This window comes from Amycolatopsis mediterranei, assembly GCF_026017845.1.
GTDB lineage: Bacteria > Actinomycetota > Actinomycetes > Mycobacteriales > Pseudonocardiaceae > Amycolatopsis > Amycolatopsis mediterranei.
In genome coordinates this window covers 324972-550596 of sequence record NZ_CP100416.1, presented here as the reverse complement: position 1 = coordinate 550596, position 225625 = coordinate 324972, and the positions used below count along the sequence as shown (strand labels likewise).

The window sequence follows — 225625 nt, the reverse complement described above, 5'->3', positions numbered from 1 at the left end:
GCGGTACGGCGACCAGTCCGGGTAGCTGCCGAAGTTCGACAGCAGGCCCATCCGGCCGCAGGAGGCCTGGCAGCCCACGACCGCCGGGTCGAGGACGAACTTGTTGTCGTGGATGTCGACGTGCTGGGTCTTCCAGCGGCAGTCGGCCAGGAGTGCGCCGCTGGTGATCGCCGGGGCCGCGCACTGCTTGACGGACGGCACCAGCCGGGTGCAGTCGCCCGAGGAGGTGTTGGCCGGGCTGTTGCAGAACCGGTCGGCGTTCTCCCACAGCGTGATCCCGGACCAGTTGTTCTCCAGGTAGTTGCGGGAGATCTCGATCTTCGCGGTGCGGGCCTTGATCCGCGGCTCGCCACCGGACTCGGAGATGTAGACCGCCGACGTCGGGAAGTTGTCGCTCTTGTCGGCGTACCGGCGGCCGTCGGCCCAGTTGTTCTTGCGGATCGTGTTGTCCCGGATGACGGCGTTGTAGCTGATCTCGTAGATCAGCGCGGCGCTGTCGTTGTTCTCGATGAGGTTGCCCTCGATGAGGAAGTCGTTGTTGTTCGTGTCGGCCCACAGCCCGGTGCCGTGGTTGTCGTGCACCCAGTTGCCGCGCACGTCGGCGCCGTCGACATCCCAGAACTTGACCCCGCCGCTGCAGCCGCAGCCGTCGATCTTCGCTTCCCAGTCGCCGGTGTTGTTGCCGGCGATCTCGTTGCCCTCGACGACGAGGGCGGTGATCGGCGTGCCGCCGGAGTAGGCGTTCATCCCGTACTGGCCGTTGCGGCGCAGGCAGTTGCCGCGCACCTGCTGGCGCGCGCCCGCCATGAGGCCGGCACCGTCGTTGTCCTGGATGGTCGAGTGCTCGATCACCCAGCCGTCGCCGGAGTCGTGGTTGACCACGCCTTCGTCGTGCGGGGCGGCGAAGCCCTGCACGGTCACGTAGGTGATCTTGACGTCGACCGCGTGGCCGGTGAAGGCGTACTGGTTGATCTTCCGGCCGTCGACGACCGCGCCGGGCGCACCGATGTAGACGTCGCCGTCCTTGGGGGACACCTGGTCGTACTTGTCGTCGCCGAGGATGTGCTTGCCGGCCTTGAGCCAGAAGGTGGTGCCCGACCCGGCCGAGCGGGTCTTCGCCGCCAGGTCCCCCGGCACGGCGGGATCGACGACAACGGCACCCGCGGGCGCGGCGGCCGGTCCCGCCGGCTGCTTGTCACACACGGCGGCGACCGACCCGCTGGGGGCCGCGGTGGCCTGGGCCGGACCACCGTCGGTGTCGGGGCCACCCGAGCACGCCGCGACCGTGAGCAGGACACCGAGCAGCGGAGCTGCACGGCCGAGTCGGAAGCGGCGGGCTGTCACGGGCGGGTCCTAACTGAAGCGGAGCAGGGTGGTGAGGTGACCGGGCGACCCGGAGCCGATGAGGGTGGTGGCGGGTTCCTTCCGCCCGAACCCCGCGGAGTACCAGCCCAACGGCGGCTCGGCAGCACCACGGTGCACGGTCCAAGAGAGTCCGGCGGGCAATTCCATGACGGCGGTGCGCACAACGCCGGCGAGCGAACCGGAAACCCGCCCGACGAGCGGATCGGCAGCCACGGAACCGGCCCGGCCCCCCGCAGCGGCGGAACCGGGCTCGTGCCCGCCACCGGCGACCAGCGGATCGGCAACCAGGGAACCGGCCGCACGCCCACCGTCGGCCGAGGAACCGCCGCTGCTCCCCTCCTCCGCGAACGAATCGGGCCCATCCGGGGCGACCGTCCAGCGGAGGCGGGCCGTGGTGCCGTCGAGCATGACCGTCACCGTCGGGCCGAAGTGGAACGCCAAGCGGGCTGCGCCCGGCGAACCCCCGCCCAGCACGTCGTCGACGATCTTCAGGACCTCGCCGTCCAGCTCGACCGTGCGGCGGTGGATTGCCGGGGCGTAGCCGTCGTGGGCTGCCGACCAGCGGGCCGGTCCGTTGTCCGGGGTGTGGACCTCCAGGACCTTCGTCACCGCGTGGCGGGTCCACAGGAACGGGCCACCCGACACCGACTGGTCGCGGCCCGCCAGCTCGAGCGTGTTGTGGCCCAGCGTCGACCGGAAGTACGAGCGCCACTGCGGCTCGCCGTGGTAGCAGAACGTGCCCGGGTCGGCGAGCACATCCACGCCGTCGTGGCGGACCTCCAGCGAGAGCGCGTCCGCGTGGGCGTGGGCCGCGATCGACAGGAATCCGTGGGGACCTCCGTCGCAGCGGACCCACAGCGGGCCCGAACGCAGGATCGTCATTCCCGCGTCGCGCAGGTGCGCCGGACGGCGGCCGGGGCGGACGCCCGAAGCGCGTGGAGTCCGCGACACCAACGATGCCAGCAGAGGTGTCCGTACGTCGTCGCCCGGGACCGGTGGCCACCAGTCCAGGCGGCCGAACAGCGCCTCACCGGAGCCCAGCAAGGAGGCCCAGCGGTCAGTCGCCGCGCCGTCGACGATCAGGCCGAAGCCGTCGTCGGCGTCGCCCTGGCGGGGCGGCCGGAGCCTGTTGTCCACAATGGACGCCAGGGCGTCGGTCATCCGGAGCAGGACCTCCCACGTCGAATCCGGCACCGGCGTGCCCGCGGCGTCGGCCTCGATCGCCGCCGCCAGGCCGAGTTCGAGCACCAGGCCGTGGTACTCCGACGCGAGTTCCGCGTTGAGACCGGAGGCGAACGTGTTGCGCGCCAGCTGGACGTCCAGCGAGCGCATCGCCGCGGCGCGCCAGCCCGCCGACTCCGGGAACCAGCCGAACGCGCACGCCGCGGCCAGCAACCCGGCGTCCTCGGCGATCACGTGGTTGTTCGCCGACGAGCCGTGGCTGCGCAGCGTCTCGAGCCAGTTCTGGTGGTGCCACAGCTGGAGCTGGAAGTCCGGGTTCTCCTCGAACAGTTCCGCGGCACCCGCCCAGCCGTCGAGCAGGCGGCGCGTCCAGACCCACGACAGGAGCCGGATGCCCAGCTCGATACCGCTCACCCAGTGCGGCCCTCGCAACGGCGGATTCGCCGCCCACCAAGACCGCAGGTGCTCCGCCACGCGAACCGCGTACGCCGAAGAACCCGTCAGGGCGTATGCCGCGGCCAGCACGGTGAGGTGCTGGTGGCGCGACGGCTCCCAGATCTGCTTGATGTCGCCGACCGTGTCCTCCGACCGGTACGGCACGTCGAACGCGTACTCGTCCGAGGGCGCGCGACGCCCGGTCTTCGGGTCGAGGAACCAGTCGGGCGCCTCGAAATCCGTGCGCTCGACGCCGAAGTACTCCGCGCGGCCCGCCATCAGCTCGTCGGCCGTGGCCAGCAGCCGCTTGACCGCCTCGCCGGACACCTTGCCCAGCACGCCGGCGGGCAGCGTCGCGGTGAAGCGCGGGTGCGACGGCCAATCGGGCGGCGTCGGCAGCGCGGACCGCCACTGCCGCTGGACGACGGCGTGCCGCGCGCGGCCGACGACCTCCGCCGGCCCCATCCGGGACAGCCGGCGCAGGTACCAGCCGGGACCCATCATGGACGGGCACCTGCCTTCGGCAGCAACGCGGGCCGTTTCGGCGCGACGCTCTGCATGCCGGAACGCGGCGGCCTCGACCGGATCGGTGCGTCGCTCGTCATGCCGGGGCACCCGCCTTCCGCGGCAGCTCGATCCGCACCGGCGCCGCGTTCGCGACGCTCGTCTGCGCGGCCAGGGTCGCCAGCGTCGTCGCGGCCAGCGAAGCGATCGAGATCGGCATCGGCGAGCCCGTCCGCACCGCCGACAGGAACGCGTCGACCTCGGCGGCCTGGCCCTTGTCGCGGCCCTTCGGGAGGCGCGAGCTGGCCCACTTCTTCCGCGAGTACACCGACGCGCGGACGAAGTCGTCGAACTTGAGGACCTTGCCGTCGGCGACGACGTCCAGGGTCTCCTTGGGGAAGCCCGAAGAGCCGGTCTCGGCGTAGGTGATCACCGCCGTCGAACCGTCCGGGTAGCCGAGGGTCACCTGGAGGTCTCCGGTGGCGTACACCGAGACCGGGTCTGCGTCGAGCAGCCAGCTCACCGTGTCGATGAAGTGCCCGCCCTCACCGGCGAAGCGGGAGCCCTCGGAGGCGGTCTGGTTGTACCAGCTGCCGTGGTCGAGGCGGCCGGCGTTGACCAGGTACCGCACGCTCGCCGGGCCGACGCGCGGGCCGAACTGCTCGCGGGCCTCGTGCAGCAGCGGCGCGAACCGGCGGTTGAAGCCGACCTGCAGCCGGTCGTTGCCGGACTCCTCGATCGCGTCGAGGACCTTCTGCAGTTCTTCGGGAGAAAGCGCCAGCGGCTTCTCGACGAACACCGCCTTGCCCGCCAGCAACGCCTGGCGGGTCAGCTCGGCGTGCGAGCTGTGCCGCGTCACGACGAACACCGCGTCGATCGAGGAGTTGCCGAGGACGTTGTCGATGTCGGTCGACGCCGCCGCGAAGCCGAACTTGCGCCGCGCGTTGGCGCCGGACAGCGCCGACGTCGTCGCGACGTGCTCGAGCTGCACGTCCTCGCGCTCGACCAGGTGCGGCAGCAGCATCGAGGACGCGTAGTTCCCCGCGCCGATGAAGCCCAGGCGCACGGGCTGACCCGCCGGCAAAGCGGCGGCAGAAGACGAGACCAGCCCGACCCGCGCGGACGTCACCACGGGCTCCGTCCGAGCGACCGCGTCCGGGTAGCGGAACAGCACCGCGACGGCCTTCAGCGACCCCTCGTTCAGCGACTGGTACGTCGTGACCGCGTCCGAGAAGTCCGAGACGTGCGTGATCAGCGGCTCGACATCCAGCCGGTCGCGTGCGATCAGGTCGAGGACGCACTCGAGGTTGCGGCGCTCGGTCCAGCGGACCTGGCCGATCGGGTAGTCACGCCCCTCCAGCTCGTACGACGGGTCGTAGCGGCCGGGTCCGTAGGACCGCGAGAACCGGACGTCCAGTTCCTTCTCGTAGTAGGCGTTCCACGGCAGGTCGAGCTTGCACTTGCCGATGTCGATCACGCGGCCGCGGTCGCGTGACAACTTCGCGGCCAGCTCCACCGGGTCGTTCGTGTTGCCGCCGGCGGCGAGGTAGGTCTGGTCGACGCCCGCGCCGTGGGTCAGCTCGGCCACGGCCGTGTCGACGATGCCGGACGCCGGGTGCGCGCAGGTCAGCGCGCCGAGGCTCTCGGCGAGCTTGCAGCGCTCGGGGTCCGGGTCGACGCCGACGACGCGCACGCCGGACGACGTCAGCAGCTGGACGACCAGCTGGCCGATCAGTCCGAGGCCGATGACCAGGGCGACGTCGCCGATCTGCGGCTCGCCGCGGCGGACGCCCTGCATGGCGATCGACCCGACGGTGCCGAACGCGGCGTGCCGCGGGTCGACACCGTTGGGCACGCGCGAGTAGAGGTTCTTGGGCACCCAGTTGAGCTCGGAGTGCAGCGCGTGCTCGTTGCCCGCGCAGGCCACCAGGTCGCCGACCGAGACGTCGGTGATGCCGTCGCCGACCTGCTCGACGATGCCGCACAGCGAGTAGCCGAGCGGGGTGTAGGAGTCCAATTTGGACGTCACCTTGCGGTAGGTCGCCGAAAGGCCGTTCGTGGCCACGCTCTGCATGACCTTCGCGACCTGGTCCGGCCGGGCTTTCGCCTTGCCCACCAAGGACAGGCTGGCCTCGGACACCTTCATCATCTCGGTGCCGGTCGAGATCAGCGAGTACACCGTCCGCACCAGCACGCCGCCGGGCTTGCAGGCGGGCTCGGGGACCTCGAGGAGCGCCAGTTCCCCGCTCTTGTAGTTCTGGACTACCTGCTTCACTTCGCTCCCGCTCCAGACATCGCGTTCCGGTACCAATACTCAAGAGTCAAGACGTGCCAGAGGTGCTTGCCGCGGTCCTCCTGGCCGGCGGCGTCCTCGGCGACCATGCGCTGCAGCGCCTCCCGCTGCAGGAATCCCGAGGAAACGAGCACCCCTTCGTTGACGACTTCGCGCACCAGCGGCGCCAGGTCGCGGCTCATCCACGCCCGCAGCGGCGCGCTGAACAGGCCCTTCGGCCGGTGCACGATCTCGCTCGGCAGGATGTTCAGCGCCGCGTTCTTCAGCGCGACCTTGCCGGCGCGGCCGACGATCTTCTTGTCCCCGGGGATCTTGAAGGCCGCGCGCACGACCTCGACGTCGACGAACGGCGTCCGCACCTCGGTGGACGCCGCCATCGTCGAGCGGTCGGTGTAGGTCAGGTTCAGGCCCGGCAGGAACAGCCGCGAGTCGGCCAGGCACATCCGGTTGACGAAGTCGTCGAGCGCCTGGTCGTTGTACGTGTCGGCGTGCTCGGTCAGGACGTCGTCGACGACCGACGCGAGGTCGGGGTTCACCAGGCCGAGCAGCTCGGTCCGGTCGTACATCGTGTAGCTGCGCCGGAACGCCGTCTCCTCGGGCAGGCCCGCGAAGGACAGGAACCGCTTGGCGAACCGCACCGACCGGTACCCGCGCTTGGCCGACGCCACCGGCAGCCGGTCCACAAGGGACTCGACCGGTTTGCGGACCGCGCCCGGCACCTTGTGGTAGCGCAGCGCGATCAGGTTCGCGAGGTGCTTGCGGTACCCGGCGAACAGCTCGTCGGCACCCATCCCGGACAGCATCACCTTGACGCCGGCCTCGCGCGCGGCCGAGCAGATCAGGAACGAGTTGATCGCCGCCGGGTCGCCGATCGGTTCGTCCAGGTGGTAGGTCATCTTCGGCAGCAGGTCGAGCACCTGCGGCGCGATCTCGATCTCGTGCAGGTCGACGCCGAACTGCTGCGCCACGATCCGGGCGTACTTCAGGTCGTCCGGCATGGCTTCGAACTTTGCGTCCTCGGGCCGGAACCCGATGGTGTAGGCGGAGATCCCGGGCTGCGACCGCGCGGCCAGCGCCGTCAGGTAGCTGGAGTCCAGCCCGCCCGAGAGGAACGTCGCCACCGGGACGTCCGAGAGCAGGTGCTTGGCCGTCGACTCGGCGATCACGGCGTGCAGGTCGACCTCGCCGTCGAAGGCCGCGCCCTCCTCGGCGACCTCACGCAGCGACCAGAACCGGCCGCGGTCGACCTGGCCGTCCGGGCGGCAGCGCAGCCACGTGCCCGGCTGCAGCTTCTCCGCGCCCTGGTAGGCGCACCGGCTGTCCGGCACCCAGTAGTAGAGCAGCGACGCGATCAGCGCACCGCTGTCGATCTGCAGCGAACCACCGAGTTCGCCGGCCAGCGCCTTCAGCTCGGACGCGAAGGCGACCCCGCCGTTCCGCTGGACGAAGAACAGCGGCTTGATGCCCAGCTGGTCGCGGACCAGGAACAGCTCGCCGGTGCCCTCCTCGAACATGGCGAAGGCGAACATCCCGCGCAGCTTGGGCAGGCAGTCCGTGCCCCAGCGCCGCCACGCCTGCAGCAGCACCTCGGTGTCGGACGTGCCGCGGAAGCGCACGCCGGCGCCCGCCAGCTCGGCCCGCAGCTCGGGCGCGTTGTACAGCTCGCCGTTGTAGCTCAGCGCGAGCCCGTCCAGGACCATCGGCTGGGCGCCGGTCTCGGACAGGTCGATGATCGAGAGCCGACGGTGTCCCAAGTGGACTTCACCGGGACCGGCGCCGTGCTCGTAGCGGCCGGAGCCGTCCGGGCCGCGGTGGGCCAGGGTCTTGGTCAGCCGGTCGGTGAGCGGCCCGCCGTCCGGCCAGAGGTAGGTGCCTGCGATGCCGCACATCTCGGGTGCGTTCCCCTTCGGTCGCGGCGCGGGTCAGGAGACTCACGCACTCTTTTCGGGGGTCTGGGTGGCGGAGCCCCCGGCCCGGGGCGAAGCCCCGGTTGTCACAGCACTCTTTTCGGGGGTCTGGGTGGCGGAGCCCCCGGCCCGGGGCAAAGCCCCGGTTGTCACAGTGCTCTTTTCGGGGGTCCGGGTGGCGGAGCCCCCGGCCCGGGGCGACGCCCCGGTTGTCACAGTGCTCTTTTCGGGTTCGAGGTCGGCGTTCAGTTCGCCCTTGTGGTTCGGTTCGGCGTGATCGCGCTTGAACGGCGACGGCCGCTTCGGGGGCTTGACGGGGGCGAATTTCTTCGTCGGCGCGTTCAGGTGGTCCGGCACGCTCACGCTGCCGGGCGGTGGCAGGGGCGAGGCCGGTGGCCTCGGGGTGGCCAGCGCCGGCGGGAGCACCGGCCGGATCGGGGTGAACCGGCGCGTCGGGTGCTCGGTCGTGGTGACGCGCTCGACGACGCGGGCGACCAGCTCGTCCAGGTGGTCTTCGCGCTCGGCCGGGGCCGGCTGCGCCGCGGCGGCCGGGCGGCCGCGGCCACGCAGGGCCGTGTGCAGGCCGTCCCACAACGTGCCGTCGGACTTGTCGCGCGGGTCCGGATCGACCAGCACGACGCCGATGATCGGGATCTCCTGGTCGGCGAGCTGCCGGGCGACCGTGTGCAGCCACAGCGTGTTCGCGTGCCCGGACTTCACGACCAGCACGGTCTCCTTGCCGAGGTGCTCCAGGTCGGTCCACGCCGTGCCCGGCGACACCGTGCCGATGCCGACGCGGCGCTCCTCCGGCGTCCCCGGCGGGTCGCCGGCGCCGACCACGGAGACGTCGCTCTTGGTCTCCTGCGCGAGCTTGCGGACGTCCTCGCCCGGCAGGTCGTCGACGACGCTCGCGGCGCCGTCGGCGGCCAGCTCCTCGGCGATGTCCAGGCCGAGCGCGGCGGCGACCTTCGGGGCGCCGAGCTCCAGCAGCGACACCCCGCGCGGCTCCTGCTTGATCAGGCGGACCAGCGTCGTGGCGACGCGCTTGCGTTCGGAGACCGCGCGCGAGCGCCGCCACAGCCGGGCCGGCCCGCGCAGCTTCGACGGCAGCTGCGCGATCACGGACGCGCCGAGGTGCGTCGAGATTTCGCGGCGCAGCACCGGCCGGTCGCGCGAAACCGCGCCGACGGCGACGAGCGCGAGCCCGAGAGCCAGGCCGAGGGCGAACCCGATGCCGGCGTTGGTCGCGGTGGTCTTGAGGAACGCCTTGGGCAGCGCGCGGGCCGCGTCGACGACCTGGGTGCCCGCGGCGACCTGCGGGCTGCCGATGCCGGCCTGCTGGGCGCGCGAGGTGAAGTCCGTGATCTGCGCGGTGAGCGCGGCCCGGCGGCTGTAGAGGTTTTCGAGCGCGGGCTGGCTGGCCTGGCGGCCCTTGCCCTCCTCGGCGACGATCTGCTGCTCGACCTTGCTCAGCTCGTCCTGGGCGTTCTTGCGCTGGTCGAGGATGGCCTGCGACTGGGCGGCCGCGGCCGCCTGGCTGCGCTTGACGTGGTCGGCGATGAACGTTTCGGCCAGCGCCTGGGCCCGCGCCACGGCCTCTTCGTTGCTCTTGGCCTTGACGGTGATCTGCAGGACGTTGTTGGTCACGCCGAGGCCCGCGTAGTTCTTCATGAAGTCTTCGGGCGAATCGGTGCTGCCCAGCTTCTTCAGCGCGGCCCCGGCGATCTGAGCCGTCTGCAGCACGGCGACGTCGGTGCGCATCAGGGTGCCGCTGTCGGTCGGCGAGTCGTCCTGGTGGACGACGATCACCTTGGCGACCGCGGTCGGCGGCGCGGGCAGCAGGAAGGCCAGCGCCGCGCCGGCGATGAGCCCGAGGAGCGCGGTGGCCAGCCAGACCCGCTTGCGACGGCGGATCGCGACGAACAGCCGCTGCAGGTCGACGAGCGGGGCGGCCGGGGCCTGCGAAGGAGGAGTCGTCACGCCGAACCTGCCAGGGCTTTCTCGGGGGCTTCCGCCGCGGGTCCGGGTTTCTCCGGCTCGCCCGGCCGGACGGCGTGGGTGAGGACGGCGCCGACGATCTCCTGGCCGCCGTCGGTGCAGGCCTCGGCGAGCTGGACCAGCTGCCACGCGGTGCGCGTGCCGGCGCCGAGCACGACCAGGACCCCGGAGCTCGCCGTGGCGTCCGGCACCGTCGGCCGGTCGGGCGAGAACTCGAAGATGCGCAGCGGCACGGACAGCCGGTCGGCCAGCTCGGCGAGCTGCGCGGCGGCCAGGCGGCCGGTCTCGTCGTCGTCGGCCACCAGCAGCAGGACGTCGGCGGGGCCGGTGGCCAGCCGGGCCAGCACCCGGCGGTAGCGGATGTCGCGGTTGACCTCGTCGGCCGAGGTGGCGACCGGCGGCAGTACCCACGGCCGGTCCCCGCCGAGGAGGTGGCGCACCTTGCCGACGAAGCCGGTGGCCGGGCTGCGCTCACCCGGCGGGGTGGTGACGTCGACGCCGGCGAGGATCGGCGCGCCGAGCGCGGAGGCGATCTCCGGCTCGCCACGCAGGCGCCGGTCGGTGCGGGCGGTGAACAGGTGGCCGAACACGCCCACGAGGAAGAACAGCACCGCGCCCCCGGCGACGAACTGCGTCATCGTCGGAGCCGCCGGCGACGTCGGGCGCTGGGACGGCCCGAGCACCACGGTGTTGCCGACGCCGGTCGCCAGATCGGCCTGGTTCAGGTCGTTGATCGCCTGCTCCAGCGACGTCTTCAGGCCCTCGAGCTGGGTGCGGACCTGCACGCTCTCCACGGTCAGGCCGCCACCGACGTTCTTGGCCAGGTCGCTGATCTTGTCCGTGGTCAGCTTGACCTGCTGGCGCAGCGACTCGCGCTGCTCCTGGGCGAGCTGCACCGAGGCGTCGGCGGAGTTGCTGGCCAGCTGCGTGGAGTACTTGACGTACTGCTGCGCGACCTGGTCGGCGAGCTGCTGGGCGTGCTCGGCGGTGTCGGCGGAGACGGTGATCGTCACGACGTTGCTCTGCGCCACCGACGCGCTGACCTGCTTCTTCAGGTCGATGCCGCTGGGGTGCCACGGCAGCACGGCGGCCGCGCGGTCGAGGACGACCGATGCGGTCGCGATCTCGGCCTGGGTCAGCAGCTCGTCGGCCTGGCGCGGGCCCTGGAGCAGCACGCCCGAGGTCGTCTTGTAGCCGGGCGAGAACAGGATCGACGCTCCGGCGCCGACCAGCGCGCCCAGGACGGCGAGGACGGCCAGCAGCCGCCACCGGCGTCTCAGGACCTGCCCGACGAGGGCCAGGCGCACCGTGTCGTCAGTCAACGGCGGGATCTCCATTCCTGAGCCGGGTACGCCGAACGGGTTCAGTTGATCGGCCGGTTACCCCAACCGTCGTCGGACCGGGAGCATTGGTTACACGTCCGGTGAGTTCTTGACCTAACGGCGATCAGGACTTCACAGCGTGCTCATACGCGGCGAGCAAGTTCCTCGCCGAATTCGCCCACGAGAGCGGACCGGCCACCCGGGCCTGGCCGAGCTTGCCCATCCGGATCCGCTCCTCGGGGTCGTCGAGCAGCCGGGACACCAGCGCCGCGAACTCCGTCTCGTCGTTCGCCGGGGCGTAGACGGCGGCGTCGCCCGCGGACACCCGCGCCTCCCGCAGCTCGAACGAGACGATCGGCTTGCTCATCGCCATGTACTCCATGACCTTGTTCATCGTGGAGACGTCGTTGAGCGGGTTCAGCGGGTCCGGCGACAGGCAGACGTCGGCGGTGGACAGGTAGCGGACCAGGTCCTCATCGGAGATCCGCCCGGTGAACTCGACCTGGTTGGCCAGGCCGAGCTTCGCCGACAGCGCGACCATGTCGTCGAACGCGTCGCCCGAGCCGACGAACACCGCGTGCCAGTCGGTGCGGCCGACCTCGTCACGCAGCTTCGCCAGCGCGCGCAGGGCGTAGTCGACGCCGTCCTGCGGGCCCATCACGCCGAGGTAGGCGAGCAGGTACGGCTTGCCCTTCTTCAGCTCGGGCTCGGCCGGCACCTCGTGGAACCGCTCGACGACCGGCGCGCTGCGCACCACGAAGACGTCTTCGGGCTTCTTGCCGCCGCGGATCCGGGCGACCTGCTGGTAGCTCTCGTTCGTCGAGATCACGACGTCGGCGGCGCGGTAGGTGGCGCGTTCGAGCGCGCAGACCCCGCGGTAGAGGAGGTCCTGCCCGCGGTCGAACCGCGAAAGGTACAGCTCCGGGCACAGGTCGTGCTGGTCGAAGATGAACTTGGCGCCCTGGCGCTTCAGGTACTTCGCGACCAGGTAGAGCAGGTCCGGCGGGTTGCAGGCGTGCACCACGTCGACCGGCCCGACCTTGCGGGCGAGCCGCAGCGTGTGCCACAGGGCGCTGCCGTACTCCTGCAGGTAGCCGGCGGGCCCGCCGGTCGCCGCCTTGAGCGGGTAGCGGTAGATGTGGACGCCGTCGACGACGGCTTCCGCTTCGGTGTCGCGTTTCGTGCCCTGCGGGCAGATCACGTGGACTTCCCACCCGGCGTCACGCAGGGTCGTGGACTCCTGCCAGACCCGCCGGTCGAAGGGAACGGAGAGGTTTTCGACGAGGATGAGCGCTTTACCAGGCAAGGCCGGCGTATCCCTCTTCAAGGCGACGCTCGGCGGCGTCGGGCAGGCGGACGAGGTCGACGATCTCCCGTCCGTGCGGCAGGGCCGCCAGCACGTCCGGGTCCTTGGTGCCGACGAGCAGGACTTCGGCGTGGTCCATGACTTCTTCGACGGTGCCGGCGAGCAGCTGGCCGAGGTGTGGCAGCCGGCCCTCGATGTACTCGCGGTTGGCACCCATCAGGCGCGAGAGGCTGACGTTGGCGTCGTAGATCTTCAGGTCGTAGCCCTTGCCGAGCAGCTTCTCGGCCAGCTCGACCAGGGGCGACTCGCGCAGGTCGTCGGTGCCCGGCTTGAACGACAGCCCGAACAGCCCGACCTTGCGCTTGCCCGTCCGCGCGACCAGGTCGAACGCCCGCTGCAGGTGCTCGGCGTTCGACGCCAGGACGTGCGAGAGGATCGGCACGCTGACGTCGGCGCGGTGTGCGGCGTAGACGAGCCCGCGCAGGTCCTTCGGCAGGCACGAGCCGCCGAAGGCGAAGCCGGGCTTGAGGTAGGCCGGGCTGATGTTGAGCTTGGTGTCGGCGAGGAAGACGTCGATCACCTGGTGCGAGTCGAGGCCGAGCGCGCGGCAGACCGAACCGAGCTCGTTCGCGAAGCCGATCTTCAGGCCGTGGAAGGAGTTGTCGGCGTACTTCGTCATTTCCGCGACCGGGATCGGCACCCGGAAAACGGGGCCGGGCAGGCCCTCGTACAACGCCGCGACGGCGTCGCCGCTGGCCTCGTCGATCTCGCCGATCACCGTCTTCGGCGGGTCGAAGAAGTCGCGGACGCTGGTGCCCTCGCGCAGGAACTCCGGGTTCACCGCGACGCCGAAGTCGACGCCGGCCGTGCGGCCCGAGGCCTTCTCGAGGATCGGGACCAGCAGGTCCAGGCAGGTGCCGGGCAGCATCGTGCTGCGGAAGACGACGGTGTGCCGTTCGCTCTTGTTCGCGATCGCCTCGCCGATTTCCTCGGCGACGCGCTCGAGGTAGACCGTCGAGAGGCTGCCGTTCGACGCCGACGGCGTGCCGACGCAGACCAGCGAAATTTCGCTGTCGGCGACCGCTTCGGCGACGTCGGTCGTGGCTCTCAGCGCGCCGCTCGCGACGACCTCGGCGGTCAGCTCGCCGATCCGCTCCTCGACCACCGGGGCGTTGCCCTGCGTGATGAGGTCGATCTTCACCGGGTTGACGTCCACGCCGACCACCCGGTGTCCCTGCCCCGCCAGGCACGCGGCGGAGACACAGCCCACGTAACCGAGCCCGAAGACACTGATCTTCACGCCAAAACCTCCGCTATTCCGCGCGACCCTCAAGTTGGTCGGCGGGCGCCCCTGGATCGTTACCGCGGGGTCGGCGAACGGGGGACGGCGTGAGACTGCGGTGAGACGCAAGGGATCCGAGTGGGAATCGGGTCTCGATCCGGTACGCGGACCGGCGGCGGACCGTGGCCGGGGACCACGATTCGCCGCCGGGTGGAAAATAGGTGTCAGTTGTTGTTCACGAAGGTGGTGGCCAGGCTCTGGCCCTTGCTCACCGCGTTGGAGTGGTTTTCGATCGGCGAGACGGTCGAGTTCTTGAAGCAGATGTAGGTGACGCCGGAGTCGGTGCCGCCGTTGGACGGGTCGGGGTTGATGCCGAGGTCCTTCGCCGTCGCGTAGGAGGCTTCGCCGATGATCTGCGTCGGCCCGGTGTCCCCGATGACCGCATACTCGACCTTGCCGTTGTAGATCACCGCGCAGGAGCCGCCGCCCTTGAGGCCGGAGGAGGAGTACTTCCAGATGCTGCTGGAGCTCGGCACGACGATGTAGGGCAGCTTCGCGGCGTTGAGCGGCTTGCCGTCGGACTGGTGGAACGCCGTGTCGTCCTGGTAGCAGCAGTCGGTGTTCTCGTTGCACTGCGAGGTGCGCTGGCCGTCGCAGTCGATGTCCATGTCGGCTTTCCAGAAGACCGCGCCGTTGGCGTCGCAGATCGCGACCGTTTTGCTCGATACGTCTTCGTCCGTCTTGTACTTGCCGTTCGAGATCTGCTTGCAGCCGGAAGTCTTGGCGAGCAGCTGGGCCGCGGTGGGGGCGGCTTCGGCGGTGGCCGGCTGGGCGGCCGGGGCCGGCGACGCCGACGCGAGGGCCGACGGCATCACGGCCGACGCCAGCGCGAGGGTCGCGAGCAGGATCAGTTTCCGCATTGCTGGGGCTCCCTTAGTTAGGAAACTTTCCTTACGGCGGCGGGGCACCAGGATGCACCCCGGCGCGGGCGCGTTCAAGACCCCCGGGTCCGGGAATTTCCCATCAGATGGCCGGAGTTGACGAAAAGGCTGCTCATCGCTTCGAAGCGCGCGATACCGGTTCCGCGCGGTGTCCCGTTCGCCGGGACGCCGCCGGGCGGCCCGGAGCCGGCGAATGCGGCCTAACGGACGGCGCGGCGAAGAGACGGCTCGCCCGACGCGCCAACGGACGGACCGCGCCGCGACGAGACCGGTCACCCGATGCGATGCCGGACCGCGCCCTAACGGAGAGCGCGGCGAAAGAAGCGGTTCGCCCAGTGCGCGGCCCGCCGCGACCCGGCGAGCACGCCGTCGAGCCAGTCGCCGTCGAGGTCGTGCGGGAGCTCGGTGCGCGCCTGCAGCCAGCCGTCCCGGCGAGCCTCCCCGCCGTCGCTCGAGTACACGCGGGTGGCGCCCGCCTGCCGCAGCCGCGCGAGCACGCGCCGGTCGTAGGCGCCGAACGGCAGCGAGTACCGCCGCACCGGCCGGCCGCACAGGTCGCCGAGCAGCTTCGGCGCGTCCTTCAGCTCGCGGTCGGCGTGCCGGTCGTCGAGCCGCCGCCAGTCGCGGGGTTCCCAGCCGTGCGAGCCGATCTCCATCCCGGCGCGGGCGAGCTCGCGCAGCCCGTCGCGATCGAGGTAGCCGCGCTGCCCGAGCCGGCCGGCGAGGGGGAAGAACTCCGCCGTCAGGCCGCGGTCGGCCAGCCGCGGCAGCACGATCTCGACGTCGGATTCGTTGCCGTCGTCGAAGGTGAGGCGGACGTCTTCGCGATCCGCGGCGACGTCGAGGACGCGCTCGAACTGCGCCACGGTCAGCCAGCGCTCGTCTTCACCGGGGTCCAGCTGGCGCGCCGGCCGGCCCACCCCGTGCACGGCGAGGATCACCGTCACCACTCCCACCGCCTGCCACCGCGAGTAGTCGATTTGTTACTTCGATTAATCGCGATGGCAAACGGGTGAGTTACACATTTTTGCCGTTATTTAGCCTTTGCGAATCTCGAGCGTGCAGCACTTCGGGCCGCCGCCGGCTTTCCGCAGCTCAGAGATGTCGACGTAGACCGGCTCATACCCCCGCGCCGAGAGAAGTTCACCCAAACGAGTGGCCTCCACCGGGAGGACGACATTGCGGCCGTCGGAGACGCCGTTGAGGCCGAAGCACTCTGCGTCTTCCTTGGTGGCGAGCACCGCGTCCGGGAACACCCGCTCCAGCACGCGGCGCGAGCCGGCGGAGAAGGCCTCGGGGTAGTAGACGATCTGCGCGCGCGTCGAGTCCGTCGCCTCGGCGAGCACGAACAGCGCCGTGTCGAGGTGGTAGTAACGCGGGTCGACCAGCTGCAGCGAGACGACCGGGACGCCGAGGACCTCCTGCGCCTCGGCGTGCGCGGCCGGGTCGGTGCGGAAGCCGGTGCCGGCGAGCAGCACGGCGCCGGTCCAGGCGAAGTCGCCTTCGGCCTCGTTGATCTTCTCCGGCATGGTGATGTCGCGGTAGCCGTGTTCGACGAACCAGCGGCGGAAGTGCTCGGCCTCGGCGGCGCGCTGCGGGGCGCGGAACCGCGAGCCGAGCACCCGGCCGTCGACGACGGTGCCGGAGTTCGCGGCGAAGACCATGTCGGGCAGGCCGGGCTGGGGCTCGATCTCCTCGACGGTGTGGCCGAGGCGGCGGTAGGTGTCGCGCAGCTCGGTCCACTGCGCGACGGCGACGTCGGCGCTGACCGGCTGGGTCGGGTCCATCCAGGGGTTGATCACGTAGTCCACCGCGAAGAAGCGCGGCGGGCACATCAGGTATCGGCGGGTGGTCGGTACGCGGGTGGCCAGTGATCCCTGCATGATTGCAGGGTAAGGTGCACCTAAATCGCAATCAATCTCTGTTCGCTGCGCGTATCTGTGCTAGATGTTGCGTGTGAACACCATCGACCAGCGAATCGTTTCGTGTCTAGTGGCGAACGCGCGCTCGAGCTACGCGGAGATCGGCAAGGTGGTCGGCCTGTCGGCGCCGGCGGTGAAACGGCGGGTGGACCGGCTCCTCGAAACGGGCATCCTGCGGGGCTTCACCGCGGTGGTCGACCCGGAGGCGCTGGGCTGGGGAACCGAGGCGTTCGTCGAGGTCACGTGCCAGGGCAACATCACGCCGGCCCGGATCCGCGCGCGGCTGGAGCCGCTTCCGGAGGTGGTGGCGGCGTACACGGTGTCGGGCGCGGCGGACGCGATCGTGCACCTGCGGGCGGCGGACATCCACCACCTGGAGACGGCGCTGGAGCGGCTGCGCGGGCTCGAGATCGTGGACCGGACGGTGTCGACGGTGGTGCTCTCGCGGCTGCTGGAACGGCCGCCGACGCCGGAGCAGTGAGCGCGCGGCGGGTGGCCGCGGCGGGACGAGGCGGGCCTCCGCCCCCCGGTCTCCAGCGTATCGGCGGGGACCGACAATCCGGGCGCTCGAGCCCGCAGCGTGCACGGATAGTCCACACAGCCCCGGCTCTGTGGACGGGGGCTAATCCACACAGCCGAGGCTCTGTGGATGGGCGCGAACCGGGGCCGCGAAACTGTCGGCCCCCGCCGATACGCTGGTCAACGGGGGCCGGAGGCGCGCCCGCTCCCCCTGCGTCCACCCGCACCGGGCCGTGCCACCCTGGGCCCATGACCGACCGCATCGTCAGCGAGCACTCCGGCGGCGTCGCCCTGCTGACCGTCGACGCGCCCGCCAGCCGGAACGCGCTGACGCTCGACCTCTCCGCGCAGCTCGCCGCCGCCGTCGAGGCCGCGGAGCGGGACGAGTCCGTGCACGCCGTCGTGGTCACCGGGACGCCGCCCGTCTTCTGCGCCGGCGCCGACCTGTCCGCGCTCGCCGCGGCCGACGAGCCCGGCTTGCGGGCCATCTACGAAGGCTTCCTCGCCGTCGCGCGGTGCGAGCTGCCGACCATCGCCGCGGTCGGAGGTGCCGCCGTCGGGGCCGGGCTGAACCTCGCCCTCGCCGCCGACGTCCGGCTGGCCGGGCCGCGGGCGAAGTTCGTCGCCCGGTTCCTCGAGCTCGGGCTGCACCCGGGCGGCGGGATGACCTGGATGACGCAGCGGCTCGCCGGCCCGCAGCAGGCCGCCGCCATGACGTTGTTCGGGCAGCCGCTCGACGCCGAAGCCGCGGTGCGCGCCGGGCTGGCGCTGCGCGTGGTCGACGGCGGCCATGACGAACTACTGACCGCGGCGCGTGAGCTCGCTCACCCCGCGGTGGCCGCGCCGCGCGAAGCACTGGTCGCCACCAAGCGCAGTCTCCGCGCCACCGCGAGCCTGGCCGAGCACAGTGCCGCCGTCGACGTCGAGATCCGGCCGCAGCTGGCCTCGCTGGCGTCACCGGAGTTCGCCCAGCGGCTTTCCCTGCTGCAGGACCGGATCCGTTCTCGGCCGTGACTCGACAAGGGGGCTCTACCCTCCGGGAGACACGCGTCACAACGCGGCGCAGCAGCTACCCGTTACCATCAGTTACAGGTATCTGACCGACCTGCAAAAGGGACATTGAAGAGCATCGATGAGGTCGCCCAACAGCCGGGACACTACCAACATCGGTGTTGAGGGCGAGCTAACCTCGGGAGTAGACCTGGTGAACGCAGCCGCGGCACCGGCAGGCCAACGGAAGCCGTACCGTCGGGAGAGAGGGAATCCCTGACCCATGAGCACGAGTGCGAACGGCAACGGCGCTGGTCACGGCTCGCTCGCCGCAACCAGGCCGACCGAGGTCAGCAAGCTCGACCGGGTGGTCATCCGGTTCGCGGGCGACTCCGGTGACGGCATGCAGCTGACCGGCGACCGCTTCACGTCCGAAGCCGCCGCGTTCGGCAACGACCTGTCGACGATGCCGAACTTCCCCGCCGAGATCCGGGCGCCACAGGGCACCATTCCCGGCGTCTCCAGCTTCCAGGTGCACTTCGCCGACTACGACATCCTCACCCCCGGCGACCGGCCGGACGTGCTGGTGGCGATGAACCCGGCGGCGCTCAAGGCGAACCTCGCCGACGTCCCGCACGGCGGCACGATCATCCTCAACACCGACGACTTCATCAAGCGGAACCTCACCAAGGTCGGCTACGCGAGCGACCCGCTGGAGGACGCCACGCTCGAGGCGTACCAGGTGCACCGGGTCGCCATGTCGACCCTGACCCAGGGCGCGCTCGCGGACACCGGCCTCGGCAAGAAGGACGCCGAACGCTGCAAGAACATGTTCGCGCTCGGCCTGCTGTCGTGGATGTACCACCGCCCGACCGAAGGCACCGAGCGGTTCCTGCGGGAGAAGTTCGCGAAGAAGCCGGACATCGCCGAGGCGAACATCCTGGCCTTCCGCGCGGGCTGGAACTACGGCGAGACCACCGAATCGTTCGCGACGACGTTCCAGGTCGCCCCGGCGAAGCTGACCCGGGGCACCTACCGGCAGATCACCGGCAACACCGCGCTGGCCTACGGGATCGTGGCCGCCGGGCAGCGTTCCGGGCTGCAGATCCTGCTCGGCACGTACCCGATCACCCCGGCGTCGGACATCCTGCACGAGCTGTCCAAGCACAAGCACTTCGGCATCATCACCTTCCAGGCCGAGGACGAGATCGCCGGCATCGGCGCCGCGCTCGGCGCGTCCTACGGCGGCGCGCTCGGCGTCACCTCGACGTCCGGGCCGGGTGTCGCGCTGAAGTCCGAAGCGGTCGGCCTCGGCGTGATGGTGGAGCTGCCACTGGTCGTCATCGACGTCCAGCGCGGTGGCCCGTCCACCGGGCTGCCGACCAAGACCGAGCAGGCCGACCTGCTGCAGGCGATGTTCGGCCGCAACGGCGAGTCGCCGGTCCCGATCGTCGCGCCGCTGTCCCCCGCGGACTGCTTCGACGCGGCCGTCGAGGCGACCCGGATCGCGCTGAAGTACCGCACCCCGGTGCTGCTGCTCTCGGACGGCGCGATCGCGAACGGTTCCGAGCCGTGGCTGATCCCGGACGTGGAGACGCTGCCGGACCTGCGGGTCGAGTTCGCGACCGAACCCAACGCGGACAACGACTCCGGCGAGTTCTGGCCGTACGTCCGCGACCCCGAGACCCTCGCCCGCGCGTGGGCGGTGCCGGGCACTCCGGGGCTGCAGCACCGCATCGGCGGGCTGGAGAAGGCCGACAAGACCGGCCACATCTCCTACGACCCGGCCAACCACGACAAGATGGTCCGGCTGCGGCAGGCGAAGATCGACGGCATCGACGTCCCCGACGTCGTGGTCGACGACCCGAGCGGCGGCAAGGCCCGCGTGCTCGCGCTCGGCTGGGGCAGCTCGTTCGGCCCGATCGGCGCGGCCTGCCGCCGCGTCCGCAAGCTCGGCCTGCCGATCGCGCAGGCGCACCTGCGGCACCTCAACCCGCTGCCGGCCAACCTGGGCGACATCCTGCGCAGCTACGACAAGGTCGTGGTGCCGGAGATGAACCTCGGCCAGCTGTCGCTGCTGCTGCGGGCGAAGTACCTGGTGGACATCCACTCGCACACCAAGGTCGCCGGAATGGCGTTCAAGGCCGAAGAGCTGCAGAACCTGTTCTCGGAGATCATCACCGGCGTTGCTACGGAGGCGGCGAAATGACCGCAATCGACCTGGGGATACCCAACCTCGGCGGCCTGGACCTTGTGCCCACCACCGACGAGCCGCAGAAGGCCAAGGACTACAAGTCGGACCAGGAAGTCCGCTGGTGTCCCGGCTGTGGCGACTACGTCGTCCTCAACGCCGTCCAGTCGTTCCTGCCGACCCTCGGCCTGAAGCGCGAGAACATCGTGTTCATCTCGGGCATCGGCTGTTCGTCGCGGTTCCCGTACTACCTGAACACCTACGGCATGCACTCGATCCACGGCCGCGCGCCGTCGATCGCGACCGGTCTCGCGACCACGCGGCCGGACCTGTCGGTGTGGGTCGTCACCGGTGACGGCGACGCGCTGTCCATCGGCGGCAACCACCTGATCCACGCGCTGCGCCGCAACGTGAACATCAAGATCCTGCTGTTCAACAACCGGATCTACGGGCTGACCAAGGGCCAGTACTCCCCGACGTCCGGGCAGGGCATGGTCACCAAGTCGACGCCGATGGGTTCGGTGGACACGCCGTTCAACCCGCTGTCGCTGGCCATCGGCGCGGAGGCGTCGTTCGTGGGCCGGGCGATGGACTCCGACCGCAAGGGCCTGACCGAGGTCCTGGAGGCGGCGGCGCAGCACCGCGGGTCGGCGCTGGTCGAGATCTACCAGAACTGCCCCATCTTCAACGACGGTGCGTTCGACGTCCTCAAGGACGCCGACGAGGCCGCGGCGCGCCTGATCCCGCTGCGCGCGGGCGAGCCGATCCGCTTCGGCCCCAACCAGGAGTTCGGCGTCAAGCGCGGTGACTGGGGCGGCTTGGACGTCGCCAAGGTCGCGGACATCGGCGAAGACGACATCGTGGTGCACGACCCGTCGATCACGGACACGTCGTACGCGTTCGCGCTCTCGCGCCTGGGCGACCAGAACCTCAACCACGTCCCGACGGGCATCCTCCGCCAGGTCGAGCGCCCGACGTACGACGACGGCGCCCGCGCCCAGGTCGAGGAGGCCCGGGCGGCCCGCAAGCCGGACCTGCAGGGCCTGCTGCGCGGCAAGGACACCTGGACGGTCGCGTAACCCCGCTGCTCCCGAAGGCCGCCATGCCCGGTGCATGGCGGTCTTCGGCGTTTTCGGGGTTGCCTTAGTTGGGACATGTGTCCTAAGTTTTAGGCCATGCGACCTGAATCACCTTTCGTGTTCTTCGACGTCCGCACCGCCGATCCGGAGGGCAGCAAGCGGTTCTTCGCCGAGTTGCTGGGCTGGGAGGCGAACGACACCCTGCTGACGGCCGGTGGCGCGCCCTGGGGCGGCCTCACCGAGCTGCCGCCGGGCGACGACCGGGCCCCGCAGTGGCTCCCCTACGCGCCGGTGTCCGATGTGGACGCCGCCGCGGCGAAAGCGCTGGAGCTGGGTGGAACCCTGGTGCGCGAGCGCACCGACCTGCCGTTCGGTTCCCTGGTGGTGGTCACCGATCCCGGCGGCGCCGCGCTCGTCCTGTTCCAGGAACTCAGCTGAGCGGCCGGAACCCGACGCGTTCGGCGTCCTCGGCGGTCCGGAACCAGACCTCGGCGACCATCTTCGGGAACTGCGCCGATTCCTCGGTGCAGTACCGCAAAGCCGTGACGCTGGCCTTCACCGCGAAGCTGTCGCTGGGTGCCCCGCCGCCCGGGCGCGGCATCGCCGAACCGGGGCCGAACGGGCCCGGCGGGACCGAGTCGCCCGCCGCCTGACGGGCCGGGGGCGGCTCCGGCGCCGCGACGCCGGCCGCCGCCTGGTTCGGCTGCACCGACGGCTCGAACAGCGAGCCGCTGTGCCCGCCGGACAGGTCCGGCTCGCGGCGCTCGACCGTGCGCATCGACGGCTGGATCGGCTGCGGCGCGTCGAACCCGCCGCGCACCGCCTCCCGCGGCTGCCGCTTCGGCAGCACCTGCGTTGCTTCGGCGGGGGTCTCCGGTGGCACGTCCAGCTCACTTTCGGCGACGTCGCCACCGAACGCGTACTGCGGCGGCTCGGTGTCGGCGTCGCGCTCCTCGGCACGCACCGAACCGGGGTGCTCGCCGATGTAGCGCGTGCGCTCCACCGGCTCTTCGAACGCCGACCGCTCGGACGGCAGCTCGTGGTCGAACCAGTCCGGCGTCGCCTCGCCGGACGGCGGCTGGAACAGCGAACCCGGCGGGCCCGGGTCCAGCTTCTGCTCGAGCCGCGACAACGCCGGCGACTCGGGCTCCGCCTCGTCGTCGAACTCTGCGCCGAACTCGTCGTCGAACGAATTCCCGACCGGGGCCAGGTACTGGGTCGCGGTGGCGCGGTCCGGCTCCGGCTCGGGCTCGTCGTCCGGTGTCAGGAACTGGGTGGCCGCGTTGCGGTACGGGTCGTCTTCCTCGGGCTCCGGCTCGGGGGCGCGGACGGGTTCCGGCTCGGGCGGCATCCGCGAGGGCACCTGGGCGTCCAGCTCGGCGAAGTCCTCGTCGATGTCGTCGTGGACGTCGTCGCGGTGGATCGGCGGCGCGGCGACCAGGGTGCCGGGGTAGGACGTCTCCTGGCGGGACGGCTCCGGCTCGGGCCGCGGCTCCGGCCGGCGGAAGTTCTCGTGACCGCCCATCGCGGTCGCGTTCGCGGGGGTGCGCGCGGCGTCGGCGTGGGCCTGTGCCAGCGAACTCTCCAGCCGGCGGACGCTCTTGCGAAGCGGTAGCACGAGCACCAGCCAGGTGAGGAGGACGCCGACGAAGAACGCGGCGAGGCTCCACAGCCAGACCTGTCCGAATATGGACATCTTTTCCTGCCCCTGTTAAGTGCTTAGCGCGTGCGCGCGACCAGGTAGTCGGCGACCGACTCACACGCGTCCCGGGCGGGTGATGCGGGCAGCGCGGTGAGCTCGGCTCGCGCGCGCTGAGCGTAGTCGGAGAGGGTGACGCGTGCTCGATCGAGTCCGCTACTGACCCGCAGCAGCTCCAGCGCCTCCTGCACGAGCGCGTCGTCGGCGATCGGGCCGGACAGCAGCTCGATGAGCCGCGGGTCGGTCTCCGGGTCGGCCAGCGCGTACAGCATGGGCAGCGTCCGGACGCCTTCGCGCAGGTCGGTGCCCTGCGCCTTGCCGAGCTCGTCGGACGGCGACGCGATGTCGATGATGTCGTCGGAGATCTGGAACGCGGTGCCGATGATGTCGCCGAAGCGGCGCAGCGCCTCGATGTGCTCCTCGGCGGCGCCGGACATCATGCCGCCGAACCGGCCGGAGGTGGCGATCAGCGAGCCGGTCTTCTGCGCGATCACGGTGAGGTAGTGCGCGACGGCATCGTCACCCGGGCCGGGGCCGACGGTCTCGCGCATCTGGCCGGTGACCAGCTCGCCGAAGGTCTCGGCGATGATCCGCGCGGCGTCCGTACCGAGGTCGGCGACCAGGCGCGAAGCGTGGGCGAAGAGGAAGTCGCCGGTGAGGATGGCGATGGTGTTGTCCCAGCGGGCGTTGACGCTCTCGGCGCCGCGCCGCATGGTGGCCTCGTCCATGACGTCGTCGTGGTAGAGCGTGGCCAGGTGCACCAGCTCGACCGCGGCGGCGGCGACGATGACGTGGTCGTCCTGCTTGGGGCCGAACTGCGCGGCGAGCAGGGTGAACAGCGGACGGAAGCGTTTGCCACCGGCCTCGACCAGGTGCAACGCGGCGTCGTTGACGGCCTGGACATCACTGCGGACGACCTCGCGCAGCAGCTTCTCGACCTCGGTCAGCCCGCCGGCGATCGAGCGCAGCAAGGTTTCGTCGGCGATCTGCAGCCCGACCGACGCCCGCAGGTCGTCGAGGGCGCCGCCCGGCGCAGCGGGGAGGGATCCCGCCCCGGGGGCTGGGGAAGGCACAGACACGTCGGCTCCGCTCTACTCGTGCACCGGTCGGTTGCCCCTTGAGCGTAGTGGCTACGCCGCGCGGTCGTTTACCCGCTGTCCTGCGGAAACGGTGACGAACATGACACCGCCCACGGTCACCCACCGGGTGGTTCCCGATCCTCGGAAGGGTGATCGGAGATTCCGGGCGCAACGGACGTCCCCGCCGGGCGGATATTCAGGCGTGGATGAGCTGCCGCCACGGCCGCTCCCCCGGAGGCGAGGAGGACGCGAGATGCGCAGCACGATCGTCACGGCTTTGGTGGTGACAGGCCTGGCCGCTTCTTCGCCTTCATCGGCTTCGCCACAACCGGGCGTGGCGAGCATCGGCTCGGCTTCGTTCACGGCGGTCGAGGTCCCACCCCAGGCTCCCTGCGCAATCGGCGGCCCGTCGGCGGGTTCGGCCGAGCGGGTGTCGAAGCCGGGAATCACCTTCGGCGGCGGCACGTCATCGTGCACGGAAACAAAGGTGACGGCGACGGGCAAGGACTTCGAGCTGTCCGCGCTGGTGAGGGCGGGAGGGCCCCGGGTGAAGCTGGCGAGCTTCACGGTGACGTGCGAGAGGGCGTCGACGCAGACGAGCGCGAACTGGACGTTCGGCGGGATGTCGGGGATCGCGAACCCGCCGAACCCGGTACCGGTGGGATACGTGTCGCCGCTCCGGAAATCGGACGGAACGGTCCTGGCGAACGCGGTGTTCAACATCCAGGACGTCCCCGGCGACGGAAGTGTCGGCTTGACGATGTTGCGCATCGATTTCCTCCCGGAATCGGGCCTCACCGGAGCGGTGAAATTGGGCGCGACCAGCTGTTCCCCCACCCCATAGACGTCACGAGGGCCGCGGCTTGGGAGAGCACCGAGAGGGCCGCCGCGGCCCTTGTGACCTTGGTTTTCGGTCGTGGGAACCCTGGTAGGGTGCGGAGCGTCGGATACGCAGGGTGCCCGGGGCGGAGCACACTGCAAGCTAGGGGAGAGCTGATGACGACGGACGTGTGTCGTGGCTGAGGGACCGGTTTACGACCCGAGCGGGGATTGGCAGCTGCCTGGGCCGAACGGGGTCCGGGGCGCCGGCTCGTACGGGGACGGGGGTGGCGCGGGTGCGGGGTTCGAGTACGACGAAGAGACTCTTCGTGAGCTGATGCACGAGTGGCACGATTTGGCCCGCGAGTTCCAGGAGGACCGCGAGCAGGCCCGAGCCATCGCGACCACGCACGGTCCCGGCCTCGAGTACGCAAGTGCCGGCAACGCCGAAAGGATCCGCGCCTCGGGTGATGCCCTCGACACCGCTCTTCAACAACGGGCAGAGTATTGCCGAGCGATGGCGGAAAAGTTCGCGAAAGCGCTTGGCAAGTACGCAGCAACCGAGGAAACCCAAGCTTCCGAAATCAAGCAAACAGGGGGAACGCTGTGATGCGCCGCTCACTTGTACTGCTCGGCGCATCCCTGCTGGTCCTAACGGCGTGCTCAGACACGAGAGCCGGGACGGCTTCGCCCGTGACCTTTTCATCAACTCAGCCGGATGCCGTGCCCGGTCCCGGCGTACCCAAGGTCGATACACCACTGGACACCACCCGATTCAAGCGAACGCCGTGCGAATCCTTGGCCGCTGAAGAAGTCACCTCACTTCTCGGCTCAGGTGCGACAGCCAAGGAGGAGCTGAGCGCACCGGGTGGCCCTACGTGCAACTGGCAACCGAGAGGGACCTCCCAGGCAACTGTCGGCATCATCTTCAACAAGGTGAACCAAGCCGGCCTGACCGCAATTTACGAGCAGCAAGGGTCGACATTTCGCCTCTTCATGCCGGTGGCCCCGGTGGGGGGCCTGCCAGCCGTCGCCTACGGGTTGAAGGATGAGCGTGCCACGAGCGGTCGATGCGCGATCGCTGTTGGGACCAGCGACCACGAGATGATCGACGTTTCCATCACTCAGTCTGAAACGAACGTCGGCAAGAGCGATCCCTGTGCAGCTGCACATGAAGTCGCCGAGAAAGTTGTCGAAAACATCAAGGGGGCGAAGTGATGGTCACCGAGTCACCGCTGACCGCAGCCGAGATCTACACACAAATCACGGAAGGTGAAGGCTCCCGCTCTCTCTCCGACGCCCAACGCGACGCCGATCATCTGACCACTCGGATGGTTGAACGGGCCCAGCGGATCAGCGCGCTCCGGGCCAAGACCATGTCCGGCTGGCGCGGTGACGGCGGGGCGGCCGCCGCCGATGCCACTCGGCCCCTTGTTCAAGCCGCCGCTGATGATGCTGTTCATCTCGAGAATGCGCAGACTGCTGTGGGGGCTCAGATGGATGCCTTCGGTACTGCCAAGAACTCCGTCAAGCCTGTTGCCGCTCAGCCTCCTGAGTTGGGGGTTGATGATGTTCTCCGCGCTGTCAGCGGCCAGGGGACGGATTCCTACCACGCCAAAGTTGCTGGCTGGCAAGCCGACAGCCAGGCCAACATCGATGCTTTCAGTGCCTACCACTCCGCCAGTTCGGCCAACGGCGGGCAAATGCCCTCCCGATACGCGCAGCTTGCCGACTCCGGTGCCCCGATCTCCATGACCGCCGACGACAGGAAGGCCGAGCCCACCGATACCGGGGAATGGGCTCGGAATCCTCGTCAGACGCAGGTTCCCGCTCAGGATCGGCAGACCGTTCGGCCCGGACAAACCCGCGGCACGGAGCAGAACCAGCAGGTGACCACCCAGCAGAACCAGCAAGACCAACAGAACCAGCAGAATCAACAAGTCCAGCAGAATCAACAGTTTCAGCAAAACCAGCAGAACCAGGTTCGACCCGGCACCACGAACCCGGAGAACACCCACGCCAACAGCTACATCCCCAAGCCCGTCATGCCCGCCGCTCAGGGTGGCTATGAGTTTGGGCCTACCGGTCAGCCCGTCGGCAACCTGACCGGCACCGGCACGAACTTTTCCGGCGGCTTCGGGCCCGGCACCGGGCCGTACGCAGGCGGTGGATACCAACCGGGAACCGGAACTCCAGGGACCAGCACGGGAACCGGCCCACGACCAGGAATGCCGGGATCCGGCACCGGAACCGGACCAGGAACCGGAAACAGGCTGAACCAGCCCGGCATGCGCGCCCCCGGAAGCAGCTCCGGGGCACGGCTCCCCGAGGAACGCCTTCCCGGCGCCAACTCCGCACGCGGCTCCGCCGGCCCCCGGGGCGCCAACGGCCTGCCCATGGGCGGCCCCGTGCAAGGACGCGGCGGCAAAGAAGAAGACCGCGAAAAGAAAAAGGCCCCCTACCTGCAAAACCCCGATCCCGAAGAAACCTTCGGCGGCTTCATCGAAAAGCCCATGCCGCCGGTCATCGGGGAAAACCGGAACCGAAAACCGTGATCGCCGACTTCTCTCTGACCACCCTGCTCACCGCCATGCGCAACGTCGGGTGCGGTGATCCGCATCCCGTCCTCGCGAAAGGGCTGCGCTACATCCCGCCGTCGGCTGCGAAACAGATCAATCGGGAAGCCTTCGAAGAACTCAGCCCCCATGGCTTCATTCAAGGTGACGGCTTCACCCCCGAATTCGAAGACCTTCTGCACGTCCTCGGCGATCCCGCCCAAGAATGCTTCGCCTACGCCCGGGACATCACCGAACAAATCGGCGTCCTCGTCGCCGTCAAAGGCGGGGACAAGGTCTGCGTTGTCTGCCGGGGCGACCAGGTCGAACTCACCGATGTCCGCACCCACCCCGCCGATGCCCTTGTCGCGCACCTGCCCGGCTGCCGGCCCGCGGACATCAAGCCCTTCTCACTTCCCCAAGAAGACTTCCGGCAGCACCCGGAGAGCGACATCTTCGACGACGCTCCCGCCCGCAGCCGGGAAGCGCAGGAACTCGACGCCCTCTTCCAGCAGCCGCACTACGGTGTCGGGCAGCTCCACACCGAGGACAAGACCGTCAGCTACCTCGATCTGGACGCCGGGCGCGTCGGGATCGCCTTGGCCGACGGCTACATCAGCGTCCTGCCCGGGGATCCCCGGGCACTGAGCCGGAAACTGAAATAAGGCCGCCACTCCCCCACAAACGCGGGAGAGTAGCGGCCAACAGGATCAGAAAGCGAACCCGCCCGAACCGGCCCAGCCGAGCGCGAACGCCGGGACCAGGCCCAGCACCAGCGTCACCGCCGTGCCCAGGAAGATCGCCGTTCCCGTGCCGAAGCCCGGGACCGACACCGATGGCCCGTCCGCCGCCGGCTCGGAGAAGTACATCAGGACGATCACGCGCAGGTAGAAGAACGCCGCCACCGCGCTGAACACCAGGGCGATCACCACCAGCGGGGCCATGCCGTCCGAAAGCGCCGCCGAGAACACCACGAACTTCCCCACGAACCCGGACGTGAGCGGAATCCCGGCCAGCGCCAGCAGCAAGAACGTGAAGACCCCCGCCACCAGCGGCGACCGCTTGGCCAACCCGGCCCACGCCGAGAGGTGGGTTGCTTCACCCGAGGAATCCCGGACCAGGCTGATCACGCCGAACGCCGCCAGCGTCGTGAAGCCGTACGCCAGCAGGTAGAACAGCGTGCTCGACAACCCGTCCTTGGTCATCGCGATCGCGCCCACCAGCAGGAAACCCGCGTGGGCGATCGACGAATACGCCACCATGCGCTTGACGTCCGTCTGCGTCAGGCCCAGCACCGCGCCGATCACCATCGAGATGATCGCCACGCCCCACAGGACCCCACGCCACTCCCACGAAGTCGACGAGAACGCCACCGACAGCACCCGCAGGATCCCGCCGAACGCCGCGACCTTCGTGCACGCCGCCATGAACGCCGTCACCGGCGTCGGTGCTCCCTGGTAGACGTCCGGCGTCCACGTGTGGAACGGGCCGACCGAACCCTTGAACAGCAGGCCGACCACCAGCAGCCCCAGCCCGGCGAACAGCAGCGTGTCCGACCGGTCCGAACCCGCCGCCGCGGCCGCGATGTCGCCCAGCTTCACCGAGTTCGCGTAGCCGTACAGCAGCGCCAGCCCGTACAGGAAGAACGCCGAGGAGAACGCGCCCAGCAGGAAGTACTTGACCGCCGCTTCCTGGGACAGCAGGCGGCGGCGACGCGCGAGGCCGCACATCAGGTACAGCGGCAGCGACAGCACTTCCAGCGCGATGAACATCGTCAGCAGGTCGTTCGACGCGCAGAACGCCATCATGCCGCCGAGCGCGAACAGCGTCAGCGGGAACACCTCGGTCTGCATGACCGTCGCCGTCTGGGCGCGGTCCTGGACCGTGCCCGGGCGGATGCCGGCCTGGGCGACGAGCGCGCCACCCGGCTCGACCACCCGATCCGAAATGAGCAGCACCGCGCCGACCGCCAGCGCCAGCAGCGTGCCCCAGAGGAACAACGCCGGCCGGTCGATCGAGATCGCGCCGCTGAACGTCGTCACGCCGCCCGCCGGCGAGTCGGAGACCGCGTACTTGATCAGCCAGGCGCCCGCGGCGACGATCGCCAGCAAGCTCAGCCCGACCTGCACGCCGAACCGCGAGCGCTTCGAGGCGAACGCCTCGACCAGCACGCTGACGCACGCCGCGCCGAAGATGATCAGCACCGGCAGCACGGCGTTGTAGTCCACCGACGGCGTCACGATCGGCGGCTGCGCCTGCGTCAGGAGGATGTCGAGCACTTTTACTTGCCTCCCTGGACCGCGGACAGCGTCTGCTGCACCGTCGGGGTGACTGTGTCGAGCACCGGCTTCGGGTAGAAGCCGAGGACGAGGATCAGCACGACCAGCGGCGCGAGGATCGCGATCTCACGGCCGTTGAGGTCGCGGATGGCCTTCTTCGCACCCAGTTCCGGCGCGATCGCCGTGCCGGGTCCGCCGCCGACACCCACAAGCGCATCACCGCGGACCGGGCCCTGGAAGACCCGCTGGTAGAGCCACAGGACGTACGCCGCGGCCAGGACCATGCCCACCGTGGCGAGGATCGTGTACACCGGCTGGTCCACAAAGGACCCGATGAGCACCAGGAACTCCGAGACGAACGAGTTGGTGCCCGGCAGGGACAAAGTGGACAGACCGGCGAGGAGGAACAGGCCCGCCAGCAGCGGAGTCACCTTCGCCATGCCACCGTAGTCCGAAATGCGCGACGACCCGCCGCGCGCGATCACCAGGCCGATCACCACGATCAGCATGCCGGTCGCGAGGCTGTGGTTCAGCATGTACGTCGCCGAGCCGACCATCGCCTGCTCGTTGAACGCGAAGATGCCGAGCGAGATGAAACCGAAGTGCGCGATCGAGACGTAGGCGATGAACCGCTTCATGTCCCGCTGCCCCGCGGCGAGGATCGATCCGTAGAGGACGCCGATCACCGAGAGCACCAGCACCAGCGGCGCCAGGGTCCGGCTCGCGTCGGGGAACATCGGCAGGCAGTAGCGCAGGAACCCGAACGTGCCGACCTTGTCCAGCACGCCGACCAGCAGGACGGCGACGCCGATCGGCGCCTCCCCCGCCGCGTCCGGCAGCCAGGTGTGGAACGGCACCAGCGGCGCCTTGATCGCGAAGGCCAGGAAGAACCCGAGGAACAGCCAGATCTGCGTGGACAGCGGCGCGTCGCGCACCACCGTCACCAGCGTGGCCCAGTCGAACGTGCCCTTGCCGAGCTTGTCCGCCGCCAGCGAGTACGCCCCGATCGCCGACGCCAGCATGATCAGGCCGCCGAGGAACGAGTAGAGGAAGAACTTCACCGCCGCGTACTGCCGGTTCGCGCCGCCGTAGCCGCCGATCAGGAAGTACATCGGGATCAGCATGATCTCGAACAGCACGTAGAACAGGAAGACGTCGGTCGCGGCGAACACGCCGATCGTGAGGGCTTCCTGCAGCAGGATCAGCGAGAGGAACCCGCCCGCGCTGCGGCCCGGCGGCAGCTTGTCCAGCGTGCCGAGCCCGCCGACGACGATCGGCACCAGCAGCGCGATCACCGCGATCATGATCAGCGAGATGCCGTCGGTGCCGAACGCGATGTGCACGCCGAAACTGGGGATCCAGTCGAAGCTCGACGTCATCTGCAGCCGGGGGCCGGATGCCGTGTAGCTGAGCCAGAACGGGATCACCAGCAGGAACTCGAGGATGGAGAACCCGAGCGCGGCCAGCACCGCGGCGCGGTCGTTCCCCTTGAGGAACGCCAGCACCAGCGAGCCGGCGAGCGGCACCAGGATGAGGATGAGCAACCAGGTCATCAGGAGAACCTCACCAGCAGGAGAGCCGCCAGAAGCAGGAACGTGCCGCCCAGCATCGACAGCGCGTAGGACCGGACGAACCCGGTCTGGAGCCGCCTCAGCCGGCCGGACCCGCCGCCGAGTCCGGCGGCCAGGCCGTTGACCGCGCCGTCGACGCCGCGGTTGTCGACGAACACCAGCGCCCGCGAGAGCCAGGTGCCCGGGCGGGCGACCAGCGTCTCGTTGAGGGCGTTGCCGTACAGGTCCTTGCGCGCGGCCCGGGTGACGAACGAAACCCGCTGCGGCTGCTCGACCGGGACGTCACGGCGGAAGATCAGGTACGCGATCACCACGCCCAGCACGGAGAACACGATCGCGGCGACGGAGATCACCCAGGCGTCGAACGGCGCGTGGTGCGCCTCCTCCAGCTTGCCGACCGACGGGGTCAGCCACTCGGAGAAGCGATCACCGAGCGCGAAGAACGCGCCGGCGCCGACCGAGCCGACCGCCAGGACGGCCATCGGGATCCACATGACCGCCGTGGACTCGTGGGGGTGGAAGTCGCGGCCGTCGGAGCTCTTGATGTCCTTCCAGCGCTCCTTGCCGAAGAACGTCATCATCATCAGGCGGGTCATGTAGAAGGCGGTGAGCCCGGCGCCGAGCAGCGCCGCGCCGCCCATCACCCAGCCGCGCCAGCCGCCCTGGCCGAACGCCGCTTCGATGATCGCGTCCTTGGTGAAGAAGCCCGACAGCGGCGGGATGCCGATCAGGGCCAGGTAGCCGAGGCCGAAGGTGATGAAGGTGATCGGCATGTGCTTGCGCAGCCCGCCGAACTTCCGCATGTCGACCTCGTCGTTCATGCCGTGCATGACCGACCCGGCCCCGAGGAACAGCCCGGCCTTGAAGAAGCCGTGCGCGACCAGGTGCATGATGCCGAGCGCGTACGCGATCGGCCCGAGCCCGACGGCCAGCATCATGTAGCCGATCTGGCTGACCGTGGAGTAGGCGAGGACCTTCTTGATGTCGTCGTACGCGCAGCCGATGATGCACCCGAGCAGCAGCGTCACCGTGCCGACCAGGGTGACGATCAGGCGGCCGTCCTCGGTGGCGTTGAAGATGTCCTTCGAGCGGGCCACCAGGTAGACACCCGCGGTCACCATCGTGGCCGCGTGGATCAGGGCCGACACGGGGGTCGGGCCCTCCATCGCGTCCGGGAGCCACGCCTGCAGCGGGAACTGGCCGGACTTACCGCAGGCACCCAGCAGGAGCAGGATCGCCATCGCGGTGATCGCGCCCGGCGAGAACTTGCCGTCGCCGACCGCCTGGAAGACCTGCGCGTAGCCGGTGGAGCCCGCGTACTTGAACATGATGAAGATCGCCAGCGCGAGCCCGACATCGCCGACGCGGTTCATCAGGAACGCCTTCTTCGCCGCGGTCGCGGCGGACGGGCGGCCCTGGTACCAGCCGATCAGCAGGTAGGAGGCGAGACCCACGCCTTCCCAGCCGAGGTACAGCGTCACGAAGCTGTTGCCCAGCACCAGGATCAGCATCGAAGCGACGAAGAGGTTCAGGTACGCGAAGAAGCGGTACCGGCCCTCGTCGTCGGCCATGTAGCCGATCGAGTAGTAGTGGATCAGCATGCCGACGCCGGTGATGAGCAGCACGAACGTCAGCGACAACGCGTCGATCCGCAGCCCGAAGTCCACCTGCAGCTGCCCGACCGGGATCCACGAGTAGACCTTGGTGTCGGTCGTGGTGCCCGTGTCGGCGGTGAAGAACAGGATCAGCCCGTAGACGAAGGCGAGGGTGACGGTGGCACAGCCGAGCAGATGCCCCCACGCCTTCGCGCGCTTGCCCGCCAACAGGAGGATCAGGGCGCCGAGGGCAGGGAAGGCCACCAGCAGCCACGATGATGCGGTCACTCGGGGGTCTCCTAGTACTTCAGCAGGTTGGTGTCGTCGACCGAAGCCGAGCGCCGGGTGCGGAAGATGGCCATGATGATCGCCAGGCCGACCACGACCTCGGCGGCCGCGACGACCATGACGAAGAACGCCATGATCTGGCCGTCGAGCCCGCCGTTGATCCGGGCGAAGGTGACCAGCGACAGGTTCACCGCGTTGAGCATCAGCTCGATGCACATGAACACGACGATCGCGTTGCGCCGCACCAGCACGCCGACCGCGCCGAGCGCGAACAGCAGCGCCGACAGCAGCAGGTAGTACGTGGGGGTCATGCCTTCTCCCCTTCCGGGACTTCCGGGGCTTTCGAAGCACCCTCGGAGCCGACCAGCGCGTGCGCGTCCGGGTGCGGGCCCTCGTCCGCGACGAGCTTGCGTTCCTTCGCCAGCTCGATCGCCGAGGTGGACTCGATGATCGCCGACAGCGACTCCGGCGCGATCGAGCCGTCCGGCAGCAGCGCCGGCGTCGCCACCGAGTTGGCCGTGGCGAAGACACCCGGGCCGGGCAGCGGGGAGGGCCGGTCGTGCTCGCCGCGGAAGCGCAACAGCACCAGTTCGCGCTGCGAGAGCTTGCCGCCCTTGCCGTGGCGGTCGGTGAAGGCCAGCACCATCGCGCCGATGGCGGCGGTGATGAGCAGCGCCGACGTCAGCTCGAAGGGGAAGAGGTAGTCGGTGAAGATCAGCCGGCCGAGACCCTTCGGCCCGCCGCCCGCCGGGGTGGCGGAGTCGAGCGGGATGGCCGGGGTGACGTTCTCCAGCGCCCGGTAGATGCCGGTGGCCAGCAGGGCGGCGAGCCCGATGCCGAGCACGGTCGCGGCCAGCCGCTGTCCACGGAGGACTTCGACGACCGAGTCCGAGCTCTCCCGGCCGACCAGCATCAGCACGAACAGGAACAGCATCATGATCGCGCCGGTGTAGACGATGATCTGCGTGAAGCCGAGGAACGGCGCCGACTGGATCATGTACAGCGCGCCCAGGCTCAGCATGGTCAGCACCAGCCACAGCGCCGAGTGGACGGCGTTTCGGGAGAAGATCATGCCGAGCGCGCCGAGCAGCGAGACCGGGCCGAGGACCCAGAACGCGATCGCTTCACCGGTCGAGACACCCGCGGAAGCGTTCGGCGCCGCGGCCAAGAGGGCGGTGATCACTTGATCCCCTCCCCGCGCGCCAGTTCGGGGCCGTTCACGTAGTAGTCCTGCTCGTTCTCGCCGAGCCGCATCGGGTGCGGCGGCTGCTCCATGCCGGGCAGCAGCGGGGCGAGCAGGTCTTCCTTCGTGTAGATCAGCCGCTGGCGGTCGTCGTCGGCCAGCTCGTAGAAGTTGATCATCGTCAGCGACCGGGTCGGGCACGCCTCGATGCAGAGGCCGCAGCCGATGCAGCGCAGGTAGTTGATCTGGTAGTCCGCGCCGTACCGCTCGCCCGGCGAGAACCGGGCTTCCTCGGTGTTGTCACCACCTTCGACGAAGATCGCGTCCGCCGGGCACGCCCACGCGCACAGCTCGCAGCCGACGCACTTCTCGAGACCGTCCGGGTGGCGGTTCAGCTGGTGCCGTCCGTGGTACCGCGGTGCGGCCGGCGCGCCGGCCTCCGGGTATTCCTCGGTGGCGACCTTCTTGAACATCATCCCGAAGGTGACGCCGAAGCCCTTGACGGGATCAAGAAACCCCATCTTGCGCTCCTTCCTTTGCGGTACCGACGGCTGCCGGCTTGCGACGGGCCGCCTTGGCTTCGGCCTTGGCCAGAGCCTTCTGACGCGGAGTGGTCTGCGGGACCTTGAGGTCCAGCGGCGGAACCGGGAAACCGCCGCCGGTCACCGGGATGCTTTCGCTGTCTTCCTCACGGCCCGACGCGCGGACGTAGAAGAACAGCGCGAGGACGATGAAGATCGCGGCCGCGGCGATGATGATGGTCGCGGTGTTCCAGGTGATGACCTTCGCGAAGGTCACCATGACGATCCACACCAGGTTCAGCGGGACCAGGACCTTCCAGCCCAGCCGCATGAACTGGTCGTAGCGCAGGCGGGGCAGCGTGCCGCGCAGCCAGATGAACCCGAACAGCAGCACGAACATCTTCGCGAAGAACCACAGCACTGGCCACCAGCCGGTGTTGAGCACGTTGTTCCCGATCAGCGACAGCGGCCACGGGGCCATCCAGCCGCCGAGGAACAGCGTCGTCGCGAAGGCCGAGACGATCACCATGTTGACGTACTCGGCGAGGAAGAACATCGCGAACTTCATCGAGCTGTACTCGGTGTGGAAGCCGCCAACCAGCTCCGACTCGGCCTCGGGGAGGTCGAACGGGGCACGGTTGGTCTCGCCGACCATCGAGATCAGGTAGATCACGAAGCTCGGGACCAGGTAGAGGAACCACGCCTTGTGCTGCGCGCCGACGATGTCGGCCAGGTTCAGCGACCCGGCCTGCAGGATCACCGCGACGATCGACAGGCCCATCGCGATCTCGTAGGAGATCACCTGCGCCGCGCTGCGCATGCCGCCGAGCAGCGGGTACGGCGAGCCGGACGACCAGCCGGCGAGCACGATGCCGTAGACGCCGATCGAGGAGCAGGCCAGGATCACCAGCGCGCTGACCGGCAGGTCGAGCAACTGGAGGACGGTTCGCTCACCGAAGATCGACACGACCGGCCCGAACGGGATGGCCGACAGCGCGATCAGCGAGGGCACCACGCAGACGACCGGGGCGAGGAAGTACACCTTGCGGTCGGCGGTGTCCGGGATGATCTGTTCCTTGAACGGCAGCTTGATCGCGTCCGCCAGGGACTGCAGGTAACCGCCGGGGCCGACGCGGTTGGGGCCGGGCCGGTTCTGCATCCGGCCGACCGCCTTGCGCTCCCAGACGATCAGGAAGATCGTCAGGATCGGCCCGATCAGCAGGATGACCACGCACTTGAGCAGGATCAGCCACAACGGGTCGTCCGCCAGCAGCGCCGCCCGCGTGGCCGCGTCCGGGACACTCCCGACGGCAGCTTCGGTCAGCAGCGGGGTCATTGCCCACCTCCAGCGAGGTTCACGACGGCGCCGTGTCCGGCACCGAGCGTCTTGGCCACGGCGGAGCCGTCGGAGTTGCCCGGCAGCCACACGACACCGTCGGGCAGGTCGGCGATCTCCACCGGCAGCGTGATCGCACCGCGTTCGGTGCTGACGCGCACGGTGGTGCCCAGCCCTTCGGCGGTCTTCGCGGACAGCCGCGCGACCGGCGTGCGCTGGGTGCCCTTGAGGTGCGGCTCGCCGTCCTGCAGCGAACCGTTGTCGATCAGCTGGCGCCAGGTCGACAGGATCGCCTGGCCGGCGCCCGCCGTCGCGGGCGGCGCGACCTCGGCGGCGACGTGGCTCCAGCGCAGCGCCGAGGCCTGGCCCAGCTTCTCGAAGTCACCGCGCGCGGCGGCCGGCGTCTGCGTGAACAGGTCCGCATCCATCTCGACGGCGAGCGTGTCGAGCACCCGGCAGTCCGGCAGAGCGCCGGTGCCTTCGAGGGTGACGTCGAACGGGCGGGTGCGGCCCTCCCAGTTGAGGTAGCTGCCCGCCTTCTCGTCCGACGCGGCCACCGGGAGCACGACGTCCGCGCGCTCGGTCACCGCGCTGTGCCGCAGCTCGAGGCTGACCACGAACCCGGCGGTGTCCAGCGCGCGCCGCGCGAGGTCCGGGTCCGGCAGGTCGTCCGGGTCGACGCCGCCGACGACCAGGCCACCGAGCTCGCCGGCCGAAGCGGCCAGCAGGATGTCGGTGGTGTCGCGGCCCGGGACGGCCGGGAGCGGGACACCCCAGGCGTTTTCGACGGCGACGCGGGCGGCGTCGTCGCCGACCCGGCGGCCGCCGGGCAGCAGCGACGGCACGCAGCCGGTCTCCAGCGCGCCCCGGTCTCCAGCGCGGCGCGGGATCCACGCGAGCCGGACGCCGGTGCGCTCGACCAGGTCGTGCAAGGCGGCGAACAGGCCGGGGATCGCGGCGGCGCGCTCGCCGACCAGGACGACGGCACCCTCGCCGCGCAGGGCCTCGTCGAGGTCCGGCGCGTGCTTGGCGATGCCTTCGACGGCCGCGGCTTCGGCGCCGGGGACGCAGGCGAGCAGCTCGCCGAACGTCTTGCGCACCGACGACGTCGTCCACTGTCCCAAGTGGACGATCCGGGTCTTGTTCCGGCGGGCCGCCTTGCGCAGCCGCAGGAACACGATCGGGGCCTCGTCCTCGGGCTCGAACGCGACGCATAGGACCGTGCGGGCCCGCTCGATCTCGCCGAAGGTGACGCCGGACTCCGGAGTCACGCCCACGACGTGCGAGGTGAGGAACGCGAGTTCCTCGGTCGAGTGCGGGCGGGCGCGGAAGTCGACGTCGTTCGTCTTCAAGGCGACCCGGGCGAACTTCGAGTACGCGTAGGCGTCCTCGACCGTCAGCCGGCCACCGGGCAGGACACCGACGCCGCCGTTGCCCCGGGCCTCGGTGAGGCCGGCCGCGGCGATGCGCAGCGCGTCGGTCCAGGACGCCTCCTCCAGCTCACCGGTCTCGCGGTTGCGGACCAGCGGACGCCGGATGCGGTCGTCGGCCGTCGTGTAGCGGAAGGCGAAGCGGCCCTTGTCGCAGATCCACTCCTCGTTGACCTCGGGGTCGTCGCCGGCCAGCTTGCGCTGGACCTTGCCGCGCCGGAAGTCGGTGCGCTCGGCACAGCCGGACGAGCAGTGCTCGCAGACGCTGGGCGCGGACACCAGGTCGAACGGCCGCGACCGGAAGCGGTAGGCGGCGCTGGTCAGAGCACCGACCGGGCAGATCTGGATGACGTTGCCGGAGAAGTAGGACTGGAACGGCTGGCCGCTGGTGGTGCGCGAGGCCAGGTCCAGGACGTCCGCCGTCTCCGCGGTACCGATCTGCTGGTGGGCGCCGCGTTCGAGGAGCTCGATGAACGGGTCGCCGGCGATCTCGCTGGAGAACCGGGTGCAGCGCTGGCAGAGCACGCAGCGTTCGCGGTCCAGCAGCACCTGCGTCGAGATCGGCAGCGGCTTCGGGAACGTCCGCTTCGTGTCGACGAACCGGGAGTCCGTGCGGCCGTGGGCCAGCGCCTGGTTCTGCAGCGGGCACTCGCCGCCCTTGTCGCAGATCGGGCAGTCCAGCGGGTGGTTGATGAGCAGGAGCTCCATCACACCCTGCTGGGCCTTGTCCGCGACCGGCGAGGTCAGCTGCGTCTTGACGACCATGCCGTCGGCGACGGTCATCGTGCAGGACGCCTGCGGCTTCGGCATCGGCCGGCCGCCCATCTCGACCTCGACCAGGCACTGGCGGCAGGCGCCTGCCGGGGAGAGGAGCGGGTGGTCGCAGAACCGCGGGATGACCGTGCCGAGGCGTTCGGCCGTGCGGATGAGGAGCTCGCCCTTGGGGGCGATGACCTCTTCGCCGTCGATGACCAGCTTGACGTGGCCCTCGGGGACCGGCGTCTCCTGGGTCTCTGGCTTGTCGGGCGCGATCGTCATGCCTGCGCTCCCACGAGTTCGGGCTTGGTCTGTTCGTGCCGGTTCTTCTCGCACAGCGCGAGGAACTCGTCCCGGAAGTACTTGATGCCGCTGGTGATCGGCGACACCGCGCCGTCACCGAGTGCGCAGAACGACCGGCCGAGGATGTTGTCGCAGACGTCGAGGAGGGTGTCGATGTCCTCTTCGGTGCCGTGGCCCTCGACCATCCGCTCGAGGATCTGCGCCAGCCAGTACGTGCCTTCGCGGCACGGCGTGCACTTGCCGCAGGACTCGTGCTCGTAGAACTGCGTCCACTTCATCACGGCCCACGGCACCGACACGGTCTCGTTGAAGACCTGGACGGCGGTGGTGCCCAGCATCGACCCGGCTTCCGCCGCGCCTTCGAAGTCCAGGGGAACGTCGAGGTGCTCGACGGTGAACATCGGGGTGGACGAGCCGCCCGGGGTCCAGAACTTGAGCGGGATGCCGTCCTTCATGCCGCCCGCCATGTCCAGCAGCTCGCGCAGCGTGGTGCCGAGCGGGCACTCGTACTGGCCGGGCTTCTCGACGTGGCCGGAGATCGAGTAGATCTTCGGGCCGGGCGACTTCTCGCGGCCCATCTCGCGGAACCAGCTCGAACCGCCGTTGACGATGAACGGCGCGCTCGCGATGGTCTCGACGTTGTTGACCGTGGTCGGCGCGGCGTAGAGCCCGGCGGCCGCGGGGAACGGCGGCTTGAGCCGCGGCTGGCCACGACGGCCTTCCAGCGAGTCGAGCAGCGCCGTCTCTTCGCCGCAGATGTACGCGCCCGCGCCGGCGTGGACGGTGATCTTGAGGTCGAAGCCGGAGCCGAGGATGTTCTCGCCCAGGTAACCGGCCGCTTCGGCTTCGCGCACGGCCGCGTTGAGGCGGCGGATGCAGTGCAGCGCCTCGCCGCGGACGTAGATGAAGCAGTGGTTGGACCGCATCGCGTACGAGGCGATGATGCAGCCCTCGATGAGCGAGTGCGGGTCCGCCATCATCAGCGGGATGTCCTTGCAGGTGCCCGGCTCGCCCTCGTCGGCGTTGATCACCAGGTAGTGCGGCTTGTCGAAGTTCGGCGGCATGAACGACCACTTGATGCCGGCCGGGAAGCCCGCGCCGCCGCGGCCGCGCAGGCCGGAGTCCTTGACCAGCTGGACGAGCTGCTCCGGCGTCCCGGCCAGTGCCTTGCGGACGGCGGTGTAGCCCTCGAGTGCCTCGTACGTCCCGATCTGCCAGGAGTTCGGGGACAGCCAGCGCTTCGTGAGGACCGGAGTGATGGGGTCAGCCACTACTTCTTCTCCACTTCCGGCAAGGGAACATCCTGAGCCACCGGGGCGACCCAGCCGCGGTCCTGGGCGAGTTTCGCGCCCCGGAGCGTCTCGACGGCCTGCGACGGGCCGTCGACGTCCGTGCGGTACTGCCGCTCGTCCTCGGGGAAGAACCCGGCGAGCTGGAGCTCGGCGCCCTTGAAGTTCGTCAGCGGGGCACCGCGCGTCGGGGCCGGTTTCTTGCCCGCCTGCAGCGCGTCGACCAGCGCGACGGCCTTCTCCTCGGTCTGGTTGTCGAAGTACTCGTAGTTGACCTGGATGACCGGCGCGAGGTCGCAGGCGGCGAGGCACTCGGCGTGCTCGAGGGTGATCGAGCCCGGCTCGTTCGGCGTGCCCGCGGTCTCGTTGTGCCCCAGCGGTTCCGCCTCGGAACCCAGGTGCGTCTGGAGCCGCTTGTAGATCGCGTCGCCGCCCATGGCCGCGCACAGCGTGTTGGTGCAGACGCTCACGAGGTGCTCGCCGCACGGCTTGCGCTTGTACATCGTGTAGAACGTCGCGACCGCGCTGACCTCGGCGTCGGACAGGTCGAGCTGCTTCGCGCAGAACGCGATGCCCTCCTGGCTGACGTACCCCTGCACGGACTGCACGAGGTGCAGCATCGGCAGCAGCGCCGAGCGGGACATCGGGTAGCGCGCGATCAGCTCCTGCGCCTTCGCGTGGATGTCCGCGTCGAAGATGTCTTCCAGCGGCGTCTCGGTGATGATGCCGGCGGCCACATCCGGATCCGGCGCGATGGCGACGACATCGGTGTCCGGGCCGGCCGCCGCGTGCGTCGTCGCGGAGTAGTTCGGGCCCGGCTCGGGAACTGCTGTGGTCATCGGTCCACTCCCCCCATGACGGGGTCGATCGAGGCGATGGCGGCGATCACGTCGGCGACCAGGCCGCCCTCGGCCATGGCGGGCATCGACTGCAGGTTCACGAAGCTCGGTTCGCGCACGTGGACCCGCAGCGGCCGGGTGCCGCCGTCGGACACCAGGTGCGCGCTCAGCTCGCCGCGCGGCGACTCGACCGACGTGTAGACCTGGCCCGGCGGCACCTTGAAGCCCTCGGTGACCAGCTTGAAGTGGTGGATCAGGGATTCCATCGACTGGCCCATGATCTTCTTGACGTGCTCGAGCGAGTTGCCCATGCCGTCGCTGCCGATGGACAGCTGCGCGGGCCAGGCGACCTTCTTGTCCTCGACCATGACCGGGCCCGGCTCGAGCTTCTCGAGGCACTGCTCGATGATCTTGAGGCTCTCGTGCATCTCGTGCACCCGGATCAGGTAGCGCGACCAGCAGTCGGCGCCGTTGTCGACCGGGACGTCGAAGTCGAACTCGTCGTAGCAGGAGTACGGCTCGGTCTTGCGCAGGTCCCACGGCAGGCCGGCGGACCGCAGCACCGGGCCGGTGACGCCGAGCGCGAGGCACGCGTCGACGGGCAGGTAACCCACGCCCTTGAGCCTGTTCCGCCAGATCGGCTGACCGGTGAACAGCTTGTCGTACAGCGGAAGGCGCTTCTTCATCGTCTTGATGAATTCGGTGACCTTCTCACGGTAGTCCGCCGGCATGTCCTGCGCGAGGCCGCCGGGGCGGATGAACGCGTGGTTCATCCGCAGGCCGGTCAGGTGCTCCAGCAGGTGCAGCACCTCTTCGCGCTCGCGGAAGCCGAGCGTCATCGCCGTGGTGGCGCCGAGCTCCATGCCGCCGGTGGCGATGTAGACCAGGTGCGAGCCGATCCGGTTGATCTCCAGCAGCATCACGCGCAGCAGCTGCGCGCGGCGCGGAGCCTCGATCTGCAGCAGCTTCTCGACGCCGAGGCAGTACGCCATCTCCGTCGAAAGCGGGGCCAGGTAGTCCATCCGCGTCACGAAGGTGACGCCCTGGGTCCAGGTCCGGTACTCGCAGTTCTTCTCGATGCCGGTGTGCAGGTAGCCGATGACCGACCGCAGCTGCGTGACGGTCTCGCCCTCCATCTCCAGCACGAGCCGGAGCACGCCGTGCGTCGACGGGTGCTGCGGGCCCATGTTGATGACCATGCGCTCGTCGTGCGCCGCGTCGGCGATGACGTCGTCCCAGTCGCCGCCGGAGACCGTGTAGACGCGGCCTTCGGTGGTGTCGCGGGAGTCGGCGTAGTTCGCGTTGTCCGTGCTGTCGCTGCCGGCTTCGGTGGTGCTGGTGCCGGTCGTGACGTCGGACAGGTTCTCGGTGCTGCTCACGAGTACGACCTCCGCTGGTCCGGCGGCGGGATCTCCGCGCCCTTGTATTCGACCGGGATCCCGCCGAGCGGGTAGTCCTTGCGCTGGGGGTGGCCGTCCCAGTCGTCCGGCATCAGGATCCGGGTCAGCGCGGGGTGACCGTCGAAGACGATCCCGAACATGTCCCAGGCTTCCCGTTCCTGCCAGTCGGCGGTCGGGTACGTCTCGACCAGCGACGGCACGTGCGCGTCCTCGACGTCGAGGGTGACCTCGAGGCGGATCCGGCGCCGGTAGGTCAGCGACGTGAAGTGGTAGACCGCGTGCAGCCGCTGCGGGACGTCGACGCCGTAGTCCACACCGGACACCGACGACAGCAGCTCGAAGCGGAGGCCGCCGTCGTCGCGCAGCGTCTTCGCGATGGAGGGCAGGTGCTCGCGGGCGACGTAGAAGGTGATCTCGCCGCGGTCGACCGTCGTCTGCAGGATCGCCTCGGCGGGGATCTTGCGCTCGGCCAGCGCGGCGTAGAACTCGTCGGCGAACTGGTCGAACCAGCCGCCGTACGGGCGCTCGGCCGGCGCCGGGCTGTACGCCGGGAGCCGGACGCCGCCGTAGCCGGAGGTGTCGCCGGTGCCGTGGACGCCGAACATGCCCTGGCGTTCGCGCCCGGTGACGACCGCTTCGGCCGCGCCCGGTCCCTTCGCCGTCAGGCCGGTTTCGGCTCGCTCGGCGCTGGACTGCTCTTCGCCGGGTTGGGGGTTCTCAGTCATCGCTCTACTTCTTCGCGTACTTGATCGACGACGCGACGAGCTCGGTGCGCTCCCCGCTGGCGGCGCGGATGGCGGCGCGGCGGGCGTTGATCGGCTCGTCCTGGATCTTGGCGTGCAGCTTGAGGATCGCGTCCAGCAGCATCTCCGGCCGCGGCGGGCAGCCGGGCAGGTACATGTCGACCGGCACGATGTGGTCGACGCCCTGGACCACGGCGTAGTTGTTGAACATGCCGCCGGAGGAGGCGCAGACGCCCATCGCGAGCACCCAGCGCGGCTCGGCCATCTGGTCGTAGATCTGGCGCAGGACCGGGGCCATCTTCTGCGTGACGCGGCCGGCGACGATCATCAGGTCGGCCTGCCGCGGCGTCGCGCTGAAGCGCTCCATGCCGAAGCGGGCGATGTCGTAGCGGGAACCGCCGACCGTCATCATCTCGATCGCGCAGCAGGCGAGGCCGAAGGTGGCGGGCCACAGCGAGTTCTTGCGCGCCCAGTTGACGAGGCCTTCGAGGCTGGCCAGCAGGATGCCGTTGGGGAGTTTTTCTTCCAGGCCCATGGGTCTAGTTCCAATCCAGGCCGCCGCGCCGCCACACGTAGGCGTACGCGAAGCCGACCGTCGCGATGAACAGCAGGATCTCCACCAGGCCGAACGTGCCCAGCGCGTCCGCCTGCACGGCGAACGGGTAGAGGAAGACCATCTCGATGTCGAACAGGATGAACAGCATCGCGGTGATGTAGTACGCGACCGGCATCCGCCCGGCGCCGACGAGCGGCTGCGGGGACGGTTCGATGCCGCACTCGTAGGCGGACAGCTTGGCCTTGTTGTACCGGCTGGGGCCGACGAGCGGGCCCAGCAGGACCGACAGCACGGCGAAACCGAGCGCCAGCACGAACAACAGGACCAAGGGCAGGTAGGGCTTCAGGCTCGGGGCCTCTTGCGCCAGCTGCACCGTGTCGGTCCGGGTCAGCAACGTCAGCACGGGGTCTTCGCCATCCTTTCCGCGCCGCTGCGGTTGAGCTTGTGGTGGGGAACCGCTGGGCCTCGTCGGCACCCTAAGGGACCTGGGTCACACCGCCGAGGGTCAGGGTCTCCTTACGGCCCGTGGCTGGACCGGGTGGGGGAAAACACAGAGCTTGTGAAATAGTTCACAAGCCACTCGTCGCGGATGTGAAGGGATTCACAAAGCATGGGGGGAGTCTAGGACGCGACTCACACTCTTGTCCCTAGTACCCCGTGTTATAAGGGTCCCCTAAGTTTGGCCGCCATCGTTGTCACAGGTCGGCAACACCGCGCGCGCGACCTGCGCGAAGGGCGGTCAAGATCGCGTTCCGGATGGACAAAACGGGCGCTGACCTGTGATCTATCCCACTGACCGCACGGCCAACTTGCTACGCCACTCGTGTGTCCGCGCGCGGACGGGCCCGGCACGGAAGCCGTGCCGGGCCTTCGGAAACGGGGTCAGCGCGGGCTGGGCGTGACCTTCGCGAGCGCCGCGATGAGGCGGTCGACGCCGTCGCCGCCCTTGGCGTCGTAGCAGCCCGAGAGGCCCTTGTAGACCAGTGGCAGGAGCTTGTTGACGCGCAGCCCGTACTTGGTGCACGCGTGCATGATCTTCGGTTTGCCGATGATCTTCGCGAACACGTTGCCCAGCTGGTAGTAGCCGCCCATCAGCTCGCCCACGGCCCGCGGGTACGCCTCGAGCGCCCGCTCCCGCGAGGGCCCTTCGCGCCGCGCCAGGGCCTGCACGACGACCTCCGCGGCGATCTGCGCGGACTCCATCGCGGCCGAGATGCCCTCGCCGTTGAACGGGCTGACCATGCCGCCGGCGTCGCCGAGCAGCAGCAGGCCGTCGCGGTAGTGCGGGGTGCGGTTGAAGCCCATCGGGAGGCCGGCGCCGCCGACCTTGCCGATCGCGTTCTCCTCGCGGTAGCCCCACTCCTCCGGCGTCCCGTCGAGCCACTGGCGCAGCAGCGCGCGGTAGTCGGTGTTCCGGAACGACGCCGACGTCGAGAGCATGCCGAGGCCGACGTTCACCGTGCCGTCGCCGAGCGGGAACGCCCAGCCGTAGCCCGGCAGCAGCTTCGGGTTCCGCGGGTCCGAGCGGTCCCACAGCTCGAGGTGGCCCTCGATGAACGGGTCGTCGTGGCGCGGGCTCTTGTAGTACTGGCGCACCGCGACACCCATCGGGCGCTTCTCGTTCTTCTGGATGCCGACGCTCAGCGCGAGCCGCGCCGAGACGCCGTCGCAGGCCAGGACCAGCGGCGCGCGGTAGTGCACCGGGGTCTTCTCCGGGCCGACCTTCGCCTCGACGCCGACCACGCGCCCGCTCGCGTCGGTGATCGCGCTCATGACGGTCGTGCGCTCGTAGAGCCGCGCGCCCGCCTTCACGGCGAGCTTCGCGAGGAGGTCGTCGAAGTCGTGGCGGGTGCGGGAAACGCCGTAGGGCGGGTAGCTGGTCAGGTCCGGCCAGTCGAGCTCCAGCGTCAGGTCGCCGGTGAGGATCCGCAGGCCGCGGCTGTGCACCCAGCCCGCGTCGGTGGCTGTATCTATTCCAAGGTCGATGAGCTGCTTGACGCCGCGCGGGGTCAGGCCGTCGCCGCAGACCTTCTCGCGGGGGAACTCGGTCTTCTCCAGCAGGAGGACGTCGACGCCCGCGCGGGCCAGGTAGGTGGCCACGGTGGACCCTGCGGGTCCGGCGCCGACGACGATGACTTCGGCGTCCTGGTCTGGGCTACGACGGCTCATGGCCGCGAGTTTAGGCGGGCTTTCGCGCGCGGTGGATCGCCACGACGCCGAATGTGAGGTTCAACCACTCGACGTCGGCCCAGCCCGCGCTCGCGGTGATCTCGCCGAGCGTGCGCTGGTCGGGCCAGGCCAGCATCGATTCGGCCAGGTAGGAGTACGCCTCAGGGTTGGACGAGGTCCGCTTGCCGACCCAGGTCAGCAGCTTCAGCATGAACCGCCGGTGGACGAACCGGATCGGGGCGAACGGCGGGGTCGAGACCTCGCAGATGACCAGCCGGCCGCCCGGCTTGACCACCCGGGCGATCTCGGTGAGCGCGGCCTTCGTGTCGACGAAGTTGCGCAGCGCCAGGGAGATCGTCACGGCGTCGAAGCTCTCGTCGGCGAACGGCAGGTTGAGCGCGTCCGCCGCCACCATCGGCACGTTCCGGTGCTTGCCGGCGCGGAGCATGCCGAACGAGAAGTCCGCGGCCAGGCACCAGGCGCCGCCGCGGGCGTACTCGACGGTCGACACCCCGGTGCCGGCCGCGAGGTCCAGGACCTTTTCGCCGCGGCGGGCATCGAGCACGCGGGCGGTGGTGGTGCGCCAGCGCCGGTCGAAGCCGAACGTCATGAACGAGTTCGCCCGGTCGTACCCGTCCGCGACGCCGTCGAACATCGCGGCGACTTCGTGCGGGTCCTTGTCCAGGCTTGCGCGTGACATGGCTTGAATTTAGACACCTCGGCTGCGCTTGTCCTCCGAGGGTGGTGCCCGAGCGGGCAAACCCCGAGCAAAGCGGTGACAAAGCAACAGCAAAGCCGGCCTCGGCAGTGTCTTCCTCACGGCAGGCGAACAGCCGGCCCCCGAGAAAGGCACTACGAGATGAGCTTCGTCAAGAAGGCGGCGGCCGTGGCCGCGCTGACCGGCGCCGTCGTCGGTGGTTCCCTGATCAGCTCGGCGCCCGCGATGGCGGGCACCGACGGCGTGGTGACGATCCAAGGCGCCTGCGGCGACAAGTTCAACCCGTCGGTCGGTGGTGGCGCCGCCGCCTGGACGATCACCTGCACCAGCGGCAAGGTCGCGGTCAGCGGCTGGGTGAAGGACACCGACGCCGACGGCAAGGCCGCCGAGGTCTACGGCACCTGGGAAGACGGCAGCAACTTCGGCACCGTCCGCGCCGGTGGCGAGGGCACGAAGAAGGAGTTCAACAAGACCCACGCCGGCTCGCACGTGTACCTCTACCTGCGCGTCATCTGATCCCCGCCGGATGGGCCCGCGGCCGGCCAGGCCGCGGGCCCGTCCGCCAGGATCCGGCGTTCGAGGTCCCGCAGCGCGCGGCCCGGTTCCAGGCCGAGCTGCCGGACCAGCACCCGGCGGGCGCCGCGGTAGGCGTCGAGCGCCTCCGCCCGCCGCCCGTCGAGCGACAGCGCCACCATCAGCAGGTAGTGCAGCCGTTCGCGCAGCGGGTACCGCCGCACCAGCCCGGTCAGCTCGGCCACCACCGCCGCGTGCCGCCCGAGGTCCAGTTCGGCCTGGTGCAGCTGTTCGAGCAGGACCAGGCGGCGCTCGGTGAGCCGCAGTACCTCGTCGGCCAGGACCGGGACGTCCAGGCCGCCGTACGGCGTGCCGTGCCACAGCGCGAGCGCCTCGCGGATCAAGGCGGTCCGTTCGGCGGGCCGCGGCTCCCCCGCCGCCCGCCCGGCGAGCGCTTCGAAGCGGACGGCGTCCAGCTCGCCCGGCCGGACGACGAGCCGGTAGCCGCCGTGCCCGGAGCCCAGCCGCTCGCGCTCGGGCAGCGCGGACCGCAGCTTGTGCACGTGCCAGTGCAGCTTCCGCGCCGCGCGCCGGTCGGGATCACCGTCCCACAGCGCGTCAGCCAGCACATCGGCCCGGACGAAGTGGTTGGCGTCGGCCAGGAGCACGCCGAGCAGGGTGCGCCGCAGCCGGCCGGGCACGGGGATCGCCCGCCCGCCGGAAACCAGGGTGATCGGACCGAGCACCGCGAAGTCCACCGGAATGTCCCTTCTCGTTTCGAGAAGTCGATCTTGACGCGCCGGTGTACAAATCCCGTACAGAACCGGGCAAACCGGGCTCAGCCGTGGGTGGCCAGCATGCCGGCCACCGCCGCGGGCCAGGTGAACTCCTCGGCACGGGCCCGCGCCGCCGCCCGCCGCTGGTCCTCCGGGTCGCCCAGCAGATCCGTGACGGCGGCCGCGAACGCGGGCGCGTGGTCGTCGACCGCCGCCCCGCAGCCCGGCCGCACGATCTCCCGCAGCGCCGACGACGCCGACACGACCACCGGCGTCCCGGACGCCAGCGCCTCCAGCGCCGCGAGCCCGAACGTCTCGTGCGGCCCGGGCGCGAGGGAGACGTCCGCGCTGGCCAGCAGCCGGGCGACGTCGCCGCGGCCGGGCAGGAAACCCAGGAACGTCACCGGCAGGCCGCGCGCCCGGCGCTCCAGCGCCCGCCGTCGCGGCCCGTCGCCCGCCACCACCAGCCGCACGCGCGCACCTGACTCCGTCAGCTCGGCGACGGTGTCCACGCTGCGCTCCACGTGCTTCTCCGGCGACAGGCGTCCACAGTGGACCAGCAGGACGTCCGCGCCGCCGGCCAGACCGGCGCGCCAGCCGTCGTCGCGCATGGCGGGCCGGAACGTCGTGAGGTCGACGCCGAGAGGGACGCGGCGGACGTTCGGCGCCGCGATCCGGTCGAACTCCGCGCGCGCGAACGCCGTCGTGCAGACGACCGTGTCGTAGCTGGCGGCCATCCGCCGGTTCGCGGCGTCGGCGACGCGGCGGGCCACCGGCTCGGGCAGCAGGAACTGCTCCAGCAGGCGGTCGAGGCGCTCGTGGGAGATGACCGTGCTGGGCACGCCGTGGCGGCTCGCCCAGCTGCCCATCCCCCGCAGGGTCAGCCGGTCGGACACCTCCAGGCGGTCCGGCTCGAGCTGCCGCAGCACCGCGCGGACCCGGTGCGGGTCGACGGCCCGGTAGCCGCCGGTGCCCGGGATCTGCGGTGCCGGCAGGGAGAACCGGCGCACGCCGGTCGGCAGGACCTCGTCGGCGTACCGGCGGCCGGGCACCACGAGCGTCACCTCGTGGCCGCTCGCGACGTAGCCGGCGCCGAGGTGGTGCAGCGCGGTGCGCAGGCCGCCCGAGCGCGGCCCGTAGAAGTTCGCGAGCTGGACGATGTGCACGTCAGGCCGCGCGGGCGGCCCGGCCCCGCACGGCTTCGTAGTGCCCGACCAGCTCGTGGCAGACGGCGGGCCAGGTGCGGCCCAGCACCACCTTGCGCGCCTTCTCGCCGAGCCTCGCGCGCAACGCGGCGTCGCGCAGGGCGTCGACCTTCTCGACGAGCGCCGGGCCGAACCGCTCGCGGTCCGCGGGCAGCAGGTAGCCGGTGCGGCCGGGCAGCACGAGGTCCTTCGGGCCGCCCGCGTCCGGGGCGAGCACCGGCAGCCCGGAGGCCATCGCCTCCTGCACCGCCTGGCAGAATGTCTCGTGCGGTCCGGTGTGGACGAAGACGTCGAGGCTCGCGTACGCCTTCGAGAGCTCTTTGCCGTACTTCGCGCCGAGGAAAGCGGCGTCCGGCAGCTGCTCCCTGAGGTTTTCGAGTTCGGGCCCGTCGCCGACGACGACCACGCGGATCCCCGGCACCGCGGCCAGCGCGGCCAGCCGGTCGACCTCCTTCTCGGGCGCCAGCCGGCCGACGAAGCCGACGAGCAGCTCGCCGTCCGGGGCCAGCTCGGCCCGCAGCACCGGGTCGGCGTGCGCCGGGGAGAACCGGTCGATGTCCACGCCCCGCGCCCATCGGTGCACCCGCGGCACGCCGTGGAGCCGCAGCTGCTCGACGGAGTCGCTGGAGGGGGCGAGGGTCCGGTCGGCGCGTGAGTGCAGCCGCCGGACCCAGCGCCACGCGGCGCGGGCGCCGATGCCGAAGCCGTACGCGGCGGCGAACCCGGCGATGTCGGTCTGGTAGACGGCGATCGAAGGGACGCGCAGCCGTCTCGCCGCGGCGAGCCCGCGCGCGCCGACGACGAACGGCGACGCCAGGTGCACGACGTCCGGGCCGAACGCGGCCAGCGCGTTCAGCACCGTGCGCGTCGGCAGGCCGATCGGCAGGGAGCTGACCCCGGGGACGTCCAGCGCGGGAATCCGGATCACCGGGGCACCGCGGTAGGAGTCCGGGCCGGGGCCGGGGGCGATGATCAGCACGTCGTGCGCGCGTTCGCGCAGGTGCTCGACGACCCGCAGGACGGAGTTGGTCACGCCGTTCACCTGGGGCAGGAAACTTTCGGTGACTATGGCGACTCGCACGTCCTGGACGATCGCACCCGATCCTGGCGCTGGTGTGACGTGTGAGCCAACGCTGCCGGAACAGATCGGCTACGACATGTCATCTCAAGGTCGTGTCCTGGAAACCAGGGTGGCCCAGACTAAGCAGGCATGACCCTCTTGTCCTCACGGCCGCCGCGGCCCGTCGAGCCCGGCCTGCTGTCGAGGGCGCTCGAAGTGGCCGGGCGGCTGGCCAACGACGCCACCGACGTGATCACCGCGACCGCCGGCCGCGGCGCCCACCCTTCGACGCTGGACTCGCCGTTCGACTGGGTCACCGACACGGATCGCATTCTGGAGCGCCACACGCGGCGCGTCCTGACCGCGGAGTTCCCGGGCATCCCGGTGGTCGGCCACGAGTTCGGCGCCGACCACGGCGCGGACATCGCGGAATACCGCTGGGTGGTCGACTCGGTGGACGGCACGGCGAACTACGTGGCCGGAGTGCCGTGGTGCGCGTACAGCCTGGCGCTGGTGGACGCGGCGGGCCCGGTGGTGGGCGTGGTGGCGGACCCGTACCGAGCCCAGATCTACGCCGCGGCGCGCGGCCGCGGCGCCCGCGCGAACGGCAAGCCGATCAAGCTGGTGGACCGCTGCGTGACGGCGGGGGCGCTGGTGTGCACCGAGCTGGCCCGCAGCGGACCGTGGCCGGGCATGGGCGGCTTCATCGAGCGAGCGGCGGCGGCCCACGCGGGGGTCCGGGTACTGGGCTCGGCGGCGTTGTCGATCGCCCAGGTGGCGTTGGGCCACGCGGCGGCGGCGGTGCTGCACAGCTACCACGAGTGGGACGTGGCCGGCTCGGTGGCGATGGCCATCGAGGCGGGGGCGGTGGTGCTGGACAAGCACGGCGAGGACACGGCCCTGCCGACGGACGGCCTGCTGGTGGCCGCCCCAGGGGTGGCGGACGAGGTGCTGGGCTGGTGGCAGGAGACGGCGGGCTGAGTTATCCACATCATGTCCGGCTATCCACAGATTCGCCGCATCACCCATTTGTGCAGCGACCCACCGATAGACTGGAACAGGGCACGCCCCCCAGGGTGTGGCGGGGAGCTGTCTGGGCGGCCGGGGGCCTCAACCCCGCAAAAGCACACAGCCCGCCCTGCACCTCCCCCGCCCCTCGTCCCAGCCGCAGTCAGCACCGGAGAGCCGGGGTCAAGGGTGAGCGAAGCTCAGCCGTAGGCGCCCTTGAGGCCGGCTCTCCGGTGTTGAACGATCGAGGACGAGGAGCAGGGACCACTCAGGCCGAGACCACAGCCCGCTTGTCCTGCCGCCGGATCCACCAAAGCCCCGGGCCGGCCACCAGCCAAGTGAAGAACACGAAACTCCCCAGCGGCAGCAACGTCAGCGTCGCCGACCGACCGGCCACCCGGGCCAGCTCCGGATCGGACGCGTCGTACTCGATCCGCACCAGCTGCCCGGCCGCCAGCCCGTCCGGGTACAGCACCCCGTTCGCCGGGCTGTGCACGATCCCGTCCGGCGTCTCGAAGTGGATGATCGTGCGGTCGAACGCCACCGAATCCACCGTGGCCGTCGCCGTGCCCAGCTGGGCCGAAATCGCGCTGTCGTTGCGGATCGCCGCGAACAGCAGGCACACGCACATCACCGTGAGGAGCGAGGCGACGCCGAGGATGGTCCACCACCCGACGCGCCTCGCCCGCTCACCTCTCGTGCTCACGCCGCGAGCGTAGCGGTCTTGTTCAGCCCGCGTGTTCGGCGGCGAGGAACCGGTGGTTCGCCTGGATCTGGTCGTACGAACGCGGCTTCACCGAAGCCGGAGCCGCGAGACGGGCCGCGACTGCCGCAGCGCCGTTCGGGCCGACCGCCGGCTTGCCCGCCGTGTACAGCCACGTCTGGAACAGCTCGTGCAGCGGCTTGCCCGAGATCTTCTCCGCCAGCGCGATGAAGTCGAGGATCCGCCCGTTCGCCCCGCCCCGCTGCGCCTGCCACGTCTGCAAAATGGCGAAGAACGCCTCGTCGCCGACGGCCGTCCGCAGCGCCTGCAGCGTCAGCGCACCCCGGTCGTAGACCGCGTTGTCGAACTGGTTGTCCGCGCCCGGGTCGGCCGGGACCAGCTTCCACAGGTCGCCGTCGGCCGGGTTCGAGTCGTACGTGTACTGCGCCAGCTCCGCGACCGTGCCCTCGCCTTCGTGCTCCGACCAGAGCCACTCCGCGTAGGACGCGAAGCCCTCGTTCAGCCAGATGTCGCTCCAGCGGCCGAGCGAGACGTTGTCGCCGAACCACTGGTGGGCGTTCTCGTGCGCGATCAGCGTCGTGTTCGAGCCCGCGCGGAAGTTGCGGACGCCGTACGTCGGCCGGGTCTGGTTCTCCAGGGAGAAGCCGATGCCGCTGGTCACGACGCCGCCCTCGGCCTCGAACGGGTACGGCCCGAACTGCGTCGCCAGGAACTCGTCGATCTCCGGCGTGCGCTCGACGCTGGCCTTCGCCGCGTACAGCGAGTCGCCCAGGTCGGCGCCGTACGCGGTGATGAACGGCTTGCCGTCCGGCGTCGTGGACTCGACGACCTCGTACTTGCCGACGATGAACGACGTCAGGTACGTCGCCTGCGGCTTCGTGCTCCGCCACTGCCAGCGGGTCCAGCCCGCGCGGCTCTTCGTCTTGCGGACCAGGGTGCCGTTGGAGATGGCGGCGTTGTCGTCCGGCGCCTCGATCGAGACGTCGTAGGTCGCCTTGTCGGTCGGGTGGTCGTTGGCCGGGAACCACCACGCCGAACTCTGCGGCTCGTCGATGCCGAGCGCGCCGAAGGAGCCCTTCTTCCACGCGTTGATGCCGTCGACCGTCTCGGTCGACGGGGTGTCCGCATAGGCGACCACGACGGTCGCGGTCTGGCCCTTGAGCAGCGGCTGCGCCGGCGTGACGACGAGCTCGCCGTTGCCCGTCTGGTTCGCGAACTGGGCGGGGCGGTTGTTCACCCGCACGCTCGACGCCTTCAGCGCGAAGTCCAGGTCGAACCGCGAAAGGTCCTGCGTCGCGGTGAGCAGCAGCGTCGTGGTGCCCGACAGGAGATCGGTCGCGGGCTGGTAGGTCAGCCGGATGTCGTAGTGCAGCACGTCGGTGCCGCCGTTGCCGGCGTTCGGGTAGTACGGGTCGCCGACGCCGGGGGCGCCGGGGGCGGGCGCCGCGCTCGCGGTGCCGGCGAGCAGCACCGAGACGACGCCGGCCGCGAGCGCACCGAGACCGGTACGCGTTCTTGCACGCATTCGAATTCCTCCAAAAGGAGTGAGGATCAGCGCGCTCGAACGTAGCCAGCCAAGGAGCACCCAGGAACAGCCGAAGGGAGGTTTCTTGCCTGCTGGGAAAGTACCCGGAAAGCGGTTGACGTCAGACCGCGGAGACGGCCGAGGAGACCGCCGCCCGCAGGCGGGCGTGCAGGTCGCGGTGCCGCGACCGGTCCACCCGCACCTCGACGACCCGCAGCCCGGGCGCGGGCGCCAGCGCCGCCTGGAACTCGGTCAGCGTCTCGGCGACGACGTGCGGGACGCGGTAGCCGGCGCACAGCGCGCCCAGGTCTGCGCCGTGCGGCGTGCCGAACACGCGCTCGAAGCTGGCCGAATGCTCCGGCGCCCCCTGCTCCAGCAGGGAAAAGATGCCGCCGCCGTCGTCGTTGAGGACCACGATCGTCAGGTCGGGCCGCTGCTCGGCGGGCCCGGTCAGCAAGCCTGACGCGTCGTGCAGGAACGTCAGGTCGCCCAGCAGCGCGTACGACGGGCCGCGGTGCACGTACGCGGCGCCGATGGCCGTCGAAACCGTGCCGTCGATGCCCGCGACGCCGCGGTTGCGGTGCACGAGGACGTCCGGCCGCAGCCGGCCGGCCAGTGCGACGTCCCGGGTCGGGTTGGACGAGCCCACCACCAGCAGCGAGTCCGGGGGCAGCGCGTCCACCAGCTCGGTGGCCACCCGCAGCCCGCTGGGCCACGGCTCGTCGGCCAGCGTCGCCGCCACCGCGGACGCGGCCGCCGCGTCGGCCCGGCGCCAGCTCGCCAGCCACTCCGGGTCGGCGGGCTTGGTCGGTTCGTCGAACCACTGCCCGACCTGGCGGACGTTGTGCGCGGGCGCCGGCCAGTCCGAGTCCGGGCGCACCAGCAGCACCTCGACCTCGGCGTCCGAGAGCACCTGCTGGATCTGCCGGAACACCGTCGGACGGCCGAGGCAGAGCACCTGCTCCGGCTTGTGCCTGCTGATGAACTCCTCGACGGCCAGCAGCCACACCCCGGACGAGATCGCCGTGCCGCCGGACAGCCCGAGGCCGCCGGTCTCCGACACGACCGGCCAGCCGTGCTGCTCGGCCCACTCGCTGGCCGCCTGGACGCCGGTGTCGCACGCGATCACCAGGCCGTGGCGCGCCGAAGGCACCACGAACGACGGCAGCGCGCCGAAGTCCGGCAGCTCGGTCCAGCGGGACCCGTCGGCCCGGCCGTCGAGCGATTCGTACCATTCCCCGTCATCGTCCAAATCGGGCACGAGCGGCTCGCGGAACGGGATGTTCAGGTGCACCGGCCCGCAGCGCCACTCGCCGTAGGCGGCGTTCCAGGCCCGGCAGATCTGGCTTCGCCAGTACGAGTTCTGCCCCGCCCGCCGCTCGGCGACGGCCAGCTCGTCGAAGTAGCGGACGGCGTCGCCGTAGAGCTGGTGCTGGTCGATGACCTGCGACGCTCCCGCGGCCCGCAGCTCGGGCGGCCGGTCGGCGGTCATCACGATCAGCGGGACACCGGCCCGGTCGGCCTCGAGCACCGCCGGGTGGAAGTTCGCGGCCGCGGTGCCGGACGTGCAGAGCACGGCCACCGGACGGCCGGTGCGCGCGGCGATGCCGAGGGCGAGGAAGCCGGCCCCGCGCTCGTCGATGCGGACGTGCAGCCGCAGCTTCCCGGCCGCGGCCGCGTCGTACAGCGCGATCGACAGCGGCGCGTTGCGGGAGCCCGGGCAGAGGACGACGTGCGAAACGGTGTTGCGGACGAGTTCGTCGACGATGACCCTGGCCTGCGCGGTGGAAGGGTTCACCGGCACGCCCCTGGTACGCCGCCATCAGTCATGTCCACAGGTCCTATCCTCGCAAACGTGGATGACGCCCGAGTTTCCGAGCTGTTCGACCCCGCCGCGTGGACCGGGGTCGAAGGTTTCGCCTTCACCGACATCACCTACCACCGTTCCGCTGAGAACCGTGGCGGCAAACGCGTGGTGCGCATCGCGTTCGACCGTCCGGAGGTCCGCAACGCCTTCCGGCCGCACACCGTCGACGAGCTCTACCGGGCCCTCGACCACGCCCGGATGAGCGCCGACGTCGGCTGTGTCCTGCTCACCGGGAACGGCCCGTCGCCCAAGGACGGCGGGTGGGCGTTCTGCTCCGGTGGTGACCAGCGTATTCGCGGACGCTCCGGCTATCAGTACGCGAGCGGGGAGACCTCCGACACGGTGGACCCCGCGCGGGCCGGCCGGCTGCACATCCTCGAGTGCCAGCGGCTCATCCGGTTCATGCCGAAACCGGTGATCGCGGTGGTGCCGGGCTGGGCCGCGGGCGGCGGGCACTCCCTGCACGTGGTGTGCGATCTCACGCTCGCCTCGGCCGAACACGCGAAGTTCAAGCAGACCGACGCCGACGTCGGCTCGTTCGACGGCGGCTACGGCTCGGCCTACCTGGCGAAGATGGTCGGGCAGAAGTTCGCCCGCGAAATCTTCTTCCTCGGCCGCGAGTACTCCGCCGAGCAGATGCACCGGATGGGGGCGGTCAACGCCGTCGTCCCGCACGCCGAGCTGGAAAAAGAGGCCCTGACCTGGGCGTGGGAAATCACCCGCAAGTCGCCGACGGCGCAGCGGATGCTGAAGTACGCGTTCAACCTCACCGACGACGGCCTGGTCGGCCAGCAGCTGTTCGCCGGCGAAACCACCCGGTTGGCCTACATGCAGGACGAGGCCGTCGAAGGCCGTGACGCCTTCCTCCAGAAGCGCGACCCCGACTTCAAGGACGTCCCCTATTACTACTGAGCTGCTCCCGGTCCACCTCGACGGCTCGCCCGAAGCGCTCGAGACGCTGCAGGCGGCCGTCGCGGCCGCGCTGGGCGGCGGCCCGGCGGTCCTGCCGTTCACCGACCCCGCGCTGCGCGACGCCATGGCGCCGGACGAGCCCGCCGAACCGGGCACCGCCGTGGTCATCGCCACCTCGGGTTCGACGGGCGCGCCCAAGGGCGTGCTGCTGTCGGCCCGCGCGCTGACCGCGTCCGCCGAGGCGACGCACGCCCGGCTCGGCGGGCCGGGGCACTGGCTGCTGGCCACCCCGGCGCACTACATCGGCGGGCTCCAGGTGCTGGTCCGGTCGCTGCTGGCCGGGACGGACCCGGTGCTGCTCACCGGCACCGGCTTCCGCCCGGACGACTTCGCGGCCGCGGCGGCCCGGCTGGAGGGCGGCCCGCGGTACACGGCCCTGGTGCCGACCCAGCTCGTTCGGCTGCTCGACGACGGCGGCGCGGGGCTGGCCGCGGCGAAGACGTTCGACGCCATCGTGGTCGGCGCGGCGGCGACCTCGGCCGCCCTGCGGGAGCGCGCCGCCGACGCCGGGGTGCGGATCGTGCCCGCGTACGGGATGAGCGAGACGGCCAGCGGCTGCGTCTACGACGGCTTCCCCCTCGACGGCGTCCGCGTCGACCTCTCCGGTGACCGGATCCGGATCGCCGGGGACGTCCTCGCGCACGGCTACCGGCGCCGGCCGGACCTGACGGAGGAGTCGTTCGCGGACGGCTGGTTCACGACGTCCGACCGCGGGGTCCGGCACGGCGACGGCCGCATCGAGGTCCTCGGCCGGGCCGACGACATGATCAACACCGGGGGCGTGAAGGTGTCGGCGAACGCGATCGAGCGGTGTCTTTGCGCCCAGCCCGGGGTGCGGGACGCCTGCGTCGTCGGGGTGCCGGACCCGGAGTGGGGCGAGGCCGTGGTGGCCCTGGTCGTCTCGCGGGGTGAGCACGGCGACCTGCGCGCCGCCGTCCGCGCGGAACTGGGCGCGGCGGCCACCCCGAAGCGCATCGAATTCGGCGCCGAGCTGCCGCTGCGCGGGCCGGGCAAGGTCGACCGGGCGGCGGTGAAGGCCCGGCTCGAGCCGCGTCCGACCGGCTGAATGGCGGCAGTTCGTTGACACGCACGGGGTGCGCCCGCTTGGCTACTCACCATGACGCGCTGGATCAGAACTGCTCTCGTCGCCACGGCCGTCACGCTGGGCGTCCTGCTGCCCGCGAGCGCGGCTCTCGCCGACGACGTGGACCCCAACAGCGGCTCGCTCGTCTGGCAGCTGCCGACCTCGGACTGACCATGACGTCCCGGGCCGGGGGCTCCGCCACCCGGAACCCCCGGAAGACTTCGCGGGTTCCCGCTCGCGGGTGATCACCATGGCGTTGAATGGCGCCATGGCGAGCTTGAGCGAGTGGATCGAAGGGGCCCGGCCGCGGACGCTGCCCAACGCGGTGGCGCCGGTGGTGGCGGGCGTCGGCGCGGCGATCGCGCTGGACGCGTTCTCCTGGTGGCGTTCGGTGCTGGCGCTGTTGGTCTCCCTCTCGCTGATCGTCGGCGTCAACTACGCGAACGACTACTCCGACGGCATCCGCGGCACGGACGAAAACCGCGTCGGCCCGCTCCGGCTGGTCGGCTCCGGCGTGGCCGCCCCGAAGGCCGTGCTCACCGCCGCGCTGATCGCGCTGGGCCTGGCCGGGGTACTGGGCCTGGTCCTGGTGGCCGTCAGCGGGCACTGGTGGCTGCTGGCGATGGGCGCGCTGTGCATCGTCGGCGCGTGGTTCTACACCGGCGGCAAGAAGCCCTACGGCTACTACGGCTTCGGCGAGATCGCCGTCTTCGTGTTCTTCGGCCTGGCCGGCGTCCTCGGCACGGTGTACGTCCAGGCGGGCCGGGTCAGCTGGGCGGCGCTGGCGTGCGCGGTCGCGGTCGGCTGCTTCTCGACGGCGGTCCTGACGGCCAACAACCTGCGCGACATCCCGACCGACATCGAGGCAGGCAAGCGCACCCTGGCCACCCGCTTGGGTGACAAGGGCACGCGACGGCTCTACCTGACGCTGGTGGCGGTCCCGGTCCTGGTGAGCTTGGTCTTCGCAGCCACCGACTACCGCCTGACGGCACTGGCCGGACTGACCGTCGGCCTGCTGCTCCCGGCGGTCGGCGTGGTCCACGGCGGGAAGACCGGGCGCGAGCTGATCCCCGCCCTGCGCGACACCGGCTTCGCCATGCTCGCCTGGGCCGTGTGCACCGCTGTCCTGATGAACCTCTAGCTCTCCGGGACGAACTTCCCGGTCGTCAGGAACTCCTCGAACAACGCCGTGTGGGGCGCCAGGTCGAGGTTCTGCTCGGCCAGCCACTCGTCGTTGTAGTAGGTGTGCGCGTACCGCTCGCCGCCGTCGCACAAGAGCGTCACGACGCTGCCCGCCTGGCCGTCCTCGACCATCCGCGAGATGAGCCGGAACGCGCCGTAGAGGTTCGTGCCGGTCGAGCCGCCCGCCCAGTGGCCGGTCCGCTCGCGCAGCAGCCGGATCGCCGCCAGCGAGCCCGCGTCGGGGATCCGGAACATCTCGTCGATGACGCCGGGGACGAACGACGGCTCGCAGCGTGGCCGTCCGATGCCCTCGATCCGCGACGGCATGCCGGTGCCGTAGTCCAGCGCCCCGGTCTCCCAGGCGCCGTAGAACGACGAATTCTCCGGGTCGACGACGCAGACCTTCGTCGTGTGGCGCTTGTAGCGGACGTACCGGCCGAAGGTCGCGCTCGTGCCGCCGGTGCCCGCGCCGACGACGATCCACGCCGGGATCGGGTGGCGTTCCGAGCGCATCTGCGCGAACACCGACTCGGCGATGTTGTTGTTGCCGCGCCAGTCCGTCGCGCGCTCGGCGTAGGTGAACTGGTCGAGGTAGTGCCCGCCGGACTCGGCCGCGAGCCGCTCCGCCTCGGGGTACATCGCCGGCGCCTGGTCGACGTAGTGGCACTCACCGCCGTAGAACTCGATGAGCGCGATCTTCTCCTTCGACGTGCGCCGCGGCACGACGGTGATGAAGCGCAGCCCGAGCATCCGGGCGAAGTAGGCCTCGGACACCGCGGTCGACCCGCTGGAGGCCTCGACGAGCACGGTGTCCGGCCCGATCTGGCCGTTGACGAGCCCGTAGAGGAACAGCGACCGGGCCAGCCGGTGCTTCAGCGAGCCGGTCGGGTGGACCGACTCGTCCTTGAGGTACAGGTCGATGCCCCACTCCGGGGGCAGCGGGAAGACGTGCAGGTGGGTGTCGGCGCTGCGGTTGGCGTCGGCCTCGATGATCCGGACGGCCTCGCGGACCCAGCTGCGGTTGTGCGGGCGGGTCACTCGGGCTGTCCCTCCCCGCGCAGCTGCGCGCGCAGCTCGGCCCGGGCGCGGGCCCGCTTTTCGTTGCGCTTGGCCAGCCCGGCGGTCACGCGGGCGTTGAGCGGGCGGAACAGCAGCAGGCCGAGCGGCAAGCCGACGACCAGGCCGATCACCAGCGCGACCAGCAGCGGCACCCCGGTCAGGGACAGCGCCCACGCGATCACCCCGACCAGCACGAACCGCGCCAGCAGGTACAGCGTCAGGTCACGGGGCAGGTGGTCGGCCTTCACGTCGCTCACATCAACGCAGGTTACGCCCCGGCCGGCCGGTCCTTCTGCAGGCCCGCGTTGTTCGGGCGGCCCTCGAACCGCGTCGAAAGCACCACAGTGGTGTTCGTCCGCCCGACGCCGGCGATGCGGCGCAGCCGGCCCAGCGTGCGCTCGAGCTCGTCGACGGTCGACACGCGCACCTTGACGACGAACGCCTCGTCGCCGGCCACCGCGTAGCAGCTCTCGACCTCGTCGAGCTCGGCGAGCGCGTCGGCGACGTCGTCCTCCGTGGCCGTGTCGGTCGGGTGGATGCTGACGAGAGCGGTGACGCCGAGCCCGACCGAGCTCGGGTCGACGACCGCGTGGTAGCCGGTGATCACGCCGGCGGCCTCCAGCTTGCCCACGCGCTCGTGCACCGACGACGCGGACAGCCCGACGGCTCGTCCGAGATCGGCGTAGGTGGCCCGTCCGTTGATGCGCAACGCTGCGATGATCTTCCGGTCCAACTGATCCACGGGGATCACTCTATGCGGTTGGACAATCCCCCATTGGCACCACGCCTCGCCGCCGGTGGCCAGGCGAGGGACGTCCTCGCACGTCAAGTCACCGGACGGTAGCTGCCACGGCGAACATTCTGTCCGTTTTGACCTTTAAGGGCTCTTTACTCGCGGACAACCGTTCGAGTACCCGACGGGTGAAGTGCAACGATTGCCGTGTTGGCTACCCCGGCGCGACGGGCAGAAGGCCCGGACGCCTCCGGTATAGCAGTGAGTTCGTTAAGGAGGCGGAAAATGACCGCGACGATGGGCGGACGCCTGCTCACCCCTGGCGAGGTGGCAGCGCTGTTCCGAGTGGACCCGAAGACGGTGACGCGGTGGGCGACCGCCGGCCGGATCGGCTCGATCCGGACCCCGGGCGGGCACCGGCGGTTCCGGGAGTCCGAGGTGAACGAGCTCCTCGCCGAGCTGACCACCGACGCCAGCGAACCGGCGCGCAACGCCTGAACCAACCGGACGCCAGGGCCGTGTCGGGTAGGGGGAACCACCCCGTCCCGACACGGCCTTCGTGCTCTGGTGACCCGGCTTCAGGCCCACCACACGGCCGGAGAGGTTAACCTCGGGGGACAGGCAGCCATACGGAAGGATCCGGCATGCTCGCTCTGCTCGCGGCGGTCGGCGCGCTGGTCGTCGCCCTGCTCCTGTGGCGGTCGTTCGCCGGTCAGCGGATCGGGGTGCCCTCGACTCCGCGCCGCGCCCCGCTCGCCCCGGACGACGACCCCGATTTCCTGCGCCAGCTGGCCGAACAGCAGCGCAAACGCCGGGACGAAGACCTCTAGGCGGCCCTTTACCTTCGCCCGTCCGCCCGCCCCCGGATGCAGTGAATGACTCATTCCTTGCATCGGATGCAAGGAATGAGTCATTCACTGCGTTGGGGTCAGGCCGGTAGGCGGGGTCAGCGGTAACCCTGGGAGAGCGGGGTCGCGAAGCCGTCGGCGACGGTCGCGGCCAGCTCCAGCAGGGCCAAGCGGGTGTCGCCGGACAGGCGGTCCAGCTCGATCTCGGCGCCTTCCTCCAGGTGCGGGTCGAACGGCACCTTGCACACCGCCCGGACCTTCGCGCCGAAGTGCGCCGACAGCTTGTCGAGGTCGACCGAACCGCCCTTGGGCCGGACCGAGTTGATCACCGCCACCGAGCGCTTGACCAGCTCGCCGTAGCCGTGGGCTTCGAGCCAGTCCAGCGTCGCCGAGGCGCTGCGGGCGCCGTCGACCGAGCCGGACGAGACCACGACCAGCGCGTCCGCCACGTCCAGGACGCCCTTCATCGCCGAGTGCATCAGGCCGGTCCCGCAGTCGGTGAGCACGATGTTGTAGAAGTGCTCCAGCAGGTTGACCGTGCGCCGGTAGTCGTCCTCGGAAAACGCCTCCGAGACGGCTGGATCCTGCTCGCTGGCCAGGATCTCCAGCCGGCTGGAGCCCTGCGACGTGTAGGACCGGACATCGCTGTAGCGCGTGATGCGGGCGGCATCACGCAGCAGGTGGCGGACCGTCGCGGTCGTCTCCAGCGGGATCTTTTGCGACAGCGTGCCGCGGTCCGGGTTGGCGTCGACGGCGACGACGCGGTCGCCGCGCAGGGACGCGAACGTCGAGCCCAGCGTCGTCGTCACCGTGGTCTTGCCGACGCCGCCCTTGAGCGACAGCATCGCGATCTTGTAGCAGCCGCGCAGGGGCTGGTTGACGCGGGCGATGAGCTCGCGGCGACGGGTGTCCGCCGGGCTCTCCCCCGGGTTGACCAGCTTCCCGCTGCCGACGTAGAGCGCCTTGCGCCAGCCGGACTGCGGGGGCCGCCTGGTCTGCTTGACCAGGTGCGCGGTCGACAGGTCATGCCCGTGCCCCGGCTGCTGCGGCGCCGCGTGCCGGCCGCCCTGGGGCTGCGGCAGGCCGGAGGGCTGCTGCGGCCCGGACGGCTGCTGCGGGTACTGGGCGTTGGCCTGGTACTGCTGCGCCGGGTCGCCGTACTGCGGCTGCAGCGGCGGCAGGTTCCGGTCGTAGCCGTAAGGCACCTGGTGCGGCCCCGACACGGCGGGATTGGGCACCTGGTGCGGCCCCGAAACCGCCGGGTTGGGCGGCGGCGCCACCGCCTGCGTCGGCTGCACGTCGAACGCCCCCGACGTCTCGGGGTGCGGGTGCGAGTCCGTCCGATCGTCGGCGAACAGGCCCGGCTGCGGTGCGGCAGCGGCCGGTTCAGCCTGTTCGGGGTGGCCTGGAGCCGATTCTTCGCTGGGTCCGGTCACCGGTGAAAACCTCCACGCGCTCCGCCTGACACTCCGCCCCCGGTGACGACGGTAGTCGGCGGACGCCCGGGCTGCTCAGCCCACCCCGGCGTAGGAGTGCAGGCCGACGGAGACGAGGTTCACGAAGAACAGGTTGAAGATCATCGCGGCGAACCCGACGATGTTGATGACCGCCGCCCGGGCCCCGCGCCAGCCCGCGGTCGCCCGCGAGTGCAGGTAGGCCGCGTAGACCACCCAGGCGATGAACGCGCAGGTCTCCTTGGGGTCCCAGCCCCAGAACCGGCCCCACGCCGACTCGGCCCAGACCGCGCCGCAGAGCACGCCGAAGGTGAACACCGGGAAGGCGAAGATGGTGGTCCGGTAGGCGATCCGGTCGAGGACGTCGGCCGCGGGCAGCTTCGAGGCGAACCGGGCGAACTTCGTGGCGTCCTTTTCGTAGGCCGCGCGGAACAGGAAGAGCACGCTCGCGACGCCCGGCACGAGGAAGACGCCGGAGCCGATGATCGCCGCCGAGACGTGGATGACCAGCCAGTACGACTGCAGCGCGGGCTGCACCGGCGCCGCGATCGTGTACAGCAGCGTGCCGTTGACGAACATCAGGATCACGACGGGCAGCAGCAGGAAGCCGGTGAGGTGCCGGACCGGGAACTTCCACATCACGACGATCCAGGTGACCACCGCGATGAAGGTGACCGCCATGCCGTATTCGTACATGTTGCCCCACGGCGCACGGTGCACGGCGAGCCCGCGCAGCACGATCGCCGTCAGCTGCAGCACCGCGCCGAGCACGAGCAGCGACGCGCCCATCCGGCCGATCCGCTCGGGGCGGCCGACCTCGCGCTGGGCGGCCGGGACCTCTTCGACCGGCGGCCCGCCGGCGCCGACGAGCTCGCGCGCCCGCAGCTTGGCGCGCTCGGTGGCGAGCCGGCCTTTGGCGCCGAAGCCCTGCTCGATCAGGGTCAGCATCAGCGCGACGACGTAGATCGCCGCGGTGGTCGTGTACAGCCAGTCGCTGTAGGTCGACAGCGTCTCGTTGATCGGCATGCCTCAGCCCTTCTGCCCACTGATCAAGCGTTCACTGACCCGGTGGAACTCTTCGCCGTACCCGGCCTGGTCGGTGCGGGCCAGCCCGGCGACCTCGATCACGGTACCCGGGTCGTCCTCGGTTCCCGGCTTCACCCGCACCCACAGCCGGCGGCGCTTGACCAGCAAGGACCCGCCGAGGCCGAGGAACATCGCGATGGCGAAGCCGAGCACGAACCCCTGCGTGGGGTCGTGGGAAACCTGCAGGGAGACCCACTGGCCGACGCCGTCGAAGCGGACCTTCGTGCCGTCGTCGAGCTTGAGCTCCTGGCCGACCTTCAGGTTCTGGCGGGCGACCTTCTTCAGCCTGCCGTCGTCGACGAGGGTCTGGTCGACCTCGAACACGGACTGGCCGCGCCCGGCGTCGAGGCCCAGGTCGCCGCGCAGGACGTCGACGGCGACGGCGGGGTCGTCCGCCTCGGGCGCCGACGACGTCAGGACGCTGCCGTGCAGGAACGCCGTGGGCGCGAACAGGCCGGTGATGGCCAGCTGGCGGGTCCGCCGCTGCACCTCGTCGGTGATGCCGGGCTGGTCGAACTTCGTCGCGCCCTCGGCGAGCATGGTGCTCGGGTCGACCGTGCGCCACTGGGTGTTCTGGGTGCGCTGCGAGCCGTCCGGGAAGGTGACCGTGAACTTCGGCGAGTAGCCGTGCCCGAGCAGGTAGACGCGGTCGCCGGCGGTGCGCAGCGGCGAGTTGACCTCGAGGCCGTACGGGCGCCAGATGCCCGTCTCGAGGTCCGGGCCGGACTGGTACTCGATGTTCGAGTGGTAGTAGTCGGGCTGGCCGGAGGCGGTGTAGCGCGCGGTGAAGTCGTGGACCTTCACGCAGAACGGGTCGAGGTCGGTGCCGTCGACGCGCAGGCCGGCGTTGAAGGAGTCGTAGTTGTAGATGCCGGCGTTGCAGAAGCTGTCGCCGTCGGCCTGGACGATGACCTGGCCTTCGTAGCCGTAGAGCTTGCCGATGGCGAAGAAGACGATCAGGCCGAGCATGCTGAAGTGGAAGACGAGGTTGCCGGTCTCGCGCAGGAACCCGCGTTCGGCCGAGATCGTGCGGACGCCGTCGGCTTCCTCACGCTCGATGCGGCGCCAGCCGGAAAGCTGCTTGTGGACGGCCGCGATCTCGGCGGCGACGTCGGTTTTGCCCCGCCCGAGCCGGTAGTGCGGCATCCGCGCGAGGTTGCGCGGCGTCAGCACCGGCTTGGCGCGCATCGCCCGGACGTACTCGAAGCTGCGCGGGGTCAGGCAGCCGATCAGCGAGATCATCAGCAGCAGGTAGATGGCCGAGAACCAGATGCTGGAGTAGACGTCGTAGAACTCGAGCTTGTCGAGCAGCGTCCCCCACCAGCCGTGGGCGGTGATGTATTCGGCGACCTTGGGGGCGTTGAGCTTCCGCTGCGGCAGCAGCGCGCCCGGCAGCGCGGCCAGGGCGAGGAGGAACAGCAGGACGAGCGCGGTGCGCATCGACGTCAGGCCGCGCCAGGTGTTGCGCGCGAAGGCGAAGGTGCGCTTGGCGGGCGTGGGGCCTTGCGGGGTCTTCGGGGGTGCCTCGGTGGTCGTCACAGCGGCAGCCTCAGGTCGATGGCGAGTTCGTTGCGGATCCAGCCCATCAGATCTCCCCAGACGCCGGTGACCAGCAGGAGGCCGACGATCAGCAGCAGCACGCCGCCGAAGATCTGCACCTGGCGGCCGTGCCGGCGGACCCAGTCGGTGGCGCGCACGGCCCACCGGGCGCCGAGCGCGATGAGCAGGAACGGCAGCCCGAGGCCCAGGCAGTAGACGGCGATCAGCAGGTATCCGCGGGCTTCGGCGCCGCCGGTCGCGCTGGCCAGCGTGGTGACGGCCGACAGGGTCGGGCCGATGCAGGGCGTCCAGCCGAGCCCGAAGATCGCCCCGAGCAGCGGGGCACCCCAGATGCCGCCGCGCGGGACGTGGTGGGAGCGGACATCGCGCTGCAGGCCGGGGATCCAGCCCAGGAACACCAGCGCCATGGCGATGGTGAGCACGCCGCCGAGGCGCTGCAGCAGGTCCTGGTTGAGGGTGAGGGTGGCGGTCAGCCAGACGAGGGTGCCGAACGTGCCGACGAACACGACGGTGAACCCGAGAACGAACAGCAGCGCGGCACCGAGGACGGCCCACCGGCCCTGTTTGCGTTCCTCATCGGCGCTGACGGCGGGCGCCTCGGCCCCGACGAGCGCGGCGAGGTAGGCGAGGTAACCCGGCACGAGCGGCACCACGCACGGCGAGGCGAACGAGATCGCGCCGGCGAGCAGCGCCACACCCGCGGCGAGCAGCAGCGGTCCGGAGATCGCCAGCTCGGTCACGGAGTTCACCCCGTTGAGGGTAGGCAGTGAGGTCCTGGTGAGAACTCCGGGGCCGGTTCTGGAGGACCTCGGTCACAGCAGATCAGGACCTTGGTCCCGGGGGTTTCGGGGGTTGTGGCCCGGGTGGCCGGGTTTTCTGGTTTTCTGGTGCCGGGCCCGGGGCGTGGTTCGGTAGCGGTCCGCGCTGCTGCGGCGAGGCCGCGGCCCGGGATGGCCCGATTCCGGACCCCACCCGGCACGAACGGACCCGATTCCGCCTGATTCATCCACAGCCCGGCCGAGTTGTGGATGGCTCCGCTTGCCGACCGGCGATTTCGGGGTTCTGTCGTACCCCGCCGATAAACTGGACCAGGGAGGTCCCCCCAAGGGAAGGGCGGGCCGCGCTCCCGAGCCGGCCGGCCGTGCCGCCCCGGCAAAAGCCCCGCTCAAGCCTCCGCGGTCAGCCGCTGGGCCACCGGGAGCAGGTCCTGGGCCAGCACCGGCCGCAGGAACACCGCCGCCACGCGGTGCTGCTTGTCCAGCACTATCGTCGACGGGATGATGTTGCGCGGGTAGCCGGTCAGCTTGAGCAGCACCCGGCCGTCCGGGTCGTAGATCGACGGGTACGTCAGCTGCCGGTCGCGGACGAAGTCCTGGGCCACCTCGCGCGCCGGGTCGCGGACGTCGATGCCCACCACCTGCACACCCTGCTTCGCCAGGGACTCCATCTCCGGCGCCTCCGTGCGGCACGGGCCGCACCACTGGCCCCACAGGTTCAGCACCACGACCTTGCCCGCGTAGTCCGCCAGCGACAGCTGCTTGCCCTCGTTCATCAGGTCTTCGCCGGCCAGGACCGGGGCCGTCTGGCGCTGGGCGGCGTCGTAGGCGATGTCGACCTTGCCGCCCGGGGAGACGAAGCTGAAGCTGCTGCCCGGCACCACCGCGTCCTTGCCCGCGCTGCACCCGGCGAGCGTCAGCACCGCGAGCACGACCGCCGCGACCAGGCGTTTCATGCCCCGGTCACCTTCGGGTCGGTCGTGCCGGCGGGCTCGCTGTAGACGATCTCGCGTAGCTCGTCGCCGTCGAACACCAGCGAAGTCAGCGACGCCAGCGAGCACTGGCGGCGCCGGGGGTCGTGCCACAGGCGCTTGCCCTCGAGGAACCGCCGCAGCGTCCAGATCGGCAGCTGGTGCGACACGCAGAGAGCCTCGTGCCCGTCCGCCGCCTCGCGGGCCCGGTGGACCGCGCCGAGCATCCGGTGGGCGATCTCGAGGTAGGGCTCGCCCCACGACGGCTTGAACGGGTTCACCAGCTTCGGCCAGTGCTGGGGCTCGCGCAGCGCGCCGTCGCCGACCGCCACGTGCAGGCCCTCGAACTGGTTGCCCGCCTCGATCAGGCCCTCGTCGGTCGCGATGTCCAGCCGGTGGGCGGCGGCGATCGGAGCCGCCGTCTCCTGCGCCCGCTGCAGCGGCGAAGCGACGACGTGCACGAGGTCGTGGCCGGCGACGGCTTCGGCGACCGTCAGCGCCTGCCGCTGCCCGCGCTCCGAGAGCCGGTAGCCCGGCAGCCGGCCGTAGAGGATCTTCTCCGGGTTGTGCACTTCGCCGTGACGCAGCATGTGGACGACGGTGGTCACTGGACGGCCCCCGCCGCCGCGCGCGCCGCCGCGGGCAAGGCCGCTTCGATCACGGAGAACGCTTCGTCGTCCATGGCCGCGTTGACGAACCAGGCTTCGTACGCGCTCGGAGGTGCGTACACGCCTCCGTCGAGCAACGCGTGGAAGAACGGCGGGAAGCGCCACGTCTCGGACGCCTGCGCGCCCGCGTAGTCGCGGACCGGCGTCTCACCGAAGAACACGCTCACCAGGTTGCCCGCGTACTGGACGTTGTGCGCGACCCCCGCTTCACTCAGAGCGGCGTGGAAGAGGTTGCCGAGGCGCTTCGCGTTGGCGTCGAGAGCCGCGTACACGGCGTGGTCGGCCGCGCGCAGCGTCGCGAGGCCCGTGGCCACCGCGACGGGGTTCCCGGACAGCGTCCCGGCCTGGTAGACCGGCCCGCCCGGGGCGAGCTTGGCCATCACGTCGGCGCGGCCGCCGAAGGCCGCCGCCGGCAGCCCGCCGGACATCACCTTGCCGAACGTGTAGAGGTCGCCGGCCACGCCTTCGAGGCCGAACCAGCCCGCGGCCGAGACGCGGAACCCGGTCATCACCTCGTCCATGATCAGCAGCGCGCCGTGCTCGTGGGCCAGGTCGCGCAGCCCTTCGTTGAAGCCGGCGTCCGGCGCGACCGCGCCCATGTTGCCGGCCGCCGCCTCGGTGATCACCGCGGCGATCTCGCCCGGGTTGTCCACAAAGGATTTCCGGACCGCGTCGAGGTCGTTGTAGGGCAGCACCAGCGTGTCCGCGGCCTGCGCTCCGGTGACCCCCGGCGAGGTCGGCAGCCCGAGCGTCGCGACGCCGGAGCCGGCCTGCGCGAGCAGCGCGTCGACGTGGCCGTGGTAACAGCCGGCGAACTTCACGATCTTCGACCGGCCGGTGAATCCCCTGGCCAGCCGGATCGCGCTCATCGTGGCCTCGGTCCCCGAGTTGACCAGGCGGACCCGCTCGACCGGCTCGACCCGGCCGATGATCTCCTCCGCCAGTTCGACCTCGCCGATCGTCGGCGTGCCGAACGAGAGCCCGGACGTCGCCGCCCGGCGCGCCGCCTCGACGACCGCCGGGTGCGCGTGGCCCAGGATCATCGGGCCCCAGGACGACACCAGGTCGACGTAGCGGTTGCCGTCGGCGTCCCACAGGTGCGGGCCCTCGCCGCGGACCATGAACCGCGGGGTGCCGCCGACCGAGTTGAACGCCCGGACCGGCGAGTTCACCCCGCCCGGGATGGCCGCCTTCGCGCGGTCGAACCATGCCTTGGACTGCTCGGTTCCAGTGCTCACCTCCTCAGTCTCCCAAACCCGCTTAAGATGACGGTCAGCCGCCCGGGAGGGGAACAGCCGGTGACCGAACGCGCCCCGCACCGCAACCAGTGGCTCGTGCTGGCCGGGTTCCTGGGCGTCGTCGCCGTGGTGGCCGTGGTCGGCGCCCTGGCCGCGACGTCGGCGAAGGAGGTCTACGCGCGGCTCGATCAGCCGTCGTGGGCGCCGCCCGCGTCCCTGTTCGGTCCGGTGTGGACAGTGCTGTACGTCACCATCGCGGTGGCGGGCTGGCTGTACTGGCGGACGGACGGCGAGACGCGCGGGTTCGCCGCGTACGGCATCGGCCTGCTGTTCAACCTGCTCTGGACCCCGCTGTTCTTCGAGGGCGGCGCGGCCGGGCTCGCCCTGGCCGACATCGTGCTGCTGGACGTCGTCGTGGTCGTGACGATCGTCCTGTTCGGCCGCCGGTCGAAGGCCGCCGCCGCGCTCCTGGTGCCCTACCTCGCCTGGATCCTCTACGCGACGGCGCTCAACACGGCGGTCCTCGTTTTGAACTAGAACCTCAACTAGCGCGCGGCCTGCTGGGTGATGGCCTGCGCGGCCACCGTGCCGTCGTCGCCCGCCTGGCCCTGGACGACGACCGTCGCGCCCGGCTTGAGGTCCGACAGCTTGCCCTGCTGGGTCACCCCGACCGTGGTCGAGTCCGATGTGGACACCTTGACGTCGGCGCCCTGCGCGGTCTTGACGTAGACGGTGGTGCCGTCGACGTGGTCGATCGTGCCCGTGGTGCCGCGGCCGCCGCGGTACCCGCCGCCCTGCTGGCCGGTGCCGCCGGGCTGGCTGGTCCCACTGGGCTGGCCGGTCCCGCCCTGGCCACGGGCCTGGGCGCCGCCGGCGGTGCCGCCCGGGCGCGCGGGCGTGGCGGAGCCGAACGCCGCGTGCGTCCAGGCGCCGCCGCCGAAGGCGATCGCGAACGCGACGAGCCCGGCGAGCACCAGCGTGGTGCGGGAAAACGGCTTCGCGGCCCGGCGCATTTCGGCGTTCAGGTCACCGTCGACCGCCGGGCTGGCGACGATCTGCTCCGCGGTCGGCTCGACGGCGGGCAGGATCGCCGTCGGCTCGTCACCCGGCGGCGTCGTCGTGGGGGTGGACATGCGGGAACTCCTTATTCGTGACGCAGGGCGTCGATGGGCCGGAGCTTGGCGGCCCGGTTCGCCGGGAAGCTGCCGAAGAACAGCCCGATCAGGGCGGACACCGCGAAGGCGAGCAGGATCGACGAGGGCACCACCACGGGTTTGATCCCGGAGATGGTGAACCGGCTGCCGATCAGCCCGATCGCGACGCCGAGCAGGCCGCCGAACAGGCTGAGCATGGTCGCTTCGGCGAGGAACTGGCCGAGGATGGCCGCGCGCGGGGCGCCGATGGCCTTGCGGATGCCGATTTCGCGGATCCGCTCGGTCACCGTGACGAGCATGATGTTGGTGACGCCGATGCCGCCGACGAGCAGCGAGATCGCCGCGACGGCGGCCAGCAGCACGGTGAACGTCTCGGTCGCCGACGTCCGGGTCGCCAGCAGCTGTTCGGAGTTCTGGATCTGGTAGTCCGGGGTGCCGCCGAGCCGGATGCCGTGGCGGGCGTTGAGGATCGCGGTGATCTCGGACTGGGCGAGCGAGACGGAGTCGGCGCTGGTGGCCTGGACGGCGATCTGGCTGAGGCTGCCGTAGCCGGCGAGGGAGTTCTGGACCGCCGAAATCGGCGCGATGGCGACGTCGTCGGCGTTCTGCAGCCCGGTGCTGCCCTTGGCCTGCAGCACGCCGATCACGGTGAACTGGATGCTGTTCAGCAGCACGTTCTTGCCGACCGGATCGGCCGTGCCGAAGATCGACTGGGCGGTCGTCGGGCCGAGCACGACGACCTTCCGCGCGGCCGTGACGTCCTCGCCGGTGAACAGCTGGCCCTGGGCGAGTTCGCGGTTGGTCGTGCTGAAGTAGGCGGGTTCGGTGCCGGCGACGCTGGAGATGTCGTAGGACGTCTGCCCGTAGGTCGCGGTCGCCGTCGTGTTGACCACCGGCGACGCGGCCTTGACGTCCGGTGCGCCGACGGGGTCGACGAGCGCGTGCGCGTCCTGGACGGTCAGCGGCCGGGCCGTCGCGCCCTGCCCGCCGCCGCGCGCCGGGGAGACGTTGACGACGTTGGTGCCGAGGCCCTGGATGCTGGCCGCGATGGCCGCCGACGCGCCGTTGCCCACCGCGACCAGCAGGATCACCGCGGCGACGCCGATGGTGATGCCGAGCGTGGTCAGCGCCGAGCGCAGCTTGTTCGCCGTCAGGCCGCGGACGGCGAAGCGCAGGATTTCCAGGAGGTTCACGAGACCGCCCCCACCGCGCGCGTGACCTCGTCCGACACGATCAGGCCGTCGTCGACCCGGACCACGCGGTGCGCGTGTGCGGCGACCTCGTCCTCGTGCGTGATGACGACGATGGTGCGGCCGAGCCGGTTGAGCCGGTCGAACACGCCGAGGACGTCCTCGGTGCTGCGCCGGTCGAGGTTGCCGGTCGGCTCGTCGGCCAGCAGCATCGCCGGGCCGGTGACCAGCGCCCGCGCCACCGCGACGCGCTGGATCTGGCCGCCGGAGAGCTCGCTCGGGAGGTGCTTGGCCCGGTCGGAGAGCCCGACCATCTCCAGCGCCGCGAGGGCACGGCGGCGACGCTCGGACCGGCGTAGTCCACTGTAGACAAGCGGTAGTTCCACATTGGACAAAGCCGACGTCCGGGGCACCAGGTTGAACGACTGGAAGATGAACCCGATCTTCCGGTTGCGCAGCAACGACAACTGCCGTTCGTTCAGCTTGCCGACACCGAAGCCGTCGAGCAGGTACTGGCCGGACGTCGGCACGTCCAGGCAGCCCAGCATGTTCAGCAGCGTCGACTTGCCGGAGCCGGACGCGCCCATGATCGCGACGTACTCGCCGGGCCACACGGTGAGGTCGACGCCGCGCAGCGCGTGCACCGCCGTCTCCCCGGCCCCGTAGGTCTTGCGCAGTCCGGAGACCGCGATCACCGGGTTCATCCGCGTCCGCCGAAACCGCCACCGGCGCCGGTGCCCGTGCCCGTGCCCGTGCCGCGCTGGCCGCCGCCCGGGAAGCCACCGGTTCCGCCGCCGGGGAACCCGCCGGTCCCGCCCGTGCGCCCGGTTCCGCCGGTGGCTCCGGTCGAGGCCGTCCCGGTGAGCACGACGTTCTCGCCCTCGGTCAGCCCGGAGGTGATCTGGACCGTCGCCTCGCCGCGCAGCCCGACCTGCACCTGACGCGGGACGTTCTGCCCGTTTTCCTGCACGGTGACGAGGTTGGTGCTGCCGACGGTCTGCACCGCCGCGGCCGGCACGCTCAGCGCGTTGTCCGCCTCGGCGACGGTGATCACCACGCTCGCCGACTGGCCGGGCCGCAGCCCGTCGGGCGGGCTGGTCAGGGCCAGCTGCGCGCCGTAGGAGACCACGCTGCCGCTGGTGGTCGGGGTCAGGTTGATGCTCGACACGGTGGCCTGGACCGGCTTGTCCGGCAGCGCGTTGAGCGTCACGGTGGCCTTCTGCCCCGCCTTGACCTTGCTGACGTCGATCTCCGCGACCGAGGTGTTGACGACCAGGCCGGTCAGGTTCGTGATGGTGATGAACCCGCTGCCGGAGCTGCTGCTGCTCGACGCGGCGGCGCCGGAGTTCGAGGACGAGCCCTGGCCGCCTTGACCGCTGCCGCTGCTCGAGGACTGGCTCGTCGCCGAGGAACCACTGGAGGACTGCTGCCCGACCGCACCGTTGATCGCGGTGACCGTGCCGGCGCCGGGCGCGTAGAGCGTCGTGTTGTCGAGCGTCTGCTGCGCGGTCTGGACGTCGAGCTGGGCCTGGTCGAGTTTGGCCTGCGCCGAGGTGACGTTGTTGGCCGCGGCCTGGGCGCTGTTCTGGGCGTTCTGACTGTTCTGGCTGTTCTGTCCGGTGGCCGGGGTGGCTTCGGCCGTCTCGGCGGTGTTGAGGGCGTTCTGCGCGACGGCGAGGTTCGCCTTCGCGACTTGAAGCTGTTTCGCCGCCTGGGTGCTGTCGACGGTGGCGAGCTTCTGCCCGGCGCTGACGACGTCGCCGACCTTGACGTCGATCGAGGTGACCTTGCCGGCCGTCGCGAAGTTCGCCGCGCCGGTGTAGCTGCTGGCGAGGGTCCCGGCGGCGGAGACGGTCTCGGTGACCGTCGCCCGGCGGACCGGGGTGCTGCGCGATTGGGCCTGCGCCGAGCTCGGTTCGGGGGTGAATGCCTGGTATATCCCGAATCCCGCCCCGGCCAGCAGTACGACCAGAGCTCCGTTGATCACCCATGCCTTCGAGGCACGCACGCGCGTCATGCGGCAACCATGGTGGCGCTGCTTAGCAGGAGACTGTTCGTTTCCTGTGCGCGAGCTGTGTATCAGGCCTTGGTCTTGGCACTCCGCGCACGGATGGCGAGCGACAGCTGACGCACCGCGTCGACCAGCAGCAACGCGGCCACGGTCCCGAGCCCGATGGCGGCGGCGAGCAGGCCGCCGAAGTACCGGTGCGACTCGAGCACGGCCCCGTCGTCGGTCCGGGTCACGACGGTGGCGACGCTGCTGTGCCAGCACGAGTAGGCGGCCCAGCCGGCGACGACGGCGAGCACGACCTCCACGGCGGCGACGAGCGTCCGCCACGGCTTGTGCAGCCGCGCACGCGGGCCGGGTTCTTCCGGCGGCCAGAGCTCGGCCCCGGTGGGCTGCGGAAGGTCGATCACACCGGGGATTTTCTCATGCTTCACGCGGCGTCGCCCGGACGAGCCGGTCCAGCGCGTCCTGAAGGGCCTCGACGTCCTTCGCCCACGCCAGCACGACCGTGCCGTCGGCCAGCTTCACCGGCAGCGAGTCGTACTTGCGCGGCACCGACCAGCCACCGCCGAGCACGCGCGCGCCGACCGGCGTCCCGACGTCGGTGACCTCGGCGATCTGCGCGGCCGGCACCTGCTCCCGGCCCTGCCGCAGCTGCTCGGTCGTCACCTCCAGGGACAGGAACCGGCGGCGCGCGTACACCCACGGCAGCGTGATGACGGCCAGCGCGAACCCGACCATCAGCCAGCCCACCCCGTGCACCGGGCCGCCGGTGGCGAGCTCCGCCAGCGCGCCCACCAGCGCGAACAGCGGGCCCCAGCCGATCGCCGCCCAGCTCACGCCGGACTCGGCGTAGAGCCGGTCGCTCACGGCTTCTTGCCCACCTTGGGGAAGTAGCCGCTCACCGACGGCAGGTACAGCAGCACCAGCGCGATCACGAACAGCAGCACCGCCACCAACGTCAGGTACGTGAGCACCGGCGCGAAGGTGAAGATCAGCAGCAGCATCACGATCGGCAGCACGGTCAGCACCGTCCGGGCCGAGCGGGTGCCTTCGCGGGCCTTGTACGCGAAGAGCAGAAACAGCAGGCTGAACACGGCCGACCCGACGAGGAGGAACCACAGCATCGCCGTGACGCCGTCCGCGATCATCTGCGGCGTGATCTTCGGATCGGTCGTCCCCTTGACGTACCGGTCGATGACCGCGGACTTGCCGGTCAGCAGCTGGACGTACCCGAGGATCAGCACGACGCCGCCGGCCAGCCAGAGCCAGAACGACACGGCCACCGGGCGCGGGGGTGCCGCCTTCGGGGCCCGCTCGCCGGGGAGCACCGGGTCGGGCGACCGGCCGCGTTTGCGCCGTTCGTCGTCGGTCAGACCCGTGAGGTCCTCTTTGTCTTCCACGCGTGGACTCTAACGGGTCAGTCCAGCCAGGCAGCGGCCTCCGCGGCCCAGTAGCTCAGGATCAGGTCGGCGCCCGCGCGGCGGATCGACGTCAGCACCTCGAGAACCGTCCGCTCGCGGTCCAGCCAGCCGTTCGCCGCCGCGGCCTCGACCATCGCGTACTCGCCCGAGATGTTGTAGGCCGCCACCGGCACCGGGGAGATGTCCGCGGCCGCCTTGATGACGTCCAGGTAGGCCAGCGCGGGCTTGACCATGATCATGTCCGCGCCCTCGGCGAGGTCCAGCTCGATCTCGCGCAGCGCCTCGCGGCCGTTGCCCGGGTCCTGCTGGTAGGTCTTGCGGTCGCCCTTGAGCTGCGAGTCGACGGCCTCGCGGAAGGGGCCGTAGAACGCGCTGGCGTACTTCGCGGAGTACGCCAGGATCGCCGCCTCCTTGTGCCCGACCTCGTCGAGCGCCCGGCGGATGACACCGATCTGGCCGTCCATCATCCCGGACGGCCCGAGCACGTGCGCCCCGGCTTCGACCTGCGCGATGGCCATCTGGGCGTAGATCCGCAGGGTGGCGTCGTTGTCGACCCCGCCGTCGGCGTCGAGGACGCCGCAGTGGCCGTGGTCGGTGAACTCGTCGAGGCAGGTGTCGGCCATCAGCACGGTGGCGTCACCCAGCTCGTGGCGGAGGTCGCGCAGGGCCACGTTGAGGATGCCCTTTTCGTCGACGGCTCCGGAGCCCTCGGCGTCGCGCGTGGCCGGGATGCCGAACAGCATGAGGCCACCGACGCCGGCGTTGACCGCGTCGACGGCGGCCTTCCGCAGCGTGTCGCGGGTGTGCTGGACGACGCCGGGCATGCTCGAAATCGGCCGCGGCGAGTCGATCCCTTCGGCGACGAACATCGGGAGGATCAGCTGGCGTGGCCGCAGCGTCGTTTCGCCCACCAGCCTGCGCATGGCCGGGGTGGTGCGAAGCCTGCGGGGACGATGCTCGGGGAACACCCTTACCAAGTTACTCCCGCGGCGGTGGCCGGAGTTCCGCAAGGGTGCGCTTGACGCCGGTCCCGCGGAACCGCTTCGGTGCGAAAGGTGTACGTCGAACGCCTCCCCGTGCCCGCGCTGGCCGGCCACGTGCGGACGGTCTGGGTCCAGCGCGCCGGTGACGCACCGTACGTCCAGCGGCACCTGCCGACCGGGGGCATCGAGCTCCACTTCCCGATCGGTGGCCGGCCCCGGCTGCTCGGCCCGTTGACCGCGGCGCGGCTCGAGATCATCCCGCCACGCACGACCCTCGTCGGCGTACGGTTCCGGCCGGGCGCCGCGCCGCCGCTCCCGGTGCCCCTGGACGACCTGGTCGACCTGGTCGACCAGCACGTCGACCTGGCGGACGACCGCTTGGCCGAGGCTGTGGCCACGGCCGGCTCCCCGGAGCGCGCGCTCGAGGTCGTCCAGGCCCGGCTGCCGGTGAAAGCGGTGGATCCGCTGGTGAACGAGGCCGTCCGGCGGCTGATGCCGTGGCACCCGGTCGACATCGACACCCTGGCCGGGCACCTCGCGCTCTCCCCCAGCCAGCTGCGCCGCCGGTGCCTGCAGGCGGTGGGGGTGAGCCCCAAGGTCCTCCAGCGGACGCTGCGGTTCCAGGGCTTCCTCGCGCTGGCCCAGGCGGGCGCCGGCAGCCCGGCCGGCCTCGCCGCCGACACCGGGTACGCCGACCAAGCCCACCTGAGCCGCGAGTGCCTCCGCCTGACCGGGCTCACCCCGCGGGCGCTGCTCGGCGGGAGCGTCGAGGAGTGCGCCTGCGGCCACGACCACTCGGCGTCCTACCTGCCGTTCCTGCGCGATTCGTTCAAGAACTCGCCGCCCGGCGTCCCTAGCCTGGCGCGATGATCCTCGTCACCGGCGGCCTCGGCATGATCGGCGCCCACACCGCCCGCGCGCTCCTCGACCTCGGCCACGACGTGGTCGTGACGTCCCACCGACGCGGCGAAGTTCCGTCGTTCCTCGAGGGCCGGGTCACGGTCGAACAACTCGACGTGACCGATCGCGAGGCCTTCCTCGCCCTCGGCGAGCGTCACGCGATCACCGACATCGTCCACCTCGCCGGCAGCATTCCGGGCGAGGATCCGGTCGAGTTCTTCCGCACGGACACGACCGGCCTGCTCAACGCCCTGGCCGCGGCCCGGACGTGGGGTGTCCGCCGGTTCGCGGTGGCGAGCAGCCTCGGGGTGTACATCGGCCGTCCGGAGATCCCCTGGACGGAGGACCTCTCCCTGCCGACCGCTTCGCTGCCGCACTTGATCATCGCGTTCAAGAAGGCTGTCGAGCCGCTGACGACGCACGCGCTCGCGGGCAGCGGCGTCCAGCCGGTCCTGCTGCGGATCGGCACGATCTGGGGCCCCCTGGTCGACCCTCAGTCGCCGTTCTGCCCGATCCCGTCGCTGGTCAACACGGGAACCTCGCACATGCACGCCGACGACGGTGGCGACGTCTGCTACGCCCCAGATGCGGGCCGCGCGATCGCCCTGCTGACCACGGCTGCGACGTTGAACCACGAGGTCTACAACGTGTCGAGCGGCCGCCCGTTCACGTACGGCGAGTTCGCGGCCGCCCTGGGCACAACCCTTCAGCTGGGCGGCAGGAACGGCCCGTACCTCGACATCTCGCTGCTCACGGAGGACACCGGCTTCAAGCCGGAGTTCGACGTCCCGGCTTCGGTGGCCGACTACCTGAAGTGGCGCGAGGACAACGCCCGCTGAAACGAGCGAAGGCCGCCCCGGCGAACCGGGGCGGCCTTCGGCACGTCGAACCTCAGGAGCGGCGGGCCCGCTTCGCCTTCCGCGGCGGCGGCAGTGCACCTTCCGCGCGAAGCCGCGCGGCGTGCTCGGCCAGCGCGTCCACCAGGTGCGGGACGTCCGCCTTCTCCGGCTGGACGTCGACCCGGAGCCCGAACTCCACCGCGGTCTCGGCGGTCTTCGGGCCGATGCACGCGACCAGCGTGCGGGTGTGCGGCTTGCCGGCGATGCCGACCAGGTTCCGCACGGTCGAGGACGAGGTGAAGCAGACCGCGTCGAAGCCGCCGGTCTTGATCATCTCGCGGGTCTCGGCGGGCGGCGGCGCCGCCCGGACGGTCCGGTAGGCCGTCACGTCGTCGATCTCCCAGCCGCGTTCGCGCAGGCCGGCCGACAGCGTCTCGGTGGCGATGTCGGCCCGCGGCAGCAGCACGCGGTCGACCGGGTCCAGCACGTCGTCGTACGGCGGGAACTCGGCCAGCAGGCCTTCGGACGACTGCTCGCCCGAGGGGATCAGCTCCGGGATGATGCCGAACGAGCGCACCTTCGCCGCGGTCGACTCACCCACACAGGCGATCTTCACGCCGGAGAACGCGCGGGCGTCCAGGCCGAACTCCTCGAACTTCTCCCACACCGCGCGGACCGCGTTGGTGGAGGTGAAGACGATCCACTGGTAGCGGCCGTCGACCAGGCCCTTGACCGACCGCTCCATCTGCGCCGGGCTGCGGGGCGGCTCGACCGAGATGGTCGGCACCTCGTGCGACGTCGCGCCGTGGCCGCGCAGGCGCTCGGCCATCTCGCCGGCCTGCTCCTTGGTGCGCGGCACCAGGACCTTCCAGCCGTAGAGCGACCGCGACTCCCACCACGACAGCTTCGAGCGCTGCCCGGCGGCCTGGCCGATCGTGACGATCAGCGGCCCGACGAGCTCGCCGGCGTCGTTGGCGACCTTCTCGAGCGTGGTGTCGAGGGTGCGCTGGGTGTTGATGGTGCCGTTCGCGGTGACCGCGACCGGGGTCGACGCCGGGACGCCGTTGCCGGTCAGCGCCGACGCGGCCTCGGCCAGGTGCGCCGACGTCGCGTGCAGCACCAGCGGGCCGGGCGCGGCGGCCAGGGCCGCCCAGTCGACGTCACCGCGGACGTCGACCTCGGTGTGCGTGCCGCCCAGCGCGACGCCCGCGTACGCCGGGACGGCCGCGGCCGGGGAGACACCCGGGATGACGTCGAACACGGCACTCGTGCGCGCGACCGCCTGGACCTCGGCCACCACGGCCGGGGTGGTCAGCGGGTCGCCCGCGACCAGCCGCAGCACCAGCCGGCCGGCCTTGGCCTCGGTGGTCAGGTCCTTGGCGACCTCGGTGGCCTCGCCGACGGCGGGCCGGACCTCGGCGCCTTCGGCGGCCATGGCCAGCACGGACTGCGGCACGTCGGGATCGGTCACCACCACTTCGGCCTTGGTCAGCAGCTCCTGGGCACGGACCGTGAGCAGGCCGGCGTCGCCGGGGCCGGAGCCCACGAACGCTACGCGCCCGGTGGTCTTTCGCGCGGGGGTCATCTGTGCGTTTCTCCTCTTGCGGCGGCCGTGCCCGATCGCCTGGCCGCAGGTCTCCTATGAATGTCTTTCGAAGCACTCTTTTCAGAGCTACAGCCTTCGAAAAGCGCTCGCGAGAGCGCTACTGAGCGGGACCGGAGAGGGCTCCGGCTCCGAGGTCCAGCAGCTCGGCGGCCAGGTCCTTGCCCAGCTGGGCAGCCTGGTCCTTGTCGGCCAGTGCGATGGCCCGGACCATGTCCACCGCACCTTCCTCGCCCTCGATCGCGGCGGTGCCGCGCAGCGAGATCCGTTCCACGACCTTGCCCTCGGCGTCGAGATCTTCGACGATCTCGGCGAGCGCGCCCACCGGCGCACTGCACCCCGCCTCGAGCGCGGCCAGCAGGGCCCGCTCGGCCGTCACCGCGGCCCGCGTGCCCTCGTCGTCCAAAGTGGACCGGAGCAGGTGCTCGAGGTCCACGTCGGCGGACCGGCACTCCACCGCCAGTGCACCCTGTGCGGGCGCGGGCAGCATCTGGATCGGGTCGAGGGTCTCGGTGATCGCCTCGACCAGTCCGACCCTGGCCAGTCCGGCACGCGCCAGCACCACGGCATCGAGCTCGCCGTCGGTCACCTTGCGCATGCGGGTGTCGATATTGCCGCGAATCGGCACGATTTCCAAACCGAGACCCAGCGCACGCAGCTGCGCGGTGCGCCGCGCGGCCCCCGTGCCCACCGTCGAACCCGGCGGCAGCTCACCCAGCGTGAGCCCGTCGCGCGCGATCAGCGCGTCCCGCGGGTCTTCGCGGGGCGGCACGGCGGCCAGCGTGATCCCGGGCTCCGGCGCCGTCGGCAGGTCCTTGTAGGAGTGGACGATGACGTCGACCTCGTTGCGCAGCAAGGCTTCCCGCAGCGCGGAGGTGAACACGCCGACCCCGATCGTCGCGATCGGCGCCAGCGACTTGTCGCCGGGGGTGGTCACCTTGACGATCTCGACCTCGACGCCGGTGGCGCGCAGGGCGTCGGCGACGGTCCCGGTCTGGGTGAGGGCGAGCTTCGAACCACGCGTACCCATGCGAATGACTCTGGTCACTACTACTTCTTCTCTGGTGGGGGCTTCGGGCTCGTCACCGCGGCGGGCGCCTGCGGGTCGAGGCAGAACAGTTCGCGCAACGCGTTCGCGTAGTCGGTGTCGGCCGTCTCCGCGGCCAGCTGCTTGACCCGCACCGTCGGCGCGTGCAGCAGCTTGTCGACCACCCGGCGGACCGTGCGGCCGACCTCCTCGCGGACGGCGCCGTCCAGGTCGGGCAGGCGGTTGTCGAGCCGCAGCAGCTCGGCGTCGACGACCTCGGCCGCGCGGCGGCGCAGCGCGGTCACCGTCGGCGTCACCTCGGCGCTGCGCTGCCCGGCGAGGTAGTCGCGCACCTCGTCGAGGACGATCCCGGTCGCCTTGGCGGTCTGGCGCTCGGTGGTCGGCGTCCCCGCCTCGCGCATCCGGCGCTGGATGGTGGCCAGGTCGACCACCCGGACGCCGGCGAGCTCGCCGACCTCCGGGTCGACGTCGCGGGGCAGGCCCAGATCGCAGACGACGAGGTCCCGGCCGCCACGCGGCAGCACGTGCCCGGGGCCGAAGACGGCGTCCTGCGCCCCGGTGCAGCAGATGACGATGTCGGCGTCACGGACCGTGCCGGCGACGGCTGACAGCGGGATCGCCCGGGCCGGCACGCCCTGTTCGGTGACGTTCGCGGCGAGCCGGCGGGCGCGGGCGTCGGTCCGGTTGGCCACGCTGATCTCGCCGATCCCGGCCTTCCGCAGCTGCGACGCGCTCAGCGCGCCCATCGAGCCGGCGCCGACGATGACCGCGTGCTTGCCGGTGACGTCCCCGGCCGCGGCGAGCGCTTCGGAGACGACCGACGCGCCGAGCTGGTCGAGCCCGGTCTCGGTGTGCACGCGCTTGCCGACGCGCAGCGCGGTCTGGATGAGCTCGTGCAGCGTGCGGCCGACGGTGCCGGCCTCGCGCGCGGTGGCGTAGGCGGAGCGGATCTGGCCGAGGATCTGCGTCTCGCCGACGACCATCGAGTCCAGGCCCGAAGTGACAGAGAACAGGTGCTCCACGGCGGCACCGGCGTAGTGCACGTACAGGGTCTCGTAGAGCTCGGCGGGCGCCATCCCGGCCTGGCGGGCGAGCACTTCGGACACGTCGTTGAGGCCGCCGTGGAAGGTCTCGACGACCGCGTAGACCTCGATCCGGTTGCAGGTCGAGACGAGCACGACCTCACTGACGTGCTCGGCCTGCTGCAGCTCGTCGAGGACCTTGCCGATCTCGGGCGCGGGCACCGCGACGCGCTCGAGCGTGCTCAGCTCCGCACTCCGATGCGAGAGCCCGACCGCCAACACGCTCATGCCGTCACCTCGCTGACGCTCGGCGAGCGCCTGAGCGGCTGCGCTGTGTTGAATGATTCACTCGCAAGCTCGCTCATGAGCGCACCACCATTTCCCGTCCGCCGTCCGGACCCGCGCCGTTCCGCCTGCCGTTCCCATTCTCGGACGGCACCACCGCACCGGGTAATCCGGAATTGCCCTGACTGCCGGCGGCCGGACCTTCACTGTCCGCGCGGCGGGCCACATGGAACGAGAGTATCTGCAGCTCCACGGCCAAATCCACTTTGCGGACCTCGATGTGAGCAGGAACTTGCAGCACGACGGGAGCGAAGTTGAGGATGCACTGGACACCGCCCGCGACCAGCCGGTCACACACCGATTGCGCCGCGGTGGGCGGAGTGGCGATCACACCGATGGAAATGCCGCGTTCGGCGCAAATGCGCGGAATGTCGTCCATGTGCGACACCGGGAGGCCACCGACCGGCACGCCGATCAGGTCCGCGTCCAGGTCGAACAGCGCTTCGACCGGGAAGCCGCGCCCCGGGAAGCCGCCGTAGTTGGCCAGTGCGTGGCCCAGGTTGCCGATCCCGACCACTGCAACCTTGTGCTGCCGGGTCAGGCCGAGGATGCGCTCGATCTGGCTGACCAGGACGCCGACCTCGTAGCCGACTCCACGGGTGCCGTAGGAGCCCAGGTAGGAGAGGTCTTTGCGCAGCTTCGCGGAATTGACGCCGGCGGCTTGCGACAGCTCTTCGCTGGAAACGGTCGTCGCGCCCTGTTCGGACATTGCGGACAACACCCGGAGGTAAACGGCCAGCCGCGCGACGGCGGCCTCGGGGATCGACTTCGCCCGGACGGCCTCGGGGGCATCCCCGTTGCGGCCCGGCTCACCGGTGGGTACCGCGGGCATTTCGGCGGTGGGAGCGTTGTCGGCGTCGAGGCCGGCCGGGCGGCGGGGCCGCCGGGGTGCCCGGCCCGGGGAGTCCGCCGCATCGCGCCTCCCCCGCTGTGTCACCACGCCGTAGTCTCCTGCCCGCTGTGCACGTCTGGCGGCCATCGCCATTCGGAACTGTGTCTTGACCCAGGGCCCGGAGTCCGGTTCGATACCGGCCCGCTCCGGGCGAGGAGTCCTACGGTAGACCACTTGTGAACGCACGCACAAAGTCACTGGTCGGAGGCGGTTCCCGGGCGCCGAGAGGGCGGCGGCGATCACGACACGGCGTCAGAATCCTTGCCCGGCAGGCACTTCCGGCTCCGGCGCGCACCGGCGGTGATCGAATGCCGGCCGGCGCCGGCGCCGGGCCACGCGGCGAGCGGCCCGCCTGGGCCGGTGAACGGCTCCGGCGCACTGGTCGGCAGCCGCCTCCGGAGGGCCGGGCTCAGCGGGCGTCGAGGGTGACCGAGTGCCAGCCGGTGGCGCCGTCGGGGACGGGGTCGGCGCGGTTCTCCGTCTGCGTGTAGCCGTCCTGGTCGGTGGCCCGGACGGACGCCTGGTGCGTCCCCTTCGGCACGTCGAGCTCGATCCACCACATCCGCCAGGTGTCCTTGCTCACCTCCGCCGCCAGCGTCGCCGGCTGCCACGGGCCCTGGTCCAGCCGGACCTCGACCTTCGCGATGCCGGTGTGCTGCGCCCACGCCGTGCCGGTCAGCCGGACCTTGCCCGCCGTGACGCCGGCGAACCCGTGTGGCGTGTCGATCCGCGATTCGGTCTTGATCGGCGCCTGCTCGGCCCACCCCCGGCTGAGCCAGTACGCCTGGCGGGCGTCCCACCGGGTGAATTCGAGCGATTCGACCCACTTCGTCGCCGACACGTAGCCGTACAGGCCGGGGATGACGATCCGCGCCGGGAAGCCGTGCTCGACCGGCAGGGGCTCGCCGTTCATCCCGATCGCCAGCATCGCGCCGCGGTCCGGGTCGAGCGCGACGTTCGCCGGGGTGCCGCACGTCCAGCCGTCGACGCTGGTGGCGAACATCTGCTCGGCGCCCGGCTGCACGCCTGCCTGGTCGAGCAGGTCGACGAGGTCGACGCCGAGCCAGGTGGCGTTCGAGATCAGCGGGCCGCCGACCTCGTTGGAGACGCAGGTCAGCGTGACGCGGCGCTCGACCAGCGGCCGGTTGCGGATGTCGGCGTAGGAGAAGCTCACCTCGCGGTCGACCATCCCGTGGATCTTGAGGCTCCAGTCCTCGGTGCGGATCTGCGGGACGACCAGCGCGGTGTCGATGCGGTAGAAGTCCGCGTTCGGCGTGAGGAACGGCGGCGAGCCGAGCTTCGCGAAGTCGGCGTCCGCGGGCAGCGGCGGCGCGGTGCGCGCGGGGACGAGCGGCCCCACGGCGGCCCGGGAGTCCTCGGCGTTCTTGCTGGTCCCGGCGACCTGGCCGACGACGGCGGCGATCCCCGATCCGGCGGCGACGCCGACCCCGGCGCGCAGGAACTTGCGGCGGTCGAACCCCCGCTCGCCGACGACGTCGACCGGCAGCGCGAGCCGGTGCAGGAAGGTGAACACCGCGAGCCCGGCGACCAGGGCGGCGACCGGCGCGAGCAGCGAAACCTGGCCGAGGTCGCTGCGCACGTACACGGCCGCGACGCCGGCGACGCCGAGGACGGCGACGAGCACCTGCCCGGCCCGCGGCGTCCGGCGCGAAAGCTGCCCGGCGACCAGCGCGAACAGGACCAGCACCACCCCGAGCCCGAGCTTGAGCACCGGCTTGTCCCAGGTGCCCAGCGTCCGCTCGGCCCACTTCACGACGGCGGTCGGGCTGTGGTCGATGACGTAGTTGGCCACCGCGATGAACGGCGACGCCGTGTACCCGACGAAGCCCGCGATCAGGTGGCCGACGCCGAGGGCGGCGGCCAGCGCGAGGAGGCCGATCAGCGTCGCGACCGGCAGCGAAAGCCGACGCGGCGCCTCGGGGGGCGCGTCCTGCAGAGTGCTCACGTCTCCATCTTCGGAGCACGCGCCCGCCGCGGCGGGCCGATGTGGCTTACGGACGTGTTACGGCTCGGCGTGGGGTCAGGCGAGCGCGCGCCGGAGCCGGTCCTCTTCGACGCGCCAGTACCCGTGCTCGGCGCCGTCGACCAGGATCACCGGGACGCGATCGCCGTACTCCGCCCGCCATTCCGGGTCGGTGTCGACGTCCTCGGCCTTCCAGGTGACGCCGAGCTCACCGCAGATCCGGGCGACCTCCGCCTCGGCGACCTCGCAGAGGTGGCAACCGTCCCGGCCCATCACCGTCACTTCGTGCGCCATGCGTCCTTCCTACCGCACCTACCGCAACCGCAGGCGGCGCAGCTTCCCGGTGGCCGAGTGCGGCAGCGACTCGGCGAACTCGACCAGGTGCGGCACCTTGTAGCCGGCCAGGTGGGCCGCGCAGTGGTCGGCGACCTGCTGCTCGGACAGCGCCGCCCCGGTCGCCGGCACGACGACCGCCTTCACCGCTTCGCCGCTGCGCTCGTCGACGACGCCGACGACCGCGGCCTCGGCCACCTCCGGCAGCTGCCCGATGACCTCTTCCACCTCGCGCGGGAAGACGTTGAAGCCGTTGACGATGATCAGGTCGTTGGCCCGGTCGACCAGGTGCAGGTCACCGTCGGTGTCGAGGTAGCCGACGTCGCCGGTGCGGAACCAGCCCTCGTCGTCGGGGCCGTGGCCGCCGTCGGGCCAGTAGCCGGAGAAGAGGTTGGCGCCGCGGATCGACACCAGGCCGGTCTCGCCATCGGCTTCGAAGACGTCGTCGACGTCGTCCGGGTCGAGCGGCACGGCCTGGTCGGTGCCGTCGCTGTCCACCAGCCGCAGCTCGATCCCGGGCAGCGGCCGCCCGACCGAGCCCGGCTTCGGGTAGCCGGTGACCAGCGTCGAGGTCACCACCGGCGCGCATTCGGTGAGGCCGTAGCCCTCGTAGACGTCGAGGCCGGTGGCCTCGCGGATGGCGGTCAGCACCTTCGGGTGCAGCGGCGCGGCGCCCGAGGTCATCCGCCGCACGGTGGCCAGACCGCGGCGGAGCTCGTCGGCGCCGAGCGCCGCGAACTCCCCGTACATCGTCGGGACGCCGGTGATCGAGGTGACGCCGTGTCCGGCGCAGTCGTCCAGCGTCCGCTGGGCCTCGAAGCGCTCCGAGAGGACCGCGGTCGCACCGACGGCGGTCGCCTGCAGGAGGCCGGGCCCGAGGCCGTAGACGTGGAAGAGCGGGATGGTGATCAGCACCCGGTCGTCGTGTTCGAGGACGCCCTCGACCGCGCCGATCTGCTCGAGGTTCGCCAGCAGCGCGCGGTGCGACAGCATCACCCCGCGCGGCGGCCCGGTGGTGCCCGACGTGTACGAAACGACCGCGATGTCCTCCCCGGACCGGCCGGCGTCGGCGAACTCGCCTCCTCCGTCCGGGTCACCCACGGGCGTGAGACCGCTCACGCCGTCCGGGAGGTCCTCGTCCGCATCGCGCTGGACGACGACCTTCGCGCCGCTGTGCTCGAGCAGCTTCGCGAGTTCAGGCCCGGGCACCTGCGGCGAGAGCGGCACGACGATCGCCCCCGCCCGCAGCGCGCCGAAGAAAGCGACCACGAAGTCCACCGACGTCGGCAGCCGCAGCCCCACCCGGTCGCCCGGCTCGACGCCCGCCTCCGCCAGCCGGCGGGCCTGGGCGTGGGCGGCCGCGTCGACCTGGCGGTAGCTCAGGCCGCGTCCGGTGCCGGTCTCGAGCACGGCCGGGTGCTCCGGCCAGGTGCCCGCGGCCCGTGTGAGCAGCCCGCCGACCCCCGGCTGCGTCCCCTCTGGAGCACTCACCCGCGACCTGCCTCTCCTCGCCCGGCGCGAACCGTTGCAAGTCTGTCATCTGAAGCGACGTCATGGGTGCTGACCGCGAGCGTCGCGTCTGCGCAACCCCGGAACCACTACCTACTTAGCGGTAACTACACGTATGCTGCACTGCGTCGCGCCGGTGTTGTTGATCACCGTCGCGACCGGAGAGAGGGAGTCGCCGTGAGGAACTTGCCTGCCCACGAGGTCGTGGGGCACGCGAGCCGGCCGGCCCCTGCTCGTCCGGATTCCGGGGGTACCGAGGCCCGCTGGGCCGAAGCCACCGCCGGAGGTGCCGCCCGATGACCGTCCCGACCGCCCTCAGCCGCGGGCCCGTCTCCATGTTCGCCGAGCGTGTCTTCGGGCGGACGTCGGCCGTGCCGCTGAGCAGGCAGGCCGCCGACGACGAGCGCGCCGAGGCGGCGAAGGCCGAGGCGTGGGACCTGGTGCGGGCCGCGCAGGACGGCGACTCGTCCGCCTTCGGCCGGCTCTACGACCGGTACGTCGACGTCGTCTACCGCTACGTGCTGTTCCGGCTCGGTGACCGCGACCTCGCCGAGGACGTCACCAGCGAGACGTTCCTGCGCGCGCTGCGCCGCATCACGTCGGTGAGCTACCAAGGGCGTGACGTCGGGGCCTGGTTCGTCACCATCGCCCGCAACCTCGTGCTCGACCACGTGAAGTCGAGCCGGTTCAAGCTCGAAGTGGTCACCGACGAGGTGACCGAGCCCGGTTCGGCGCCCTTCAGCGTCGGCGCGACCGTCCAGGTGGGCCCCGAGCAGGAGGCGATCAGCCGCGCCACCCGGGCCGAGCTGCTGCGCTGCGTCGCGGAACTGGGCGAAGACCAGCGGGAATGCATCGTCCTGCGGTTCCTGCAGGGCCTGTCCGTGGCCGAGACGGCCGAGATCATGAACCGCAACGAAGGGGCGATCAAGGCGCTCCAGCACCGTGCCGTGCGCCGATTGGCACAACTTCTGCCCACCGGATTGCGCTGAACCCGCGAACTTTTCCGCTCGTCGGCCGAAACCGGTAACCCTGGCGGCTTCTGGATCGTTACCCCACGCAGACCGGTGTCAAGACCGGCCGAAGCCCGGGATGGAGAGCAGCGCCGTGAGGTTTGCGCGTGAGCGAGCCGAGAGCGAGCGGTTCGCGCGCGCCCTGGAACCGTCGCCGGTCCGCCGCGACGGCGAGTTCGCCGACGAACTCGCGCTCGTCGGCGCGCTGCGCGACCTCGGCGCGGCCGGGGCCCCGGACCTGGAAACCCGGCAGCGGATCCGCGCGGAGATCGCGGGCCGCCTGGAGACGGCGGCGGCCACCACCCCACGTCGGAGGTGGCGGCCGCGGACCGCCGACCTGGTGGCCGCCGCGCTGTTCCTCTTCCTCGTCCTCTCGGGGCTGACGCTGGTGCTCTCGCGCACCGCGCTGCCCGGCGACCCGCTGTACAACGTCAAGCGCGCCGGCGAGTCGACCGCGCTGGGCCTGACGTTCGGAGACCAGCAGAAAGCGCGCAAGCACCTCGAATTCGCCACCAACCGGATCACCGAACTCGGCGAGCTGGCCGCCGAAGGCGCGAACGAAGCCGACTACCGGACCGCGTACGACGACTTCGCCGCCGACCTGCAGGCCGGCGTCGCCCAGATGTTCGCCGCGGCGACCAGCGACGGCAACGGCACGCAGGCGCTGTCCGACGTCCGGCTGTGGGCGCGCAACCAGGCGGCGAGGCTGGGCGCGCAACCGCTCCCGGCCGGCGCGGCGCCGGTGTTCGGCAACGTCCGGGACCTGCTGGGCAAGGTCCAGGAGCGCGCCAGCGGCCTGGTGGCGCGGATGAACTGCTACCGGATCACCGCCGGCACGTCCGACGAGCTGGGTCCGCTCCCGGCGACCGGCGAGTGCACGCAGCGGCCCCTCCCGTCCGCCGGCAGCCAGCCGACCTCGGCGTCGGTCTCGCCCTCGTCGCAGGACAGCACGGCACCGACCGCGACGGGCACGCAGCTGCCGCCGTCGGACGCCGCGGCGACCCCGGGCATCCCCGCACCGACCGGCGGGGTGACGCCGCCGCCGGTGTTCGGCCAGCCGCCGTCGACGACCTCCCGGCCGCCGGTGACGACCACCACCACGCCCTCGCCGCCGCTGCTGTCGATCCCGCCGCTGCTGCCGGGCCTGCCGCCGATCGTGATCGGCTGAGGTCCGGCCCACACCTGCGACGGCGCGGTGGGCAGCTCGCTACGCTGTGCAAAGGACCCGGAACGTGGCCGGACGTGGGCAGACGTGGAGGCGGTGTGCGTGTCAGCTTGGCGTGGCAGGGATAAGAGTCAGGAGCTGGAACGGCTCGCCGCGCTCGCCGGCGAGGCGTCGGCCGAAGCTGCCCACGCCCGTGTGGTCTCCGAAGCCGCCGAGCCCGCCGTCCCGCCGGCCCCGCCGGACCTGACCGCGGCCGCGTTCTTCGACGTCGACAACACGATGATGATGGGCGCGTCGATCTTCTACTTCGCCCGCGGGCTCGCGGCGCGCAAGTTCTTCACGTCGTCGGACCTCGCCGGGTTCGTCTGGGGCCAGATCAAGTTTCGCCTCGGCGGCCGCGAGAACAAAGAGGACATCAAGACCCACCGCGAGCGCGCACTGTCCTTTGTGGCCGGGCGCACGGTGGCGGAGCTGACGTCGATCAGCGAAGAGATCTACGACGAGCTGATGGCGGACAAGATCTGGTCCGGCACGCGCGCACTGGCCCAGATGCACCTCGACGCCGGCCAGCGCGTGTGGCTGGTGACGGCCACCCCGATCGAGCTGGCGGCGATCATTTCCCGCCGACTGGGGCTCACCGGGGCGCTGGGCACGGTCGCGGAGACGCGCGACGGCGTGTACACCGGCCGTCTCGTCGGGGACTTGCTGCACGGCCGCGCGAAGGCGCACGCGGTGCGGGCCCTGGCCTCCCGCGAGGGGCTGAACCTCAAGCGCTGCACGGCGTACTCGGACTCGGCGAACGACATCCCGATGCTCTCGGCGGTGGGCACCGCGGTGGCGGTCAACCCGGACGGCGGCCTGCGGGACGTGGCCAGGGCCCGCGGCTGGGAGATCCGCGACTTCCGCACCGGCCGCAAGGCGGCGAAGATCGGCGTGCCTTCGGTGCTCGGGGCCGGGGCGCTGGCCGGCGCCGTGGCGGCGGGCATGGCCTACCGCCGCCGCTGACTCCGGTACAGCCTGCTGTACCACCCTTCGGGTGTCCGCGGGAGTGACCGCACCCGCCGGTGACTGGTGTGCTTCTGCCATCGGAAAACGGCTTTCCCGAAGGGACAGTGTGGTGGCGACCCGTGTGGAAATCGGAGAAGAACGGACCGACGGCGGCTGGCGGGACGGCATCCGCCGTCGCCCGTTGACGTGGTTCTTCGTCCTGGCCAACCTGCTGAGCTGGCTCGCGTGGACGCCGTACATCCTGTCCGGCAACGGGCTGGGCGTGCTGCCCTTCCGCTTCCCGGAGGTGCTCGGCACGGCGCAGTTCGCCGGCGTCCTGCCCGGCGCCTACCTCGGCCCGATCGGCGCGGCGTTCTTCGTGACGGCGGTCGCCGACGGGCGCACCGGGCTCCGCCGCTGGACCGCGCGGCTGTTCAAGTGGCGCGTCAGCTGGCTCTGGTACGTCGGGGTGGTGCTCAGCGTGCCGGCGTTGCTGACGATCGCCACGGTGGCGTTGTCGGAGCAGAACCCCGTGCTGCCGGCGGTGGCGACGCTGGTGGCCTACGTGCCGGGCCTGATCCTGCAGCTGCTCACGACGGGCCTGGCGGAGGAACCGGGCTGGCGGGATTTCGCCCTCCCCCGGCTCCAGCACCGCTACGGGCCGCTGGGTGGCACGCTGATCCTGGGCCCGCTGTGGGGCGTGTGGCACCTGCCGCTGTTCTTCACCGAGTGGGGCGGCTGGCCGGACGTCACCTGGCTGACCCCGCTGGAGTTCATCGCCACCTGCGTCACGTTCAGCATCATCATGACGTGGGTGTTCAACCGCACCGGCCAGAGCCTGCCGCTGGCGATGCTGCTGCACACGAGCGTGAACAACTTCTTCTCGCTGGCCTGGTCGGAGATGTTCCCGGGCCTGTCGAGCCGCGACACGACGCACGCGTTCCTGCTCGCGTCCACGGCGGTGGCTCTCGTCCTGCTGCTCGCGACGCGCGGGCGCCTCGGCTACCGGCGACCGGAACTCACCGCCTGACCGGCCCGCGGCCGGCGGTGTCCCGCAGGTAGTGCAGCACCGCGGTCACCCGCCGGTCCGCCCGGTCGGCCGGCGCGAGGTCGAGCTTCGCGAAGATGCTGCGGATGTGCTTGTGCACCGCGCCGTCGGTCACGACGAGCCGTTCGGCGATCGCGCCGTTGCCCAGGCCCTCCGCCATCAGCGCCAGTACTTCGCGTTCCCGGGCGCTGAGGCGCTCGAGCCGGCTGTCCGGGCGGCTGCGCGTCAGCAGCTGGGCGACCACCTCCGGGTCGATGGCCGTACCGCCGTCCACGACCCGGTGCAGGGCTTCCAAGAACTCTTCGACGCGGCCGACGCGTTCCTTCAGCAGGTAGCCGAGCCCGGCGCCGCCGTCGGAGAACAGCTCCGTGGCGAACGCCTGCTCGACGTACGCGGAAAGCACCAGCACCGCGAGGCCGGGTTGCCGCCGGCGGGCCTCGACGGCCGCGACGATGCCCTCGTCCGTGTGCGTCGGCGGCATCCGGACGTCCACAATGGCCAGATCCGGCGCGTGTTCGTCCACGGCGGCGAGGAAGTCGTCGGCGTTGGCCACCGCCGCCCGCACGTCGACGCCCTCGGCGCGCAGCAGCATCGCGACCCCCTCGCGCAGCAGCAGGTCGTCCTCGGCGATCACGATCCGCACGGCAGGCTCACCCTCAGGGTCGTCGGGCCGCCGGCCGGGCTGGCCAGTGCGAACGACCCGTCGTGGGCTTCGACCCGGCGCCGGATGCCGGTCAGCCCGGACCCGCTGTCCTCGTGCGCCCCGCCGCGGCCGTCGTCGGTGACCTCCACGTGCACCCGGTCCCGCTCGCGGCGGAGCCGGATCGTCGCCGTGCTCGCCCCGCTGTGCTTGGCGACGTTCGTGAGCGCCTCGGCGACCACGAAGTAGGCCGTCACCTGGACCGAGACGGCCGGCCTGCCGGGCAGCTCGGCGTCGATCCGGCAGGCCACCGGGCAGTCGGCGGCCAGCGCGCTGAGCGCGTCGGGAAGGCTGCGTTCGGTCAGCACCGGCGGGAGGATACTGCGCACCACCCCGCGCAGTTCGGCGAGCGCCTGCTCGGCGGCGTCCTGGGCGCGATCGAGGATCTCCTCGGCCGCGGCGGGATCCCGCGTCAACGCCCGCTTCGCCGCACCGAGCAGCACGTTCACCGCGACCAGCCGGTTCTGCGTCCCGTCGTGCAGCGACCGTTCGATCCGCCGCAGTTCGACGGCGTGGGCGTCCAGCGCGGCCGCGCGCGTGGCGGTCAGCTCGGCGACGCGCAGCGCGAGGTCGGTCCCCCGGTGAGGCGCCAGCAGCCGCTTGGCCGGCCACTCCTGCAACCAGGCCAACGCCGGCGTGATCAGCACCAAGACGACCAGTGTCGCAACGCCGAACAGGCAGACCCCGAAGGCGTCACCCCAGTCCGTCGCCGTGAAGAACCCCTGGGCCGGAGTGGCGTCGCCGGGGGAGACGAACCACCACCAGACCGGGAACGACGCGTCGTGCATCACGTCGACGGCCAGGGTGAGGGAGATCAGGCTGAGGAGCAGCCCGAAGGTGCTGTGGCAGCCGAGCCAGCCCAGCTCCCGCCGGACGGTGACGTCGGCGAGGGCGGCACGCAGCCCGCGCGGTACCGGCGGCGGGGGCAGGATGTCCAGCCGCGCCCGCTCCCGGTCCGCCACGACGCGCAGCAGCCGCAACCCCAACGGGACGAGCAGCAAGCCGATCCCGGCGAGGCACAGCACGGCCGAGCCGAGCAGCCACAACAGCGCGGCCACGGCCAGTATCGCGGTTCCCATGCCGCCGACGAGGCGTTCGAGCGCGTCCAGCGCGGCCCGGGCGCGCGCGACCGGGTGCCGGCGCCGCGCGTCCTCGGTGGCCATCCACACCTCCTGGCCCGGAGAGGATAGAACACCTGCTCCGGCCGGGGTGACGGGCTCAGCCGCGGAAGACCGACTTCCGCTGCGAAAGCCGCCGGTACAGCGTCTGCTGGATCGACTCCCGCACCTGGTCGGTCAGCTGGAACACCAGCATCGGGTCGTCGACGGCGTCCGGGCCGTAGGCGTCCGTCGCGATCGGCTCGCCGAACTCGATGCTCCACTTGGTCGGCAGCGGGACCGCGCCCAGCAGGCCCAGCATGGGGAAGAACGGCGTCACCGGGAAGTACGGCAGCCCGAGCATCCGGGCCAGCACCTTGATGTCGCCGAGTTTCGGGTAGATCTCCTCGGCGCCGATCACCGACACCGGAATGATCGGCACGCCGGCGCGCAGCGCGGCCGACACGAACCCGCCGCGGCCGAAGCGCTGCAGCTTGTAGCGCGAAGCGAACGGCTTGCCGACGCCCTTGAAGCCCTCCGGCCACACCCCGACCAGCTCGCCCTGGCGCAGCAGGCGCTCGGCGTCCGCGTGGCAGGCCAGCGTCTGGCCGGACTTGCGGGCGAACGACCCCACGAGCGGCAGCTGGAAGACCAGGTCCGCGCCGAGGCCGCGCAGGTGCCGGCCGCCGGTCTCGTCGTGGACCGCCACCGCCGTCATCAGGGAGTCGAGCGGGATCGTGCCCGAGTGGTTGGACACCAGCAGCGCGCCGCCTGCCGCCGGGAGGTTTTCGACGCCGTGGGTGTCGACGCGGAACCACTTCTTGTACAGCGCGCGCAGCGGCGGCAGGAACACCGCCTCGGTGAGCTCGGCGTCGAAGCCGAACTCGTCGACCGTGTAGTCGCCGGTCAGCCGGTCGCGGATGAAGCCGAGCGCCGAGCGCGCGGCGTCCGACAGTGACTCCTCAACCGAGGGCTCGTCCGGCCCCGCCTGGTCGACGCCACCGGGGAACGCGACGACCGGCGCGTCGGCCCGGGCTGCTTCCTGCTCGCGCAGGTCCTGCTCCGCCGTCACCGCCTCGGGCTTCTCCCGGCCCGGTCCGTGCAGGGGGATGACCTGCGCCTCGGCACCGCCCACCGTTCCCGCCTCGCTTTCGAAGTCGTCCAAGTCGTGCGGCCTGGCTGTGACAACCGGAGCTTCGCTCCGGGCCGGGGGCTCCGCCACCCGGACCCCAGGAAAAGCTCTCATCGGCTCTGTCCGGTCGCGGCGGCCACCAGAACCTTGCCGGCCAGTCCGGCCAGCTTGCCGCCGTCGAGCACCGGGCGGAGCCCGCGTCCGACGATGTAGTCGTCGAACGCCTCACGCGTGGTCCACCGCGGGGTGTACCCGAACTCCTGCTTCAGCTTGGCGATGTCGACGACCCGGCCGAAGTTCAGCAGCCGGACCTGGTCGGCGGAGAAGTCCACGACGCGGGCGCCGCGCAGGACCTTGCCGACCGAGGGCACCACGCTCCGCGGCATCGGCAGCTCGACCCGGCCGGCTCGCCGGATCGCCTGCGAGAGGGTGAGTACCCCCTCCGCCCCGACGTTGAACACGCCGGGTTTGTCGGTCAAGGTCGCCCGTTCCAGCACGGACAGCGCGTCGGTGGAGTGCAGCAGCTGGATGCGCGCGTCGTAGCCGAAGACCGTCGGCACCACCGGCAGGGCGAAGTAGCGCGCGAGGACGGTGTCGGTCTCCGGGCCGATGATGTTGGCGAAGCGGAACAGCGTCGTGGTGATGTCCGGGCGGCGGCGCACCAGGCCGCGCACGTACCCCTCCATCTCGACGGCGTCCTTCGCGTACCCGCTGGTCGAGGTGGGGATGAGCTCGGAGTCCTCGGTGAACACCGCCTGCGAGCGGGCGCCGGCGCCGTAAACCGCCGCCGTCGACTTGACCACCAGCTTCCGGACCAGCGGGGAGCGCTGGCAGGCGGCGAGCAGCCGCATGGTGCCGATGACGTTGACTTCCTTGATCGCCGTGCGGCGGCCCGGGCCGGCCGGGTGCGCGGTGCAGGACGCGTGCACCACCGTGTCCACTTTGGCCGTGCTGATCACCTTGGCAATCAACGGGTTCCTGATATCCGCGCGGACGAACTCCGCGTGGCCCATGCGCTGCAGGACCGTCTTGTCGGGCGGCACCGTGTCGACACCGATGACCCGTTCGAAGTCGGAGTTGTTGCCCAGCCGGGCGAGCAGTTTCCCGCCCAATTCCCCGGCGACCCCGGTGACGAGCACGATGTTCGACGGCATGCGACTCCCTGCGGCGTAGGGCGTGTGGCGGGGTGGACGGTCACCCGAGGCGCGCGAACCTGCACTCACTGGAAGCATCGCGCGGACGCCCTTGAGATGTTACCGCTCTTCAGTGGTAGCTCAGGGGTGTCTCACGTGCTATTAACGCCGGTTTCCCCGGAAAGCGACGAACGCCTCACTCGAACGGGCGGACCTGCCCACCACATGGACGTGGCCCGTCCAGAGACTGGACGGGCCACGGCTACGCACGGCTGGGTCTTACTTGCCGGCCTTGCGACGCTGCACTCGCGTGCGGCGAAGCAGCTTGCGGTGCTTCTTCTTCGACATGCGCTTGCGGCGCTTCTTGATCACAGAGCCCATGGGCGCTCCTTAGGTCGACGTCGGTCACGCTGCCCGGCGCAGCGTCCAACGGGTGGAGCGCACAGGCACGAGCGGTTTTCCAGGTTACCCGTCACCCGTGGCGGGCCGGTCGGCGGGCACGTCGTAGCGCTGCGCGCCGCTGGCCACGGCGTGCCCGGCAGCCGGTTCAACCCACGTCGTAGTAGGCACCTTGGAGGTACTCGTGCACTGCTTTCTCCGGCACCCGGAAGGACTTCCCGACCCTGACGGCGGGCAGCTCACCCGAGTGCACGAGACGGTAGACGGTCATCTTGGAGACCCGCATCAGCGTGGCCACTTCGGCAACCGTCAGAAACTGGACCTGCCCGACAGCGGGCAAATCCTCCTTTTTGTTCGGAGACATGTTTACCGCGTCCTTCGACACGTGTCGCGCCACGAGGCTTCCCCACCTGTGGTATCGACACGCACGTGCTCTATCGAGAGTAGCGGGACTGGTGGGACTAATGCGACGCCTGTCACCGAGATGGGCTCCTACCAGCGCTAACGCACAAGCACCCGCGCGTGCAAGAGCCGGGCGATCGCCCTTTCCGGCGAAATCAGTCCTCGTCGTGCGCCTTACCGAGCTCCACGGAGCGGTCCTTGGCGGCCTCGATGGCGGCCAGCAGCGCGGCCCGGACGCCGTGCTTCTCGAGCTCGCGGATGGCGTTGATGGTCGTGCCCGCCGGCGAGGTCACGGCCTCGCGCAGCAGCACCGGGTGCTCGTCGGATTCGGCGAGCATCTTCGCCGCGCCGACGGCCGACTGGATGATCAGCTGCCCGGCGAGCGCCCGCGGCAGCCCCAGCAGGATCCCGGCGTCGATCATGGCCTCGACCAGGTAGAAGAAGTAGGCGGGCCCGGACCCGGACAGCGCGGTGACGGCGTCCTGCTGGCCTTCCGGCACCTCGACGACCTGCCCGACGTGCGAGAGCAGGTCCCGCACCACGGCGAGGTGCTCGGCGGTGGCGTACCGGCCGGCGGAGATGGCGCTCATGGCCTCGTTGACGAGCATCGGCGTGTTCGGCATGACCCGCACGACGGGAACGCCCTCGGCGAGCCGCCGTTCGTAGAGCGAGGTGGGCAGCCCGGCGCAGAGCGAGACCACCAGCGACGACGGCCCGAGCAGCGGCGCGAGTTCATCGAGAACGGGCTCGATGTCCTGCGGCTTGACGGCGACGACGAGGACATCGGCCCGTTTGGCGGCGTCCTCGACCTCGACGCCCTGGATGCCATAGCGGCTGGTCAGCTCTTCGACGCGGGCCGGGTACCGCTCGGTGAAGAGGAGGTCGCCGGCTTCGTGGCCGCCGTGCAGCAGCCCCGAGAGCAACGCCTCACCGATCTTGCCCGCACCCAGCACCGCGATGACCGTCATGAAGCCAAGCGTGCCAAACCCGCCGGGGGCGCGTGGTGCCGGGGCGAGGGTGCCGGGAGGGCAGACTCGCGGCGGCGCGCCTGGCCGCTGGGACGGGGCTCGCACCGCGCCTCACTCGCGCGGCAGAGCCACTCGGCGGGTTGGCGGTCGGCCGCGAAGCCACCGCGGCCGCCAGGACCGCCGCAACCAGGCCTCAGCCGCCCGGTGCCGGGGCCAGGCCCAGCTGCCGGGCCTGGCACACCAGCCGGCCCTGTGCGTCCACCACCGTCGCGTCCGAGTCGAACCAGGACTCGTGCACCGATCTCGACTCCACCACCACGCGCAGCCAGCCCGGCGCCGGGCGGGTGCGCAGCAGCGCCGTCAGCTGGACCGTCGGTGCCCAGCCGATGCGGCCGAGGTTCATCACCACCGGCGGGTTCACGTCGGAGGCCAGCAGCGAAAAGTACGGGTCGACCAGGCTGTGCCGCGGCCGGACCCACAGCCGCATCCGGGGTGGCTCGTCGGTGCGGCCCGTCAGGTAGCCCGCGGTCGCCGGGTCCAGCCGGACCTCGCACCCCTTGGCCAGGTTGAACGGCCCCTCGGTGCTCTCCGCCATCGCCAGCGCCCCGGGCGGCGGCTCGGCCGGCATCGACGGCACGTCGGTCCACTCCGGGCGGCGCATCGGGAGCCGGCCCGTCGTCACCCTGGCCTCGACGCAGCTGCGGCCGCGCTGCTCCAGCCGGACCTCGACCACCGTCGCCCGGCGGCCGACCTTGCGGACGTCCGTGCGCAGCAGCACCGGGCCGAGCGCGGGCGCGTGCAGGAATTCCGCGCTGACGACCAGCGGCTCCGCGTGCGGCTCACCGCGCTCGTGCAGGGCGGCGATCGCCGCCCGGGCCAGCAAAGCAATCAGGAAACCCCCGTGCGGATGGGAACCGATGGCCCATTCCGCACGCAGCACCGCGGTGAAGGTGCCGTCCCCCAGCGACCGCGCCGCACTCGCCGTGTCGAAGGACACGGCGGTGCCGTCCATTCCGCTCACGAAGGGTCCGCGCCATTTCGGGAATCGGGGGAGGTGACGAGCAATGAGAGCGACGGGTTCACGGTCCGAACTTTACGGGTTCGACCGGCGGAAATGCACTCGGGCGTGGATATGCCGGCGCGGTTATTGACCGAGGTGGAACCGCGCGAACAACAACGCCTCGGCCAGGTCGCGGACGCGCTGGGCCGGTGCGACGGCGTGCCGGGTGTTGATCTCCAGCACGATCTGCCCGGCGAAACCGTTGCTGACCAGCTTCTCGAGCAGTTCGGCGCAGGGCTGGCCGCCGCGCCCGGGTACCAGGTGTTCGTCCTTCGGGAGGCCGGTGCCGTCGGCCAAGTGGACGTGTGAGAGGCCGTCACCCATCCGCTGGGCCAGCGCCAGCGCGTCCATCTCGGCTGCCGCTGTGTGGGACAGGTCGAGCGTGTAGTGCCGGAACCCGACGTCCGTCGGATCGATCGACGGCCGGAACGCGGACACGCGCGAATTCTTCGAACCACCCGGCGGCCGGACCTTGAACATGTTTTCCACGGCGATTTCGACGCCGCTCGAGTCCTCCAGTTCGGCGACCAGATCGCCGAACGCATCCCCGTACCGGCGCTGCCAGCGGAACGGCGGATGCACCACCACCGTGCGCGCGCCGAGTTCTTGAGCGGCGTCGACCGACATCCGCAGCCGCACGACCGGGTCCGGAGACCAGATCCGCTGGGTGATCAGCAGTGATGGCGAGTGCACCGACAGCACGGGCACACCGGTGCGCCGCGACCAGCGCCGCAGCGCCGTGACGTCCTGGCTGACCGGGTCGGCCCAGACCATCACCTCGACGCCGTCGTAGCCGAGCTCGGCGGCCAGCTCGAAGGCCGTGCCGGCCTTGAGGGGCCACACGGACGCCGTGCTGAGTCCGACGGGGACCGGCTGCTCGTCTGTCACGCGCGCCATCCTGCCTCGCCGGCGGTGGGTGCGCGGAGCCGCCGGGGCGCTAACGGGACGCGGATCACCGCGCCCGTGTCAGGCGTCAGCGGCCGACGAGCAGCAGCGCCGCGGGCGAGACCGTCACCACCAGGCCCACCAGCACCGCCAGCACGGTGGTCTGCAGGTCTTCGGCGCGGCGGATCTTCCGCACGATCCAGACCAGCGCGACGACCACCAGCAGCGCGGCGATCAGCGCGGCAGCCGGGAGGTTCACCCACAGCCAGTTGAAGCCGAGCCAGACGGCGGCGCCGCCGACGACGCCCATCGCGAGCTGGCCGGCCAGGGCCAGCCACTGCTTGCCGGGCGAAGCCGCGGGTTCCGGCTCCGCGACCGGTTCGGGCGCGTCGTCGTACTCGTCGTCTTCGTAGCCTTCGCCCTGCTCGTAGGCGTAGTCGTCCTGCTCGAAGTCCGGGCCGTCCGCCGGGTAGTCGTCGGCGAACTCGCGCTCGTAGGGCTCGAGGTCGTCCGGGACCGGCGCCCGCGAGGCCCGGTCGCCGGGCGCGAACGGCATCGGCGGCGGGTACGCGCCGGTCGGCGGCCCCTCGTCGTAGGCGGCCTGGAAGCCGCTGCCTTGCGGGGCGAAGCCGTCGGGCTCGAAGTCGTCCTCGGGATAGCCGTCGTCCGGGGCGTCGGTGGGCACCACCGGCATGACGCCGATCTCGGTGTCCTCCATCTGCTCCTTCTGCCGCCGCTTGCGCCAGTTCGCCAGGCCAGCGGGCGAGGTCGGCTCCGGCGGCTCGGGCTTCTTGCCCTTCTTCGGCGCGGGCGGGGCGGGCGGCTCGTCGTCGGGGACCGCCGAGAACTGCTCGGTGTGGTCCTCGCGCTTCGGCTCGGGGCGGCGCGTCGGGGCGCGGCGCGGGCGGCCGGGCGCGGCGGGCGGCGGCGCGAACGTTCCACTGGCCATCGGGCCCGGCGGGACGTCGATGTCGGCGTCCGGGGTGCCGTTGAGGCCGTCGAGCCGGGCCGACAGCGGGCCGCCGGGCGGCGGGGTCGGCAGCTGCTGCGAGGGCTGCGGCGGCGGCACCGGCATCTGCTGGGACGGCTGCGGCGGGCCGGGGCGGCGCCGGACCGGCGGAACGGCACGGGTCTCCTCGGCCGACGGCGGCGGAACCGGCAGCTGCTGCGAAGGCGGCGGCACCGGCATCTGCTGGGACGGCTGCGGCGGGGGCTGGCGGCGCGGCGCGGCGCGCGGCGGCACCGGCAGCTGGGCCGATTCCGGCGGCCGCGGCGGCGCGGGCTCCGGCGCGGCCGGGCGCGCGAACTGGCCCGATTCCTGCGGCGGCCGGGCGTACTGCCCGGATTCCTGCGGCGGCACCGGGCGGGCGTACTGGCCGGACTCGGCACCGCCGGGGGCGGGCCGCGCCGGGGGCGGCGGCACCGGCCGGGGCAGCGGCTGGGAGTCCTGCGGCACCGCGCGGGGCGCGGGCGGCGGCGGGGACGGCGGCTCGGCGCGACGTCGTCCGGCGGGCCGCGCGGGGGGCGCCGGCGGGGGCGGCGAGCCCTCCGAGGCCACCCGGTCGATGATCGCCTGCGGGCCGGTGTCGCTCACGCCGGGCCGCCGGTGGGAGCCGGTGGCGCCGGGCGGGGCTTCCGGGGTGGCGGGTTCGTCGTCGTCATCGACGGCGCGCCGACGGCGACGGCGTCCGCCGTCGACCTGGGCACCGTGCTGGGCGAGCAGCTCAGCCACGGTCTTCTGCGGCTGGTCGCCTCCGGTCTGGTCCGTCATACCTGGTGATCCCCTGCGCGCACCGAGTTGCTTCCAGCACCTCGCGGAGTGGTACCCGACGGCCCACCGGCGGCGCCGCGCGCGCTGTACACCGACCTCTGCATGTCCGTCACCTCTCCACCGTGCCTGTTATCCGTCCGGGAAGTCCAGCCGCGTGCTTTCACCGGTCCTCCTGTGCGCCGAAGCGCCCCACGAGGGCGGCTCCAGTCTCATCCGCGCTGTTCGAATGGTCCAGCCGCCGCAGGATGACACCCTCTCGCAGAGCCCACGGGCAGATCTCGAGTTCCGGCACACCGAGCGCCCGCATCGTCGCCTGCGCGACGAGCGCACCCGCCACCAGCTGGTGCGATCGGCTCGAGCTGACGCCCTCGAGGTGCGCGAGATCGGCCGAGGGCATCCGCGAGATGAAGGCCAGGAGCTGGCGCAATGCGGTGTCCGTGAGCGTACGTCGGACGCGCGGGCCCGCCGCCGAGGGGGCGGCGCCGGTCAGCCTGGCGAGGGAGCGGAACGTCTTCGACGTCGCCACGACCCGATCGGGTTCACCCCATTTGGTGACCTTGTGCGCGAGTTCGGTGAGCTGGTCGTCCAGCCACGCGGACGTCGCGACGAGTTCCGAGCGCGTCGGCGGGTCGTGGCGGAAGCGGGTGCGCGTGGTGCGCCCGGCGCCCAGTGGCAGCGATTCGGCCAGCACCGGCTCCTCGTCGCGGCCCATGGCGATCTCGAGGGAGCCGCCGCCGATGTCGAGCACCAGCAGCTGCCCGGCCGACCAGCCGTACCAGCGGCGGACGGCGAGGAACGTGAGCCTCGCTTCGTCGGTACCCGAAAGGACCTGCAGGTCGACGCCGGTTTCCTCGGCGACCCGGGCGAGCACCTTCACCGAGTTCTTCGCCTCGCGGACCGCGGAGGTGGCGAACGCCATGACCTCTTCGCAGCCGAGCCGGGTGGCGGCGTCCTTCGCGGACTGGACCGCGGTGCAGAGCTCGTCGGCACCGGCCCGGCTGAGCTCACCGCCCCGGGTGATCCGCTCGGCCAGCCGCAGCACGGACTTCTCGGAATGCATCGGCGTCGGGTGGGCGCCCCGATGGGCGTCGACCACGAGCAGGTGGACGGTGTTGGAACCGACGTCGAGTACCCCTAGGCGCACGGGGGTCCAGGGTACCGGGCCCAGCGTCAGGTCTCGAACATGTAACCAACAACACTCGGTGCGGTACCGCCCCGGCGCGCCTGCGAGGCCGCCGATATCGGGCGATACCGCACCTGATCGGGCTTACGTCTCGAACTTGTAGCCCAGGCCGCGAACCGTGACGAGGTGCCGCGGCGAGCCCGGGTCGGGTTCGATCTTCGACCGCAGCCGCTTCACGTGGACGTCGAGCGTCTTCGTGTCGCCGACGTAGTCCGCGCCCCACACCCGGTCGATCAGCTGCCCGCGCGTCAGCACGCGACCGACGTTGCGGAGCAGGTACTCGAGCAGGTCGAACTCCTTGAGCGGGAGCGACACGTCGGCGCCGTCGACGGTCACCACGTGCCGCTCGACGTCCATCCGGACCGGGCCCGCCGACAGCACCAGCGGAGCCAGCTCGCCCTCGGAGCCGGGCTCGCCGCCGCGGCGCAGCACCGCGCGGACCCGGGCGATCAGCTCGCGGGCCGAGTACGGCTTGGTGACGTAGTCGTCCGCGCCCAGCTCGAGGCCCACGACCTTGTCGATCTCGCTGTCGCGCGCGGTCACCATGATGACCGGCACGGCGGAGCGCTGGCGCAGCTGCTTGCAGACGTCGGTGCCGCTCATCCCGGGCAGCATGAGGTCGAGCAGCACGATGTCGGCGCCGTTGCGGTCGAACTCCTCCAGCGCGGCCTGGCCGGTGCCGGCCACGGCCGCGGTGAACCCTTCCTTGCGCAGCAGGAAGGCGAGGGGGTCGGCGAACGACTCCTCGTCCTCGACGATGAGAACCCTGGTCACAGGTTTCCTCCATGATCTGGGCTGTCCTGCCCGGTAACCACGAGCCTCTGGGTGCGCTCGGGGGTCTTCTCCTGCCGCGGTGCCGGCGAGGTCTTGGCCGCCCGCGCCGGCTCGGTGGCCGGTTCGGGGCTGACGTGCGCGGGGATGCGCAGGGTGAACGTCGAGCCGGTGCCCTGACGGCTCCACAGCCCGACGGAGCCGCCGTGGTTGGCCGCGACGTGCTTGACGATCGCCAGGCCGAGGCCGGTGCCGCCGGTGGCGCGGGAGCGGGCCTTGTCGGCCCGGTAGAAGCGCTCGAACACGCGCTGCTGCTCGTCCTCGGCGATGCCGATGCCGCGGTCGGTGACGGCGATCTCGACCATCCCGTCGGCGAGCCGCCGGGAGATCGACACCGGGCTGCCGGCCGGCGAGTACGCGACCGCGTTCTCCAGCAGGTTCGACAGCGCGGTGACCAGCAGCGTCCGGTCGCCCTCGATGAGCAGGCCGCTCGGGTTGTCGGTGGTGATCCGGATGTCCGCCGACTCGGCCGAGAGGGTGGTGCGGCCGAGCGCCTCGCGGACGACCGCGTCGACCTCGACGACGTTGAGGTCGGGCAGCCGTTCGGCGCCCTGCAGCCGCGACAGCGCGATCAGCTCGGTGACGAGCTGGCCGAGCCGGGTGGACTCGCGCAGGATCTTGCCGCCGAAGCGGCGGACCTCCGCGACGTCCTCGGCGGCGTCGAGCACGGCCTCGGTGAGCAGCGCGATCGCGCCGACCGGGGTCTTGAGCTCGTGGCTGACGTTGGCGACGAAGTCGCGGCGGACGGCCTCCAGCCGGATGGCTTCGGAGTGGTCGACGGCCTCGACGACGGTGAAGCCGTCGCCGAGCGGCCGGACCTGGCCGAGCACCGCCTCCGGCTGGCGGCCGCGCGCTTCGAGCGGCGAGAGATCGATTTCCAGGGCTTCGTCGGTCTCGACGACCTGCTCGGCGGCCTTGCGGGCCCGCGGGTCGGCCTGGTTGACCTTGACCAGGCCCAGCTCGTAGGCACGCGGGTTGTGCAGCACCATGTCGCCGAACCGGTTGAGCACGACGATGCCGTTGTTGGAGGAGCGGACCAGCCGTTCGAGGAGCTCGGCGACGGTCGGACCCGGTGGCCGGACCTCTTCCCGGCGGGTGCGGGCCCGCGCCAGGAAGTAGCCGACCACCGCACCGGCCACCAGAGCTCCGATGGCCAATGCGAGTGAAACAGGCGTGGTCACGGGCCGATCGTAAGCTGAGAAGTGGCCCTTCGGCCTAGCGTTGTCCGCCTTGTCGTGAGCACCGCGACACCTGCGGAGGACAAGTTCGCCGGGGCTTCAGGCCGCGTTCACCCGATCGATTCCCCGGCGAGACATTCCGGCGATTTCACCCGTTCCCGTCCAGGGTCGCCAAATCGTCCTCGGTGAGCTCCAGCGCGGCCGCGGCGACGTTCTGTTCGAGGTGCGCGACATCGCCGGTGCCGGGGATGGCGAGGACGTGCGGGCCCTGGTGCAGGGTCCACGCGAGCCGCACCTGCGCCGGGGTGGCGTCGTGGCGGCGGGCGACCTCGGCCACCCGCGCGTCCTCCCCCGTCGCGCTCGCGACGGCGAAGAACGGCACGAAGGCGATCCCGCGCTCGGCGCACATCCGGACGAGTTCGTCGTCCTCGCGGCGGGCGGTCAGGCCGTACTGGTTCTGGACGCAGACGACGGGCGCGATCGCGAGGGCCTCGGTGAGGTGCTCCGGGCCGACGTTGGAGATGCCCAGCTCGCGGATCAGCCCGGCGTCGCGCAGTTCGGCGAGCGCGCCGAAGCCGTCGGCGAGCGAGCCGGTGCCGCGGTCGAGGGCCTGGCCGATCCGGTAGTTGACGACGTCGAGGTGGTCGAGACCCAGCGCGCGCAGGTTCTCTTCGACCTGGGCGCGCAGCTGTTCGGGCCGGGCGGTGTGGAAGGTGCCCTCGAAGTCGCGGCCCGGACCGACCTTGGTGGTGAGGACCAGGTCGTCGTACGGCGAGAGCGCGCGGTTGATCAGTTCGTTCGCCGAGCGCGGGCCGGCGAAGTAGAACGCGGCCGTGTCGATGTGGTTCACGCCGAGCTCGACGGCGCGGCGCAGCACGGCGAGCGACGTCTCGCGGGCGCGGATGCCACCGTCCGATGTGGACATCAGGCGCATGGCGCCGAACCCGAGGCGGTTGACTTCGAAGGAGCCGAGCTTCCAGGTGCCCGCCGCGGCGGCGGGGAGCGTGTTCGTGGTCATGGCACCAGCCTTCCGGCGGAGGCCGCGTGACCACCGGGTTTGGCAGGTTGCTGCCACACTGGAACACGTGGAGAAGGTGACTGACGTCGTCATGGTGCGCGGCGAAGCCGAGCTGTTCGAGCGGACCGCGCATCTCTTCGAGCTCGCGACGGAGATTTCCTGCGCGGCGCGCGACCTGCACACGTGGTCGGTGGCGCACCCGAGCGCGCCCGAGCGTGAGCAGCAGGTGCGCGGGATGACCGTGCGCAAGATCTACCAGCCCGGCGTGCTGTTCGACGCCGGATTGGCCGACCACCTGCGGCAGATCGCCGCGCACGGCGCCCGGATCCGGATCACCGAACGCGAGATCAACGAGACGATCCTGCTCGACCGCCGCATCGCGATCGTGGCCGGCGACCAGGTCGGCGGCGTCCGCGGCTACACGGTGATCAGCAGCCCGGGGTTGGTGCAGGGCATCCAGTCGCTGTTCGAAGCGGCCTGGCACGCCGCGACCGACCTCGAGTCCTACCAGGCGCGGTTCGCCGAGCTGGGCGCGCAGGAGATCCTGGAGCAGCTGGCGTCGGGCTGCAAGGACGAGACGGCGGCCCGTGCCCTCGGCGTCGGCCTGCGCACCTACCGGCGCCGGGTGGCGGAGCTGATGGAGCTGCTGGGCGCGTCGTCCCGGTTCCAGGCCGGAGCACGGGCCCGCGAAGCCGGCTTGCTGTGAAGGCCCCCTCACCGGCTTCCGGAGCCGGTGAGGGGGTTTTCACGGACTTGCGTCAGCGGCCCTGGTTCGCCACCGCGGCGGCGGCTTCCTTGGCGGCGTCGGGGTCGAGGTACTCGCCACCCGGCTTCACCGGCTGCAGGTCCTCGGTGAGGTCGTAGCGCAGCGGGATGCCGGTCGGGATGTTCAGGCCCGCGATGTCGGCGTCGGAGATGCCGTCGAGGTGCTTGACCAGCGCGCGCAGCGAGTTGCCGTGCGCGGCGACCAGCACGGTCTTGCCCGCGCGGAGGTCCGGCACGATTTCGGACTCCCAGTACGGCAGCAGCCGCTCGACGACGTCCTTCAGGCACTCGGTCAGCGGCGCCTGGTCGCCGAGGCCGGCGTAGCGGGGGTCGCCAACCTGGCTCCACTCGTCCTGCGGGTCGATCGGCGGCGGCGGGGTGTCGTACGAGCGGCGCCAGAGCATGAACTGCTCCTCGCCGAACTCGGCGAGGGTCTGCTTCTTGTCCTTGCCCTGCAGCGCGCCGTAGTGGCGCTCGTTGAGGCGCCAGTCGCGCTTCACCGGGATCCAATGCCGGTCGGCGGCGTCCAGCGCGATGTTCGCGGTGGAGATCGCGCGGCGCAGCAGCGAGGTGTGCACCACGTCCGGGAGCAGCCCGGCGTCGGCCAGCAGCCGGCCGCCCTGGCGGGCTTCGCCCTCGCCCTGCTCCGAAAGCGGTACGTCCACCCAGCCGGTGAACAGGTTTTCCGCGTTCCACGTGCTCTGCCCGTGCCGCAGCAGCACCAACGTCCCGATCTCGCCCATCCCTGCCCCTCCACCACCCTCAACCGAGGCGCTCCGCGCCGCTGTGTCGTTCTAGCCTGACAGCCTGCCAGAACGCACCACGCGACCGAGTGGTGACCTCCGCCGCAGCATCCGTCCTACGCAGAGTGTGTTACCGCGAAGTAACACCTCACTCTTCGACAAGTCCTCCCGCCAACAACGCGCAAAAATCCGACCACAGACTGCACACCGTTATCGACATTTCGAAAATTCACTCGAACGGGCTAGCCAGTAGCCTTGTGATTACCGGGCGGGATCTGACAGGTTGGCTACGTCCCGAGCGGCCGGATTCCACGCACTCCCCGGCCGGATTCGGGCATTGACCGCGGCTCGTCTCCCCCCTGCCGGGCCGCGGCCCGCCGGCCCCGTTGACACCCCCCTCGTCACCGGGTCCTGATCGGCGGGAACTTCAGCGGGGCGGCTCGAGATCGCGACTCCCCCTCCCTCGAGCCGTCCCGCCTGTTCCCCTCAGCTCTCGCCCGGCTCCGGCGCCGCCGCCACCGGACGGCGACGGCGGTGCAGCCACCAGCCGAGCCACCCCAGCGGCACGAGGAACAGCAGGAACGGCGCGAGCGCGCCCAGCACGGTCAGCAGGCCGCCGCCGAAGACGAGGAACGCGTGCCAGCCACCGGCCAGCCCGCCGAGGAACCCGCCGTGGTCCTCCGCCGGCGGCGGGGGCGCGGCGACGCTGCGGATGGTCATCGCCACGGTCGCCATCGCGACGCTGCCGGCCAGCGAGTTCCGCTGCTGTTCGAGTGATTCCAGGGTCGCCTCGCGGCTCGTCAGCTCGCCCTCGACCGAGGCGATCTCGGACACCGACGTCGCCTTCGCCAGCAACGCGCGGATCCGCTCCACCGACGCCCGCTGCGTCGCCAGCCGCGCTTCGACGTCGACGACCTGCTCGGTCACGTCCTGGGTGTTCAGCTCCCGCTTCACCATGCCGCTGCCCAGGTGCGACAGCTGGTCGAGCACGCCGTCGAGCTTGTCCGCGGGCACCGCGAGGTTGAGCGTCGCCAGCTCGTCGCCCGTGCTCTCCTGACCGGTGTAGCCGCCGGCGCCCAGCGCGATGCCGCGGGCCTGCGCGACGACGTCGACCACCTTGGGGGCGGTCAGTTCCAGCCGGGCACTGCGCGAAAGCTTGCGTTCGGTGGCGCCCGGCTGCGGCGGGGTCACCTTCTCCGGCCCGGATTTGCCGGCGCCCTGCTGCGGCGCCGCAGGCACCGGCCCGGAACCGGCACTGTCCGCCGTGGACGATTTGCTCTGCTGGGCCGCCGAGCAGCCCGCCAGCACGAACGCCACGCCCACGACCGCGAGCCCGGCTCTCCATCGAGTCCGCATCCTGCGTCTCCCTCCAGTTCGGCTGGCGGGGAGACGGATGTCCGGTTCAGGGCCGTTGCACGGCCCGGGTCACGACTCGGTCAAGCCCGGTTCGTGCGGCTTCCCGGGCGCGACGAGGTGCTTGAACGCCTGGAGGTTGGCCAGGGATTCCCCGCGGGAGACGCGCCAGTCCCACTCGCGCTTGATCGACGTCGCGAAGCCGATCTCGAGCAGGGTGTTGAAGTCGCCGTCGGCCGCTTCCAGCACCTGGCCGAGCACCTTGTCGAGCTCGTCGGCGCTCATCGTCTCCTTGCCGAACCGGCCGACCAGGTAGATGTCCCCGAGACTGTCCACTGTGTAGTGAACGCCGTAGAGCTTCGCGTTGCGCTGCAACAGGAACCGGTAAACGTCCTCATGGGACTCATCGGGGCGGCGGCAGACGAAGGCCTCCACCGAAAACGCGTGGTCGCCGTCGACCAGCCACGCGTTCGTCTGCAGCTTCTTCGTCCCCGGCAGCGTGACGAAGTACTTGCCCGGCCCGCGCTTGTCGTACTCCAGCCCCGCCGAGTCCAAAGTAGACTGGATCAGCTCGTCCAGGCTCACACCGCCACCTCCGCGCGCAGGTCCAGCGCGCGGGAAAAGGCGCTGGTGGCCTGAGCATAGATGTCCAGGAGCGCGTCCGTCGTCCGGCGCCAGGAGAACCGGCGCGCGTGCACGACGGCGTTGGCGGCGAGTTCGGCGCGCCGGTCCGGGCGGAGCGCGACCGCGGCCAGCGCGTCCGCCCACTCGTCGGCGCCGTGCCCTGGCACCAGCAGCCCGGAGACGCCGTGCGGCACCGCCACCGGCAGCCCGCCGACCTCCGCGGCGACCACCGGCGTCCCGCAGGCCTGCGCCTCGAGGGCGACCAGGCCGAACGACTCGTTGTAGCTGGGCACCGCGACGACGTCGGCGGCGCGGAAGACGCGGGCGAGGCGTTCGCCCGGCTGCGGCGGCAGGAACCGGACCTGCCCCTCGATGCCCAGCGAAACGGCCAGCTCGCGCAGGGCCTGCGGCTGCTCGAGCCCGGTCCCCGACGGCCCGCCGACGATCAGCACGACCAGCCGCGAAGCCAGCTCGGGGCGGCGGCTCAGCATCGCGGCCGCGGCGTGCAGCAGCACGTCCGGCGCCTTGAGCGGCTGGATCCGGCCGGCGAAGGCGAGCACGACGTCGTCGGCGGCCAGCCCCAGTTCGGCGCGCGCCACGGACTGGGAGCCCGGCATGAAGCGCTCGAGGTCGACGCCCGGCGGCACGGCGTGCACCGCGTCCGGCTCGGCGTCGTAGAGGTCGATGAGCTGACGCGCCTCGACCGCGGTGTTGGCGACCAGCCGGTCGGCCTCGGCGACCACCTGCTCCTCGCCGATCACGCGGACGCGCGGTTCCGGCTTGTCGCCCTCGGCGAGCGCGGCGTTCTTGACCTTCGCCAGCGTGTGCGCGGTGTGCACCAGCGGCACGGACCAGCGGTCGCGGGCGAGCCAGCCGACCTGGCCCGAAAGCCAGTAGTGCGAGTGGATGAGGTCGTAGTAGCCGGGTTCGTGGAAGGCTTCGGTCCGCAGCACGCCGGAGGTGAACGCGCACAGCTGGGCGGGCAGCTCGTCGCGGCCCAGCGGCTCGAACGGGCCGGCCTGCACGTGCCGCACGGTCACCCCGGGCGCCAGCTCGGCCACCGGCGGCTGGCCGGACGCGGTCGCGCGGGTGAACACCTCGACCTCGACGCCGCGGCGGGCCATCTCGGTCGCGGTCTGGCTGACGTAGACGTTCAACCCGCCGGCGTCGCCTGTCCCGGGCTGCTCGAGCGGCGAGGTGTGCACGGACAGCACGGCGATCCGGCGCGGGCCGACCGCTTTCGGGGGGTCCAGGGGGGCTCGCCCCCCGGCTGGGGTCTGGGGCTCGGCCCCAGACAGCCCAGCGCGGAACCCCCGGATGTTGCTGGTCACCTGGTCGTCTCCTGCTGCTTCAGCATTCCTCGGCGAACTGCCGGAGCACCGCGTCGAACTCGGCCGCGGACTCGGCGAAGGGCGCATGCCCCCCGTCAAGGAACCAACGCCCGGTGGCACCCGGAATCTTCCCGAGGGCGTGTTCGGCCGCCGAGGGCTCGATCACGCGGTCGGCCGTGCCGTGCACGACCAGAGTGGGTTTGTCGATGCCGGCCAGCACGTCTTCGCTGCCGACGTCCCGGCGGAACAGCGCCGAACGGACCGAAGGGGGCACGCTGAGAGAGGCGCCGAGCAGGGCTTGGACCTGCGCGCCGGGCACCGGGCCGGTGACCATCCCGCGGCTGAACGCGGTGAGCGCGGGGACCGCGATGTCCGGATCGTCGGAAAGCATCGCCCGCAGGTGCTCGCGCATCAGCGCGCCGACGCGGCCGCCCGGCCGGTCGCGGCCGATTTCGGTGATGGCGCCGACGAGCACGAGCCCCCGCAGGCGTGCGGTGCCGTGCACCCGGATGTGGTCGGTCAGCACCAGGCCGCCGTAGGACCAGGCGACGACGATCGCGTCCGGGCCGGCGAAGTCGAGCACCGCGGCGAGGTCGTCGGCCCAGACCTGCGGGTCGTCATAGCCCGAGGCCGGGACGTCGGAGGCGCCGTGGCCGCGCAGGTCCATCGCGACCAGGCGGAACCGCTCGGTCAGCGCCGGATCGGCCAGCTGCGCGGCCCAGCAGCCGCCCGACTGCGCCCAGCCGTGCACGAACACGATCGGCCTGCTGTTTTCGGCGCCCTCGACCTGCAGGCCGAGCCGGACTCCGCCGTGCCCGACGACTTCGGTGCGCACGGGCTACTTCGCACCCAGCCCTTGCCAGGCCGCCCAGCTGTAGTTCCAGTCCTTGACGTCCGAGGCCATCGGCGGGCTGAGCTTCGAGCCGGTGATCTCGACCGGGTCGCCGATCATCGCCGAGTCGAAGAAGTCCTTGGCGTCGGCTTCGAGCAGGTTGACGCAGCCGTGGGAGTTGTTGTTCTTCCCGATGTTGGCCGCGTTGTCCTGGTTCTCGTGGATGTACTCGCCGTGGTTGGAGAACCGGCAGGCCCACTTCTTGTTGACGTTCGTGTAGCCGTAGCGGGCGTTGTCGAACACCGCGGTCGGCTCCCTGGTCATGATGATGTAGGTGCCGTTCGGGGTGTTGCGGTCGACCTCGGCGTCCAGCCCGTTCGCGCACGGGTAGCTCTTGACCTGCGACCCGCCGCGGTAGACGCGCATCTGGTGGTCCGGGGTGTTGACCTTGACCACCTGGTTGCGGCCGATCTTGAACTTCGTGGTGACGTCGGCCTTGCCGTACGCGCCGCCGCCCAGGTCGACGCCGTAGAGCTTCGCCTCGACGTTCACGGTGATGTTCTGCGGCCAGTACTCCTTCGGCCGGTAGTCGACCTGGCTGTCGGACAGCCAGCCCCACGCGCCCTCGACCTCCCCCTTGTCCGTCTTCACGGACAGGGCCTTCTCGACCGCGGCGCGGTTCTTCACCGGCGACTGGAACTTGACGCTGATCGGCATGGCCACGCCGACGGTCTGGTTGTCGGCCGGGTTGAGCGTGGCGCGGACCTGCTTGGCCGGGGCGATCGTGGCGAAGCTGCCCTTGAACTCGACCGGCTTGCCGTCGGAGCCGGTGGCCTTGGCGGCGTAGGTGTAGGTCTTGCCGTAGCCGAGCGGCTCGGAGCTGGTCCAGGTGAGGCCGTCGGGCGAGAGGTCGCCCTTGACCTCCTTGCCGCCGTCGGCGCTGAGCTTGCACTCGGTGAGCTTGCCGTCGGCGACCTTGAGCACGGCGGGCTTGAGCACCGGGACGTCCTTGGTGTCGGCGGCTGGCTCGGCCGTGATCTTCGCCACTGGCTGCGCGCCACCGCCCTCACCGTCGCTGTTGGCGCCGGTCGGCTTGGCGGTCCCGCCCGTCTCGCTCGAACACGCCGCGGCGACCAGTGCGGCCCCAGCGGCCAGAGCAGCCTTGAAGACCGTACGCCGTTCGATCACCGCAACCTCCTGAAATCCCCCGCCGACCAGCGGGCACACGCTCTTAGCGCTGGTAGCCCGGCCGACGTTACCCGTCGAAAGGTAAAAACCATCCGATCAGGCGGCGTTGCCTTTGTCGACAAAGACGTCCTACACACGTACGGGTTGCCCGGTTTGGCTCAAATCACGCAGTTGATCAGCAGCGGTTCGGGGTGCAGCCGGACGCCGAAGCGCTCGAAAACGCCGTCGCGGACCTCGCGGGCCAGGGCCAGCAGGTCCTCCGTCGTCGCGTCGCCGCGGTTGGTCAGCGCCAGGGTGTGCTTCGTCGACAGCGAAACCCGGTTCCCCGGACCGGGGTACCCCTTGCCGAAGCCGGCGCGCTCGATCAGCCAGGCCGCGGACAGCTTGACGCCACCGTCGGCCGGGTACTGCGGCGTTTCGGCGCCGACGACCGCCGTGATCCGCTCGAGCACCGCTTCGGCCTCGGCGCTCGGCACGATCGGGTTGGTGAAGAACGAGCCGGCGCTCCACGTGTCGTGGTCGTCCGGGTCGAGCACCATGCCTTTGCCGCGACGCAGCTCGAGGACGGCTTCGCGGGCTTCGGCGGCCGGGACGCGGGCGCCGATCTCGACGCCGAGGGTGCGCGCCAGCTCGGCGTAGCGGATGGGCGCGGAAAGGCCGTCTTCGCGGACCTCGAAGCGGACCGAGAGGACGACCCCGGTGTCGGTGCCCTTGAGGACGCTGGTGCGGTAGGCGAAGCCGAGTTCGCCGGCCTTGAGCGTGCGCACTTCGCGCGTCCCGCGGTCGTACAGCTCCACCGAGACGATCGACTCGGCGACCTCGCAGCCGTACGCGCCGACGTTCTGGATCGGTGTCGCGCCGACGCTGCCGGGGATGCCGGAAAGGCATTCGAGCCCACCCAGCCCGGCCTCGACCAGCGCGGCGACGAACGCGTCCCAGTTCTGGCCGGCTTGGACCTCTACGCGATCGCCGTCGCGGCGCCAGCCGGTGTTCGCCACCTCGACGAGCGTGCCGTCGAACCCCGCGTCGCCGACCACCAGGTTGGAGCCGCCGCCGAGCAGCAGCACCGGCTCGCCCGCCGCGTCCGCCTCGCGGACCGCCGCGATGAGATCTTCGCTGGTCACGGCGCTGACGAACTGACGGGCCGGGCCGCCGAGACGCAGCGTGGTGTACGCGGCGAGCTTCGGGAGAGCGGGAGTTCGAGCGGAGTTCACGCGTCTGACGGTACTGTCCGGCTCATGGGATCCCGGATCGAGCACCGTGCCGAGTTCGCCGCCGACGTCGCGTCCACGTACGCGGCCGTCGCCGGCGAAGAGGCGCTGCGGGCGCGCCTGGAGGAGCTCGGTGGCCACAGCGCGGCGCTCCTGTCCTACGAGGTCTCCGGTTCGGACCTGCGGTACGAGCTGCGGCAGGGGATCAGCGCGGACAAGCTGCCGCAGGCGGTGCGGACGCTGCACAAGGGCGACCTGCTGGTGACCCGCACGCAGACGTGGCGGGTGAGCAACGACGGCACCGGGCGGCAGGGCAACGCAACCGTCGAGGTCGGCGGCGTTCCGGGTGATATCAGCGCCCGGACGGCGTTGCTGGCCAACGGTGACAAGACGGTCCTGCGGATCAGCGGCGAGGTGACGGTCCGGATCCCGCTGTTCGGCGGGAAGCTGGAGAGCGTGATCGCCGAGCAGGTCACGAAACTGCTGGAGCGCGAAGCCGAATTCACGGCGAAGTGGCTCACCGAAGCAAACTGACGCCGGTCGGCGCGCCGACGCGCGGCACGACCAACCCGAACCGCCTGCGCCGGGTCGACCGGTGGATCGCGTCCGCGCCGGCTACTTCCCGGCTGCTGCGCTCGGCCGAGGCACCCCTGGTCGTCGACCTCGGGTACGGCGCTTCCCCGGTGACGACGGTCGAGCTGGCGCGGTGGCTGCGCCGCGTCCGCCCGGACGTCCGGGTGCTGGGCCTGGAGCTGGATCCGGTGCGGGTGGCCGCCGCGCAGCCCGCGGCATCGCCGCCCCTGCTGGAGTTCCGCCGCGGCGGCTTCGAGCTCGCCGGGACGCGGCCGGTGCTGGTGCGGGCGTTCAACGTGCTGAGGCAGTACGCCGAGGACGAGGTCGCGGGCGCGTGGGACCTGATGCTCGGCTCGATGCCCGCCGAAGGCCTCTTGGTCGAGGGCACCTGCGACGAGATCGGACGGCTGTCGACGTGGGTCCTGGTCTCCCGGGCCGGGCCGGTTTCGCTGACGTTGTCGATGCGGCTGGCCGGACTGGAAAAGCCGTCGATGATCGCCGAGCGGCTGCCGAAGGCGCTGATCCACCGGAACGTGCCCGGTGAGCGCGTCCACTCGCTGTTGTCCGAGCTGGACGCCTGCTGGGCGACGGCGGCACCGCACCAGGCGTTCGGGGTGCGCTCGCGCTGGCTGGAGACGGTCCGGCTGCTGGCCGCGCGGGGCCGGCCGGTGCTGGGGCCGCCGTCCCGGATCCGGCTGGGTGAACTGACGGTTCCCTGGGCCGCCGTCGCCCCGGGCTGAACGTTCATCGAGGCACCCCCGCTCCGTCACCCACAGGTGACCTTCGGTGATCACCATTGAGCCGTGGAACTCCTGGGCCAGGTCACCGAGCTGCTGCGCGATGCGCTCGGCTCGCCGTGGCTGTGGGTGCTCGTCTTCGCGGTGTCCGGGTTGGACGCGCTGCTGCCCTTCATGCCCAGCGAGACCACGGTCGTCACCGTCGCCGTCCTGTTCGGCCCCGATCCCGCGCACCTGACGCTGCTCGCCGCCGTCGCGGCCATCGGCGCGTGGGCGGGCGACTGCCTGGGGTACGTCGTCGGCCGGGCGGCCGGGCCGCAGGCCATCGCGCGGCTGCAGCGCGGCCCCGAGGGACGCCATCGCTACGAATGGGCCCGTGACCAGGTGCGCCACCACGGCGGCCTGCTGATCATCGCCGCCCGCTACCTGCCCGGCGGGCGCGTGGCCAGCGCGCTGGCCAACGGCAGCCTCGGCTACCCGCTGCGCCGGTTCGTGCCGCTCGACCTGGCCGGAGCGGCGATCTGGGCGGCGTACAGCGTCCTGATCGGCCTCGCGGGCGGAGCCGCTTTCGCCGACGAGCCGGCGAAGGGCCTGCTGTTGTCCTTCGGACTGGGCCTGGGCCTGGTCTTCGCCATCGAGACCGGCCGGCGGCTACGGTCGGCGCATGCTCGAAGCGATCGACGTCCACGCCGACGGGCTCAAGCGGGCGGCGCTGGCGGCCGGACCGTCGGCCCGGGTGCCGAACTGTCCGAAGTGGACTGTCCATGACCTGGTGACGCACCTCGCGTTCGTGCACGGGTTCGCTGTCGGCCTGGCGGTGAACCGGCCTGTGAAGCCGGCGCCACCGGAAGACTGGGAAGACGTGCTCGGGTGGTGGGACGGGCAGCGCCTGGCTCTGCGCGAAGCACTCGGCCGCGACCCGGAAGCCCCGGCTTTCTCGCCGTACCCGGGCTTTTCCGTGACGGTCGGCGACTGGACGCGGCGGATGGCGCACGAGACGGCGATCCACCGCCTCGACGCCGAATCGGCCCTCGAAGACGGCCCGCGGACCCGCTTCTCCCCCGCCTTCGCGAACGACGGGATCGACGAGTTCCTGACCTACCTCTGCCCGCGCCTGGGCCGGAAGGCCGATGTCCGCGTCACGACACCGGAGCGCACGTGGTCCCTCGGCGAGCCCGGCGCGGAAGTGTCCGGCGCCGCCGACGACGTCTACCGGGCGCTGTGGGGCCGTCCGCACCGGGCGTCCGTCACGGGGGACCTCGCACCGCTCGCGGCGCCCTGACCAGCGCCAGGGAGAATGCCGGGGTGACCGCTCCCGAACGCCGCTACGTCATCACCTTCGGCTGCCCCGACCGCACCGGCATCATCGCCCGGATCTCCGGGTTCCTCGCCGAGCACGGCGGCTGGATCGTCGAGGCGGCCTACCACACCGACCCGGACACGGGCTGGTTCTTCACCCGCCAGGTGGTCCGGGCCGACTCGCTGCCCTTCGACGCCGCCGAGCTGCGCGCCCGCTTCGGCGAGGTCGCCGCGGAACTGTCCGCCGAGTCGAGCTGGCAGGTCAGCGACACCGGCGAGCGGCGGCGCGCGGTGATCCTCGTCTCCAAGGCCGGGCACTGCCTGTACGACCTGCTCGGCCGCGTCGCCTCCGGGGAACTCGACGTCGACGTCGCCGCGGTGATCGGCAACCACGACTCACTGGCCGACATCACCCGCGCGCACGGCATCCCGTTCCACCACGTGCCGTTCCCGCCGGGCGACAAGGCCGGGGCGTTCGCGCAGGTGCGCAAGCTGGTCGGCGAGCACGACCCGCACGCGGTGGTGCTGGCCCGGTTCATGCAGATCCTGCCCGCCGACCTCTGCCGCGAGTGGGCCGGGCGGGCGATCAACATCCACCACAGCTTCCTGCCGTCGTTCATCGGCGCGAAGCCGTACCACCAGGCCCACACGCGCGGTGTGAAGCTGGTCGGCGCGACCTGCCACTACGTGACGGCGGACCTCGACGCGGGCCCGATCATCGAGCAGGACGTCATCCGCGTCGACCACGGCGACTCGGTCGAGGACATGGTCCGCAAGGGCCGCGACATCGAAAAAGTGACGCTGGCGCGCGGCCTCCGGTGGCACCTGGAGAACCGCGTGCTGGTGCACGGCAACCGCACCGTGGTGTTCTGACGCGGTTGCCGTGCCCGGTGTCACGCGCCGATCGTCTTGGCGTCGATGACGAACCGGTAGCGCACGTCGGAGTTCTCGATGCGCTCGTAGGCCTCGTTGACCTTGTCGGCCGAGATCGTCTCGATCTCCGCGCCGATGCCGTGCTCCGCGCAGAAGTCCAGCATCTGCTGGGTCTCGGGGATGCCGCCGATCATCGAGCCGGCCAGCACCCGGTTGGCGCCGATCAGCGAGAAGGCGTGGTAGGACAGCGGCTCGCCGGGCGCGCCGACGTTCACCATCGCGCCACCGACCCGCAGCAGGCCGAGGTAGGCGTCCACCGGCAGCTTGGCCGACACGGTGTTGAGGATGAGGTCGAACTTGCCGCGCAGGACGTCGAACGTGGACTCGTCGCCGGTCGCGTAGTAGTCCTTCGCGCCGAGCTTGAGGCCGTCCTCCCGCTTCTTGAGGCTCTGGCTGAGCACGGTCACCTCGGCGCCCATCGCGGCGGCGATCTTGACGGCCATGTGGCCGAGCCCGCCGAGGCCGATCACGGCGACCTTCTTGCCGGGGCCGGCGCCCCAGTGGTGCAGCGGCGAGTAGGTGGTGATGCCCGCGCAGAGCAGCGGTGCGGCGACGTCGAGTTCGATGCCCTCCGGGATGCGGAGGACGAAGGCGTCCTTCACGACGATCTGGTTGCTGTAGCCGCCGTAGGTGTTCTCGCCGTCGAAGCCGACACCGTTGTAGGTCTGGATGTTGCCCTTGAGGCAGAACTGCTCGGTGCCGGCCAGGCAGTATTCGCACTCGCCGCAGGAGTCGACCATGCAGCCGACGCCGACGCGGTCGCCGACCTGGTACTTCGTGACGTCGGAGCCGACCGCGGCGACCACGCCGGCGATCTCGTGGCCCGGGACCATCGGGAAGATCGCCTGGCCCCAGTCCTCCTTCGCCTGGTGGAGGTCGCTGTGGCAGATGCCGGCGTAGGCGATGTCGATCAGCACGTCGTCGGGGCGCAGGTCACGGCGCTCGATCGTGGTCGGCGCCAGCGGCGCGCCCGGCGCCGGAACGGCGATGGCGTGCGTGGTGGTGCTCATGGAACCCTCCAAGGTCAAGTACCGTTGGTTCGTAAGAGGTCTCTTACATTCTACGTAAGAGGGGTCTTACTTATTTCCGTATCTCGAGCGAGAGATGTGATCCGGCTCATGGGCGGCAAGTACCACCACGGCGACCTCCGCGGGGAGCTCGTGCGCGTCTCGCTCGACCTGATCGCGGAGCAGGGACTGGCGGGCTTCTCGGTCGCCGAGGTCGCGCGAAGGGCGAAGGTGAGCCCCGGCGCGCCGTATCGGCACTTCGCCGACCGCGAGACGCTCTTGGCCGAGGTCGCCTGCCACATCGCCTGCCAGCTGGCCGACCGCGTCGCCGCGGCGGCCGAGAAGCACGACGACCCGGCGGACGCCCTGGCCGCGGCCGCGGGCGCCTACACGCGGTACCTGATCGAGCGGCGCGCGGGGATGAACGTCATCTACGCGGACGGCTTGCACAGTCCGGAGCACGTCGGCCTGCACGAGCAGACCCGCCGGCTGACCGACGAGTTCCTGATGCGCTGCCTGGCCGTCGCCCCGGACCCGGCAACGGCCCTCGAGCTGATGGAGCAGCTGTTCACCCAGGCCCACGGCTACGGCACGTTCCAGCTCGACGGCGTCTTCGTGAAGCACGGCTATTCGGTGGACCTGGTGGAGCAGAAGTCCATCGAGGCGGCGCGGATCGTGATCGCGGGCCGGACGGCCGGCGGTCGTCACTAGAGCGCACCGCACGAAGGCGCGATACTGATCGCATGCTGTGCGTCCTCGACGTCAACGAGACCTTGCTGGACCTCGCCGCGCTGGACGCCACCATCGGCGGCCCCGAGCTGCGGCGCGAGTGGTTCGGCCTGGCGATCCACACGGTTCTGACCGTGACGGCGACCGGCGGCTACCGGGACTTCGCGGGCATCGCCGGCGACGCGGCGATCGAGGTCGCCGCCCGGCACGGCCGGGAGATCGACCTCCAGGCGATCGGCGACGGATTGCGCAGCCTCCCCGCCCACCCGGACGTCGAACCCGGCCTGGTGAAACTGCGCGAACAGGGCCACACCGTCGTCGCCCTCACGAATTCGCCGCTCGCCACCGCCGAGGCGCAGCTGCTGAACGCCGGGCTGGCCCCGCTGCTCGACCGGATCTTCTCGGCCGAGCAGGTCGGCAGGCTCAAGCCCGCGCCGGAGCCCTACCGGCAGGTCACGGCCGCTTACCCCGGGGAGCGGGCGGTCATGATCGCCGCGCACGGCTGGGACATCGCGGGCGCCCAGGCGGCGGGGCTCGAGACGGCGTTGCTCACCCGTCCCGGTGTCCACCCGCTGCCCGGCTCGCCCGCGCCCACCTACACCGCGTCGACCCTGCCGGAGCTGGCCGAGCTCCTCTAGTCCGCGATCCGGACCAGCATCTTGCCGGTGTTGGCGCCCGACAGCAGGCCGAGGAACGCCTCCGGCGCGTTGCGGATGCCGTCGACGAAGGTCTCCGAGTACTTGATCTCGCCGGAGTTGACCAACGGTGCGACCTCGGTGACGAACTGCTGCTGCAGGTGCCAGTGGTCGATCACCAGCAGGCCGCGGATGGTGAGCCGCTTGGCGATGACCTGCGCGAGGTTGCGCGGCGCCGGCGTCGGCTCGGTCGCGTTGTACGTGGAGATCATCCCGCAGACGGCGATCCGGCCGTGCACGGTGATCGCGTCGATCGCGGCTTCGAGGTGCTCGCCGCCGACGTTGTCGAAGTAGACGTCGATCCCCTCCGGCGCCGCCTTGTGCAGCTGCTCGGCGACCGGGCCGTCCTTGTAGTTGAAGGCGGCGTCGAAGCCGAGGTCGTCGATCAGGTGCCGGACCTTCTCCGCCGAACCCGCCGAGCCGATGACGCGCTTGGCGCCCTTCAGCTTCGCGAGCTGCCCGACCAGCGAGCCGACCGCGCCGGCCGCACCCGAGACGAACACCGTGTCGCCCGGCTTGAACTCGGCCGACTCCAGCAGGCCCGCGTACGCGGTCAGGCCCGGCATGCCGAGCACGCCGAGGTACGTCGACAGCGGCGCCGCGGCGCCGTCGACCTTGACGTACCGGCCCGCGTCGAGCACGGCGTGGGTGCGCCAGCCGGCCTGGTGCAGCACGTGGTCACCCGGCTTGACGTCGTCCACACGGGACTCGACGACCTCGCCGACCGCGCCGCCCGACATGACCTCGCCGACCTGGAACGGCGGCGCGTAGGACTTGACGTCCTTCATGCGGCCGCGCATCGCCGGGTCGACGCTCATGATCAGGTTGCGGACCAGGATCTGGCCGTCGCCCACCGACGGCACCTCGGTGTCGACGATCTCGAAGTTGTCCTGCGTCGGAACACCTTCCGGACGCGAAGCCAGCCGGATTTCGGTCGCTGTGGTCACCGTTCGAACTCCTCAAATCTCGAAGCGGGGCAGACGCCCCGGATTCCACCCGATGCAACCAGCTAACCGGGGCGCAGATTCCGATTGTGACGAGCTACACGATCTCCGCGAGCTTCTCGAGCACGCCGTCGTAGATCTTCTTGAGCCCGCCGGGCGCGAACGTCTTCTCGAAGAAGCCGCCGATCCCGCCCGCACCGTCCCACGTGGTCTCGATCTTCACCACACTGCGGTCACCCGCTTCGGCGACCGTCCACGTGGTGACCATGCTGGAGTTCGCGTCGGTCTCGACCAGCGTCCCCGGCCGCGGCTCGGTGACCGTCGCCTTGACGTCGCGCACGCGCTTGGACGTCGCCTGCAGCTTCCAGGCCGCCTTGGTGCCCGCGCCGACCCCGCCTTCGGTGACCTGGTAGTCGCGGTAGTGCTCGGTGAGCAGCTTCGGCCGCGTCTCGGCGTAGTCGGCGACGAGCGCGCGGACCTTGTCGGCCGGGGCGTCGATGGTGCGCTCCGCGGTGGCCGTGACCTTTCCCATTTCACTCCTCTTCCGGCGTACAGATCAGGGTCCACGATTCCACCGCCCGTCGCACCCGCGACGGGCGCCCTCGGCGGTTAGGCTGCTCCTCAGCCGACTGATACGAGGGTCATATGAGTGCGGGAGCGCGCCGCCGGTCCACGGCGGCGGTGAAGGACGCGCTGCGGGAGCTGCGCAACCAGCTTTCGCTGCTGAACCACCAGGTCAGCGCCCAGCTGGCGCTCAAGGACGTCGACCTCGACTGCCTGGAGCTGATCGCCCGGCACGGCCCGCTCAGCCCGAGCGCGCTGGCCCGCCGGGCCGGCCTGCACCCGGCGACGATGACCGGCATCCTCGACCGGCTGCAGAAGGGCGGCTGGATCGTCCGCGAACGCGACCCCGAGGCAGCCGACCGGCGCTCGGTCGCCGTCCGCGCGGTCCGCGGCCGCAACGCCGAGCTGTTCCGGCTCTACGCGGGGATGAACACCGCGATGGACGAGCTCTGCGCGGGCTACACCGAGGACGAGCTGGCGCTGATCGCCGGGTTCCTGCGCCGCACGACGTCGGCGGGCCACGACGCGACCGGGGCCCTGTCCGGCGGCTGAGCAGCGGTTTCCGTGCTGTACTCGGGGCCATGTGGCAGTCCGGCGACGCTTACGAGGCCTACATCGGACGGTGGAGCCGCCGGATCGCGGCGACGTTCGTGCGGCAGCTCGGCGCCCCGGCGAGCCGGCGCTGGCTCGACGTCGGCTGCGGCACCGGCGCGCTGACGTCGGCGGTGCTGGCGGCCGCCGACCCCGCGGAAGTCGTCGGCGCCGACCCGTCCGAGGGATTCCTGAAGACGGCCCGCGCGAGCGTGACCGATCCGCGGGCGACGTTCACCCTCGCCGACGCCCGCTCACTGCCGTTCCCGGACGCCCGGTTCGACGTGGTCGTGTCGGGCCTGGTCCTGAACTTCGTCCCCGACCCGGACCGCGCGGCGGCGGAAATCGCGCGGGTGACCGCACCGGGCGGCCTGGCCGCCACCTACCTGTGGGACCTCGCCGAGGGCATGGAGCTGATCCGCCGGTTCTGGGACGCGGCCGGCGAGCTCGACCCGGAGGCGGTCGCCGAGCTGGACGAGGGCCGCCGCTTCACACTGTGCCGCCCGGAGCCGCTGGGCCGGTTGTGGACGGACGCGGGCTTCACGGCGGTATCAGTCGGGGAGATCAGGATCCCGACGGTGTTCGCGGACTTCGACGACTACTGGCAGCCGTTCCTCGGCGCGCAGGGCCCGGCGCCGACCTACCTGGCCACGCTCCCGCCGGCGCACCGCGACCGGATCCGCGAGCTGCTGCGCAGCCGCCTGCCGATGGATCCGGACGGCTCGATCCCGCTGACGGCCCGGGCGTGGGTCGTCAGCGGGATCGCGTAGCTCAGAGCCCGGCCTGGCCCAGCCAGTCCTTCGCGACGTCTGCGGCTCGTTCGCCGTCGGAGTCGACGCGCTTGTTCAGGTCCCGCATGACGTCGGTCGTCAGCTTCCCGCTGACGGCGTTCACGGCGTTGGCGAAGTCGGCGCCGCGCTCGTCGAGCACCTTCTTGGTCACCGCGGGCACGACGTTCTCGGTCGGCACGATGTTGAGGTCGTCCTTGAGCACGGTGTACTTCGAGTCACCGGTCAGCGGGCTGACCGAGTCGACCGGGATGACCGTGACGGCCCCGGACTTGAGCTGCTCGACGCGCGGCCCGGCTTCCTGGATCGTCTGGAAGGTGATGTTGGTCAGCTTGTAGACGTCCGTGAAGCCCTTGAAGCACGGAAGGCGCTTCTCGCACTCCGGCGGGCCGGCCATGACGACTTTGTCGAGCTTCTTCAGGTCGCTGATGGACGCAATGCCCTTTTCCTTGGCCAGGTCGGACTTGATGATGTAGGTGTTCTTGTCCTCGGCGGCCGCGAAGTTCAGCAGCCCGATGCCGCTGGGCTCGAACAGCTTCGCCAGCTGCTCGTGCTCTTCCTGCGCGGTCTTGCCTGCCTCCTTGCCGAAGCCGGTGGTGATCGCCGCGCCCTGGTACTCCGGGATGAACTGCAGCTCACCGGACTTCAGCGACGGGTAGATCAGCTCCCGCGACCCGAGGTTCAGCTTGCGCGTCACCGGGTAGCCCTTGGCCTCCAGCGCCTGCGCGTAGATCTCGGCGAGGATCTGGCTGTCGGTGAAGTTGAAGGACGCGACGACGATCGGCGCCCCGCCCTTGCCCTGCGCGGCGGGCTTGTCACCGCTGTCGCTGCCGCCACAGGCGGCCAAACCGAGCGTTGCCGCGAGGGCCGCCGCCACCACGGACGCGTTACGGAACCAGCGCACGAATCCCCACTCCTTCGTCACTCGAACAGACGCAAGGGACCCTAGCCCGGACCTCCGACAAGAATCCACATCGTGGGAGAAAGCCCCCGAAATTCTCACTCCGCGGAATATTTGGGCCCGATCGGGGTAGGGTCGGCCGGTGCACGTGAACACGGTGACGCCGCTGGCCGCCGACAGCGGGCCCCCGATCTTCCAGTGGAAGTGGGTGGACCGCAACGCCGACGCCATCGTCCAGCGCCTCGTCGAGCACATCTCCCTGACCGGCGCCGCGCTCGGCATCGGCCTGGTCGTTTCGATCGGGCTCGCCGTGGTCTCCCTCCGTTACCGCTGGTCGTACCCGGTGATCCTCGGCACGGCGGGCGCGCTGTACGTGATCCCGAGCCTCGGCGCGTTCGCGGTTCTGGTGCCGTTCTTCGGGCTGACGTTCGTTTCCGCGATGATCCCGCTCGCGACGTACACGCTGCTCATCCTGATCCGCAACATCGTCACCGGCGTCGACCAGGTGCCGAACGAGGTCCGCGAGGCCGCGGTCGGGATGGGGTACACGCGCGGCAAGCTGCTCTGGCAGATCGAGCTGCCCCTCGCCCTGCCGGTGGTGATCGCCGGCTTGCGGGTCGCGGCGGTGACGACGATCGGCCTGGTGACGGTCACCTCGATGCTCGGCCTCGGCGGTCTGGGCTACTTCATCCGCGCGGGCATCCAGACGGCGACCCCCAACCCGACGATGATCATCGTCGGCGTGGGCCTGTCGGTCGTCCTGGCGGTGGTGGTCGACCTGGTCCTCTGGCTCAGCGAGCGCGTGCTGGCGCCCTGGTCGCGGAAGGTGCGGGCGCGATGAGCTTCCTCGACCAGCTGAACGCGTGGCTCGCGGACCCGAACCGCTGGAGCTGGACCGACAAGGCCGGCGTCCCGTACCGCACCCTGGAACACCTCAGGTTTTCCCTCCTCGCCCTGGCGATCGCGGCGGTGCTGACGATCCCGGCGGCGCTGTGGCTGGCCCACTACCGCCGCGGCGCGTTCCTCGCGAGCAGCGCGGTGAACATCGGCCGGGCGATCCCGAGTTTCGGGCTGATCATCCTGTTCTGGTTCCTGGCGAGCCGTTGGGAGCTGGACACGACGTTCTGGCCGTTGCTCCTGGCGCTGGTCGCGCTGGCGATGCCCCCGTTGTTCACGAACACGTACGCGGGTGTCGTGACGTTGGAGCAGGAGACGATCGACGCGGCCCGCGGAACGGGTTACCGCGAGTGGCAGATCATGCTGCGCCTCGAGCTGCCGTTGGCGTCCCCGGTGATCCTGGCGGGCGCCCGGGTGGCGTTTCTCCAGCTGATCGCCACGGTGGCCATCGGAGCAATCGTCAACGACGGCGGCGGCCTGGGCCGCTACATAGTCGACGGCTTCGCGGTCGGAGCCCAGGGTTATGGAGCGATCTTCGCGGGCGGCCTGGCGGCGGTGCTGCTGGCGCTCGTGTGCGACGGAGCGTTCGCGCTGATCACCCGCGTGGCAACACCGCGCGGCCTCGCGCTGCAGAACGCCCGCCGCGACTAGATCGCCGGCCCGCCGCGACTAGATCGCCAGCCCGGCCGACGCCCAGAACCGCCACCATCCCCATCCGGCGGCGATCCCGGGCGCCTGTCTGTCAATCATCCCCAGTGGCTGCGGTTACCGTCGTGGCCCATCCCAGACGCAGCCCGCGGGCTTCGGTGCTACCCCAGTGGTTTTCCGGTCGGGTCAGGGCTTCTCGAAGTGCTGGTAGTCGATCGGGGTGTCCCACGAGCCGCCCCAGGTCCAGCCGCGGGAGACGAACGCCCGCTCGGTGACGTCGCCGGCGTGGATCATGCCGGGCAGGTTCTGGGTGCGGTCGACGTAGGGCGCGCCGTTGGGCGGGTAGACCGCGCCGCTGCCGGAGATGTAAGGGTTCTGCACAGTGTTGATGTCGATGGCCCGCCCGTAGGAGTGGTTGGACCAGGCGGTCCCGCCGGTGATCGCCCGGCAGTTGAACGCCGAGGTGTTGTTCGCCGCCATCGAGGCGTCGTCGTCGGAGTTGTACTTCTCCACGGTCTCCATCCGCTCGATGGGGAACCGGCCGAAGTACAGGTCGGCGAAGGTGCGGGCGACTTCGGTGGCGCGGTCGGCGTTGACGACCAGTTCCCCTCGGTGCACGGCACCGTCGAAGCCGAGGAAGCCCAGGTTGATCAGCCGCAGCTGATCAGGCCCGACCGGGCACCCTGCGTGCCAGCTGTTGCCGAGCCGTTCCGCGGTAACCGGTTTGATGACGGCAACGTAGGGCGCGAGCCCGCTACCGGCCGGAGCGGCGACTTCCACGGTTTGCGCCGTGGTGGCCGCCGGAGCCGGCACGGCCACGGCCCCGACCGCGGCGAACGTGAACGTGATGATGGCCAGAACTCTGGTTCTCAGATTCATGATCACCACACGCCTCGCCCTGCCGATCGGCTGCGTCGACGTCGGATACGCCACAGCGACGCAACCTTCAGCGCCACAGCGGAGTGAGCTGCCTCACCGGTTCGGATCCTCTTCGTCCTCTCCCCCTCCCCCTCGCTAGAACGCGCCGATCAGGATCAGCACGCCGAGCGCGATCAGCACTGCCGGCAGCGCCACGTGACCCCACCGGGCGAGTAGCCGGGCGACGCCCGGGCGGGTCGCCAGCAACCGGCCCGCGGCGCACCACACCGCCACGCCTGCCAGGAACACCGCCACGTAGCCCACCAGGCCCGCGGGCCCGGTCGCGGCGAACGCCGGGACGTACACGCCGACGTTGTCGCCTCCGTTGGCGACGCACACCGTCGCCATGCCGAGCACGCCGGCCGCCGGTGGTGGCTCGTCGTTTTCCTGACGCCACGCTTGCCACGCCGCGCGTATGCCCAGCAGCACCGGCAGCACACCCAGCCAGCGGACCGCGCCGTGCCGGAGCAGGCCGGCGCCGAGCGCTCCCGCGACCGACACCGCCAAGATCGCCGCGAAGCCCAAGAACTGCCCCGCCACGACCTTGAGCTCGCCGCGGCGTCCGGCCGCCTGGCCGAAGAACACCGCCAGCAGCACCAGGTCGTCGACGTTCGTCACCGCGAACATCGCGGCCGCGCGCCCGAGCAGTCCGACGTCCAACACCCACCTCCGCGGTAAAACCGCCTGGCGAAGGCCGGCGCGGCGCAGATGGATTCTGCCCATGCCCGCCGTCACGCGCCGCGGCTACACCGGTCCGGCCGGCCTGCGGGCCATGCAGAGCCCGGCCCAGCGGATCTGGTCGAAGGCGAGTTCGCTGCACGGCGGGGATCTCGCGTGGCAGCGGTTCCAGCACGCCGGCCGGGAAGCCGGGTGGCCGACCGCGCTGTGGGAAGCGGGCGGCGAAGTCGTCGCGTGAGGCTGGATTTCGCTACCCGGTGAACTTGCACTGCTGGTGGATCCGACGCGCCCGGAACTCGCGGCCGAGGTGCTTGGCTGGTTCGGGGACACCGCCACCGCGGCCGAGCTCGCTGTCACCGTGCTCGACGCCGAGAAGCATGCCGTCGCCGCGCTGGAGCGTTGCGGTTACGCGCTTCAGGAGAGTTCCGTTTTCCAGTCGTATATGTCTCGCCTCCTCGTTGACTTGCCCGGCAGCCGTCGAGAGTGACCGAACCGAGCTATCGGACCGTCATGGCCGCTCGGCCGTACCGGACTGGGTCGTCGAAGCACCCGACGGCCGGTTCGCCGCCAGTGCCCGATCTGGCCCGACGAACGCAATGCCGTCGGCGAGCTGGAGCCCGTCGGAACCTTGCCGGAGTTCCGTCGCACGGGGCTCGCCCGCGAAGCCGTCGTGTACCCGTGATCAACCATCCGAAATCCGCAGGTGCCCTCCCTCTGTATCGCGATCTGGGCTTCCGCCCGTATGCCCGCACCCTCACCTTCACGCGGACCCGCCGTCGTATCCCTCCTTTCCCGGGGTCCGCGTCCCCGGAGGGCGCACAACGACGAAGGTAGCGCCCCGCCCCCGCCGGATGTCCGATTCGGCGGTCGCCGGCGGTCGGTTGTCCACATCGGGGCAATCCTGTGGACAACCCCGTGGATTTCCTTGCCGGAGTCCCAAAATCGTCGGCGCCGCGCGATAGTGTCGAGACGGGGGGCGCCCCCGCGGGCGGGTCGGGTCAGCGGGTCAGGTGAGCGTCGCCAGATCGTCGAAGAAGGCCGCTCGGCAAACCGCGACCAGACGCTCGACTTCCGGGCCCAGGGAGCGATCTTCGTCCAGCGGCGGCACCACCGATCGCACCCACCCATAGCCCGCACGAAGCCCCGGCACGCCCTCCCCACCCGCCAGGTACCGGGCCTGGGAAGCCGTGATCAGCTCGCACGCCGTGATCGCGAACAGGTGCGAAGCCGCCGCGCGGAGTTGCTCGCCGGCCGCCGACGCAAACGCTTGCACGTCCTCCTGGCCTGCCGATGTGTCGATCGAACCGAGCGTCGCCGGTGTCGCGAGCCGGCGCAGCGCGTGCAGTTCGCCGGCCGCCCGCTTGTGCAGCGGGACCAAGCCTGCCCGCGGGCCCGGATCGGCCGTGAGCTGCGGCGGCAACCCGCTGAAGCGCTCGTCCAGCAACCGGTGCGTCCGCTGCACCGAAATCTCGCCGAGGTGCACCAGCGCCGCCGTCACCGCGTCCATCCGCAACCCCAGGTCCACCGCGTGATACCCGGTACCCGGAACGAAAGATCCGTCGACGAAAGAAGGCGAATCGCCCGGCATCGTTTCCCAGCGCCGCCGGGTCTCGTGCAAGTCGCCGTTGACACGGGAAGCGTGCGCCAGCGCCCGCGGCGCGACCCGCACCGAAAGCGGGGCCTGCACCACACCTGGCCGCACCGGGCCGATGCCCACCAGCTCGGTCAGCTCGTGCAGCACCGCACGCAGGTGGTCGTCGCCGCCCGCCAAGACCGGGGAGAACACCGCCCGCGGCGCGCCGAGCACGTCGATCGCCATCGCTGCGGTGAGCGTCTGCAGGTCGACGAGCTGCTGGGCTTCGGTCCAGCCACGCGCGGCGTGCATCACCGCCAGCGGAGAACCCTGAAGCAGCGAAGCACCTTCTTTCGGCCCAAGGACATATGGCGCGGCACCACGCGCAGCGAGCGCCGCAGCGGCCGGCACTTCGACGCCGTCCTCCAAAACCGTGCCGAGCCCGAGGAACGTCTGAAACGCGTGGGAGAGCGCGATGATCTCGCCCGAACTGCCGAGCCCGAAGCGCGGTACTGCGGGCGTGAAGCCGTCGTTCAGGCGATCCACCAGGAACTGCACCAGCTCGGGGCTCACCCCCGACCACGGCCGCAGGAAGTCGCGCAGGCGAACGACGAGCAGCGCGCGGACGTCTTCGGGCGGCAGCCACGGCGGCCCGCCGACGGCCCGGCCGATCAGCAGGTTGCGCTGGTGTTCGGCCTGCTGCCGCGGATCCAGGACGACACCGGCGAGGCGGCCCATCCCCGTGGTGACCCCGTAGACCGGGTTTCCCGGCTCCGCAAGGGCCGTCAAGACCTCTGCCCGGCGTCGCTTCAGGGCTTCTACCAGCGGTTTGTCCAGAATCAACCGTTCACTGTCAGCGAACTCGCTGTCGGAGACGATCATCGGTAGGGCAGCATGGTGCCGACGCCGGAAGCCTCGGCACGGGCGAGGATCATGTTCGCCACCGCAACGTCCGTTGTGGACAGTCCGCGGTGCCAGAACAGGATCCGTTCGGCGTCGTGCTCGCGGCCGGGTTTGCTGCCCGCCACGATGTCGCCGATCTCGGCGTGGACGTTGTCCGCGGTGAGGAGGCCGGCGTTGAGCTGCGGGCGCAGGGCGCCGAACCGCGGGTTGCCGGACCGCGATTCGCGCCAGTCGTCGACGACGACCTTGTCGATGTCGTCGAGCAGCGTGAGCTCGAGCGCGCTGATCGTGCCGTAGGGCACCAGGAAGGTGCCCGGCCGGAGGAACTCGCGGCGCACCAGCGCCTCGGGCTCGACGAGCCGGGAGGCCTCGACCTGGATGTCCGCGCCGTCCAGGGTCTCCTCGGCCGTGGCGCAGACGCGGACGTCCTTGCCGAGCCGCTCGGACAGCCGGCGGCCGAAGTCTTCACGCGACTCCGGGCGCTTGCTGGTCACGCGGATCTCGGCGAAGTCGAACAAGGAGTCCAGCAGCACGACGTTCCACCAGGCGGTACCGCGGGCGCCGATGTGCCCGAGCACCCGGGAATCCGGGCGCGCCAGGTACTTCGCGCCGACGGCGGTCATCGCGCCGGTGCGGGCCTCGGTGATCATCGTGCCGTCGACGATCGCCCGCGGCATGCCGGTGTCCGGGTCGAGCAACAGGATCAACGCCATTTCCGAAGGGAGGCCCCGTTCGAAATTCCCCACGAAGTCACCGACGACCTTCACACCGCTGACCCGCTCCGCGGACAGGTGGCCGCGGAGGATGTTGAAGTGGCCCTTGCCGCCGTTGTCCGGCACGAGGTGCGTGCGCGGCTCGAAGACGACCTGGCCGCGGCCGTGGTCGGCGAGCACGTCCTCGACCGCGCCGACGATGTCGGCGTCCGTGACGCCGAGCGCGTCGATGTCGGCACCGGTCAGGTACCGGAGCCAGACGGACGTCACCGGGCGAGGTCCTCGATGATCTCCGCGCCGGGCAGGGCGGCCAGCGCGGCGCCGGAGATCAGCAGCTTGCTGCCGCGGATCCCGCTGCCGATGACGAGCTCGGGTGCGTCGGCGACGCGGCGGTCGAGCAGGATCGGCCAGTCGGCGGGCAAGCCCACCGGCGTGATGCCGCCGTACTCCATCCCGGTCAGCGACACGGCTTCGTCCATCGGCGCGAACGACGCCTTGCGGACGTCGAGGCGGCGCTTGATCACGCCGTTGACGTCGGCGCGGGTGGTCGCGAGCACGAGCGCGGCCGCGAAGCGGACTTCGCCCGCGCGCTTGCCGGCGACGACGACGCAGTTCGCGGACGCCTCGAGCGGCGAGCCGTAGGTCTCGCAGAAGGCGGCGGTGTCGGCGAGCGCGGGGTCGATCTCGGCGACGCCGACGGCGTCCGGGTCGGCGAGCGCGGCCAGGGCCTTGGCCACGGGCTCGGCGAGCAGGTCAGTACGCGTGGGGGCGGGAACGACGGTGAGGCTCCCGGCGATCGTCCAGGTCACGACCCCATTAAAACAGCGCCCCGCCGGAGCGGGCGCGGGCAGGAAGGGGGACACCCGGCCGGAGACGACTCGGGGAGGGAGGAGACGCGAGCGAGAGGGGAGCAGGCGCAAGCGAGAAGCAGGTTCAACCTCCGCGAACGGAAGCGGGAGGAGGCTCACCCAGCGGGCGAGAGAAGGAGAGGCAGACCCGGCACAACAAGCGCCAGGGCGTGGTTCACCAGCTGGAGCCGCCGCGCTGGACTTCGATCAGCTTCGGGCGGACGTCCACGATGTAGACCAGGGCCGCCGCCATGGCGGGCACGTAGAAGATCATCCCGGGGCCCATCACCGGAAACAGCACCATGGCGAGTGTCGCGCCGCCGGTGATCAGCATCCAGATGGGCTTGGTCTTGCGGTCGGCCGCGGAGTAGGCGTCGGCGCGCTGGAGCAGCGCGTGCACGAAGGCGAAGAGCCCGACCAGCGCGCTGCCCCAGTGGATGACATTGAGGATCCAGATGGCGACTAGCACAGCGACAGCTTACGGCAAACCACCCGAACGACCCCGGCCCCGCCACCGGGGGTCCGGTGGCGGGGCCGGGAGTTCACGGCAATGTCACTTGTCGGTCTTCGGCGCGGCCGGCTTCTTCACGGCGGCGCTGGTGGTGGTCGTCGTGGTCGTGCGGCGGGCCGGGGCGGCCGTCTTCGGGGCCGTCTTGTTCGCGACCTTGCGGCTGACCGAACGGGTCTCGTGGGCGAGGTCGTCACCCAGCTCCTCGACGGCCTCGGCCGCGTCGTCGGCGACCTTGCTCACCTTGCGGGCGGTCTTCTCGCCGGCCGAACGGGTGCGCTTGGTCACCTTGGCCAGCACGCCGTCGACGCGCTCGCGGACCTCGGTGCTGACGACCTCGGCCTGGCCCTGCGCGGTGGTGAGGGCCTCTTCGAGCTGCTCGATGGCCTTCTTGACCTGCGGCTGCGTGGCGATCTTGTCCCACGCCTGCTCGCCCGACTCGGCCAGCTTGTTGTACAGCTTGAGCGCGGCCTCGGTGTACTCGTCGATGACCTTGCGCAGTTCGGCCGGGTCCAGCTTCTCGCGGAGGCTCTCGACGTCGGTCGGCAGCTCCTGCAGGTTCTTGCGGGCGACCTCGCCGCTCTTGGTCACGTTCTCCTTGGCCTTCGCCACGGCGTCGGTGACGGCGTGGGTGGCCAGGTTGCCGGCGCCGAGCGCGGCGAGCAGCGGGGTGCGGACCTGGTCGAGGGCGGTGGTGACGGCCTTCTTGACGTCTTCGGTCTTGGGGGTGGTCATGCTGACTCCTCGGTTTTCGCGGCTGGTGTGGTGTCTGGGGCTTCCGGGGCGGGAGAGGCGGCCGGCCGTGCCGCGGCGTTCTCCCGGCGGAAGGATTCGTAGACGTCGAGCAGGACCTGCTTCTGTCGTTCGGTCAGCTCGGCGTCGGCGCGGATCGCGTCGCCCACCGGCCCGCCCGTCGGCAGGTCGAGGATCCCGGCCTGCACGTACAGCGCTTCCGCCGAAATGCGCAGGCCCTTGGCGATCTGCTGCAGGATCTCCGCGCTGGGCTTGCGCACCCCGCGCTCGATCTGGCTCAGGTACGGGTTGGACACGCCGGCGAGCTTCGACAGCTGGCGCAACGAGATCTTCGCGGTGTTGCGCTGCTGGCGGATGTACTCGCCGATGTCGGAAGCGATGTCCGCGACCTTCTCCATGGGACTGCCGGATCCTGACGTCCCACCGGTCTCTGCCATCCGGTCACCTCCTCGCGACACTTTCGACGGTACGCGCGAGTGCTAGCTATTGCAAGCACTCTGCTTGCAACTATCGGGTGTGGTGGTGCTCACCGCTACCGTGGTCCCATGACGCGCTCGGCCCGGCTGCGGCGACGCCTCGTCGAGCACCTCCTCGACGAGGACGTCCTGCACGCGCCGGAGTGGATCGCCGCCTTCCGCGCGGTCCCCCGCCACGTCTTCCTGCCGCGGTTCTTCATGCCGGCGGGCGGGTTGTGGGCGGCGGTCGAGCGCGGCGACCCGGGCTGGCTGGAGACGGTCTACTCCCGCGATGTGCTGGTGACGCAGCTCGACGACGACCCGGGCCGCTGGGAGCTCGCCCGGCGCACCGGCCCGGTGGCTGGCACGCCGACGAGCTCGTCGAGCATGCCCTCGATCATGGCGATCATGCTCGAGGAGCTGCGGGTGCGCGACGGGCAGTGCGTCCTCGAGATCGGCACCGGCACCGGGTACAACGCCGCGCTGCTGAGCCACCGCTGCGGCGCCGGCCGGGTGTCCACAGTGGACATCGATCCGGCGATCGTCGCGGCGGCGCGCGAGCGGCTGGCCGCCGCGGGCTACCACCCGGCCTGCGCGGTGGGCGACGGCGCGCTCGGCTTCCCGGCCGGGACGATCTTCGACCGGGTGCTGTGCACCGCTTCGGTGTCGTCGATCCCGCCGGCCTGGCTGGCGCAGACCGCGCCGGGCGGGCTGATCGTCACGACGCTGAACCGCCCGATCGGCGCCGGGCTGGTCCGGCTCGTCGTCGGCGAGGACGGCGACGCGCAGGGCCGTGTCCTCGCGCGCGACGGCCGCTTCATGCCGCTTCGCGCGCACCGGCTGCCGGAGACCGGCCCGCTGTCGATGCCCTCGCGCGGCGACTGGGAGCAGACGCGGCTGCCCATGTCGACGGTGCTGCAACCCCGCAAGCAGTTCGAGTTCTTCGCGGGACTGGCGCTGCCCGGCGTCCGGCCGGTGCGCGAAGGCGGCGACGAAACACCGGGCGTCGCGCTGGTCCACCCGGACGGCTCGTGGGTCCGCCACCGCAAGCGCGGCGGCGCCGACGAGGTCGCCCAGGGCGGCCCGCGGGCGCTGTGGGAGCTCGCCGAGGCGGCCTTCGTCGAGTGGTGCGAGCTGGGCAAGCCGGACCGCGACCGGTTCGGGGTGACGGTGACCGGCGACCGGCAGGAGTTCTGGCTCGACTCCCCGGACGGCCGCACCTGGCCGCTGGAGCACAACGACCGGCCGCCCGCACCGGGGGCGGCGAGCTAAGGCAGCCGCGCGCGGATCCACTGCTCCACGTGGTCGGCCGTCGCCTCGCGGGACACGTCCGTGGTGTCGAAGACGTCGACGCCGAGTCCGGGCGCCGAGTTCCGCAGCCAGTCGTTGAACTCCAGCATCTCTTCGATCCGCGGCTCGTCCCACTCCCGCCAGGCCGGACGCGCCCGCAGCCGGGCCCGCAGCGACTCCGGCGACCCGACCAGCGCCAGGTAGTGGATGTCGCTGAAGAACGCGCGCTCCGGCAAGGCCTCGAACTCCGGCGGTGCCACCGTCCCGCACAGCACGACCGGGCGGCCGTTCTGCTGCACCATCGCCGCCATCCGCAGCCAGACCGAGCGGAACGACGTGACGTCGCCGCGCAGGGCATCGATCCAGAGGATGTCCTGCTCCAGCAGCACGACGTCGCCGGCGAACCGCGCGGCCAGCAGCGGCCCCATCGTCGACTTCCCGGCGCCGCTGGGGCCGGTCAGCGCGAACAGGGGCAGTTTCCGGAACGGCCGCTCGTGCCCGCACTTCGGGCACGTGATGACGGCGCCCTCGACGATCGGCTGTTCGGCCAGCTCGCCACACGCCGGACAGATCCGCAGGTCGAGGCCCATTTCAGTCGAACAGGTTCTCGAGGAAGCTGCGCTTGCGGTGCCCCTGCCCGTACGGGCGCGGCGAGTCCGGGTGGCCGCCGCGGTACGGCCGTGGCGAGTCCGAGTACCCGCGGTGCGGCCGCGGCGAGTCCGGGTAGCCGCCCCGGTAGGGCCGCGGCGAGTCGGGGCGGCCGTGACCGCCCTGGTACGGCGGCGGCTGCCGGCCGTAGAACGAGCTCTCCGCACCGACGATGGCCTCGAGCTCACCGCGGTCGAGGAAGATCCCGCGGCAGCCGTCGCACTGGTCGATGTGGATGCCGTTCTTGTCGACGGTCCGCATCTGGTTCTGACACTTCGGACAAATCACACCGCCGAGCCTACGCAAAAACGGGTCAGCAGGCGCAGAGGCAGAACGGGTGCCCGACCGGATCGGCGTAGACGCGGAACGTCTCCGGGGTGTCGTCGAGCAGCTTCGCGCCCAGGCCGAGCACGCGCTCGTGCGCCGCTTCCAGGTCCGTGACGTTCAGGTCCAGGTGCAGCTGCTGCGGGTTCTCCGCGGACGGCCACGCCGGGGGCCGGTAGTCGGGCACCCGCTGGAACGCGAGGCCCGCGCCGCCGGCGGGATTGGCCAGCGTCACCCAGTGCCCGTCCTCGGCCACCTCGGGCGCCGCCCACTCCAGCACCGAGCGGTAGAACTCGGCCAGCGCCACCGGGTCGGGGCAGTCGAGGGCCACCACGCCCAGGGTCGGTACCGCACTCATCGTCGCTCCCTTCGATCCTGAGTAACCAGTGAAGCGATTATGTGGGTTAGCTCACCCGAAGGCAACCGCCGTACACTCGGCAAGTGCACACCGACGCCTCCCTCGTGGTGGAGTTCCTCAACACGGTCAACGTCGAAGAAGGCACCGACCTGCTCGAAGACCCGGGGCAGTGGCGCGAGTGGGCGGCCGCGCACGCGCTGGCAGCCAATCAGGCCGGCGAAGCCCGTGCGGCGCGGGACGCCCTGCGCGCGGCGATCGGCGACCCACGGCTGCCCGGGGGCCGCGTCGACGTCGGCACCCGGATCTCCCTCACCGCCGACGGGCCGACGCTCGTGGCGGACGACGTCGTGGGCGCGGTGTTCGCGGCCTGCACGCGCCTGGTCGTGCGCGGCGACTGGATCCGGCTGAAGATCTGCCCCGCCGACACCTGCCTGTGGGCGTTCTACGACGAGTCGCGCAACCGCTCGCGGACGTGGTGCTCGATGCGCGTCTGCGGCAACCGCGAGAAGGCGCGTGGCTGGCGCGCCCGCGCCGCCGCGGGCTGAGCAGCCCTCATCCGAGCGGCGGACACTCGAACGGTTGTGGACAACTTGGGGACGGATCACCACATATCCACGCCCCGGACCGCTCCGCCCCCACACGTTGTGGACAGCCGTTAGGCCATCACCGTGAAAAACTGTGGATAACCCGGGGGATAACTCAGCTTCCTGTGGACAACTGGTTTGAAGCTCCCCCAGGTGTGGTATATGTCCATGCCCTCAGAACAGCAGCTCCGCGACGGCATAGATGACCAGCCCGGCGAGCGCGCCCACCACCGTGCCGTTGATCCGGATGAACTGCAGGTCGCGGCCCACCTGGAGCTCGATCTTGCGGGACGTCTCCTCGGCGTCCCATCGCTCGACCGTGTCGGTGATGATCGTGGTGATCTCCCGTGAGTAGTTCTTCACGAGGTACGCCGCGGCCCCCTCGACCCAGCCGTCGGCCTTCGCGCGCAGCTGGTCGTCGGTGCTCAGCCGCTGCCCGAGCGAGGTGAGCCCGAGCCGGACGCGCCGGCGCAGCTCGCTCGACGGGTCCTCGGCCGCGGTCAGCAGCATCTCCTTGGCCGTGCTCCACGCCGAGCCGATCAGCCGCTGCACCTCTTCGTGGTGCACGAGCTGGCCCTTGACCTGCTCGGCGCGGGCCATCACGTCCGGGTCGGTCTGCAGGTCCTGGGCGAACTCGCCGAGGAACTTGTCCAGCGCCAGCCGCATCGGGTGGTTGACGTCGGTCTTGACCGCCCAGGCGAAGGACAGCACCTCGCCGTAGACCTTGTCGGCCAGCATCTCGTCGACGAACTTCGGCGACCAGCTCGGCGCCCGGTCCGACACCACGCGCAGCATCGTCGTGTGGTTGTCGCGCACCCACTCGTAGCCGCGGTCGCACATCAGGTCCACGAGCTTGTGGTGCGCGCCGTCGGCGAACACGCCCTGCAGGATCTTGCCCAGCGGCGGGCCCCACGGCTTGTCGATGATCCGGCGGGCGACCGCCTGCTCCATGATCGCCTGGACGTCTTCGTCGCGAAGCACCTTCACGGCCGCACGGACCACCGTGGCCAGCTCGGACGTCACGCGCTCGGCGTTGTCCGGCTCGGCGAGCCAGGCGCCGAGGCGCCGGGCGATCTCGACGCGCTTGAGCTTGTCGCGCACGACCTCCTCGGACAGGAAGTTCGAGCCGACGAAGTCGCCGAGGCTGTTGCCCAGCGCGTCCTTCTTGTTCGGGATGATCGCCGTGTGCGGGATCTTCAGCCCGAGCGGGTGCCGGAACAGCGCCGTGACGGCGAACCAGTCGGCCAGCGCGCCGACCATGCCGGCCTCGGCCGCGGCCCGCACGTACCCGACCCAGCCCGGCCAGCCGGCCGACTGGGCCCAGCTGGTCAGCAGGAACACGAGCGTCGCGCCGAGGAGGAACGACAGCGCGACGAGCTTCATCTTGCGCAGCGCACGCCGCTTTTCCTCTTCACCGGCCGCGCCGCCCGGTGGGTCGGCGGGCGTCACCTTCGCGGGGGTCAGTTGCTCCACATCGCCATTGTCCGTGAGGATGGCTGATCGTGCGCGAACCTGCTCTCGTCCCCCGGCTCCGACCGTTCACCTCGACCATCTTCGCCGAGATGACGGCGCTGGCCGTCCGGCACGACGCGGTCAACCTCGGCCAGGGCTTCCCGGACACCGACGGCCCGGCCGGGATGCTCGAAGCGGCGAAGAACGCCCTGTTCGGCGGGGCGAACCAGTACCCGCCGGGGCCCGGACGGCCCGAGCTGCGGGCGGCGATCGCCCGGCACCGGCTGCGCTACGGCACCGACTACGACCCGGACACCGAGATCCTGGTCACCGCGGGCGCGACCGAGGCCATTGCGGCAGCGTTGCTGGCCCTGACCGAGCCCGGTGACGAGGTGATCGTCATCGAGCCGTACTACGACTCCTACGCCGCCGCGGTCGCGATGGCGGGCGCCGAGCGCCGGGTCGTCGGCCTGGTCGAGGGCCCGGACGGCCGGTTCGGCCTCGACGTCGACGGACTGCGCGCCGCCGTCACGCCGCGGACCAGGGCGATCCTGGTGAACTCGCCGCACAACCCGACCGGCACCGTGTTCACCCGCGCCGAGCTCGAGGCGCTGGCCGCGCTGTGCGTCGAACACGACCTCATCGCGATCTGCGACGAGGTCTACGAACACCTGGTCTTCGACGACGCGGCGCACATCCCACTGGTCACGCTGCCCGGCATGCGGCCGCGGACGGTGAGCATCGCCAGCGCCGGCAAGACGTTCAACTGCACCGGCTGGAAGATCGGCTGGGTCTGCTCGACGCCGGAGCTCGTCTCGGCGGTGAAGGCGGCGAAGCAGTTCATCACCTTCGTTTCGGGCGGCCCGCTGCAACCGGCCGTCGCGCACGCGCTCGACCACGAGCTGCCCTGGGTCGACGGCCTGCGCGCGTCGCTGCAGGAAAAGCGCGACCGGCTTTCGGCCGGCCTCGCGGACGCCGGGTTCGCCGTGCGGCCGACGGCGGGCACGTACTTCGTCTGCGTCGACGTCCGGCCGCTCGGCTTCACCGACGCCGCCGATCTGGCCTGGGAACTGCCGGGCCGGGTCGGGGTCGCCGCGGTGCCGGTGAAGGTGTTCACCGATCACCCGGACGAGTGGAACCACCTGCTGCGTTTTGCGTTCTGCAAGCGCAACGAGGTCATCGACGAGGCCATCACCCGATTGCGCAAACTGGTCTGATCACCGCGATCCGGCTGAGTAGACGTCCTTCGCGGCCGTTCCGGCGGGGCACCGGGAGCGGGCGCGGTCTCGACCGGCGCGCCGGAGGCCCGCGGGACCGGGGGCGCGCCCAGCACTTGCCGCTCCGAGTCGTCACTCTCCGCGACGGCGATGACTGCGTCCCGCAACGGCCGCGATGAGCACGGCCGGCTCCCCGCCGCGCGGCTCCGCCTGGCGAGCACCACCCGCGCCGGACGTCCCCAGGCGACCGGCCGAGGCCTTTCATGATCACGGACCGCAGCCGGATTCCGGACCGGTGCGAGCCGCACGATTTCGGCGCAGGGCAAGCGAAGCTGCCCGGGTGACCCCGTTCGGCCCAGTGGCGATTCCGCATCCCGGGTGGAATTCCGGCCGCTTGGCCGAAACCACGGGGTGTGCACCGAACGGAACCGAGTCGACACAAAGCGCGTCCGGGCAGCGGGAAACATCAGGTCATCGCCGAATGTGCAAATTGCAGAACTCGTCCGAATGGCCGTAAGCGCACACCCGAACGGCACTGAGAGTGATCAACTCGTCGGCCGCAGATACGTTGTCCGGGTGGGCTGCTCGGCCTCGCGGGCTGGATCGAACGCGGGAGAGATGAAAGACTCCGAGCGGTGCTAGAACGAGTGCAGCCCCGGGGGAACTGCGACCTGGCCGGAGAAAGACCCCAGCAAGAACTGGCTCGAGCGGAAATCGCGGAAGCCTCAGGCGCGGACGGTGGTGGTGGCGGTGAGCAGCACGGCGGACGCGCGCCGCGACGCTCCCGTTCGGTCCGCGCTGGGCACTCCCGTTCGGTCCGCGCTGGACACTTCCGTTCGGCCTGCGCTGGACACTCCCGTTCGGCCTGCGCCCACACCGGATGCTGCCGTTCCGCCTGCGCTTACGCCGGGTGAAGCGGAAGCCTCGTACGCGCGCGTACGGGCGCCGCGCCCGTGGGCGGCCTCGCTGCAGCGGCCCGCCGCCAAGATCCTGGTCGCCGGTGGGCTGACCCTCGCGGGCTGGCTGCTCGGCGCCGCGCTGTCCGGCAGCACCGCGTCGGCCGCCGAGCGGCCGGCGTGCCCGGACGCGCCCGTGGTTTCCACTGTGGACCATGCCGCTAAGCCGCTCTGGCACGCCAGGCACCGCAAGAGCCACCACGAGACCGGGGCCGCCACCTGCGAGGGGCAGCCGAAGACCGACAGCGCCGAACCGCCCGCGGCGGATGAGACGCAGGCGGACGAGACCACAAAGGACAGCTCGGCCGACGGACAGCCGGCGGCCACCACGCCGGACGGCAGCCCCGCCGGAGCGCCGGCGGCCGGCGACCCCGCCGAAGGGCCTGCAGCCACTGCACCGGACGGCGGTGCCGCCGAAGGGCCGGCAGCCACCCCGGACAGCGCCAGCGAGTCGGCGGGCACCACGCCGGACGGCAGCACCGCCGGTCAGCCGACGGCCACCACGCAGGACAGCGACCCGGCCGCCGCCTCCTCGGAAAGCTCTTCCACCGAGGAGCCCGCCGCCACGACATCGGACAGCTCGGCTGCCACCCCCACCAAGACAACAACCAAGGCGACGACCGCCGAAGCACCGAAGGCCACCTCTTCCAGCGGGAACCTGCTCGGCAACCTCGTCGGCAGCACGCTGAAGGTGGTCAGCGTCGCGACCACAGGAGCGACCACCGAAGCGACCACAAAGGACACCGCTGACCAGCCGGCCGCTCCCGCCAAGCCCACTTCCTCCGGCGGTGACCTGCTCGGCGGCCTCCTCGGCGGCGTCCTGGACGTGGTCGGCGGAACGCTCTCCACCGTCACGGACACCGTCGGCGCCGTCACGGACACGCTCTCCCACACCGTGCTCGCGCCGCTCACCCAGCCGCTCGGGGGCAACCCCGGCGGCCCCGTGCTGCTGCCCCTCGACGACATCCTGGGCCCCGTGTTCGGCGGCGGCTCGAACTCCGGCGGCGTCATCGCGGTCGTGCCCGGCGTGACGACGGCTGCCGTCGTCACGCAGGCGCCCGCCACGGTCCTCGAGACCGTCCCGGGCGCGGTTCCGACGACGGCCGCCGACCCGCAGCAGCAGACCACCCGGGTCGCGGTCACGCCGCGCCTCGTCGTCGTCCGGCACGCGGAGCCGCTGCCGGCGGTCCACGAGCAGCCGCGCGACTCCGGCACCCACGCCACGACCGGCGGCGGCGACTCCACGCCCGGCCTGCCCGGCGGCACCACCGCCCCGAGCGCGCCGGCCCCCACCGCCGCCCCGGGCCACGACGGCCCCGGCGGCGCCCGCCACGCCTTCGCCGTCCACACCGACGACGTCACCACCACGCAGCTCAAGCTGATCGGCACCAGCCGCGACCACGAGGTCGACGGCGCAGGGAGGGAAGCCGCCCTGCCCACCACCTCTCCCGACTGACCCCCGACCGGGCAGCCGGGGACAAGTGCGCCCAAATCAAGATCATCAAGGCGCGCTCGCACGCCGTTGAGGCGTGACGTTTCCCCTGGTACAGCCCGTAATCCGTGGCTCTTTCACGTCTCATGACGCCGGAAGGCGTCCGACGTACCCCAGGGGCGAAAACCATGCGAAAACGCAGCCGTTTCGACCAACACAGACTTTCCGACCGGCCGACCGCGCCCGGCCGGGTCGGATCCCGGTCCCGGCGCCGCGCTGCCCCCGCGGCGCCGGGACCCACACCGGGTGCGCTCCGGGAGCCCTTGCTCACCGCGCCGAGCGAGGACTCGCAGTACCGCGAGCGCACCTGAGCCGCCGGCTTCCCGGCACGTCGAGGGGCTGTGCCGGGAAGCCGCGGTACCCGCGAACGGGGTCACGTCCGTGAGCGGGTGTGTGGAACACGAACCGGTGCGCTGGATGCACATGAACGCCGCCCTTCCCTGGGAGCGGGCTCGCATCCAGTGCACCGGTTCGTTCATGCGATGGGCGCGTCCAGCGAAGCCGGGGTGCCGCGGACCGACGCTTCGGCCGCGCTCAGCCGCCGGACCGCTTCGTCGATCCGGTCCGGTGGCAGCGAAAACGGCAGCCGGATCCAGCGCTCCAGCCCGCCGTGGACGCCGAAGCGCGAGCCCGGCGCCACCTGGACGCCGTGGCTCGCCGCCGCCACCGCCAGGCGCGAGCTCACCGGCTCCGGCATGCGGCACCACACCGACAGGCCGCCGTCCGGCAGCGTGAACGTCCAGTCCGGGAGGTGCCGGTGCACGGCGGCGGCCAGCGCGTCGCGGTAGCCGCGCAGTTCCTCGCGCCGGCGGCCGAGCAAGGTTTCGTCGGCCATCAGCTCGGTCAGCACGAGCTGCTCGAACACCGGCGACCCGAGGTCGACCGCGTAGCGCGCCGCGACCAGCCGGCCGAGCAGGTCCTCGGACGCGCGGATCCAGCCGAGCCGCAGGCCGCCCCAGTGCGTCTTCGACGCCGATCCGACGCAGATGGCCAGGTCGCCGGCGAACGCGGCCAGCGGCGGCGGCCCGTGCAGGGGATCGCCCTCCAGGTCCAGCTCGACCAGCGTCTCGTCCACCACGACCGGCGTCCGGGCGCGGGCCAGCACGGTCCCGAGCCGGGACCGGCCTTCGGCGTCCAGGCGCAGGCCGGTCGGGTTCTGGAAGTCGACGACGAGGTAGGCGAACCGCGGGGACGCCTGGCGCAGCGCCGCGTCGACCCCGGCGATGTCCCAGCCGCGCGCCCCGGTCGGGTCGAGCGCCACCGGCACCGGGAGCGCGTGCGCGGCGCGGATCGCCTCCAGGGCGTTCGGGTACGTCGGCTGCTCCACCAGCACGCGGTCGCCGGGACCGGCGAGCATCCGCAGGACCAGGACGAACGCGTGGTGCGCGCCGTTGGTGACCATGACCTGCGCCGGCGTCGTCGGCAGCCCGCGCTCGGTGTAGCGCCGCGCGATCTGTTCTCGCAGGCCGGGCAGGCCGCGTTCCTGGTAGCCGTGGTCGCCCAGGTGGTCGGCGAGCCGGCCGCGGGCGGCGTCGACCGCCGCGGCCGTGCCCGGGATGGCGGGCGAGGACGCGTGGGTGAAGTCGATCGAGCCGTCGCCGACCGGCGCGAGCGGGCCACGGCGGCGCCGTCCCGGCGCGGCGATCCACGATCCCGCGCCGCGGCGGCTCGCGACGAACCCGTTCTCGCGCAACCGGTCCAGCGCCGCGCCGATCAGCGTCCGGCTGGCGCCGAGCGCGTCGGCCAGCTCGCGCTCGGCGGGCAGCCGAGTGCCGAGCGGGAGCTGGCCGTCGAGCACCTGCAGTTCGATGGCCGCGGCCAGGTCGGCCGCCCCCTGCCGGGAGCCGCCTTGCCGCCACGAGCCCAGCATGACGGCCAATCGCGGCCCTGAAATGCGTCCACCTACCGGGAGCACGGCTTCCATAAGGCCAATATCCTGGAATTGGCTATGGTTTACAAGGCCACTTGCGGTCGATAGTGGAGACGTGGCTCAGACCGACCTCCGGCCCGTCCGGATCTCCCGTGACCCCGCCCGCCGCAGTGTCCAGCTGCTCGCGGGCCTCGCCCTCTACGGCACCAGCGTCGCCCTCGTCACCCGCGCCGGCCTCGGCCTCGAGCCGTGGAGCGTGCTGGCCGAAGGCGTCCTGAAGCACACCGGCCTGAGCTTCGGCACGGTCACCGGCCTGATCTCGGTGGCCGTGCTGCTGCTGTGGATCCCGCTGCGCCAGCGGCCCGGCATCGGCACCATCGCGAACGTCGTGGTCATCTCGGTCATGGTCGACGTCGTCCGCGCGGTGCTCCCGGACCAGCACGACCTGGTGTGGCAGATCGTGCTGCTGGTCGGCGGGGTGACGCTCAACGGCGTCGCGACCGCCACCTACGTCGGCGCCCGGTTGGGCCCCGGCCCCCGCGACGGCCTGATGACCGGGCTGGCCGGGCGCACCGGCTGGTCGGTCCGGCTGGTGCGCACCGGCATCGAGGTCACCGTGGTCGCGGCCGGTTTCCTGCTCGGCGGGACCGTCGGGATCGGCACCGTGCTCTACGCCATCGCGATCGGCCCGCTCACCCAGGCACTGCTGCCCCGGACCACCTGGCGGGAAGAGCAGGAGCCGCAGCAGGGTCACTAACCGGCCTTGCGCTGCTGCACCGCCCGGCGCAGCGTCTGGTAGTCCGCGCCGCGCCGGGCGAGCACGTCGTCGGTGCCGCGCTGCTGGGCCAGCGCCAGCAGGATGTGCTCCTGGCCGAGGTGCTTGTCGCCGAGCCGGACGGCTTCCTTGAGGCTCAGTTCGAGGGTCTTCTTCGATTGTGCGGTGAAGGGGATGTGCCCGCGCTTGGCCGGGCCGAGCCGTCCGGCCAGCGCCCCTTCGCCGTGGGTTTGCTCGACACGTTCGACGATCTGCTCGACGTCGATGCCGAACTCGGTGAGCGCCTCGGCGTCGGCGTCGCTCACGCCGCCGCGGCGCCGGGTCCGGGCCAGTTCGGCGGCGATGTCGTCGGTGGACACGCCCAGCTCGGTGAGCACCTGGACGCCGGTCTTCACCAGCCCGGCGAGCAGGTGGGCCGGCCCGATTTCCACCGAACCCGACTCGCGCGCCACGATCTGCGCCTCGACCACCGTCATCCGCGCGTCGGTCGTGAACCTCTCGAACATCAGTGCCTCCCGTACTTCTTGTGCACGGCCTGCCGGCTGACCCCCAGCTCGGCGGCGATTTCCTGCCACGACCAGCCGTGCACCCGCGCGCTGCGGACCTGCACGGCCTCCAGTTGTTCCAGCAGCCGCCGGAGCGCGGCGACCGCGCGCAGCCCCACCCGGGGATCGCGATCACCCGCCCGGGCGGCCAAATCCGTCGCTTCCGTCATGTCTGTCAACCTACGTTGACATCGGACGCCTGTCAACCGAAGTTGACACGCTCAGCGCGAACGCGCGGGAGAGGCGCCGTACAGTCGGGTGATGCCCGAGATCGCGATCGCCGAGCGGGCCGGGGTGGGCGCCGACGGCCACCCGCGCCCGACCGAGGACCACGTCGTCGTGCTGGACAACGCGGTGCTGGTCCTCGACGGCGCCACCTCGTCGGAACCCTCCCAACCGCCGGGCGGCTGGTACGCCGAACGGCTGGCCCGGCGCCTCGCCGAAGACCTCCACGTGGCCCCGGAAGCCGACCTGACCGAGGTCCTGACCAGCGCGATCGCTGCGCTCACGGCGGAACACCGGCTGCAACCGCAGCGCTCGCCGTCCAGCACGGTCGCGGCCGTGCGCTGGCTCGAAGACCGCGTCGACGCGCTCGTGCTGGCCGACAGCCCGGTGGTCGGCTTCGGCGGCTTCGGGGTCGACGTCGTTTCGGACGACCGGCTCGCCCGGCTGCGGCGGCGCGGGATGCTCCAGACCGGGGCCGACGTCCGGCGGCGGCGCAACGCCCACGACGGCTTCTGGGTCGCCGAAGCCGACCCGGGTGCCGCGGCGCACTCGGTCCGGCGCAGCTGGCCGCGGGCCGACGTCGAGGCGGTGCTGCTCGCCAGCGACGGCGTGTCCATCGGCGTCGACCAGTACGAGCTCTTCGACTGGCGCGAGGTCCTGGCGGTCAGCCGCGCCGACGGGCCCGACGCCGTGCTGGCCGCCGTCCGCACCGCCGAGAAGCAGGATCCGGACGGCGAACGCTGGCCCCGGCCGAAGCGGCACGACGACCAGGCCCTCGTCGTCGTCGACTTCGAATCGGGGGTTATTCAGGGTCTTCCCTGATCACGGCGGTCGCGTTTCCCGAGACCCTGGACGCATGGGGACGGAAGCGGGGAAACGCACGAGACCGTGGCGGCTCGTGGCGCTGGGTGCGATCGGGTGGGGCCTGTTCACGGCGGTGGTGCTGCACGTGATCAGCTCGCGCAACCCGGTGTACGACACGTTGTCGAGCTACACGGTGACCGACCGCGGCGAAGGGATGCTCGCGGCGAGCGTGCTCTCGCTGGCTGTCGGGTCGCTCGCGGTGCTCGGCGCGCTGCAGGTCGCCGGCGTGCCACTGTCGCGGACGACCCGGCTGCTGCTCGCGTTGTGGGCGCTCGGGCTGGCCGCCGCCGCGATCTTCCCGGCGAGCTACCCCGAGGCGCCGGACCCGGTGAGCGGCGAGATCCACCTCTACGCCTGCCTGGTCGCCTTCTGCAGCCTGCCCGGCGGGGCGATCTCCCTGCTGGAGCCGCTGCGGGGCCGGCCGGAGCGCGTCGCGCTGGTCCGGATGATCCGGCTGGTCGCGGGGGCGTTCGCGCTCTTCGCCCTGAGCTTCGTGTTCGTGCGGCTGAGCGAGGCCGGGGTGCCGCCGTTCCGCGAGATCTCCGACGCCTTCCCGATCGGCGTCACCCAGCGGCTGCTGCTGCTCGCCGACGTCGCGCTGCTGGGCACGCTGCTGTGGCTGGCGACCCGGCTGGAATCAGCCTTCGACGGCCGCGGCGAATTCGGGCGCGTAGCCGTACAGGCCGGGCATGCCGCCGGTGTGCAGGAACACCACGTGGTCGTCCGGGGCGAAGTGGCCGGCCCATTCGACCAGCGCGGCGGCCACCTTGCCGGTGTAGACCGGGTCGAGCACCACGCCCTCGGTGCGACCGAAGAGCCGTAGGGCGTTCCAGACCGCGTCGGTCGGGATGCCGTAACCGGGGCCGAGCGTGGAATCGCCCATCCTCGTGTGCGTGAGCGACGGTGGTTCGACGCCGAGGAGCTTGGCCGCGCCGTCGACGAGGTCGCGGAGGTTCTCCGTGGCCTCGTCGAGCGGGTGGCTGACGCAGGCGATGCCGACGCCGAGGTTGCCTAGGAGCGCGGTGCCCAGCGCGACGCCGGCCGCGGTGCCGCCGCTGGCGTGCGGGACGACGAGGTGTGCCCGCTCGATGCCGCGCTCTTCCAGCTGTTTCGCGAGTTCGTAGGTGGCGCGGACGTACCCGAGGGCGCCGAGGTCGTTGGAGCCGCCGACCGGGATCGTGGCGACCTTCCGGCCGTCGGCGGCGGCTTCGGCGACCAGGCGGTCGTAGGTGCGGCCGGTTTCCTCGCCGTCGGCGCAGATGTGGACGGTCGCGCCGAAAAGCCGGTCGAGGGGCAGGTTGCCGCCGCGTTCGTACGCCTCGCCGTCGCGCGGGACCTTGGCCGTGAGCACGAGCTCGCAGCGCAGGCCGAGCTTCGCGCACGCGGCGGCGGTCTGACGGCCGTGGTTGGTCTGGAGCGCCCCGAAGGTGATCACGGTGTCCGCACCGGCTTTTTCCGCCGCGCCGAGGTGGTACTCCAGCTTGCGGAGCTTGTTGCCGCCGGCGCCGAGCGGGTGCACGTCGTCGCGCTTGAGCCAGAGGTTCCGCAGGCCGAGGGCTTCGCCGAGCCGGGGGGCCCCGTGCAGCGGCGTCGGCCAGCCGCCCAGGTCGACGCGGGGTACCGCGGCCAGCGCGGCGTCGGGGAATCCGGCGAAGTCGAACGTCATCGGCCCTCCAGGCTCGGCTTTCTAACCACTATAGGGGGTTAAGCAGCGTGAAGCGGAGTTCGGTGATCGGCCCGACCTCACGCACGCCGAGCCGGCGCAGCGCGACGCCGTCGAGATCGGGGTCGCCGAACAACGGCAGTCCGGCACCCAGCAGCACCGGGGCGAGCAGGACGTGCAGCTCGTCGGCCACCCGGGCCCGCACGGCCTGCCGGACCACGCTCGCGCCGATCACCTTGACCGCCCGGTCCCCCGCGGCCGCCCTCGCCTGCTTGACCGCCGAAGCGATCCCGTCGGTCACGAAGGTGAAGGTGAGGTTCTCGTTCTGCGCGGGCAGCACGGCCGGCGGCGTGTGGGTGACGACGAAGATCGGCACCTGGAACTCGTAGTTGCCGGCGTACCAGTCCGGGTCCTCGGCCATCGCGAACGACCGGCGGCCGAGGACGACCGCGCCGGTCTCCCGGATCAGGTCGGTCATCCACTCGCTGCCGCTCGACGCGGCGGGGTCGGACAGCCGGGCCGTGCCGCCGTGGCGATCGGCGACGAAGCCGTCCAGCGACATGCTCATGCCCGCGTGCACCGTGGCCATGGGTTCTCCTCACGTAGTCGTTTGCCGGGTAGACGTCCGGGCGGAGGAAAACTCATCGGGAGTAGCCGAAGACCGTCGGTATCCGGTAACGTTCGTTCGAACGAACGAGAACCTCCGGGGGCCGCCATGACCGCTACGAGCCTCGATTTCACGGGCCTCGCCGACCAGGCCGCGCGGCTCGCCGCGGGTGAAGTCACCTCCGCCGAGCTCACCGCGGCCGCGCTCGGGCGCGCGCACGCGAGCCAGGCGACGCTCAACGCGTTCCGCCACCTGCGCGACGAAGAAGCCCTCGCCGAAGCCGCGGACGCGGATCGTCGTCTGACCGCCGGCGACCGCGCTCCCCTGCTCGGCGTGCCGCTCGCGATCAAGGACGACGTCGACCTCACCGGCCTGCCCACCGCGTTCGGCTGCGCCGGCGAATTCCCGTTCGCGACGGCCGACGCGCCCGCCGTCGCGCTGCTGCGCGAGGCCGGAGCTGTGATCATCGGCAAGACGAACACCCCCGAGCTGGGCCAGTGGCCGTTCACCGAGGGCCCGGCCTTCGGCGTGACGCGCAACCCGTGGCACCCCGGCCACACCCCCGGGGGTTCTTCGGGCGGGAGCGCGGCCGCGGTGGCGTCGGGGGTCATCGCGGCCGCGCTCGGGTCCGACGGCGCCGGCTCGGTGCGCATCCCGGCCGCGTGGACCGGGCTCGTCGGCATCAAGCCCCAGCGCGGCCGGATCCCCACCGACGGCGAGCTGTTCCACGGCCTCACCGTGCTCGGCCCGCTGGCCCGCACGACCGAGGACGCCGCCCTGCTGCTCGACGCCGCGGCGGGGACACCCGGGGTGTTCCGCGCGGCCGCCGCGCGCGAGCCCGGCAAGCTGCGGATCGGGCTGTCCACACGGATTCCGTTCACCGCCACCAAGACCCGGCTCGACCCGGTCGTCGAAGCTTCCGTGCGGCGGCTCGCGGAGTCACTCGCCGGGCTGGGCCACGAGATCGTCGAGGTCGAGCCGGACTACGGGCTGATCGGGCTGACGTTCCTGCCGCGGTCGCTCACCGGCGTCCGCGACTGGACGCTGCGGGTGCCCGACCGCACCGGGCTCGACCCGCGCACGCGCAGCAACGCCGGCCACGGCCGGCTCCTGGCCGGGCCCGCGCTGCGGCTCGCCCGCGCCCTCGAGCCGGGCCTGCACCGGCGGATCGGCTCGGTGTTCGGCCGCGTCGACGTGCTGCTGACCCCGACCACCGCGACGCCGCCACCGCCGGTCGGCACGTTCGACGGGCTGTCCGGCTGGGAGACCGACCAGGCCATGATCGCCGCCTGCCCGTACGCTTGGCCGTGGAACGTGCTGGGCTGGCCGGGGGTCAACGTCCCGGCCGGGCTCACGGCAGGCGGGCTCCCGCTCGGGGCTCAGCTGCTCGGCCCGTCGCACGCCGAGGAGCGGCTGATTTCGCTTGCCGCGCAACTGGAAGAGGTCGAACGGTGGCCGGAGCGGCATCCCGAGAAAAGCTGGTAAGCACCCGGGACGCCATCCTGCGCGGCGCGCTGACCGTCGTCGGCGAACACGGGGTCGGCGGGCTGACGAACCGCCGGATCGTGGCCGCCGCGGGCGTCTCGCTCGGCACGCTGACCTACCACTTCGCGAGCCAGACGGCGTTGCTGCGCGAGGCGATGCTGCTGTTCGTCGAGGAGGAGACGGCGAAGCTCGGCGCGATCGTCGACGGCCACCGCGCGGAAGGCCTCAGTGTCGAGCAGGCGGCGTCGGTCGTCGAGCACGTCATCGCGCAGCTGCCGTTCGGCGCCGACGAGCTCGGCGCGCACGAGCTGTACCTCCAGTCCGCCCGCGATCCCGAGCTGCGCGAGGCTTCTTCGCGCTGCTTCGCGGCTTATGACGAGCTGGCCGTGACGATCCTGGAAGCGCTGGGCGTCCCGGAGCCGCGGCGGCTGGCCGGCCCGGTGGTGGCGCTGATCGCGGGGCTGCAGCTGCGGCGGCTGGCGACCGGCGAGACGGACACGCCGGTGGCCGAGCCCCTGATGATGCTGATCCGCGGAGCTTGATGGCGCGGCCGATCGTCCGCGGCACGGCGGCGTGGAAGTACTTCGGCGACTTCCGCGACGCGCTGCTGGCGGAGCAGGTCCTGGTGCTGCAGGTGGCACACCCGGTCGTCGCGGCGGGCGTGCGGGATCATTCGGACTACACGGCGGATCCGTGGACGCGGCTGATGCGGACGGTCGCGTCGCTGTCGATCTACGTCTACGGCGGTACGGCCGGTGCGCGGGTGGAAGCCGCGCGGTTGCGGGCGTTGCACCGGACGTTCACGGGCGTCGCGGACGGGCGGCGGTACAGCGCATTGGATCCGGCGGCGTATGCGTGGGTGCACGCGACGCTGGTGAAGGCTCCGGTTGACGCGCAACGGTTCTTCGGGCAGCCACTGTCCACATCGGAGCTTTCGGAGTATTACGCGCAGATGCGTGGAATCGGGCTGGTGCTCGGGATCCGGGAGCGGGACCTGCCGCGCGATTGGGCGGATTTCGAGCGGTACTACGACGCGATGGTGGCGGGTTTCGGGGCGAACTCGACGATCGAGACGTTGTTCGAAACGATCCGGACGGCGCCGAAGCCGGTGCGGTTCCTGCCGGATTCGTGGTGGCGGCGGCTGCAGCGGGGTCAGATGTTGTTGGTCCGGGCCACTTTGCCGCCTTCGTTGCGGGAGACGCTGGGTCTGCAGTGGACGGACGCGGACCAGCGACGGTTCGAGCGGTTCGCGGCGTGCGTGCGGATCGCGTGCACGCCGATCCCGGCCTGGGTGCGGACGGCGCCCATGCGGTGGGTCGGGAAGCTCAACGTGTGGCTGCGCGCGCACCCGAAGGTCTATCGGGCGTTGGTCCGCCACGACGGGCCGGGCGCGCAGCCTCGCCCCTGACCATCCCCGCGGGCGAGATGCGTGACTCAACGGGCATCTCGCGTGTCTGAAGGGTCAACTCGCGTGATTGGAAGGTCGACTCGCGTGATTGGCGGGTCGACACGGCGGTGCCGTCGCGGGCGTCAGTCGCGGGTGAGGGTGCGGGCGTAGTGGGCGCGGGCCTTGGCGCGGTTTCCGCAGCGGGCCATCGAGCACCACTGGCGGTTCCGGCGCGGTGAGGCGTCGCAGAAGCGCTGGCCGCAGTCGTCTGCCGCGCAGATGCGGACCTCCGCGTCGCTCGTGGCCAGGTCGATCGCGTCCGCCGCCAAGGCCGCGAACGCCGCCGCCACCGGGTCCTTCGCGGCCGGGACCTCCCGACGCAGCACGCCGTCGACCAGCGCGAGGCGCGGTGGGGGCGCCGGGGCCGAGGCTGCCGCGTTGTTGACCAGGTCCACGTCCATCTTCGAAGGCACCTCCGGCGGCAGCAGCACCCGGTCGATCGCCTCCCGCAGCGCCTTCGCCGCCAGCACATTGCCCGCCGTCACCGGCACCGGGCCCGTCGTGAACCCGGCCAGCGCCAGCCACTCGGCCAGCGCGTCCGGACCGGTCAGCAGCTCCACCCCCTCTTCGTGCCGGCTGCGCATCGTGTTGACGAGGTCGAGGCACGGCCGTCCGCCGTCGAAGACCCATTCCATGCCCAGCATTCTAACCCTTGAAGACAGTTAGAAGCAGCGGTACCGTCTAACCCCATGAACCGGTTAGAGAACATGGCCACCGTGAACGGCATTCGGATGCACTACCGGCGAGCCGGCGACGGCCCGCCGCTGTTCCTGCTGCACGGCTGGCCGCAGACGTCGCACTGCTGGCGCCAGGTCATGGCGCCGCTCGCCGAGACGCACACCGTGATCGCCCCCGACCTGCGCGGCTACGGCCACAGCGACAAACCCAAGTCCGGCTACGACAAGCGCACGATGGCCGCCGACATCGCCGCCCTCGCCGACCACCTGGGCTTCGCGAAGACCGCCGTCGCCGGGCACGACCGCGGCGGCCGGGTCGCCCACCGCTGGGCCCTCGACCGCCCGGACCAGGTCGACCGCCTCGCCGTGCTCGACATCGTGCCCACCCGCGCGATGTGGCAGCGGCTCGACGTCATCGCGAAGCCGTCCTGGCACTGGCTCTTCCACCTCCAGCCCGACCTGCCGGAACTGCTGGCCGGGCAGAACATCGCCGCCTACCTCGGCTACTTCTTCGAACGGTGGACCTACCAGCGCCACGCTCTCGACGCCGACACGCAGGCCGAGTACGTGCGCGCCTTCTCCCAGCCGGGCGCGCTCAGGGCCGGCTTCGACGACTACCGCGCCTCCTTCCCCGACGACGCCGAACTCGACGACGCCGACTTCGAAGCCGGAAAGCGCGTCACCCAGCCCCTGCTCGCCCTCTGGGGCGCGAACGGCCTGGTCGGCACGCTCCCGACGCTCGAGATCTGGCGGGAGTACGCGGCCGACGTCACCGGCGAAGCCCTCGCCGAGTGCGGCCACTTCCTCCCCGAGGAACAGCCCGGCGAAGTGGTCGCCCACCTGCGGAAATTCCTCGATCCCTGAGACCCCAGGGGCCGGGAATCCCCCGAACCGGGGACCGGAGTTCCCTCGCCGCCGTGACGCCCGCCACCGGTCGCGCCGGTTAGGTTCGGACCACGATGGGGAGCAAATCGAAAGCCGCACTGCTGATGCTGCTGGCCGCACTGGGGATCGCGGCCGGCAGCGGGACCGCGCACGCCGACGGCGCACCGACCGGCGCCGACATCCAGGTCGCCCAGACGCTCGGTGCCCGCGAGCTGACCGTGATCATCCGCCGCGTCGACACGACACCGTCGCCGCTGCGGGTCGACGTCGTGACGCACCAGGGCACCGCGCCCGGCACGCTGCACCTGGCCGTCGCGGCCGGCGGCGTCCCGAGTTCGCGCGCCGACGTGGTCCTCGGCGCCACACCGGGTGTCTACGCGGGAAATCTCCAAGTCGACAAGCCGGGGCCGTGGGAACTCTCGCTGGACGATGGCGCCGGACCAAGAGCGACGATCCCGTTCATCGTGCCCGCGCGGGTGGTCCCACCGTGGGAGAAGGCGACCTACGGCGGCTTCGTCGCCGCCGGTGCGTTCCTGCTGCTGGCCCTGATCGTGGGGGTGCGAGCGAAGAGGACGGCGTTCGCGCTGATCCCCGCGGGCGGCGTGGTCGCCGCGCTCGCCGTCGCCGTCACCGGCGCGCTGCTGTCGGCGAGCACTCCCGCCCCGCCCGCGCCCGGCAGCCAGCTGGACCCGACGTTCGACAACGTCACCGACCCGTACGCGAACGCGCGGTTGTCCACAGTGGATTACTCACGCCCGCCGGTGAACCTCGCCGTCGAAGCCCGGCAAGGCGACCTGACGCTGCGGCTCACCGACGGCGCCACCGGCCGGCCGGTCGACGACCTGCTGGTCCACGACAACGCCCTCGTGCACCTGGTGCTGGTCTCGCCGTCCGGGCGGCTGAGCCACCTGCACCCGGTGCGTGTCGGCCCCGGCGACTACCGCGTCCGCCTCGCCGATCCGGAAGCGGGCACCTACGCCGTCGCCGCGGAACTCGCCCGGCGCGGCGGCGGTGTCCAGCTCGCGCGGTCCACTGTGGACATGAAGGGCACCGCGGCCCCCGCGCCTGAACCACCCGGCCCCGGACCGAGGACGATCGACGGCACCCCGGTCGGCCTCACGATCAGCCCGGGCACGCCGGCCACCATCACCGCGCACTTCCCGGCGCAGGACCTCCAGCCGTGGCTGGGCATGCTCGGCCACCTGATCGTCACCGGGCCGTTCACCGGCCCCGCCGGCGAAGGCGCCGCCAAGGCTCCGACGTGGGCGCACGTCCACGCGATGGTCCCGCCGGTCGCGGGGCAAGCCGACCGTCCTGATGAGACGGTCGCGGCCTACGGCCCGGACGTCAGCTTCACCTACACCTTCGCCGAGCCCGGCCGGTACCGGATCTGGCTGCAGGCCGAACGCGGCTACCGGGTGCTCACCGTCCCCGCCGTGGTCGACGTCCCGACGACAGGAGCCGCCCGATGAAACGCCCGACGTTGCTGATCGCCGTCGTCGCACTGGTCGTGGCGGCCGGTGCCGCCTGGCTGCTGTGGGGCGGCAACGGCGCGAAATCCACCACGCAGCAAGCGGTTTCGGGCCCGTACACCGTCCAGTTCTCCGCGGAGCAGCCGCGGATCGGCGGCAACACGTTCGCGGTGGCGGTGACCGGCCCAGCGCCCGAAGCCGTCACGGTCGCGCCGGTCATGGCGCAGATGGGGCACGCGCTCACGCCGGTGCCCGCCGGGCCGGACGGGCCCGGCCGCTTCCGCGCCGCGGACGTCGGGCTGCCGATGGCCGGGCAGTGGGAGATCACCGTTTCGCTGCGCGGCCCCGGCGGGCCCGCGCAGGTCGTCTTTCCCGTGTTGGTCAAATAGAAGGAGGGGGAATGGATCTCACCGCATCCGGCGTGCGCAGCACGTCGGTGACGCAACAGGCGCGAACCGGGTTGCTGCCGGCGAACGTCGTGCTCGGCGGGTCGTTGCTGTCACTGGTCGGGCTCACCTGGGACATCCAGTGGCACGACGACGTCGGGCCGGACACGTTCTTCACGCTGCCGCACCTGTTCCTGTACGCGGGCAGCGCGGTCGTCGGCCTGGCGAGCCTCGCCGTCGTGCTGCTGACGACGGCGGCGCGGCGCGCGGGACGGCCGGTCGACCCGCGGATCGGCGGGCGCGTGGTCAACGTGTTCGGCCGGACGTTCGCGGCCCCGCTGGGCTACCTGGTCTCCGGGGTCGGCGCGGCGACGTTCCTGCTGTACGGCCTGTGGGACCAGTGGTGGCACGGGCTTTACGGCTTCGACGCGGTCATCGACTCGCCGCCGCACATCGGGCTGCTGCTGTCGATCACGGTGTCGCTCATCGGCACGACCGCGGTGTTCGCCGCGGCGCGTGAGCACCGCTGGGGCCGGCTCGGCACGCTGGCGTCGCTGACCGTGCTGCTCACCTTCGGGCCGGTGCTGGCGCTCGGGTTGCAGCAGGTGCCCGACGACTACGCCGACGCCGTCGCGATCGGGACGTCGATGATGGCGGTGCTGCTGGTCTCCGTCGGTGCCGGGTTCGCCCGCCGTCCGGGCGGGGCGGCCGGCACCGCGGCGCTGGTCGCGGTCGTGCAGGCGGTGTTCTGGTGGTTCTCGCCGTGGGCGGCGAAGGCCTACGCCGACCTGGTCGGCCTGCCGCTGCGGGACGCGGTTTCCGGGGTGCCGGCGATGCCGTCGCTGGCGCCGATGGCCCTGCTGCCGGTGGCCGCGCTGATGGAGCTGGTGTACCTGGCCGGCCGGCGCCGGGGGTGGCGCCCGGGCCGGGTGTCCGTGGTCGCCGGCGGGATCGCCGGGCTGCTGCTCGGCCTGAGCCTGCCGGTCCAGCGCTTCCTGCTCTACACCGGTGCGCACCTGCCGCCGGTCTGGTACCTGACGACGACCGCCGTGCTCAGTGCGGCACTGGGGCTGCTCGGCGGGTTCGCCGGGTGGCGGTTCGGCGGGATGCTCTGCCTGCTGGCGCCCGCGAAGAAGGGGGAAACCGCTGATGCGTAAGACGTTACTTGCCCTGGCCGCGGTAGCAGGGCTGCTGTTCGCCACCGCGGCGCCGGCGAACGCCTACGAGCCGGTCAACATCGTGCACACCGAACGGGTGCAGGCCGGGCCGTACGGGCTGACCGTCGGGTTCAGCACCTGGCCACTGAAAGCCATGCAGTCGCTGGACTTCACCTTCATCCCTGACGGCGGGATCGAAGACAAGTCGGGCACGCTGGCGATGCTCGGCCCCGGCGGCGCGCAGCGGCGCGCCCAGCCGCTCGTGCGGCACCCGCGCAAGCGCGAGGTCTGGGGCCTGGACGTCCGGTCGCTGCCCCGACCCGGCGACTGGACCTTGCGCTTCACCGTCAACGGCCCCGCCGGCTCCGGCACCGGCGAGCTGCGCGCGCTGCCGGTGCTGGAACAGCCGGGACCGCCGATGGGCGTGAGCTGGGCGATCAGCACGCTCCCGCTGATCGGGCTCGTGGTGCTCGTCGTGGTGGCCTGGCGCCGGACCCGCGGCCGGTTGCGCGGCGGGGAGCTTCCGGCAATCGGGTGAGATTCCCCTCACATCGAGCGTCCGGACGTATCCGGACGGTCGCGAAGGCCTCCTTCACCGTAGAGAGCGGGGAAGGGGGCCTTCACCATTTGTCTTCCGCGGTTCGGGCGGTCAGGCGGGCAGGTCGAACTGCCCGGCCTTGACGGCGATCAGGAACGCTTCCCACTCGGCGGTGTCGAACACGAAGACCGGGCTGGTCGCGAGCTTGGTGTCCCGGACGCCGATCACGCCTTGGGAGCCCAGGTTGACCTCGACGCAGCTGCCGCCGTTGGGCTCACTGGCGAACGACTTCTCCCAGGCGGCCTCTTCGAACAGGGTCACGGCCGTGTTCGGATCGTAATCCGCGAACGACGGATAATCCGCCATGGGTCGTACCTCCGAGGATCGTTGGGCGGCGCGGTCGTGACCTGGTCAAGGCACCCGCTCCCGGCTACTCAGTGTCTCAATGGAGCAAGCCACAGGGCCAAGCGGGTGATCAACTGGGTACGGCCTCGACATGAAGATTATTCCAGGAGTAGGATTAATCGCATCGGCCGGGGCGCTGGTGTCGGTGAATGACTGCCTGCTCGCGGCGGGCGGTCGTCGAGGCGGGCCGAAGTGTTCGAACGACCAGCGCCGGAACCAAACCAAGCCAAGTAATCGCAGGACCTCATGGGGGAGGAACAGCGTGATCGTCGAGGACAGTGCGCCACCCGGCGCGCTCGCCGTGACCAGGCTCACCGTCTCCGGACGGACCGCCGCCACGGCCGCGACCGAGCTGGTCCGGACCAGAGATGCGGAAGCGTTTTCCCACCAGGGCGCCGAAGCACCGCGACGAGAGCTGGGGGTGTAGACGAATGGCCGTCCGGGTGAACTCGCTCTTCCGCCGCGAGGACGAAGAACACCGTGGCCGCCGGGGCATCGGGAACGAACTGCGGAACCGCTTCGGCTTCAGCCTGATCCAGGCGCCGCTGCGCAAGACCACGACCTGGGCCACGGACCAGGACCTCCCGCTGCGGCGCCACGCCGACGGGGTCCGGACGACCCGCCCGCTGGAAGCCGCGATCGACCTGACGCCGCTGATGCGCGGCCGCATCGGCTCGAGCGCCTGACCGTTCCTGATCCGGCCACAGTCACGGCCGAACGGCCCAGGAACTACCGCACCACCACGAAACAGCCCCGGCTCCCTGACGGAACCGGGGCTCTTTTCGTTCGTGGCTACGGTTTCCGGAGCAGCAGGCTGCCGTGCCGCATCGGCCGCTCCCCCGCTCCCGGTTCGCGGTACATCCGCCCCACCTCGGTGAACCCCGCCGCGGCCGCGAAGCCGGCCAGTTCGTCCAGCGGCCAGCAGTAGGCCGTCGTCACCTTGTGGTCGAACGACGTCAGCGGGCCGCCGCGGGATTCGAAGCACCCCAACAGAACGTGACCACCGGACGCCAACGTTCGGGCGAATTCGGCGAAGTACCGGGGGACGTCCACCGGCGGCGTGTGGATCACCGAATACCACGAAAGGATCCCCGCGAGCGACGCGTCCGGCAGGTCGAGCGCCGCCATGGAGCCCACCTCGAACCGCACCGACGGCTCGGCCGCCCGCGCCAGCTCGATCATCGCCGGCGACAGGTCGACGCCGAACGCCTCGAGCCCCAGCGAACGCAGGTGCGCCGTGAGGTGGCCGGGGCCGCAGCCGAGGTCGGCGACCGGGCCGCGGCCGCGGACGGAATCCGCGAAGGCCGTCCACACCGCCCGTTCCAGGGGGTGGTCGTCCCAGGCTCCACGGACGAATTCGGCGTACCGGACGGCGACCGCGTCGTAGGCGGCCGCCGTCACGGCTTGCGGCCGAGGCCGCAGACGTGGCCGACGAACGCCGGGTTGTTCGCGAGCTTCTTGGTGGCCCTGGACTCCATCTCCTCGGGGTGCCACTCCGGCAGGTACACGATGCCGGGCTCCACCAGCTCGAGGCCCTCGAAGAACGTGGTGAACTCCGCGCGGCTGCGCAGGTGCAGCGGCGTGCTCGACTGGTTGTACTGCTTCATGATCGACTCGCGGCTCTCCGCGTCGCCCATCTCCTCGAGGCCGTCGCGCGTCAGGTGCGAGGACAGGAAGTACGAGCCGGACGGCAGCAGCGAGAGGTAGCGCTGAATGGTCTGGGCCACCGGCTCGTCCGGGCCGAGGAAGTACAGGACGCCGACCATGATCAGGCCGATCGGGCGGTTCGGGTCGAGAACGCCGGTGTCGAGCGCGCGCTTCCAGATGTCGGCCGGGTCGCGCAGGTCGCCCTGCAGCACCGCGTGCCGGTCCGCGACGCCTTCGCGCTCCAGCAGGATCTGCGAGTGCGCCACCGCGACCGGCTCGTTGTCGACGTACACGCACCGCGCGTCCGGGTTCACCGCCGCGGCGACCTCGTGCACGTTCCCGACCGTCGGCACGCCCGACCCCAGGTCGAGGAACTGGTCGATGCCGTTGCGCGCCAGGTACCGGACACCGCGGCCGAGGAAGTCGCGGCCGACGCGGGCGACGGTCTTGATCATCGGGAACGTCCTCACCGCCTGCTCCCCGAACTGGCGGTCGATGGCCCAGTTGGCGTCGCCGCCGAGGAACCAGTCGTAGATGCGGGCCGCGTTCGGCCGGTCGAGGTCCACGCCTTCAGGCGCTTCGGGGTCCTGCGTCGTCATTGCGTCCTCCAGGCTTGCGGCCGACACCGCCGACCACGCTCGCGAGGCGGACCGTGGCGGCGCCGGGCTCCGGGCGCCACTCTCCCACAGGCACGATCCCGGGCTCGACGACGTCGAAGGTACCGAAGAACGCCGCGATCTCGTCGAGGGACCGGGAAACCGCGGGTGAGCTCGACCGTTCGGACAGCTTCACGAGCTTCCGGATCTGCTCCAGCTCTTCGCCTTCGACGCCGGATTCGGTGGCGTGCGAAAGCACATACGCCGAACCCGGTGCCAGGAGCGTCCGGTAGTCGCGGATGGCCTGGCGGACGCCGGTGACGTCCGGCAGGAAGTGCAGCACCGCCACGGTCAGCAGGCAGATCGGCCGGTCCGGGTCGAGCACGCCGGTGGCGAGCGCGGCTTCCCAGACCTCTTCGGCGTCCCGCAGGTCGGCGTGCAGCACCGCGTGGCGCTCGGGATCGCCGGCTTCTTCGAGCAGCATCCGCCCGTGCGCGACGGCCACGGGCTCGTGGTCGACGTAGACGCACCGGCTGTCGTCGGCGTAGTCGTCGGCGACCTCGTGCACGTTGCCCGCGGTCGGGATACCGGAGCCGAGGTCGAGGAACTGCGTGATGCCCTCGGCGAGGCAGTAGCGCACGGCCCGGCCGAGGAAGTCCCGGTTGCCCCGCGCAAGGGCCTTCGCCAGCGGGAACGCCTGCACCGCCTGCTCGCCGTACTGCCGGTCGATCGCCCAGTTCGCGCTGCCGCCCAGGGCCCAGTCGTAGATCCGCGCGATGTTCGGGCGGTCGAGATCGATGGCATCGGGAAGGAAGTCGGGGTCCACGACGTCCCCTTCGGGCGGCACTTCCGGTGGTTTCGGGCGCAACAGGCCCACTCTACCGACAGTTGTTCACCAGCCGGGACGGCTCACGCCGCCATTCGCCCTATTGGAGCTGCTGCATCTGGGCGCGGTAACCCTCCGCAAGCTCCTTCAGGAACTGCCGGGTCTCCTGGCGCTCGAGCGCGGCTCCGCGCAGCCGGTCCCACGAGTCGACGAAGATGTTGAAGTCCTTGACGTCGTCGAGGTACAGGCCGCCGGCGGAGTGCTCGATGTAGACGAAGTCGCGCGTGCGGTCCGGGAACCGCATGATCGTGAAGTCGTTGGGCACCGCGGCCAGCCGGGCGCCGAACGGCAGTACGTGCACGTAGACCCGCGGGTGCTTCTCGAGCGAGAGCAGGTGCTCGACCTGGTCGAGCATCACCGCGGGCGCGTACCCGCCGGGTGCCCGGCGCAGGGCGCCTTCGCTGATGATGAAGCGGTAGTAGGGCGGCTGCTGCTGCTCGAACACCGCCTTGCGGTCGAGCCGGTTGCGCACCAGGGACGTCACGTCCGTCGCACCGGCCTCGGTGAACTGCTTGAGCATGTAGTGCTCGGACTGCAGTGGGCCCGGGATGCGCTCACCGTGCCAGGTGAGGATCTCCGCGGCCGCGGGCTCCAGGTCGGTGAAGGTGCGGAACCAGTGCGGCACCACCGAGCGGTAGCCGGACCAGTGGCCGCGCTGCCCGGCGGCGGCCCGCGCCAGGTTCATCAGCGTGTCGGCTTCTTCGCCGTTGATCCCGAATGCGTTCAGCATGGATCGCACATCCCCGAGCTTCACCCCGACGGCACCGGACTCGATCTTGTTGACCTTGCCCTGGGTGCAGCCGAGGACCTCGGCGACCTGCTGCTGTGTCATCCGCGCCGCGGTGCGGGCATGCCGGAGCTCGTTCCCGAGCTGCTTCCGGCGCGAGGTGACGGTGCTGGCCATCGCCCTGCTCTCCCGGACCACTACCAAGCAACGGCGGCCAGCGGCCGCCGTCGCACGCGAACTATCGAACCCACCCAGGTTAGTGCTTCACCTTGCGGATCTCGATGATGACACCGCGCAGCGTTCCAGGAAACGCCGCAGAATGCCAGTCACCTGCGCTATCACTCGCCTGGACCAGTGAAATTCCGAATTATTCCGCCAACCGGCGGAGCCCCGTCTCGGGCAGACTGAGCTGGTGACCGATCGTTCTCCCGCCGCCGCTGCCGTCACCCGCCTGGCCGACCGGGTCCACGGCTACGTCCAGCCGGACGGCTCCTGGTACATCAACAACTGCGGGTTCGTCGACGCCGGCGACCACACCGTGCTGATCGACACCTGCTCGACCGAGCGCCGCACGCGCGCGCTGCTGGAGACGGTCGAAGCCGCCACCGGCAGCCCGGTGACAACGCTGGTGAACACCCACCACCACGGCGACCACACCAACGGCAACTACCTGGTCGGGGGCGCGACGATCATCGGCCACCGCAAGACGCGCGAGCTGATGGTCGCCGAGGGCATCCAGACGTTCGACGGCATCTTCGTCGGCAACGACTGGGGTGAGCTCGAGTCGCGGCCGCCGGAGGTCGTGTTCGACGACCGGCTGACCGTGCACGCCGGCGACGTCACCCTGGAACTGATCCACCCCGGCCACGCGGCCCACACGACCAACGACGTGCTCGTCTGGCTGCCGGAGCAGCGCGTGCTCTACGCCGGTGACCTCGTGTTCAACGGCGGCAGCCCGTTCGCGCTGATGGGTTCGGTCGCGGGGTGGCGCAAGGGCCTCGACGTCATCCGCGAACTGTCTCCCGAAGTGATCCTGCCCGGCCACGGTGGCCCATGCGGACTGGACGTGGTGGACACCGTCGACCGCTACCTGGCCTTCGTCCAGAAGACGGCCGAGCGCGGTAAGGCCGCCGGGCTGTCGCCGCTGGAAGTGGCCAAGGAGACGGACCTCGGCGAGTTCGCGTCGCTGAGCGAGCAGGAGCGCCTGCCGGGGAACCTCCACCGGGCGTACGCCGAGCTCGACGGCGCCGAGTGGGGTGCGGACATCGACCTGGTCGCGGCCATCACGGACATGCTCGCGATCAACCGCGGCCCGATCCGCTGCTTCTCCTGAACTGAGTGAGCTGCTCCTCCGTGGCCTCCCTTGAGGCGTCGATCGGACTAGGGTCTGAATCGAGAGAGTCTTCGAGAGGATTCGGATGAGCAAGAAGGCGAGCATCGGGGTCACCGGCCTGGCGGTCATGGGCCGCAACCTGGCCCGGAACCTGGCCAGGCACGGCCACACGGTGGCCCTGCACAACCGGTCCGAGGAGCGGACCCGCGCGCTGGTGGAGCAGTTCGGCGACGAGGGCGACTTCATCCCGGCGTACTCCGCGCAGGACTTCGTCAACGCGCTGGAGCGGCCCCGGCAGGTCGTGATCATGGTCAAGGCGGGCGGCCCGACGGACGCCGTCATCGAGGAGTTCGCGCCGCTGCTCGAAGAGGGCGACGTGATCATCGACGCCGGCAACGCGCACTTCGCCGACACGCGCCGCCGCGAGAAGGCGCTGCGCGAGCGTGGCCTGCACTTCGTCGGCAGCGGCGTCTCCGGCGGCGAGGAAGGCGCGCTGCACGGGCCGAGCATCATGCCCGGCGGCTCGAAGGAGTCGTACGAGTCGCTCGGCCCGCTGTTCGAGGACATCTCGGCGAAGGTCGACGGCGAGCCGTGCTGCACGCACATCGGGGCGGACGGCGCCGGCCACTTCGTCAAGATGGTGCACAACGGCATCGAGTACGCCGACATGCAGCTGATCGCGGAGTCGTTCGACCTGCTCCGGCACGCGGGCGGCTACGCACCCGCCGAGATCGCCGACGTGTTCCGCACCTGGAACACCGGGCGGCTCGACTCCTACCTGATCGAGATCACCGCCGACGTGCTCGCGCACGTCGACTCCTCCTCCGGCAAGCCGTTCGTCGACGTCGTCGAGGACGCCGCCGAGCAGAAGGGCACCGGCCGCTGGACGGTGCAGATCGGCCTCGACCTGGGCGTCCCGATCTCGGGCATCGCCGAAGCCGTCTTCGCGCGTTCGCTGTCCGGGTCCAAGTCGCTGCGCGCGGCGGCCCGCGGGCTCGGCGGTCCTTCGGCCGCGCCGCTGTCGGGTGCCTCGCTGGAACGTTTCGCCGACGACGTCGAGCAGGCGCTGTACGCGTCGAAGGTCGTCGCGTACGCGCAGGGCTTCAACCAGATCCAGGCGGGCGCGACCGAGTACGGCTGGGACATCGACCTCGGCAAGGTCGCCTCGATCTGGCGCGGCGGCTGCATCATCCGCGCGAAGTTCCTCAACGACATCACCGCGGCCTACGCCGACGAGCCGGAGCTGCCGACGCTGCTCACCTCGGGCGGTTTCCGCAAGGCGGTCGAGGACGCGCAGGACTCGTGGCGCTCGGTGATCTCGACGGCGGTCAAGCTCGGCATCCCGACGCCGGGCTTCTCGACGGCGCTGGCCTACTACGACGGCCTCCGCGCGGACCGGCTGCCGGCCGCGCTGGTGCAGGGCCAGCGGGACTTCTTCGGTGCGCACACCTACCGGCGGGTGGACCGGGAAGGCTCGTTCCACACGGCCTGGGCCGCCGACGGCCGCCCGGAGTCCGGCGCCTGACGCGCGACGCGCGGGCCCTCCCCCCTCGGAGGGCCCGCGCGGCCGGGAGGACCCCCCTGGTCCTCCCCGATCAGAGGAGCGTCACGAGGACCACCGCGAGCACGACGGCCCACCAGAGCGGTCTCACTGCCCCCTGGCGGCGAGGAGCTCCGCCAGCACCTCCAGGATCTTCGCCTCGGCCTTGTCCTTCTTGACGCCCAACCCGTCGAGCACCTCGAAGCCGCTGCCTTCGCCCTGTTCCAGCAGCGCCAGCAGCAGGTGCTCGGTGCCGATGTAGTTGTGCCCCAGCCGCAGGCCTTCGCGCATGGTCAGCTCGAGGGTCTTCTTGGCGGCCCCGGAGAAGGGGACCACGTTCGGCACTGGGTCGGTCGGCTCGGGCAGCCGCGCTTCGGCGGCTTCGCGGACGGCGTCCAGCGAGACGCCCTGGGCCAGGATCGCCCCGGCCGCCAGCGCGGCGGGCTCGGTCAGCAGGCCCAGCACGATGTGCACGGTGTCGATCTCCGGGCTCGCGTGGTCCACCGCCGCCTTCTGGGCCTCGACGACGACGTGGCGAGCCCGGTCGGTGTAGCGGCCGTAGAGGCGTTCGATGGCGCCGCTCGGGTCGCCGCCGGGATCGACCTTCGGCACGAACCGCTTCTGGGCCGCCTGTTTCGTGACGCCCATGCTGGCGCCGATCTCGGTCCAGGACGCCCCGGACCGCCGGGCCTGGTCGACGAAGTGGCCGATCAGGTGGTCCGCCACTTCGCCGAGGTGCTGACCCACGTACACCGCGTCGGTGAGCTGGGCGAGGGCGTCTTTGTCGTTGTTGCTCTTGATGGCGTTGATGAGGTCGTCGAGCTTGACGTTGGTCGGTAAGGTCATGCCGTCAACTGTAGGTTGACGACCAGCCAGCGTCAACCTTGAGTTGACGATCTTAGGCGAACGGCAGCCCGACGTAGTTTTCGGCGAGGCTCGTCGCCGCCGCGCGTGACGACGTCGTGTAGCGCAATTGCGACAGCTGGAGCTGCCGCGCGAAGCCGTCCGCGTGCGGATCGGTGTGCAGCATCGTCGTCATGAACCAGGAGAAGTGCTCCGCCCGCCAGACCCGGCGCAGACAGGTGTCCGAATAGGCCGCGGCGAGCGTGTCGTCGCCGCGCAGCAACGCTTCCAGGGCGCGCGCCAGCGCCCGGACGTCGGCGATGGCCAGGTTCATGCCCTTCGCGCCGGTCGGCGGCACGATGTGCGCGGCGTCGCCGGCCAGGAACAGCCGCCCGTGCCGCAGCGGCTCGGCGACGAAGCTGCGCATCGGCGTGATGCCCTTGTCGAGGATCGGCCCATCCCGGAGCGTGAAGTCGCCCTCGACCTCGAGCCGCGCGGTCAGCTCGGCCCAGATCCGGTCGTCGGACCAGGCTTCGAGGGACTCCGCGGGATCCACCTGGAGGTAGAGCCGGGTGATCTCCGGCGTGCGCATGCTGTGCAGCGCGAACCCGCGTTCGTGGTGGGTGTAGATGAGCTCGTGGTGCGACGGCGGCGTCCGCGCGAGCACCCCCAGCCACACGAAGGGGTACTCGCGCTCGTACACCGTCAGCGCACTGTCCGGAATGGACGGGCGGCAGATCCCGTGGAAGCCGTCGCAGCCCGCGACGGCGTCGCACTCGATGGTCTTCACGTTGCCTTCGCCGTCACGGTGACGAACGCGCGGCCGATCACTGTCCACATCGGACAGATTCACGTCCGAAACCTTGAAGGAAATCGGCCACCCGCGAGCCTCGTGCGCGTCGATGAGGTCCTTGACGAGTGCAGGAGGAACGAAAGCAGCAGCCCGGCCGGTCCGGCGCCGATCACCGCGACCTGCGTGCGCATCACGCCGCTCGCGACTTCAGGTGCGCCTTGAGGTCGAAGGCGCTGGCTTCGAGGTCGGCGTACGCGGGCTTCGGCTCGGCGGTGAACAGGCGGCGCGCGGCGATGTGGTCGGCGGGCCGGTTCACCGACTCGACGGCGATGAGGACGTCGTCGCGGAAGGACAGCACGGAGAACTTGCCTTCCGCCGGGTCGCCCGCGACCACCGTCCGGTCGGCGCCCGCGAGGATGCCGGCGATCTGCAGTTTCGCGCCCGCCTGGTCGGTCCAGAACCAGGGCAGGCTGGCGTACGGCTCGGCCGTGCCGGTGATCGCCGCGGCCACGCAGCGGGCTTGGTCGACGGCGTTCTGCACCGACTCCAGCCGGGTCTCGGCGCCGGCCTGCACGCACGGGAAGTTGGCGCAGTCGCCGATGGCGAAGATCGTCTCGTCCGCTGTCCGCAGGTGCGCGTCGACGACGACGCCGTTGCGCACCGGCAGCCCGGCGGCCTCGGCGAGCGTCGTCTCGGGCACCACCCCGACCGCGACGACGACCAGGTCGGCAGGCAGCCGGGTGCCGTCGGACAGCTCGACTTCCCGCACCCGCGAATCGCCGTGCATGGCCGTGACGCCCTGGCCGAGCACCACCGTGTGCCCGGCGTTGCGGTGCAGGCCGGCGAAGTAGGCGGAGATCTCCGGCGTCGCGACGCGGTTGAGCAGGCGGTCCTGCGCCTCGACGATCGTCACCGGGCGGCCGGCGTGCGAGGCGAACTCCAGGCCGATGAACCCGCCGCCGGCGACGACGACGTTCTCCGCTCGGGAGAGGGACTCGCGGAGCCGGTCGGCGTCGTCGCGGGTGCGCAGGGTCAGCACGCCCGGGAGGTCCGCGCCGGGCACGGGCAGCGTCCGGTTGCGGGCGCCGGTGGCCAGGATCAGGAAGTCGTAGTCCAGCTCGCGGCCGTCTTCGAGCTCGGCTTTCCGCGCCGCACGGTCGATTCCCGCCACCCGGCCGGCGACCAGCTCGATGTCCTTCTCGGCGAAGAAGTCTTCACCGCGCAGGTGCAGCTGTTCGAGCCCGGCTGTCCCGGCGAGGTAGGCCTTCGACAGCGGCGGCCGCTGGTACGGCACGCCCGGCTCGTCCCCGACCAGCACGACCCGGCCGGCGAAGCCCCGGTCCCGCAGCGAAGCCACGGCCTGGAACCCGCTCTGACCGGCACCGACGACGAGCACGGTGGTCATTCCTTCTCCTCACCCCATCCGGCAGCCCCTGGTCTCATCCGACCACAACCGGCTCAAGCCGTCGAGGAGCCATCGGCCGGTCGCACCGCCCGGGGCGCCCCCAGCACCCGCGAAATCCCGCGCGCCGCGGCCCGGACCGCCGGGACCAGCGTCCGCGGGTCCGTCCCCTCCGCCGGGACGACCACCGAAATCGCGGCCACGACCTCGTCCGTGGCGTCGCGGACGGGCGCCGCCACCGACAGGGCGACCAGCTCGACCTGGCCGTCGCTGATCACGTGACCGTCGCGACGGACGTCGGCCAGAACCCTCCTCAGCAGCACCGGCGAGGCGATCGTCTTGGGCGTGAACGTCTTGAGCGGGCCGGCCAGGACTTCCTCCTGGACCTCGGCGGGGGCGTGCGCGAGGAGCACCAGGCCGACACCGGTGGCGTGCGCGGGCAGCCGCCCGCCGACACGGGTCAGGACGTTGACGGCGCCGCGGCCGGAGATGCGCTCGACGAACACGACTTCGGGCCCGTCGAGCACGGCGAGCTGCACGTTCTGGTGCGTGGCTTCGTAGAGGTCTTCCAGGAACGGCATCGCGCTCTCCCGCAGCTCCGCGCCGTGCGGGGCGAGCGAGGCGACTTCCCACAGCCACAGCCCGACGCGGTAGGCGCCGGTTTCGTCGCGCACGAGGGCACCGCGCCGGGTGAGCTCGCCGGCGAGCCGGTGCGTGGTCGACAGCGGGAGCCCGGCCCGCCGGCTGAGCTCGGACAGCGTGAGCCGCGGCCGTTCGGCGGTGAAGGCGCCCAGGAGGTCCAGGACGCGATCCACCACCGAGGGCGGCCGCCGCGCGCTGTGTCTCACCCCTCTTCGTCGTCCGGGAGCAGCGGGCGCATGAACGTGCGCCGGTACCGCACCACGCAGCCGCTCTCGTCGCGGATCTTGTCGGCCTCGATGAAGTCCGGGTCGACGCCGAACAGCGTCCGGTAGCGCTCGTACGCGGCCAGGCTTTCGAAGCTGAACAGCGCCCGGGCTTCGTCGCTCGCCCCCTCCGCGGGGAGGAAGTACCCGTGGTGGATCCCGCCTTCGCGCTGGACCAGCCGCATCCACGCGGCGGCGAAGCGTTCGAAGTCGGGGAGCTTCGCGGGGTCGATGACGTAGTCGACGACGCAGGTGATCATCAGTGGCCGCCCCAGACGCGGTCGGCCGTCGCGACGAGCAGCTCGAGCTTGCGCAGCTGGTCGTCCGGGGTCAGGTCGTTGCCCTCTTCGGTCGAGGAGAAGCCGCACTGCGGTGACAGGCAGAGCCGGTCGATGTCGACGTACTGCGACGCCTCTTCGATCCGCCGCACCAGGACGTCCGGGTCCTCCAGCTCCGGCCGCTTGGTCGTGACCAGGCCGAGCACCACCTTCTTGTCCTTCGGCACGAACCGCAGCGGCTCGAACCCGCCGGAGCGCTCGTCGTCGTACTCGAGGAAGAACCCGTCGACGGCCAGTTCGCCGAACAGCGCCTCCGCGACGAACTCGTAGCTGCCCTCCGCGGCCCAGGACGAGCGGAAGTTGCCGCGGCACAGGTGGGTCGTCACGGTCAGGCCCTCGGGCCGGCCTTCGAGCGCCGCGTTCATCGTCGCGATGTTGCGCAGGTGCTGGGTGTCCGGGTCGCCGCCCATCCGCGCGACGAGCTCCCGCTGCGCCGGGTCGTTCAGGTAGGCGAGGCTGGTGTCGTCGAGCTGCAGGTACCGGCAGCCGAGGTCGCTCATCGCGCGGACCTGCGCGGAGTAGGCCGCGCTGAGGTCGGCGAAGAACTCCTCGAGGTCCGGGTAGACGCTCTCGCTGACCGCGGCCCGGCCGCCGCGGTAGTAGACCATGCTCGGCGACGGGATGGTCAGCTTCGGCGTCACGCCCGGGTCCACATGGGACTGCAGGAACCGGAAGTGGTCGGCGAAGATCGGCTCGTCGAGCCGCACCTTGCCGTCGACCTGCAGGCCCGGCGGGCTGAACTCGAGGTCGCCCGCCAGGTTGTGGAACTTGACGTGCAGCCGCTGGTCGCTCTTCGAGATGCCGCCGAGCGCGTAGATGAAGTCCATGTGCCAGGACGCGCGCCGGAACTCGCCGTCGGTCGCCGAGCTCAGCCCGGCGGCCTTCTGCATCTTGATGACGTCGCGGATCGCGTCGTCCTCGACCGCGCGGAGCTGCTCCGCGTTGATCTCACCGCTTTCGTGCCGCCGTCGTGCGTCGCGGAGCACCGGGGGCCGCAGCAGGCTCCCCACGTGATCGGCGCGAAACGGCGGGCCCACCTGGGAAATGCCACCCGAAGTCATGCACCGATGGTCACACATTCCCGGCCGTCGCGCCGCCCCCCGGAACAAGATCATCCCGCGCGGGACTTGCTACCGTCGGCGCTCATGACGGAATCCGCGGTCCACCCGGTCGACCAGGGGCTGCCCGCCGGCCGGCTGGCCCTGCTCGGCCTCCAGCACATGTCGATCATGTACGCCGGTTCGGTCGCCGTGCCGCTGATCGTCGGCAGCGCGCTGAAGCTCGACCCGGCGACGATCGGGCTGCTGGTCAACGCCGATCTGCTGGTCGCGGGCGTCGCGACGCTGATACAGGCCATCGGCATCGGGAAGCTGCTCGGCATCCGGCTGCCGGTGGTGGCCGGGGCGACGTTCACCGTGGTCAACCCGATGATCCTGATCGCGTCGCAGTACGGCCTGACCGCGGTCTACGGCGCCATGATCGCCTCCGGCGTGTTCGGGCTGCTCATCGCGAGGCCGTTCGCGAAGCTGATCCGGTTCTTCCCGCCGCTGGTCACCGGGACCCTGCTGCTGGTCATCGGCGTCTCGCTGCTCGGCCCGGGCGCGGCGATGATCGCCGGCCACGACCCGGCGTCACCGGACTACGCGGCGCCGTCGCACATCGGGCTGGCGTTCGGCGTGCTCGCGCTGCTCGTGCTCTTCACGCGGGTGCTGCGCGGGTTCGCCAACCAGGTCGGGCCGCTGCTCGCGCTGGCCATCGGGCTGGTCGTGGCGATCCCGATGGGGCTGGTGCACTGGGACGGCCTGCGCGCGGCCGGCTGGTTCGGACTCGCCTCGCCGTTCCACTTCGGCGCGCCGACGTTCCCGGTCGCGGCGATCCTGTCGATGTGCGTGGTCATGCTGGTGACGTTCACCGAGTCGACCGCCGACATGATCGCCGTCGGCGAGATCACCGGGCGCCCGCCGACCGACGCCGACCTCGCGCGCGGCCTGGCCACCGACGGCGTCTCGGCCGTGCTCGGCGGCGTGATGAACTCCTTCCCCGACACGGCGTTCGCGCAGAACGTCGGCCTGGTGCGGATGACCGGCGTGCGCAGCCGCTGGGTGGTCGCGGTGACCGGCGGGATCCTCGTGCTGATGGGCCTGGTGCCGAAGGTCGGCGCGTTCATCGCGGCCATCCCGGAACCGGTGATCGGCGGGGTCGCGGTGGTGATGTTCGCGATGGTCGCCGCCGTCGGCGCGCAGAACCTTCGCACGGTGGAGTTTTCCGGCAACCACAACACTTTCGTCGTCGCGGTGGCCCTCGGGGTAGGCCTGCTGCCGGCGTTCGCACCGGACATCTTCAAGCACTTCCCGGCTTGGCTGCAGACGATCTGCGGCAGCTCGATCACGGTGGCGGCAGTGCTCGCCTTCGCGCTGAACCTGCTGTTCAACCACCTCGGCCGTCGCTCGGAGCCGGATCTGCTCGAGGCACCCTGAGCAGCCGGTCGACGAGCACGGTTCCGGTGCCCGGCTCGACCGCGCGCCGGAACAGCACGCGCAGGTAGAGCGGGGCCAGAACGAAGTCGAGCACCTCGTCGACCGACGGCACCGGCTCACCGCGCGCCTCGGCCTTGTCGAGGGTGGCCTGCAGGTCGTCGCCGCGGGCCCGGAGGTACTCGAGCGGCTTCTCGTCCGGCCGCAAGGTGGCGACGAGCGCGCGGAGCAGGATCTGGCCGTGCCGGTCGCGCATCGCGCGTTCGACGCCCTCGGCCCAGCCGAGCAGGTCGCCGCGCAGCGAGCCGGTGTCCGGGATCGGGGACGTCGACCGCAGGCGCGTCACCGCCGCGTCGAGTAGCAGCGCGTCACGGCTGCCCCAGCGCCGGTAGATGCTGGTGGGGTTCACGCCCGCCCGCTCGGCGATCTTCGGGATCGCCGCGTCGATCTCCCCGGCGGCGAGCAGCTCGACGACGGCGTCGTGCACCGCGTCGCGGACACGGGCACTGCGGCCGCCGGGTCGGGTCATTCACCCATCCTAAAGCAAAGCCGCTTGCCTTAGTGGTCGAGCTATGGCTAGCCTTAAGTCAAATCCAATTGCCTTAAGGAGTTCTCGATGGCCCGCAAGATGACCAAGGACGAGCGCGAAGCGTTCCTCGCCGAGCCCCAGGTCGGCGTGCTGAGCGTTGCGGCCGAGCCCGGGCGGGCGCCGCTGACCACGCCGATCTGGTACCGCTACGAGCCGGGTGGCGACGTCGTCGTGATGACGTCACCGGGCCTGCGGAAGGCCCGGCTGATCGAGGCGGCCGGCCGGTTCGCGCTGTGCGTCCAGCAGCAGGACGGCGTCTACAAGTACGTCTCGGTCGAGGGACCGGTGGTGGAGTCGTGGCCGATGACGAAGGCGGAGCGGCACGAGATGGCGGCGCGCTACCTGCCGCCGGGCGTGAGCGAGGCCTACACCGACGCGACCGACGAGGCCCACGGGAGCAACATCGCGATCGTGATGCGCCCGGAGCGCTGGAACACCTCGGACTTCAGCGACCTCGCGGAGCGGCTGGCCTGATCACCAGCAGATGACCAGGAAGCACGTCGTCGGCCGGGGCGGTGCCGAAGTCGGGGTCGGGGTCGGCGGGCGGCCGCCGGGCGACGTCGGGTTCCCGGTCGGCGGGGGTGTCGTCGAGGCGCCGCCGGTGGTCGCGGGGGCGGAGCCGGACGGTGTGGCGGTCGGCGTCGCGGACCCGGGTCCGGAACCGATTCCGGCGGTTTCGGTGGCCGGGTTGCGGCCCGGCACCTCGGTCACGGTGCCGCGGTGCTCGTTCGACGCCGTGACGACATCGCCGCCGGTGCCGCCACCGATCCCACCGTCCGGCGGTGAGTCCGTGGCCTGGTCGGCGCCGCCCAGCCCGGTGGTGCGCTGTGGGAAGGGGATGACCTGGATCTGGTCGACCGGGGAGGCGTCCTCGCGCTCTTTGCCGCCGAAGGCGACCAGCGCCGCGGCGGCGCCGCAGCCCACGATGACGGCGAGCATCACCGCGACCACTCGCCAGCGCGACTGGCCCGGTCCCGGACGGTCGCCCCAGCCCTCGCGCACGAGCAGCTCGGCGACCGATACCTCGTCGTTCACCCCGGCAGACCTTCCCGAGAGGCCTTTCGGCCGACATCGTGGCCGTATTCTTACCCCAAAAGCCCCCCGAACGGGTGAAGGTCCGGCAAAAATTCGTCACGTAACGCAAAGTCTGACAGTGAGTGACATCCACAGCGTTTTCTAAGCTGGCACTCGTGATACTCCCAGCATGACCCCCGAAGCTCAGTCCATGCTGCTGAGAGCCGAACGGCCGATCCCCTCGATCGCCGTCGCGCGCCGCAGTCCGTGGGCGTTGCTCCGGTACGTCCCCAACCCGAAGACGACGCCGTTCACCTTCGGCTACCTGGTCGTTCTGCTGGCCACGACGCTGCTGCTCGAGTTCGCCGACCCGGCGCTGACGACCCGGCTGCTCCAGCTCTCCAGCACCGACGCCCACAACCTGTGGCGGCGCCCGCTGACCTCCCTGCTGAGCAGCGCGATCTGGCTGCCCGGCGAAAACTGGCTCGTCTACGCCCTGATCTTCGCGATCGCCGTCGCGCCGCTGGAACGCCGGTTCGGCGCCCGCCGCACGGCGCTGGTGTTCCTCGCCGGCCACATCGTGGCCACCCTCGTCACCGAACTGCCGGTGATGGCGCTGATCAGTGCGCACGTGCTGCCGAACTCGGCCGGGCACTGGCTCGACATCGGCGTCAGCTACGGCTTCTTCACCACCGCCGGCGCGCTGGTGTTCCTCCTGCCCGGCCGCGCGCGCCTGCTGGCGCTGGCCGCGACGGAGGCGTTCATCGCGGCGATCTGGCTGAGCGACGACCCGACGAGCCTCGACTCGATCGTCACGCTGCTCGGCCACGCGTTCGCCGCGCACTTCGGGCTGCTGGTCTGCGGACCGTGGCTGCGGGAGCGCATCCGCAGGCCGAGCCCGGATTTCGCCGGGTAGGCACGGGCCGGAGTCGGTGGTGTAATCGACGAGCCACACGCCGACTTCACGGGGGACGGACGCACATGCAGGCCGACTCGCTCGCCGAACTGGTCGAGCTGAGTCCGGACGCGATCTGCGTGCACGAGCACGGCGTGCTCACCTACGCCAACCGCGCGGCCCTCGAAACCTTCGCCGCGCGTTCCGCCGACGAGGTCGTCGGCCGCCGGTTCACCGAGTTCGTCGCCGAGGACGCGCAAGCCGTGCTGGTCGAGAAGCTCGTCCAGCTGACGGAGCCGGGGCAGGCCAGCGAGCCCGTCGAAGCGCTGATGTCCCGGCTGGACGGCAGCAAGTTCGCCGTCGAGACGGTGCTGGTGCGCCTCGGGGAGGCCGCGTACCAGGTCGTCATGCGCGACATCACGGCGAAGAAGGCGGCCGCCGACGCCCTCCGCTACCAGGCCGCACTGGTGTCGCACGTCAGCGACGCGCTGATCGCGACCACCGGCGAAGGCGTCGTGACCAGCTGGAACCCGGCCGCCGAGGCAGTATACGGCTGGACGGCGGCCGAAGCGGTCGGGCGGCGCGCGAGCGAGCTCGTCGGCGCACCGCTGGACCTGCCGGCCATCCGGCGCGGCGGCGGCGTCGCGGAAGCGGTGCACCGGCACCGCGACGGCGCTCCCCTGGCGGTCCGCGTCTCGGCAGCCGAGATGAACGACGGGTACGTGCTCGTCTGCGCCGACGAAACCGCGCGGCGGCGGGCGGAGCAGAACTACCGCACGGTCGTCGCGTCGCTCGACGAAGGCGTGCTCGTGATGGGCCCCGGTGGGCTCATCGAAGCGGCGAACCCGGCGGCCTGCCGGATCCTCGGCGTCGCCGAAGCCGACCTGATCGGCGTCCCGTGCCACACGCTGACGCTGTTCACCGAATCCGGGAAGTGGATCCCGCCGGAGGAGATGCCGTCGGTGCAGACGCGGCGGACCGGGGTCACGCACAACGGCCTGGTCGTCCGCCTGCGCCGGCCGGACGGCCGCGACGTCTGGGTGTCGCTGACCTCGCGGCTGCTCGCTCCGGACGACCCGGCGGCGATGGCCGTGGTCACGTCGTTCACCGACATCACCGAGACCCGCGCGATCAGCGCGCAGCTCGCCTACGACGCCACCCACGACCCGCTGACCCGGCTGGCGAACCGGACCCTGGTGCTCGGCGGGCTCGACGCCCGCGAGCGGGGCGCGGTCACCGTGCTGTTCCTCGACCTGGACAAGTTCAAGGTCATCAACGATTCGCTCGGGCACTCGGTCGGCGACCAGGTGCTGCGGATCGTCGGCGAACGCCTGCGCCGCAGCTCCGGTCGCGACGACCTGGTCGGCCGGCTCGGCGGCGACGAGTTCGTCGTCGTCACCGCCGAAGTCACCGACCCCGTCGAGGTCCACGCGCTGGCCGAACACCTGCGGGCCGCGCTGGCCGAGCCGATCGGCGTCCTCGGCAGGCAGCTGCACCTGGACGCGAGCATCGGCGTCGTGCTCGTCGGCCGCGACGACCGCCGCAGCGCCGAGGACCTGCTGCGCGACGCGGATGTCGCGATGTACCAGGCGAAATCGCTCGGCCGCGGGCGGCACCACTTCTTCGACGTCGGCCTGCGCGAGCGGATGCAGCGACGGCTGCGGATGGAGCAGGACCTGCGCTACGCGGTCCACGACGGCCAGCTTTGGCCCGCCTACCAGCCGGTCGTCGACCTGCGGACCGGCGAGATGGTCGCGGTGGAGGCGCTGCTGCGGTGGACGCACCCCCGGCACGGCGCGATTTCGCCGGCGGAGTTCATCCCCCTCGCCGAAGAAAGCGACCTGATCAACGTCATCGGCAAGGAGATGCTGCGCGCGACGACCCGCGAGCTCGCCGCGCGGCGCGTGCAGCAAGGCCTGGACCTGACGCTGAAGGTCAACCTCTCCGCCCGCCAGCTCGACGACCCGCACCTGGTGCCCGCGGTCCAGGACGCGCTGGCGGCCACCGGGCTGCCGGCCGGCGCGCTGTGCTTGGAGGTCACCGAAAGCGCGTTGATGCGCGACCAGGAAGCGGCCGCGGAAGTGCTGGCGTCGCTGCGTTCCCTGGGCGTGCTCCTGGCGATCGACGACTTCGGCACGGGTTATTCGTCGCTCGCGCAACTGCGCCGGCTGACGCTGGACACGCTCAAGATCGACCGTTCGTTCATCACCGGGATCGCCGAGTCGCGGGACGCGGAGGCGATCGTCACGAGCATCATCGCGATGGCCCACGCGGTGGACCTGACGGTGATCGCCGAGGGCGTCGAGTCGGCGGAGCAGCTGGAGCTGCTCCGCGCGCTCGGCTGCGACCAGGCGCAGGGCTACCACCTCGGCCGCCCCGTCTCGGCGGCCGAGCTGTTCGATCAGTAGACGTTCTTCAGCCGCTCCAGTTCGTCCGCGGTCAGCTCGATGCCCAGCTCCTTGAGGGTGGTGTCGAGCTCGTCGGGCGCGACGGTGGCGGCTTCCCTGCTGCCGCCGGGCTTTTCGACGGTGAGTTCTCGCCCGAGGAGCGTGCGGCTGACGCCCGGCTCGATCGTCATGATCACCAGGCGGCCGGTGAACGGCGACTTCGGGTGCGTCGACGTGTAGTGGTGGTAGACCTCGTAGTCGATGGGGTGCATCTCGTTGAGGCGGAATTCGAGGATGTCCTCGTCTCCCTTCTGCAGCGTCCACCAGCCGTCGTTCTGCTTGATGCGATGCGGCCACCCGGCTTGGTCGACCTCGTGGCCGTCGACGAGCGGCATGGGATCGAGGATCCCGGCCCCGAACCCGACGTCGGCGAGGAACTGCCGGCCGTCCACGTCCACGACGAGCGTCATGTGGGTGTAGGGCCCGGGCCGCCGCGGCTGCACGCGCGCGGAAAGCCGGTGCACGGTGTAACCGAGCTGTTCGAGGACGGCGGCGAAGAGGCCACTGTGTTCGTAGCAGTAGCCGCCCCGCCGCCGTCCGACGAGCTTCGCGCTCACGACGTCGAGCGAAATCCCTTGGTGCTGCCCGAGAACGACGTCGACGTTCTCGAACGGGATGGCTTTCACGTGCGCCCGCATGAGATCGGTGAGCGCGGCTTCGGACGGCGCCCGCCGAGGCTGCCCGACACGCGCGAGGTAGGCGTCGAGATCGACGGCGCCGATGCCCCATTCCCCTTCGGTGGTCATGGGTCCATGGTGGACCCTCGACCGCACTGGAGGTCAACCTTCGTGAACGATCTTCCGCACCTCGACCGCGGTGTACTGGGCGTCGGGGATCTTCGCGGCCAGCTCGACGGCCCGCGCTTCGCTCTCGACGTCGACGATGTAGTAACCGCAGAGGAAGGCGTCGGACTCGACGAAGCCACCGGTTTTGGTGTGCGCCACGCCGTCCTTGACCTGGACGGTCGTAGTTTCGGCGGGTTCGGCGAGCGCCTTCGTCTCGACCATCTCGCCCGACTCGGTGACGAGTTTGATGAAGGCACCGTGCCCTTCGTAGACGCCGTTCTTCTGCTCGTCGGTCAGGGTGGCCCAGAGGGTGGGGTTCATGTGGAGGGTCAGCAGGTAACGCATGGTCGGCTCCCGGTGTCGGCGGCGGCCCGCGATCGGGCTGCCTTCGCCGGTGGGTCGATGCTGTCGCCGTGGACCGGACACGCCCTTCAGCGGTTCACTCGTTCGGCCTAGTCCGCGGCCAGTCTGCTTCGATGTCCGCCTTCTCAGCTGCGGCTGACGACGAGGTATCGCTCGTCCTCGATTTCGGCGCCCCACAACGCCGGATCGGTCAGCTGCCGGACAGTCGCTTCCTCCCGGTGCGCGCGCACGAGTTCCCGGCATTCGGCGGCGGTGATCCCGGCGCCGGTGGACCACCGGCCTTCGACGAGAAGCAGCAGGCCACCCGGCCGCAGCAGCCGAACCCACCGCCCCACGGCGGCGGCCGGGTCCGGCATGGCCCACAGCACGTGCCGCACCAGGACGACGTCGCAGGAGTGGTCCGGACAGGGCGGATCGGCCGCATCACCCAGCCGCAGCTCGACCTGGAGGCCCGCGGTCTTCGCGCGGGCCGCGTCGAGCATCCGCTCGGAGAGGTCCACCCCGCAGACTTCGTGCCCGGCCTCGGCCAGGAGCAGGGTGAGGCTGCCGGTCCCGCACCCGAGATCGACAACCCCGGCAGGCGCCGGCGGCAGCAGGGGCAGAAGCAGCTCAGCCCAGGCGGCACGGACGACGGGATCCCGCAGGCCATGATCGGGCTGCTCGTCGAACGTGGCTGCTTCGGCATCCCAGACGTTCTGCGTCACGGGGGACATGATGCCTGGAGACACCGACATTTTCCGCCGGCCCGGCAACGCCCGCGACACCCGGTGTTCCTGGACACAAGAAAGCCGCCTCGACCCGAGGTCAAGACGGCTTCTTCGAACGGTGGCCAGGGCCGGGGTCGAACCGGCGACCTTCCGCTTTTCAGGTCTTGGGTTGTGAGTTCAGCATCGTCCGCGGATCGAATCAGCGCAGGTCAGCAAGCTTTGATGTCCGCTGTGCACGACGTTGAACGGTGACGGCTGAGACCCTCTTTGAGACCTTCCGGTGCACGCGGCAACCCTGACAGGTTCCCGGGAACGTTAACGCTGCGTGACCTTGGACCCGCAAGCTCCCAGGTGCCACCCACCAGGCTGGACACCGCGGCGACGAGCCTGGTGGGGGGCTTTAGGAGAGCGTAAGTGTCGACGCGTTGACCTGGTATTCGCTGACTGCTGTCCCCTGGGAGCCGGAGTTTCGGGGCGTCCTCGGAGTGTCGCGGGACAGCAGCCCTTCCCGACAGCGGCTCGATCGACCGAAAGATCGAGTCTGCCCGTCGGCGACTACAGGGCAAGTGCCTACCGATTTCCGGGCGAGGAGGGCGCACCGCCCGGCGGTGCTCAACTCGTCGTCCTCGCCACGATCACGGACGGCCGTGACCGCTGGAGACTGGCCCCCCTCTTGGGCACGGTGCAGCCCCGCGTAACCCCAGGTGAACTGCATGCGACTGATCTCCTAGAGCCAACGATACGACCGCAACAAGACACCCCCTTCGAGCTGCCAAAGGTACGGTGACCGCTGTGGATAGGCCCGACGAGCCGGAGTCTGCCGACAGAAGGGCGGAGACCGCACCTGCACCCGCGTCCGAGCCCTCAGAGGCCGAACGCCAAGACCACGGAGGCCCAGAAACTAGGCGGAAGGCGCGGCTGTCGAGCACGCTCGGCAAGGACCACGTGAAGACTTTCGTGGCAGCGTTCGTGGCGGCGTCCGTGACAGGAACTGCGGCTGTCCTCGCTTCATATATTTCTGCCAACGGCGCATATCAAGCCGCCATAGATCAACAGCAGACGAGCCGAAAATCTGCCCTAAAAGATGAGGCGCGGATCAAGCGTTCGCAAGTTTATGCGACACTGCTTGACGCGGCGAACGATTTTGAACTGAGAAGTAACAATCTGGCTGACGAACACAGTCGCGCACTTGTATCAAAACCGCAAGTTTCGACCGATCAAAACATCGCCCACGCCTGGCAGGATTCGAAACAATCTTTTCAGAGCGCACTCAATCAGGCATACGTTTACGGTAGCGGTGAGGCGTGGGCTCTCGCCTCAGCGTTGGCTTCAATTCTTCCGTCAGGTGTCGGTTCAACGGTCCGCTTCCAACCTGTAGATGACAACGCCTTCAGATTGGCGTACTTGAAATTTCAGAACCGAATGCGGTGCGAGGTGCCGGCGGAACCCGTGATCGATTGCCAATAAAGCGATATCTTTAGTGTGACGACGCCGTCAATCAGCGGGTCGACCAGGTGTTTGTGCCCCAGCTACCCTAGTCGGCGAAGTAGGCGACGCTGGGTGTCAACTGGTGCTCGTGGTCAAGCGAGCAGGCATCCACGGCGAGGGTGCCGGCCGAGCCGGGTGGGCTGGCCGCCGTCAGCTGCTGGTACGCGACCGGGTCGAACGCGAAAACACTCGCAGAGGTGATGGACAGGGCGCCCCTCAGGTTCCCGTGCACAAAGAGGCGCCCTGGTCCGACTTGGCTTCTGACTCCTAACTTGCGCCGACGTGGAGCGGCCCGAGGGTCAGAGGTGCTTGAAACGCCCACGAGCAGAAGGCCATGACGACGATGATGACGACCACGAGCAGTGCTACGCGCAACGTGATTGCCCAGCTTGCAACCATCCACGCTGGCCAGGCAGCCCGCCTTTTCCGGTCGTCGTCATCTGGCATCTCTGCTGGAGGACGGCGTATTGTCACGGTGTACAAGCTCCTTCGTTTGGAGTTAGCACCGACTCGGCGCGCGACAGCTTGCTGGCAGGAGCGCGCCGGGCCGGCGTCCAGGCGGAGGCCCAGACGGCTCCCCGCAGGTGCGGGGAGCCGTCCTCTACTTTGGCCCTCGGTAACAATGCGTGGCTAGCCGAAACTGGAGCGTACGGTGAATGGCCGCCGCTGCGCGGTGAATGACGAAAATATTCGGCTGGGCACAATTGCAAACGCTAAGCAAATGACCGCTTAACGATTGCAGATTGGCGCCCGGCGTGGATTCCCGAAAACGAAAGAAATACCTTATGAGTCCCAACGTTCGACGTCAACTTAGTAAATAATTAACCTCACGCAGACTTCACGTAGTTACTCAGTGTTTGACGGCGTCCCGAAGTTTTCAACAATGCGTGACCACGCCACGCTTGTTTCTAACAACCTGTGACAGATGGTTCGCAGAGCGCGATAATTCAGAGAGCGCGACGAACGGTGAGTGGGAGTTCTATGACCGTGTTTGTCAAGAGCAGCGCGTATATCTCGTGATGAGCTGGCCTTCGCCGTGCTGCTGGGTCAGGGTCAGATGCCCAATCTGTGGCCCAGGATCAGGGCCGGACCAGCCGGCGATGCCGCCGAAGTCGAGCACGCAGGCGTCCACGGTGAGCGTGCCGGCCGGGCCGGGTTGGGTTGCCCGACCGGGGAGCCACAGGTGGTTGACGTAGCCGCTGGGGTCGACGACTTGAGCAGCGAGTGCCTGGATGGCTCCGGGGCAGTCTTCCCCGCCGTGGGCGTCGGCCAGCTGGCGCTGCGCGGCCGGGCTGAACACGAAGCATGCGTCGGCGACCGCCGTGGGAGTGGGCCGGGCGATGCGCTCGGCCAGGAAGTTCACCATGCTGGCCGGTGTCCGCGGCAAGATCCGCGCCACGGCCTGCTCGTGTGCCTGGGCTTGCTGCTGCCGCTCGATCGCGGCCTGCTCGGCCGCGTTCACCGCCAGCATCGTCGTGGACGTCACCATCAGCACCAGGCCGGCTACGACGGCGGCGAGCACGTGGAGCGTGCGGTCGCGTCGCCAGCCCAGCCGCGTCGCGGCGACTGCCCACCAGGGCGAGTACCGCCAGGACGCCCACGCCGATCGCCCACGGCCACCACGGCCAATCAGCCAGCCATCCCAGGGCCACCGCCACCGCCGCGGTAGTGGCCAGCAGCGGCCATCGGACGGCCCGCTCGATCGCCGCTCGCCGGGCCCGCCGCGCCTCGTCACGCTGCAACGCCCGACGACCGGCCGCCTCCCACCTGTCAAAGATCGTTCCCTCACCCATGCCGCCAGGATGCACGGTGAGCTGCAACGATGCCACTACCATCGAACGCGTGAGCGAACACCCGCGGCTGGACAAAACACCCGACACAAGCGAACCCGAGGACCTGCCGGTCCGCTCGCAGCGCGATCACGTCTGGTGCCTCAACCGCAAACACCGGTGGGCACTCGCCAACGGTGGCAGCGGCTACCACCACGCGCTCCGCCTCTCAACGCAGGTGTGCGCCCGCTGCTGGGCCCGGCGCCAACCACGAGCCCGGTGGCTGGTCGTCGACCACCGCACACCGATGCCCGCAGACCAGGCCGACCAGCTCGACGATCGCGGGGCAAGGATCCTCGTGGTGGCCCGCCGGCCAGCTGTCCGCGCCGGGGCCGGGCGGCTTGAGGTGCGGGTGCGCGGCATCGTCGTGGCGATCACCGAGCTGCAACTATGCGGCATCGACCACCGCGGGGTCGTCCGCCATATCCAGGTGGACCCCGCCCACCGACGGCGCGGATTCGGCACGCTGCTGCTGGACGCCGCACAAGCCCGCGGCCCCGGCTACCACTGGTCGACCGTCCGGCTCGACCAGTCCGAAGACTCACAAGACTTTTGGGCCTACCAGGACCCCGCCGAACCCCTTCACCTCGGAGAACCGCACTACTGCACCCACATGCGCGAGGCCAACGGCGAGTGGGTTTAGCGGACAACCACACCGCTAGTATTGAGAACGACCGAATACGAGGGACCTCTGTGGTTCAGCCGACCTAACCCCTAGGATTCTCACTCATGGCTGACGACGAACGAGCGCACCGAGCTGACGCCACCGAATTGGTGTCATCCGCCGCCGCGCTGGCCGAAGATTTCGTAGCTCCACTGGGTCAGCGTTGGATTCACGTCCAAGCCGTCGCTACACGCGCCGGAGACCTTGCCCGTGCGGTACCAGCCGAAGACCGCGCCACCCTAGTGGCCGCCGCATGGCTGCACGACATCGGCTATTCGCCAAGGATCAATCACACCGGATTTCACCCCCTGGATGGCGCACGGTTCTTGCGGCAAGCCGGATGGTCGGGTGAGATCGTCAATTTGGTGGCCCATCACTCGGGCGCTCGATTTGAAGCCGAGCAGCGCGGCATGAGTGTCGACCTCAAAGAGTTTCCCTTTGCGGACAACGCCGTCCTCGACGCCTTAGTTGCAGCCGACTTGACGACTGGCCCTCAGGGACAATCGCTTACTTATGACGAGCGAATCCAAGAGATCTTGCGGCGGTATCCACCGAACGATCCAGTTCATAAAACGTGGCTCCATGCCGCTCCGATCCTGAAAGAAGCCGTTCGGCGCGTTGAGGCCAAGTTAGCCTAGGTAGGGTGAGGAGCGCGTTGAATCAAGAGCATGTTCAATGCGCATTCGCATCGATGGGTGGATATTCAGTTTGTCAAGTTCGCTAGGCTTCACCCAGCGAACCGCCTTCGTTTCAGTGCCATCTTCGCGAGGCGTTCCGGAAATCCAGTTCCCCTCGAAACAAAGTGAGAACTGTTGGCGCACTTCGCCGTCGTCGTAAGCAATGACATGGCGCGGGTCCGTGTATGTTCCGATTAGGCGGCTGATTTCGACCTCCAGGCCAGTCTCTTCGCGCACCTCCCTCACCGCGGTGTCAATAATCCGCTCACCGGCATCATGACCTCCACCCGGAAGCGCCCAGAGGTCGTTGTCTACCTTGTGAATAAGGAGCAAGCGGCCGTCTTTGTCGCGGATCGCGACCGTCACCGACGGTACAACGCTGTTGGCCCTCGGAGCCTTGGGGTCGTCGAAGTAGTCAACGCGGGGCATCGGCGCTAGCCTTCCTGGCTAATTTCCGGGTTCGCATTCTTCCATGTCAACTCAAAGGACTTCATGTAGTGGCCCCACATTTGTCCATTGGGTACTTTGTGGAGGTGCAAGACGGGACTTTGCCCAGCCAAAGCGCCATGAGCGTGCCCGTTGACAAGTAGGTCGTCATCAAACCTGTAGATCGAGTTATAAAGGACAGTTGAGTGAGTTCGCACCTCGACACCGTCAAGGTCGACGACGTCGGACAAGTAGCGGCGCATGAGTTGAATGCGTCCTTCGAGGCCGCCCGGCGTGCCCTCGTCGATGGCTCGCCGCTTGACTGCGTCCGAAGACTCGTCGCCCACTAATATTCGAAATGTGACGCCATTGGCCGCCTTTTCGCGAATGAGCGGTATTAAGTCGTATTGCTCAACAAGGAATGCGCCCGAAAACACGAGAACGTCCATACTGTCACTGACGCGCGTCAGTAGTTCACTCCAGTTCGCTCCGGTGATGGCCGACCGGGAGGGGTACAGGTGAACGAGTTCGGATTCGACGGCTGCCGGACGTGGCAAGCCTCCCAATTCAGGCCAGAGATCCACCTCCCGGACCTTGAGCAGGCTGGCCAACGCGACCCGCGTTTCGCGGTGCGGTTGTCGATGCTCTTGACTGATCCACCGCTCAACCGTCTTGCGATCGCGGTGCAGCGCCGCCGCAAGCGAGTCGACGGTCAATCCCGCGGCCAGCATCGCTGTGCGGAGACGGTCATTAGCCATGATGGTCGCTCCTCGGGCCGGCGGGGCGCTCGGGACGTTTCAAGGGACGTTTCGTCCGGCGTGGACGTCTCAAAGCGTCCCCGCAAACGTGGTTTCGACGTCCTCTGAGCTGGTGTTTTCTTGAGTCAGGGCAGCGGACACACCGCTCCGGCTCGGACCCAGGAGGTACCAGATGGCAAAGAACAACGGTGGCCTGATAATCCCGACGTCGAAGCGTGGCGGCCTGCTCAAGGGGGCCCTCGTGATCCTGGGCATCGGCGCGCTGGTACTCGTGATCAAGCACCCTGTGGATGCGGCCAGCATGACCACGGCCGCCGTGAGTGGAATCGGTGACGCCTTCGACAGCGTGGCGACGTTCCTTCGGAGCCTGCACTAGCCCTGCTCCAGGCGATCAACCCGCTCACGGAGGGTTCGCACCTCCGCCTGTAGTTCAACGACCGTCCGGCGCAGGTCTCGCGGACTTGGCGAGTCTCCGACACTTTCGGCCGGCGGTTCGTCTGACACGTAGACACCGACCGCGGCCCGAACTATCAACCAGCCCTCGTCGTGCAGGATACCTACCGCTTTTTGGAGCGTAGGCAGGGAAACCCTGTGCTGCTCAGCTAGTGCCCGATTTCCCGGAAGTCGTTCCCCTGGCGTTAAGCGCCCCTCTGCAATGTCCGAGCGGATTGCCGCCGCAACACGTTCGTAGGCCGCCAAGCCAGCGGTTCCAGTCGCCATACGAACAGTCTACCGAGCCGACCAGCACTGACCAATCATCACCCGGATGATGTAGTGACGCCCTGACCAATACTGACTAATGTCAGCACTTGTCAGCAACGACCCGGAAGGACTCGCACGATGAGCACCCCCGCACGCACTGCCCGTCGCAAGATCGAGATGGACGCTGCCGAGCTGGACTTCGACTATTTCGCCGACACCACCAGCCTCGCCGGTGACGGCGTCCTGGTGGACGACTTCGACAACGTTGCTGAGCTGGTCGACCTCTACGCGGAGATCGCGGAGATCGAGGAAGCGCTGGCCGAGCTGGAGCGCCCGGTGGCCCAGGTGATCGCGCTGCCGACCGCGACGCCTCGCCCGCTGGGGGAGGTGGCCTGAGATGACGGACCGCCTGTTCGTCCCGGCCGCGTTCGTGCACCTGCTGGCCACGATGCCGCCGGTGTCGGCGACGGCGTGGGAGCGGGAGCACTGGCTGGACGTCGCGTACAGCACGGTGCGTGTCGAGTTCTCCGGCCCGCACAGCATGGAGGCCATGCGCCTGGCGCGAGTGTTCCTGACGGAGCTGGACGCCACCCGGGTCGAGATCGAAGACGCCTACCTGGCCCTGGCGGCCTGACCAACACCCGCTTTTCCCGCGCAGTTCCGCGCACCACTGCAAATTTCTGCATTCGTCCCGGGGCACCGCCATGCCTGCTCCCGGCCCCGTACGAGGAGGACCGATCATGTCCCGCACGCTGACCACGGTGACCGCGGCCCGGTTCCGCGACCTGGCCGACACCCTGACCCGCAACGCCACGCTGCTGGCCACGGCCGGGCTGCCGGAGATCGTGACGGGTGTCCGGGCGACGGTCTACGGCGACGTCGCGGCGCAGCTGCGCCTGTTGGCCGAGGCCGAGCCTGTGGTGGCCGAGGGGAACCCGCTGGTGCTGGTGCGTGAGGACGGTCCGGCTGTGGTGGCGCGGCGGTTCGAGATGCTGGCAGGGCTGCTGGCGGCCAACGCCCGGGTCCTGACCCGCGGCACCCGCGATGTGGTGATGCACCGCCGGGCCGGGGTCTACCGCGACGTCGCGGCGCAGGTTCGCCTGTTGGCCGAGGTCGAGCGGGAGGCCGCGGAGGCGCGCCGCACCCAGACCAGCCGGCCGCCGCTGTCCAACACCACCCCGGATAGCCCGGTCGTGGCGAAGGCCGCGGTGCGGGCACCGCGGGTGCGGCCGGAGTTCCTGGACGCGCTGGTGGCCGCGATCGCCAAGCGCCGCGCACAGGGCTGGTCGGTGGCGCGGCTGACGCTGTGGCTGCGCACCACGCTGCGGGACCCGCAGACCGGCGCGGTGCACCCGTGTGCGGAGCGCTCGTTCGTCTCCTACGTCACCGCATTGCTGGCCGGCCCCGCCGTCCGGGCCGCCGCCTGAATCCCCTCCTGCCAGCTCTTTTCCCGAAAGGACAGTCGCTATGTCGTGGATTGGTTCCCTTGCGGCCAAGGTCGCTGCGAGGCTGGATGACCGGGACCCGGTGTTCTACGCCGCCGATGTGACCCTGTTCGCCATGCACGAGGGCGTGTGGCACGTGCTGCTGATCGAGCGCGGCTGGGCCCCGGACAAGGGCAAGCTCGCTCTTCCCGGCGGGCACGTCGATGCCGGTGAGTCCTCGGAGCAGGCCGCCCGCCGGGAGGCGGCCGAGGAAACCGGCCTGGACCTGTCCGGGGTGGTGCTCGACCGGATCGGGGTCTACGACGCCCCGGGCCGGGATGCCCGCGGCCGGTACGTGTCGGTGGCCTACGGCGCGGTGCTCGAGGACGCGATCGCCCCGGTGGCCGGGGACGACGCGGCGTCGGCGGCGTGGATGCCGCTTCCGACCGCGGCCCGGGTCGCTCACCGCGGCGGGTTCGCGTTCGACCACGCCGACATCCTCTTCGACGCGGCCCGCCGCTACGGCTTCGGCCCGGACTCGCCGGGGAGCTGGGACCTGTGGAGCTGATCTACCCCGCCGACGCGGTGGTGAACGGGCGCGGCCCGGTGCCGGTGGCGCTGCTCTACGACCCGGCCGATCCGTGGGCGGTCACGCTGCTGATCGCCGGGCACGAGTGGCTGTTCGCCCGGGAGCTGCTGGCCACCGGCCTGTCCGAACCGGCCGGCGACGGTGATGTGGTGGTCCGCCCGGACATCGGCGGCACCTTCGGGCACGTACTGCTCACCTTGACCGCGCCCGCCGGTTGCGCGGATGTGGCGTTGCCCCGCGGCACCGTGGAAAGCCTCCTGGACGCCGCTGAGGCCTTGGTCCCGCGGGGCTGCGAGGGCATCGACTGGGACCGCGAGTGGGCGCGCCTCGCCAACGGCCCCGCGGCCTGACGCCGCCACTGACGCATCTGGCACCCGCCTACGGGGCTCACTCTCGCCCGAAACCGCGATCGTCCGGAAAGGACACTCCCGCGATGAGCAGAGATCGCCGCTATCCCTTGCCCGCAAAGGACGACGATGACCGGTTCACCTTCGGCCTGGTCGTCGACGTCGCCGACGTCCTGGCCCGCCACCGCTACCCGGAGCTGACCTCCGGCGATGACTTCGTGGCGTTGCAACAGGCCCTGTTCCGCTTCCTCTACACCACCAGCACCGAGCCGTACCGGCTCGACCCGACCACCGAGGAGTCCTGACCATGAACCGTAGAAACACCACCAACAACAGCAACGCGAGCCGCAGCGGCGGTAGGCAGCCGGTCGTGATCGTGCCCAACGGTCCGAGCAAGTGCATCTTCTGCGGGACCAGGCTGCCCAACGGCGGATCGTCGTGCACGCCGTGCGCCCGAGAGGCGGTCGGCCGATGACTGGACCCGAGCACTACAAGATCGCCGAGAAGCTGATCGCCGGAGGCATTCAGCGGGTGACTCCGTGGGGCGATACGGACTGGGTTGCGCCGACCCCGGAGGTCGTAGCACGTGCCCAAGTGCACGCGACGCTGGCGCTGGCCGCCGCGACCGCGTCCGGAGCGTGGGCGGAGATGTCCAACGACGAATCGCGGTCGTGGGACCAGGCGATCGGGGTGGAGCGGTGATGTCTACACCGGACGGTTTCCCGCCGAACCCGGGTGCGGCGCTGCTGGGCCGGCTGCTGGAGCGCAACGGGACGTGGGCGCTGCTGCGGGTGTTCGCTGCGCTGGCGCTGTTTCTGGTGCTGCACCTGATCCGGATCCCGCTGGTGGTGGCAGCCCGGATCCTGGCCGGGGTGATGGCCCCGCTGGACGCCTACGCCACCCGGCATGTGTCCACGCCGCCGCGCGGCCCGGTCAACCAGTTCTTCGACCCGCACAACACCCACCCCAGCCCCGGACCGCCGGGGCGGATGCACTGGGAGGTCGTCCATGCGTGAGCTCAACGACACGCCCCCGGCCGCCGCGCCACGCCGCCGCACCCGCACGGACGTGGCGGTGGCGTGGACCAGCGCCCACGCGATCGAGCTGACCGGCGTGGGTGCGCCGCTGGTCGCCGGGCAGATCTGGTCGCCGTGGCTGGACCTGATTTCCGCGGTGCTCGCGGGGGTGTGGGCGGCCAATGAGATCCGGCTGCACCGGCGCACCCGCCCCGCCCGGCAGATCGCGGTGACCACGACCCCGCCCGCGCGGCAGCTGTCCAGCACCGCCAGCAGTGCCCCGGCCCCGGCTGCGGGCACCGACCGGAAGGAGGCCAAGGCATGAGCACCACGAAGATCGCAGGCGACGACCACGACGACGACGGTGGGGAGGTCGGGCGCGGCCTGGCCGCCCTGGAACGCCACCTCGCCGCCGTCGCCCCGCCCGCCCCGCCCGCCCCGGCTGGCCACGCCGCCGCCGACGCGCCGGAACCGCCACGCGACCCGGAGCCCGCCTCGCAGCGTGCGGGGCGGGGGGTGACGCGGCGGGTGCGGCGGCGGGTGGCCGAGCACGCCGAAGCCCACCAGCTGCTCGCGCTGGAGACCGACACCGCCCCGTTCCAGGTGACCACGGACAAGGTCCGCACCCGGCGCAAGGCGGTCGAGCAGGCCGCCGCGCTGTGGCGGCTGGACCGCGACCCGCGCGTGCTGGCCTACCGCGACGCCCGGATGCGTCGCCTGATCCTGGCGGTGGCGCTGGTGTCGCTGACCCTCGCCCTGGCGTGGTCGACGGCCGGGGTGCAGGCGTTCGCGGCCGAGGGGGCGGCGGCGGGGAGTCCGCGGTGGTGGTTCGCGTGGCTGGCCGAGCCGTTCTGTTCGCTGGCGCTGCTGATGGTGGTGTCCGGCCGCGCCTACCTCACCACCCGCGGGCACCCGCTCAACGACCGCGCGGTGGACCGCACCGAGTGGGTGTTCCTCGGCCTCACGTTGGGCATGAACGCCTGGCCCCACCTACCGGGCGTGGCCGCCAGCTTCACGGTGTCCGGGTTGGTGCTGCATCTGCTCGGCCCGGTCGTCGCGGTCGCGGTGGTGCGGTGCCTGCCCAGGCTGCTGGCCGCGTTCGCCGGGCTCGCCTTGCCCACCGGCGCGGAAGCGGGAACGGCCCCGGTCACCGCGAGGGGGGAGGGCAGGACCGAGGCCGCTCCGGACGAGCCTAACCAGCCGGCCGCCACCCTGCTCTCCAGCTCGCCCGCCCCGATCACGGCACCGACAACCCCGGCCGACCGACCGGCGGCGACCCGGCGCACCACCAGGGTGCGGCGCACGGCGCGGGCCACGATCCCGGAGCCGAAGCGGCGCAGCTTCGCGCAGCTGGCCGAGGAGTTCGCCGCCGCCGTCGCGGACCCGCCCGCCGGGTTCGACCCGAGCAACGGCGAATCGATCCGCAAGACGCTCCAATGCGGCAAGACGGCCGCGCGTGAGCTGAAGGCCCGCTACCTGGCCGAGTCCGGCGGTAGCGACTGACCCACCCCGCGCCGCGGGCAGGGTCGAACCCTCCCGCGCTGCTGCTGCAGGGGCTCGGTCCTGCCCGCGCGTGCGGTCCCCGTCCACGCACGAAGGGCACCACACGATGAACCCCACCGACCACACCAACAACAACCAGACCACCCCGGAGACCACCCGCCAGTCCGGCACCGAGTCCACCGCCGGGTCGGCGGCGGAGCTGGCCACCATCCACCCCCTGCGCGCCCGTCCTGACCAGCAGCGGTCCACCGCCGCGGGCGCGGTCGAGTCCGGGCCTGAAGTGATCGAGGGGGAGATCGTCACCGACGAACAGTGGCGCCTCTACACCTCCCAGAAAGCGCAGATGGAGTGGCGCCTGGCCGAGTACAAGCGCCAGGCCCTGTGGCTGTCCACCCACGCCGTCACCGCGGTCACCCACGAGACCACGGTCTCCACGCTCAAGTTCGTCGGCCGCAACGTCCTGGTGTACCCGACGCTCGGCGCGGTGACGGCGGTGAAGCGGTGGCGCGACACGCACGGGTCCTCCCGCTACGAACGGATGATGCGGGCGGCGGAGCTGGCCGGGGACCACGAGAAGCTGGCCGAGTGGGAGGCCCGCGACGTCACCGAGAAGCAGCGTCGCCACGACCGGGCGATGGACTGGATTCAGTCCCCGGTCCAGCTGGCCAAGGCGGTGGCCCTGTCCACGCTGTCGGTCGCTGTACTGCTGCTGGTCCTCGGGATCATCCTGGCCATCGCCGGGCACGGCGGAGTCCTGGACCCGATCATCGGGGTGATCGACGCGATCGGGTTCTGCATCTGGTTCGTCATCACCTACGGGGTGTTCCTGACCGTCGCCGGGACCGCCGGGGCGCTGACCTACCTGTGGAACCTCGGCCGCCACTCGCAGTCGGTCCCGCAGCTGTTCCGTCCCGCCTCGGCCCGGCTGGTCGACGACGTCATCATCACCCCGTCGATCGTCGTCACGGCCCTGCGTGACCTGCGGATTTCCGAGCTGCGCCGCAAGATCGAGCAGATGGAGGACGGTGGCGCGGCGATGCTGTCCCCGATCCGGCTGGCCGGCTGCGGCGTCGAGTTCGACGTGCACCTCCCGTCCGGTGTGGACACCGAGGAGGTCAAGCGCAAGCGCCGGAAGCTGGCGGAGAACATGGGCCGCCACGAGCACGAGGTGTTCATCACCACCCCGCCCTCACCGCGGACCATCCGGGTGTGGGCGGCGGATTCCGGTGCGCTGGACCAGCCGATCGGGCCGTCGCCGCTGGTCACCGACCCGACCATCACCGCCGACCTCTACACCGGCCGCGCGCCGTGGGGTGTGGACCTGCGCGGGGACGCGGTGCTGATGGCGCTGCTGCAGTGCCACCTGCTGATGACCGGTCTGTCCAAGCAGGGCAAGACCGCCTCGCTGCGCGCTTTGGCGTTGTGGCTGGTCCTGGACCCGTCGGTGGGCCTGCACATCGCCGACCTCAAGGGCATCGGTGACTGGCGGATGTTCAAGCCGGTCGCCGAAACCCTGATCGAAGGCCCGTCGGACTCCCACTGCATTGCGGCCACTGAGCTGCTGGAATGGGGGGTCGAGGAGATGGAACGGCGGCTGCTGGCCTTCGACGGCGACAAGTACCGCAACGGGGTCCCCCGCGAGCTGACCAAGCCCGGCGGGCCGTTCGCGCCGATCGTGATCCTGGTCGACGAAGCCCAGAACGCGTTCATGAATCCGCAGGTCGACGACCAGAAGAACCCCTACGGCGGGCAGACGAACAAGTCCCGGTACTTCATGGCCGCCCGCAAGATCCAGAACCAGGGCCGGGCGGTGAATGTGGTGCTGTGGCAGGGAACCCAGGACCCGACGGATCAGAACCTGCCCAAGCTGGTCCGTGAAGGCGCGCACATCCGGGCCGCGCTGGCGCTGGGCACCGAGTCGCAGTCGCGGATGGCGGTGGGGGACAAGGCCGTCGATGGTGGCGCGGCGCCGCACGAACTGCGCTCTGGCCTGGACAAAGGCACGTTGGTGGTGGCCGGGGAAGGGGTGCCGCTCCCGGCCGGCCAGTCGTCGATGACCGTGCGCACGCACTTCATCGACGGCGACGACGCCGCCACCGTGATCGAGCGCGCCGTGGCCATCCGCGGTGGCGCGAAGGCCGAGCCCGCGCAGGTCGAAGCCGCACCGCAGGTGCGGGATCTGCTCGATGACGTGGCCGAGGTGATCGCCGGAGCCGACGTCAAGGCCACCGACGTCGGGGCGCGGCTGCGCAAGCTCGCCCCGGGCTACGAGCCCTATGCCAACCTCACCGCGGAGAAGGTCAAGGAAGCCCTCGAAGCGGTCGGTGTCCCGGTCCGGCTCAAGCAAGGAATTATCACTGTCCGTGCTCGGCACGTGGCGAACGCGATCGCGGACCGCGAGGAGCAGGTGAGCGACTGACCCACCCCGGGCAGACGCGAAAACCCCGGTGAACCGGCCCCTTCACGGGGCCGGTTCACCTGCTCACCTTTTCCACCTGATCGCCCATCTGCGCTGATCAGCCTAGGTGAGGAGCTGAGGTGAGCCCGGAGGTGGAAATCCACCTCCCTCGCCACGCCTCACCCGCTCGCTCACCCGTCGATTCACCCGCGTGACACGACGCCGCGCACCTCACTGCGACTACGCAAAGTAGTCGAACTTGTCTCTCGTGCGCTTTCCGCCCACGACCCGACGACGTCACCTTGGAAGGACTCCTCATGGGCTTGTTCACCTCCGCCGGCGACCCCGACAACCCGGCGCACCTGGCCATCGCTGCGCACGAACTGGGCCACGCGTGGGCCTGGAGTGACGGCGGGCTCCAGATCCTTTCGATCACCTTCACGCCCCGCGGCGGGCACGTACGGACCCGCAACCCCAGCGGCCACCCGCCGCAGCTGATCGCCGAAGCGGTCGGCCTGTGGGCCGGGTTCGAGGCCGAAGACCGCTGGCTACGGGAACACCGGCTCGGCAAAGCCAGCCGCGGCAACAGCAGTCACGACATCCGCGCTTTCCGCTCCATTCAACGGATCATGCACCGGGAATACCGCCAGACCCTCACCGAGCGGTCCGTCCGCGCGAGTGCCCGCGCGGCCGTGAACCGCCACTGGGCACAGATCCAGCACGCCGCACCGGCCCTCGTGAAACGCGGCCGGATCACCCTCTGATCCCCGGCTCTGCCACGTGTCTGGGCCGCCGCTGCTGTTCTTCGCCGGGCCGCGCGGCCGGCCACCTGATGCCCTGCGCGGCCCGGCGACGCCACCCCCGCTGTCTCTGTTCCGAAAGGACGGTTCCGCTGTCATGCCCGAGTTTCTGCCTGCGCCCGAGCCCGCCGCCACCGACATGTACGCCTGCCTGTGCGTGCACGCCCCGACCGTGCTCACCGACCCCTCCGGCGCGATCGTCGCCGTCGGTGTCACCCGCCCCGCGGTCGCGGCGGCGATGATCCGCGCCGCCGCGCCGGGACTGCAGCTGCCCGTCCCGGACCGGGCCGACGCGCAGACCTTCCGGCTGCGCTGGTTCGCCTACACCCACCCCGCCACGCCCGGCGATCCTGTGCTCCGCCCGGCCGGGCCGGGCGAGGACGGCGCCTTCCCGGTGGTGATCTGGCGGGCCGCCGACCAGACCCGCGCCCGCGCCACCCGCGACGCCGCCCACGCCCTGACCGTGATGGGGGTGGCCGCGTGAGCACCAACGACTCCGGGGCCTGGCACCGCGAGCTGCAGCGCCAGCAGGAGGAAATCCAGCGCAAGCAGCGCGAAGCCGCGCAGAAGGATCGAAACAAGTGACGATCACCCGCACCGTCACCACCGTGCTTAACCACTGCTGACCCGGACCCCCTGCCAGCAGAACCCACCACCGACGCGCCACCAGGTGCGGACGCGCACGCCCCCGACCCATCCCGGGCTGGGGGCGCGTTCGTGCCTGCCCACCAACAGGAATCGGAGAAGAATTATGGCTGGATTGCCGGAGATCACGATGGCCGGAACGCTCACCGCGGACCCGGAGATGCGCTTCACCCCCTCCGGAGCGGGGGTGTGCTCGTTCACCCTCGTGGCCAACGATCGGCGCTTGGACAAGGAATCCGGGGAGTGGCGGGACATGGGCGCGACGTTCCTGCGCTGCACCGTGTGGCGCCGCCAGGCCGAGAACGTCGCCGACGCCCGCAAGGGCGACCGGCTGCTGATCGTGGGCGAGCTCAAGCAGTCGGAGTGGCAGGACAAGAACACCGGCGAGAAGCGCTACGGCTTCGACGTCCAGGTCCGCGAAGCCGCGCTGTCGCTGCTGTGGCACCCGGCCAAGTCGGCCCGCCCCGACCGCTCCGGCGGCGAGCACACCGGCGGCACCGGCGGTGGCGGGGGTGGGGCGCGGGACCCGTGGACGGCGCCGCCGGCCACGGGGTCGGCGGGCGGGTTCTCCGACGAGCCGCCGTTCTAACCCCGGTGCCCGGCTATGGCCGAGAAGGCGAAGTACCGGGCCACCGACATCACCGCCTGGCTCACCGCGGCGGGCATCGACGACGACGCCGCGCGGCGAGCGGGGCGGGTGATCGCCGGGGCGTGGAACCAGCGCGAGTTCTACGCCTCGGCCACCGGCCTCCCGCTCGCCGCCGCACTCACTGCCTCCGGGCTCCCGCTCGCGCGGCTCGACACGACCGCCGATGGGCTGGCGCGGCGGTTCGGGGTGCACCTGCACGACGTCGCGGCGTGGGACCGCGAACCCCACTGGCGAAAGGAGATCAGCACATGACCAGTTCGGCGCAGAGCGCGGCACTGCGGGCGGCGGCGATGGAGATGGCTGGCAGGGGGTGGAAGGTGTTCCCGTGCCGTCCGGGCAGCAAGGCCGCGCTGTGGCACCGGCAGGAGCACTGCCGCGGTGGCGGGGTCTGCGCCGACGGGCACGTCACGCCGGAGTCGCTGGCCACCTCCGATGTGGAGCGGGTGGCGGCGCGGTGGTCGGACGGCGTGGCCTACAACATCGCCGTCTACCCCGGCCCGTCCGGGCTGTTCATCCTCGACTGCGACATCCCCAAGGCGGCCCGGCCCGGGCAGCCCCCCGCCCGGGGGGAGCATGACCCCGATGGCTGGACCCAGCTGCAGGCGCTGGCCGGGCAGCGGGGCGGACCGCTGCCGGACACCTTCACTCTCGCCACCCCTTCCGGCGGGCGGCAGCTGTGGTTCACCGCTCCGCCCGGCACGCTGTTGCGCGGCACGGTCAAGCACGTCGCCACCAATATCGACAGCCGCGGTTGGGGCACCTACGGCCTCGCGCCCGGCTGCGTGCTGCTGAACGGCGCGTACGAGCTGATCGACGACACCGACCCGGTGGAGCTGCCGGGGTGGTTGGTCCAAGCCAACGTCGAACGCGCTTCTGGGGCCATCTCAGGGCGTCCTGAGAAGCCTGTAGCCGCCCCGGATGCCTACACCGCCCGCGCGGTGCGGGCCGAGTGCGACCGCGTCGCCAGCGAGCCACCAGGGCGACGGAACAAGGTCCTCTCCACCGCCGCCTACGCCCTCGGCCAACTGGTCGGGGCCGAAGTGCTGGACCGCGAGCACGCCCGGGCAGAGCTGGAGACCGCGGTGGCCGCGTGGAACACCCCGGCCTCGTGGGCCAAGGACACCGGCGTCATCGCCACCTCACTCGCAGCCGGGGAAGGCAACCCCCGCCGCATCAACCGGCGTGGCCCCGGCCGCGCCGCCTGACACCACCCACCAGGAAGGAACACCGCCACCGATGAAGATCCGCATCATGGGCACCCGCGCCGAAACCGACGACGCGGTCAAGGTGCTGCGCCTGGCCTTCGACGTGCTGGAGGTCTCCGACTTCCGACCCAACCGCCGCCGTGAGTCCCGAGACGGCCGGGTCTACGTATCCCGGCTCGGCCGGGTTTACGTGGAAGCCAACCCGCCGGCCGATCCGCTGCCCGGCACCTGACCACCCCACCGACCACACCAGACATAGAGGGCGAGGGCCGGACACCACGCGTGTCCGGCCCTCGCCCTGTCTCCCCGCACCCCGAGCTTCAACGGAGGTGATCCAGTCGTGGCACGACGCAATCCGTGGGTGCTTGCCGCGGTGCCCTGGTCACAGGATCTTGAGTTCACCCGCGGCCGCTGGTGTGGCAAACCGCTGCTGTCGTACAACATTGCACCGCGGCACCTGCTGGCTACCCGCCACCAGCTGCGGGCAGAGAACATGCGGCCGGGCGGGCAGGACCCGGTGGCGTTCTTGTACTTCCGCTGCCACAAGGCCGCCAAGCTCGTGTACGCGAACCTGTACCTCATCGCCGAGGCCAAACCCGTCAGGCCGATGACCCCCGCCCGCGCCGCCGCGCTGGCCAAGGCAATGGCCGCCCGCCGCACCTGCCGCGAGTGCGGTGAGACCGGGTGGGCCGAGCTGCCCAAGGCGCACCGCACCTGCGAAGCCTGCCTCTACACCGCCGGGCTCCCGGCGGATTCCTACCTGCACGACTACCTGATCGGCGAGCCCACCCTCACCGCGGCCGAACACGCCGCCCTCACCGAAGTGAGCCGAACACGATGACCACCAGCCACACCGACCCCGATACGCCTGTCACGGTCTGCTTCTGCGGATCGATGCGGTTCATGCCCGCGATGCTGGAGGCATCGATCGATGAGTCGCTGGCCGGGCGGATCGTTGTCCTGCCTCTGGTCAACATGAAGGCACCGGACGCCCGCTGGAGCACCGACGAACAGCGTGAGCGGATCAAAACCGCGCTCGACACGCTGCACCTGGCGAAAATCGCCCGCGCCGACGAAGTGCTGATCATCAACCCCGGCCGCTACATCGGCGAGTCCACCCGCAGGGAGATCGCCTACGCCCACCAGCTGGGCAAGCCCGTCCGCTACCTCGTGCCGATGGAGGCGTCCTGATGACCTACACCACCTACCACGAGTTCGCCGGGTTCGGCGGAGACGCCACCGGCGTGCTCGCCGTCCCCGGCACCCACGGCGTCCTCGGGGCCAACCACAACCCCGACGCCATCGCCACCCACGCCCTGAACTTCCCCGGCATGGACCACTACGAAGGCGACATCGCCAAGGCCGACATCGGCACCTTCCCGCGGGTGGACTTCTTCTGGGCCTCCCCGTCGTGTCCGCCGTGGACCGACGCCCGCGGCGTGAAGCGCGACTTCGACCAGAGCACGCAGGGCGTGCTGTTCGACCCGGCGACCGGGCCGCGCGCCACCGACCCCAGCGTTGCCCGCGCCCGGGCGCTGATGGAGGAAGTTCCGCGGTACCTGCAGGCGATGAACCGGCGCGGCCGGCCGGTGCTCGGGGGCGTGACGGAGAACGTGGTCCAGGTCGTCAAGTGGGACCAGTTCAAGCGCTGGCGCCGCGAGATCGAGGAGGAGGGCTACCGCACCCGCCTGATCGCGCTCAACGCCATGCACGTCACCGGCCCGACACTCGGGAAGGTCGCGCAGTCCCGCAACCGGTTCTTCCTCGCCTACTGGCTGGAAGCGCTGGGCCGCGATCCGGACTGGGACAAGTGGTTGCGGCCCCGTGCCTACTGCCCGGACTGCGACGTCATGGTGTCGGCGGTGCAGGCGTTCAAGAAGCCCGCCGCGGTGCCCGGCACCGAGATGGGCGTCTACGGCATCCGGCACGGCCAGTACGTCTACCGCTGCCCCAACCGGTCCTGTCGTCGGCGGATCATCGAACCCGGCGTGCTCCCGGCGTCGGAGATCATCGACTGGAGCCTCGACCCAGGGCAGCGCATCGGCGAACGCGTCGACAAGAAGGGCCGACCGGACCCGCTGGAACCGACAACCATCGACCGAATCGAAGCCGGGCTGGCCCGGCACGTCGGCGCGCTGCTGGCGCCCGCGGGCGGCACCTGGCGCGAGCACGCCACGAGCCTTGCCGTGCCGCTGCCGACGCGCACCACCCGGGAGACCGACGGGCTGGTGTGCCCGCCGCTGCTCGTGTCCTGTGCGGCGCGGGCCGGGGTCGACACCGCCACCACCGTCGCGGTGCCGTTGCGGACGCAGACCTGCCGCCGTGAAACCGCGGTCGTGGTCCCGCCGTTCGTGTCGCTGCAACGCGGCGGCGGCTCCGCCACCGCGGCCTACCCCATCGCCGGGCCGATCCCCACCGTCTCGGCCCAGGGCAACCACCACGGTCTGGTCGGCCCGCCGGCCGGAGATGAGCTGGCCCTGTTGGTGGCCTACTACGGCAACGGCGGCACCCAGACCACCGACCGCCCGGTGGGAACGCTGACCACCCGGGACCGCTACGGCCTGCTCGGCAGCACTGGCACCCACCACGCCACGCCGCCGCCGGTGGAGGCGTGCACGTTCCGGATGCTCGAACCGCACGAGATCGCCGCCGGGATGGGCTTCCCGTCCGGCTACAAGGTGCCGCCGAAGGTCGCGAAGTCCAAGCGCAAGCAGGTCCGCGGCTGGGGCAACGCCGTCCCGCCCGCGATGGCCGAGGTGCTTGCCTCGGCTCTGATCGAGACGTTCTCCGGCGAGCCGCTGGAGCCCGCGGCGTGAGCGCCGGGGACGCCCGGCCAGCACCACCAGCAAGCACGACCCGAGGGAGCCCGTCATGCCTGATCTGGACACCGCGTTGTCGGCGATCGACGCCGCCATCGCCGACCCCGACAGCGGCACCCGCACGGTCTGCGGACACTGCGGGACGGCGCTGGCCGGGTCACCCTCCGACGACTTCTGCACCGAGGAATGCCAAACCGCCTGGCTGGCCGAGCACGCGGCCGGCCCCGATCCCGTCGACAACGGCGCGGGCCCGGACCGTGACCTTGCCGAGCAGGATCCGGCCCGGCCGATGCCCTACATGCCCGCCCCGCCACCGCCACCGAGCGGGGCGCAGATTCTGGACAAGGTGGCCGCGTTCGTGTCCCGGTTCAACGTGTTCCCGTCCGAGCACTGCGCCGCCACGCTGGCGCTCTGGTACGCCCACACCCACGCCGCCGAACACTTCTACGTCACCCCGCGTCTGATCCTGGACTCCGCCGAACCCGGCAGTGGCAAGACCCGCGTGCTGGAGGTCGCGCAGTTCCTGGTGCGGTCGGCGGAAATGACGCTCTCGGCCACCACCGCCGCGCTGTTCCGGCTGGTGTCCGACGGGCCGATCACCATCCTGTTCGACGAAGTGGACGCCATCTTCAACCCCGCCAAAGGAGGCAACACCGAAGACCTGCGCGCGATGCTCAACGCCGGATACAAGCGCTCGGCCACCATCCCGCGCTGCGTCGGCGACGCCCGCGCGATGAAGGTCGAGCGGTTCAAGGTCTACGCCCCGGTGGCGCTGGCAGGGATCGCCGGGCACATGCCCGACACCATCACCACCCGCGCCATCACCTTCCACATGCGCCGCCGCGCCCCCGGCGAAACCGTCGAACCGTTCAAAGAACGCGTCGTGGAACGCCAGGCCGCGCCGCTGCGGGACAAGCTCGCCACCTGGGTGGCCAGCGTCGGCAACCAGGTCGGCGACGCTGAACCGGAGATGCCCGAGGGGGTCACCGACCGGGCGGCCGAAATCTGGGAACCGCTGCTGGCGATCGCCGACGCCGCGGGCGAGCACTGGCCGGCCACCGCCCGCGCCGCGTGCGCCTACTTCGTGGCCAGCAACAGCAACCGAGGCGGCAGTTTCGGGATCCAGCTGCTCGCCGACATGCGGCGGATCTTCGCCCAGCGCAACACCGACCGGTTGCCGTCCACGTTCATCATCGCCGAACTGCTGGAAATGGAGGAATCCGACTGGACCGACGTCAAAGGAAAACCGCTCAACCCCCGCATGATGGCCAAAGAGCTGGCCCGGTACGACGTCAAGCCGACCACGTTCAAGTACGACGGCGACAGCGTCAAGGGCTACACGACCACCGGTGAGACCGGTCTGGCCGACGCCTGGAGCCGCTACCTGCCCACCGCGGGCTGACAGTGTCGGTAACTGCGGTAACTGCGGTAACCGTGCAGGTCAGACGGTTACCGATCCGATCGTGGTTACCGATGGATCGGTAACCGGACAAACCGACCACTGGCCCCGGTTACCGATGGATCGGTAACCGGGGCACCTATCGGTAACCGCCTGACCAGGCAAGTTACCGCAGTTACCGCAGTTACCCCACCTGCCAGCCCCAGCAGGCACCCCACATCGGTAACCATCGCCCATCCACGGCCCCGCACCCACCGACCCGGTGTCGCGGGGGCCGAACTCGTCATGCCCGCATCACGGGCATCTGGAGGTCATCACCCGCCATGGCTACCCCCGACGACATCACAACCCTCGTGACCACCCTCGCTCAGCTCGCCAGTCGACTCACGGCAGCCAACGAGGCAGACACGCAGCCACCCCCGCGGCCGATGCCACCTCGTGTCCTGTTCACCGTGCAGGAAGCGGGTGCACAGCTCGGCATCGGCCGCACCACCGCCTTCACACTTGTCGCATCCGGAGAACTCGAATCGGTCCAAATAGGGCGACTTCGACGAGTCCACATTGACGCCATCAACGACTACGCCGCCCGCCTGGTCGCCAGGTCCAAGAACACCGACGCCGCCTAAGAAAGGGAACTGCCTGTGGCACGCAGTCAACGACCCGAGGGCACCAAGAATCCCGACGGGCAGGGAAGCTTCTACTACAGCGAATACGACGGCTACTGGCACGCCCGCGTGACCGTAGGAGTCAAGGACAATGGCGACCCCGACCGGCGACACATCAAGCGCCGCAACGAAGACGATGCGCGTGACGCGTACCGCGAGCTACTCAACCAGGTTGACCAGGGCCTGGTCCCCAAGCAGGGCGAGTCTTGGACGGTTGAAGCCTGGTTAGTCCATTGGGTCGAGACGATCGCCCCCATGACCGCGCGGTATAAGACCGTTGTCGGGTACAAGACCGCGGTCTATCGACACCTGATCCCCGGCCTGGGCAGGCACAAACTGAGCCCCGGCCGGGGCAAGGGCCGCCCGATCGAGCCAGAGCACTTCGAGAAGCTGTATCGAAAAATGCTGGCGGCCGGCCTGAAGCCAGGCACCGTCCATCAGGTTCACCGCACGGCCCGCACGGCGTTCCAGGTCGCGTTCGTTCGCGGCAAGATCTTCCGCAACGTCGTCGCGATGGCGCAGGCTCCGAGGGTCGAAGAAGAGGAGGTTGAGCCGTTCGAGCCGGAGGATGCGCAGGCGATCATCGAAGCCGCTCTCAAGCGACGCAACGGGGTGCGGTTCGTGATCGCCTTGGCCTTGGGCGTCCGCCAGGGCGAATGCCTGGGCTTCAAGTGGCCAATGCTCAACCGTGAGCGGAGGACCCTGCGCATCCGGAAGGCGATCCAACGGCAGAAGTGGCTGCACGGCTGCGACGACGAGCACGCGTGCGGTGCGGCCTACCACAAGAGGGCCCCGTGCAGACAGCCATGCAAACGGCACCAGCGCCCGTGTCCGCCGCCGTGCCCGCCGGACTGTGTCGAGCACGCACGCAAGTGCCCGCGCCGCCATGGCGGCGGCTTGGTCGAGGTGGACGTCAAGTCCAAAGCCGGGCGCCGGACGTGGCCACTGCCGGACCAGATCTTTGAGCTGCTGATGCGGCACGAAGAGCGGCAGGCACGTGAGCGCGAGCGAGCCGCCGATCTCTGGGAAGAGGGCGGCTGGATCTTCACGCAGGAGAACGGCCGGCCGATCGACCCGAGGGCGGACTACGAGACCTGGCGCCAGCTGCTCACCGAAGCTGGAGTGCGGGAGGCCCGGCTTCACGACGCCAGGCACACGGCTGCCACCGTGCTTCTGCTGCTCGGAGTGGACCCGCGAGTGGTGATGGAGCTCATGGGCTGGTCCACCGAAGCCATGCGGCGGCGGTACCAGCACGTGACCGACAGTATTCGGGAAGAGGTGGCAAGCCAGATCAACACGTACTTCTGGAAGGGCACCACGTGAGACCCAGTTGAGACCCTCGTTGAGACCCTGGGCACGAATCAGGCCCCCTACCCGATGGGTGGGGGGCCTGTTTTCGCAGGTAACCACGGTGGCCAGGGCCGGGGTCGAACCGGCGACCTTCCGCTTTTCAGGCGGACGCTCGTACCAACTGAGCTACCTGGCCGGGAACGCCGGCAAGGAGCCGAACGATCTTGCGACCCTGACGGGACTCGAACCCGCGACCTTCGCCGTGACAGGGCGACGCGCTAACCAACTGCGCCACAGGGCCTTGCGTTTACTACAGTACTGCGTACTCCCAACGGGATTCGAACCCGCGTTGCCGCCTTGAAAGGGCGGAGTCCTAGGCCACTGAACGATGGGAGCCCGGTCGGTTTCGGGTGACCGACCGACCGCGCTCTCAGGTTCCCCTGGGAGCGATTACAAGCATAGGGCACGCCGCCACCCCTTTGCACCGGGGGTTCCTTAAGCCCGCAGCGAAGCTCAGACCTGCGCAAACTCCGACAGCTCGGCCAGACGGCGAGCGAACTCGGCCTGCTCCGGCCCGGACAGCGCCGAAGTCAGCAGCTCGCCGATCCGGTCGTCGGTCAGGGCCTCGGCGCGGTGCCAACGTTCGCGCAGGTCGGGCTTGCGCTCCGCTGAAGCGACCAGCTCGTCGGCCGCGTCCTCGGGCCACGCCGTGCGCAGCAGACGCTCCCGACCACCCTCGGGGTCCGCGATCACCGCCTCCGGGACCGACAGGCCCAGCGCGCGCAGGGCCGCGAAGTGCAGGCCGCCGCGCAGCTCGCGGAAGACCATCAGCGCGAAGCCGAGGCGCTCGACGTCACCCGCGGGACGCTCGGCGTTCTTCCACCCCGCGAACAGCGCCAGCCCGCTGGCGTCCGCCGCGTCGACGACGCGGAACACCAGCTCCGCCAAGCGGCCGGGCTCCGGTACGGCCGAAAGGCTGACGCGTGACCACCGAGCCGATGACTCCGCGTAGGCGCGAACTGCGGCGGACGCGTCGAGGGCCGCCGTCGCCGGTGGCAGGACGAACTCGAACAGCCAGTGCGGGAAGATGCCGAACAGCTCCGCGGCCACCTTCGGCGGGACGTCGCCGAGCACCGCCGACCGCCCGCGGACGTACAGCGAACGCGGCGGCAGCCCGACCTCCGCCTCGACCGCCGCCAGCTCCGGCGACGTCATGAACTTCCCGCCCAGCACCTGCACCACCGGCCGGATCCGGTTCGCCAGATCCGCCGCACCCTCGATCGCCGTCATGTCCGGCCCCTTTCGACGCGGCAACCGTAACACTGTTACTAAACCAGCGTCAAACACGGCCCACAACTGGGCAATTACTTGCCGAAAAGCCGCACAACCAGCGGAAATATCACCGGACGGGCCCAGCGGCACACACCGGACCCACCCGCCACCACACCCTCAACGCTGAACCGGCGCCTGCCCCTCCTCATCCAGGTTCAAGCCCAGCATCTCCAGCAACTGAACACAGTCCTCGACCCCCAGCGCACCATTCGCCACCGCCAGCCGAGCCCGCCGGACCTGATCATCCGACACCCGCTGCGCATCCGCCGCCCCGCTCCGCTGCGCCGGCAACGCCCCGGCAAACGGCGCACTCCCCCCATCGGCACCTTCGTACCGAAGGAGGAACTGCCGCACTTCAACAGACCCGCTCATAGCCCCTCCACACGGCTCACAACAACTTGGCCGCGAGGCTAACCAGCGCCGGCCACCACACACAGCCCCCCGGAGAGTGAACCTGAGGCCACACTCCGCTCAACGCAGCGCAATCGGCACGGTCGAAGAAGAACCCCACCCGAACGAACGTCACCCCAGTAGCAAAGTGACACCACACGGGGAAATTTCCCGCTCTCCACTCGCCCAACCACCCAACTCGTGCAACAATCGAGGTGCTGACACACCCCCGGTCAGCGCCTGTGGAGATCCCCTCCGACCCCCGCGTTCCTCCCCCTGGCGCGGGGGTCCTCCATTTCTTGGCCCGCTCGGGCTTCGCCCTTCGCCTGGGCCAATCATTTCGGTGTGCCGACCCGGGGGGCCGAGCCCCCCGGACCCCCCACGGTGCCTCGCGCTCGGCTTCCAGCGTGGTCCGGTTTTCGCCTCGGGCGCTGCGCGCCCTGGCGATGGGCCTGCCTTCCGTATGGCACTCGCCCGTACGGAACCTTTCGATGTTGTTCGAGGCGGTCGGTGGTGGACGGGGTTGGAGTTGCGCTTGGGGTGATCGACTCGGAGGGTTATTTGGGGGTTGCTTTGTGTTGTTGGGGTTTGGGCTGAATGGGTGGGGATTGGGCTGTTTGGGTGGGGGTTTTCGCGTGTTGTAGCTCACAGTGGTTTGTGTGGCGAGATGCAAACGTTATCGTGGCGTTGTGCCTCTTCCCTCCCTTGGCCGCTTGAGCAGCCGCACGAACCTGAAAGCCGCCGCGTCTTCCGGGCGTCATCGTGGTGCCGCGAAGCCTGCGGACGACGGTGCCGTCGAGGACACCGAGCTCACCTCCTACCTCGCCGCCCTCGCTCCGGAGAACGACCTCGAGAGCACCGGGTCCGGCAAGCGGTTCGGTGAGGCGCAGGTCTACCAGCTGCGGATGAGCCTCGTGGCCAGCCAGCAGCTCAAGGACATCGCCGCCGAGCGGGAGATCTCGCCGCAGGCGCTCGCCCAGGAGTGGATCCTCGAGCGGCTCAACTGGGAGGGGCAGGCCTCCTCCGCCCACGACCAGCGGCAGCAGGCCGCCGCCACCGAGGTCAGCGACCTCACCGACGAGTTCCACTTCCCCGCCGACGCCTTCGACGCGCCGGCCGTCGCCCGGCGCTGAGCCGTCGCGCCACGCAGACCCCATGAGAAAGGGCCCCCGGCTGCTGCCGGGGGCCCTTCACTCAGGCCTTAAGACGCGCAAAGGGCCTGTGAGGCTTCTTCAGCCTCAGTTTCAGATCGCGCGGACCTTCTGGGCCTGCGGACCCTTCTGGCCCTGGCCGACCTCGAACTCCACTCGCTGGTTCTCCTCGAGGGTGCGGAAGCCGCGCCCCTCGATCTCCGAGTAGTGAACGAACACGTCGCCTTCGCCGCCGTCCTGCGCGATGAAGCCGAAGCCCTTCTCCGCGTTGAACCACTTCACAGTGCCTTGCGCCACCGCTGTACTCCTCGTTACACAGATCCGCTTCGAATGCCACCGAAGCGGCACCCCGACCGTCCCGGGCGGTTCCAACGAGACGAGTCAAGAGCGGGTCGGCTCCATGGCTCGCGTCAGAAGTTCCGCGAGTGTGAAGCCACGAACACGCAAAACGACGGCCTGAGAGCAGACTACCGGGATCTGGCCAAAGTTGAACCCCGTGATCGAGGCGAAAACCGGCTCTGCGCACCAAGGTCACCGGAACGTCGTAGGGCTTCCGCCCGGTTCTGTCGGACCCACCGGCTAGTCTGGCGCCGCACAGCGACACCGTGATCACCGGATACGGCTCGGAGTCGGCCGTGCCCCCTCAGTGAAAGCTTCCGCCGACCATTGTGACGCTCGTCACATCAATGTTGCTCAACGTACACGGTCCGCGGCGCGTCTCGAAGAGGGGAAGCACCAAAGGGGCAAAAAGGGGATGGGTGTGACGGTGAGGATTTCCACGCGGCGCCGCGGCGCTGCCGTGGCATGGGGTTTGGTCGCGGCGCTGACGCTGGGGGCGTGCAGCAGCGAACCGACGGTCTCGGCGAGCGGGACGTCGGGCGGCGGCCCGACCAGCTCGCCCGCACCCACCGCGCAGCCCGCGAAGCTGACGGTGACGCCCGCGGGCGGCGCCCAGGACGTCGCGCCCGGCGAGCCGGTCGGCGTCCAGGTCGCCGACGGCACGATCACGTCGGTCACGCTGACCAACCCGGAGGGCAAGCAGGTCCAGGGGCAGGCGTCGGCGGACAAGAAGAGCTGGACCACCACCGAACAGCTCGGCTACGGCAAGACCTACACCTGGTCCGGCCAGGCGCAGGGCGCCGACGGCAAGAACGTGCCCATCGGCGGCGCGTTCACCACCGTCAAGCCGAAGCGCCAGCAGGCGGCCAGCCTGAACGTCGGCGACGGCCAGACGTACGGCATCGCGATGCCGATCGCCCTGACCTTCCCCAGCCGCGTCACCGACAAGGCCTCCGTCGAGAAGGCGCTCTCGGTCGAGACCACGCCGAAGACCGAGGGCTCGTGGGCCTGGATGGAGGGCGACGCTTCGGTGCACTGGCGGCCGAAGGAGTACTTCAAGCCCGGCACGCAGGTGAAGGTGAACGCCAAGATCTACGGCGTCAAGATCGGTGACGGCGTGTACGGCAAGCAAGACGTCTCGGCCAGCTTCGCCATCGGGCGCTCGCAGATCGTCAAGGGCAACACCACACAGCACACCATGCAGGTGATCCGCGACGGCCAGCAGATCGCCGACTACCCGGTGAGCTACGGCCTCGACTCCGACCCCGGCCGCGTCACCCACAGCGGCGTGCACGTCGTCATGGGCAAGCAGGCCACGTACGCGATGAGCAACCCGAAGTACCACTACGAGAACGTCGTCGTGCCGTGGGCGGTCCGGATCTCCAACAACGGCGAGTTCATCCACGGCCTGGCCGCGTCGGTCTGGGCGCAGGGCAAGAAGAACATCTCGCACGGCTGCCTGAACCTCTCGCCCGCGCGCGCCAAGGAGTACTACGACGGCGTGCTCCCCGGCGACCCGGTCGAGATCACCGGCAGCACGCAGACGCTGAGCGCGAAGGACGGCGACTACAGCGACTGGACCTACGACTGGGCGAGCTGGCAGAAGCTGTCGGCGCTCGCCCGCTGAACCACCGGGAAGACCGGGCGGCCGGGAAGTCCCCTTGCGGGCTTCCCGGCCGTTCGTGTTTTTCACCGCATAACCGCGAAATCCGATGCAACCCCGGTGATCACCCGCCGCATGACTAAGGGCAGAGGCGCAGCGATCCCCTGCCGCGCCGCGAGAATGAGGAGCTGTCTTGCGTATCCGCATCGCCCTGACCCTCGGCGCGCTCGTGCTCGCCGGTGGCGCCCTGACCGGTGGCATCGCGCTGGCTTCGGAGGCGCAGGCGCCGGCCGCCCCGACGCAGACCCAGTCGACCCGGCCGGGCGAGCCGACCGTGGCCCCCGTGCCGGCCACCAGCCGTCCCCGCCCGCAGGCGCCGTCCGCCGTTCCCGTGCCGCGCGAGACGACCCGGCCCGCCCGCACGGGCCCGGCTCCGCGCGTCCCCCGCGCCGTCCCGGCCGGCCCGACCGGCGACCTGCACCTGCCGGCCGTGTGGGAGACCCGGTAACCAGGTGATCTCCCGCTCCCGTCCGTCGACCGGGCCGGGCTCGCCGTGGGACGGCGAGTTCGCCCGGTACTTCGGCGAGCGCGCGCACAGCCTGCGATCGACCGCCTTCCTGCTCTGCGGGGACTGGCACCAGGCCGAAGACCTCACGCAGGCCGCGCTGCTCAAGATCTACCTCGCCTGGCCGAGGCTGTCGCGGCACGACGCGCTGGACGCCTACGCGCGCAAGGTCGTCCTGCGCACGTTCCTCGCCGAGCACCGGCGCAGCAGGTGGAAACGGGAGCGGCTCACCGACACCCCGCCGGAACTCCCGGCGGAACCCGCGAGCGACCAGGACATGCTGGTCCGGCAGGCACTGGCGGTCCTGGCCCCCAAGCAGCGCGCCGTGCTGGTGCTGCGGTACTTCGAAGACCTGAGCGTCGAAGAGACGGCTCAGGCGCTCGGCTGCAGCACCGGCACGGTGAAGAGCCAGGCCTCCCGCGGCCTGGCCACGCTGCGCAACCGGCTCGGCCCGCACTACGGTGCGCTGACCTTCAGCGCACCCACGGAGGGGAGGTGACGAACATGGACCACGAAGACGACGTCCGCGCGATCCTGACCGGCGCGGCCGGCGGCCCGCAGCCGCCGATGCGCCTCGAAGCCGCCGACGTGATCGAGCGCGGCGGCCGGGTCCGGCGACGACGCAAGCGCTTCGCCGTCGCGGGCACTTCGACCGCGACGGCGGTCGTCCTCGCGGTGGCCGGTTTCCTGGCCGGCCACCGCGCCGGGCCGCCGGAGCCGGTGCAGCCGGTGCAGCCGGCCGGCCCCGGCCTGTCCACGATCGGCACCACGTCCCCTGCTCCTCCGTCGACGTCGCCGAGCGAGATCGCGGCGACGTCGATCGCGCCGCCGACGGCCGAGCCGGGCCAGACCCGGCCACGCAGCCCGCGGACGTCGATCCCGCAGGTGCCGTCCGCGGGCCCGCGGTCGACTGCCCGCCCGGGGCCCGCGACCTCCCCGTCCTCCCTGGCTCCGGGCGAGACCCGGGCGGAAACGCCGTCGGTGAGAGCGACGACGCGTTAGCCGGTGGCGGAGATCCGCCCCACGGCGCGCGGGTGCCCCGCCCGGTGATCCGGACGGGGCACCCGCATTTCCGGCAGCCGCTCAGCGTTGAGCGGCCGCGGAGGCCAGCTTGCCCGCGCCGTCCTCGGTGTCGATCTGCTCCATCGGCACCTGCGACGTCTCGGGGATCTTGATGATGGGGAGGATGGCGATCAGCGCCGCCGCCATCAGGTAGTACGCCGGCCAGTCCTCGTTGCCGGTGCTCTTGATCAACGCGGTCACGATGACCCCGGCGGTGCCGCCGAACAGCGACGTCGAGATGTTGTAGCCGATCGCGAACGAGCCGTAGCGCACCCGGGTGGGGAACATCGCCGGGAACGTCGAGCCGATCACCGCGAGGATCAAGACCAGCAGGATCGCCACGATCAGGAACCCGACGAACAGCCACAGGATGCTGCCGGACTGCATCAGCTTGAGGCTGGGCCAGCTCAGCACCAGGAACCCGATGGCCGCGGTGAGCAGCAGCGGTTTCCGGCCGATCCGGTCCGACAGCGCGCCGAGCGGGATGATGACCGCCATCTGGATGACCTCGACCGCGATGATGATCAACGTCGAGGTGTTGTCGTTGATCTTCAGCGTGTCCGTGAAGTACGTCGGCATCGTGGTCAGCAGCAGGTAGTCCGCCACGTTCAGCAGCAGCACGATGCCGATCAGGTTGAGGATCATCCGCCAGTTGCGGACGAAGATTTCCTTCAGCGGCGCCTTCGTCGGTGCCTCGCCCGCGGCCTCCATCCGGCGGAACTCGGGGGTGTCCTCGAGCTTGTTCCGCAGGTAGAGCCCGATCAAGCCGAGCGGCAGCGCGACGAAGAACGGGAGCCGCCAGCCCCAGGCGCCGACCTGCTCGGCCGACAGGGACAGCGTCACCGACAGCACCACGAGGTTGCCGAGCACGTAGCCGGCCAGCGTGCCGAGCTCGAGGAAGCTGCCGAAGAAGCCACGGCGCTTCGTCGGGGAGTATTCGGCGATGAACGTCGCCGCGCCGCCGTACTCGCCGCCGGTGGAGAAGCCCTGGATGATCCGCAGCAGCAGGATCGCGATCGGCGCCGCGATGCCCATGCTGTAGCTGCCGGCGTACGTCGGCAGGACGCCGACCAGGAACGTGCAGCCGGACATCAGCAGGATCGTGACGGCGAGCACCCGCTTGCGGCCGATCTTGTCGCCGAGCGGGCCGAAGAACGCCCCGCCGAACGGCCGCACGATGAACCCGATCGCGAGCAGCGCCAGCGACTTGAGCACGGCGTTCCCCTCACCGGGGAAGAACTGCGTACCGATGCTCACCGCGATCGCACCCGAGGTGAAGACGCCGTAGTCGTACCACTCGGTGGCGTTGCCCATCGCCGACGCCCACACGGCGCGCTTGACGGTTCTCTCGTCCACTGACGGTTTGCCCGTCGTTGCTGCTGGTTCGCTCATGCCGGCGACGACTCCTCCCGTGCAGTGCCCATGGGGCCGTTCGAGCTCATCGGCCCAGTGTCGACCGGGACCCCCACGTCGGCAGTCTGAGCCGGAAATTGTCTACGGTGGGGAACTTTCCGGCTACTGAGAGATGTCGGTGGCTCGCCGACGTCCCGGGTCGCGCGCTGCCGCCGGCTACCCGCGGGTTAACGTCAGCGCATGAGTCGTGTTTCTCAACCCTGGCCGCCGGTGGCGGTGGAGCCCGCGGTCCCGCACCCGAAGGCGCCGGAACCGGGCACCGAGCTCGGCGTGCACTTCGCCGAGTGCTTCGGGTGCGGCGACGAGGCCGACGCCGGGCTGCACCTGCGCTCGACCGTCGGCGAAGGCCAGGTCGTGCACTCGCGGTTCACCGTCACCGCGGCCCACCAGGGCGCGCCCGGGCTCGCCCACGGCGGCCTGCTGGCCTGCGCGTTCGACGAGGCGCTCGGCTCGACGGTCGGCAACCTGATGCGCCGCCCGGCGGTGACCGGCAAGCTCGAGACGGACTTCCGGCGGCCGGTGCCGGTCGGTTCGACGCTGTTCATCGAGGCCAAGCTGGACGGCATCGCGGGCCGCAAGATCTACGTCAGCGCGAACGGCCGCCTCGACGCCGAGGACGGCCCGATCGCGGTCAGCGCGCGGGCGCTGTTCGTCGTCGTCGGTTTCGAGCACTTCAGCACCCACGGCGACCCGCAGGCGCTGGAGAAGCTGGCCGCGCAGCACGAGAAGAACCAGCGTGAGCGCAGCGAACGCGACTGGGAGATCAACCCCTGATCAGGTGAGCGTCCGGGGCCGGATCGCGTTCGCCCGGTCGACCAGCTCGATGCGCTGCTCGAGCGTGGCCGCCAGCCGGGCCAGCGCCCGGTAGCACCGCTCGAGGCCGAACCGCAGCTCGCGTTCCTCGAGCCGGCACCCCAGCACGCGCGCGCCCGGCGTCGGCTTGCCCTGGCCGAGCCATTCGTGCGCGGCTTCGAGGACGTTCGCGGACAGGCGCGTCTGGCGTTCGACGTCCAGCCGGAGCCGCTCCAGCCGGGCCGACGCGTCGAGCAGGTCGTGCTCGGTGACCGGCGTCTCGCGGCCGTTGGCCTTGGTCGCCGTCGTCTTGATCTTGATCGCCGCGACCTGCGCGTCGACGTAGTGGGTCGAGGACGGCGGCACGGTCTCGAGCACCTCGACCGCGCTCGCCCGCGCGCCCTGCGCCAGGTACACGCGGGCGAGGCCGAAGGCGGCGCTGACGTAGGTGCGGTCGGTGCGCCAGACCAGTTCGTAGAACCGCGCGGCGGCGAAGTAGTCGCCGACGCCTTCGGCGCTGATGCCCAACGCGAGTTTCGGGGCGATTTCGCCCGGTAGGTCGTCGTACACCGCTTCGAACGCGACGTGCGCCACCCGCGAACGGCCACCCGCGAGTTCGATCAGGCCGCGGTACCAGTCGATCCGCCAGTCGTGCGGGAAGCCGTTCTTGATGGCCAGGTACTGCGCCGCCTGCAGCTGCCGCTGCGCCTCCGCGAACTCGCCGAGCTCGACCCGGGCCCGCACGATCCGCAGCCGCACCTCGATCGACTCCCGCGGTGCGCCGGCCAGCGCCTCGATCGCGGCCCGCGGGTCGAGCGCGGTCGTGGTGGCGAGCACGCCAGCCGCCGGGTCGTCCGTGTCGACCTGCGGGATCGGCAGCCCGGCGACGACCTCGTCCGCGCCGGGCAGCGGCACGCTGGCGCCGGCTTCGGGCACCACCAGCTGCACGCCGAACGTGCGGCTCTCCGGGCCGAACACCGTGGACACGCCGGGCCGCGGCTTGCCGGTGCCGAGCGCCATGATCTCGCGCAGCACCCCGGTGAGCTGGTCGGCCATCTCTTCGGCGGAGAGGAAGCGCCGGTCGGGGTCCGTGTGCGTCGCGCGCCGCAGGAACCGGTAGTACGAACCGAACAGCGTGAACAGCGGGACGGCGTCCGGGCCGGGCAGCGTCGTCTTGTACTTGCTGGTGTAGCCGGTGAACTCGAAGCTGAGCACGGCGAGCGTGCGCCCGACGGTGAACAGGTCCGATGCCACCGACGCACCCTGCGTCGGCAGTTCCGGCGCGCTGTAGCCGGTGGTGAAGAACAGCGGGCTCTCGTAGTCGTCGGTGCGGCGGACCGCGCCGAGGTCGATCAGCTTCAGCTGCTCGTTGGTCTGGATGACGTTGTCGGGCTTGAGGTCGCAGTAGAGCAGGCCCTGGCTGTGCAGGTAGCCGAGCGCGGGCAGGATCTCCAGCCCGTACGCGATGACCTGGCCGATCGGCAGCGGCTCCGGACGGCGGCTTTCCCGGTGGTGCGCCAGCGCGAGCTGCCGCAGCGACTGGCCACCGACGTACTCCATGACGATGTAGCCGGTGGTCGTGCCGCTGTGGGCGTCCGGGTGCTGCACGAAGTTGTGGATCTTGACGATGTTGGGGTGTTCGACCTCGGCGAGGAACCGCTGCTCGTTGGCCGCGGCCGCCATCGCCGTCGCGTCACCGGTGTCGATCAGTCCTTTGAGGACTACCCAGCGGTCGCTGACGTTGTGGTCCTGCGCCAGGTAGATCCAGCCGAGGCCGCCGTAGGCGATCGCGCCGAGGACTTCGTACTGGCCGCCGACGAGCTCGTTCGGCTGCAGCTTCGGGACGAACGAGAACGGCGCGCCGCAGTTCTCGCACTTGCCTTCCGGCGAACCGGGTTGCCCGTCCTTGCCGCGGCCGACCTTCGCGTTGCAGGTGCCGCAGAACCGCTTTTCCTCCGACACCACCGGGTTCGTCAGCACCGCGGACGCGGGGTCGCGCGCGGGCACCGGCGGGACCTCGACCAGCCCCGCGCCGAGCCGGCCGCGGCGCGACCGGGACGTCCGCGACGACGTCCGCCGCGAAGTGCCGGGGAACGAACCGGATACCGAGCCGGACCCGCTGCCGGCCCCCGTTCCGGTGCCGGTTCCCGTGTGCCGTCCTTCGCTGGTGCGCTCGGGCAGCACGCTTTCGGTGCCGGGGTCGGGCAACGGCGTCCCCGGCCCGGTTTCCGGCCGCGGCACCGGCGGCATGATGCTCTGGGTCTCCGGCGCCGGCGCGGCGAGCACGCTCGTGGGCTGCGGGGCGCCCGGATCCGGGCGGACGGCCTGCGTCGGCTCGACCGGCGGCGTGACGGGGTTCATGCTGCCTGGCGGGCGCGTCGGGTCTTCCGCGCCGGGGATCGGCCCGCGCGCGGGAAACGGCTGGCCGCGCGGCGGCGTCGGCGGACGGCGCACGGGCGCGTGGAAGACGGTCTCTTCGCCGCCGGACGGCTCGCCGTCGTCGAGGCGGCCGGAGATCGACGGCTCCGGCGTGTCCCACCGCACCGGTGGCGGCGGCTGCCAGCTCGGCGGCGCCACCTGCTGCTGGTCGTCCGGCGCGGCGTGCCGAGGACGGCGCGGCTCCTCCGACACTGCTACCTCCCGGATCCCCTGCGACGTGCGGAGATCGATTCTAGTCGCGCTGCGTCCTTCGGTACTGCGGCATTCACTGGTACTGCGGCGCCGGCGGCGAAGCCGGCCCGAGGCGGGCTTCCACCCAGCGGCGGTAGCTGTCCTGCCACACGCCGTTGCCGCGGATCTGGTCGAGCACCGCGTTGACGTAGCGGACCAGGTCCGGGCGGTCCTTCGGCACGCCGATGCCGTAGTTCTCCTGCGTCAGCGGCTCGCCGCGGACCTCGAGCGTCGAGTCCTGCGCGGCCATCCCGGCGAGGATCGTGTCGTCGGTCGACACCGCGTCGACCTGGCCCTGCTGGAGCATCACCAGGCAGTCCGACCAGTTGTCGACCGAGACCGGCACCGGCTTGGCCGCGTCCGTCGCGATCTTCGCCAGCGACGTCGACTTCTTGGTCGCGCACACCCGCTTGCCGCTCAGGTCCGACAGCTTCTGCGCCTTCGACTCCTTGGGGACCAGGATCTTCTGGCCTGCCACGTAGTACACGGAGGAGAACTCGACGTCCTTCTTGCGCGCGCAGGTGATGCTGTAGGTCCGGACCACGATGTCGACCTGGTGCTTCTTCAGGACTTCTTCACGCTGCGACGACGGGATCGCGCGGAACTGGACGTGGCCGTCGGCCGAGCCGAAGATCGCCTTGGCGACGGCGTTGACCATGTCGATGTCGAAGCCCTCGAGGTTGCCCGAGGTGGGGTTGCGGAACCCGAACAGGTAGGTGGTCTGGTCGACCCCGGCGATCAGCTTGCCGCGCTTCCTGATGTCGGACATCGTCGAGCTGTCGGGGACGGTCGTGCTGCTGCTGGCCGGCACCAGGCTGGCCAGGGGGTTGCAGCTGGTGTCGGAGCCGCCGCCGGCCGTCGCGTCCGGGCCGCCGACGTGCGCGGGCTGCGGCCAGGCCGCGTTGCCGACCGGCGCCGGGTCGACCGGTTTCCCGGCGCTGCCGCAGGACGCAGCCAGCAGCGCGACGACCGCCAGCACGCCCGCCCGGACCGTGTTACCAATCCGGCCAAAAGCAGGCCGACCCCTGCGCGGCACGTAACCGCTTCTCCGAAGCCATTCGGCCGTGACTGTGGTCGGATTGGTAACGATCAGCACCGTCCGCCGCCTGCTCACCGGTACTCCCTCAGTCGCTCCCGGATCCCCATGGTGACACCCGCCGCGGCGACGACCGCCAGCACGGCCAAGCCGGGTGCGAGGAGCGTCAGCGCGCGGTCGCCGTTGTGGGTGTCGTCGAGGAAGGCCTGCCTGCCGACGTCGATCGCGGCCTGGAGGCTGTCGTCGAGCTGCCGGAAGGCCGGCGCCGAGCCGCCTTTCGCGTCTTCCTGCACCGCGGAGTCGACGGCTTCCTGGTACGCCCCGGCGTTGTCCTGGTCGCGCACCTGCCCGTGGGCCTTCAGCCAGTCGCCGGCGGCCTTCGACGCGGCCTCGACCTTCGCGGCGCCGTCGCCGTCTTTGATCAGGCCGCGGGCTTCGCCGAGGAGACCGCCCTGGCCGTCCTGGCCGAGCAGCTGGACCGCCTTGGCGGTGAAGTCCTTCTCGTACGCGCCGCCGTCGCCGCGGGCGACCAGCGTCAGCGTTTCGTCGGCACGGGCCTGCAGCGCGGCGATCCGCGCGCGGACGAGCACGTCGACGCGGTGCGAACCGTCGTCCTGGCCGCTGCCGACCAGGCTGCCCTGGAAGATCAGCGCGACCCCGCCCCACAGCAGCGACACCACGACGGCGGCCGTCGCGACGACGAGCCCGACGTTGAGCAGCCGGTTGGTGCGCCGGGTCAGGTAGACCTGGGTGACGATCAGCGCGGCCAGCAGCGCCACCACCAGGATCGTGGCGAGCCACGGGAAACCGGTGGCGCTGTCCTGCTCTTCGATGAGCCGCTCGGTGTCGACCCGGTAGAGGTCCTGGGCGGCGGGCAGCAGCTTCGCCCGCATCAGCTCGGACGCCTCGCGCAGGTAGGACGCGCCGACCGGGTAGCCGAGGCGGTTGTTCGCCCGTGCCGTCTCGACGAGCCCGGTGTAGACGGGCAGCTGCTGGTTCAGCGTGTCGACCGGGGTGGCGGCGTCGGCGACGTCCGCGGCGTCGGAAGCGGCCTTCGCGAGCGCGGCGCCGGCTTCGGCGATGTCCCGCTCGTAGCGCTGGCGGAGCTGGGGTGGCTCGGTGCCGATGGAGAGGAACGCGCTCGCGGCGGTCGCGTCCGCGTCCGAAAGCGAGCGGTAGACCTGCTGCGACGCGGCGGCGAGCGGCTCGCGGTGGTCGATGACGCCGGAAATCGTGTCGTCGCGGTCCTGCACCGACAGCGTCGCGACGAGCCCGGCGACGAGCGCCAGCAGCACCAGCCCGACGGCGATCACGGTGAGCCGGCCGGGGGTGGTCGCGGCCGATCGGACGATCGCACGGATCCCCTGGCCCGGCAGGTCGAGCAGCCCCAGCAGGCCGCTGCGGCTCCCGGTGCGGTCGCGGCCGTCCGGTGGCGACGGTGGGGGTGCCGGCGCGGGCGCCGCAGGCCCCGGGGCCGTCGCAGTGCTGGTCATCCCCGAAATTCCTCCCCTGCCATCCGGGGCCTCGCCCCAGGCCGGGGGCGTGGCCACCCGGAGCCCCCGAAAAAGTTCGCTGTGAGCCGTACTCGCAGAAGGTAGCCGAGTCGCCGCGCGCGCAGCCACCGACACCACCCGCTGTCATCAGCACGTGATCTGGGCGGACGTGTTCCCGCGCACACCGGTGATCAGGTCCGGACTTCCGCCCGGACGCGCCGGTGGCCGTCTTCGGGGCCGCACGTCAGCGCGGACGGCGGGCCGCTCGCGCGGGCCGCCAGACCGAATCCTTCACCTGTCCGGGTGAAAGACCCGAGGGCGTTGCCTCCGGCTGTCTCGCCCGGTCCGTTCGCAGCCCACCGTCCACATCGGACCATTCAGTCAGCCGCGCCTCGGGCTGCACGCCTTGTGCGCCAAGGTAATGCGCCGGGCCGCGGTTTTCGGCCGGCGTGCGGTCAGCCGCGGATGGCCGGGGCGAGCGAGTGCGGGAGCACGGCTTCGGGGTCCGGCGGCCGTCGGACGACCACCTCGACGTCGTCGGCGAAGCGGTACGGCTTGGCGCCGAGGATGCCGCCGAAGTGCCGTCGCAGCCGGGACATCTCGGCGCGGACGGTCACCGTCCGGCCGGCGTCGCCGAACAGGTCGGCCGACAGTTCGGACGCAGACCGGCCGTCGCGCCGGCTGGCCAGCACGTACAGCACCTCGGCGTGGCGCGGGCTGAGCCGGTGCGTCCAGGTCCCGGCGGCACTGGCCACGGTGAGCTCGGGCTCGCGCGGCGATCGAAGGTCGAGCACGACGCGGGTGGGCGGGGCCGCCTCGTTCTCGGTCAGCCGGAGCAGCCAGCCGCCGGGGACGGGCTCGACGGAACAGCCGCCGTACGCGGGCAGCCAGGCTCGCCCGGGACCGAGGCCGGTGGGCAGCGCGACCCGGTCGACCGGCGCGAGCCCGGCGGCCGCGGCGATCCAGCCGTGTTTGTCGGCCACCATCGCCCGGCCGCCGACCTTCGCGAGGACCGGGACGGCGAAGCCGCGAAGCCGTTCGAGCTCGGTGAGGTGGGTGGTGCGCAGCTGGGCCTCCGCGAGCCGCGTCACGGCGTCGACCAGCGCCAATGTCGTCGCGTGGATGGTCGAGGCAGGCCCGGAGAGGTCGACGACGCCGAGCAGCCTGCCGTCGCGCGGGTCGTGCAGCGGCGCGGCCGCACACGTCCAGGAGTGCTGGGTCCGGACGTAGTGCTCGGCGGAGTACACCTGGATCGGGCTGCGCGCGACGAGCGCGGTGCCGATCGCGTTGGTGCCGACGGATTCCTCCTGCCAATCGACGCCTTCGACGAACCCGAGCCCGTCGGCGCGGCGCCGGACCGCGGCACTGCCGTCACGCCAGAGGACGGCGCCACCGGCGTCGGCGATCACCATGATGTGCGCGGCCTGCTCGGCGAGGCTGAGCAGGCCGCCGCGCAGGATCGGCAGCGCCTCGGCCAGCCCGCTCGCGCGGCGGCGCGCTTCCAGCTGTTCGAAGGTCAGCACGGGCGCGGCGGCCCGGCTGTCCGGGTCCAGCCCCAGCCGGCGCATCCGCTGCCAAGACGCGCCGATGACCGGCCGCAGCCGGCTCGGCAGCGCCTGGCCGTTCAGGGCTGCTTCGTGCACCTGCGCGAGGACACGGGCGTACCGCCGGGGATCCACCCCGGCCGGCAACGCTGCCTCGAGGTCTCGCTGCCCCAAACCGCCGCTCCTTGTGCTGTGCCTCCCCGGAGTCTGCCTTTTCGGCTGGATGATCGGTAGGTGGGGCACGTCGCGGCCGGGCCGGGTTTGTCCCGCTTCAGTACGAGACGTAGACGTCGGTCTCCAGGGCGTCCGGGGCGGATTTCGGCGCGGCGACCGAGTCCTCGACGAGCTGGGCGACTTCGGCGTCGATGGCGTCGAGGACCTGTTCGCGCAGCTCACCGCTGTCGGTGACACGGGTGCGGAACCGGTGGAGGCAGTCGCCGACGTGCCGCGGGAAGCCGGCCTCGAGCAGTGTCGGGCCACCGCCGTCGCGGGCGCGGCCGACCGCTTCTCCGGCCGCTTCGTGCACGGCGAAGAAGTCGGATCCGTCGATGACGACCCCGGGCACACCGAGCCCGGCCACCCGATCGGCGTAACCGGGGTTCTCCGTGACGAAGATGACGGGCAGGTGCCAGGCCGACGCGAGGGTCAGCGCCTCCAGCGTCGTCCCCGGGGCGTCCCCGAGGAAGGCCACGCCGACGCCGCCGGTGTCCTGCTGTTTCGCGGCGATCGCGGCGCCGCAGATCAGCAGCGGGACGCCGCCGAGGGTGTCCGTCGTGATCAGCCGGTGCTGCTGGATCTCGGCCAGGACGGCCCGGACGTCGACGCCCTTGGCGATGCGGTGCCCGTGACGGCGATGGGTGCCGGCGATGGCGTCACGGCTGTCGAGGTGGAGACAGACACCCGCGGCCAAAGCCTCCCCGCCGACGTACCGGTTGCCACCGGTCGCGCGCACTCGCTCTTCGACGGCTCGGATGGTCCGCATCACGCGATACGCACCCCGGAGGGCGTCCGTCATCTTCGGCGCTCCTTCCCCAGTTCGGTGTCCGCGCGCAACAGTCCTTTCCGCGCCGCCTCCGCCATCGCCGCCCGCACGTCGACGACCCACGGCCCGTCCGGCTTGAGCTCGACGAACGCGCTCTCCCCGGTCTTCAGCTCGAGCTCGCGCTCGCCGTCGAGCGCGATGACTCCGCCCGCGGCAGCGAGTTCGACGCGCACGCCGGGTCGCAGGAGCCCCCAGCCGCGCACGCCGACCGGCCGGACGAGCCCGGGCGCGATCGGCGCGTGCACGACGTACGGCGTCTCCCCGACCGGCCCGAGCTGCAGCGCGACGCCGTCCGGGCTCGACCGCGGGCTGGGGCACAGTTGGCCGGGAACGCTCGAGAGGCCGATGCCGTCCGGCTCGGCGAAGGTGCAGTACAGCTCGGTGAGCGACGAGGGGTCCCACAGCGCCCGCGCCCCGATGTGCCTGCTCAGCGACACGCAGACGTCGACGAGCGCGATCTCCCTGCGTGCTTTCGTGACGACCTCGAGCACGCTGACGCGGTGGGTGACGAGGTCGGGATCGATCTGCCCGGTGGCGATCAGCCCGGCGGCCAGGCCGGCGACGGTCGCCTCCCGCATCTGCGGGAAGGCGTTGTTGGTCCCGGTGGAGAGGGCGAGCAGCGGCACGTCCTCGCAGGCCGCGGCGGCGACCCGGGCGGTCCCGTCCCCACCGAGGACGACGATGACCCCGGCGCCGGCCTCGACCATGCGACGCACGGCGTTCGTCGTGTCGGCGGCGGTGCCGGTGAGGGCGTCGTCCTCGCAGAAGTCGACCTTCGGCCAGGAGCCACCGCGGCCGAGCGCGCGCAGGACCGCGGCGGAAATCCCGCCCAGGTCGGTCGAGACGAGGGCCCGGTCGAGCCCGGTGACGGCGAACGCCGCCAGCAGCCGCTGGACCATGTTCGCCTTTTCCGCGGTGGGGAACACCGACGCCTGCGCGACCAGCCGGCGGATGTCCCGCCCCGATGCGGGGTTCGCGACGATCCCCGCCACCGTTTCACCCACCTGACCTCCCGTTCTTTCACCCGAGAACAGGAGACTCCGTGAACGGGCGAAACGGAAGGGTTGCAGAGCGTTGCAGTAGCGGTGTGATGCGCAACAGGAGCGAGGTAGATCACACCAGGCGTCTCACCCAGTGATCTGCAGTGGACTGTCCACCCCGGAGTCGCCGGGGAAGAACCCACCGGGACGAGGTCGCGGCAGCGGACTACGGGACCAGGTCGGCGACGCCCTCGTAGGTGAAGCCGGCTTCTTCGATCGCGGCCCGGACGTCGTCCTCCGTCAGCGTCGTTTCGGCGCGCACTAAGACGCGGCCGGTCGCGACGTCGACGTCCACTTCGGCCACTCCGGGCAGCACGGTGATTTCTTCGGTCACCGACTGGGCGCAGCTCATCCCGGAAACGGCGTATCCGTGCTCGATCATGGTGCGCAGCCTACGAAAAGGGCCGCCACCCCAACCGGGTGACGGCCCTTTCCCAAGATCAAAGTCAGATCACGGTGACCGACGTGGCCTGCGGGCCCTTCTGGCCCTGGCCGATCTCGAACTCGACGCGAGCGTTCTCTTCCAGGCTCTTGAAGCCGTTACCCTGGATCTCGCTGTAGTGAACGAAGACGTCGCCGCCACCGTTGTCGGGGGTGATGAAGCCGAACCCCTTCTCGGAGTTGAACCACTTCACAGTGCCCTGAGTCATAAAAAGATCTCCATGTGTAACACCAAAACAGGAAGCCACTTCGGCGTCCCGGGTCATCACCCGGACGGTTTGCTTCCTCGGCGAGGAGACACTACGCCCGCTGAGTTCTGCGAGCGTGACTCAACACGAACACAAAAATCGAGACCTTAAGCAGTAAAGCACACCTTGAGCGGGAGGGACAAGCCATCTTCACCCGGGAGGGGTGAGCTATTCGCCACTCGCCGGGCGCAGCCCCTCGGTGGTGAACGGCGAACGCCACGCCGTGTCGTGCTCACCGGCGACCACCGCGTCGTCGTGGGCCTCGGAACTGGCGCTGAACAGCACCGGTACGACGCCGGAGGACTTCCGCGCTGCTTCGGATGCGTGCTGGTGATCGGTCACGTCGAAACTCCCCTCGTTCCCTGCCCGCTTCTGCGCGGGTCATGACCGTGATGGTGCCATGGGGCACCGACAGAAACCGGTTGTTTCCCGCCGGGACCCGGCCGGGAAGGTTCAGCGGCGAACCACCACCGGAACACCGCCAGGTTACCCGAGCCAACGCCCTGCTACCACACGACATTCCCAGCTTTTCCGGAACGAAACCGTTACTGGGCGGGAGGTTGCGGACGCGCCTGGCCGAGCAGGGCCGAGATCCGCACGTCAGGGGTCACGACGTCGGGATCCGTGCGCACGTCGATGACGCACGGCCGCTGCCGCACCAGTGCGCTGGCGATGATGGGCTCGAGCTCTTCACGATCGTCCACGGTGTACCCGGCCGCGCCGAGCCCACGCGCCCACGACGCGAAGTCGGTCAACGGGATCGAAACCCCCGTGAGCCGGCCGTAGGTGCGGGCCTGGTGCATCGCGAGCGCGCCGTGGACGCCGTTCTGGAAGACGACCACCATCACCGGCGCCCGGTACCGGACGGCCGTTTCGATCTCCTGGCCGGTCATCAGCGTGCCGGCGTCCCCGACCATGGCCACGACGGTCCGCCGCGGCTCGGTCAGCTTCGCCGCCACGGCGGCCGGCACGGCGTAGCCCATGGCGGCGTTGCTCGGGCCGAGCTGACTGCGCGGCGCGGTGAAGCACCAGTAGCGGTGCATGAACTGAGCGAAGTTGCCCGCGTCGCTGGTCACGATGGTGTCCTCGGGCGCCAGCTTCCGCAGCGCCCGGACGACGTCGACCGGGTGCACCCGGGTGTTCCCGCTGGTGTCGGGCGGGGTCATGAAGGTGTGGACGGCCGCGTTCGCCGCCGAAGCCCGCCGCGTCCGCGGCGACGCCACCTCCCGCAGCTCCCGCAGGAACGGCTCGACTTCGGAGTCGACGCGGAACGTCAGCCCCCGCCGCTTCGGGCTGACATCGATGCCAGTGCCGACCATGACCAGCGTCTGCTGCGCGGTCGGGTAGCGGTAGGCCTGGGTGGTCACCTCGTCGAGCTGGGTGCCGAGCGCGAGCACCAGGTCCGCGCGTTCGAGGGCGTCCAGCTGCCGGGCCGGGATGCCCAGCCCCAGGTGACCGGCGTAGCGGGCGTGGTTCTCCGGGAAGGCGTCCTGCCGCCGGAAGGCGTTGTAGACGGGCAGCGCGAGCTCGTCGGCGACGGCGATCAGCTCGTCCCGCGCCGACCGCGCCCGCCCGCCGACGATGACGACCGGGTACTTGGCCTCGTCGACCAGTTGCGCCACGGCGTCAGCCGAACGGCCCAGCGTCCCGGACGCCGGCGGCCGCACCCGCGCCATCGGCTTGGCCGCGTCGTAGGGCATGCCCCAGACGTCGCAGGGCACGCCGAGCACGACCGGCCCCGGCCGGCCTTCCTGCGACGTCGTCAGCGCGTGCGCGAGCAACCCCGGCAGCCCGTCCGGATCGGTCACCCGCAATGTCGACTTGGCGATCGACTCGAACATGGCCGTGAGGTCCGACGTCGGCAGCTCCCCCGACGACGACGGCACCGGCTCGGCCGCCGGCGTCTCCAGCAGCACGACCATCGGCGTCTCGTCCTGGTACGCCGTTTGGACGCCGATGGCCAGGCTCGCCGCACTCGGCCCCCGGCTGGCGAGCAGCACGGCGGGACGTTCGGTGAGCTTCCCCTCGGCCTCCGCCATGAACGCCGCGCCCGCGTCGTGGCGCGCCGAGACCAGCGTGATCTCCCGCTCCCGCTGCAGGGCGTCGAGCAGTTCCAGGAAGGACTCACCGACCACCGCGTACACGCGGCGGACACGCGCCTCGGTCAGGATCCGCACGGCCGTCTGGGCGACGGTCGCTCCCAGTTGGTATCTAATGAGGAGAGCTTAGGCGGGCACCGTTCAGTGCAGTCAAGTGATCTTCACCGAAACCGGACAAGGATAGGCCGAATGTCCGCTTTGACCGATTGGTAGCCGATCAAGGGAGTGAGGACCGCAGACTTGGCCGCCACCGAACATGAAACTGTTTTTACCTATGGTGCACCGGCGCTGAAGTACGGCACCGGCGCCAGCGACGAGATCGGCTACGACCTGACCCAGTACGGCGCGCACCGCGTGCTCGTCGTGACGGATCCGCAGGTGGCCGCGACAGCCTGGCCCCGCCGCATAGCCGACGGCATCGCGGGCTACGGCATCGAGACCGAGATCTTCGACGGCGTCCACGTCGAGCCCACTGATGTCAGCATGCAGAAGGCGGTCGACTTCGCGCGCGGAACCGGTCCGTACGACGCCTTCGTGGCCGTCGGCGGCGGGTCCGCCATCGACACCGCCAAGGCGGCAAACCTCCTGACGAGCAACGACGGCGAGCTGATGGACTACGTCAACGCGCCCGTCGGCGGCGGCCGCGCGCCGGCCCGCTCGCTGAAGCCGCTGGTCGCGGTGCCCACCACCACCGGCACGGGCTCCGAGAGCACCACGGTCTGCGTCCTGGACGTGTTGTCGCTGCGCGTGAAGAGCGGGATCAGCCACCTGCGGCTGCGCCCCACCCTGGCCGTCGTCGACCCGCGGCTCACCGTCAGCCAGCCGCCTGGGGTGACGGCCGCCAGCGGCATGGACATCCTCTGCCACGCCGCGGAGAGCTACACCGCCAAGCCGTACACCGAGTTCGAGCGCAAGCGCCCGGAGCAGCGCGTGCCGTACTGCGGCTCGAACCCGCTGGCCGACATGTTCGCCGAGCAGTCGCTGAGGCTGCTGTCGTGGGCCCTCCCGGCTGCGGTGCGCGACGGTGCCGACCTCAAGGCCCGCGAGGCCATGGCCCTCGCCGCGACGTTCGCCGGCCTCGGCTTCGGCAACGCCGGCGTGCACATCCCGCACGCGAACGCCTACCCGATCGCCGGTCAGGTCAGGGATTTCCACCCGGACGGTTATCCGGGCGAAGAACCCATGGTGCCGCACGGCATGGCCGTCTCGCTGACCGCGCCCGCGGCGTTCCGCTTCACCTTCGACGCGGCACCGGACCGCCACCTGCGCGTCGCCCGCCTGCTGGCCCCCGACTTCGAGTGGCCCGGCGACTTCGCCGACCACCTGCCCGCGGTGCTGATCGACCTGATGCGGCAGATCGGCATCCCGGACGGCATCGGTGCCGTCGGCTACACGGAGTCCGATGTGGACTCCCTCGTCGAGGGAACCCTCAAGCAGCAGCGCTTGCTGGCCACCGCACCCCGCGAAGCGTCCGCGGACGATCTGTCCGGCATCCTGCGCGAGTCGGTGTCCCTGTGGTGAGCGAGTACCCGCATTGGCAGACGATCCCGTTGCGCTGGAAGGACAACGACGTCTACGGGCACGCCAACAACGTCGTCCACTACTCGCTGATGGACACCGTGATCAACACCTGGCTCATCGAGCAGGGCGGCCTCGACATCGAAGCCGGGGCGGTGATCGGGCTGTGCGTCGAGTCGCACTGCGCGTATCACTCATCGGTGTCCTTTCCTGGCTCGTTGAGGGTTGGGCTGCGGGTGGCGCACCTCGGGAAGTCCAGCGTCCGCTACGAGATCGGGATGTACGCAGCCGACGAGTCCTTGGTCGCGGAAGGGCACTTCGTGCACGTCTTCGTGGACCGCGAGTCCCGCCGGCCGACACCGGTCTCCGGCAAGCTGCGCGAGGCGCTGGAGGCATTGCAGCCCGGATGACGTGCACCGCCGCCGTGTCACCTCCTTTCCGACGGTGCCCCATTCCGGGCCGTGTTCCTCCTGCACTTCCGATCATGCACCACGGCACCGACAGAACCGGCCGATCGGCCGGAGTTGTCCACAGGCGACCCAAAATCGGCGAGTTGTCCACAGATTTGCCACGAGGGGTTCCGCACCCCTTCGACGGCGATAAGCTGGGAAGCACATGAGATCGGTCCACAGTGGACGAGCTGTTTCCTCACCGGATCGGCTGGTAACACGGATGGCGGCCTAGGCGTCGATCCGGTTGCGGCGGCAGAAAGGTGAGCCGACGGCTCGTGAGTGGTCCCGGGCCCGTTGCCGGCAGGCGTCCCGCCGACGGTCCCGGCACCCAGGCACGAAGTGGACCAAACAGCGGTGGTCGCGCGTCCGCTTCCGGCAGACGCCCCGGGAGCGGACGCGCCACCGTCCCATGTGGCCAGGAGGAGATCGCGGCGTCGTCGCCGGAAGGCGCCCCGCCGACGACTGCGACCCCGACCGCGGTCGGCCTGGTATTCGGTAGCGGACCCGTCGCCGGAAGGCGTCCCGGCGGCGGGCCCGCGCCACTACCGCAGGCAGCGGCCGCCCGACTCTGGGCGGTGACGCACCTGCAGCAGGTGGCGGCGTTCGCGGACCAGCAACTGGCGGTGGACAAGGGCCACCAGCCAGGCACGCGAAGCGGTGGGTTGGATCGGCCCGGCCAGGTCGACTCCGCCGTCGAGCTCCCGGCTCGCGGACGCGGCTGGACGTGAAGCGCCGCTTCACGTTCGTGCGTGCGGCCTGAGGCAAACAGCGGCTGCCCGCCCGGCCGTCGTGGTGATTCCCGGGTCAGCGACCGGTCGCCGGAGCGATCGGCGTGCCACCCAGGAACGGCAACACCTCATTGCCGTCGAAGAGCGAAGCCAGAGAAAGGAGGATCCCCGCACCGCCGGTCTTGACGTCCATCGAGAGCCGCAGCAACCGGTTGCCCGGGAACGCGAGGCCGTTCTTGTACGGCACCGCATACCAGGCCAGCCACGCCAGGTGCCGGTCGATCGCCGCCGCACGGCTCGGCTGCCCCGGGCCCGGGTTCGCGGCCAGCGCGACAGCCAGTCCGCACCGGCCGTTGAGCAAGCCCGGCTGGGCGACGAACTCGCCGAGGCACGCCTCACGAAGGGCGGGGAGGCTGTCGACGGCCTCCGCGTCCGGGCGATGCCGCGCCAGCTGCTCGGCGGCCAAGAGGATCCCGGCGCTGCCGACGCCTGCGTAGGGCAACGTGCGGGCCGCACCGTCGCGGACCTGCAGCGAGCCGTCGTCGGCCTCGACGCATTCTTCGAGGTCGCGGCACAGTGCCTGGTCGGCGAAGGAGAGCCAGGCCGACTCGCCGGTGCGCTCGAAGAGCCGGATGAACAGCAGTGCCGGCCCGGCCCAGCCGGCCAGCAGCCCGGCGCGGGCGGAGTTCCCCGGTGGCGCCGCGGTCTCCAGCGCCTCGGCCAGCCGGACGGCCGTGGTCAGCGCTTGGCGTCCGAACTCGTTGTCCTGGCGGACCGTCGCGAAGTGCAGCATCGTCAGCCCGATGCCGGCCAAGCCGCTCTCCAGGGAGTGGTCGGTTGTCTGCTCGACGAGCCGCGTGGACGTCGCCAGCAGCTTGGCGGCCTCGTCGTGGTGCCCGAAGTTCTCCAGCACGTAGGCGATGCCGGAGCTGCCGTCGTAGAAGCCGGGCCGGGTCGGCGGCTCACGGCGGACCGCTTCGATCAGCCAACGTTCGTGCTCGGGGAAGCGGCCGGCCCCGGCGACGTTGAGAGCGTGCAGCACCCCGGCGGCCCCGACCCCGAAACACGCACCGCCGACGCGGAACTGTTCGATGTCCCCCGGGAACAGCCGGTCTTGGCGAGAGGGGGTCGCGCTGGCGAGGATCGCCTCGGCGATCTGCTTGCGGACCAGCGACCAGTCCGGTTTGTCATGGTCGAGCTCGGTGTGGGCCAGTGTCGGCTCCACGGGGACTTCACGCGGGGCCAGTACCGCGACCGCGGCGTCGGCGTACCCCTCGGGTAGGGGAAACCGGCGTTCGACGAAGTCGGCGATGCGACGCAGCTTCGCCGGAGCGAGCTCGGCCACGGGCGATAGCGGCAGGAAGAGCCACAGCCGCAACGCTGCGAGTGCGTGCTCGTCGACCGCGAAACCGGTGCGGTCGGCCGGTGCGCGGAAGCCGGGCGTGCCCGGTGTCGGGCGGTCGGCGGACTCGGCGTCGAACGCCGTCCCGAAGTCGGTCAGGGAGATCCGGTCGTGGTGGTCTTCGTCGACCAAGATGTTCTGTGGGTGCAGGTCACCCAGGACGATGCCGCGAGCGTGGGCTTCGCCGATCGCCTTCTCCACTCCCTCGACGATGTCCAGCGCGCGGCGGGTGTAGTCGGCGAGGTCGACGGTCGTCGTGCTGCGCCTGGTCAGGGGGTAGTTGCGGGTCAGCCAGCCGGCCAGCGGGATACCCGGCAGGTACTCCGCGGCCAGGTAGTGGCGCTCCGAAACGGTGAACCACTCGACGGCCCTCGGCACGCCCGGGATGCCGGCGAGCCGGCCGAGCACCTCGTGCTCTCGACGCAGCCGCTCGACGGCGTCGATCCGCGCTTCGTCGAGACCTGCGTACGGGCGGGCCTCCTTGAGAACGACCTGGTCACCGCCCGCCTTCGGGTCGGCGAGGTAGCTGCCGCCGCCGTTCGAGACGTGTAGTGGCCGCACCATCCGGTAAGGAAACTGGGTCCGGGCACCCCCTTTGCGCGCGGTGATGCTGCTTCGCAAACAGGTCGGGAGCTTGACCCAGTCGGGCATGGAGGACGTCGGTTCCCGTTTCTCGGGTACCAGCCGGCCGTCCGGCTTGCGGACGGCCGGGACGCGGTTGCCATCGTGCTCGACCCACTGTTCGGCAAATCCGCCGTAACGCACGTAGAGGGGTCCGTCGCCGTACTGCAAGGCGCTCGGAATTCCGGGGCCGTGCTCACCTTCCAGCCGCGTTGACAGGTCCATGAGCACTCGCTCGAGTTCGTTGTCGTCGGCCGGGTAAATGGTCGCCAGCTCGACCTCGCTGTCGCCGGATGCGTATTTCGAATTCCGGGCGAGCAACGTCAGCGGCGAGCGGAGGTGCTTGTGGGCGACCGCGTGCTCTGTACAGGACTCGGACACCTGCGCGAGCACGCGGCTCGCGTTGCCCAGGCCGGCCGAAACGTGAACCTGCCAGCCCTGGGCCGGAAGAACACGGCCGTCGGGGTGCCTCGCGCGCCACACACCACGATCGGTGGTGACCCACCCGGCGACCGACGCGGGGAGCGCCGGGGTGAAATCCTCGACCGGCGCGCCGTTTTCCTGCAGTTCGTCGTAGAACAACGGGTCCGCGAAGCAAAATGCTTCGTAGCGCAGGTCCATCCGAGATACCCCTCCGTACGACCCGGGCATGACTGCCCCGGGACAAGGAGTATTCCCCCATGCCGGACAGCTCTGGGCCAATCCGCCAACCCGGCGGTTCAACTGGGCTATCCGAGGTAGGCAAAAAGGGCGCCTACCGACTGGTAGCCGAACCCAGGGTGATTTTGTCCAGTCCGGGTACCACACCATAGTGGCGAAAAGTGAAGATCTTTCCGGCATTTCCGCAGGTCCACCAGCGGATCCGGCGGAAAATTCCACCGAATTGGCAAATTGCCATCAAGGCCGCCCGGTGATCAGTTTTCCCGATGGGTGCCCGCCGCGTGAAGACCCGCCGACCACGCCGGATCACGGTGGTGGTCCGCGCCACGCTCGCGGCACCTCGGCGGACGGGCCCGCCGGTACCACGGAGTAAGTTGACGGCCGGCGGACCGGAAGGAGGAACGGGTGATCTTCGGATTCGCCGTGACGGTCGCCGTGGCTGCCACGCTCGTCGCGCTCTGGAGCTTCGTCCAGTCGGCTCGGAACCGGCTTCCGGACAACCCGCTCCTGGTCGCGCTCGCGGTCATCGAACTGCTGCTGGTCGTGCAGCTGGTGATCGGGATCGTGCTGCTCGCCGGCGGTGACCGGCCCGGCAGCCTGGCGACCTACCTGGCCTACCTGATCGGCTGCCTGGTCGTGCTGCCCGTCGGCGCCGCCTGGGCGCTGGCCGAGCGGAGCCGGTCGAGCACCGCCGTGCTCGGTATCGCCTGTCTGGCCATCCCGGTGATGGTGCTGCGACTGAACGAGGTGTGGAGTGGAGCAACAGCGTAGGACGGCCAGCGGCCCTGGGCGGGTGCTCGTCGCCGTGTACGCGATCTTCGCGCTGGCCGCGACGTCGCGGGCCGGCGTCCAGATCGGCACGAAGTTCCACGAAGCCCCGCTCGCCTACCTGCTCTCGGCTTTCGCCGCGGCCGTCTACATCGTCGCCACGATCGCGCTGGCCCGCCGGGGTGACGGCTGGTGGCGCGTAGCCCTCGTCGCCTGCTCGACCGAGTTGCTGGGCGTGCTGACGATCGGCACGCTGAGCCTCGTAGACGCGGCCGCCTTCCGGCACCCGACCGTCTGGTCCGTCTACGGCGAGGGGTACCTGTTCATCCCGCTCGTGCTGCCGGTCATCGGGCTGTACTGGCTGCGGAAGACCGCACCGGTGAAGATCGCCGCCTGAGCAGCGGAACAGTACGGGAACTGCACGTAGCCCACTCCGGGAAATAAATACGGATTCGACCGGCGACTTTCGTCGGTTCCGGACATTCGCCGGAAACTCGGACAATCTTCGAGTTCGGTCCCCACCGGCTTTTCCCCCACGCGGTTCTCCCCCGCGTGAAAAGGAGTGAGCGTGAAATTCGGCAAGTTCATCCTGCTGGCCGCGAGCACCGCACTGGCCGTCGTCGGCCTCGGCGGTCCGGCGGCCGCCGACAACACCCCGCAGGCCCAGCCGTCGATCATCGGCGGCAGCACCGCCACCAGCGGGCCCTGGGCGGCGCGGCTGTTCGTCAACGGTCAGCAGAACTGCACCGCGACGATCATCGCCCCGCAGTACATCCTCACCGCCAAACACTGCGTCAGCAGCTCCGGCACCTACACGTTCCGCATCGGCAGCCTGGACCAGTCGAGCGGCGGAACGACGGCCACCGGCTCCACCATCACGCGGTACCCCGGGTCCGCTGACCTGGCCATCGTCCGGCTCACCACCTCGGTGAACGCGACCTACTCGCCGCTCGGCAGCGTCGGCGACGTCTCGGTCGGCCAGAACGTCTCGGTCTACGGCTGGGGCGCGACCAGCCAGTGCGGCTCGGAGATCAACTGCCAGTCGCGGTACCTGAAGGTCGCGACCGTGCGGGTGAACTCGATCAGCTGCAGCGACTACACCGGTGGCGTCGCCGTGTGCGCGAACCGCGTCAACGGCATCACCGCCGGCGGCGACTCCGGCGGCCCGATGTTCGCTTCCGGCCGCCAGGTCGGCGTCGCGTCGACCAGCGACCGGTCGAACAACACCGCGTACACGAACATCACGCGTTATCGCAGCTGGATTTCGCAGGTGGCGGGCGTCTGATTCCGCCGGGAAAGGGCCCGGCCGGGAAAGGCCGGGCCCTTTCCGCCGTCAGGACGTCGAAATGTCGTCGAGCTGTTCCGGGGCCGGCCGCACCGGGTAGAGGTCGCCGCCCGGCTCCACCGGCACCCGGGGAAGCGCCGTGCGAGCCGCCCGGTCGCCCGCGTCGGCCGCCGCGTGCAGGACGTCCAGCGCCGCGTACGGCCGGAAGTCCAGCTCGGGATACGGCCACGCCGACTGTCCCTGCGTGGCGCCCGGGATCAGGAAGTCGACCGCGCCGAACAGCGTCGCGCCGCTCGGCGCGGTGTAGTGCCACAGGTCGACGCCGACGTGCTTGCCGATCTGCGCCAGCCGGGTCAGTGCGACCAGGTTGAACGCCGAGTAGTGTCCTGCGCCTGAAATTCGTTGGCAATATCGTGCGAGCGAGTCGATGATCTCCTCGGCGGTCTTGCGCCAGAC

239 protein-coding genes, 3 tRNA genes and 2 pseudogenes (1 of these 244 running past the window's edge) are annotated in these 225625 nt (G+C 70.8%); 100 read left to right on the top strand and 144 right to left on the bottom strand.

Annotated elements, in window-relative coordinates; translation table 11 throughout:
• The 11 genes from ISP_RS02840 to ddaH all read right to left on the bottom strand — a co-directional run.
• A protein-coding gene (locus ISP_RS02840; RefSeq protein ID WP_013222485.1) for a right-handed parallel beta-helix repeat-containing protein crosses the window boundary here: on the bottom strand, positions 1–1344 show its 5' portion. The gene continues 183 nt to the left of window position 1, outside the view; the window shows 1344 of its 1527 coding nt (coding positions 1–1344); it begins with the start codon at positions 1342–1344; its stop codon lies beyond the left edge, outside the window.
• A 9-nt stretch (positions 1345–1353) separates the two neighbouring features.
• The gene (locus ISP_RS02835; RefSeq protein ID WP_013222484.1) at positions 1354–3486 is read right to left on the bottom strand and encodes a heparinase II/III family protein; all 2133 of its coding nucleotides are present in this window, start codon (positions 3484–3486) and stop codon (positions 1354–1356) included.
• Between the two features lie 97 nt (positions 3487–3583).
• A complete protein-coding gene (locus ISP_RS02830; protein ID WP_013222483.1) occupies positions 3584–5761 on the bottom strand; it encodes a bi-domain-containing oxidoreductase in 2178 nt (725 codons plus the stop codon).
• Complete coding sequence (gene asnB / locus ISP_RS02825) at positions 5758–7668, bottom strand: asparagine synthase (glutamine-hydrolyzing) (RefSeq protein WP_013222482.1); 1911 nt, start codon at positions 7666–7668, stop codon at positions 5758–5760. Before asnB ends, ISP_RS02830 begins: the two co-directional genes overlap by 4 nt.
• 42 nt (positions 7669–7710) lie before the next feature.
• On the bottom strand, positions 7711–9666 hold the full coding sequence (locus ISP_RS02820) for a Wzz/FepE/Etk N-terminal domain-containing protein (protein ID WP_013222481.1): 1956 nt from the start codon (positions 9664–9666) through the stop codon (positions 7711–7713).
• Positions 9663–11021 (bottom strand): exopolysaccharide biosynthesis protein, encoded by a 1359-nt coding sequence (locus tag ISP_RS02815; RefSeq protein WP_014466569.1) that lies wholly within the window; start codon positions 11019–11021, stop codon positions 9663–9665. The genes ISP_RS02820 and ISP_RS02815 overlap by 4 nt, the downstream gene beginning before the upstream one ends.
• A gap of 109 nt (positions 11022–11130) precedes the next feature.
• Positions 11131–12312, bottom strand: a complete 1182-nt coding sequence (locus ISP_RS02810; RefSeq protein WP_014466568.1) for a glycosyltransferase family 4 protein — start codon at positions 12310–12312, stop codon at positions 11131–11133.
• Positions 12302–13612, bottom strand: a complete 1311-nt coding sequence (locus ISP_RS02805; RefSeq protein WP_013222478.1) for a nucleotide sugar dehydrogenase — start codon at positions 13610–13612, stop codon at positions 12302–12304. Before ISP_RS02805 ends, ISP_RS02810 begins: the two co-directional genes overlap by 11 nt.
• A 206-nt stretch (positions 13613–13818) precedes the next feature.
• On the bottom strand, positions 13819–14514 hold the full coding sequence (locus ISP_RS02800) for a glycoside hydrolase family 75 protein (protein ID WP_013222477.1): 696 nt from the start codon (positions 14512–14514) through the stop codon (positions 13819–13821).
• A gap of 320 nt (positions 14515–14834) precedes the next feature.
• The gene (locus tag ISP_RS02795; RefSeq protein ID WP_013222476.1) at positions 14835–15491 is read right to left on the bottom strand and encodes a polysaccharide deacetylase family protein; all 657 of its coding nucleotides are present in this window, start codon (positions 15489–15491) and stop codon (positions 14835–14837) included.
• 81 nt (positions 15492–15572) lie between these two features.
• The gene (gene ddaH, locus ISP_RS02790) at positions 15573–16418 is read right to left on the bottom strand and encodes a dimethylargininase (protein ID WP_013222475.1); all 846 of its coding nucleotides are present in this window, start codon (positions 16416–16418) and stop codon (positions 15573–15575) included.
• A gap of 73 nt (positions 16419–16491) precedes the next feature.
• On the opposite strand from ddaH, the gene ISP_RS02785 reads away from it, so the two are divergent.
• The 5 genes from ISP_RS02785 to ISP_RS02765 all read left to right on the top strand — a co-directional run bounded on the left by ISP_RS02785 (position 16492) and on the right by ISP_RS02765 (position 21674).
• A complete protein-coding gene (locus ISP_RS02785) occupies positions 16492–16938 on the top strand; it encodes an Lrp/AsnC family transcriptional regulator (RefSeq protein ID WP_033261465.1) in 447 nt (148 codons plus the stop codon).
• Positions 16939–17225: 287 nt separating this feature from the next.
• Positions 17226–17990, top strand: coding sequence for an enoyl-CoA hydratase (locus tag ISP_RS02780; RefSeq protein WP_013222473.1), 765 nt, complete (start codon positions 17226–17228; stop codon positions 17988–17990).
• Positions 17991–18249: 259 nt separating this feature from the next.
• On the top strand, positions 18250–20175 hold the full coding sequence (locus ISP_RS02775; RefSeq protein WP_013222472.1) for a 2-oxoacid:acceptor oxidoreductase subunit alpha: 1926 nt from the start codon (positions 18250–18252) through the stop codon (positions 20173–20175).
• The gene (locus ISP_RS02770; protein ID WP_013222471.1) at positions 20172–21236 is read left to right on the top strand and encodes a 2-oxoacid:ferredoxin oxidoreductase subunit beta; all 1065 of its coding nucleotides are present in this window, start codon (positions 20172–20174) and stop codon (positions 21234–21236) included. The genes ISP_RS02775 and ISP_RS02770 overlap by 4 nt, the downstream gene beginning before the upstream one ends.
• Before the next feature lie 96 nt (positions 21237–21332).
• The gene (locus ISP_RS02765) at positions 21333–21674 is read left to right on the top strand and encodes a VOC family protein (protein ID WP_230468690.1); all 342 of its coding nucleotides are present in this window, start codon (positions 21333–21335) and stop codon (positions 21672–21674) included.
• Here ISP_RS02765 and ISP_RS02760 read toward each other — a convergent pair.
• The 3 genes from ISP_RS02760 to ISP_RS02750 are packed head-to-tail and all read right to left on the bottom strand — an operon-like array spanning position 21667 to position 24785.
• Entirely contained in the window at positions 21667–22932 is a 1266-nt protein-coding gene (locus tag ISP_RS02760; protein ID WP_013222469.1) for a sunset domain-containing protein, read from the bottom strand. The two genes, ISP_RS02765 and ISP_RS02760, sit on opposite strands and share 8 nt — an antisense overlap.
• A 23-nt stretch (positions 22933–22955) precedes the next feature.
• A complete protein-coding gene (locus tag ISP_RS02755) occupies positions 22956–24008 on the bottom strand; it encodes a polyprenyl synthetase family protein (protein WP_013222468.1) in 1053 nt (350 codons plus the stop codon).
• A 57-nt stretch (positions 24009–24065) separates the two neighbouring features.
• On the bottom strand, positions 24066–24785 hold the full coding sequence (locus ISP_RS02750) for a hypothetical protein (protein ID WP_161790922.1): 720 nt from the start codon (positions 24783–24785) through the stop codon (positions 24066–24068).
• Positions 24786–25170: 385 nt separating this feature from the next.
• On the opposite strand from ISP_RS02750, the gene ISP_RS02745 reads away from it, so the two are divergent.
• The 4 genes from ISP_RS02745 to ISP_RS02730 are packed head-to-tail and all read left to right on the top strand — an operon-like array spanning position 25171 to position 28053.
• Positions 25171–25443, top strand: coding sequence for a hypothetical protein (locus ISP_RS02745; RefSeq protein ID WP_230468689.1), 273 nt, complete (start codon positions 25171–25173; stop codon positions 25441–25443).
• Positions 25443–26051: a DUF3558 domain-containing protein gene (locus ISP_RS02740; RefSeq protein WP_071831528.1), complete on the top strand. Its 609-nt coding sequence runs from the start codon at positions 25443–25445 to the stop codon at positions 26049–26051. Before ISP_RS02745 ends, ISP_RS02740 begins: the two co-directional genes overlap by 1 nt.
• Positions 26051–27388: a PPE domain-containing protein gene (locus tag ISP_RS02735; protein WP_034285921.1), complete on the top strand. Its 1338-nt coding sequence runs from the start codon at positions 26051–26053 to the stop codon at positions 27386–27388. The genes ISP_RS02740 and ISP_RS02735 overlap by 1 nt, the downstream gene beginning before the upstream one ends.
• Positions 27385–28053, top strand: coding sequence for an ESX secretion-associated protein EspG (locus ISP_RS02730; protein WP_013222465.1), 669 nt, complete (start codon positions 27385–27387; stop codon positions 28051–28053). Before ISP_RS02735 ends, ISP_RS02730 begins: the two co-directional genes overlap by 4 nt.
• A 45-nt stretch (positions 28054–28098) precedes the next feature.
• Here ISP_RS02730 and nuoN read toward each other — a convergent pair whose 3' ends face one another.
• The 16 genes from nuoN to ISP_RS02650 all read right to left on the bottom strand — a co-directional run bounded on the left by nuoN (position 28099) and on the right by ISP_RS02650 (position 46346).
• Positions 28099–29667 carry an NADH-quinone oxidoreductase subunit NuoN gene (gene nuoN, locus ISP_RS02725; protein WP_013222464.1) on the bottom strand — a complete coding sequence of 523 codons (1569 nt, stop codon included), beginning with the start codon at positions 29665–29667 and terminating at the stop codon, positions 28099–28101.
• Positions 29668–29669: 2 nt separating this feature from the next.
• The gene (locus ISP_RS02720; RefSeq protein WP_013222463.1) at positions 29670–31220 is read right to left on the bottom strand and encodes an NADH-quinone oxidoreductase subunit M; all 1551 of its coding nucleotides are present in this window, start codon (positions 31218–31220) and stop codon (positions 29670–29672) included.
• The gene (gene nuoL, locus ISP_RS02715; protein WP_013222462.1) at positions 31220–33121 is read right to left on the bottom strand and encodes an NADH-quinone oxidoreductase subunit L; all 1902 of its coding nucleotides are present in this window, start codon (positions 33119–33121) and stop codon (positions 31220–31222) included. The genes ISP_RS02720 and nuoL overlap by 1 nt, the downstream gene beginning before the upstream one ends.
• A gap of 11 nt (positions 33122–33132) precedes the next feature.
• Positions 33133–33432, bottom strand: a complete 300-nt coding sequence (gene nuoK, locus ISP_RS02710; protein WP_003081840.1) for an NADH-quinone oxidoreductase subunit NuoK — start codon at positions 33430–33432, stop codon at positions 33133–33135.
• Positions 33429–34304 carry an NADH-quinone oxidoreductase subunit J gene (locus tag ISP_RS02705; RefSeq protein ID WP_013222461.1) on the bottom strand — a complete coding sequence of 292 codons (876 nt, stop codon included), beginning with the start codon at positions 34302–34304 and terminating at the stop codon, positions 33429–33431. The genes nuoK and ISP_RS02705 overlap by 4 nt, the downstream gene beginning before the upstream one ends.
• Positions 34301–34825: an NADH-quinone oxidoreductase subunit NuoI gene (gene nuoI, locus ISP_RS02700; protein WP_013222460.1), complete on the bottom strand. Its 525-nt coding sequence runs from the start codon at positions 34823–34825 to the stop codon at positions 34301–34303. Before nuoI ends, ISP_RS02705 begins: the two co-directional genes overlap by 4 nt.
• Positions 34812–36161, bottom strand: coding sequence for an NADH-quinone oxidoreductase subunit NuoH (nuoH, locus tag ISP_RS02695; protein ID WP_013222459.1), 1350 nt, complete (start codon positions 36159–36161; stop codon positions 34812–34814). Before nuoH ends, nuoI begins: the two co-directional genes overlap by 14 nt.
• Positions 36158–38629: an NADH-quinone oxidoreductase subunit G gene (locus ISP_RS02690; RefSeq protein ID WP_013222458.1), complete on the bottom strand. Its 2472-nt coding sequence runs from the start codon at positions 38627–38629 to the stop codon at positions 36158–36160. The genes nuoH and ISP_RS02690 overlap by 4 nt, the downstream gene beginning before the upstream one ends.
• Positions 38626–39921: an NADH-quinone oxidoreductase subunit NuoF gene (gene nuoF / locus ISP_RS02685; RefSeq protein ID WP_013222457.1), complete on the bottom strand. Its 1296-nt coding sequence runs from the start codon at positions 39919–39921 to the stop codon at positions 38626–38628. The genes ISP_RS02690 and nuoF overlap by 4 nt, the downstream gene beginning before the upstream one ends.
• Entirely contained in the window at positions 39921–40778 is an 858-nt protein-coding gene (gene nuoE, locus ISP_RS02680; RefSeq protein WP_013222456.1) for an NADH-quinone oxidoreductase subunit NuoE, read from the bottom strand. Before nuoE ends, nuoF begins: the two co-directional genes overlap by 1 nt.
• Positions 40775–42157 carry an NADH-quinone oxidoreductase subunit D gene (locus tag ISP_RS02675; RefSeq protein ID WP_013222455.1) on the bottom strand — a complete coding sequence of 461 codons (1383 nt, stop codon included), beginning with the start codon at positions 42155–42157 and terminating at the stop codon, positions 40775–40777. Before ISP_RS02675 ends, nuoE begins: the two co-directional genes overlap by 4 nt.
• The gene (locus ISP_RS02670; RefSeq protein ID WP_013222454.1) at positions 42154–42903 is read right to left on the bottom strand and encodes an NADH-quinone oxidoreductase subunit C; all 750 of its coding nucleotides are present in this window, start codon (positions 42901–42903) and stop codon (positions 42154–42156) included. The genes ISP_RS02675 and ISP_RS02670 overlap by 4 nt, the downstream gene beginning before the upstream one ends.
• 4 nt (positions 42904–42907) lie before the next feature.
• Entirely contained in the window at positions 42908–43456 is a 549-nt protein-coding gene (locus tag ISP_RS02665) for a NuoB/complex I 20 kDa subunit family protein (protein ID WP_003081859.1), read from the bottom strand.
• A gap of 4 nt (positions 43457–43460) precedes the next feature.
• Entirely contained in the window at positions 43461–43880 is a 420-nt protein-coding gene (locus ISP_RS02660; protein WP_013222453.1) for an NADH-quinone oxidoreductase subunit A, read from the bottom strand.
• Positions 43881–44359: 479 nt separating this feature from the next.
• Positions 44360–45646 carry a geranylgeranyl reductase family protein gene (locus ISP_RS02655; protein ID WP_034285867.1) on the bottom strand — a complete coding sequence of 429 codons (1287 nt, stop codon included), beginning with the start codon at positions 45644–45646 and terminating at the stop codon, positions 44360–44362.
• 10 nt (positions 45647–45656) lie between these two features.
• Positions 45657–46346, bottom strand: a complete 690-nt coding sequence (locus ISP_RS02650) for a demethylmenaquinone methyltransferase (protein WP_013222451.1) — start codon at positions 46344–46346, stop codon at positions 45657–45659.
• Positions 46347–46505: 159 nt separating this feature from the next.
• Between ISP_RS02650 and ISP_RS02645 the strand changes: the two genes are divergently transcribed.
• Complete coding sequence (locus ISP_RS02645) at positions 46506–46880, top strand: hypothetical protein (RefSeq protein ID WP_013222450.1); 375 nt, start codon at positions 46506–46508, stop codon at positions 46878–46880.
• Here the strand turns inward: ISP_RS02645 and ISP_RS02640 are convergent.
• From ISP_RS02640 to ISP_RS02630, 3 genes are all read right to left on the bottom strand, one after another.
• The gene (locus ISP_RS02640; protein ID WP_013222449.1) at positions 46862–47635 is read right to left on the bottom strand and encodes an AfsR/SARP family transcriptional regulator; all 774 of its coding nucleotides are present in this window, start codon (positions 47633–47635) and stop codon (positions 46862–46864) included. The genes ISP_RS02645 and ISP_RS02640 overlap by 19 nt on opposite strands.
• 80 nt (positions 47636–47715) lie before the next feature.
• Positions 47716–48819: a glycosyltransferase family 4 protein gene (locus ISP_RS02635; RefSeq protein ID WP_013222448.1), complete on the bottom strand. Its 1104-nt coding sequence runs from the start codon at positions 48817–48819 to the stop codon at positions 47716–47718.
• 1 nt (position 48820) lies between these two features.
• Positions 48821–49891, bottom strand: coding sequence for a glycosyltransferase family 4 protein (locus ISP_RS02630; RefSeq protein ID WP_274379092.1), 1071 nt, complete (start codon positions 49889–49891; stop codon positions 48821–48823).
• A gap of 177 nt (positions 49892–50068) precedes the next feature.
• Between ISP_RS02630 and ISP_RS02625 the strand changes: the two genes are divergently transcribed.
• On the top strand, positions 50069–50899 hold the full coding sequence (locus ISP_RS02625) for an inositol monophosphatase family protein (protein ID WP_013222446.1): 831 nt from the start codon (positions 50069–50071) through the stop codon (positions 50897–50899).
• Between the two features lie 295 nt (positions 50900–51194).
• Here the strand turns inward: ISP_RS02625 and ISP_RS02620 are convergent, their stop codons facing one another.
• The 3 genes from ISP_RS02620 to menD form a co-directional block, all read right to left on the bottom strand.
• Complete coding sequence (locus ISP_RS02620; protein WP_013222445.1) at positions 51195–51632, bottom strand: DUF3592 domain-containing protein; 438 nt, start codon at positions 51630–51632, stop codon at positions 51195–51197.
• A gap of 22 nt (positions 51633–51654) precedes the next feature.
• Positions 51655–53175, bottom strand: a complete 1521-nt coding sequence (locus tag ISP_RS02615; RefSeq protein ID WP_013222444.1) for a M1 family metallopeptidase — start codon at positions 53173–53175, stop codon at positions 51655–51657.
• 121 nt (positions 53176–53296) lie between these two features.
• Positions 53297–54973, bottom strand: a complete 1677-nt coding sequence (gene menD, locus ISP_RS02610) for a 2-succinyl-5-enolpyruvyl-6-hydroxy-3-cyclohexene-1-carboxylic-acid synthase (protein WP_014466562.1) — start codon at positions 54971–54973, stop codon at positions 53297–53299.
• A 57-nt stretch (positions 54974–55030) separates the two neighbouring features.
• On the opposite strand from menD, the gene ISP_RS02605 reads away from it, so the two are divergent.
• The 4 genes from ISP_RS02605 (at position 55031) to ISP_RS02590 (ending at position 58239) form a co-directional block, all read left to right on the top strand.
• Positions 55031–55954, top strand: a complete 924-nt coding sequence (locus tag ISP_RS02605) for a 1,4-dihydroxy-2-naphthoyl-CoA synthase (RefSeq protein ID WP_013222442.1) — start codon at positions 55031–55033, stop codon at positions 55952–55954.
• 1 nt (position 55955) lies between these two features.
• Positions 55956–57080, top strand: coding sequence for an o-succinylbenzoate--CoA ligase (gene menE / locus ISP_RS02600; protein ID WP_176742122.1), 1125 nt, complete (start codon positions 55956–55958; stop codon positions 57078–57080).
• A gap of 51 nt (positions 57081–57131) precedes the next feature.
• Complete coding sequence (locus ISP_RS02595) at positions 57132–57269, top strand: hypothetical protein (RefSeq protein WP_014466561.1); 138 nt, start codon at positions 57132–57134, stop codon at positions 57267–57269.
• A 97-nt stretch (positions 57270–57366) separates the two neighbouring features.
• Complete coding sequence (locus ISP_RS02590) at positions 57367–58239, top strand: 1,4-dihydroxy-2-naphthoate polyprenyltransferase (protein WP_014466560.1); 873 nt, start codon at positions 57367–57369, stop codon at positions 58237–58239.
• Here ISP_RS02590 and cds1 read toward each other — a convergent pair.
• Genes cds1 through ISP_RS02575 form a run of 3 tightly spaced genes read right to left on the bottom strand, consistent with a single transcriptional unit; the run spans position 58236 to position 60081 of the window.
• The gene (cds1, locus tag ISP_RS02585) at positions 58236–59318 is read right to left on the bottom strand and encodes an L-cysteine desulfhydrase Cds1 (RefSeq protein ID WP_013222439.1); all 1083 of its coding nucleotides are present in this window, start codon (positions 59316–59318) and stop codon (positions 58236–58238) included. The genes ISP_RS02590 and cds1 overlap by 4 nt on opposite strands.
• Positions 59315–59596, bottom strand: a complete 282-nt coding sequence (locus tag ISP_RS02580; RefSeq protein WP_013222438.1) for a DUF4229 domain-containing protein — start codon at positions 59594–59596, stop codon at positions 59315–59317. Before ISP_RS02580 ends, cds1 begins: the two co-directional genes overlap by 4 nt.
• 11 nt (positions 59597–59607) lie before the next feature.
• Complete coding sequence (locus tag ISP_RS02575) at positions 59608–60081, bottom strand: Lrp/AsnC family transcriptional regulator (protein WP_014466559.1); 474 nt, start codon at positions 60079–60081, stop codon at positions 59608–59610.
• Positions 60082–60357: 276 nt separating this feature from the next.
• Between ISP_RS02575 and ISP_RS02570 the strand changes: the two genes are divergently transcribed.
• Both ISP_RS02570 and ISP_RS02565 read left to right on the top strand, forming a co-directional pair.
• Positions 60358–60570, top strand: coding sequence for a BldC family transcriptional regulator (locus ISP_RS02570; protein WP_003081896.1), 213 nt, complete (start codon positions 60358–60360; stop codon positions 60568–60570).
• A gap of 146 nt (positions 60571–60716) precedes the next feature.
• Positions 60717–60902 carry a hypothetical protein gene (locus tag ISP_RS02565; protein ID WP_013222436.1) on the top strand — a complete coding sequence of 62 codons (186 nt, stop codon included), beginning with the start codon at positions 60717–60719 and terminating at the stop codon, positions 60900–60902.
• A gap of 116 nt (positions 60903–61018) precedes the next feature.
• Here ISP_RS02565 and ISP_RS02560 read toward each other — a convergent pair whose 3' ends face one another.
• The 7 genes from ISP_RS02560 to hemL all read right to left on the bottom strand — a co-directional run bounded on the left by ISP_RS02560 (position 61019) and on the right by hemL (position 68673).
• A complete protein-coding gene (locus tag ISP_RS02560) occupies positions 61019–62356 on the bottom strand; it encodes a MinD/ParA family ATP-binding protein (protein ID WP_013222435.1) in 1338 nt (445 codons plus the stop codon).
• 75 nt (positions 62357–62431) lie between these two features.
• On the bottom strand, positions 62432–63400 hold the full coding sequence (ccsB, locus tag ISP_RS02555) for a c-type cytochrome biogenesis protein CcsB (protein ID WP_013222434.1): 969 nt from the start codon (positions 63398–63400) through the stop codon (positions 62432–62434).
• 3 nt (positions 63401–63403) lie between these two features.
• On the bottom strand, positions 63404–64999 hold the full coding sequence (gene resB, locus ISP_RS02550; protein WP_013222433.1) for a cytochrome c biogenesis protein ResB: 1596 nt from the start codon (positions 64997–64999) through the stop codon (positions 63404–63406).
• Positions 64996–65769 carry a cytochrome c biogenesis CcdA family protein gene (locus ISP_RS02545; RefSeq protein WP_013222432.1) on the bottom strand — a complete coding sequence of 258 codons (774 nt, stop codon included), beginning with the start codon at positions 65767–65769 and terminating at the stop codon, positions 64996–64998. Before ISP_RS02545 ends, resB begins: the two co-directional genes overlap by 4 nt.
• 416 nt (positions 65770–66185) lie before the next feature.
• Complete coding sequence (locus tag ISP_RS02540; RefSeq protein ID WP_013222431.1) at positions 66186–66752, bottom strand: TlpA family protein disulfide reductase; 567 nt, start codon at positions 66750–66752, stop codon at positions 66186–66188.
• Positions 66749–67375, bottom strand: coding sequence for a histidine phosphatase family protein (locus tag ISP_RS02535; protein WP_013222430.1), 627 nt, complete (start codon positions 67373–67375; stop codon positions 66749–66751). Before ISP_RS02535 ends, ISP_RS02540 begins: the two co-directional genes overlap by 4 nt.
• Positions 67372–68673, bottom strand: a complete 1302-nt coding sequence (hemL, locus tag ISP_RS02530) for a glutamate-1-semialdehyde 2,1-aminomutase (protein ID WP_013222429.1) — start codon at positions 68671–68673, stop codon at positions 67372–67374. Before hemL ends, ISP_RS02535 begins: the two co-directional genes overlap by 4 nt.
• A gap of 60 nt (positions 68674–68733) precedes the next feature.
• Here hemL and ISP_RS02525 point away from each other — a divergent pair, with 60 nt between their 5' ends.
• Positions 68734–69210: a TspO/MBR family protein gene (locus tag ISP_RS02525; RefSeq protein ID WP_013222428.1), complete on the top strand. Its 477-nt coding sequence runs from the start codon at positions 68734–68736 to the stop codon at positions 69208–69210.
• An 8-nt stretch (positions 69211–69218) separates the two neighbouring features.
• Here ISP_RS02525 and ISP_RS02520 read toward each other — a convergent pair whose 3' ends face one another.
• The 8 genes from ISP_RS02520 to hemB all read right to left on the bottom strand — a co-directional run bounded on the left by ISP_RS02520 (position 69219) and on the right by hemB (position 75417).
• A complete protein-coding gene (locus tag ISP_RS02520) occupies positions 69219–69806 on the bottom strand; it encodes a hypothetical protein (RefSeq protein ID WP_013222427.1) in 588 nt (195 codons plus the stop codon).
• Between the two features lie 11 nt (positions 69807–69817).
• Positions 69818–71020 carry an ABC transporter permease gene (locus ISP_RS02515; protein WP_013222426.1) on the bottom strand — a complete coding sequence of 401 codons (1203 nt, stop codon included), beginning with the start codon at positions 71018–71020 and terminating at the stop codon, positions 69818–69820.
• On the bottom strand, positions 71017–71721 hold the full coding sequence (locus tag ISP_RS02510; RefSeq protein ID WP_013222425.1) for an ABC transporter ATP-binding protein: 705 nt from the start codon (positions 71719–71721) through the stop codon (positions 71017–71019). Before ISP_RS02510 ends, ISP_RS02515 begins: the two co-directional genes overlap by 4 nt.
• Positions 71718–73034, bottom strand: a complete 1317-nt coding sequence (locus ISP_RS02505) for an efflux RND transporter periplasmic adaptor subunit (protein ID WP_013222424.1) — start codon at positions 73032–73034, stop codon at positions 71718–71720. Before ISP_RS02505 ends, ISP_RS02510 begins: the two co-directional genes overlap by 4 nt.
• A 62-nt stretch (positions 73035–73096) precedes the next feature.
• Positions 73097–73435: a hypothetical protein gene (locus tag ISP_RS02500; RefSeq protein ID WP_013222423.1), complete on the bottom strand. Its 339-nt coding sequence runs from the start codon at positions 73433–73435 to the stop codon at positions 73097–73099.
• A gap of 13 nt (positions 73436–73448) precedes the next feature.
• The gene (locus ISP_RS02495; RefSeq protein WP_013222422.1) at positions 73449–73895 is read right to left on the bottom strand and encodes a hypothetical protein; all 447 of its coding nucleotides are present in this window, start codon (positions 73893–73895) and stop codon (positions 73449–73451) included.
• Positions 73892–74428 (bottom strand): heme-copper oxidase family protein, encoded by a 537-nt coding sequence (locus ISP_RS02490; protein ID WP_013222421.1) that lies wholly within the window; start codon positions 74426–74428, stop codon positions 73892–73894. Before ISP_RS02490 ends, ISP_RS02495 begins: the two co-directional genes overlap by 4 nt.
• Positions 74429–74445: 17 nt before the next feature.
• The gene (gene hemB, locus ISP_RS02485) at positions 74446–75417 is read right to left on the bottom strand and encodes a porphobilinogen synthase (RefSeq protein ID WP_071831526.1); all 972 of its coding nucleotides are present in this window, start codon (positions 75415–75417) and stop codon (positions 74446–74448) included.
• Between the two features lie 87 nt (positions 75418–75504).
• On the opposite strand from hemB, the gene ISP_RS02480 reads away from it, so the two are divergent.
• Together ISP_RS02480 and ISP_RS02475 are read left to right on the top strand one after the other, a co-directional pair.
• The gene (locus tag ISP_RS02480) at positions 75505–76302 is read left to right on the top strand and encodes a helix-turn-helix domain-containing protein (RefSeq protein WP_230468687.1); all 798 of its coding nucleotides are present in this window, start codon (positions 75505–75507) and stop codon (positions 76300–76302) included.
• Positions 76299–77171, top strand: a complete 873-nt coding sequence (locus tag ISP_RS02475; protein WP_013222418.1) for an NAD-dependent epimerase/dehydratase family protein — start codon at positions 76299–76301, stop codon at positions 77169–77171. Before ISP_RS02480 ends, ISP_RS02475 begins: the two co-directional genes overlap by 4 nt.
• A 52-nt stretch (positions 77172–77223) precedes the next feature.
• Here the strand turns inward: ISP_RS02475 and ISP_RS02470 are convergent, their stop codons facing one another.
• From ISP_RS02470 to ISP_RS02440, 7 genes are all read right to left on the bottom strand, one after another.
• The gene (locus tag ISP_RS02470) at positions 77224–78756 is read right to left on the bottom strand and encodes a bifunctional uroporphyrinogen-III C-methyltransferase/uroporphyrinogen-III synthase (protein ID WP_013222417.1); all 1533 of its coding nucleotides are present in this window, start codon (positions 78754–78756) and stop codon (positions 77224–77226) included.
• Between the two features lie 118 nt (positions 78757–78874).
• The gene (hemC, locus tag ISP_RS02465; protein ID WP_013222416.1) at positions 78875–79804 is read right to left on the bottom strand and encodes a hydroxymethylbilane synthase; all 930 of its coding nucleotides are present in this window, start codon (positions 79802–79804) and stop codon (positions 78875–78877) included.
• Positions 79805–79824: 20 nt separating this feature from the next.
• Complete coding sequence (locus ISP_RS02460) at positions 79825–81132, bottom strand: glutamyl-tRNA reductase (protein WP_013222415.1); 1308 nt, start codon at positions 81130–81132, stop codon at positions 79825–79827.
• Positions 81133–81205: 73 nt separating this feature from the next.
• On the bottom strand, positions 81206–82129 hold the full coding sequence (locus ISP_RS02455; protein ID WP_013222414.1) for a redox-sensing transcriptional repressor Rex: 924 nt from the start codon (positions 82127–82129) through the stop codon (positions 81206–81208).
• A 361-nt stretch (positions 82130–82490) separates the two neighbouring features.
• Positions 82491–84047, bottom strand: a complete 1557-nt coding sequence (locus ISP_RS02450; protein WP_013222413.1) for a molybdopterin-dependent oxidoreductase — start codon at positions 84045–84047, stop codon at positions 82491–82493.
• Between the two features lie 75 nt (positions 84048–84122).
• Positions 84123–84359 carry a glutaredoxin family protein gene (locus ISP_RS02445; protein ID WP_013222412.1) on the bottom strand — a complete coding sequence of 79 codons (237 nt, stop codon included), beginning with the start codon at positions 84357–84359 and terminating at the stop codon, positions 84123–84125.
• 18 nt (positions 84360–84377) lie between these two features.
• Entirely contained in the window at positions 84378–85889 is a 1512-nt protein-coding gene (locus tag ISP_RS02440) for a long-chain-fatty-acid--CoA ligase (protein ID WP_013222411.1), read from the bottom strand.
• A 314-nt stretch (positions 85890–86203) separates the two neighbouring features.
• Between ISP_RS02440 and ISP_RS02435 the strand changes: the two genes are divergently transcribed.
• From ISP_RS02435 to ISP_RS02420, 4 genes are all read left to right on the top strand, one after another.
• Entirely contained in the window at positions 86204–86896 is a 693-nt protein-coding gene (locus tag ISP_RS02435) for a sigma-70 family RNA polymerase sigma factor (RefSeq protein ID WP_013222410.1), read from the top strand.
• A 115-nt stretch (positions 86897–87011) separates the two neighbouring features.
• Positions 87012–88085 (top strand): DUF5667 domain-containing protein, encoded by a 1074-nt coding sequence (locus ISP_RS02430; protein WP_013222409.1) that lies wholly within the window; start codon positions 87012–87014, stop codon positions 88083–88085.
• 99 nt (positions 88086–88184) lie between these two features.
• A complete protein-coding gene (locus tag ISP_RS02425) occupies positions 88185–89087 on the top strand; it encodes an HAD family hydrolase (RefSeq protein ID WP_034285915.1) in 903 nt (300 codons plus the stop codon).
• A gap of 112 nt (positions 89088–89199) precedes the next feature.
• A complete protein-coding gene (locus tag ISP_RS02420) occupies positions 89200–90099 on the top strand; it encodes a CPBP family intramembrane glutamic endopeptidase (protein ID WP_230468686.1) in 900 nt (299 codons plus the stop codon).
• On the opposite strand, the gene ISP_RS02415 is transcribed toward ISP_RS02420, so the two are convergent.
• The 14 genes from ISP_RS02415 to ISP_RS02350 all read right to left on the bottom strand — a co-directional run bounded on the left by ISP_RS02415 (position 90089) and on the right by ISP_RS02350 (position 103874).
• Complete coding sequence (locus ISP_RS02415; RefSeq protein ID WP_013222406.1) at positions 90089–90760, bottom strand: response regulator transcription factor; 672 nt, start codon at positions 90758–90760, stop codon at positions 90089–90091. The genes ISP_RS02420 and ISP_RS02415 overlap by 11 nt on opposite strands.
• Positions 90748–91980 carry a sensor histidine kinase gene (locus ISP_RS02410; protein WP_013222405.1) on the bottom strand — a complete coding sequence of 411 codons (1233 nt, stop codon included), beginning with the start codon at positions 91978–91980 and terminating at the stop codon, positions 90748–90750. The genes ISP_RS02415 and ISP_RS02410 overlap by 13 nt, the downstream gene beginning before the upstream one ends.
• A 55-nt stretch (positions 91981–92035) precedes the next feature.
• Positions 92036–93079: a lysophospholipid acyltransferase family protein gene (locus ISP_RS02405; protein WP_013222404.1), complete on the bottom strand. Its 1044-nt coding sequence runs from the start codon at positions 93077–93079 to the stop codon at positions 92036–92038.
• A gap of 77 nt (positions 93080–93156) precedes the next feature.
• The gene (locus tag ISP_RS02400; RefSeq protein WP_013222403.1) at positions 93157–94200 is read right to left on the bottom strand and encodes an NAD-dependent epimerase/dehydratase family protein; all 1044 of its coding nucleotides are present in this window, start codon (positions 94198–94200) and stop codon (positions 93157–93159) included.
• A gap of 258 nt (positions 94201–94458) precedes the next feature.
• The gene (locus ISP_RS02395; RefSeq protein WP_007030867.1) at positions 94459–94560 is read right to left on the bottom strand and encodes a 30S ribosomal protein bS22; all 102 of its coding nucleotides are present in this window, start codon (positions 94558–94560) and stop codon (positions 94459–94461) included.
• A gap of 166 nt (positions 94561–94726) precedes the next feature.
• Positions 94727–94942: a helix-turn-helix domain-containing protein gene (locus ISP_RS02390; protein WP_013222402.1), complete on the bottom strand. Its 216-nt coding sequence runs from the start codon at positions 94940–94942 to the stop codon at positions 94727–94729.
• A gap of 193 nt (positions 94943–95135) precedes the next feature.
• Entirely contained in the window at positions 95136–95948 is an 813-nt protein-coding gene (proC, locus tag ISP_RS02385; RefSeq protein WP_013222401.1) for a pyrroline-5-carboxylate reductase, read from the bottom strand.
• 193 nt (positions 95949–96141) lie between these two features.
• On the bottom strand, positions 96142–96960 hold the full coding sequence (locus ISP_RS02380) for a thioesterase family protein (protein WP_013222400.1): 819 nt from the start codon (positions 96958–96960) through the stop codon (positions 96142–96144).
• A gap of 132 nt (positions 96961–97092) precedes the next feature.
• A complete protein-coding gene (locus tag ISP_RS02375; protein WP_176742120.1) occupies positions 97093–97905 on the bottom strand; it encodes a sugar phosphate isomerase/epimerase family protein in 813 nt (270 codons plus the stop codon).
• Positions 97906–97981: 76 nt separating this feature from the next.
• Positions 97982–99664 carry a hypothetical protein gene (locus tag ISP_RS02370; RefSeq protein ID WP_014466555.1) on the bottom strand — a complete coding sequence of 561 codons (1683 nt, stop codon included), beginning with the start codon at positions 99662–99664 and terminating at the stop codon, positions 97982–97984.
• Between the two features lie 160 nt (positions 99665–99824).
• Complete coding sequence (locus ISP_RS02365) at positions 99825–100808, bottom strand: Ppx/GppA phosphatase family protein (RefSeq protein ID WP_013222397.1); 984 nt, start codon at positions 100806–100808, stop codon at positions 99825–99827.
• A gap of 123 nt (positions 100809–100931) precedes the next feature.
• Positions 100932–101621 (bottom strand): response regulator transcription factor, encoded by a 690-nt coding sequence (locus tag ISP_RS02360; RefSeq protein WP_013222396.1) that lies wholly within the window; start codon positions 101619–101621, stop codon positions 100932–100934.
• Positions 101618–102859 carry a sensor histidine kinase gene (locus ISP_RS02355; RefSeq protein WP_034285858.1) on the bottom strand — a complete coding sequence of 414 codons (1242 nt, stop codon included), beginning with the start codon at positions 102857–102859 and terminating at the stop codon, positions 101618–101620. Before ISP_RS02355 ends, ISP_RS02360 begins: the two co-directional genes overlap by 4 nt.
• A 145-nt stretch (positions 102860–103004) precedes the next feature.
• Positions 103005–103874: an oxidoreductase gene (locus tag ISP_RS02350; RefSeq protein ID WP_013222394.1), complete on the bottom strand. Its 870-nt coding sequence runs from the start codon at positions 103872–103874 to the stop codon at positions 103005–103007.
• Between the two features lie 67 nt (positions 103875–103941).
• On the opposite strand from ISP_RS02350, the gene ISP_RS02345 reads away from it, so the two are divergent.
• Positions 103942–104580: a response regulator transcription factor gene (locus ISP_RS02345; protein ID WP_013222393.1), complete on the top strand. Its 639-nt coding sequence runs from the start codon at positions 103942–103944 to the stop codon at positions 104578–104580.
• Positions 104581–104632: 52 nt separating this feature from the next.
• Here ISP_RS02345 and ISP_RS02340 read toward each other — a convergent pair whose 3' ends face one another.
• The 7 genes from ISP_RS02340 to ISP_RS02310 all read right to left on the bottom strand — a co-directional run bounded on the left by ISP_RS02340 (position 104633) and on the right by ISP_RS02310 (position 111924).
• On the bottom strand, positions 104633–105382 hold the full coding sequence (locus ISP_RS02340) for a phosphoglyceromutase (RefSeq protein WP_013222392.1): 750 nt from the start codon (positions 105380–105382) through the stop codon (positions 104633–104635).
• A 486-nt stretch (positions 105383–105868) separates the two neighbouring features.
• Positions 105869–106738, bottom strand: a complete 870-nt coding sequence (locus ISP_RS02335; RefSeq protein WP_176742052.1) for a DUF4349 domain-containing protein — start codon at positions 106736–106738, stop codon at positions 105869–105871.
• A gap of 69 nt (positions 106739–106807) precedes the next feature.
• Positions 106808–107320, bottom strand: coding sequence for a type III secretion system chaperone family protein (locus tag ISP_RS02330; RefSeq protein WP_013222390.1), 513 nt, complete (start codon positions 107318–107320; stop codon positions 106808–106810).
• Positions 107317–108612 (bottom strand): D-inositol-3-phosphate glycosyltransferase, encoded by a 1296-nt coding sequence (gene mshA, locus ISP_RS02325; RefSeq protein WP_176742053.1) that lies wholly within the window; start codon positions 108610–108612, stop codon positions 107317–107319. The genes ISP_RS02330 and mshA overlap by 4 nt, the downstream gene beginning before the upstream one ends.
• A gap of 97 nt (positions 108613–108709) precedes the next feature.
• Positions 108710–109525 (bottom strand): alpha/beta fold hydrolase, encoded by an 816-nt coding sequence (locus tag ISP_RS02320; RefSeq protein ID WP_013222388.1) that lies wholly within the window; start codon positions 109523–109525, stop codon positions 108710–108712.
• A 3-nt stretch (positions 109526–109528) separates the two neighbouring features.
• Positions 109529–110710, bottom strand: coding sequence for a L,D-transpeptidase (locus tag ISP_RS02315; RefSeq protein ID WP_013222387.1), 1182 nt, complete (start codon positions 110708–110710; stop codon positions 109529–109531).
• A 158-nt stretch (positions 110711–110868) separates the two neighbouring features.
• Entirely contained in the window at positions 110869–111924 is a 1056-nt protein-coding gene (locus tag ISP_RS02310; RefSeq protein WP_013222386.1) for a UDP-N-acetylmuramate dehydrogenase, read from the bottom strand.
• Between the two features lie 24 nt (positions 111925–111948).
• Here ISP_RS02310 and ISP_RS02305 point away from each other — a divergent pair, with 24 nt between their 5' ends.
• From ISP_RS02305 to purU, 5 genes are all read left to right on the top strand, one after another.
• Positions 111949–112455, top strand: coding sequence for a DUF2505 domain-containing protein (locus ISP_RS02305; RefSeq protein ID WP_013222385.1), 507 nt, complete (start codon positions 111949–111951; stop codon positions 112453–112455).
• Positions 112434–113234 (top strand): hypothetical protein, encoded by an 801-nt coding sequence (locus ISP_RS02300; RefSeq protein ID WP_013222384.1) that lies wholly within the window; start codon positions 112434–112436, stop codon positions 113232–113234. Before ISP_RS02305 ends, ISP_RS02300 begins: the two co-directional genes overlap by 22 nt.
• A 63-nt stretch (positions 113235–113297) precedes the next feature.
• A complete protein-coding gene (locus ISP_RS02295; RefSeq protein WP_013222383.1) occupies positions 113298–113999 on the top strand; it encodes a DedA family protein in 702 nt (233 codons plus the stop codon).
• The gene (locus ISP_RS02290) at positions 113896–114513 is read left to right on the top strand and encodes a maleylpyruvate isomerase family mycothiol-dependent enzyme (RefSeq protein ID WP_071831404.1); all 618 of its coding nucleotides are present in this window, start codon (positions 113896–113898) and stop codon (positions 114511–114513) included. Before ISP_RS02295 ends, ISP_RS02290 begins: the two co-directional genes overlap by 104 nt.
• A 23-nt stretch (positions 114514–114536) precedes the next feature.
• A complete protein-coding gene (purU, locus tag ISP_RS02285) occupies positions 114537–115403 on the top strand; it encodes a formyltetrahydrofolate deformylase (RefSeq protein WP_013222381.1) in 867 nt (288 codons plus the stop codon).
• Positions 115404–115423: 20 nt separating this feature from the next.
• On the opposite strand, the gene ISP_RS02280 is transcribed toward purU, so the two are convergent.
• Positions 115424–116473, bottom strand: a complete 1050-nt coding sequence (locus ISP_RS02280) for an NAD(P)-dependent alcohol dehydrogenase (protein WP_013222380.1) — start codon at positions 116471–116473, stop codon at positions 115424–115426.
• Between the two features lie 108 nt (positions 116474–116581).
• On the opposite strand from ISP_RS02280, the gene ISP_RS02275 reads away from it, so the two are divergent.
• Both ISP_RS02275 and ISP_RS02270 read left to right on the top strand, forming a co-directional pair.
• The gene (locus tag ISP_RS02275; RefSeq protein WP_014466554.1) at positions 116582–117181 is read left to right on the top strand and encodes a TetR/AcrR family transcriptional regulator; all 600 of its coding nucleotides are present in this window, start codon (positions 116582–116584) and stop codon (positions 117179–117181) included.
• Positions 117182–117213: 32 nt separating this feature from the next.
• Positions 117214–117837: an HAD family hydrolase gene (locus tag ISP_RS02270; protein WP_013222378.1), complete on the top strand. Its 624-nt coding sequence runs from the start codon at positions 117214–117216 to the stop codon at positions 117835–117837.
• Here the strand turns inward: ISP_RS02270 and ISP_RS02265 are convergent.
• On the bottom strand, positions 117834–118841 hold the full coding sequence (locus tag ISP_RS02265; RefSeq protein ID WP_013222377.1) for an NADP-dependent oxidoreductase: 1008 nt from the start codon (positions 118839–118841) through the stop codon (positions 117834–117836). The genes ISP_RS02270 and ISP_RS02265 overlap by 4 nt on opposite strands.
• Positions 118842–118935: 94 nt before the next feature.
• Complete coding sequence (locus ISP_RS02260) at positions 118936–119370, bottom strand: SRPBCC family protein (protein ID WP_013222376.1); 435 nt, start codon at positions 119368–119370, stop codon at positions 118936–118938.
• 113 nt (positions 119371–119483) lie between these two features.
• On the opposite strand from ISP_RS02260, the gene ISP_RS02255 reads away from it, so the two are divergent.
• Together ISP_RS02255 and ISP_RS02250 are read left to right on the top strand one after the other, a co-directional pair.
• Positions 119484–119954: a MarR family transcriptional regulator gene (locus ISP_RS02255; RefSeq protein ID WP_013222375.1), complete on the top strand. Its 471-nt coding sequence runs from the start codon at positions 119484–119486 to the stop codon at positions 119952–119954.
• Positions 119955–119983: 29 nt separating this feature from the next.
• Complete coding sequence (locus tag ISP_RS02250) at positions 119984–120763, top strand: class I SAM-dependent methyltransferase (protein WP_013222374.1); 780 nt, start codon at positions 119984–119986, stop codon at positions 120761–120763.
• Between the two features lies 1 nt (position 120764).
• On the opposite strand, the gene ISP_RS02245 is transcribed toward ISP_RS02250, so the two are convergent.
• Positions 120765–121685: an ABC transporter substrate-binding protein gene (locus ISP_RS02245; protein WP_013222373.1), complete on the bottom strand. Its 921-nt coding sequence runs from the start codon at positions 121683–121685 to the stop codon at positions 120765–120767.
• 139 nt (positions 121686–121824) lie between these two features.
• Here ISP_RS02245 and ISP_RS02240 point away from each other — a divergent pair, with 139 nt between their 5' ends.
• The gene (locus ISP_RS02240; RefSeq protein ID WP_013222372.1) at positions 121825–122523 is read left to right on the top strand and encodes an ABC transporter permease; all 699 of its coding nucleotides are present in this window, start codon (positions 121825–121827) and stop codon (positions 122521–122523) included.
• The gene (locus tag ISP_RS02235; protein WP_013222371.1) at positions 122520–123230 is read left to right on the top strand and encodes an ABC transporter permease; all 711 of its coding nucleotides are present in this window, start codon (positions 122520–122522) and stop codon (positions 123228–123230) included. Before ISP_RS02240 ends, ISP_RS02235 begins: the two co-directional genes overlap by 4 nt.
• A 183-nt stretch (positions 123231–123413) precedes the next feature.
• Here the strand turns inward: ISP_RS02235 and ISP_RS02230 are convergent, their stop codons facing one another.
• Positions 123414–124106, bottom strand: coding sequence for a M15 family metallopeptidase (locus tag ISP_RS02230; RefSeq protein WP_034285117.1), 693 nt, complete (start codon positions 124104–124106; stop codon positions 123414–123416).
• Positions 124107–124241: 135 nt separating this feature from the next.
• Complete coding sequence (locus ISP_RS02225; RefSeq protein WP_013222369.1) at positions 124242–124805, bottom strand: cadmium resistance transporter; 564 nt, start codon at positions 124803–124805, stop codon at positions 124242–124244.
• 61 nt (positions 124806–124866) lie between these two features.
• Here ISP_RS02225 and ISP_RS02220 point away from each other — a divergent pair, with 61 nt between their 5' ends.
• A complete protein-coding gene (locus ISP_RS02220; protein WP_013222368.1) occupies positions 124867–125061 on the top strand; it encodes a hypothetical protein in 195 nt (64 codons plus the stop codon).
• A 36-nt stretch (positions 125062–125097) separates the two neighbouring features.
• Positions 125098–125310 (top strand): hypothetical protein, encoded by a 213-nt coding sequence (locus ISP_RS02215; RefSeq protein ID WP_014466553.1) that lies wholly within the window; start codon positions 125098–125100, stop codon positions 125308–125310.
• A gap of 519 nt (positions 125311–125829) precedes the next feature.
• Here the strand turns inward: ISP_RS02215 and ISP_RS02210 are convergent.
• From ISP_RS02210 to ISP_RS02185, 6 genes are all read right to left on the bottom strand, one after another.
• Entirely contained in the window at positions 125830–127278 is a 1449-nt protein-coding gene (locus ISP_RS02210) for an aromatic amino acid lyase (protein ID WP_013222367.1), read from the bottom strand.
• Complete coding sequence (locus ISP_RS02205; RefSeq protein WP_013222366.1) at positions 127275–128282, bottom strand: ornithine cyclodeaminase family protein; 1008 nt, start codon at positions 128280–128282, stop codon at positions 127275–127277. The genes ISP_RS02210 and ISP_RS02205 overlap by 4 nt, the downstream gene beginning before the upstream one ends.
• A complete protein-coding gene (locus ISP_RS02200) occupies positions 128279–128821 on the bottom strand; it encodes a YbaK/EbsC family protein (protein WP_013222365.1) in 543 nt (180 codons plus the stop codon). Before ISP_RS02200 ends, ISP_RS02205 begins: the two co-directional genes overlap by 4 nt.
• A gap of 214 nt (positions 128822–129035) precedes the next feature.
• The gene (locus tag ISP_RS02195; protein WP_013222364.1) at positions 129036–129329 is read right to left on the bottom strand and encodes a DUF2516 family protein; all 294 of its coding nucleotides are present in this window, start codon (positions 129327–129329) and stop codon (positions 129036–129038) included.
• An 84-nt stretch (positions 129330–129413) separates the two neighbouring features.
• Positions 129414–130103 carry a membrane protein gene (locus ISP_RS02190; protein WP_013222363.1) on the bottom strand — a complete coding sequence of 230 codons (690 nt, stop codon included), beginning with the start codon at positions 130101–130103 and terminating at the stop codon, positions 129414–129416.
• Positions 130100–130519, bottom strand: a complete 420-nt coding sequence (locus tag ISP_RS02185) for a helix-turn-helix domain-containing protein (RefSeq protein ID WP_013222362.1) — start codon at positions 130517–130519, stop codon at positions 130100–130102. Before ISP_RS02185 ends, ISP_RS02190 begins: the two co-directional genes overlap by 4 nt.
• Before the next feature lie 147 nt (positions 130520–130666).
• Here ISP_RS02185 and ISP_RS02180 point away from each other — a divergent pair, with 147 nt between their 5' ends.
• Positions 130667–131848 (top strand): methyltransferase domain-containing protein, encoded by a 1182-nt coding sequence (locus ISP_RS02180; protein WP_013222361.1) that lies wholly within the window; start codon positions 130667–130669, stop codon positions 131846–131848.
• Here ISP_RS02180 and ISP_RS02175 read toward each other — a convergent pair.
• From ISP_RS02175 to ISP_RS02165, 3 genes are read right to left on the bottom strand one after another with little or no spacing between them, the layout of a single operon-like run.
• Complete coding sequence (locus ISP_RS02175) at positions 131845–132456, bottom strand: nucleoside kinase (RefSeq protein ID WP_013222360.1); 612 nt, start codon at positions 132454–132456, stop codon at positions 131845–131847. The two genes, ISP_RS02180 and ISP_RS02175, sit on opposite strands and share 4 nt — an antisense overlap.
• Position 132457: 1 nt before the next feature.
• The gene (locus tag ISP_RS02170) at positions 132458–132775 is read right to left on the bottom strand and encodes a TFIIB-type zinc ribbon-containing protein (protein ID WP_013222359.1); all 318 of its coding nucleotides are present in this window, start codon (positions 132773–132775) and stop codon (positions 132458–132460) included.
• A 52-nt stretch (positions 132776–132827) separates the two neighbouring features.
• Positions 132828–133196: a VOC family protein gene (locus tag ISP_RS02165; RefSeq protein WP_013222358.1), complete on the bottom strand. Its 369-nt coding sequence runs from the start codon at positions 133194–133196 to the stop codon at positions 132828–132830.
• Between the two features lie 83 nt (positions 133197–133279).
• Between ISP_RS02165 and ISP_RS02160 the strand changes: the two genes are divergently transcribed.
• Positions 133280–133741 carry a CGNR zinc finger domain-containing protein gene (locus ISP_RS02160; RefSeq protein WP_013222357.1) on the top strand — a complete coding sequence of 154 codons (462 nt, stop codon included), beginning with the start codon at positions 133280–133282 and terminating at the stop codon, positions 133739–133741.
• 213 nt (positions 133742–133954) lie between these two features.
• Here the strand turns inward: ISP_RS02160 and ISP_RS02155 are convergent, their stop codons facing one another.
• On the bottom strand, positions 133955–135253 hold the full coding sequence (locus ISP_RS02155; RefSeq protein ID WP_013222356.1) for a DUF445 domain-containing protein: 1299 nt from the start codon (positions 135251–135253) through the stop codon (positions 133955–133957).
• A 29-nt stretch (positions 135254–135282) separates the two neighbouring features.
• Here ISP_RS02155 and ISP_RS02150 point away from each other — a divergent pair, with 29 nt between their 5' ends.
• Positions 135283–136449: a pyridoxal phosphate-dependent aminotransferase gene (locus ISP_RS02150; RefSeq protein WP_013222355.1), complete on the top strand. Its 1167-nt coding sequence runs from the start codon at positions 135283–135285 to the stop codon at positions 136447–136449.
• Positions 136450–137199: 750 nt separating this feature from the next.
• On the top strand, positions 137200–138861 hold the full coding sequence (locus ISP_RS02145) for a hypothetical protein (protein ID WP_230468685.1): 1662 nt from the start codon (positions 137200–137202) through the stop codon (positions 138859–138861).
• Positions 138862–139372: 511 nt separating this feature from the next.
• Here ISP_RS02145 and yczR read toward each other — a convergent pair.
• On the bottom strand, positions 139373–140821 hold the full coding sequence (gene yczR, locus ISP_RS02140; protein WP_049878083.1) for a MocR-like transcription factor YczR: 1449 nt from the start codon (positions 140819–140821) through the stop codon (positions 139373–139375).
• Between the two features lie 61 nt (positions 140822–140882).
• Between yczR and yczE the strand changes: the two genes are divergently transcribed.
• Positions 140883–141524, top strand: a complete 642-nt coding sequence (yczE, locus tag ISP_RS02135; protein WP_013222352.1) for a membrane protein YczE — start codon at positions 140883–140885, stop codon at positions 141522–141524.
• Here yczE and ISP_RS02130 read toward each other — a convergent pair.
• Together ISP_RS02130 and ISP_RS02125 are read right to left on the bottom strand one after the other, a co-directional pair.
• Positions 141521–142048 (bottom strand): Clp protease N-terminal domain-containing protein, encoded by a 528-nt coding sequence (locus tag ISP_RS02130; protein WP_013222351.1) that lies wholly within the window; start codon positions 142046–142048, stop codon positions 141521–141523. The genes yczE and ISP_RS02130 overlap by 4 nt on opposite strands.
• Positions 142048–142257 (bottom strand): sigma factor-like helix-turn-helix DNA-binding protein, encoded by a 210-nt coding sequence (locus tag ISP_RS02125; protein WP_004559389.1) that lies wholly within the window; start codon positions 142255–142257, stop codon positions 142048–142050. Before ISP_RS02125 ends, ISP_RS02130 begins: the two co-directional genes overlap by 1 nt.
• Positions 142258–142348: 91 nt before the next feature.
• On the opposite strand from ISP_RS02125, the gene ISP_RS02120 reads away from it, so the two are divergent.
• Together ISP_RS02120 and ISP_RS02115 are read left to right on the top strand one after the other, a co-directional pair.
• Positions 142349–143134, top strand: a complete 786-nt coding sequence (locus ISP_RS02120) for a protein phosphatase 2C domain-containing protein (RefSeq protein WP_014466552.1) — start codon at positions 142349–142351, stop codon at positions 143132–143134.
• 34 nt (positions 143135–143168) lie between these two features.
• Positions 143169–143735: pseudogene (locus tag ISP_RS02115) on the top strand (DUF998 domain-containing protein); the annotation flags it as partial.
• A gap of 78 nt (positions 143736–143813) precedes the next feature.
• On the opposite strand, the gene ISP_RS02110 reads toward ISP_RS02115, so the two are convergent.
• Complete coding sequence (locus ISP_RS02110; RefSeq protein ID WP_013222349.1) at positions 143814–144842, bottom strand: D-cysteine desulfhydrase family protein; 1029 nt, start codon at positions 144840–144842, stop codon at positions 143814–143816.
• 28 nt (positions 144843–144870) lie between these two features.
• Positions 144871–145428 (bottom strand): dihydrofolate reductase family protein, encoded by a 558-nt coding sequence (locus ISP_RS02105; RefSeq protein WP_013222348.1) that lies wholly within the window; start codon positions 145426–145428, stop codon positions 144871–144873.
• 126 nt (positions 145429–145554) lie between these two features.
• On the opposite strand from ISP_RS02105, the gene ISP_RS02100 reads away from it, so the two are divergent.
• Genes ISP_RS02100 through ISP_RS02090 form a run of 3 tightly spaced genes read left to right on the top strand, consistent with a single transcriptional unit; the run spans position 145555 to position 148339 of the window.
• Positions 145555–146931 (top strand): amidase, encoded by a 1377-nt coding sequence (locus ISP_RS02100; protein WP_013222347.1) that lies wholly within the window; start codon positions 145555–145557, stop codon positions 146929–146931.
• Positions 146898–147473, top strand: coding sequence for a TetR/AcrR family transcriptional regulator (locus tag ISP_RS02095; protein ID WP_013222346.1), 576 nt, complete (start codon positions 146898–146900; stop codon positions 147471–147473). Before ISP_RS02100 ends, ISP_RS02095 begins: the two co-directional genes overlap by 34 nt.
• The gene (locus ISP_RS02090; RefSeq protein WP_013222345.1) at positions 147473–148339 is read left to right on the top strand and encodes an oxygenase MpaB family protein; all 867 of its coding nucleotides are present in this window, start codon (positions 147473–147475) and stop codon (positions 148337–148339) included. The genes ISP_RS02095 and ISP_RS02090 overlap by 1 nt, the downstream gene beginning before the upstream one ends.
• 122 nt (positions 148340–148461) lie before the next feature.
• On the opposite strand, the gene ISP_RS02085 is transcribed toward ISP_RS02090, so the two are convergent.
• Positions 148462–149013, bottom strand: a complete 552-nt coding sequence (locus ISP_RS02085; protein WP_014466550.1) for a CGNR zinc finger domain-containing protein — start codon at positions 149011–149013, stop codon at positions 148462–148464.
• Positions 149014–149085: 72 nt separating this feature from the next.
• On the opposite strand from ISP_RS02085, the gene ISP_RS02080 reads away from it, so the two are divergent.
• From ISP_RS02080 to ISP_RS02060, 5 genes are all read left to right on the top strand, one after another.
• Positions 149086–149919 carry an alpha/beta fold hydrolase gene (locus ISP_RS02080; protein WP_014466549.1) on the top strand — a complete coding sequence of 278 codons (834 nt, stop codon included), beginning with the start codon at positions 149086–149088 and terminating at the stop codon, positions 149917–149919.
• 95 nt (positions 149920–150014) lie between these two features.
• Complete coding sequence (locus tag ISP_RS02075) at positions 150015–151412, top strand: hypothetical protein (protein WP_014466548.1); 1398 nt, start codon at positions 150015–150017, stop codon at positions 151410–151412.
• Positions 151409–151801 carry a FixH family protein gene (locus ISP_RS02070; RefSeq protein WP_013222341.1) on the top strand — a complete coding sequence of 131 codons (393 nt, stop codon included), beginning with the start codon at positions 151409–151411 and terminating at the stop codon, positions 151799–151801. Before ISP_RS02075 ends, ISP_RS02070 begins: the two co-directional genes overlap by 4 nt.
• Before the next feature lie 11 nt (positions 151802–151812).
• Positions 151813–152955: a hypothetical protein gene (locus ISP_RS02065; RefSeq protein ID WP_013222340.1), complete on the top strand. Its 1143-nt coding sequence runs from the start codon at positions 151813–151815 to the stop codon at positions 152953–152955.
• The gene (locus ISP_RS02060; RefSeq protein ID WP_013222339.1) at positions 152948–153493 is read left to right on the top strand and encodes a hypothetical protein; all 546 of its coding nucleotides are present in this window, start codon (positions 152948–152950) and stop codon (positions 153491–153493) included. The genes ISP_RS02065 and ISP_RS02060 overlap by 8 nt, the downstream gene beginning before the upstream one ends.
• A 111-nt stretch (positions 153494–153604) precedes the next feature.
• Here ISP_RS02060 and ISP_RS02055 read toward each other — a convergent pair whose 3' ends face one another.
• Positions 153605–153859 carry a DUF397 domain-containing protein gene (locus ISP_RS02055; RefSeq protein WP_013222338.1) on the bottom strand — a complete coding sequence of 85 codons (255 nt, stop codon included), beginning with the start codon at positions 153857–153859 and terminating at the stop codon, positions 153605–153607.
• 301 nt (positions 153860–154160) lie between these two features.
• Here ISP_RS02055 and ISP_RS02050 point away from each other — a divergent pair, with 301 nt between their 5' ends.
• Positions 154161–154325: a hypothetical protein gene (locus ISP_RS02050; protein WP_014466547.1), complete on the top strand. Its 165-nt coding sequence runs from the start codon at positions 154161–154163 to the stop codon at positions 154323–154325.
• Positions 154326–154329: 4 nt separating this feature from the next.
• Complete coding sequence (locus tag ISP_RS02045; protein ID WP_013222337.1) at positions 154330–154584, top strand: hypothetical protein; 255 nt, start codon at positions 154330–154332, stop codon at positions 154582–154584.
• Between the two features lie 106 nt (positions 154585–154690).
• Here ISP_RS02045 and ISP_RS02040 read toward each other — a convergent pair whose 3' ends face one another.
• The 4 genes from ISP_RS02040 to ISP_RS02025 all read right to left on the bottom strand — a co-directional run bounded on the left by ISP_RS02040 (position 154691) and on the right by ISP_RS02025 (position 157931).
• A complete protein-coding gene (locus ISP_RS02040) occupies positions 154691–155299 on the bottom strand; it encodes a class I SAM-dependent methyltransferase (RefSeq protein WP_013222336.1) in 609 nt (202 codons plus the stop codon).
• Complete coding sequence (locus ISP_RS02035; RefSeq protein WP_013222335.1) at positions 155296–156144, bottom strand: SAM-dependent methyltransferase; 849 nt, start codon at positions 156142–156144, stop codon at positions 155296–155298. Before ISP_RS02035 ends, ISP_RS02040 begins: the two co-directional genes overlap by 4 nt.
• Positions 156116–156967, bottom strand: a complete 852-nt coding sequence (locus ISP_RS02030; RefSeq protein WP_013222334.1) for an SAM-dependent methyltransferase — start codon at positions 156965–156967, stop codon at positions 156116–156118. Before ISP_RS02030 ends, ISP_RS02035 begins: the two co-directional genes overlap by 29 nt.
• 100 nt (positions 156968–157067) lie before the next feature.
• Positions 157068–157931, bottom strand: coding sequence for a helix-turn-helix domain-containing protein (locus tag ISP_RS02025; protein ID WP_013222333.1), 864 nt, complete (start codon positions 157929–157931; stop codon positions 157068–157070).
• Positions 157932–158166: 235 nt separating this feature from the next.
• On the opposite strand from ISP_RS02025, the gene ISP_RS02020 reads away from it, so the two are divergent.
• Complete coding sequence (locus ISP_RS02020; RefSeq protein WP_013222332.1) at positions 158167–159087, top strand: MBL fold metallo-hydrolase; 921 nt, start codon at positions 158167–158169, stop codon at positions 159085–159087.
• A gap of 85 nt (positions 159088–159172) precedes the next feature.
• Positions 159173–160612 (top strand): NADP-dependent phosphogluconate dehydrogenase, encoded by a 1440-nt coding sequence (gndA, locus tag ISP_RS02015; protein ID WP_014466546.1) that lies wholly within the window; start codon positions 159173–159175, stop codon positions 160610–160612.
• Between the two features lie 123 nt (positions 160613–160735).
• Here gndA and ISP_RS02010 read toward each other — a convergent pair whose 3' ends face one another.
• The 6 genes and pseudogenes from ISP_RS02010 to ISP_RS01985 form a co-directional block, all read right to left on the bottom strand.
• Entirely contained in the window at positions 160736–161473 is a 738-nt protein-coding gene (locus tag ISP_RS02010) for a Clp protease N-terminal domain-containing protein (protein WP_013222330.1), read from the bottom strand.
• A gap of 52 nt (positions 161474–161525) precedes the next feature.
• A pseudogene (locus tag ISP_RS02005) lies at positions 161526–162389 on the bottom strand (4-hydroxybenzoate 3-monooxygenase); the annotation flags it as partial.
• Positions 162390–162453: 64 nt separating this feature from the next.
• Positions 162454–163668 (bottom strand): NAD(P)/FAD-dependent oxidoreductase, encoded by a 1215-nt coding sequence (locus tag ISP_RS02000; RefSeq protein ID WP_013222328.1) that lies wholly within the window; start codon positions 163666–163668, stop codon positions 162454–162456.
• Positions 163669–163721: 53 nt separating this feature from the next.
• On the bottom strand, positions 163722–164513 hold the full coding sequence (locus ISP_RS01995) for an IclR family transcriptional regulator (protein WP_013222327.1): 792 nt from the start codon (positions 164511–164513) through the stop codon (positions 163722–163724).
• Entirely contained in the window at positions 164510–164830 is a 321-nt protein-coding gene (locus tag ISP_RS01990; RefSeq protein ID WP_013222326.1) for an NIPSNAP family protein, read from the bottom strand. Before ISP_RS01990 ends, ISP_RS01995 begins: the two co-directional genes overlap by 4 nt.
• Positions 164830–165969 carry a 5-methyltetrahydropteroyltriglutamate--homocysteine S-methyltransferase gene (locus ISP_RS01985; RefSeq protein WP_230468684.1) on the bottom strand — a complete coding sequence of 380 codons (1140 nt, stop codon included), beginning with the start codon at positions 165967–165969 and terminating at the stop codon, positions 164830–164832. Before ISP_RS01985 ends, ISP_RS01990 begins: the two co-directional genes overlap by 1 nt.
• 84 nt (positions 165970–166053) lie before the next feature.
• Between ISP_RS01985 and ISP_RS01980 the strand changes: the two genes are divergently transcribed.
• Positions 166054–167385: a nucleobase:cation symporter-2 family protein gene (locus ISP_RS01980; protein WP_013222324.1), complete on the top strand. Its 1332-nt coding sequence runs from the start codon at positions 166054–166056 to the stop codon at positions 167383–167385.
• Here the strand turns inward: ISP_RS01980 and ISP_RS01975 are convergent.
• Entirely contained in the window at positions 167336–167911 is a 576-nt protein-coding gene (locus ISP_RS01975; RefSeq protein ID WP_013222323.1) for a TetR/AcrR family transcriptional regulator, read from the bottom strand. The genes ISP_RS01980 and ISP_RS01975 overlap by 50 nt on opposite strands.
• 87 nt (positions 167912–167998) lie before the next feature.
• On the opposite strand from ISP_RS01975, the gene ISP_RS01970 reads away from it, so the two are divergent.
• Positions 167999–168445, top strand: coding sequence for a pyridoxamine 5'-phosphate oxidase family protein (locus ISP_RS01970; protein WP_013222322.1), 447 nt, complete (start codon positions 167999–168001; stop codon positions 168443–168445).
• On the opposite strand, the gene ISP_RS01965 is transcribed toward ISP_RS01970, so the two are convergent.
• Positions 168446–169006, bottom strand: coding sequence for a hypothetical protein (locus ISP_RS01965; RefSeq protein ID WP_013222321.1), 561 nt, complete (start codon positions 169004–169006; stop codon positions 168446–168448).
• A gap of 169 nt (positions 169007–169175) precedes the next feature.
• On the opposite strand from ISP_RS01965, the gene ISP_RS01960 reads away from it, so the two are divergent.
• Positions 169176–169901 (top strand): rhomboid-like protein, encoded by a 726-nt coding sequence (locus ISP_RS01960; RefSeq protein WP_230468683.1) that lies wholly within the window; start codon positions 169176–169178, stop codon positions 169899–169901.
• A gap of 65 nt (positions 169902–169966) precedes the next feature.
• On the top strand, positions 169967–172288 hold the full coding sequence (locus ISP_RS01955) for a sensor domain-containing protein (protein WP_013222319.1): 2322 nt from the start codon (positions 169967–169969) through the stop codon (positions 172286–172288).
• Here the strand turns inward: ISP_RS01955 and ISP_RS01950 are convergent.
• The 3 genes from ISP_RS01950 to ISP_RS01940 all read right to left on the bottom strand — a co-directional run bounded on the left by ISP_RS01950 (position 172282) and on the right by ISP_RS01940 (position 174188).
• Entirely contained in the window at positions 172282–173073 is a 792-nt protein-coding gene (locus ISP_RS01950) for an arylamine N-acetyltransferase family protein (protein WP_013222318.1), read from the bottom strand. The genes ISP_RS01955 and ISP_RS01950 overlap by 7 nt on opposite strands.
• A 33-nt stretch (positions 173074–173106) precedes the next feature.
• Positions 173107–173457, bottom strand: coding sequence for a YciI family protein (locus ISP_RS01945; RefSeq protein WP_013222317.1), 351 nt, complete (start codon positions 173455–173457; stop codon positions 173107–173109).
• A 143-nt stretch (positions 173458–173600) separates the two neighbouring features.
• A complete protein-coding gene (locus tag ISP_RS01940) occupies positions 173601–174188 on the bottom strand; it encodes a class I SAM-dependent methyltransferase (protein ID WP_013222316.1) in 588 nt (195 codons plus the stop codon).
• Positions 174189–175127: 939 nt separating this feature from the next.
• Between ISP_RS01940 and ISP_RS01935 the strand changes: the two genes are divergently transcribed.
• Positions 175128–175649, top strand: a complete 522-nt coding sequence (locus ISP_RS01935) for a hypothetical protein (protein ID WP_141748496.1) — start codon at positions 175128–175130, stop codon at positions 175647–175649.
• A 67-nt stretch (positions 175650–175716) separates the two neighbouring features.
• Here ISP_RS01935 and ISP_RS01930 read toward each other — a convergent pair whose 3' ends face one another.
• Positions 175717–175902 (bottom strand): hypothetical protein, encoded by a 186-nt coding sequence (locus ISP_RS01930; RefSeq protein ID WP_013222315.1) that lies wholly within the window; start codon positions 175900–175902, stop codon positions 175717–175719.
• 762 nt (positions 175903–176664) lie between these two features.
• On the bottom strand, positions 176665–177192 hold the full coding sequence (locus tag ISP_RS01925; protein WP_013222314.1) for a hypothetical protein: 528 nt from the start codon (positions 177190–177192) through the stop codon (positions 176665–176667).
• 320 nt (positions 177193–177512) lie between these two features.
• Here ISP_RS01925 and ISP_RS01920 point away from each other — a divergent pair, with 320 nt between their 5' ends.
• Together ISP_RS01920 and ISP_RS01915 are read left to right on the top strand one after the other, a co-directional pair.
• Positions 177513–178142 (top strand): GNAT family N-acetyltransferase, encoded by a 630-nt coding sequence (locus tag ISP_RS01920; RefSeq protein WP_230468682.1) that lies wholly within the window; start codon positions 177513–177515, stop codon positions 178140–178142.
• An 86-nt stretch (positions 178143–178228) separates the two neighbouring features.
• Positions 178229–178801 carry an HD domain-containing protein gene (locus ISP_RS01915; RefSeq protein ID WP_012477095.1) on the top strand — a complete coding sequence of 191 codons (573 nt, stop codon included), beginning with the start codon at positions 178229–178231 and terminating at the stop codon, positions 178799–178801.
• Here the strand turns inward: ISP_RS01915 and ISP_RS01910 are convergent.
• On the bottom strand, positions 178793–179269 hold the full coding sequence (locus tag ISP_RS01910; protein WP_012477096.1) for an NUDIX hydrolase: 477 nt from the start codon (positions 179267–179269) through the stop codon (positions 178793–178795). The genes ISP_RS01915 and ISP_RS01910 overlap by 9 nt on opposite strands.
• 5 nt (positions 179270–179274) lie before the next feature.
• Positions 179275–180024 carry a helix-turn-helix domain-containing protein gene (locus ISP_RS01905; RefSeq protein WP_012477097.1) on the bottom strand — a complete coding sequence of 250 codons (750 nt, stop codon included), beginning with the start codon at positions 180022–180024 and terminating at the stop codon, positions 179275–179277.
• 172 nt (positions 180025–180196) lie between these two features.
• Between ISP_RS01905 and ISP_RS01900 the strand changes: the two genes are divergently transcribed.
• The gene (locus ISP_RS01900) at positions 180197–180400 is read left to right on the top strand and encodes a hypothetical protein (RefSeq protein WP_012477098.1); all 204 of its coding nucleotides are present in this window, start codon (positions 180197–180199) and stop codon (positions 180398–180400) included.
• On the opposite strand, the gene ISP_RS01895 is transcribed toward ISP_RS01900, so the two are convergent.
• Positions 180397–180744: a GntR family transcriptional regulator gene (locus ISP_RS01895; protein WP_012477099.1), complete on the bottom strand. Its 348-nt coding sequence runs from the start codon at positions 180742–180744 to the stop codon at positions 180397–180399. The genes ISP_RS01900 and ISP_RS01895 overlap by 4 nt on opposite strands.
• 120 nt (positions 180745–180864) lie before the next feature.
• On the opposite strand from ISP_RS01895, the gene ISP_RS01890 reads away from it, so the two are divergent.
• The 23 genes from ISP_RS01890 (at position 180865) to ISP_RS01780 (ending at position 197508) form a co-directional block, all read left to right on the top strand.
• Complete coding sequence (locus ISP_RS01890; protein WP_012477100.1) at positions 180865–181122, top strand: hypothetical protein; 258 nt, start codon at positions 180865–180867, stop codon at positions 181120–181122.
• A gap of 1 nt (position 181123) precedes the next feature.
• Positions 181124–181360 (top strand): hypothetical protein, encoded by a 237-nt coding sequence (locus ISP_RS01885; RefSeq protein ID WP_013222312.1) that lies wholly within the window; start codon positions 181124–181126, stop codon positions 181358–181360.
• 106 nt (positions 181361–181466) lie between these two features.
• Positions 181467–182153, top strand: coding sequence for a hypothetical protein (locus ISP_RS01880; RefSeq protein WP_013222311.1), 687 nt, complete (start codon positions 181467–181469; stop codon positions 182151–182153).
• A 40-nt stretch (positions 182154–182193) separates the two neighbouring features.
• A complete protein-coding gene (locus ISP_RS01875) occupies positions 182194–182718 on the top strand; it encodes an NUDIX domain-containing protein (RefSeq protein WP_012477102.1) in 525 nt (174 codons plus the stop codon).
• Positions 182709–183089 carry an SsgA family sporulation/cell division regulator gene (locus tag ISP_RS01870; protein ID WP_013222310.1) on the top strand — a complete coding sequence of 127 codons (381 nt, stop codon included), beginning with the start codon at positions 182709–182711 and terminating at the stop codon, positions 183087–183089. The genes ISP_RS01875 and ISP_RS01870 overlap by 10 nt, the downstream gene beginning before the upstream one ends.
• 83 nt (positions 183090–183172) lie before the next feature.
• The gene (locus ISP_RS01865; protein ID WP_230468681.1) at positions 183173–183391 is read left to right on the top strand and encodes a hypothetical protein; all 219 of its coding nucleotides are present in this window, start codon (positions 183173–183175) and stop codon (positions 183389–183391) included.
• Positions 183392–183557: 166 nt separating this feature from the next.
• Positions 183558–183788 (top strand): hypothetical protein, encoded by a 231-nt coding sequence (locus ISP_RS01860; protein WP_012477104.1) that lies wholly within the window; start codon positions 183558–183560, stop codon positions 183786–183788.
• Positions 183788–184102 carry a hypothetical protein gene (locus ISP_RS01855; protein WP_012477105.1) on the top strand — a complete coding sequence of 105 codons (315 nt, stop codon included), beginning with the start codon at positions 183788–183790 and terminating at the stop codon, positions 184100–184102. Before ISP_RS01860 ends, ISP_RS01855 begins: the two co-directional genes overlap by 1 nt.
• Positions 184095–184427, top strand: a complete 333-nt coding sequence (locus ISP_RS01850; RefSeq protein WP_013222308.1) for a hypothetical protein — start codon at positions 184095–184097, stop codon at positions 184425–184427. The genes ISP_RS01855 and ISP_RS01850 overlap by 8 nt, the downstream gene beginning before the upstream one ends.
• The gene (locus ISP_RS01845; protein ID WP_014466539.1) at positions 184424–185605 is read left to right on the top strand and encodes a hypothetical protein; all 1182 of its coding nucleotides are present in this window, start codon (positions 184424–184426) and stop codon (positions 185603–185605) included. Before ISP_RS01850 ends, ISP_RS01845 begins: the two co-directional genes overlap by 4 nt.
• 106 nt (positions 185606–185711) lie before the next feature.
• Positions 185712–188024: a cell division protein FtsK gene (locus ISP_RS01840; protein ID WP_012477108.1), complete on the top strand. Its 2313-nt coding sequence runs from the start codon at positions 185712–185714 to the stop codon at positions 188022–188024.
• Between the two features lie 296 nt (positions 188025–188320).
• Positions 188321–188767: a hypothetical protein gene (locus ISP_RS01835; RefSeq protein WP_012477109.1), complete on the top strand. Its 447-nt coding sequence runs from the start codon at positions 188321–188323 to the stop codon at positions 188765–188767.
• Positions 188768–188900: 133 nt separating this feature from the next.
• Positions 188901–189287 (top strand): hypothetical protein, encoded by a 387-nt coding sequence (locus ISP_RS01830; protein ID WP_013222304.1) that lies wholly within the window; start codon positions 188901–188903, stop codon positions 189285–189287.
• Between the two features lie 276 nt (positions 189288–189563).
• Positions 189564–190037 carry a single-stranded DNA-binding protein gene (gene ssb / locus ISP_RS01825; RefSeq protein WP_013222303.1) on the top strand — a complete coding sequence of 158 codons (474 nt, stop codon included), beginning with the start codon at positions 189564–189566 and terminating at the stop codon, positions 190035–190037.
• A gap of 15 nt (positions 190038–190052) precedes the next feature.
• Positions 190053–190349 (top strand): hypothetical protein, encoded by a 297-nt coding sequence (locus ISP_RS01820; protein WP_013222302.1) that lies wholly within the window; start codon positions 190053–190055, stop codon positions 190347–190349.
• The gene (locus ISP_RS01815; protein WP_012477112.1) at positions 190346–191302 is read left to right on the top strand and encodes a bifunctional DNA primase/polymerase; all 957 of its coding nucleotides are present in this window, start codon (positions 190346–190348) and stop codon (positions 191300–191302) included. The genes ISP_RS01820 and ISP_RS01815 overlap by 4 nt, the downstream gene beginning before the upstream one ends.
• 31 nt (positions 191303–191333) lie before the next feature.
• Complete coding sequence (locus ISP_RS01810; protein ID WP_013222301.1) at positions 191334–191534, top strand: hypothetical protein; 201 nt, start codon at positions 191334–191336, stop codon at positions 191532–191534.
• A gap of 108 nt (positions 191535–191642) precedes the next feature.
• On the top strand, positions 191643–192143 hold the full coding sequence (locus ISP_RS01805) for an RRQRL motif-containing zinc-binding protein (RefSeq protein ID WP_012477113.1): 501 nt from the start codon (positions 191643–191645) through the stop codon (positions 192141–192143).
• Positions 192140–192493, top strand: coding sequence for a hypothetical protein (locus tag ISP_RS01800; protein ID WP_012477114.1), 354 nt, complete (start codon positions 192140–192142; stop codon positions 192491–192493). The genes ISP_RS01805 and ISP_RS01800 overlap by 4 nt, the downstream gene beginning before the upstream one ends.
• A complete protein-coding gene (locus ISP_RS01795) occupies positions 192493–194118 on the top strand; it encodes a DNA cytosine methyltransferase (RefSeq protein WP_013222300.1) in 1626 nt (541 codons plus the stop codon). Before ISP_RS01800 ends, ISP_RS01795 begins: the two co-directional genes overlap by 1 nt.
• A 55-nt stretch (positions 194119–194173) precedes the next feature.
• Positions 194174–195523, top strand: coding sequence for a DUF3631 domain-containing protein (locus ISP_RS01790; RefSeq protein WP_013222299.1), 1350 nt, complete (start codon positions 194174–194176; stop codon positions 195521–195523).
• Positions 195524–195843: 320 nt separating this feature from the next.
• On the top strand, positions 195844–196146 hold the full coding sequence (locus tag ISP_RS01785) for an excisionase family DNA-binding protein (protein WP_012477090.1): 303 nt from the start codon (positions 195844–195846) through the stop codon (positions 196144–196146).
• A gap of 15 nt (positions 196147–196161) precedes the next feature.
• Entirely contained in the window at positions 196162–197508 is a 1347-nt protein-coding gene (locus ISP_RS01780; RefSeq protein ID WP_012477091.1) for a tyrosine-type recombinase/integrase, read from the top strand.
• 89 nt (positions 197509–197597) lie between these two features.
• Here the strand turns inward: ISP_RS01780 and ISP_RS01775 are convergent.
• The 5 genes from ISP_RS01775 to ISP_RS01755 form a co-directional block, all read right to left on the bottom strand.
• Positions 197598–197671: transfer RNA gene (locus ISP_RS01775), tRNA-Phe, on the bottom strand.
• A 31-nt stretch (positions 197672–197702) separates the two neighbouring features.
• Positions 197703–197776: transfer RNA gene (locus ISP_RS01770), tRNA-Asp, on the bottom strand.
• Between the two features lie 22 nt (positions 197777–197798).
• Positions 197799–197871: transfer RNA gene (locus ISP_RS01765), tRNA-Glu, on the bottom strand.
• Positions 197872–197988: 117 nt separating this feature from the next.
• The gene (locus ISP_RS01760) at positions 197989–198765 is read right to left on the bottom strand and encodes an SCO6745 family protein (protein WP_013222298.1); all 777 of its coding nucleotides are present in this window, start codon (positions 198763–198765) and stop codon (positions 197989–197991) included.
• Positions 198766–198924: 159 nt separating this feature from the next.
• Positions 198925–199179: a hypothetical protein gene (locus ISP_RS01755; protein WP_013222297.1), complete on the bottom strand. Its 255-nt coding sequence runs from the start codon at positions 199177–199179 to the stop codon at positions 198925–198927.
• A 707-nt stretch (positions 199180–199886) separates the two neighbouring features.
• Here ISP_RS01755 and ISP_RS01750 point away from each other — a divergent pair.
• The gene (locus ISP_RS01750) at positions 199887–200330 is read left to right on the top strand and encodes a hypothetical protein (protein WP_034285001.1); all 444 of its coding nucleotides are present in this window, start codon (positions 199887–199889) and stop codon (positions 200328–200330) included.
• A 111-nt stretch (positions 200331–200441) separates the two neighbouring features.
• On the opposite strand, the gene ISP_RS01745 is transcribed toward ISP_RS01750, so the two are convergent.
• Positions 200442–200645 (bottom strand): cold-shock protein, encoded by a 204-nt coding sequence (locus ISP_RS01745; protein WP_003097368.1) that lies wholly within the window; start codon positions 200643–200645, stop codon positions 200442–200444.
• A 457-nt stretch (positions 200646–201102) separates the two neighbouring features.
• Between ISP_RS01745 and ISP_RS01740 the strand changes: the two genes are divergently transcribed.
• From ISP_RS01740 to ISP_RS01725, 4 genes are all read left to right on the top strand, one after another.
• On the top strand, positions 201103–202314 hold the full coding sequence (locus tag ISP_RS01740; RefSeq protein ID WP_034284998.1) for a L,D-transpeptidase: 1212 nt from the start codon (positions 201103–201105) through the stop codon (positions 202312–202314).
• A gap of 169 nt (positions 202315–202483) precedes the next feature.
• Complete coding sequence (locus tag ISP_RS01735; RefSeq protein ID WP_014868647.1) at positions 202484–202798, top strand: hypothetical protein; 315 nt, start codon at positions 202484–202486, stop codon at positions 202796–202798.
• A gap of 4 nt (positions 202799–202802) precedes the next feature.
• Positions 202803–203354, top strand: coding sequence for a SigE family RNA polymerase sigma factor (locus ISP_RS01730; protein WP_014868646.1), 552 nt, complete (start codon positions 202803–202805; stop codon positions 203352–203354).
• Positions 203355–203359: 5 nt separating this feature from the next.
• Complete coding sequence (locus ISP_RS01725) at positions 203360–203857, top strand: hypothetical protein (protein ID WP_034285015.1); 498 nt, start codon at positions 203360–203362, stop codon at positions 203855–203857.
• 81 nt (positions 203858–203938) lie between these two features.
• Here the strand turns inward: ISP_RS01725 and ISP_RS01720 are convergent, their stop codons facing one another.
• Positions 203939–205273: an MFS transporter gene (locus tag ISP_RS01720; RefSeq protein WP_014868645.1), complete on the bottom strand. Its 1335-nt coding sequence runs from the start codon at positions 205271–205273 to the stop codon at positions 203939–203941.
• Between the two features lie 237 nt (positions 205274–205510).
• On the opposite strand from ISP_RS01720, the gene ISP_RS01715 reads away from it, so the two are divergent.
• On the top strand, positions 205511–206104 hold the full coding sequence (locus ISP_RS01715) for a PaaI family thioesterase (protein WP_034284996.1): 594 nt from the start codon (positions 205511–205513) through the stop codon (positions 206102–206104).
• Here the strand turns inward: ISP_RS01715 and ISP_RS01710 are convergent, their stop codons facing one another.
• The 10 genes from ISP_RS01710 to ISP_RS01665 all read right to left on the bottom strand — a co-directional run bounded on the left by ISP_RS01710 (position 206105) and on the right by ISP_RS01665 (position 217840).
• Positions 206105–208753 carry a serine/threonine-protein kinase gene (locus ISP_RS01710; RefSeq protein WP_037374324.1) on the bottom strand — a complete coding sequence of 883 codons (2649 nt, stop codon included), beginning with the start codon at positions 208751–208753 and terminating at the stop codon, positions 206105–206107.
• Between the two features lie 73 nt (positions 208754–208826).
• Complete coding sequence (locus ISP_RS01705; protein ID WP_013222295.1) at positions 208827–209771, bottom strand: glutamate ABC transporter substrate-binding protein; 945 nt, start codon at positions 209769–209771, stop codon at positions 208827–208829.
• Positions 209772–209902: 131 nt separating this feature from the next.
• On the bottom strand, positions 209903–211321 hold the full coding sequence (locus tag ISP_RS01700) for a hypothetical protein (RefSeq protein WP_013222294.1): 1419 nt from the start codon (positions 211319–211321) through the stop codon (positions 209903–209905).
• Positions 211322–211776: 455 nt separating this feature from the next.
• Positions 211777–213039 (bottom strand): GAF domain-containing protein, encoded by a 1263-nt coding sequence (locus ISP_RS01695; protein ID WP_013222293.1) that lies wholly within the window; start codon positions 213037–213039, stop codon positions 211777–211779.
• Positions 213040–213136: 97 nt separating this feature from the next.
• Positions 213137–213880, bottom strand: a complete 744-nt coding sequence (locus ISP_RS01690) for a thiamine pyrophosphate-dependent enzyme (protein WP_013222292.1) — start codon at positions 213878–213880, stop codon at positions 213137–213139.
• Positions 213877–214911, bottom strand: coding sequence for an ATP-NAD kinase family protein (locus ISP_RS01685; protein WP_013222291.1), 1035 nt, complete (start codon positions 214909–214911; stop codon positions 213877–213879). The genes ISP_RS01690 and ISP_RS01685 overlap by 4 nt, the downstream gene beginning before the upstream one ends.
• A 202-nt stretch (positions 214912–215113) precedes the next feature.
• Entirely contained in the window at positions 215114–215329 is a 216-nt protein-coding gene (locus tag ISP_RS01680; protein WP_013222290.1) for a heavy-metal-associated domain-containing protein, read from the bottom strand.
• Positions 215330–215393: 64 nt separating this feature from the next.
• Positions 215394–215597 (bottom strand): cold-shock protein, encoded by a 204-nt coding sequence (locus ISP_RS01675; protein WP_013222289.1) that lies wholly within the window; start codon positions 215595–215597, stop codon positions 215394–215396.
• A gap of 207 nt (positions 215598–215804) precedes the next feature.
• Positions 215805–215978 (bottom strand): hypothetical protein, encoded by a 174-nt coding sequence (locus tag ISP_RS01670; protein ID WP_014466534.1) that lies wholly within the window; start codon positions 215976–215978, stop codon positions 215805–215807.
• A 203-nt stretch (positions 215979–216181) separates the two neighbouring features.
• Positions 216182–217840, bottom strand: a complete 1659-nt coding sequence (locus tag ISP_RS01665; RefSeq protein ID WP_071831721.1) for a thiamine pyrophosphate-binding protein — start codon at positions 217838–217840, stop codon at positions 216182–216184.
• A gap of 135 nt (positions 217841–217975) precedes the next feature.
• Here ISP_RS01665 and ISP_RS01660 point away from each other — a divergent pair, with 135 nt between their 5' ends.
• From ISP_RS01660 to ISP_RS01650, 3 genes are all read left to right on the top strand, one after another.
• Positions 217976–219256 carry a hydroxyacid-oxoacid transhydrogenase gene (locus ISP_RS01660; protein WP_013222287.1) on the top strand — a complete coding sequence of 427 codons (1281 nt, stop codon included), beginning with the start codon at positions 217976–217978 and terminating at the stop codon, positions 219254–219256.
• Positions 219250–219663 carry an acyl-CoA thioesterase gene (locus tag ISP_RS01655; protein WP_013222286.1) on the top strand — a complete coding sequence of 138 codons (414 nt, stop codon included), beginning with the start codon at positions 219250–219252 and terminating at the stop codon, positions 219661–219663. Before ISP_RS01660 ends, ISP_RS01655 begins: the two co-directional genes overlap by 7 nt.
• A 617-nt stretch (positions 219664–220280) precedes the next feature.
• The gene (locus ISP_RS01650; protein WP_014466532.1) at positions 220281–220433 is read left to right on the top strand and encodes a hypothetical protein; all 153 of its coding nucleotides are present in this window, start codon (positions 220281–220283) and stop codon (positions 220431–220433) included.
• Positions 220434–220509: 76 nt separating this feature from the next.
• Here the strand turns inward: ISP_RS01650 and lanKC are convergent, their stop codons facing one another.
• Positions 220510–223077 (bottom strand): class III lanthionine synthetase LanKC, encoded by a 2568-nt coding sequence (gene lanKC / locus ISP_RS01645; RefSeq protein ID WP_013222285.1) that lies wholly within the window; start codon positions 223075–223077, stop codon positions 220510–220512.
• A 444-nt stretch (positions 223078–223521) separates the two neighbouring features.
• On the opposite strand from lanKC, the gene ISP_RS01640 reads away from it, so the two are divergent.
• The 3 genes from ISP_RS01640 (at position 223522) to ISP_RS01630 (ending at position 225169) form a co-directional block, all read left to right on the top strand.
• Positions 223522–223887 carry a hypothetical protein gene (locus ISP_RS01640; RefSeq protein WP_013222284.1) on the top strand — a complete coding sequence of 122 codons (366 nt, stop codon included), beginning with the start codon at positions 223522–223524 and terminating at the stop codon, positions 223885–223887.
• A 22-nt stretch (positions 223888–223909) separates the two neighbouring features.
• Positions 223910–224281 carry a membrane protein gene (locus ISP_RS01635; RefSeq protein ID WP_013222283.1) on the top strand — a complete coding sequence of 124 codons (372 nt, stop codon included), beginning with the start codon at positions 223910–223912 and terminating at the stop codon, positions 224279–224281.
• Positions 224282–224452: 171 nt separating this feature from the next.
• Positions 224453–225169: a S1 family peptidase gene (locus tag ISP_RS01630; protein WP_013222282.1), complete on the top strand. Its 717-nt coding sequence runs from the start codon at positions 224453–224455 to the stop codon at positions 225167–225169.
• A gap of 48 nt (positions 225170–225217) precedes the next feature.
• On the opposite strand, the gene ISP_RS01625 is transcribed toward ISP_RS01630, so the two are convergent.
• Positions 225218–225625, bottom strand: a 408-nt coding sequence (locus ISP_RS01625; RefSeq protein WP_265049897.1) for an alginate lyase family protein, incomplete at its 5' end; no start/stop codon positions are given.

Coding starts and splice junctions, on each gene's coding strand:
- ISP_RS02290 (WP_071831404.1), top strand. CDS start 113,896: ATGCTCGAAGCGATCGACGTCCACGCCGACGGGCTCAAGCGGGCGGCG.
- ISP_RS02055 (WP_013222338.1), bottom strand. CDS start 153,859: ATGGCGGATTATCCGTCGTTCGCGGATTACGATCCGAACACGGCCGTG.
- ISP_RS02615 (WP_013222444.1), bottom strand. CDS start 53,175: ATGCGTGCAAGAACGCGTACCGGTCTCGGTGCGCTCGCGGCCGGCGTC.
- ISP_RS02305 (WP_013222385.1), top strand. CDS start 111,949: ATGGGATCCCGGATCGAGCACCGTGCCGAGTTCGCCGCCGACGTCGCG.
- ISP_RS02835 (WP_013222484.1), bottom strand. CDS start 3,486: ATGATGGGTCCCGGCTGGTACCTGCGCCGGCTGTCCCGGATGGGGCCG.
- ISP_RS02765 (WP_230468690.1), top strand. CDS start 21,333: ATGCGACCTGAATCACCTTTCGTGTTCTTCGACGTCCGCACCGCCGAT.
- nuoH (WP_013222459.1), bottom strand. CDS start 36,161: ATGACCCCGCTGCTGACCGAAGCTGCCGTCGGGAGTGTCCCGGACGCG.
- ISP_RS02090 (WP_013222345.1), top strand. CDS start 147,473: ATGGCGCGGCCGATCGTCCGCGGCACGGCGGCGTGGAAGTACTTCGGC.
- ISP_RS02255 (WP_013222375.1), top strand. CDS start 119,484: ATGAGTGCGGGAGCGCGCCGCCGGTCCACGGCGGCGGTGAAGGACGCG.
- ISP_RS02340 (WP_013222392.1), bottom strand. CDS start 105,382: ATGGGCGAGATCGGGACGTTGGTGCTGCTGCGGCACGGGCAGAGCACG.
- ISP_RS02445 (WP_013222412.1), bottom strand. CDS start 84,359: ATGGCGCACGAAGTGACGGTGATGGGCCGGGACGGTTGCCACCTCTGC.
- ISP_RS01755 (WP_013222297.1), bottom strand. CDS start 199,179: ATGAGCGGGTCTGTTGAAGTGCGGCAGTTCCTCCTTCGGTACGAAGGT.
- ISP_RS02750 (WP_161790922.1), bottom strand. CDS start 24,785: ATGCGCAACATCGTCAAGCCGACACTTCCGTCGCCGGGGACGTCCTGG.
- ISP_RS02780 (WP_013222473.1), top strand. CDS start 17,226: ATGACCGACCGCATCGTCAGCGAGCACTCCGGCGGCGTCGCCCTGCTG.
- ISP_RS02540 (WP_013222431.1), bottom strand. CDS start 66,752: ATGAAACGCCTGGTCGCGGCGGTCGTGCTCGCGGTGCTGACGCTCGCC.
- ISP_RS02165 (WP_013222358.1), bottom strand. CDS start 133,196: ATGAGTGCGGTACCGACCCTGGGCGTGGTGGCCCTCGACTGCCCCGAC.
- ISP_RS01790 (WP_013222299.1), top strand. CDS start 194,174: ATGCCTGATCTGGACACCGCGTTGTCGGCGATCGACGCCGCCATCGCC.
- ISP_RS02210 (WP_013222367.1), bottom strand. CDS start 127,278: ATGATCGTCTCCGACAGCGAGTTCGCTGACAGTGAACGGTTGATTCTG.
- ISP_RS02270 (WP_013222378.1), top strand. CDS start 117,214: ATGCTGTGCGTCCTCGACGTCAACGAGACCTTGCTGGACCTCGCCGCG.
- ISP_RS01700 (WP_013222294.1), bottom strand. CDS start 211,321: ATGACCAGCACTGCGACGGCCCCGGGGCCTGCGGCGCCCGCGCCGGCA.
- ISP_RS02170 (WP_013222359.1), bottom strand. CDS start 132,775: ATGCGGACCGTCGACAAGAACGGCATCCACATCGACCAGTGCGACGGC.
- ISP_RS02100 (WP_013222347.1), top strand. CDS start 145,555: ATGACCGCTACGAGCCTCGATTTCACGGGCCTCGCCGACCAGGCCGCG.
- ISP_RS01955 (WP_013222319.1), top strand. CDS start 169,967: ATGCAGGCCGACTCGCTCGCCGAACTGGTCGAGCTGAGTCCGGACGCG.
- ISP_RS02010 (WP_013222330.1), bottom strand. CDS start 161,473: ATGACCTTACCGACCAACGTCAAGCTCGACGACCTCATCAACGCCATC.
- ISP_RS02770 (WP_013222471.1), top strand. CDS start 20,172: ATGACCGCAATCGACCTGGGGATACCCAACCTCGGCGGCCTGGACCTT.
- ISP_RS01885 (WP_013222312.1), top strand. CDS start 181,124: ATGACGGACCGCCTGTTCGTCCCGGCCGCGTTCGTGCACCTGCTGGCC.
- ISP_RS02590 (WP_014466560.1), top strand. CDS start 57,367: ATGGCGAGCTTGAGCGAGTGGATCGAAGGGGCCCGGCCGCGGACGCTG.
- ISP_RS02645 (WP_013222450.1), top strand. CDS start 46,506: ATGAGCTTCGTCAAGAAGGCGGCGGCCGTGGCCGCGCTGACCGGCGCC.
- ISP_RS02075 (WP_014466548.1), top strand. CDS start 150,015: ATGGGGAGCAAATCGAAAGCCGCACTGCTGATGCTGCTGGCCGCACTG.
- ISP_RS01795 (WP_013222300.1), top strand. CDS start 192,493: ATGACCTACACCACCTACCACGAGTTCGCCGGGTTCGGCGGAGACGCC.
- ISP_RS02060 (WP_013222339.1), top strand. CDS start 152,948: ATGCGTAAGACGTTACTTGCCCTGGCCGCGGTAGCAGGGCTGCTGTTC.
- ISP_RS01890 (WP_012477100.1), top strand. CDS start 180,865: ATGAGCACCCCCGCACGCACTGCCCGTCGCAAGATCGAGATGGACGCT.
- ISP_RS02280 (WP_013222380.1), bottom strand. CDS start 116,473: ATGAGCACCACCACGCACGCCATCGCCGTTCCGGCGCCGGGCGCGCCG.
- ISP_RS02390 (WP_013222402.1), bottom strand. CDS start 94,942: ATGTCTCCGAACAAAAAGGAGGATTTGCCCGCTGTCGGGCAGGTCCAG.
- ISP_RS01905 (WP_012477097.1), bottom strand. CDS start 180,024: ATGGCTAATGACCGTCTCCGCACAGCGATGCTGGCCGCGGGATTGACC.
- ISP_RS01675 (WP_013222289.1), bottom strand. CDS start 215,597: ATGACTCAGGGCACTGTGAAGTGGTTCAACTCCGAGAAGGGGTTCGGC.
- asnB (WP_013222482.1), bottom strand. CDS start 7,668: ATGTGCGGCATCGCAGGCACCTACCTCTGGCCGGACGGCGGGCCGCTC.
- ISP_RS01855 (WP_012477105.1), top strand. CDS start 183,788: ATGTCTACACCGGACGGTTTCCCGCCGAACCCGGGTGCGGCGCTGCTG.
- ISP_RS01690 (WP_013222292.1), bottom strand. CDS start 213,880: ATGACGGACGCCCTCCGGGGTGCGTATCGCGTGATGCGGACCATCCGA.
- ccsB (WP_013222434.1), bottom strand. CDS start 63,400: ATGCCGATCAACGAGACGCTGTCGACCTACAGCGACTGGCTGTACACG.
- ISP_RS02655 (WP_034285867.1), bottom strand. CDS start 45,646: ATGAGCCGTCGTAGCCCAGACCAGGACGCCGAAGTCATCGTCGTCGGC.
- ISP_RS01950 (WP_013222318.1), bottom strand. CDS start 173,073: ATGACCACCGAAGGGGAATGGGGCATCGGCGCCGTCGATCTCGACGCC.
- ISP_RS02395 (WP_007030867.1), bottom strand. CDS start 94,560: ATGGGCTCTGTGATCAAGAAGCGCCGCAAGCGCATGTCGAAGAAGAAG.
- ISP_RS01845 (WP_014466539.1), top strand. CDS start 184,424: ATGAGCACCACGAAGATCGCAGGCGACGACCACGACGACGACGGTGGG.
- ISP_RS01800 (WP_012477114.1), top strand. CDS start 192,140: ATGACCACCAGCCACACCGACCCCGATACGCCTGTCACGGTCTGCTTC.
- ISP_RS02105 (WP_013222348.1), bottom strand. CDS start 145,428: ATGGCCACGGTGCACGCGGGCATGAGCATGTCGCTGGACGGCTTCGTC.
- ISP_RS02190 (WP_013222363.1), bottom strand. CDS start 130,103: ATGACCACCCCCAAGACCGAAGACGTCAAGAAGGCCGTCACCACCGCC.
- ISP_RS01680 (WP_013222290.1), bottom strand. CDS start 215,329: ATGATCGAGCACGGATACGCCGTTTCCGGGATGAGCTGCGCCCAGTCG.
- ISP_RS02080 (WP_014466549.1), top strand. CDS start 149,086: ATGGCCACCGTGAACGGCATTCGGATGCACTACCGGCGAGCCGGCGAC.
- ISP_RS02180 (WP_013222361.1), top strand. CDS start 130,667: ATGACGCGCTCGGCCCGGCTGCGGCGACGCCTCGTCGAGCACCTCCTC.
- ISP_RS02460 (WP_013222415.1), bottom strand. CDS start 81,132: ATGAGCGTGTTGGCGGTCGGGCTCTCGCATCGGAGTGCGGAGCTGAGC.
- ISP_RS01830 (WP_013222304.1), top strand. CDS start 188,901: ATGCCCGAGTTTCTGCCTGCGCCCGAGCCCGCCGCCACCGACATGTAC.
- ISP_RS02735 (WP_034285921.1), top strand. CDS start 26,051: ATGGTCACCGAGTCACCGCTGACCGCAGCCGAGATCTACACACAAATC.
- ISP_RS02275 (WP_014466554.1), top strand. CDS start 116,582: ATGGGCGGCAAGTACCACCACGGCGACCTCCGCGGGGAGCTCGTGCGC.
- ISP_RS02335 (WP_176742052.1), bottom strand. CDS start 106,738: ATGCGGACTCGATGGAGAGCCGGGCTCGCGGTCGTGGGCGTGGCGTTC.
- ISP_RS02125 (WP_004559389.1), bottom strand. CDS start 142,257: ATGACGGAAGCGACGGATTTGGCCGCCCGGGCGGGTGATCGCGATCCC.
- ISP_RS02380 (WP_013222400.1), bottom strand. CDS start 96,960: ATGGACGGCACCGCCGTGTCCTTCGACACGGCGAGTGCGGCGCGGTCG.
- ISP_RS02565 (WP_013222436.1), top strand. CDS start 60,717: ATGCTCGCTCTGCTCGCGGCGGTCGGCGCGCTGGTCGTCGCCCTGCTC.
- ISP_RS02470 (WP_013222417.1), bottom strand. CDS start 78,756: ATGACCCCCGCGCGAAAGACCACCGGGCGCGTAGCGTTCGTGGGCTCC.
- ISP_RS02400 (WP_013222403.1), bottom strand. CDS start 94,200: ATGCCGTCGAACATCGTGCTCGTCACCGGGGTCGCCGGGGAATTGGGC.
- ISP_RS02740 (WP_071831528.1), top strand. CDS start 25,443: ATGCGCCGCTCACTTGTACTGCTCGGCGCATCCCTGCTGGTCCTAACG.
- ISP_RS01860 (WP_012477104.1), top strand. CDS start 183,558: ATGACTGGACCCGAGCACTACAAGATCGCCGAGAAGCTGATCGCCGGA.
- ISP_RS01915 (WP_012477095.1), top strand. CDS start 178,229: ATGGCTGACGACGAACGAGCGCACCGAGCTGACGCCACCGAATTGGTG.
- nuoE (WP_013222456.1), bottom strand. CDS start 40,778: ATGACCACAGCAGTTCCCGAGCCGGGCCCGAACTACTCCGCGACGACG.
- ISP_RS02110 (WP_013222349.1), bottom strand. CDS start 144,842: ATGACGTTCGACTTCGCCGGATTCCCCGACGCCGCGCTGGCCGCGGTA.
- ISP_RS02510 (WP_013222425.1), bottom strand. CDS start 71,721: ATGAACCCGGTGATCGCGGTCTCCGGACTGCGCAAGACCTACGGGGCC.
- proC (WP_013222401.1), bottom strand. CDS start 95,948: ATGACGGTCATCGCGGTGCTGGGTGCGGGCAAGATCGGTGAGGCGTTG.
- ISP_RS02800 (WP_013222477.1), bottom strand. CDS start 14,514: ATGCGGAAACTGATCCTGCTCGCGACCCTCGCGCTGGCGTCGGCCGTG.
- ISP_RS02120 (WP_014466552.1), top strand. CDS start 142,349: ATGCCCGAGATCGCGATCGCCGAGCGGGCCGGGGTGGGCGCCGACGGC.
- ISP_RS01980 (WP_013222324.1), top strand. CDS start 166,054: ATGACGGAATCCGCGGTCCACCCGGTCGACCAGGGGCTGCCCGCCGGC.
- ISP_RS01760 (WP_013222298.1), bottom strand. CDS start 198,765: ATGACGGCGATCGAGGGTGCGGCGGATCTGGCGAACCGGATCCGGCCG.
- ISP_RS01970 (WP_013222322.1), top strand. CDS start 167,999: ATGGCCCGCAAGATGACCAAGGACGAGCGCGAAGCGTTCCTCGCCGAG.
- ISP_RS02085 (WP_014466550.1), bottom strand. CDS start 149,013: ATGGAATGGGTCTTCGACGGCGGACGGCCGTGCCTCGACCTCGTCAAC.
- ddaH (WP_013222475.1), bottom strand. CDS start 16,418: ATGCAGGGATCACTGGCCACCCGCGTACCGACCACCCGCCGATACCTG.
- ISP_RS01785 (WP_012477090.1), top strand. CDS start 195,844: ATGGCTACCCCCGACGACATCACAACCCTCGTGACCACCCTCGCTCAG.
- gndA (WP_014466546.1), top strand. CDS start 159,173: ATGAGCAAGAAGGCGAGCATCGGGGTCACCGGCCTGGCGGTCATGGGC.
- ISP_RS02250 (WP_013222374.1), top strand. CDS start 119,984: ATGTGGCAGTCCGGCGACGCTTACGAGGCCTACATCGGACGGTGGAGC.
- ISP_RS02350 (WP_013222394.1), bottom strand. CDS start 103,874: ATGACCACGAACACGCTCCCCGCCGCCGCGGCGGGCACCTGGAAGCTC.
- ISP_RS01910 (WP_012477096.1), bottom strand. CDS start 179,269: ATGCCCCGCGTTGACTACTTCGACGACCCCAAGGCTCCGAGGGCCAAC.
- ISP_RS02035 (WP_013222335.1), bottom strand. CDS start 156,144: ATGACGACGCAGGACCCCGAAGCGCCTGAAGGCGTGGACCTCGACCGG.
- yczR (WP_049878083.1), bottom strand. CDS start 140,821: ATGGAAGCCGTGCTCCCGGTAGGTGGACGCATTTCAGGGCCGCGATTG.
- ISP_RS01865 (WP_230468681.1), top strand. CDS start 183,173: ATGAGCAGAGATCGCCGCTATCCCTTGCCCGCAAAGGACGACGATGAC.
- ISP_RS02065 (WP_013222340.1), top strand. CDS start 151,813: ATGGATCTCACCGCATCCGGCGTGCGCAGCACGTCGGTGACGCAACAG.
- ISP_RS01960 (WP_230468683.1), top strand. CDS start 169,176: ATGACCCCCGAAGCTCAGTCCATGCTGCTGAGAGCCGAACGGCCGATC.
- ISP_RS02435 (WP_013222410.1), top strand. CDS start 86,204: ATGACCGTCCCGACCGCCCTCAGCCGCGGGCCCGTCTCCATGTTCGCC.
- ISP_RS02175 (WP_013222360.1), bottom strand. CDS start 132,456: ATGGGCCTCGACCTGCGGATCTGTCCGGCGTGTGGCGAGCTGGCCGAA.
- ISP_RS02475 (WP_013222418.1), top strand. CDS start 76,299: ATGATCCTCGTCACCGGCGGCCTCGGCATGATCGGCGCCCACACCGCC.
- ISP_RS01850 (WP_013222308.1), top strand. CDS start 184,095: ATGCGTGAGCTCAACGACACGCCCCCGGCCGCCGCGCCACGCCGCCGC.
- ISP_RS02185 (WP_013222362.1), bottom strand. CDS start 130,519: ATGGAGAAGGTCGCGGACATCGCTTCCGACATCGGCGAGTACATCCGC.
- ISP_RS02370 (WP_014466555.1), bottom strand. CDS start 99,664: ATGACGGACCAGACCGGAGGCGACCAGCCGCAGAAGACCGTGGCTGAG.
- ISP_RS01940 (WP_013222316.1), bottom strand. CDS start 174,188: ATGTCCCCCGTGACGCAGAACGTCTGGGATGCCGAAGCAGCCACGTTC.
- ISP_RS02520 (WP_013222427.1), bottom strand. CDS start 69,806: ATGTCCACCCCCACGACGACGCCGCCGGGTGACGAGCCGACGGCGATC.
- ISP_RS02665 (WP_003081859.1), bottom strand. CDS start 43,456: ATGGGCCTGGAAGAAAAACTCCCCAACGGCATCCTGCTGGCCAGCCTC.
- ISP_RS02220 (WP_013222368.1), top strand. CDS start 124,867: ATGCCCGCCGTCACGCGCCGCGGCTACACCGGTCCGGCCGGCCTGCGG.
- ISP_RS02410 (WP_013222405.1), bottom strand. CDS start 91,980: ATGGCCACCGAGGACGCGCGGCGCCGGCACCCGGTCGCGCGCGCCCGG.
- ISP_RS02045 (WP_013222337.1), top strand. CDS start 154,330: ATGGCCGTCCGGGTGAACTCGCTCTTCCGCCGCGAGGACGAAGAACAC.
- ISP_RS02670 (WP_013222454.1), bottom strand. CDS start 42,903: ATGACTGAGAACCCCCAACCCGGCGAAGAGCAGTCCAGCGCCGAGCGA.
- ISP_RS02745 (WP_230468689.1), top strand. CDS start 25,171: ATGCACGAGTGGCACGATTTGGCCCGCGAGTTCCAGGAGGACCGCGAG.
- ISP_RS01740 (WP_034284998.1), top strand. CDS start 201,103: ATGGGTGTGACGGTGAGGATTTCCACGCGGCGCCGCGGCGCTGCCGTG.
- ISP_RS02235 (WP_013222371.1), top strand. CDS start 122,520: ATGAGCTTCCTCGACCAGCTGAACGCGTGGCTCGCGGACCCGAACCGC.
- ISP_RS02760 (WP_013222469.1), bottom strand. CDS start 22,932: ATGTCCATATTCGGACAGGTCTGGCTGTGGAGCCTCGCCGCGTTCTTC.
- ISP_RS01975 (WP_013222323.1), bottom strand. CDS start 167,911: ATGACCCGACCCGGCGGCCGCAGTGCCCGTGTCCGCGACGCGGTGCAC.
- ISP_RS01820 (WP_013222302.1), top strand. CDS start 190,053: ATGGCCGAGAAGGCGAAGTACCGGGCCACCGACATCACCGCCTGGCTC.
- ISP_RS01815 (WP_012477112.1), top strand. CDS start 190,346: ATGACCAGTTCGGCGCAGAGCGCGGCACTGCGGGCGGCGGCGATGGAG.
- ISP_RS02230 (WP_034285117.1), bottom strand. CDS start 124,106: ATGAATCTGAGAACCAGAGTTCTGGCCATCATCACGTTCACGTTCGCC.
- ISP_RS01840 (WP_012477108.1), top strand. CDS start 185,712: ATGAACCCCACCGACCACACCAACAACAACCAGACCACCCCGGAGACC.
- ISP_RS02375 (WP_176742120.1), bottom strand. CDS start 97,905: ATGGCGCGCGTGACAGACGAGCAGCCGGTCCCCGTCGGACTCAGCACG.
- nuoK (WP_003081840.1), bottom strand. CDS start 33,432: ATGACCCCCACGTACTACCTGCTGCTGTCGGCGCTGCTGTTCGCGCTC.
- ISP_RS02025 (WP_013222333.1), bottom strand. CDS start 157,931: ATGGCCAGCACCGTCACCTCGCGCCGGAAGCAGCTCGGGAACGAGCTC.
- ISP_RS01875 (WP_012477102.1), top strand. CDS start 182,194: ATGTCGTGGATTGGTTCCCTTGCGGCCAAGGTCGCTGCGAGGCTGGAT.
- ISP_RS01715 (WP_034284996.1), top strand. CDS start 205,511: ATGAGTCGTGTTTCTCAACCCTGGCCGCCGGTGGCGGTGGAGCCCGCG.
- ISP_RS02815 (WP_014466569.1), bottom strand. CDS start 11,021: ATGGAGATCCCGCCGTTGACTGACGACACGGTGCGCCTGGCCCTCGTC.
- lanKC (WP_013222285.1), bottom strand. CDS start 223,077: ATGGACCTGCGCTACGAAGCATTTTGCTTCGCGGACCCGTTGTTCTAC.
- ISP_RS02650 (WP_013222451.1), bottom strand. CDS start 46,346: ATGTCACGCGCAAGCCTGGACAAGGACCCGCACGAAGTCGCCGCGATG.
- ISP_RS02000 (WP_013222328.1), bottom strand. CDS start 163,668: ATGACCACCGTGCTCGTCGTCGGTGCCGGTCAGAGCGGGTTCCAGGCC.
- ISP_RS01990 (WP_013222326.1), bottom strand. CDS start 164,830: ATGATCACCTGCGTCGTCGACTACGTCATCGACCCCGCGAAGCTCCCC.
- ISP_RS01945 (WP_013222317.1), bottom strand. CDS start 173,457: ATGCGTTACCTGCTGACCCTCCACATGAACCCCACCCTCTGGGCCACC.
- nuoI (WP_013222460.1), bottom strand. CDS start 34,825: ATGGGGTTTCTTGATCCCGTCAAGGGCTTCGGCGTCACCTTCGGGATG.
- ISP_RS01725 (WP_034285015.1), top strand. CDS start 203,360: ATGGACCACGAAGACGACGTCCGCGCGATCCTGACCGGCGCGGCCGGC.
- ISP_RS02505 (WP_013222424.1), bottom strand. CDS start 73,034: ATGACGCGCGTGCGTGCCTCGAAGGCATGGGTGATCAACGGAGCTCTG.
- ISP_RS01900 (WP_012477098.1), top strand. CDS start 180,197: ATGGCAAAGAACAACGGTGGCCTGATAATCCCGACGTCGAAGCGTGGC.
- hemC (WP_013222416.1), bottom strand. CDS start 79,804: ATGGGTACGCGTGGTTCGAAGCTCGCCCTCACCCAGACCGGGACCGTC.
- ISP_RS02775 (WP_013222472.1), top strand. CDS start 18,250: ATGAGCACGAGTGCGAACGGCAACGGCGCTGGTCACGGCTCGCTCGCC.
- ISP_RS01835 (WP_012477109.1), top strand. CDS start 188,321: ATGGGCTTGTTCACCTCCGCCGGCGACCCCGACAACCCGGCGCACCTG.
- ISP_RS01985 (WP_230468684.1), bottom strand. CDS start 165,969: ATGACTTCGGGTGGCATTTCCCAGGTGGGCCCGCCGTTTCGCGCCGAT.
- ISP_RS02595 (WP_014466561.1), top strand. CDS start 57,132: ATGACGCGCTGGATCAGAACTGCTCTCGTCGCCACGGCCGTCACGCTG.
- ISP_RS02720 (WP_013222463.1), bottom strand. CDS start 31,220: ATGACCTGGTTGCTCATCCTCATCCTGGTGCCGCTCGCCGGCTCGCTG.
- ISP_RS02260 (WP_013222376.1), bottom strand. CDS start 119,370: ATGGGAAAGGTCACGGCCACCGCGGAGCGCACCATCGACGCCCCGGCC.
- ISP_RS01880 (WP_013222311.1), top strand. CDS start 181,467: ATGTCCCGCACGCTGACCACGGTGACCGCGGCCCGGTTCCGCGACCTG.
- ISP_RS02625 (WP_013222446.1), top strand. CDS start 50,069: ATGACCCTCTTGTCCTCACGGCCGCCGCGGCCCGTCGAGCCCGGCCTG.
- ISP_RS02130 (WP_013222351.1), bottom strand. CDS start 142,048: ATGTTCGAGAGGTTCACGACCGACGCGCGGATGACGGTGGTCGAGGCG.
- ISP_RS02690 (WP_013222458.1), bottom strand. CDS start 38,629: ATGACGATCGCGCCCGACAAGCCAGAGACCCAGGAGACGCCGGTCCCC.
- ISP_RS01895 (WP_012477099.1), bottom strand. CDS start 180,744: ATGGCGACTGGAACCGCTGGCTTGGCGGCCTACGAACGTGTTGCGGCG.
- ISP_RS02070 (WP_013222341.1), top strand. CDS start 151,409: ATGAAACGCCCGACGTTGCTGATCGCCGTCGTCGCACTGGTCGTGGCG.
- ISP_RS02570 (WP_003081896.1), top strand. CDS start 60,358: ATGACCGCGACGATGGGCGGACGCCTGCTCACCCCTGGCGAGGTGGCA.
- ISP_RS01810 (WP_013222301.1), top strand. CDS start 191,334: ATGAAGATCCGCATCATGGGCACCCGCGCCGAAACCGACGACGCGGTC.